This window comes from Rubrivivax rivuli, from assembly GCF_004016505.1.
Taxonomy (GTDB): Bacteria; Pseudomonadota; Gammaproteobacteria; order Burkholderiales; family Burkholderiaceae_C; genus Rubrivivax; species Rubrivivax rivuli.
Genome location: NZ_SACR01000005.1, coordinates 1 through 226,709 on the forward strand (window position 1 = coordinate 1; position 226,709 = coordinate 226,709).

The window sequence follows — 226,709 nt, forward strand, 5'->3', positions numbered from 1 at the left end:
GCGCCGCAGGGTCGGTGTCGCAAATCGCAACCAGCTCGGACCGCTCCGAGTGCTTCGTGATGGACTCGAAGTGGTTCTGCGCAATGCGGCCGCAACCAATGACCGCAAAGCGGACCTTGCGGTCGGTGATGGGTGGACGTGTGAGGTGCATGGTGATGGGCAGGAGTGGAAGCGGCTGATGCCGACGGAGTCGGATTCGTCGTGGGCCTGGAGCGACATCGGTTCGAACGGCTGCCACCCGACCCCGCACGGCCAGCGCCGGCACGCGGGGGCAACTGCACCATCGAGAGCAGCAGGTCGTTCAGGGTGTGTCGGGTCTCCCCGAAAGTTCTTGCTTGAGTTCGGCAATCTCGCGCTGGAGCCGTTCGAACTCAGCTTCTCGGCGCGACAGGAAACTGCGTGTCAATTGAATCTTGGCTTTCAGCCCGGCAGGCGTCAGCAGGTAGGCATAGGCCAGCTTGTTGCCGCTGCGGCGGAAGTTGTTCACCTTGACCCACCCTTTCTCCAGCAGCGCCTTCAGGAGGTAGTGGGTTTTCCCCAGACTGACATCGAGTACGGCGGCCAGTTCGCGCTGGGAATACTCTGGGTGGCGCTCCAAAAGCCGCAGCAGCGCCAGGTGAGCGTCTGCGCTGCTGCCGATGGACTCTTGAACGGAAGTCTTTTCGACCGGTCCTTGTTCATTCATTGAACGCAGAGTGTCTCACGGGGAGCCCTGCCGCGGCAAGTGGTCGCTGTCAGTTCGCGGTTGCCCGTGGCTTCAAGCGCCACGCCTGCCGCAAGGCTGCCCACGCCGTGCGTGACTCGGCGCCCTGGTCCTGGTCGAGCAGGATGTATCGGCGACCGATGACGAACAGCGTCGAGACCAGCAGCGCTGCCAGTGTCGCGCCGAGAACGATCCTTGCCCGGGATGGCTTCGACTTGTAATCGGGGGGCACGGCGGTGTCGATCTGCTGCAGCAGTGGGCCTTCCTTGGCTTCGTCCAGTTTCGCCAACTCGAACTGGCGAACCATGGCTTCCAGCAGCGTCTCCTGGATCTTCAGTTCGCGCCTGGCCCGAACGTAGGCGAGGGCCGCATCGGGAATCTTGCTCATGGTCATGTCCAGTGGACCCGACGCGGCCTGGCTCCGTGAGCTTTCCAGGCGGGCAAGTTCGGCCCGCAGCGCATTGATCTCGGCGTTCAGCCGGATCACTTCGGGGTTCTGCTCGGTCGAACTGTTGCGCAGCACTCTGAGTTGCACTTCGCGCTCGCCGATCAACCCGCGTATCTGCGAGGCGCCCGTCACCAGGGCCTCGGCCTGCTTGTCCAACACGAACACGCCAGACTGCTTCTGCACGCGCTGCAATTCAGCTTCGGCCTTGACGAGGTTTTCCTTCGATTCCTTGAGTTGCTGTTCGAAGAAAACTCTGCGCTGCTGTGCCTCGCTGATGGCGAGTCTGGCGAGGACCTTGGACAATTCCCCCACGTGGGCATTCGCAAGTTCCGCCGCGAACTTCGCATCTTTGTCGTCTACCTCCACGGTGATGACGCCCGTTTTCTTGTCGGAGCTCACGCGCACGTATTGCGGCAGCACCCTGCGAAGGATCTCGTTGGTGGGCACCTCGTACCGGGCCTTCAGACCAAAGCGTTCATCCAGTGCCCGGGTCACGCTCTCGCTCTTCAGCAACGCGACATAAAGCTCTTCCGAGGATTTGGCGCCAAGACCGCCTGCCAGACCGCCCAGCGAACCCAGCGCCGCGAGGGCAGCGGCCGAGCCGCTGGATTGCTGTGATGTCGGGGGCAAAAGGCTCGTTCGTGCCGAAAAGACGGGCGGAAGCAACAAGGCGTAGATCAGCGCAGCCGCCGCGACGGCAAGCGTGGCGCCTGCGATCAGGAACTTGCCTTCACCGAGCCAGGTCAGGACGTCGATGAAGCTCATAGAGGCGCCCTCGTCGCCGTCTGCTTCAAGCGCCTGCGCCGCGGCCAGCGGGTGTGGGGAGGTAGTCATGGCTTCTTCGGCGGAAGGTCAGCGACGCAAGGTCTGGATGGCTGCTGCGCCAAGACCGAACTGCGAGAAGATCTGCGACCAGTCCTTGAGATTCCGCACGAGCGCCCGTCCCCAGGTCTCGAAATCGAGTTGGTTCGGCACCACCACTGCATCGCCTGGGTACAGCGGTTGCGACTGCAGCCCGCCCCCGAGACCGAAGAGGCCGCGCTGGTCGTTGGCATGGGTGACCGTACCGTCGGCGCGCAGGATGAACATGTTCGATATCTCGGCGCCTTCATCAAGACCGGCCAGCTTGATGTAGTCGCCCGCCGTGCGCCCGGGCTTCCACAGGAAGGCGTTGTTGTTGACCACCGCACCCGCCACGGTGACGAAGCCGGGGCGAGACGGGATCACCACGCGGTCGCCATGCTCCAACGGCACCTCCGGCAGTTCATCCAGCTTCGCCACCGAAGGGGCGAGTTCGAGAGCGATGCGGCCGTTGGGCTGGATGCGAGTCAACCGAGAGATCTGGGCCTGCGTCGCCGCGTTGCTGACGGCCAGATCGTTGGCGGCGCTGCTGTCATCTCTGCGGTTGGCAGACGCCCTGGCGGCCTGCGTCGCCGCCAGAGACTCCAAACGTGCCAGCGCCGCCGTGAGGTTGTCTCTCTGCTGCTGGCGGGTCTGCTCACGGCTGAGTTCCAGCCCGTAGATGTAGGCCTGCGGCGTGAAACCGCCTGTGCGCGCAATCAGCTCCTTCAGAGTCTCACCTGGCAGGAGTTGGTACACCCCAGGCGCTGCCACTTCACCCTCTACCGATACCAGCCGGGTTTGGCGGGCCAACGGGACACGGATTTCTTTCTGGCTGTAGACCGTGACCACGTCGCCTGCCAGCAGTTCAATATTCTGGGCGGCGTCCCGCTGCAGCACCGCGGCGCCCAGATTGAACGGGATCACCTGGGTCGTCAGGTCGCGCTGGTTCAGCCGCTCGATGACGGCATAACTCCAGTTCAGCTCATCGAAGAGCGCGGCGGGCGCCACCTTGGTCGAAGACGATGCGTGCCCCTGCTCGACCTCGAGCAACTGCACAAGGAGGTTCTTGCGGCGGTAGAAATCCGGCGTGATGAGCGCATCCTTGTCCGGGATCAGATCCAGGATGCGCATGCCAGCCCGCCATGGAAAACGCAGGGGTTGCGCCACATGGCCCTTGAGCGTGACCGCATTCGCGAATTCCGGCGAAATGGCCAGCAGGGCGAGCACGTCTCCGTCGCGGAGTGGTTTCTGGAGCCCTTCCTCGTCCAGCTTGAACTCTTCGACGAAGCGCTTGGCGCGCGCCTGGCGGGGATCGATGCGTTCCAGGTGCACGCGCTGACGGTTGGCCAAGACCGAGGCACCCCCCGAGTAGGCCAGCACGTCGCGAACCGTTTCCTGTGCAGACTTGAGCTCGAAGATGGCCGCACTGTCGGTAGCGCCGGTCAGGGCCACACGCGGGCCCACCGGATGGAAGACCACGACGTCGCCGGCTACCAACTGGAGGTCTCGGGATTTGTCGCCGTTCACCAGGAAGTCGTAGACGTCGAGCACCGTCACGATCCGGCCGTCGCGCCTGAGGCTGATCTTGCGCATCGACCCCGCGCTCGAAGGTCCCCCCGCGGCCACGACAGCGGACAACAAGCTCGCTTGGCTGGGCAACGTGTAGACGCCGGGCTTGACGGTCGGACCCACGACGAACACCTTGATGCCACGCAACTGGCCCAGCGCCACGTTGAGGCTGAAGTTCTTGAATAGGCGACCGATCTGCGCACGAAGATGGTTCTCGAGCGCCGAAGCCTTGACGCCGGCCACCGAGAAGCTCCCCACCCTCGGGAGGTTCAGAAGTCCGTTGCGGTCAACCGTGGCGCGGTAGTCCAGCTCGATGGACCCCCAGGCCCTGATGACAATCTCATCACCCGTCGAAACCACATAGTCGGCGCTGACAGGCACGTTGTCCACGGGAGCGAAGGAGTCCGCTGCTTCTGCGAAGAAGTTCGAGCCGAACACCGGGAGCTGCCGGCCCGTTGCGATCTCTACGAAACGCTGAAACTCGCTGCGCATCGCAGGCGTCTGGGTTGGCTGGCGTTGCGTCGTGCCAACCTCGGACGCCGGCGTCGAGCGTGCCGGGCTTGGCGGCTCAGACCGTTCCGCGTCCGAGCGGCGCGAAGCCGGCGGCGCAGTGCCAGGAGCGCCGGTTGCGGCGCCAGCCTTGGCTGCAGTCTCCCGGCTGCCAGGCACAACCAAGGTGCCCGAGTCGGCCTGAGCGGCGTGGACACTGTGCGGCAGCAAAAGCGCCGCCAGCAGCACCAACGCGAAAGGGATGGTTAACAAGCCGTATGAGCGGCAAGAGAAGGAAGCTGTCATGGGGTGTCGGGCGCCAGCGTGCGGACGATGATCACGAGCGCCGTCGTGGAAGCGCGTGCCCGTTCGAGTGCAGCCCGAGATGGTAGCTGAAGCGGCTTGCCACCCTGGGAGCCCGGGGCCTGAGGCGCCAGCCACGCTGGCACGACATGCGGCAGCCCTGATAATGCAGCTCATGACGACCCCTTCTGCATCGGTGGGCGACGGCGAGGCCGCCGGCCAAGCCACGCCGGCGCTGTTCAACACCCTCCCCCTCGACCCCAAGCTCCTCCGAGCCGTGGCCGACAGCGGCTACGTGGCTATGACGCCCATCCAGGCCAAGGCCATCCCCATCGTGCTGGAAGGCCGGGACGTGATGGGGGCGGCGCAGACGGGCACCGGCAAGACCGCAGCCTTCACCATCCCGCTGCTGCAGAAGATGCTGCGGCACGAAAACGCCAGCATGTCGCCGGCCCGCCACCCCGTGCGGGCGCTGGTGCTGGCGCCCACGCGTGAGCTGGCGGACCAGGTGGCCAACAACGTCAAGAACTACGCCAAGCACACCAACCTGCGCTCGGCGGTGGTGTTCGGCGGCGTCGACATGAAGCCGCAGACGCTGCAGCTGAAAGCCGGCGTCGAGGTGCTGATCGCCACCCCCGGCCGCCTGCTCGACCACATCGAGGCCAAGAGCGCCGTGCTCAACCAGGTCGAGTACGTGGTGCTCGACGAAGCCGACCGCATGCTCGACATCGGCTTCCTGCCCGACCTGCAGCGCATCCTGTCCTACCTGCCGAAGGCCGGCCGGCAGACGCTGTTGTTCTCGGCCACCTTCTCGCCCGAGATCAAGAAGCTGGCCAACAGCTATTTGCAAGACCCGGTGCTGGTGGAGGTGGCGCGGCCCAACGCCACGGCCTCCACGGTCGAGCAGCGTTTTTACGCCACCAACGACGACGACAAGCGCGCCGTCATCCGCCAGATCATCCGCCAGCGCGCGCTCACGCAGGCCATCGTCTTCGTGAATTCGAAGCTGGGCGCCGCGCGTTTGGCGCGTTCCTTCGAACGCGACGGCTTGCGCACCCAGGCGCTGCATGGCGACAAGAGCCAGGACGAACGCCTGAAGGCCCTGGCGGCCTTCAAGGCGGGCGAGGTCGACCTGCTGGTGGCTACCGACGTGGCTGCGCGCGGCCTGGACATCACGGACCTGCCGGCCGTCTTCAACTTCGATGTGCCCTTCCACGCGGAGGACTACGTTCATCGCATCGGCCGAACCGGCCGTGCCGGTGCTTCGGGTCTGGCCGTCACGCTCGTCACGCGCGACGACACGCGCCAGGTGGGCGAGATCGAAAAGCTGATCAAGAAGCGGCTCGACATCGAGCCATTCGAGTTGGAAGACGACCGCGTGCGCCGGCCACGCCGCGACGACAGCGAAGAGCGAGCCCCCCGCGAGCAGGCTGAGGCGCCGACGGCTGTGCCCCGCACCGAAGCCCCGCGGCGCCCGGCGCCTGCGTCACGCGACCCCTTCTTCGACAAGCCCTACGAACCCCCCGCGCGCAGCGAGCCGCCCGCCTGGGAGGTCGCCCCCAAGGCCGCGGTGCCTGCCACCCTGCGCCCGGGGCCGGGTCTGTCGCCCAACATCCGGCCGAAGAAGAAAGTGGCAGCGCTGCTCGGCGGCAGCCGCTGATCTCCCTCGCCGTCGGCCGGCACTTCAGCCGGCCAGCAAGGCGAACACGGCGGGCCAGCGCTCGGGCATCTGTGGCGGCTGCTGCCGCCAGCGCGCCACGGTCTCGGTTCTGCACCAGCCCCCAGCCAGTGTCAGGCCGCAGGCGATGCTGACACGGGTGCCCGGCTGCAGCGCGGCCAGCAAGGCGGCCAGCAACGCAGCGTTGCGGTAGGGCGTCTCGATCATCAGCTGCGTCTGCTGCTGGCGGCGTGAGAGGGCCTCCAGTTCCTTGATGCGTGTGGCCCGCGGGCCGGCGTCTTGCGGCAGGTAGCCAACAAACGCGAAGCTCTGCCCGTTCAGCCCGCTGGCCGCCAGGGCCAGCAGCAGCGAACTGGCGCCGGCCAGCGGCAGCACCGGCACACCGGCCTCATGAGCCGCCTGCACCAGTGCGGCACCCGGGTCGGCCACGGCGGGCAGGCCGGCTTCCGAGAGCAGCCCCAGGTCGTGCCCGGCCAGCGCCGGCTGCAGCAGGGTGCGCCACTCGGCCGCAGGCACGGTCTCGCGGCTGCCCTTGCGGGGGCGGGGCAGTTCGGTGATGTGCAAGGCCTGCAGCGGCGCAGCCAGCGGCACCAGTGCGCCAACGCGTTTGAGAAAGGCGCGCGTGCTGCGGGCGTCTTCGGCGGCCCAGTACGTCAGGGCCGCCGCCTGGCGGATCACGCCTTCGGGCAGCACCTCGCGCAGGTCCACCTCGTCGGCACCCAGGTCCAGGGTGTTGGGCACCAGCAGCAGGCGCCCTGTTGACGGGGGCGCTGTCATGGCAGCAGCGGGTCCAAGCCCGCGCGGCGCAGCATCTGGCAGGTGCGGATCAGCGGCAGGCCGATCAAGGCCGTGGGGTCGTCGCTCTCGATGGCGTCGAGCAGGGCAATGCCCAGGGTCTCGCACTTGGCGCTGCCGGCGCAGTCGTAGGGCTGGTCCAAGCGCAGGTAGTGCTCGATCTCCGCCCGGGCCAGCGGGCGAAACTGCACCGTCACGGCGGCCAGCTGGGCTTCGGCGTGGCCGGTGCTGGCGCGCACCACGGCCAGCGCCGTCTGGAACACCACCCGCTGCCCGCTCAGGCGCTGCAGCTGCAGCACGGCACGTTCATGGGTGCCGGGTTTGCCGATGGCTTCACCGTGCAGGTCGGCCACCTGGTCGGCGCCGATCACCAACGCTTCCGGGTGCTGTGCCGCCACCGCCTGGGCCTTGGCCAGCGCCAGGCGCAAGGCCAGCGCGGCCGGGGTTTCGCCGGGCTGCGGGGTTTCGTCGACCTGGGGCGCCACACAGGTGTAGGGCAGGCGCAGGCGGTCCAGCAGCTCGCGGCGGTAGCGCGAGGTGGAGCCGAGGATGAGCGGGGGGCTGGCTGACAGGCTGGGCATGCGCTGATTGTCGGCGGAGCCTGCTCGCGGCCGGCGGCCCCTCGCTACACTGCCGCGCCGGCCTGTGGGCCGCCTGCTGCGCCTGCCCGCGCTTGCCCCGAGATGAAAGAACGAGCCTTCGACCCCCGCGCGCTGGACGTGCCCGCCCTGTGCAAGGCCGGCGCCCGGCTTGAAGGCCAGTGGCCGCTGATGGGCATGGAGCGCCTGGCCGCCGGCTTCAGCGCCGCCTCGGATGGTGCTGCGGTCTGGTCGGCCACCGGCACCCTCGTGCCCGTGGCCGGCGGCGAGCCCGAGATGTGGCTGGAACTGGAAGCCAGGGCCGACGTGTCCCTGCTGTGCCAGCGCTGCCTGCAGGCCATGACGCAAGGGCTGGATGTGGAGCGCCGCTTCCGTTTCGTGCGCAGCGAGGACGAGGCTCTGCGCCTGGACGAGGAGAGCGAGGACGACGTGCTGGTGCTGCCGGCGCGCCTGGACCTGCACGAACTGCTGGAAGACGAGCTCATCCTCGCGCAGCCCATCGTGCCGCGGCACGAGGTCTGCCCCGAACCGCTGCCCATGCCGGCCGCAGACCCGGTGGAAGAAGACGAGCCGGCGCCGCACCCCTTCGCCGCGTTGGCGGCCTTGCGCGGCCGGGGCGGGCAGGGCGGCGGAGGCTGAGGACTGCTACAGATGCGTCGGCCGGTGCTATACTCGCGGGCTTTGCGGAAAGCGCTTGGCCCTTGCGGGCTGGGTTGCAGCATCTGCAAAGCTACCGTTTCAGCGTTCCACCGGCGGCCTGTTTCACCGGCGCCCTGCGGCCTACTGGCCACAGCGCCAGCGCCCTGAGGCGCCACCGCCACGCCACTTTCAGCGCATCGGCGCACGTTCTTGCAGTTCCGGCTGCCTGACGTGTTGCCCCCAGGAGAATTCCATGGCCGTTCAGCAGAACAAGAAGTCGCCTTCCAAGCGCGGCATGCACCGCTCGCACAACGCCGTTGCCGCCCCTGGCACCGCCGTCGAGCCCACCACCGGTGAAGTGCACCTGCGCCACCACATCAGCCCGACCGGCTTCTACCGCGGCCGCAAGGTCCTGAAGACCAAGGCCGACGCCTGATTCCGGATGCAGGCCGTGCATCGGTCTGCACCGCACCGCGCGCATGCCGATCATGCGGCGCGGCTTGCAACGGCTGGCCTGGGCGTGTCTTTGGTGACGCGCCGGCTTGGCTGAAGCCCTGAATCCTGCCGTGTCCACCCACAGCGCCTTCACGCCGCTGCCTTTGGTGCGCCTGTCCGTCGACTGCATGGGCGGCGACCACGGCGTGAGCATCACGCTGCCCGCCTGCCAGGCTTTCCTGCAGAGCCATCCTGACGCCGAACTGGTGCTGGTGGGCACGGCGGCTGCGCTCGAAGGGGCCCGCGGTTGGGCTCGCTGCACGCCCGTCCTTGCCACCGAAGTCGTCACCATGGACGACTCCGTGGAGGTGGCGCTGCGCAGGAAACGCGATTCCTCGATGCGCGTGGCCATCCAGCAGTTGAAGGCCGGCGCGCACGTCTGCGTTTCCGCCGGCAATACCGGCGCGCTCATGGCGGTGTCGCGCTACCTGCTGAAGACGCTGGACGGTGTGGACCGCCCCGCCATCGCCACCGTCATGCCCAACCGGCTGGACGGCTACACCACGGTGCTCGACCTCGGCGCCAACGTCGACTGCCAACCCGAGCACCTGCTGCAGTTCGCCGTGCTGGGCAGTGCCCTGGTCGCGGCCGTGGATGGCAAGGCCGAGCCCAGCGTGGGCTTGCTGAACATCGGCGAAGAAGCCATCAAGGGCAGCGAGACCATCAAGCGCGCGGGCGAACTGTTGCGCGCGGCGGGCGAGGGCGGCCACATCAACTTCCACGGCAACGTGGAGGGCAACGACATCTTCAAGGGCACGGTCGACATCGTCGTCTGTGATGGTTTCGTCGGCAACGTGCTGCTCAAGACCAGCGAGGGCTTGGCCTCGATGCTGGGCGACTTCATCAAGCAGGAATTCACCCGCACGCCGCTGAGCAAGCTGGTGGCCCTGGTGGCGATGCCCGTGCTGCAGCGTTTCAAGCACCGCGTGGACCACCGCCGCTACAACGGCGCAGCGCTTTTGGGTCTGCGTGGCCTGGTCTTCAAGAGCCACGGTTCGGCCGACGCCTACGCCTTCGAGCAGGCCCTGGCCCGGGCGTATGATGCCGCGCGGAACCGGCTGCTCGACCGCGTGCAAGACCGCATCGGCGACACCCTGCAGGCCGGTCTCGCCGCGCCGCCCACGGGCGACATCGCGCCGGAAACCGCTGCATGAACCCTCCGTCATCGCCTTCTGCCCAAGCTGTTTCCGGCACACGCTACGCCCGCATCACCGGCACCGGCAGCCACCTGCCGCCGCGCCGGCTGAGCAACGCCGACATGGCCGCCCTGCTGGCCGAGCGCGGGCTGGAAACCAGTGACGAGTGGATCGTCGAGCGCACCGGTATCCGCGCGCGCCATTTCGCGGCCGACGGCGTCAACGCCAGCGATCTGGCCTTGCCGGCCGCCCAGGCCGCGCTGCAGGCCGCCGGCCGCACCGCCGACGATGTCGACCTGATCATCGTGGCCACGTCCACGCCGGACATGGTCTTCCCGTCCACGGCCTGCATCCTGCAGCACAAGCTGGGTGCCAACGGCTGCGCGGCCTTTGACCTGCAGGCCGTCTGCTCGGGTTTTGTCTACGCGCTGACCGTGGCCGATTCGATGATCCGTGCCGGCGCCGCCAAGTGTGCGCTGGTGGTGGGCGCCGAGGTGTTCTCGCGCATCCTCGATTTCAACGACCGCACGACCTGCGTGCTCTTCGGCGATGGCGCCGGCGCCGTGGTGCTGGAAGCCAGCAGCGAGCCGGGCATCCTGGCCACCGACCTGCATGCCGATGGCAAGCACGTGGGCATCCTCTGCGTGCCGGGCACGGTGTCCGGCGGCTCGGTGCTGGGCGATCCGCTGCTCAAGATGGACGGCCAGGCGGTCTTCAAGCTGGCGGTGGGCGTGCTGGAGAGCGCCGCCCGCACCGTGCTGGAGAAAGCTGGCCGCACCGAGGCCGACCTCGACTGGCTCATCCCGCACCAGGCCAACATCCGCATCATGCAGGGCACGGCCAAGAAGCTGAAGATGCCGCTCGACAAGCTCGTGGTGACGGTCGACGAACACGGCAACACCTCGGCGGCCTCGGTGCCACTGGCGCTGGACAGTGCCGTGCGCAGCGGCCGCGTGAAACGCGGCGACACCGTCATGCTTGAAGGCGTGGGCGGTGGTTTCACCTGGGGTGCCGTGCTGCTCGATTTCTGAGCGCGCCCGCCGCAGGCCGCACTGAAGATTTCCAAGAACAAGATCAGAGACTCCCGATGCCTGCTTTTGCTTTCGTGTTCCCCGGCCAGGGCTCCCAGACGGTCGGCATGCTCGATGCCTGGGGCGACCACCCCGCGGTGCGCCAGACGCTGGAAGAAGCTTCCGCGGCACTGGGTGAAGACCTCGGCCGCCTGATCCACGAAGGCCCGGCCGAGGCCCTGGGCCTCACCACCAACACCCAGCCCGTGATGCTGGCCGCCGCCATCGCCTGCTACCGCGCCTGGCGCGCCGAAGGGGGCGCCGAGCCGGCTGCCGTGGCCGGGCATTCGCTGGGCGAATACAGCGCGCTGGTGGCTGCCGAGGCCTTGAGCCTGGCCGATGCGCTGCCGCTGGTGCGCTTCCGCGCGCAGGCCATGCAGCAGGCCGTGCCGGTGGGCGCGGGTGCGATGGCCGCCATCCTGGGCTTGGATGCGGCCCGCGTGGCCGAGGTCTGCACCAGGGTCGCCGCCGACAGTGGCGAGCCGGTCGAGCCCGCGAATTTCAACGACCCGAAGCAGACCGTCATCGCGGGCAGCAAAGCCGGCGTCGACGCTGCCTGCGCCGAACTCAAGGCAGCGGGTGCCAAGCGCGCGCTGCTGCTGCCGGTGTCGGCGCCTTTCCACTCGTCGCTGATGAAGCCAGCGGCCGAGGCGTTGCGCGAGAAGCTGGCCATCGTCGCGCTGAAGAGCCCGCGCTTCCCCGTGGTCAACAACATCGACGTGGCTGTGCAGACCGAGCCCGATGCCCTCCGCGAAGCGCTCTACCGCCAGGCCTTCGGCCCGGTGCGCTGGGTGGAAGTGACGCAGGCGCTGAAAGCGCGCGGCCTCACGCACATCATCGAGTGCGGCCCGGGCACGGTGCTCGCGGGCCTGGTCAAGCGCGTGGACGCCGAGATCGTCTCCGCCTCCCTCAACACGCCGGCTGGTTTGAAGGCCGTGCAGGAACTGCTGGCATGAGCGACACCCCCAACGCAGCCGGCCGGGTGGCCCTGGTCACCGGCGCCTCGCGCGGCATCGGCCGCGCCATTGCGATGACGCTGGCCAAGGCCGGCTTCCGCGTCACGGGCACCGCCACCACCGAGGCTGGCGCTGCCGCCATCAGCGAGGCGCTGGCGCCGCTGAGCGGGCAGGGCATCGTGCTCAACGTCACCGACGGCCCGGCGCTGGACGCCGCCATCGACACGCTGGTCAAGACCCAGGGCGGCCTGCACGTGCTCGTCAACAACGCCGGCATCACGCGCGACATGCTCTCGATGCGCATGAAGGACGACGAGTGGGACGCCGTGCACGACACCAACCTCAAGGCCGTGTTCCGCGCCTGCCGGGCGGCCACGCGGCCGATGATGAAGCAGCGCTACGGCCGCATCATCAACATCACCTCGGTGGTGGGCGCCATCGGCAACGCCGGCCAGGCCAACTACGCCGCGGCCAAGGCCGGCGTGGCAGGCCTCACGCGGGCGCTGGCGCGTGAACTCGGCAGCCGCAATGTCACGGTCAACTGCGTGGCGCCGGGTTTCATCGACACCGACATGACCCACGGCCTGCCCGAAGCCGCCAAGGCCGCGTTGCTGGCGCAGATCCCGCTGGGCCGCCTGGGCGCTGCCGACGAGATCGCGCAGGCGGTGGCCTTCCTCGCAGGCCCCGGCGCGGCCTACATCACCGGCACCGAACTGCACGTCAACGGCGGCATGCACATGGGCTGAGGCCTGGCGAGCAGCACTTTCTTTTCCCTCCCGCGGGCGATGGCCTGCGGGCCAGAAATCCGGTACGGGCCCCGCCGGTAGAATCGCGGGCTGTTTGAACCGACCCCACTCCCGGAGGAGTCATGAGCGATATCGAAGCACGCGTCAAGAAGATCATTGCCGAACAACTCGGCGTCCCTGAGTCCGACGTCACGAACGAGAAGGCCTTCGTGGCCGACCTCGGCGCCGACTCGCTCGACACCGTGGAGCTGGTGATGGCCCTCGAAGACGAGTTCGGCATCGAGATCCCGGACGAAGAAGCCGAGAAGATCACCACCGTGCAGCTGGCGATCGACTACGCCACCGGCCACCAGAAGGCCTGACATCCGCATGTCTCGGCGTCGCGTCGTCGTCACCGGCCTCGGGCTCGTCAGCCCGGTGGGCAATACCGTGGCTGAAGGCTGGTCGAACCTGGTGGCAGGCAAGAGTGGCATCGACCTCATCACGAAGTTCGATGCCTCTGGGTTTGCCTGCAGGTTCGCTGGCGAGGTCAAGGGTTTCCAGATCGAGGAGTACATCTCCGCCAAGGAAGCCCGGCACATGGACACCTTCATTCACTACGGGATGGCGGCTTCCATGCAGGCCGTGCGCGATGCCGGCCTGCCCACGGGCGATGCCTTGACGGAAGAAGCGGCCGAGCGCATCGGCTGCCTGGTCGGTTCGGGTATCGGCGGCTTGCCGATGATCGAGCAGACCGATGGCGACTACCGCGAACGCGGCCCTCGCCGCATCTCGCCGTTTTTCGTGCCCGCCTCGATCATCAACATGATCTCGGGCCACGTCTCCATCCAGTACGGCTTCACCGGCCCCAACCTCGCCATCGTGACGGCCTGCACCACCGGCCTGCACTGCATCGGTGAGGCCGGCCGCCTGATCGAGTACGGCGATGCCGATGTGATGGTGGCCGGCGGCGCCGAGAGCACCGTCAGCCCGCTGGGCATTGGCGGCTTCGCGGCAGCGCGTGCGCTGTCCACGCGCAACGACGACCCGAAGACCGCGTCCCGCCCCTGGGACAAGGACCGCGACGGTTTCGTGCTCGGTGAAGGCGCTGGCGTGCTGGTGCTGGAAGAGTACGAACACGCCAAGCGGCGCGGCGCGAAGATCTACGCCGAGCTGGCCGGCTTCGGCATGGGGGCGGATGCCTTCCACATGACGGCACCCAATGTCGACGGCCCCAAGCGCAGCATGAAGGCGGCGCTGCGCAACGCCGGCATCAACGCCGACCAGGTGCAGTACCTCAACGCGCACGGCACCAGCACCCCGCTGGGCGACTTGAACGAGACCAACGCCATCAAGCTGGCCTTCGGTGAGCACGCCAAGAACATGGTGGTGAACTCGACGAAGTCGATGACTGGCCACCTGCTGGGTGGTGCTGGCGGCATCGAGTCGGTGTTCAGCGTGCTGGCGGTGCACCACCAGGTGTCGCCACCCACCATCAACATCTTCAACCAGGATCCCGAGTGCGACCTGGACTACTGCGCCAACGAGGCGCGGCAGATGAGGATCGACGTCGCCGTGAAGAACAACTTCGGTTTCGGCGGCACCAACGGCACGCTGGTTTTCCGGCGGGTCTGACGCGCATGCGCGCCGCGCCTGCGGTGGCCGTGCAAGGGCGGGGCGGTCCGCTGTGGGCTGCCTTGAGCATGGGTTTGCCGGCCTGCGCTGCTGCTGCATTGGCGGCTTGGGGGTCTGCGCACGCGGACGCTGGTGGCGCGAGCACCGCTGCAGCCGGCGCCCTGGCGGCTTGCGCCGCGCTGCTTTGGCAGTGGCGCCGATGGCGCGCTGAGCCCTGTGTGGCGCTGCAGTGGGACGGCCAGCGCTGGACGGCCGACGGCACCGCCGGCACCTTGCAGCTGATGCTGGATTTGGGGCCTGTGCTCGTGCTGCGCCTGCACGCCGAAGGTGGGGGCACCCGCTGGCTGGCCATCGGCGCCGGCGAGGCCGGTGCGGCCTGGCACGCCCTGCGCTGCGCGGTATATTCGCGCCCGCCTCGCGCCACCCCCCGCGTGCTGTCCCCCGAACGAAGCCCCGATTGAATGTCTGACGCGGATGCCGATGCCCTGCTGGTGGAACGCGTCAAGCGGGGCGACGTGCGGGCCTTCGAGATGCTGGTGGTCAAGTACCAGCGTCGCGTCGAGCGGCTGATCGGCCGCATGGTTCGCGATGTCGACCTCGTGCAGGACATCGCCCAGGAGACCTTCATCCGCGCCTACCGGGCGCTGCCGCAGTTCCGCGGCGAGAGCGCCTTCTATACCTGGCTGTACCGCATCGCCGTCAACACCGCCAAGAAGGCGCTGATGGACATGAAGCGCGACCCGCTGGTGCTGGAGTCTTCGCGCCACCAGGGCGAAGAAGGTGAGGAAACTTCACGCGCCGAGAATGAACTAAGCGACGGCGAGACACCCGAAGCCCTGATGGCCAGCAAGGAAGTGGCCGCGGCGGTGAACGCCGCGATCCAGGCCTTGTCGGAAGACCTCCGCCAGGCCATCACGCTGCGCGAGATCGAAGGCCTGAGCTACGAAGAGATTGCCGAGATGATGAACTGCCCCATCGGAACCGTTCGCTCACGCATCTTCCGCGCTCGCGAGGCCATCGCCACGCGCCTGCGCCCCCTGCTCGACACGCGCGACGGCGAACGCTGGTGACGCCGCCAGTGCCGTTGACCGACCAGCCTCGCCTTCCGCACGCACCCCGCCTATCCCCGCCCGCCATGCCATGAACGCCGAGCCGCTACGCCCCAGCCCGAACCTGTCCGCCGAAGAAGCCCGCAGCTGGCTCTCGGCCCTGGCCGACGGTGAGGCCGATGCGACCGAACCCGCCTGTGCCGCCTGGCGGCAGGACGCCGAAGCGCGGCGCACCTGGCACGCCTACCAGCTCATCGGCGACGTGATGCGCTCCGAAGACCTGGCCCGCCCGGCGGCTGGCGATGCCGCTTTCCTTGCAGGGCTGCGTGAGCGCCTGGCCGCCGAGCCCGTGGTGCTGGCGCCCGAGCCCGTGCCGGCCGCGGCACCGAGCGCCGTGGTCTCGGCGCGCCGCCGGCAGGCTTGGCTGATGCCGGTGGCGGCGGCGGCCGGCTTTGCGGTGGTGGCGGGTGTGCTGGTGGTGGCCCGTGTGGGCTTGCCGGGGGGCGCGGTCGACGCCCCGGCCGGCTTTGCGGGTGCGGGCAACCCGGCCGTGGCCGTGGTGCCGGTGGCCAACGGCGTGACCCGCCCCGTGTCGGTGGGGCAGGCCGACGGCGAAGCCGTGCTCCGCGACGAGCGGCTCGACGAATACCTGCGCGCCCACCAGATCGCCCGCGGCGGCGCCACGATCACCGCGCCGAGTTCCGCGCTGCGCCGTGTCGACCTGGCCGTGCCTGCCCAAGCCCCACGCTGATGATCCCACCCGCTGTACGTTGGGTGCCGCTGCTGGCACTCATGACCTGCCTGCTGCCGCCCGTGATGGCTGCCGAAGCCACCACGCTGCCCCCGGCCGAGGCCAAGGCCCTGCTCAACCGCATACGCGCGGCAGCCAGCACGGGCAACTACCAGGGCACGATGGTGTTCAGCGTCAGCGGCACCTTCTCCAGTTCGCGCGTGGGCCACTACGCCGTCGGCGACCAGACCTACGAGCTGCTGGAGGCGCTGGACGGCCGCCAGCAACGCATCCTGCGCCACAACGATGCCGTGCACACGTTGTGGCCGCAGGCCAAGGTGGCCGTCATCGAAAAGCGCGAGACGCGCGGCGCCTGGTCCACCACGCCGCAAGAGGTGGACCCGCAGGCGCTCGACCACTACGAACTGCGGCGCGAGGGTGAAGCGCGCATCGCCGGTCGCGACGCCACGGTGCTGCTGCTGGAGCCGCGTGACATGCTGCGCTACGCGCAGCGCCTGTGGGCCGACCGCGCCACCGGCCTGATGCTGCGCGCCGACGTGATGGCGCTGGCGGCACCGGGACAGGAGCGCGGCATCCTGGAATCGACGGCCTTCTCGGAGATCAACATCGGCGTGCGCCCGCAGCCCGATGCCGTGCTGCAGGTGTTGCGCAACCCACGCGGCCTGGACGGCTACCGCGTCGTGCGACCCCAGCAGCAACGCACCGAACTGGAAGCCGAGGGCTGGGCCCTGGCGCGGCCGGTGGCAGGCTTCCGCCTGGTGGGCTGTGTGCGCCGCGGCATGGAAGCCGGCGGCAGCGCACAGGTGCTGCAGGCCGTGTTCTCCGACGGGCTCACCCATGTCTCGTTGTTTGCCGAACCCTTCCAGCCCGAGCGCCACCGCAGCGAACTGCAGGCCCAGCAAGGAGCCACGGGCACCGTGATGCTGCGCAGGGGAGAGCACTGGATCACGGTCGTGGGCGATGTGCCGCCGGCAACGCTGAAGCTCTTCGCCAACGCGCTGGAGCGTCGCGCGCGCTGAACGGTCGGCCGCCCGGCTGCAACGCAGGGGGCTTGCGTCGCCGCCCGAGCCTGCCTGTTGCGACAGGCTGAACTTTTTTCCCTTCTCCATGCCCCAAGCCATTCCTGTCTGCATCGCATGAAAGCGCGCACCATGTCCTTCGTTCGCACCTGGGCCGGCCGCCTGGCCCTCGGCCTCGTCGTCTTGTCGGTTTCGGCCACCGCTTTGCATTCGCGGCCTTCGCAGGCCCAGGCCACGCCGACCGTGCAGTTGCCCGACTTCACCGATCTGGCCGAACGCGTCGGCCCCTCCGTCGTCAACATCCGCACCACCGAGCGCCGCACCAGCGCCGACCGGCCGGGCGGCCTGATGGACCCGAACATGGAAGAGTTCTTCCGTCGCTTCGGTGTGCCCATCCCCAGCCAGCCCGACCGCCGTGGCAACCCGCGCAACCAGGAAGAAGAACCTCAGCAGCGCGGCGTGGGCTCGGGCTTCGTGCTCTCGGCCGACGGCTTCATCATGACCAACGCGCACGTGGTAGACGGTGCCGACGAGGTGATCGTCACGCTGACCGACAAGCGCGAGTTCAAGGCGCGCATCGTCGGCGCTGATCGGCGCTCTGACGTGGCGGTGGTGAAGATCGAGGCCACGGGCCTGGCGCCGGTGAAGATCGGCGACGTCAACCGCCTGAAGGTGGGCGAATGGGTGATGGCCATCGGCTCGCCCTTCGGCCTGGACAACACCGTCACCGCCGGCATCGTCAGCGCCAAGCAGCGCGACACCGGCGATCTGCTGCCGCTGATCCAGACCGACGTGGCCATCAACCCCGGCAACAGCGGCGGCCCGCTGCTGAACCTGCGCGGTGAGGTGGTGGGCATCAACTCGCAGATCTACAGCCGCAGCGGCGGCTTCATGGGCATCAGCTTCGCGATCCCCATCGACGAAGCGCAGCGTGTGGCGGAGCAACTGCGCACGAGCGGCCGGGTCATCCGCGGCCGCATCGGCGTGCAGATCGGCGCCGTCACCAAGGAAGTGGCCGAGAGCATCGGCCTGGGCCAGCCGCGCGGCGCGCTGGTGGTCAGCGTCGAGAAGGACGGCCCTGCCGACAAGGCAGGCCTGGAGGCCGGCGACATCATCGTCAAGGTCGACAACAAGGCGGTCGAGAAGTCGGGCGATCTGCCGCGCCTGGTGGGCGGCATCAAGCCGGGCAGCAAGAGCACGCTGCAGGTCTTCCGCCGCGGCGCCACGCGCGACATCGGTGTCACCGTGGCCGAGTTCGAGGCCGACCGTCCGACGCGCCGCGCTGGCGGCCCCGAACAGGGCGGCCCCGCACCCGTGGCCAAGGCCGTGCTCGGCATGACGGTGTCCGATCTGACCGACGCGCAGAAGCGCGAGCTGCGCATCCGTGGCGGCGTGAAGGTGGAGGCGGTGGAAGGCGCGGCCGCCCGGGCCGGCGTGCGCGAAGGCGACGTGATCCTGTCGATGGACAACACCGAGATCACCGACAGCAAGCAGTTCGCCACCGTCGGCGCCAAGGCCGAGAAGTCGCGCGCCGTCAGCGTGATGGTGCGCCGCGGCGAGTGGACGAACTACCTCGTGATCCGCCCCACGCGCTGATCAGGACCGGCCCGGCGCGCGAGCAAGTTGAGCTCGGCGCCGGGTCTTTTCGCATGGCGGGAGCATTTCTGAGCGCCGGGTGACAGCCGACCGCCCGCAGCGTCGGTTCGAAGTTAGTGGTCTCTCACTTCAATATCCCGGGGCCGGCGATTAGCCCGGGGCGCGTCTAGAATTCGGGCCGTGGCTGGGTCATTTACCCGCCGGGCCAGCCTGAAGCGCGCGATCCTGAACGCATCCACAGGCAGTTCACAGACTGTGGATAAACTGTGCAAAAGTATCGCGTGTCTGATCGTTGCAACGGCCGGAAATCAAGCAATGACGCGGGTTCCCGGCCGGTTGTTTTGGCTACAATGAATGCCCAACAAGCAGTTGCCAAACGTTCTGTTGGAAGGCGCGTCACCAATTTGGACGCGCCTTTTTTTTAGCTGTTCTGCCGGTGCGTGGCGCCACCCGCCGCACCCCGCTGCAGACCACCCCACCGGGCCGCGCGTTCGCCGCGCCACGGCACCGAACGCGGCTCCGCCGCGATGCAATCCGCCTCGATGAAGCACATCCGCAACTTCTCCATCATTGCCCACATCGACCACGGCAAGAGCACGCTGGCCGATCGCATCATCCAGCGCTGTGGCGGTCTGAGCGACCGCGAGATGGAAGCGCAGGTGCTCGATTCGATGGACATCGAGCGCGAGCGCGGCATCACCATCAAGGCCCAGACCGCGGCACTTGAGTACAAGGCGCGCGACGGCCAGGTGTACCAGCTCAACCTGATCGACACGCCGGGCCATGTCGACTTCTCATATGAAGTGAGCCGGTCCTTGAGCGCCTGCGAAGGCGCGCTGCTGGTGGTGGACGCCTCGCAGGGCGTCGAGGCCCAGACCGTGGCCAACTGCTACACCGCGCTGGACCTGGGCGTGACCGTGGTGCCGGTGCTCAACAAGATGGACCTGCCGCAGGCCGACCCCGACAACGCCAAGGCGGAGATCGAGGACGTGATCGGCATCGATGCCACCGACGCCATTCCCTGCAGCGCCAAGACCGGCATGGGCCTGGACGACATCATCGAAGCGGTGATCGCGCGCATGCCCCCGCCCAAGGGCGATCCCGAAGGGCCGCCGCGGGCCATGATCATCGACAGCTGGTTCGACAACTACGTCGGCGTGGTGATGCTGGTGCGCGTGGTCGACGGCAGCCTGAGCAAGGGCGAGCGCATCCGCATGATGGCCACGGGCGCCGTCTACAACATTGAGCACATGGGCGTGTTCACGCCCAAGAGCCTGCCGCGTGAAATGCTCAAGGCCGGTGAGGTGGGTTTCGTCATCTGCGGCATCAAGGAGCTGCAGGCGGCCAAGGTGGGCGACACGCTCACGCTCGACAAGAAGCTGCCCAACAACGCCGGTCCCGCCGCCGAGCCGCTGCCGGGCTTCAAGGAGATCCAGCCGCAGGTGTTTGCCGGCCTCTACCCCACCGAGGCCAGCGAGTACGACCAGCTGCGCGATGCGCTGGAGAAGCTCAAGCTCAACGACAGCAGCCTGCGCTACGAACCCGAGGTGAGCCAGGCCCTGGGCTTCGGCTTCCGCTGCGGCTTCCTGGGCCTGCTGCACATGGAGATCGTGCAGGAACGGCTGGAGCGCGAGTTCGACCAGGACCTCATCACCACCGCGCCCAGCGTGGTGTACGAGGTGGAGCTGAACGACGGCACGGTGATCGAGGTCGAGAACCCGAGCAAGATGCCCGACCTGGGCCGCATCCGCGAGATCCGCGAGCCCATCGTCACCGTGCACCTGTACATGCCGCAGGACAGCGTGGGCCCGGTGATGACGCTGGCCAACCAGAAGCGCGGCGTGCAGATGAACATGGCCTACCACGGCCGCCAGGTGATGCTGACCTACGAGCTGCCGCTGGCCGAGATCGTGCTGGACTTCTTCGACAAGCTCAAGAGCGTGAGCCGCGGCTACGCCAGCATGGACTACGAGTTCAAGGAGTACCGCGCCAGCGACGTCGTGAAGGTCGACCTGATGATCAACGGCGACCGCGTCGACGCGCTCAGCATCATCGTGCACAAGGCGCAGAGCGTGTTCCGCGGCCGTGCGGTGGCTGCCAAGATGCGCCAGCAGATCCCGCGCCAGATGTACGACGTAGCCATCCAGGCCTCCATCGGTGCCAACGTCATTGCGCGCGAGGACGTGAAGGCCTTGCGCAAGAACGTGCTGGCAAAATGCTACGGCGGTGACATCACGCGCAAGAAGAAGCTGCTCGAAAAGCAGAAGGCGGGCAAGAAGCGCATGAAGCAGATCGGCTCTGTGGAAGTGCCTCAGGAAGCCTTCCTCGCCATACTCCAGGTGGACGATTGATGAATGCGATGAGTTCCCTCACGGCCGTGCTCTACGGCGCTCTCGTCGCGTACCTGGGCGGTTGGTTCCTCGGTTTCTGGACTGGCAACTTCTCGCTGCTGCTGTTCATGCTGACGGTGGTGACGCTGGTCTACTGGCTGGCCGAGCGCTTCCGCTTCAAGCCGCAGCGCGAAGCCGCCGCCGTGGCACTGGAAGCGCAGGACGCTCAGCGCCGGGCCGAACTGGCCAGGATGGGCATCCAGCGCGTGGACGGCGACGTGCAGGAAGCCAAGGCCAAGCTGCTGATGCAGCCCTGGTGGCTGGACTGGACGGCGGGCCTGTTCCCGGTGATCCTGATCGTGTTCGTGCTGCGCAGCTTTCTCTTCGAACCCTTCAAGATCCCGTCGGGTTCGATGGTGCCCACGCTGCTGGTGGGCGACCTGATCCTGGTGAACAAGTTCCACTACGGCGTGCGGCTGCCGGTGATCAACAAGAAGATCATCGACAACAACCCGGTGCAGCGCGGCGACGTGATGGTCTTCCGCTACCCGGCCGACCCGCGGCTCGACTACATCAAGCGCATCGTGGCCATCCCGGGCGACGAGGTGGCCTACCTGAACCAGAAGCTCAGCATCAACGGCCAGCCGGTAACCACCGTGGCCCAGGGTGAGCACTACGACGACGACAGCCTGAGCTACGCGCCGCTGTTCACCGAGAAGCTGGGCGACGTGGAGCACCAGATCCGTGTCGACCCGCGTCGCGGTGCCTACTACGGCCCCGAGCCCAAGACCTTTCCTTTTGCGCAGAACTGCCGATACAGCCCCGAGGGCGTGGTTTGCAAGGTCCCGCCCGGCCACTACTTTGCGCTTGGCGACAACCGCGACAATTCGCAAGACTCGCGTTTCTGGGGTTTTGTGCCCGACGAGAATATCGTCGGCAAGGCATTTTTCGTGTGGATGAACTTCGGCAACCTGGGGCGCATCGGCGCCTTCCATTGAGCGGGCTCCTTCCCTGGGGTCTGCGGGCGCCGACAACGGGAGCAGACAGGCGATGACGGCAGGTAAGCGCACGCACTCCGCAGGCTACGCACGCGCAGCCCTGCGTGGCCGCACGCGACAGCGGGGTCTCACGCTCTTCGGGCTGCTGTTCTGGGCGCTGGCCATCGGTTTCGGCGCCTACCTCGTCATCCGCGTCTTCCCGACGGTCAACGAGTACCTCACGATCAAGAGCACGGTCGAGAAGATCGCCGCGCAGCAGCCGCCCACCGTGGCCGAGGTGCGCGCCGCCTTCGACCGCCAGAAGGAAGTGGAGTACTCCATCACCTCCATCTCCGGCAAGGACCTGGAGGTGACGAAAGAGAACGACCGTGTGGTGGTGGGCTTCGCCTACGACAAGCTCATCCCGATCTACGGCTCGGTCTACATTCTCGTCAAGTACGAGGGCCGCTCCAAGTGAGCCTGCCCGGGCCGGGCGGAGCCCTGGCCGCGCTGCAGAAGCGGCTGGGCCATGCCTACTCCCAGCCCGAGCTGCTGCGCCGAGCGCTCACGCACCGCAGCTGGGGCGCCGAACACAACGAGCGCCTCGAATTCCTGGGCGACGCGGTGCTGAGCCTGGCCATCTCGCGCCTGCTCTATGAGCGCCACGGCGGCAGCGACGAAGGCGACCTCACGCGCGTGCGCGCCCACCTCGTGCGCGAAGACAGCCTGCACCGCGTGGCGCTGCAGCTGGGCATCCCCGAGGTGCTGCGCATGTCCGAAGGCGAGCTGCGCGGGGGCGGGGCACAGCGCCCGTCGCTGCTGGCCGATGCGCTGGAGGCGGTGATCGGCGCCACCTTCCTCGATGGCGGCTACGACGCCGCGCAGGGCCTGGTGCAGCGCCTCTTCGGTGAGGTGATCCAGGCCACCGAGGTGGAAAGCTGGACCAAGGACGCCAAGACCGAACTGCAAGAGTGGCTGCAGGCCCGCAAGGTGCCGGTGCCGGCCTACCGCATCACCGCCACGCGGGGCCAGGCGCACAACCAGACCTTCGAGGTGGAGTGCGCCGTGGCCGCGCTCGGCCTCACCGAACGGGGCGAAGGCAAGTCGCGCCGCAATGCCGAACAGGAAGCGGCCCGGCGCCTGCTGGACATCCTGAAGGCCAACGACCGACCCGGAAGCGCCCTGCGTTCATGAACACCGATACCGACCCCGCACCCGACACCGAGTCCGAACTCTCTGCCCAGCGCTGCGGCCTGGTGGCCATCGTCGGCCGCCCCAACGTTGGCAAGAGCACGCTTCTCAACGCCCTGGTGGGGCAGAAGATCAGCATCACCAGCAACAAGGCGCAGACCACGCGCCACCGCATCACGGGCATCCGCACGGTGGGCGAGGCCCAGTTCGTCTTCGTCGACACGCCGGGCTTCCAGGACAAGCACGCCACGGCGCTGAACCGCACGCTCAACCGCACCGTGCTCAGCTCGCTGGGCGATGTGGACGTGGTGCTCTTCGTGGTGGAGGCCGGGCGCTTCGGCCTGCCCGATGCCAAGGTGCTGTCGCTGCTGCAGGCCGAGAGCATGCAGGGCAAGCCGGTGCTGCTGATCGCCAACAAGCTGGACGCGCTGGCGCGCCGGCAGGACGTGCTGCCCTGGCTGAAGCAGATGCAGGAGCGCCATGCCTTTGCCGAGTTCGTGCCCATGCAGGCCACGCGCGCGGCCGACATCGAGCGCCTGCTCGGCATCGTGCAGCCCTACCTGCCCGAGCAGCCCTGGTTCTACGAGGAAGACGCGCTCACCGACCGCAGCGAGCGTTTCATGGCCGCCGAGATGATCCGCGAGAAGCTCTTCCGCCTGACCGGCGACGAGCTGCCCTACAGCTGCACGGTGGTCATCGACAAGTTCCAGGAAGAGGGCGCGCTGCGCCGCATCGCCGCCACCATCGTGGTGGAGCGTGATGCGCACAAGGGCATGGTCATCGGCGACGGTGGCGAGCGGCTCAAGCGCATCGGCAGCGAAGCGCGCCAGGAGCTGGAGCGCCTGTGGGACGCCAAGGTCTTTCTTGAGCTGTGGGTGAAGGTGCGTTCCGGCTGGGCCGACGACGAGGCCCACCTGCGCTCGTATGGCTACGAGTAGAGGGAGCTCTCCGCTCCAGGCTTACGTGCTGCACCAGCACGACTGGAGCGAGACCAGCCTCATCGTCGAGCTCTTCACCCGCGGCCAGGGCCGCGTGGTGGTGGCGGCCAAGGGGGCCAAGCGGCCCACCTCCAACTTCCGCGCCGTGCTGCTGCCCTTCCAGCCGCTGCTGGTGGCGCTGGGCAAGGCGCCGGCCGACGACGCGGCCGAGATCTACAACCTGCGCAGCGCCGAGTTCGCCGGCGGCCGGCCGCTGCTGGCTGCAGCCGCGATGTTCCCGGCCTTCTACGCGAATGAGCTGCTGCTGAAGCTGCTGGCGCGGCAAGACCCGCACCCGGCGCTGTTCGACGCCTATGCCGACACGCTGGCGGCGCTGGCCACCGGGGCCGAAGAAGCGCCGGCGCTGCGCGCCTTCGAGCTGGTGCTGCTGCGTGAACTGGGCTGGCTGCCCGAACTGGACACCGACACCCTCACCGCCGAGCCGCTGCAAGACGACGGCCTCTACACCCTGCGCGCCGATGCAGGCCTGCTGGCCCAGCCCGAGGGCCTGCCCGGGGCCACCTGGCGCGCGCTGGAACTCGCGCTGGACGTGGCGGCCGAGATGGCGCAAGCCCACCCGGGCGCGGGCGGCGGCATGGCCGCGCTGCGCGAAGCGTGCACGCCCGTGGCCCCGGCCCTGCGCGGGCCCCTGCGCAGCCTGCTTCACTATCATCTGGGCCCCTTGCCTTTGCGCACGCGCGAGGTCTGGCGCGGCCTGCAGCGCCTGGCGGCCCCGCGCTGACACCATGAACCCACTCGTCGCTTCCGACACCCCGCGCCACGCGGCCACCGCGCTGTCGGTCAACGTCAACAAGGTGGCCCAACTGCGCAACACGCGGCACCTGGGCATCCCCAGCGTGCAGCGCGCCGCCACGCTGTGCCTGCAGGCCGGCTGCCAGGGCATCACCGTGCACCCGCGGCCCGACGAGCGCCACATCCGCGCCCACGACGTGCACGACCTGGCCGCGCTGCTGAAAGACTGGCCGCAGGCCGAATACAGCATCGAAGGCAACCCCTTCCAGAACCTGATGGGCTTCATCCGCGCCGTGAAGCCGCACCAGGCCACCTTCGTGCCCGACAGCGAAGACCAGTTCACCAGCGACCATGGCTGGAACCTGGCGTTGGACGGCGAACGCCTGAAGCCCCTGATCGACGAATGCCACGCCCTGGGCGTGCGCGTGAGCCTCTTCATGGACGCCGAGCCGGCGCAGATGGCGCTGGCCCGCGCGGCGGGGGCCGATCGCATCGAGCTCTACACCGAGCCGTATGCCGGTTCGTGGGGCCGGGATGCCCAGGCCGCGCAGATTGCGCGCTTTGCGGCTGCCGCCCGGGCCGCACAAGCGGCGGGCCTCGAGGTCAACGCCGGCCATGATCTGAACCGCGACAACCTGGCCGATTTCCTGCGCGGCGTGCCCGGCGTCAGCGAGGTCTCCATCGGCCACGCGCTGATCGGCGACGCGCTCGAGTTCGGCCTGCCCGAGACCGTGCGCCGCTACCTGGCCTGCATCGAAGCAGCCCAGCCGCGCCCATGATCTTCGGCATCGGCACCGATGTCTGCGACATCCGCCGCGTCGCCGCCACCGTGGCACGCCGCGGCGGCGACCGGTTTGCCGAGCGGGTGCTCGGGCCCGAGGAACTGCAAGTCTTCCATGCCCGCCGCGCGCGCGTCGAATCGCGCGGCCTGCGTTTTCTCGCCACGCGCTTCAGCGCGAAGGAAGCCTTTTCCAAAGCCATCGGCCTGGGCATCCGCAGCCCCATGACCTGGCGCGATTGCCAGATCCTCAACCTGCCCAGCGGCCAGCCCGTGCTGAAGCTCAGCGGCGCGCTCGCCGCTTGGTTCGATGAACGCGGCCTCGTGGGGCACGTCACCGTCACCGACGAAACCGATTACGCCGCGTCCTTCGTCGTCGTCGAAACCCGCAGCCCCCCGCCATGAACCTGACCCACGCGCCCGTCGTGCTCGACATCGCCGGCACCACGCTCGACAAGCACGACCGCCGCCGCCTCAAGCACCCGCTGACGGGCGGCGTGGTGCTCTTCGCCCGCCACTTCGAAAGCCGACTGCAGCTCACCGCACTGACGGCCGACATCAAGCGCCTGCGGCCGGATGTGCTGATCTGCGTCGACAACGAGGGCGGCCGCGTGCAGCGCTTCGTGAGCGACGGCTTCACCGCGCTGCCGGCCATGCGCACGCTGGGCGAGCTGTGGATGCGCGATGCGATGGCCGCCACCGACGCCGCCAGCGCCCTGGGCTATGTGCTGGCCGCCGAGCTGCGCGCCTGCGGCGTCGACTTCAGCTTCGCGCCCGTGCTCGATCTCGACCACGGCGGCAGCAGCGTCATCGGCGCACGCGCCTTCCACCGCGACCCGCGCGTGGTGGCGCTGCTGGCCAAGAGCGTGGCCCACGGCATGCTGCGCGCCGGCATGGCGCATTGCGGCAAGCACTTCCCCGGCCACGGTTATGCCACCGCCGACAGCCACGTGGCCGTGCCCGTGGACAAGCGCGGCCTGAAGGCCGTCCTCGCCGACGATGCCCAGCCTTACCAGTGGCTCTCGGCCACGCTGACGGCCGTGATGTCGGCGCACGTGGTCTACCCCAAGGTCGACCCGCGCCCGGCCACCTACTCCGAGCGCTGGCTGAAGGACGTGCTGCGCGCCCGTTTCGGCTACACCGGCGCGGTCTTCACCGACGACCTCAGCATGGAAGGCGCGCGCTGGTTGCAGGGTTCGCTGCTCACGCCCTCTGAGGCTGCGATGCTGGCGCTGAATGCCGGCTGCGACCTGGTGCTGCTGTGCAACCAGTCGCTGGTGGAAGGCGGTGCCGGCATCGACGCCCTGCTGCAGCACCTGACCGAGGGCGCCGCGCGCGGCCTCTGGCACCCCGATCCGGACAGCGAGCTGCGCCGCCTGTCGCTGCTGCCGCAGAGCCCGCCGCTCGACTGGGACGCGCTGATGCACGACGCCGTCTACCAGCGTGCGCTGGAACGCCTGCCCTGAGGCGCGGCGCGCTGCAGGCCGACTTGCTGGACTTCGCCGCCCTGCATGCCTGGCTCGACGTGGGCCAGGCGCAGCGTGTGCTGCCGCACCTGGAGGCGCTGCGAGCAGCCGCCGCCGCACCCGACGGTGCCGATGCCGGCCTCGTGCTGGTGCGGGCGCTGCGGCAGCTGGGTGCCGAGCGCGAAAGCGATGCGCTGGCCCTGCGCCTGGGCCGCCGCCATCCGCGCCACGCCGAGGCCGTGCTGGCGCAATGGCGCACGGCGCTGTCGAACCAGGGCGCCTACCTCTACTGGCGGCTGACCCAGCGCCCCGTGCAGCCCCGATGGGAGGCCCCCAGCGAACACGCCGGCCGCCTCAGCCTGCGCGGGCTGTGGCTGGGCGGCCTGCGCGATGACGAGGCCGCCCTGGCCTGCCAGCGCGAAGCCCTGGCCCTGCAGCCCGCCGACCCCTGGCTGTGGGTGGAGCACAGCTACACGCTGACGCAGATCGACCGCCGCGAGGCCGCGCTCGAAGCGGCACAGCAGGCCCTGCACCTGTGCCCCGGCCACCGCACGGGCACGCTGCAGACCGCGCGCGTGCTGCAGCAACTCGGCCGCCTCGACGAGGCCACCGCGCTGCTGGAGGCGGCCCTGGCCGGCGCCGAGAGCGCCGCCTACGCCTGGGCCCTGCACGGCATGGCGCAAGACGCGCAGCAGGACACGCGCGCGCTGACGCTGGTGGCCCGCACCGAAGCCGCGCTGCCGCTGGCCGACAAACCCTGGCGCGCCGTGCTCGCCGCGCGCCGCGCCGACGCCTGGCTCAACCTGGGCGATGTGGCGGCCGCGCGCGAAGCGGCTGCGCAGGTGGGCGGCACCGGCTTCTACCCGCGGCTGGCCGAGCGCCTGGCCGACTTCCCGTCCGAGGCCCTGGGCAGCACCGCGCCGCAGCGCACGCTCATCCCCCTGGCCATCGTCACCCAGCACTGGATGACCTGCGCCCCGGCCACGCTGACGGCCCTGGCCCGCCACTGGGGGCGCGAGGCCGACCACCTGGAGGTGGCGCAGGCCATCTGCTACGACGGCACGCCCCAGGCCTCCGAACGCGAGTGGGCCGTGGCACAAGGTTTCTGGGTGCGCGAGTGCAAGCTCGACTGGCCCACCGCCTGCGCCCTGGTGCACGCCGGCGTGCCCTTCGCGCTGGCCACGCAACACGTGGGCAGCGGCCATCTGCAGGCCGTGGTGGGCTGCGACCTGCTGCGCAAGACCCTGCTGGTGCGCGACCCCAGCCTGCCGCTGCATGCCGAGTACGAGGCCGAGAAACTTTTCGACGCCCAGCAGGCCGCCGGCCCGCGGGCCATGGTGATGCTGCCACCCGAAGAGTTGCCGCGCCTGGAGGGCATCGAGCTGCCCGAGGCGCCGCTGTGGGACCTGGGGCACGCCGTGCTGGCGGGCTTGCAGCGCCACGACCGTCCGGCGGCAGCCGCTGCGCTCACAGCGCTGCAGGCGCAGGCGCCCGACAGCGACAGCGCCTGGCGCGCGCAGCGCCATATCGCCATCTACGACGGCGACGAGCCCCGCATCCTGGCCGCCACCGAAAAACTGCTGGCGCGCTACCCGAACGACAGCAGCCTGCAGCTCAGCCGGCTGAGCAGCCTGTTCGAGGTGCACGGCCAGGCTGCTGGCGAGGCCTACATGGCCGAGCTGGTGGCGCGGCCCTGGCCCGACCCCCTGCTGCTCGCTCGCTGGGCTGCACGCCTGGCACAGGACGGTCGCCGCCTGCAGCAGGCCTTCACGGCAGTGCGACGCGCGTTGCGGCGCGACGGGAACAACGGCCGCGCCTGGAGCGAGCTGGCCGATCTGCACTGGGCGGCCCTGGGCTCGGCAGCGGGGGCCGTGCAGGCCTGCGAGCCCGCGCGCATCTGCAGCACGCTCATGCCCACCGAAGAGTGGGCCGCGGCCGCCTACGCCCGCGCCTGCCGCGTGGCCGGTCGTACCGAGGAAGGCCTGGCGTGGCTGCGCGAGCGCGAGCGCATCTGGGGTGACCGCTCCGGGCGGCCCGCGCTGACCCTGGCCGAAGAGCTGGACGCGCAGCAGCGCGACCTGGAGGCCGAAGCCGCGCTGGCTGCAGCGCTGCAACGCCGCCCCACCGACACCCCTTTGCGCCTGGCCTTGGCCGAGCGGGCGCTCTACGCCAACCGGCTGGATGAAGCCGAGACGCTGCTGGCCGCCTGCGCCGAGGCCGACGCCCATGCTCCTGCACTGCTGCGCCTGCGCGCACTGCTGCAGGAAGCGCGGGGTGCCCTCGCGCCCGCACTGGCAGCGGCCGAAGAGGCCGTGGCGCTGGAGCCGCTGCACCTGCCCCACCACCGCCTGCTGCTGCGCCTGTTGCGCCGCCAGCATGGCGATGCGCAGGCCCTGGCGCTGTGGCGCCCTCGGGCCGACGCCCATCCCGCCCACGTGGGCCTGCAGCGCCTGCTGTACGACGCGCTGCCCGACGAAGCGCAGGCCGTTTGGCAGCAGCTGGATGCCATGCACCGGGTGCACCCAGGCCTGCCCTGGCTGCAACGCGAACGCGCCGTGCAGGCCTCGCGCCAGGGGCGGCATGACGAGGCCGTGGCGCTGGCGCGGACGGCGCTGGAACATGCGCCATCGGCACCCATGGCGCATGACGTGCTGGCCTACTGCGTGCAGCGCCGTGACGGCTATGCCGCAGCGCTGCCGCTGCTGCACGAGGCGCTGCGCCGCGACATCGAAACCGAGGCCGCGCTGTACCGCCTGCTGCAGGCCCCGGATGCCCAGGCGCAGCGCAACGCCACCGATTTCGTGGCCGAGCAGATCGGCCAGCAGATGCTGCTGGGCGACGGCCTGCTCATCTTCCAGTCCGAGGCGGGGCAGGCCTGGCCCCCTGCGCAGGTGCTGGCCTTGCTGCAGGCCCAGCAGCTCCGCTGGCCGGGGCTGTGGCACGGGCCCGTGGCCGTGGCCAGGCAGCTGATGCAGATGCAGCGCCTGGACGAGGCCCTGGACTTGCTCGCCAGCGCGGCCGAGCGCTTCCCGCTGCTGCCGCGTGTGCACCTGGAGCGTGCCGAGGCGCTGCGCCTGGCCGGTCGCATCGATGAGGCGCTGCAGGCCAACGCCCAGGCCATCGCCATCAGCCCGGGCTGGAACCGCGCCCTGCGCCTGCAGACCGACCTGCTGTGCAAGCACGCGCTGAAATGGGACGAGGCCGAAGCCCTGCTGCAGCGTGCGCTGCAGACCCGCGATGGTTGGGCCGATGCCGACCTCACCGGGCTGCTGGCCTGGGTGCATGAAGGCCAGAAGCGTGCGGTGGACTCCATGGCCGCAGCGCGGCGTGCGTTGCGCCTGGACCCGGCGCAGAACTGGGTGTGGGCCCTGGTGCGCCGCCTGTGCGATGCGGCCGAGACGCCGGCCGCCTTCGACGCCGTCATCGACGAGGTGGTGGCCAGCCGGCCGGGCGACGCTGCCGCCTGGCTGGTGCGGGCCGAGCGCAGCCGCGATGACCTGCAGGCGCTGCAGGCCGCGGAGCAGGCGCTGGCGCTGCAGCCGCGGCAGGAAGCCGCCTGGCAGGCGCGCTTCGAGCGGCTGCTGCGCCTGGGGCGGCTGGACGAGATCGGCACCGCGCTGCAGCAACTGCCCTGGCCCGACGCCGCACCGGTGGCGCTGCGCGCCTGGGGCCCGCGGCTGGCATGGGAGCGCGCCGAACACGACGCGGCCGTCGCTGCCTTGCGGGCCTTGTGCGCCGAAGCGCCGAACGACGAGGCCCTGTGCGTGATGCTGGCCGACTGGCTGGACGAACGTGGTGATCACCACGGCTATCTCGCCCAGGCCGAGGCGCTGTGCGCCCTGGCCCCGCTGGAGGCGCGATCGCATGGCTACCGTGGCCATGCGCTGGTGAAGCTGCAGCGCTGGGCCGAGGCGCTGCTGCCCTTGCAGCGGGCGCTGGAACTGGCGCCGGGCTATGTGTTCGCCGCGCGCCAGCTCGCGCAGGCGGCGCGCGCGGCCGCGGCGCCCGATCTGGCAGAGCCTGCGCTGCAGGCCCTGTGGCCGCACATGGAAGACGTGGGCACCGCCTGCGACGGCATCGAACTCGCCGTGGCCGCGCGCCGGCCCGAGCGTGCCCAGGCCTGGCTGCAACGTCTGTTCGAACTGGACGATTTCGACATCGATCGCACGCGCGAAGCACTGCGTTGCTGGCGCGAAGCCGGCTGGGGCGACACGCTCGCGCCGCTGCAACAGGCCCAGGTGATGCGCGGCGGCGGGCCGGTGGGCCTGGTGCTCGACGCGCTCGATCAAGAGGCAGCGCGCTCGGGGCTGGGCGAAGGCTTCATCACCGCGGCCCGCGTGACGCGCCGCGCGCTGCAGTGGCAGCAAGGCGCCGAAGGCCCGCACCTGCTGCTGGGCCTGATGCGCTGGCTGGCCGTGCGCGAACAAGCGCAGTTGCTGGGTTGGGTGTTGCGCCGTTGCGAGAACCGCTTGCGTGCCGACGACCGCTGCTGGGGCGAAGCCAGCTATGCGCTGTGCAGCCTGCACGAGTTCCGCGCCGTGGTGCGCTGGCTGCACGACTGGCCGCAGCGCGAGAGAGCGCCGGCCTATGCGATGGCCAACCTGGGCGGCAGCCTGGTCGTGCTGCGGCAGTGGGATGCCCTGCAGGCGGCCGTGCAGCAAACCTTGCAGCGCCTGCCGGAGCAGGAAGACATGCGCCTGTGGCAACTGCTGTTGCACGCGCGGGCCGGTGATCTGCCGGCATTGCAAGCCGCGCTGCAACGTTGCCACGAGTGGACGCCCGACCCGTGGATGCGCCCCTTGCTGAATGCCACCGAGGCCTTTGTCGCGCTGGCACTGGCACGTGCCGAGGGCGGCACGGTGGCGGCCCTGCTCGCCACCGCGCCCCACGGCGGCCCGCCGCAGGCCTGGGCGATGTGGCGCGAACTGCGGCGCATGGCGCTATTGCGCCACACCCCCTGGCCCCGGCTGGGGCGCTGGCTGCTCGCCGGCTGAAGGCGCCGGGCCCAAGAAGAAAGGCCCCGCCGGGCGGGGCCTTCATGCAGTCACCAGCCCGCAGGGCTGGTGTGACCTCGGCCTCAGGCCGCGGGCGTCTGGTCGAACGGCAGCTTGAGCTGCGAGAGATCCTTGCGCGTCTCCACCAGCACCAGCGGGCCTTCGTCCACCACCACCGGCGGCTTGGGCTCGCGCGGCACGTGGATGGGCTTCGGCTCGGCAGCGATGGCGGCCTGGGCGGCAGCCACCTTGTCCGCGTCGCTGCCCACCCACTGCAGGCCGGCTTGTTCGGCCAGGGCGTGCAGGTCGGCCAGCGGCAGCACGAAGGGTTCCACACGCACGGGCATGGGGGCCGGGGCGGCGGCCACGGGTGCCGGGGCGCTGGGGCGCGGTGCAGGCGCAGGTGCGGGTGCGGCCAATGGTGCCTCGGCATCCGGCGTGGCGATGGCAGCGGCCGGTGCGGCTTCGCCATCGTCGTGCATCGCCGGCATCAGCGCGGTGGCGGCGGGTTCGACCTCGCCGTCTTCGCGCACGCTGCCGTCGGCGCCGTTCCCAACTTCGCGCTGGCGGTCGCGGCCGCGGCCACCGCGGCGGCGGCGGCTGCGTTCACCGCGTTCGCCGTTGTCGCCACCTTCTTCGGTTGCGGGAGCGCCGTCGGTGCCGGCTTCGGCCACAGCACTGGGCTCGCCATCGGCCGGTGCTGCGACGTTGAGGGCCGCGGGGCTGCCGTCTTCGTTGTGGCCTTCGGTGGTGGTCTCGGCACCGTTCTCGGCGCGGCCGTCACGGTCGCGGCCCCCACGGCGGCGGCGGCGGCGGCCGCCTTCGCGTTCGCCTTCGGCACCGGCGGGGGTTTCAGCGCCGGGCAGGGCTTCGGCGCCCGCAGCTGGGCTGGCTGACACGGCGGCCAGCAAGGCCTCGTCGGCGGCCACGGCCGCGGCAGTGCGCTCGGGGCGCGGGCCGCGGCGTTCGCCGTTGCGCTCACCGCGTTCGCCGTTGCGTTCACCACGCTCGCCACGCGGTGCGCGCTCTTCGCGGGCCGGTGCGGCGCTGCCTTCAGTGGCCAGCGCCTCGGGGCGCGGCGCGCGGTTGTCGCGGCCTTCGCGGCCCTCACGCCCTTCACGGCGGCCGCCTTGTTCGTTGCGGTCGCGGGAGCCACGGCCGCCGCGTTCACCGCCACGTTCACCACCGCGCTCGGCCTGGCGCTCGTTGCGCTCACCACCGCGGCCGCCGCGTTCGCCACGGCGGCCGTCACGGCCACCCTCGCGCTTCTCGGGCGCGGGGGCTGTGGCCGGCGTCACCACCGGCGCGGCCACAGGGGCCGGTGCCGGGGCGGGGGCCGGGCTGCCACCGAAGAGGCGGCCCACCCAGGCGAAGAAACCACCGCCGGCCGCCGGTGCCGGCGCAGGCGCGGCCACCACCGGGGCGGCCACGGGCGCGGCCACCGGGGCCGGTGCGGGCACGGGCGCCGGGGCCGGCGCGGGCGGGGCCGGCTGGTCGGGCAGCACGCCCTTGATCAGCGGTTCCTGCTTGGGCTTGGCCTTTTCGCGGCGGGTGATGCCGACCTCGTCGCTCGGCTCCTCGATCATCGTGTAGCTGGCCTGCAGCCCTTCCAGGCGCGGATCGTCGTGGCGCAGGCGCTCGAGCTTGTAGTTCGGCGTCTCCAGGTGCCTGTTGGGCACCAGCAGCACGGTCACGCGCTGCTTGAGTTCGATCTTGGTGATCTCGCTGCGCTTCTCGTTGAGCAGGAAGCTGGTCACTTCCACCGGTACCTGCACGTGCACGGCGGCGGTGTTTTCCTTCAGCGCTTCTTCTTGAATGATGCGCAGGATCTGCAGCGCCGAGCTCTCGGTGTCGCGGATGTGGCCGGTGCCGTTGCAGCGCGGGCAGGTGATGTGGTTGCCCTCGCTCAGGGCGGGGCGCAGGCGCTGGCGGCTGAGTTCGAGCAGGCCGAACTTGCTGATGCTGCTGAACTGCACACGCGCACGGTCGGAGCGCAGCGCGTCGCGCAGGCGCTGTTCGACCTCGCGGCGGTTCTTGCTCTCTTCCATGTCGATGAAGTCGACGACGATGAGGCCTCCCAGGTCGCGCAGGCGCATCTGGCGCGCCACCTCGTCGGCGGCCTCCAGGTTGGTGCGCGTCGCGGTTTCCTCGATGTCGCTGCCGCGCGTGGCGCGCGCGCTGTTCACGTCCACGCTGACCAGCGCTTCGGTGTGGTCGATGACGATGGCGCCGCCCGAGGGCAGGTTCACCGTGCGGCTGAAGGCCGTCTCGATCTGGTGCTCGATCTGGAAGCGGCTGAACAGGGCCGCGTCATCGCGGTAGCGCTTCACGCGGTGTGCCGTCTCGGGCATCACGTGCGTCATGAACTGCAGCGCCTGGTCGTAGATGTCGTCGGTGTCGATCAGGATCTCGCCGATGTCCGCGGTGAAGTAGTCGCGGATGGCGCGGATGACGAGGCTGCTCTCCTGGTAGATCAGGTAGGCGCCCTTGCCGCCCTTGGAAGCGCCGTCGATGGCGTCCCAGAGCTTGAGCATGTAGTTCAGGTCCCACTGCAGCTCTTCGGCGCTGCGGCCGATGCCGGCGGTGCGCGCGATCAGGCTCATGCCCTTGGGGTAGTCGAGCTGGTCGAGGTTTTCCTTCAGCTCTTCACGCTGCTCGCCCTCGATGCGGCGGCTGACGCCACCACCGCGCGGGTTGTTGGGCATCAGCACCAGGTAGCGGCCAGCCAGGCTGACGAAGGTGGTGAGTGCGGCGCCTTTGTTGCCGCGCTCTTCTTTTTCCACCTGCACGAGCAGGCTGTCGCCTTCCTTCACCGCGTCCTGGATGCGCGCGTTCTTGACGTCGGCGCCATCGCGGAAGTAGTTGCGGCTGATTTCCTTGAAGGGCAGGAAGCCGTGGCGGTCTTCGCCGTAATCGACGAAGCAGGCTTCGAGGCTGGGCTCCACGCGGGTGATGACCGCCTTGTAGATGTTGCCCTTGCGCTGTTCGCGCCCTTCGATTTCGGTTTCGAAGTCGAGCAGTTTTTGCCCGTCGACGATGGCCAGGCGCCGCTCTTCCGGCTGCGTGGCGTTGATCAGCATGCGTTTCATGTGCACTCCTGCGTGGCGCCACCCTTCAGGCGGGGGCGCCCGTTCTCACATCGATGCACGAAAAACGCGGAAAAACCGGCGGCGCGAAATGCCCTGGACTGCGTTGATGCCGCCGGGTGAGGGCGGTCAGCGGCGCAGCGTTGGCGCGTGCGCTTCGGGCGCGGCTGCGGCGGCATGCGGCGTCGGCCCTGACCGCCGCGGATCGCGCGGCGATGCCCCCGCACCCAGGCCGGCGGCGCAGGGCCGCGGCGCTGTCAGGCGCATGTGGGGGTTGGCGGGAGACGGGGAGTGCATGGGCTGCAGCTTTGCGCACCGGGCGCGGGTGGCAGCCACTCTTGCGAGGCCGGCTGCCACCGGGGTTGTTCACGGATGCCGGGTCTCGTCGGACCCAGCGGGTTCTTCTTCGTTCTTCTGCCGCCGGCTGCCGTGTACCGCCGGGCGCCTCCTGGGGCCCCGGCCCGCACACCAGTTGCTGGCGTTGCATCACCTTCTTTTGCGGGCGGCCCGACACAAGGTCCGCCCCGCTGTCCACGTTAACACCGGCAAGGCCCGGGTAAACTCCGATAAATCAAGCACTTACAGCGCAAACGTGGAGCCGCGGATTATAGGGGCCAAAGCCCGGCCCTCGGCCGACCATGAAGCACCGGCGGTGCGCCACCTGACCGTGGACGCCGAGTCGGCCGGGCAGCGGCTGGACAACTTCCTGATGCGGGTGCTCAAGGGCGTGCCCAAGACGCATGTCTACCGCGTCATCCGCTCGGGCGAGGTGCGCGTGAACAAGGGCCGCGCCAGCGCCGACACCCGCGTGGCCGAAGGCGACGAGGTGCGCGTGCCGCCGGTGCGCCTGCCCGAGCCCAGCACCGCCCCGCCGGCCCCAGCGCGCGAATTTCCCGTGCTGCTGGAAGACGAGCACCTGCTGGCCATCGCCAAACCCGCCGGCGTGGCGGTGCACGGCGGCAGCGGCGTCAGCTCGGGCGTGATCGAACAACTGCGCTCTTCGCGCCCCACGGCGCGCTTCCTGGAGCTGGTGCACCGGCTGGACAAAGAGACCTCGGGTGTGCTGCTGCTGGCCAAGAAGCGCAGCGCACTCACCGCCCTGCAAGACCAGTTCCGCAGCCGAGACACCGGCAAGACCTACGCCGCACTCGTCTTCGGCGCCTGGCCCGACAAGCTCAAGGTTATCGACCAGGCGCTGCACAAGGGCCTGGACGCCCAAGGCGAGCGCCACGTGCGCGTGGTGGCCGCCGACCACGCCGACGGCCGCCGCAGCATCACGCTGGTGAAGGTGGCGCAGCGGCTGCAGGCCGGCGGCGAGACGCTCAGCCTGCTGGACGTGACGCTCAAGACCGGCCGCACGCACCAGATCCGCGTGCACCTGGCCAGCAACGGCTGCGCCATCGTCGGCGACCCCAAGTACGGCGATTTCGCCCGCAACAAGGCTTTCGCGCGGGCCACGCGCTTCGAACGCATGTTCCTGCATGCCCGCCAGCTGGCCTTCGATCACCCCGCCACGGCCGAGCGCATCACCTTGGTGGCGCCGCTGCCCGCCGACTGCGAGACACTTTTGCACCCATGAACACACCCGCCCGCCGTCGCCGTTTCGATCTGATTGCCTTCGACTGGGACGGCACGCTCTACGACAGCACGATGCTCATCGTGCGCTGCATCCAGAACGCCTGCCGCGACCTGGGCGTGCCCGTGCCCACCGACGAGGCCGCGGCCTACGTCATCGGCCTGGGCCTGCACGACGCGCTGCAGCACGCCGTGCCCGGGCTGCCGGCCGAGCGTTACCCCGAACTGGGCCTGCGCTACCGCCACCACTACTGGGCCGAGAAGGACAGCCTGGTGCTCTTCCCGGGCACGCTGGAGATGCTGCATGCGCTGAAGGCGCGCCAGCACTTCCTGGCCGTGGCCACCGGCAAGAACCGCCGCGGGCTGGACGACGCGCTGCAGTTCGCGCAGCTGCAGGGCCTGTTCGACGCGACGCGCACGGCGGATGAAACCGCCAGCAAGCCGCACCCGCTGATGCTGCAGGAGCTGATGGCCGAGCTGGACGTGCCGCCCGAGCGCACGCTGATGATCGGCGACACCACGCACGACCTGCAGCTGGCCGCCAACGCCGGCACGGCGCGTGTGGCCGTGAGCTTCGGCGCGCACGAGCCCGAGGCCTTCGAAGGGCACGGCCCGCTCTTCATCGCGCACAGCACGCAGGAGCTGCACGCCTGGCTGCTCGACAACGCCTGACGCGCCGCCATGGACGCCGCCCCCACCGACGCCACCGCGCCTGACGCCGGCCTGCCGCTGTGCGCCTCGCACACGCTGGAGGAGAAGGGCCGCGCCTTCCTCTGGGACGTGCGGCAGTACGGCCGCAACGAGGTGGCCTTCGTGATGCGCTTCGAGGGCCAGCTGCGCGCCTACCTGAACCGTTGCGTGCACGTGCCCACGCAGATGGACTGGCAGCCCGGCGAGTTTCTCGACATCGAGAAGCGCTACATCCTGTGCAGCCTGCACGGCGCGGCCTATGAACCGCACGGCGGACGCTGCATCGGCGGGCCCTGCGGCCGTGGCCGCCTCACCCCCGTGGCCGTGGCCGAGCGCGACGGCCAGGTGTATTGGTATCCTTCCCGCGACATCGTGCCCGTGCCCTTCGACGAGCCCCCCGCCCCCGGCCAGGACGGCCCCACCGCCGCCCCTGCAGCCCCCGCGGCCCCAGAAAGCCCCCCATGAGCAGCCCTGACACCACCCCGCCTGGCGGCCCGGTGGAGCCCCCCTTCGAACCCCCGCCGCCCGCTGTGCCGGCACCGGCCGTGGCCGCCGCGCCATCGCCTGCACCAGCCGCCGCCAAGCCGGCGCTGGAAAGCAGCCTGGAGCGCGTGGCCATGGAAGTGCTGCGCCAGCAGCGCAGCGAGCGCCGCTGGCGCGTGTTCTTCCGCCTCGCCTGGCTGGGCCTGGTGGCGGTGGTGCTGTGGCTCAGCTTCTTCCAGCGCGGCAGCGCGCCGACCCACAGCACGCCGCACACGGCGCTGGTGGAGGTGCGTGGCGAGATCGCGGTCGACAGCGAAGCCAGCGCCGAGCGCCTGGTGTCCGCCATCAAGAGTGCCTTCGAAGACCCGGGCGCGCAGGCCGTGGTGCTGCGCATCAACTCGCCTGGCGGCAGCCCGGTGCAGAGCGGCATCGTCAACGACGAGATCCGCCGCCTGAAGGCCAAGCACAACAAGAAGGTCTACGCCGTGGTGGAAGAGGTGTGTGCCTCGGGTGCCTATTACATCGCCGCGGCGGCCGACGAGATCTACGTCGACAAGGCCAGCATCGTGGGCAGCATCGGCGTGCTGATGGACGGCTTCGGCTTCACGGGCGCCATGGAAAAGTTGGGCGTCGAGCGGCGCCTGCTCACCGCCGGCAGCAACAAGGCCATGCTCGACCCCTTCAGCCCCGCCAACCCGCAACAGACGGCGATGGCGCAGGCCATGCTTGACCAGATCCATCAGCAGTTCATCACCGTGGTCAAGCAGGGCCGCGGCGAGCGTCTGAAGGAAACCCCCGACACCTTCTCGGGCCTGTTCTGGAACGGCGAAGAGGCCGTGAAGCTGGGTCTGGCCGACGGTTTGGGCAACCTCGATTTCGTGGCGCGCGAAGTGGTCAAGGCCGAAGAGGTGATCGACTACACCCCGCAGGAAAACGTGGCCGAGCGCCTGGCCAAACGCTTCGGTGCCAGCATCGGGGCGGGCGCCGTGAAGGCGCTGCGTGAAATGCCGGTGGTGAAATGAGCGCGCTGGTGCCCACCCCGCCCGATGCCGATCGCCCCCTGGGCGAACGCCTGGCCGTCGCCGCGCAGCACCTGCTGCCCAAGCAGCTGCTCACGCAGTTCGCCGGCGCCGTGGCGCAGCGCCAGGATGGCGCGCTCACCACGGCCATCATCCGCCGCTTCATCCGGCGTTACGGCGTGAACATGGCCGAGGCCGCCAACCCCGACCCGGCCAGCTACGCCAGCTTCAACGAGTTCTTCACGCGCCCGCTGAAACCCGGCGCGCGCCCGCTGGCCGCGGCCGACCTGGTGTGCCCGGTGGACGGCGCGATCAGCCAGTTCGGCGCCATCGACGGCGAGCAGATCTTCCAGGCCAAGGGCCACCGCTACAGCGCCACGGCGCTGCTGGGTGGCGACAGCGCGCTGGCCGCGCACTTCCACGGCGGCCATTTCGCCACCATCTACCTCAGCCCCAAGGACTACCACCGCATCCACATGCCCTGCGCCGGGCGGCTGCTGCGCATGATCCACGTGCCGGGCGAACTGTTCAGCGTGAACCCGGCCACCGCGCGCGGCGTGCACGGCCTGTTCGCGCGCAACGAGCGTGTGGTGTGTGTGTTCGACGGCCCGCAGGGCCTCTGGGTCAACGTGCTGGTGGGCGCCACCATCGTGGGCAGCATGGCGACCGTGTGGCACGGCGTGGTGAACCCGCCGCGCCCCGGCACCGTGCGCGACTGGCGGTATGCCGACCAGGACATCCGCCTCGAGCAAGGCGCCGAGATGGGTCGCTTCCTGCTGGGCAGCACCGTGGTGCTGCTGTTCCCGAAATCACCCGGCTTGCGCTTCAACCCGGCCTGGGCCCCGGGCGCGCCGGTGCGCCTGGGCCAAGTGATGGCCACGCACGCCACGGCGCCCTGATGCCGGCAGCCCCCAGCCGCCGCGCGCGGCTGCTGCTGTGGACGGTGCCGGCGCTGTGGAGCAGCAACTACATCATCGCGCGCGCCGCCGATGGCGTGATCGCGCCGCATGCGCTGGCCGCCGGGCGCTGGCTGCTGGCCGCGCTGGTGCTGCTGCCCTTCGTGGCGGCCGTGCTGTGGCAGCACCGCGCAGCGCTGCGGCGTGAGGCGGGCCAGCTGCTGGTGCTGGGCTTCTTCGGCATGTACATCTGCGGCGCGTGGGTCTACCAGGCTGGGCGCAGCACCAGCAGCACCAACATCGCGCTGGTCTACGCCATCACGCCCATGGCCATCGCCGCGGCCAGCGCCTGGACGCTGGGCGAGCGCATGCGGCCGGCGCAGTGGCTGGGCGTGGGGTTGGCGCTGGCGGGGCTGCTCTTCGTCATCGCGCGCGGCGAACCTGCACGGCTGCTGGCGGTGCAGTTCGTGGCGGGGGATGCGTGGATCACCGCCTGCGCCCTCAGCTGGACGGCCTATTCGGTGCTGCTCAAGCGCTGGCCCTCGGCGCTGCCGCCGCTGGCGCGGCTGGTGGCCGTCATTGCCGGCGGGCTGGTGGTGCTGTTGCCGGCGGCGCTGCTGGAAGCGGTGCTGGCCCCGGGCCCGGCCTGGGGCTGGGGCGCCACCGGGCTTGTGGTGCTGGGGGCGCTGCTGCCGGGGGTGCTCTCCTACGGCGCCTACTCGCTGCTGCAACGCGAACTGGGAGCCTCGCGCACGGCGATGATGCTCTACCTCTCGCCGCTGTACGCGGCGGTGCTGGCCTGGTGGCTGCTGGGCGAGGTGCCCGGCTGGTACCACGCGGTGGGCGCGGCGCTCATCCTGCCCAGCATCTGGCTGGCCACGCGCGGCGCGCCTTCAGGCGCCGCGGGCTCTCAGCCGAAGAGCCCGGGCGCCGGCACCTCGTCGTCGTCCTCGGCGTAGAAGCAGCTGGGGCACACGGCGCGGTAGCGTTCGTTGCCGCCGATGACGACCTGCTCGCCTTCCTTCACGCGCCGGCCTTCGCCATCCACGCGCAGGTTCATGCTGGCCTTGCGCGCGCAGGCGCAGATGGTCTTCATCTCTTCCAGGTCGTCGGCCAGCGTCAGCAGCGCGGCCGAGCCCGGGAAGGCCGCGCCGCGGAAATCGCTGCGCAGCCCGTAGCAGAGGACGGGCGGCCCGCCGCGGTGGGCCAGGCGGTGCAGCTGCTGCACCTGCTCGTGCGTGAGGAACTGGGCCTCGTCGATCAGCACGCAGGCGATGCCCTCGCCCAGGCCTTCGAGGCTGAACTCGGTCTCGGGGCCGAAGGTCTCCACCTGGCGCTGCAGGCCCAGGCGCGAGCCGATCACGCCCACGCCGGTGCGGTTGTCCAGCGCCGCGGTGAACAGGCGCACGCGCATGCCGCGCTCTTCGTAGTTGTAGGCGGCCTGCAGCAGGTTGGTGCTCTTGCCGGCGTTCATGGCCGCGTAGCGGAAGTAAAGCTTGCTCACGTCCGGGACTCTACCCGGCTGTCGGCTGGCCTCAGGCCACCAGCAAGCCGCGCTTCTCGATGAAGGCCACCACCTCGGCCAGACCTTGTTGAGTGCGCAGGTTGGTCATCACGTAAGGCCGGCGGCCGGCGTGGTCGGGCCGCATGCGTTTCGTGTCGGCTTCCATCACGCCGAGGTCGGCGCCGACGTAGGGCGCGAGGTCGGTCTTGTTGATGACGAAGAGGTCGCTCTTGGTGATGCCGGGGCCGCCCTTGCGCGGGATCTTCTCGCCGGCGGCCACGTCGATGACGTAGATCGTCAGGTCGCTCAGCTCGGGGCTGAAGGTGGCCGCGAGGTTGTCGCCGCCGCTTTCGATGAAGACGATATCGGCTTCGGGAAACTGCTCCAGCAGCCGGTCCACCGCCTCCAGGTTGATGGACGCGTCTTCGCGGATGGCCGTGTGCGGGCAGCCGCCCGTTTCCACGCCGACGATGCGCTCCGGCGCCAATGCGCCGGCCACGGTGAGCAGGCGCTGGTCTTCCTTGGTGTAGATGTCGTTGGTGACGACGACGAGGTCCCAGCGCTCGCGCATGGTCTTGCACAGCATCTCGACCAGTGTCGTCTTGCCCGAGCCCACCGGCCCGCCGACGCCCACGCGCAGCGGGGGCAGTTTCTTGGTGCGGCCGGGGATGTGGTGGAGCTTGGTGGAGTTCATGCGGGGCATGATGCACGAAGCGTGCAAGGCCCCGGCGCGGCGTTCACTTCATCGCGTGAACGCTGGGGCGTTCACTTCATCGTGTAGCCGCGGCCATCCATGCAGCCTTCCACCGCGCGGTGGAAGACGCTGGCATCGGCCATCGCGGCCGGCTGCGTGGTGGCCCAGCGGTTGCACGCCTGGCGGTCGGCCTCGGTCTGCTCGGCGCTCTGGCCGTTGCGCGGGTAGATGACGGGGTCGGGCCGGCTGGCGGGTACCGGCAGGGTCTCAGCGGCTGGCACGGGCGCGGGGCGTGCGGCCTCCACCACCAGCGGCGCGGCCAGCACGATGGGCGGGGCCACCAGCATCCAGCTGCTGCCCCAGGGCTGGTAGTAGCGCCCGCCATGGCGCCAGTAGCGCCCGCCGCCGATGACGACGCTGACCGCGCCGCGCGGCAGGCTGCCGTACACGTGGCCGTAGCCCGGGCCCCAGCCGCGGTGGCCGTGGCCGGCGATGGGGATGTTCAGGCCGATGGAAACGTCGACACCGGCCTGGGCCGGTGCCGGGCCGAGCGCCATCAGCGCGACCAGCGCCAGGGCGGCAACCGCGGGCATCGAGAACTGCGTGGCCATGGTCGTGTCCTTCCGGGGTGCGAGGCAGGGCAGGGGGTTGATCATGCAACGGCGGGCGCCGCCGCGGTGGCCCGAACCGGCAAAGATCTGTGAACGCGTGGCGCGTTCGCTGCAGGCGCCGCGCCCTCGTCGTTCAGCTGCGGAACAGCCGCGAGTACTGCGCCTCGTGCTGCGCGCTCAGGATGGCGAGCATGGGGCTGTAGGCCTGGCGCTGGGCGGGCGGCAGCGACAAGGCCTGGTCCACCGCCTCGGGCAGTTCGGCTGCCAGGCGTTGCAACAGCCGCTGTGCGGCTGCCTGGCCCAGCGGCACGGCTTTCATCGCGGCCTGGGCCATGTTCTCGGCCCAGCCCCAGCCGAAGGCCAGCAGGCTGTCGCGCACCGGCGCCTGTGCCAGCACAGCGGCCAGTGCGAAGGCCGTGGGCCACAGTGGCGCGGGCGGCAGCGCGGCCAGCTGCGCCAGGCGGGGGTCGGCGGCGTGGGGGCTGTTCTTCAGCCAGTCGAGCAGGCTGCGGCCCATCTGCTCGGCCTGGGCGCGGAACTCGGCGCTTTCGCGTGTGCAGCGCAGCCAGTCGTTGACGGCCTGCGCCTGCGTGCCATCGTGCGCCGCCCAGGCGGCGTGGGCCTGGGCCAGCGCGGGCAGGTCGCTGCGCGCCAGTGTCAGCTGCAGTTGGGCCGAGAGCCAGTCGGCCGCCTGCGCTTCACTGCTGACGCGGCCGGCTTCGACCGCGGCTTCCAGGCCCTCGGAATAGCTGAAGCCGCCCACCGGCAGGGCCGGCGAGGCCAGCCACATCAGCTGCAGCAGCGTGGCGGCCGGGGCGGCCACGGAAGGCGTGTCAGTGCTTGTGGTCATGGCCATGGTCGTGGCCGCAGCCCGGGCCGTGCACGTGCGGTGCCGGGGCGGCGCTGACGGCGATACCGATGGGCTTGCCGCGGGCCGGCGCGGGGGCGTGGCCGTGCGCATGGTCATGGGCGTGCGAGTGATCGTGTGAGTGATCGTGCGAATGATCGTGCTGGTGGCCGGGATCGTGCCCGTGCGCGTGTCCCCCCGCCTGGTAAGCCCCGCCCTCGGGCTCGAAGCCGGCCTGCTCTTCCGTCACCGTCAGGTGCATGCGGCGCAGCATCTCGGCCAGCACGGGGTCGGGCTCGAACTGCAGGCGGTCGGCGCGCAGGTCCACCGGCACGTGGCGGTTGCCCAGGTGGTAGGCGGCACGCAGCAGGTCGAAAGGCTGGCCGTGTTCCGCGCAGGGCCGCACCACCATCACCGGCTGCGGCGCGGCCTGCACCGCCACCAGCGAGCCGTCTTCGGCCACCAGCACGTCGCCGCCGCGCACCACGCTGCCGCGCGGCAGGAAGACGGCCAGCGTGCGGCCCTGGCTGTCTTCGGCGTCGAAGCGGCTCTTCTGCCGCGTGTCCCAGTCCAGTGCCAGCGCGGCGGCGCGTTTCACGAGCACGGGAGCCAGGCCGCGGCCCTGGGGGATGAGCTTGTTGACGGTGATCATGGGGACCTTGGGCGAAGCGTATTGCGGGGGCAGGGTGGGGCGGTTAGTATAACGTTCGTTATAACGGAGGTTGGACCATGACCGCACTGAAGCTCACCCAGATCGGCAACTCGGTCGGCGTCATCCTGCCCAAGGAAGTGCTGGCGCGCTTGAAGCTGGAGAAGGGGGACACGGTGTTCGTCACCGATGCGGCCGACGGCATCAAGCTCACGCCCTACAACCCCGCGTTCGAAGAACAGATGTTGCTGGCCCGCGGCATCATGAAGAAGCGGCGTGACGTGCTGCGTGAACTGGCCAAGTGAGCACCGACACCTGGGTCTGGATCGACCCGCGTGTGCTGCTGGCGGTGCACGAAGAGCAACTCGCCGAGCACGGTGGTGCGCCCGGCACCCGCGACCTGGGGCTCTTCGAATCGGCACTCGCGAGCCCTCGCAACCTGGCGCTCTACGGCGAGCCCGATGCCGCCGCGCTGGCCGCGGCGTACGGCTGTGGCATCGCGCGCAACCACCCCTTCGTTGACGGCAACAAGCGCACGGCCTTCGTTGTGGTGGAGCTTTTCCTGGCCCTCAACGGTCTGGAACTGACGGCCGACGACGGCGCGTGCGTGCTCACCATGCTCGCCGTCGCCGCCGGCTCGACGGACGAAGCCGCCTTCGCGGCCTGGCTGCGCACCCAAAGCGCCCCCCGCGCCTGACACGCCCGCAACAGCGCCCTCAGAACAAGAAGTACTTCTGCGCCAGCGGCAGCTTCGTCGCCGGGTCGCAGGTCAGCAGTTCCCCATCGGCCCGCACGCGGTAGGTCTGCGCGTCGATCTCCATCTTCGGCAGCCAGGCGTTGTGCACCATGTCGGTCTTCTTCACGCTGCGGCAGCCCTTCACCGCCGACAGCGGGCGCTGCAGCCCCAGCCGCCGGCCGATGTCGGCTTCCAGCGCGGTGTGGCTCACGAAGGTCAGCGAGGTCGCCTGAAGCGTGCGCCCGTAGCTGCCGAACATCGGCCGGTAGTGCACCGGCTGCGGCGTGGGGATGCTGGCGTTGGCATCGCCCATCAGCGCTGCGGCAATGAAACCGCCCTTGAGGATGAGGCTGGGCTTGACGCCAAAAAACGCGGGCCGCCACAGCACCAAGTCGGCCCACTTGCCGACCTCGATGCTGCCCACCTCGTGGCCGATGCCGTTGGCCAGCGCCGGGTTGATGGTGTACTTGGCGATGTAGCGCTTGACGCGGAAGTTGTCGTGGCGCGCCGTGTCGGGGCCCAGGCTGCCGCGCTGGCCCTTCATCTTGTGCGCCGTCTGCCAGGTGCGGATGATGACCTCGCCCACACGGCCCATGGCCTGGCTGTCGCTGCTCATCATGCTGATGGCGCCCAGGTCGTGCAGCACGTCCTCGGCGGCGATGGTCTCGCGGCGGATGCGGCTCTCGGCGAAGGCCAGGTCTTCGGCGATGCTGGCATCCAGGTGGTGGCAGACCATCAGCATGTCCAGGTGCTCGTCCACCGTGTTCACGGTGTAGGGCATGGTGGGGTTGGTGCTGCTGGGCAGGAAGTTGGCCTCGCCGACCACCTTCAGTATGTCGGGCGCATGCCCGCCGCCGGCGCCTTCGGTGTGGAAGGCGCAGAGGCTCCTGCCGCGCGTGGCGGCGATGGTGTCCTCGACGAAGCCGCTCTCGTTGAGCGTGTCGCTGTGCAGGCTGACCTGGGTGTCCGTCACCTCGGCCACGTCCAGGCAGTTGCTGATGGCCGCGGGCGTGCTGCCCCAGTCTTCGTGCAGCTTCATGCCGATGGCGCCGGCGGCGATCTGCTGGCTGAGGGCCTCGGGCCGCGCGGCGTTGCCCTTGCCCAGGAAACCCAGGTTCATCGGGAAAGCCTCGGCCGCCATCAGCATGCGGTGCAGGTTCTCGGGGCCGGGCGTGCAGGTGGTGGCGAAGGTGCCGGTGGCCGGCCCGGTGCCGCCGCCCAGCATGGTGGTGACGCCGCTCATCAGCGCCTCTTCGATCTGCTGCGGGCAGATGAAGTGGATGTGGCTGTCGATGCCGCCGGCGGTGACGATCATCCCCTCGCCGGCAATGATCTCGGTGCCCGGCCCGATGACGATGTCCACGCCCGGCTGCACGTCGGGGTTGCCGGCCTTGCCGATGGCGGCGATGCGGCAGCCCTTGATGCCGATGTCGGCCTTGACGATGCCCCAGTGGTCGATGATCAGCGCGTTGGTGATCACGCAGTCGTGCGCCTCGTGCACGCCGGGGCCGTTGACGGTCTGGCTCTGGCCCATGCCGTCGCGGATGGTCTTGCCGCCGCCGAACTTGACCTCTTCACCGTAGCCGCCGGCTTTCAGCGTGAAGTCTTGTTCCACCTCGATGACGAGGCCCGTGTCGGCCAGGCGCAGGCGGTCGCCCACGGTGGGGCCGTACATCTCGGCATAGGCGCGCCGGCCGATGGTGCGGCTCATCAGAGGCCTCCGTTCGTCAAGCCGCGGAAGCCCCACACCTGCCGCCGGCCGCCGAAGGCCACCAGCGTGACGGTGCGCTCCTGCCCGGGCTCGAAGCGCACCGCGGTGCCGCTGGCGATGTTCAGCCGGTAGCCCCTGGCGGCCTGGCGGTCGAACTGCAGCGCCGCGTTGGTTTCGGCGAAGTGGTAGTGGCTGCCCACCTGGATGGGCCGGTCGCCGGTGTTGGCCACCAGCAGCGTGAACTTGTCGCGGCCAGGGTTGAGCTCGTGCTCGCCCCCGTCGATCAGCAACTCGCCGGGTGTCATCGCTTCGGCTCCTGCTTCACTTGCGGCGGATGTACCAGGCCACGCCGAGCACGGCCGCGGCCAGGCCCAGCAGCATCAGCACGTCCTGCGCGTGCCAGTGGTGGCTGCCGGGGATGCCGTGGCCTTCGTGGGCCTGGGCGGCGAAGCTCAGCGTGGCGGCGGCCACGGCCGGAAGGCAACGTTGCAGGGTGATCTTCATGGGGCGTGCTCTCGGCTTCATGCAATGGGTTGGTGCACGGTCACCAATTTGGTGCCGTCAGGAAAGGTGGCCTCGACCTGAATCTCGGTGACGATCTCGGGCACGCCCTCCATCACCTCGTCGCGCGTGAGCACGGTCTTGCCTTCGCTCATCAGCTGTGCCACGGTCTTGCCATCGCGCGCGCCTTCCATGATGGCGGCGGTGATCAGGGCGATGGCTTCCGGCACGTTCAGCTTCAAGCCGCGCGCCTTGCGGCGCTCGGCCAGCAGCGCGGCGGTGAAGATGAGCAGCTTGTCTTTCTCTCTTGGCGTCAGGTCCATGGGCCCCTCGTCAGCACATTGGGTGCCAATGTAAGCCCGCCCACGCGCTTGGCCCGCAACGTGCAAACCCGCAGCCCCTGATGAGTGCGCCGCCCACCCCCGCCCCGCAGCAGCGCGTCATCAAGGTCCGGCGCGACTACAACGCCTGGGTGGCCAGCGAGACGCTGGAAGACTACGCGCTGCGTTTCACGCCGCGGTCTTTCCGCAAGTGGAGCCCCTGGCGCGTGGCCCACACCGCGGTGGGCGGCGCGGCCAGCTTCCTGGTGCTGGAGGCGCTGGGCGCCACGCTGCTGCTGCAGTTCGGCTTCGTCAACGCGGCGCTGGCCATCCTGGCCACGGCGGCGATCATCTTTGCCGCGGGGCTGCCCATCAGCGTCTACGCCGCGCGCCACGGGCTGGACATGGACCTGCTCACCCGCGGCGCCGGCTTCGGCTACATCGGCAGCACCATCACCAGCCTCATCTACGCCAGCTTCACCTTCATCTTCTTCGCGCTGGAGGCGGCCATCATGGCCTACGCGCTGGAGCTCGCCTTCGGCCTGCCGCCGGCCTGGGGTTACCTGGTGTGTGCGCTGGTGGTCATCCCGCTGGTCACGCACGGCGTCACGCGGGTCAGCCAACTGCAGATGTGGACGCTGCCGGTGTGGCTCGTGCTGCTGGTGCTGCCCTACATCTACGTCTTCCAGGCCCACCCCACGCTGGCCAGCGACCTGCGCGCCTACGCCGGCCTCGACGGCCAGGGCGGCGCCTTCAACCCGCTGCTCTTCGGCAGCGCGCTCACCGTGGGCGTGGCCCTCATCACGCAGATGGGCGAGCAGGTCGACTACCTGCGCTTCATGCCCGAAAAGACCCGCGCCAACCGCTGGCGCTGGTGGGGCGCGGTGCTGCTGGGCGGGCCGGGCTGGGTGCTGCCGGGCGTGCTGAAGATGTTCGGCGGCGCGCTGCTGGCGCTGCTGGCGCTGAAGCTGGCGGTGCCCGCCGACCGCGCCGTCGACCCCAACCAGATGTACCTGGCCGCCTACGAGATCGTCTTCAACCACTACGGCTGGGCGGTGGCGGCCACGGCCTTGTTCGTGGTGGTGAGCCAGCTCAAGATCAACGTCACCAACGCCTACGCCGGCAGCCTGGCTTGGAGCAACTTCTTCGCTCGCGTCACGCACAGCCACCCCGGCCGCGTGGTGTGGATGGTGTTCAACACGCTGATCGCCCTGATGCTGATGGAACTGGAGGTCTTCCAGGCCATCGGCGGCGTGCTGGGCCTGTACAGCAACATCGCCATCAGCTGGCTCATGGCGGTGGTGGCCGACCTGGTGGTGAACAAGCCGCTGGGCCTGAGCCCCAAGGGCATCGAGTTCAAGCGCGCCCACCTCTACGACATCAACCCCGTGGGCGTGGGCGCCATGGGGCTGGCCTCCGTCATCTCCATCACCGCGCACCTGGGCGCCTTCGGGCCGATGGCCGAGGCCTTCTCGGCGGTGATCGCGATGGCCGTGGCCTTCGTGGCCGCGCCCTTGATCGCCTGGGCCACGCGCGGGCGCTACTACCTGGCGCGCGGGCCGCAGGCCGAGGGTGCCACCGGCGGCGGCTACCTGGCCCAACGCGGCGGCTTGCAGGCGCTGCGCCAGTGCGTCATCTGCGAACGCGAGTACGAAGGCGAAGACATGGCCGGCTGCCCGGCCTACGGCGGCCCCATCTGCAGCCTGTGCTGCAGCCTGGACGCCCGCTGCCACGACCTCTGCAAGCCCGAGGCCGCGCGCGCCGGCGTGCAGCTGACAGCCGCGCTGCGCCGCCTGACGCCCCAGCGCTGGTGGCCCCAGCTGGAGACCGGCCTGGGCCGCTACCTGCTGGTGATGGCGGTGGTGGCGCCTGCGCTGGCCGCGCTGCTCTACCTTCTGCACGAAGCCGAGGTGCGCGCCCTGGCCGCCACTGGCACCGAGGCCGCGGCTGCCGCCGCGCCGGCGCTGCGCACGGCCTTCATCAAGGCCTATTGCGCGCTGCTGCTGCTGTCGGGCGTGATCGCCTGGTGGCTGGTACTCACCCAGATCAGCCGCCGCGTGGCGCAGGAAGAGAGCAACCGCCAGACCGAAGCTCTGGTGCGCGAGATCGACAGCCATGCCCGCACCGACGAAGAGCTGCAGCGCGCCCGGCTGGCCGCCGAAGCCGCGCGCCGCCAGGCCGAGGGCGCCAACCAGGCCAAGACGCGATACATCAGCGCCATCAGCCACGAGCTGCGCACGCCGCTGAACAGCATCCTCGGCTACGCGCAGCTGCTGGACGAAGACCCCACGCTGCCGGTGCACCGCAAGCAGGCCGTGGGCGTCATCCGCCGTGGCGGGGAACACCTGCTGGGGCTGATCGAAGGCACGCTGGACATCGCGCGCATCGAAGGCGGCAAGCTCACGCTGGAGCCCAAGCCCATGCGCCTGCGCGAGAGCCTGCAGCAGATCGTGCAGATGTTCGAGCTGCAGGCGCTGAGCAAGGGCCTGCGCTTCGAGCACGACATCGAAGGCGCGCCGGCGCTGGTGCGTGCCGACGAGCGGCGGCTCACGCAGATCCTCATCAACGTGCTGGGCAACGCGGTGAAGTTTACGCAGCGCGGGCGCGTGGCCTTCCGCGCCGCGCACCTGCGCGACATGGCCGTGTTCGAGATCGAGGACACCGGGCCCGGCATCGCGGCCGAAGACCTGGAGCGCATCTTCGAGCCCTTCTCGCGCGGCGGCCCGGCCGGCAGCGCAGGTGCGGCCCCGGGTGGCGGCACGGGTCTGGGCCTGACCATCGCGAAGATGCTCACCGACCTGATGGGCGGCGAGCTCACCGTGAGCACGAAGCTGGGCGAGGGCACGGTCTTCCGCGTGCGCCTCTTCCTGCCCGAGTTGCGGGGCCAGCGCGTGCCCGCGCCGCGCCCGGCCCGCCGCGGCTACGAGGGTGCGCGCCGCCGCCTGCTGGTGGTGGACAACGAAGAGGTCGACCGCACGCTGCTGGCGCGCCGGCTGCAGGCCCTGGGTTTCGACGTGCTCGAAGCCGGCTCGGGCCAGGCCGCGCTGGCGCTGCTGCAGGAGGCACAGAAGGCCCAGTGCGCCGAGCCGCCAGCGCCGGTGCACGCCATCCTGATGGACCTGGCCATGCCTGGCATCGACGGCTGGCAGACCATCCGCACGCTGCGCGCCCAGGGCCTGAGCCAGGCGCCGGTGGCCATCGTCTCGGCCAACGCCTTCGACAAGGGCCTGGAGAACGACTGCGGCATCACCGCGGCCGACTTCATCACCAAGCCCGTGCGCTTCGACGAACTGCTGGATTGGCTGGGCCGGCAGCTCGGGCTCGTGTGGCTGTCGGCGCCAGTGCCTCCGCCGCCCCCACCCGCCACCCCGCCCGCCGACGCCCCGCTGCCCACGCGCGCGCAGCTGCTGGCCTTGCAGGAGATGGTGCGTCTGGGCTACCCACGCGGCGTGCAGCAGGCGCTGGCGCGCATCGAGAGCGAGCGGCCAGAATGCGCGGCCTGGCTGGCGCCGCTGCGCGCGCTGGCGCAATCCTTCCAGTTCGAGGGCGTGCAAGCCCTGATCGACCAAGCTCTCGCCCGTGCCGAACCCGCCTGAGACCCTGCCCGACCACAGCAGCGCCGCCGCCGATCCCCTGGGCCGTGCGCGCAGCGCCGGCGTGGTCTTGATCGTGGACGATGTGCCCGACAACCTGGCCGTCTTGCACGACGCCCTGGACGCCGCCGGCTACACCGTGCTGGTGGCCACCGACGGTGCGCGCGCCCTGCAGCGTGCCGCGCAGGCCGACCCCGACATCGTGCTGCTGGACGCCGTGATGCCGGGCATCGACGGCTTCGAGGTCGCGCGGCGCCTGAAGGCCGGGCCCGAGACGGCCCACATCCCCATCGTCTTCATGACCGGCCTGACCGAGACCGAGCACGTGCTGGCCGCTTTCGAGGCCGGCGGGGTGGATTACGTCACCAAGCCCATCCGCGCCCCCGAGGTGCTGGCGCGCATGGCGGTGCACATGCAGACCGCGCGCCAGGCCCGCCAGGCCCGCAACGCGCTCGACGCCTACGGCCACGCCACCATCGCGGTGCGCCTGGGCGCCACGCCCGCCGAAGCGCCGCGCCTGGTGTGGCAGACGCCGCTGGCGCGCCAGTGGCTGCCGCTGTACTTCGACGTGGCGCCCGACCAGTTGCCCGCCCCGCTGCACCTCTGGCTGCAGGAGGCCGCCGCCGGCCGCGAGGCCCGACCACTCAGCACGGCACGCGGCGCGCGCCAGCTCGTGGCCACCCTGCAGGGTCGCACGGTGGACGAAGACTGGCTGTTGGTGCTGCGCGAAGTGAGCGACGCCGCCACCGTGGAAGCCACCATGCAGGCCTTCGGTCTGACGCTGCGCGAGAGCGAAGTGCTCTACTGGGTGGCCAAGGGCAAGACCAACCGCGACATCGGCGACATCCTGGGCAGCAGCCCGGCCACCGTCAAGAAACACCTGGAACGCGTCTATGAAAAGCTGGGTGTTGAGACGCGCACGGCCGCGGCCGCCATGGCCCTGCAGCGGGTGCGCGAACTCTCGCGCAGCTGAGCCGCCGCGTTTACAGAATTCCGGCGCCCGGCCGAAAACGCTGCGATGAGGCCTTGGCGCGCTTGGGCGCAGACGTTCCAGATCGACCATGACGTGCTCGCCGAGCAGCGCGGCAGCCTGGTCGCGCGTTTCTGTCGCCTCGGCGGCTGGGCCATCGTCGCCACGGGCGTGGTGCACCTGCTGCAGGGCAACCTGGCGATGGGCCTGCTGAATGCAGCGGTGTCGCTGCTGCTGCTGCGCAACGCGGCCCGGCTGCGTGCTGCGCAGGTGCCGCTGGTGCCCTTCGAGCTGCTGGCGATGCTGCTCATCGCGGCCATCCTCACCTCCACCTACCTGCAGGGCATGCCAGGGTTGCTGTGGTCCTACCCGATGCTCTTCCTGCTGTTCTTCGCCCTGCCGCACCGCAAGGCGCTGCTGTTCTGCGGCCTGCTGGTGGTGCCAGTTTGCGTGATGGCACAACTGACGCTGGGCACCGGGCTCGCGCTGCGGGTGCTGTTCTCGCTGGCCTTCGTGCTGCTGATGATCCTGATGGTGCTGCGCCTCATCGGCCAACTGCAGCAGACGCTGATGCAGCAGGCCATCACCGACCCGCTGACCGGCTGCTACAACCGCCGCCACCTGCAGATGCAGCTGGACACCCTGAGCCTGCCCGCGCAGGCCGCGGCGGGCCCCGGCCCGGTGCTGCTGGCCATCGACGTCGACCACTTCAAGCGCATCAACGACCGCCACGGTCACGGCCGCGGCGACGAGGTGCTGCAGGACCTGGTGCGCCTGATCGGCACGCGGCAGCGCCTGGGCGACCTGCTGTTCCGCACCGGCGGCGAAGAGTTCATGCTCTTGCTGCCGCGCGCCTCCGAGGCCGACGCGCTGCAGGTGGCCGAAGCGCTGCGCCAGCGCGTGGCCGCCAGCGGCTTGCTGGGGGCAGAGCCCTTGACGGTGAGCATCGGCGTCAGCGCCTTGGCCGCCGTGCGCGACGTGGAAGCCTGGCTGCGCGCCGCCGACGCGGCGCTCTACGAGGCCAAGCGCCGCGGGCGTGACCAGGTGGTGCTGGCCGGTGCACCGGCCGTCGACCTGGCGGCCTGAGCCGCCGCCGCGCTCAGGCCTGCAGCACCAGCAGCCGCCCCGGTTGCGGCGCCTGCGCCTGCCGCGCGAACAGCAAAGCCTCGGCCTCCTGCTGATGAGCCCTGCCGAGCGCCGGCCCGGCCACCAGCAGCGTGGGCCGGCGGGGCGTGAACCGCGCCAGGGCCTGCAGGCCGGCGCTGCCGGGGCGCAGCCAGCCGGCGTCCCAGGGGTCGGCGGGCTGGCGGGGGCGCCACACCGCCACATCGTTGAACTTGGTGCGCAGGCGCAGGGCCAGCCGGGCGGCGGCACCGCGGCAGGCGCGCAGCTGCAGGCTGCCGTCCACCACCAGGCACAGGGCGTGGGCCAGGTCGGCGCCGGCCTCGCCGGCCAGGCCGGTGTCGCCGGGCAGGGTGTGCACGGCCCAGTGCGCAGGCTGGTGGCACCAGGCCAGCAGGCCGGGCCACGCCGCGTGTGCCTGGGCCGCCTGCAGCGCGGGCTCGGCCAGTGGCAGCGGGGGCGCCAGCGCTTGCAGGTCAAAACGGGCCGACAGGGTGCGCAGCAGGCCGGCTTGCGGCGGGGCCGGGGGCCTGTGGATGGGCATGGACATGGGCCGCGAGCTTAGCCGGCGCGACCTGGGCAGAATGCGGCGGCGGCACGCTCCTGGCCGCGCCTTCCATTGACGACGATGCCCGCGCTCACCTGGTCCGACGCCCTTGCCCTGCAGCAACCCGAGATCGACGACACGCACCGCGAGTTCGTCGATCGCCTGGCTGGCGTTGAAGCGGCCTTGGGCAGCGACGCCACCCAGCTGGCCGCCGCGCTGGAGGCCTTCGTGCAGCACACCGAAGCGCATTTCGCGCAGGAAGAGCGCTGGCTGCAGGAGATCGGTTTCGGCGCTGACCACTGCCACGGCAAGGAGCACCGGCAGGTGCTGGAGCTGGTGCACGAGGTGCAGCGCCGGCTGTTGCAGCAGGGCGACGTGGCCGTGGTGGGCGCGCTGGTGCCCGCGCTGGCGCAGTGGTTCCCGGTTCACGCGCAGAGCATGGACTGGGGGCTGGCCCAGGCGATGCAGGCCGTGCAGGCCGCGAACGCCACGAAGGCGGGCAACCCGGCCGAGGCCTGAAGGCCGGGCCTGGCGGCCCCGCCCATACGCCGTCCGGCGTATTTCTCGCGCGGGGCCGGCCCCGCATCCTCCTGGGCATTCGACACCCCACCCACAGCCAGGAGCGAGAGACCGTGAACAAGCCCAGCAGCACCACCCGCCGCCACGTCGGCAAGACCCTCATCGCCGCGGCCGCCGCCGCAGCCACCTTCGGCCTCAGCACCAGCGCCTTCGCGCAGGAGACCATCAAGGTCGGCGTGCTGCACTCGCTGTCGGGCACCATGGCCATCAGCGAGACGGTGCTCAAGGACACCATCCTGATGGAGATCGAGGCCATCAACGCCAAGGGCGGCCTGCTGGGCAAGAAGCTCGAACCCGTGGTGGTGGACCCGGCCTCGAACTGGCCGCTGTTCGCCGAGAAGACCCGCCAGCTCATCAGCAAGGACAAGGTCGCCGTCATCTTCGGCTGCTGGACCAGCGTCTCGCGCAAGAGCGTGCTGCCCGTCGTTGAAGAACTCAACGGCCTGTTGTTCTACCCCGTGCAGTACGAAGGCGAAGAACTCAGCAAGAACGTGTTCTACACGGGTGCCGCGCCCAACCAGCAGGCCATTCCCGCCGTGGAGTACCTGATGAGCAAGGACGGCGGCAGCGCCAAGCGCTTCGTGCTGCTGGGCACCGACTACGTGTACCCGCGCACCACTAACAAGATCCTGCGCGCCTTCCTGAAGAGCAAGGGCATCCCCGACAGCGACATCATGGAGGAGTACACCCCCTTCGGTCACTCTGACTACCAGAGCATCATCGCCAAGATCAAGAAGTTCTCGGCCGAAGGCAAGAAGACCGCCGTGGTCTCCACCATCAACGGCGACAGCAACGTGCCCTTCTACAAGGAACTGGGCAACCAGGGCCTGAAGGCGACCGACGTGCCGGTTGTGGCCTTCTCGGTGGGTGAAGAAGAACTGCGCGGCGTGGACACCAAGCCGCTGGTGGGCCACCTGGCGGCGTGGAACTACTTCATGTCGATCAAGAACCCGACCAACGACGAGTTCATCAAGCAGTGGAGCGCCTACGCCAAGGCCAAGAACATCCCCGGCCACAAGGACCGCCCGCTGACGAACGACCCGATGGAAGCCAGCGTCATCGGCTTCCGCATGTGGGCGCAGGCCGTCACCAAGGCCAAGAGCACCGACACCGACAAGGTCATCGCCGCCATGGCCGGCCAGACGGTGAAGGCGCCCTCGGGCATCGTCAGCAAGATGGACGAGAAGAACCACCACCTGCACAAGAGCGTGTTCATCGGCGAGATCAAGGCCGACGGCCAGTTCAACGTGGTGTGGAAGACCAAGGGCCCCGTGAAGGCCCAGCCGTGGAGCCCCTTCATCCCCGAGAACAAGGGCAAGAAGGACGAGCCGGTCGTCGCTGCCAAGAAGTAAGCCCGTGAAGCTGCTGCGCACGCTGTGCGCAGCGCTGTGGTGTTGCCTGTTCGCGGGCTCGGCGCTGGCGCTGAGCCCCGATCAGGCCTTGCGCATCGCGCAGGGCGAGAGTGACGACCGCATCGCTGCGCTGAACGAAGTGGTGCTGGCCGCCGACCCGGCGCTCAGTGCCTACGTGCAGGCCCTGCTGGCCGACGAGGTGAAACTCGCCGGCGGCAAGGCTTTCGTCGTGCGCGGCGATCAGGTGACCGACGCGGCCACCGGTGCCGCGGCCACGCTGCCGGCCGATGCCGAAGACGTGGTCAACCCCAACCGCGTGCGCCGCGAGCTCGAAGCGGCGCTCTCGGCGCTGAACCTCTTCTCGCCCGACCGCGCCGTGCGCTTGAAGGCGGTGGGTGAGCTGAAAGAGCAGGCCGACGAAGGCAAGCTCGCGCTCTTCGAGAAAGCCGCGAAGAGCGAAACCGACCCCGAGATCCGCGCCGCGCTGGCGATGCTGAAGGCGACCGCGTTGATTGCCAGCAGCGACAAGGCGCAGCGCCTGGCCGCCGCGCAACTGCTGGCCGAGAGCGACCAGCCTTCCGTCAAGGGCCTGCTCATCGAGCGCCTGGCTGCCGAAGAAGACGGCGAGGTCAAGGCCGCGCTGCAGCGCACGCTGGACACCGTCAACGGCCGCCTGGCCTGGGGCGAACGCCTGGGCCTGCTGTTCACCGGCGTGAGCCTGGGCTCCATCCTGCTGCTGGCGGCCCTGGGCCTGGCCATCACCTACGGGCTGATGGGCGTCATCAACATGGCGCATGGCGAACTGATCATGATCGGCGCCTACGCCACCTGGGGCGTGCAGAACCTCTTCCGGCATTACCTGCCGGCCTACTTCGACGCCTACGTCCTCGCCGCGATTCCTTTGAGCTTCCTCGCCAGCGCGCTGGTGGGCGCGGCCATGGAGCGCAGCGTCATCCGCTTCCTCTACGGCCGGCCGCTGGAAACGCTGCTGGCCACCTGGGGCATCAGCCTCATCCTGATGCAGTGCGTGCGCAGCCTCTTCGGCGCGCAGAACGTGGGCGTCGAGAACCCGAGCTGGCTCAGTGGCGGCGTGCAGGTGCTGCCGAACCTGGTGCTGCCCTACAACCGCCTGGCCATCCTGGCCTTCGCCGCGCTGGTGCTGCTGGGCATGGCGCTGCTGATCGGCAAGACGCGTCTGGGCCTCTTCGTGCGCGGCGTCACGCAGAACCGCCGCATGGCCGCCTGCGTGGGCGTGAACACGGCGCGTGTGGACACCTACGCCTTCGCCCTGGGTGCGGGCATCGCGGGCCTGGCGGGCTGCGCGCTCAGCCAGGTGGGCAACGTGGGGCCCGACCTCGGCCAGGGCTACATCGTCGACAGCTTCATGGTCGTGGTGCTGGGCGGTGTGGGGCAGATCGCCGGCACCGTCTACGCGGGCCTGGGCCTGGGGCTGATGAACAAGGTGCTCGAAGGCTGGCAGGGCGCGGTGCTGGCCAAGATCATGGTGCTGCTCTTCATCGTGGCCTTCATCCAGAAACGGCCGCAAGGCATCTTCGCCCTCAAGGGCCGGAGCGCTGAATGAGTGCGCTGCCTGACGCGACTTTCGCGCCGAAGAACTCGCTGCTGGGCGCCAAGGGCTGGGCCGCGGTGCTGGCGGCCGTGGTGGTGATCACGGTGCTGGTGCCGGTGCTCAACCTGATGGTGCCTGAAGGCAGTGCGCTGCACCTGAGCGACTTCTACGTCACGCTGCTGGGCAAGATCCTCTGCTATGCCATCTGTGCGCTGGCCATGGACCTGATCTGGGGCTACACCGGCATCCTGAGTCTGGGTCACGGCCTCTTCTTCGCCCTGGGCGGCTACGCGATGGGCATGTACCTCATGCGCCAGATCGGCACCGACGGCCAGTACAAGAGCGAGATGCCCGACTTCATGGTCTTCCTGAACTGGAAGGAATTCCCGTGGCACTGGGCCTTCAGTGACAGCTTCGTCGCGCAGATGCTGCTGGTGGTGCTGGTGCCGGGCCTGCTGGCTTTCGTGTTCGGCTACTTCGCCTTCCGCAGCCGCATCAAGGGCGTGTACTTCAGCATCATCACGCAGGCGCTCACCTTCGCGGCCATGCTGCTGTTCTTCCGCAATGAAACCGGCTTCGGCGGCAACAACGGCTTCACCGATTTCAAGCGCATCCTCGACGTGCCCATCACCACCGCCGGCATGCGCGTGACGCTGTGCGTCATCACCGGCCTGGTGCTCATCGGTTTCTTCCTGATGGCGCGTTTCATCGTGCAGAGCAAGTACGGGCGCGTGCTGCAGGCCATCCGTGATGCCGAGACGCGCGTGATGTTCACCGGCTACAACCCCGTGGCCTACAAACTCAGCATCTGGACGCTGAGCGCCGTGATGTGCGGCGTGGCCGGCGCGCTGTACGTGCCGCAGGTGGGCATCATCAACCCCGGCGAGATGAGCCCGGCGGCCAGCATCGAGATCGCCATCTGGGCCGCCGTGGGCGGGCGCGCCACGCTCATCGGGCCCATCCTCGGCGCGTTTTTCGTCAACGGCGCGAAGAGCTGGTTCACGGTGGCCTTCCCCGAGTACTGGCTGTTTTTCCTGGGGGCGCTGTTCATCGCGGTGACGCTCTTTTTGCCGCAAGGTTTGATCGGCCTCTTTGCCAAGCTGCGCGGCCGCAAGCCGGAGGACCGCGCATGACGCCCGACCTGATGGCCGACGGCGCCGAGCGCCTGGCCCGCCACCGCAGCAAGACCACCAGCGTCGTCGAGGGCGAGCAGGTCTACTTCGGCCAGGGTGTGGCGCTATACGTGGACGAGATCACCGTCAGCTTCGACGGCTTCCGCGCGCTGAACAAGCTGAGCCTGACCATCGACGTGGGCGAACTGCGCTGCATCATCGGCCCCAACGGCGCGGGCAAGACCACGATGATGGATTGCATCACCGGCAAGACGCGGCCCGACAGCGGCACCGTCTTCTTCGGCAGCAACGTCGACCTGCTGCGCCTGAGTGAACCGCAGATCGCGCAGATCGGCGTGGGCCGCAAGTTCCAGAAGCCCACGGTCTACGAGCAATTGAGCGTCTTCGAGAACCTGGAACTCGCGCTGAAGGCCGACCGCGGCGTGCGCGCCGCGCTGTTCCACCGGCTCGGCAGCGAGCAGCTCGGCCGCATCGAAGAGGTGCTGAAGCTCATCCATTTGCAAGGCGAGGTGCAGCGCACCGCGGGACTGCTCAGCCACGGCCAGAAGCAGTGGCTGGAGATCGGCATGCTGCTGATGCAAGACCCGAAACTGCTGCTGCTGGACGAACCCGTGGCCGGCATGACCGACGAGGAGACCGAACGCACCGCCGAGCTCTTCCTCACGCTGGAGGGGAAGCACAGCCTGGTGGTGGTGGAGCACGACATGAAGTTCGTCGACCAGCTGACGCAAGGGCGCAAGAAGGTGACGGTGCTGCACGAAGGCAGCGTGCTGGCCGAAGGCCTGCTGAGCGACGTGCAGGCCAACGAAAAGGTCGTTGAGGTGTACCTTGGCCGCTGACACTTCCAGCCCGGTGCTCCAGGTCGAGGGCCTGAACCAGTACTACGGCGGCAGCCACATCCTGCGCAACCTCGGGTTCGAGGCGCGGCTGGGCGAGGTGACCGTGGTGCTGGGCCGCAACGGCGTGGGCAAGACCACGCTGCTGAAGAGCCTGATGGGCGTGGTGCCCGTGAAGACGGGCAGCGTGAAGCTTTCCGGCCACGACATCACCAAGGCCCCCAGCTACGAACGCGTGAAGCGCGGCATCGGCTACGTGCCCCAGGGCCGCGAAATCTTCGGCCGCCTCACGGTGGAAGAGAACCTGCGCATGGGCCTGGCCGTCAAGTCGGGCGGCACGGCCATCCCGGCCGAGCTCTTCGAGCTGTTTCCCATCCTCAAGCAGTTCCTGCACCGCCGTGGCGGTGATCTCTCGGGCGGGCAGCAGCAGCAGCTGGCCATTGCGCGTGCGCTGGCCGCCGGCCCGCAGCTGCTGATGCTGGACGAGCCCACCGAGGGCATCCAGCCCAGCATCATCAAGGACATCGGCCGCGTCATCCGCATGCTGGCCGACCGCAAGACGATGGCCATCGTGCTGGTGGAGCAGTACTACGACTTCGCCGCCGAACTGGCCGACCAGTACCTGGTGATGGAGCGAGGCGAGATCGTGCAGCGCGGTCGCGGCGCCGACATGGAAGCCGAAGGCGTGCGGCAGAAGATGTCGATCTGACGCGTCGCCGCGCTACCACGCGGCGCAGCCGGGCGGCGTCTTTAGGAAGTCTTAGCAAGGCTTAAAGCTCACGGGCTTGCGACTAAAGGACTTGCCGCGGGCGCTTCGACACAGTGCACAGCAGGGCAGCGCGAAACATTCGCCAGCCCGCGAACCTGCCAAACCGGTGGGTCGAACAACCACCCAGGAGTTGTGCATGAACCTGCAGATCGAGTACCCCGCCGCCCACGCCGCCCACGCCGCCCGCCGCCCTGAGCCTGCGTCCGCCTTTCGTGCCCAACTGCCGCTGGCGCTGTTCGACCAGATCGAGTGCGGCCTTATCGTCTGCGACGAGCGCGGCGCCATTCATTTCGCCAACCATGCGGCCGGGCAGGAACTGGCCAGCCAGCACCTGCTGCAACGCCAAAGCGACACCTTGCACCGCGCGCCGGGCGCCAGCGGTGATCTGGACGGCGCCCTGCGGCTGGCCCTGCAGCGTGGCCGCCGCGGCATGGTGCGCCTGGCCGCCGCGGGCGACCAGTTGATGGTGTCGGTGCTGCCGCTGGCGCTGCCTGACGCGGAGGAGCCCCTGGCCCTGCTGGTGCTGGGCCGGCGCCAGCCCTGTTCAGACCTGGGCCTCGAGATGCTGGCCAGCAGCTACGGCCTGACGCTGGCCGAGCGCCGCGTGCTGGCCGCCCTGATGCGCGAGGCCCGGCCGATCGAGATCGCCCGCGAGCATGCCGTGGCCCTCAGCACGGTGCGCACCCAGATCTCGTCCATTCGCGCCAAGCTGGGCACGCGCAGCGTCGAAGGCCTGCTGCTGCTGGCGGCGCAGGTGCCGCCAGTGACCGGGGCACTGCGCATGCCTTCGGCGACCTACGCCCCCGCGGCGCTCGCGATGCAAGCCCTCACGGCCATGGCCTGAGGGCCGGGCTGGCGCTTCAGCCCGCCACCATCGCCAGCAGCCCCACCAGGCCCAAGCCCAGCGCCGCCAGCGCATCGCCTGCGATCAAGCCGCCGCCCACCAGCGACACCGTGCTCATGTCGGCTGGCAGCGCGTCGTCTTCCGTCTTCTGGCCGCCGCGGTGGCGCAGCGTGTCCACGGTGCTCGCGATCACGCCGCCCAGGGCGAACCAGGCCGAGGTGGCCAGGCCCAGGAAGGTGCCGAAGGAATAGGCGTAGGGGCTGGGCAGCACGATGGCGTCGAGCGCGAAATCGGCCGCGCGTGTGCCTGCATTGCGCTGCGCCCAGCTTTGGTAGGCCGCGCTGCCGAAGACCATCTTGCGCACGATCTGCACGCCCAGGCCGATGGCCACGCCGAGGGCGATGGCCCAGCGCTGGTAGGGCTTGTCGTCGGTCAGGCTGCGCAGCGCGCCGACGAACTTGTAGGTCATGGCCGAGACCCATTGCGAGGGTTGCTCGTCGGCCTTCATCACCGTCTGGTCCAGCGACAGCACGGGGTAGGCCGTCATGAACAGCTGCGCGAAGGCCACCGTCATCACCGCGCCCACCACCAGCCCCAGCACCTGGAAGCGGAACTGGATGGTGCGCGGCGTGCCCAGGCGCCAGCCGGTGCTGCGGTCTTGCTGCATGTCGCCGGCCACGCTGCAGGCCACCAGCAGGATGCCGCCGGCCATCAGGCCCACGGTCGGGTCCTTCAGGCCGAGTGCGGCCATCAGCACCACCGCGGTGACGAAAGCCGAGCTGATGGGGTTGCTGTCGCTGATGCCCAGCGAGATGCCGTTGACCATCGCGAACAGGAAGACCAGCACCATCGCGAAGGCCATGAAGAACACCGGCTGGTTCAGCACACTGGAGCCCACCCACACCAGCACCGCGCCCCAGAAGATGATCCAGGCGACGAGCCGGCCGAAGTGCGTGCGCTGCCAGTCGGGCTGCGGCGGCACGGCCACGCGCTCGGCCGGCGGGCTGCGCCATTGCCGCCAGGCCTGCGCCAGGATCTGCCCGATGTCGAGCAGCGCCGCACCCATGATCAGGCCCAGGCCGATCAGGAAGGTGATCTTGCGGAAGGGCTCGCCGGCCTGCAGCCACCCGATGCTGATGAAGTAAGGGATCAGCAGCGTGCCCGTGAGCCCGGCCACCAGCGCCGCCACGCCGATGCGCGCGCCCACCAGCAGGCCGGCGCCCAGGGTCGAGGTCGACAGTTCGATGGCCCCAAGGAAGGCCAGCTTGGCCGCGCCCAGACCACCGATCACGCCCAGGCCCATGCCCGAGCCCAGGCGCGCGATGGAGCGGCGAAGCAGCACGGGGTCGGTGAGCGCACGCAGGATGTTGGCCACCGCCAGGCCCGAGGGAAACGTGAGCTGCAGCCGATCGACGAGGATGGGCGTGTAGAGCATGCCCACGCCCGCGCCGAACATGCCGATGGCGCCCATGAACAGCATCAGCTGCCACAGCGGCGGCTGCGGCAGGCCCATCCACACCATGGCCTGGATCAGCACGCCCATGCCGGCCATGCCGGCCACCGAGGCGGCCGCCGTCTGCATGTAGTTGGCGCCGTGTTTGCCTTCGGGGCCGTAGCCCAGCGTGACGGTGGAGCCCAGGATGCCCGCCAGCACTTGGCCGCCGACGAAGAAGCCGATGCTGAAGTTCATGTACGAGGCCGTCACCCCGCCCAGCGGGCCGAGGATGAAGATGCCCAGCAGCGCCAGCATCACGTAGTAGCGCGGGCTGTTCATCGGCGGCAGCCAGCGCCAGCGGGGGGTGGCGGGCGCGGCGGCGAGGGAGGTCGGGTTCATGCGCAAATGGTCCTACAACAACCAGGGCTATCGAAGCGCCGGGAGTGTAGGCGCGCGGGACGGATAATCCGCCGCGTGAAGTCAGCCAGACCGCCGCTGGTGCAAGCGTGGAAACACGGCACTGGAGGAAGGTCCGGACTGCACAGGGCGGCGTAGCAGCCAACGGCTGTCCACCGCGAGGTGAGGATCAGAGCAACAGAGACGAGCCGATTCAGTTCGGGTGAAACGGGCAATCTCTACGCGCAGCAATACCAAGTAGGCACACGTTGACTCGGCCCGAGGAGTGTGCGGGTAGGTAGCACCGAGCCGGAAGGCGACTTCCGGCCCAGAGGAATGGCGGTCACGGCCGGCTTTCGCAAGAAGGCCGGCTGCACAGAATCCGGCCTATCGGCTGACTTCACACTTTTGCCGGTGCGCCGCCTCGCGCGGCGGCCCGGGCTTCAGGCCGGCACCACCAGCGTGTGGCGGGCCATCCAGCGCAGGCCGTTGTCCAGCGTGGCGGGCTGCAGCACCATCGTCAGGCCGGGTCGATCGGCGGTCTTCAGGCGGCGCCACAAGAAGTCGCCCTCGTTGCCGGGGTCGGCCGACACGAAGAGCTGCGAGGTCAGCTCGCCAAAGCTCGCGTGCCGCAGCTTGAAGTGGATGTGCGGCGTGCGCCCGGGGTAGGGCACGGGCTTGATGGTGCGCAGCCGCGCCAGCCCCTGTGCCCCGCTGCGCGTGGCACCGAAGCCCTGGAAGCCGGGGTCGAAGCGGCCGGGTTCGGCCTTCACCCGCGGGTGGCGGTAGTGGGCCAGCGCGTCGCACTGCCAGATCTCGATCTCGGCCTGGTCGATCAGCCGGCCTGCGGTGTCGGTCACCGCCAGTTCCAGGCCCAGGTGTTCGCCCTGCGCCTGCAGCAACTGCTCGCCGATGCGCACGCGAGAGAGGTCGGCGTCCTGGTCGGGCCAGGCCTCACGCCAGGCGCGCGGTGGGTAGAAGGGGCCCTCGGTCATCTCGGCCAGGGCGCGGCGCGACGAAGCCAAGGCCGGCCCGGCCAGGGCTGTGGCCGCCGCGGCCATCAGCACGGCACGGCGGCGGGGATGGTGTTCGATGGGCATGGCGCGGATTGAAGCACCGAAAGCGCGGCCCGCGCCTAAACTGCCCCGTTTGACCCCGCCCCGATGAACCCCGACGCCAAGCTCCTGTGGCCCGGCCCCCGCTGGACGCTGGCCCTGTTGCTGGCCTGCCTGGGCATGCTGGGGCCGTTCTCGATCGACACCTACCTGCCGGCTTTCTCGGGCATCGCCACTTCGCTGGGCGCCACCCCGGTGCAGATGCAGCAGACGCTGTCCAGTTACCTGCTGGGCTTCGCGGTGATGAACCTGTTCCACGGCGCGCTGTCCGACAGCCTGGGCCGCCGGCCCGTGGTGCTGGCCGGGGTGGCGCTGTTCACGCTGGCTTCGCTCGGCTGCGCGCTCAGCCAGACCATCGGCCAGCTGGTGTTCTTCCGCGCGCTACAGGGCATGTCGGCCGGGGCGGGCATGGTGGTCTCGCGCGCCATCATCCGCGACATGTTCCCGCCGGCCGACGCGCAGCGGGTGATGTCGCAGGTGACCATCTACTTCGGCATCGCGCCGGCGGTGGCGCCGATGATCGGCGGCTTTCTCTACGCCCACACCGACTGGCACGCCATCTTCTGGCTGCTGGTGCTGCTGGGCGCGGTGCTGCTGGCCAGCATGTGGCGCTGGCTGCCCGAGACGCTGCACGTGCAGGCGCGCCAGCCCTTCGAGGCGGGCCACCTGATGCGCGGCTACTGGCAGATGGCCAAGAGCCCGCAGTTCATGGCGCTGGTGCTGGCCAGCGGCATCCCCTTCAACGGCATGTTCCTCTATGTGCTGGCCGCGCCCGTTTTCCTGGGCGAGCACCTGGCGCTGGGGCCGACGCAGTTCTTCTGGTTCTTCGTGCTCACCATCGGCGGCATCATGGGCGGCGCGGCGCTCTCGGGCCGGCTGGCCGGGCGCATCAAGCCGCGCCACCAGATCCGCCACGGCTTCGTGATCATGCTCGTCACCTCGTTGGTGAACGTGGTGCTGAACCTGCTGTTCGAGCCGCACTGGGCTTGGGCCATGCTGCCAGTGGCGGTGTTCTCCTTCGGCTGGTCGTTGATGGTGCCGGTGGTCACGCTGATGACCCTGGACCAGGTGCCCGAGCGCCGCGGGATGGCTTCATCGGTGCAGTCGTGCATCGGCAGCCTGGCCAACGCGGCCGTGGCGGGCTTGCTGGTGCCGCTGGTGATGCACAGCCCAGTGGCGCTGGCGCTCACCTCGCTGGCCTTGATGGCCATTGGCATCGTCGCCTGGGTCTGGGTCAAGCCGCGCCTGCCGCAGGGCAGCGACTAGGCCAGCCCGACGCCACCGCCGGCCAGACACAAAAAAACCGGCCTCGAAAGGCCGGCTCTTCAGGGCTGCCGTGCCTTCAGGCGCTGCGGCGGCGCGCGGCACCGGCCACGGTCGCCAGGCCTAAGCCCAGCATCAGCCAGGTGCCGGGCTCGGGCACGGCCAGCACCGTTGCGTTGACGAACTGGGAGGGCAGGTCGGCCAGTTCCGAATTGACCAGCACGCCGTCGGTGAAGTTCAGCGCACTGGCGCCCAGGCCCGTGACGTTGAAGTTGAGCGTGGCCAGCGTGCCGTTGCCATTGACGCCCGGCAGCAGACCCAGCAGCGAGCCCGCCGTGAAGCTGATGCTGCCGGTGGTGTTGTTGATCGTGCCGGGCACGAAGAACACGGTGCCGCCACCCGACAGAAAGCTGCCATCGCTGCTGCTGGTGGCCTGCAGCACGGCCGGGTTGAAGAGCAACGAGAACTGGTAGGCGTACAGGTCCAGCGCGCCGGTGATGTTCACCGACACCTGCAGCGTGCTGCCGACGTTGACCGGGTTGGGCGTGGCGCTCAACGACACCGTGGCCTGCGCCTGGGCACTGCCCCAGGCGGCCAGCCCGAGAGCAGCTGCAAGCAGCGTTTGTTTGCTCAGCTTCACCATGTTCATCCGCGGGGCTCCCTGCGTGGCTGTCTGGGTGTGGTGGCGCAAGGCTTGGCGGCCCTTCGCCCGATATCGGTGTTGGATGGTGTCATCTCTGCCGTCTGCTGTCGCAGGCTGCAGCCCCTGAACCCCGCATTCAGGGGATGAGGCTAACGCGCGTCTGGCACGAAGAGCAGCCTTGCCACCAGGGCGTCGAGCCGGGCTTCCAGCGCCTTCAATCCCTCGGGGCCGGCGTCCTCGCGCTGGAAGACGCTGTGCTCACCGCCCGTGTGCCGCACCGTCAGGCGCATCCAGGCGCCGTCGGCCAAGGTTTCGTCTTCGTAGGTCGCAGCCATGGTGAAGAAGCCGGCCGCCACGAGCGCCTTCGTCAGCGCGTCGAACTCGGCGGCAGGCAGGGCGGCGCGGGCGCTGCCGTCGGCGGTGCGGTGCCGGGCCTTGCCGATGCGGTGGCTCACGGCGGGGCCGCCGCGGGGCAGTTCAAGCCGCAGTCCGCTGGGGCAGCCGTGGCAATCGCGCTCCAGGGTCACGTGCTGGATGCTCGCTGCGCTGGGTGCGGCGGCCGGTGCGGTGCGGGCTGGCGTGTTCGGCATCGTGGCTGTGCGGCCTTCGGCGGCGGGTGCTTGGGGCGGCGTCAGGGCGCAGGCCGTTGCGCTGCACAGCAGCATCACGCACACCCCCAGGGCGGCGCGAAACCTCGCGCTCGCCGTGCAAACGCGACCCCCGAATAAGGGGGGGATGGTGTCGAGAGCGTAGATGTTGGAGGCGCTGCGCGTCATAGTGAATGGGTGGAGACCGAGGTGCAGTGTGCGCCTTCGGCATCCACTGCGATTGCGGCATTACCCCGAAAAGGTACGGAGCTGCCCGCAACGCAGGATTCCACCTCCGCCATGCGCCGCAAGGCTGAGTGGCCGTACTTTCCAACCGCCCGGCATCCGGCCTCCAGGAGGGCCCAGGTTGCTGCAGGCCCCGCAGAGGATCCCCGATGAAGATGTCACGCAAGTCCGTCATGCCCTTGGGCGCATTGGCTTCGGCCGCCGTCTTGGCGCTGGGCGTCGCTGCGCCGCAGGACGCGAGCGCCCAGGCGCGGGGCACGGCCGCCAACAGCCGCGCAACGCCCGTGGCGGCGGCCCCGGCGGCGGCGCATCCGTCGCGCGCCTTCTGGCAAGACGTGCGCGGCGTGGCCGCTTCTGCGCGGGGTGCCGAGGTGGCCGTGAAGGCCACGAAGTTCCGTTCCGTCACGCTCGACCGTGCCAGCCTCGGCGGCCTGCTCCAGGGTGCCCCGGCGGAGTTCAGCGCGGCCGCGCGCCAGGCGCCGCTGGTGATGGTGCTGCCCGACCCGGCCGGTGGCTTCCAGCGCTTCAGCGTGGTCGACTCGCCGATCATGGAACCAGGCCTGGCCGCCAAGCACCCGCACATCAAGACCTACAGCGGCCGCGGCATCGACGACCCGAGCGCCTCGCTGCGGCTCAGCGTCACGCAGCTGGGCGTCCAGGCGTCGGTGCGCTCTGCCAAGGGCGCGTGGTACGTGGAGCCCTACTTCCGCGGCGACCAGAGCGTCTACGCCAGCTACGCCCGCGCCGATCTGCCGGCCCGCGTGACGAACTTCAGTGAAGGCCTGCTGCGCGTGGCGCAGGTGTCGCTGTCGCGCGGCAAGTACCACGCCGGCAACGACGTGCTGGTCAACGGCATGGGTTTCGTGCCCAACAGCACCGTCACGCTCAGCGTGCGCCTGGCCGGCGAACAGTCAGCCCGCCAGACCGTCTACGCCACCGCCAGCGAAGACGGCACGCTCACCGCCAGCTTCAAGGCCGACCCCTACCGCGCCACCGGCAGCTACGAAGTCACCATCTCCGACGGCCGCAGCACCACCACCAGCGTGTACGAGGTGGTGGCCGACGGTGCGCCGCTGATGGCCTCGGTGGGCAACCAACTGCGCAGCTACCGCATGGCCATGGTCACCGACCCAGCCTATGCCACCTTCTTCGGCGCGGCCAACGTCACGGCGGCCAAGGTTCAGCTGATGAACCGGGTCAACCAGGTCTACGAAGACGAGCTGTCGGTGCGCATGGTCCTCGTGGCCAACAACGACGTGCTCAACCTGAACACGGCAGCGCAGTTCTCGGGGGCCAACGGGCCCTGCGGCGGCACCGCTTGCTACTCCACCGCGGTGGTCAGCTGCTCCAGCGCCACGCTCACGCGCACGCGCACCGTCATCGGCCTGCTGATCGGGGCCAGCAACTTCGACGTCGGCCACATCGCCGTGGGCGCGGGCGGCGGCGGCATCGCCAGCCTCGGCGTGGTGGGCCTGGCTGGCAAGGCGCAGGGCTGCACCGGCCTGCCTTCGCCCGATGGCGACGCCTTCGCCATCGACTACGTGGCCCACGAGATCGGTCACCAGTTTGCCGGCAACCACACCTTCAACAGTTCGGTCTGCGCCGGCAACCGCAGCGCGGCCAACTCGGTGGAGCCGGGCAGCGGCACCTCGATCATGGCCTACGCCGGCATCTGCGGCACCGACAACACGCAGGCCAACAGCGACCCTTACTTCTCGCAGCGCAGCTTCGACGAGATCACCACGCACATCGGTGCGGCAGAGCAGTCGCTCACGGAAGTGCAGCAGGCCGCGCTGACCAGCTACAACACCAACGGCCAGCAGTTCGTGCTGCGTTACAACGGCGCCGATTCGGCGCCCATCGTGCGCGGCACCAACTTCACCACGGCAGGCATCCAGGCCGCGGTGCAGGCCATCGCCGGCTGGCCGGCCGGTGGCACGGTGTCGATCAGCGGGCTCACGGACACGGGTTTCACCATCGGTTTCGGTGGTGCGCTGGCTGGCGTGAATGCGGCCAACCTGGAACTGGTGGGCTGCACGGGTGGTTGCACGGGCTACGTGGGTGAAATCGTCAAGGGCGGCATCAGCACCCGCGGCGGCAGCACCGTCATCGCCACGGGCAACTCGGCCCCGGTGGTCACGGCGCCGGCTGCCTTCACGATCCCCCTGCGCACGCCCTTCGCGCTGACCGGCAGCGCCACCGACCCCGACGGCGACGCCGTCACCTACATGTGGGAGCAGAACGATCGAGGCGGCACGGCGGCCACCGCGCTGACCAACAACACCAAGGTGGACGGCCCGCTCTTCCGCCAGTTCGGCACGCGTGCGGTCTTCAACGCCAACATCTACGCGCCGCCGGGCCAGAACCAGACCACGACCGACCCGACGCGCGTCTTCCCCGACCTGCCGCAGATCCTGGCCAACGTCACCAACGCCGAGACGGGCACTTGCGCGGCCTTCACAGGCAACGCCCAGGTCGACTGCTTCTCCGAGTTCCTGCCGACCGCCAGCTACACCGGTTTCGCCGGCGTGAACGCCAGCCCGGCGCGCCTGAACTTCCGCCTCACGGCGCGCGACGGTCGCGGTGGCGTGAACAGCGCCAACACGGTGCTGACCCTCGCTCCGGGCACCGGCCCCTTCCTCGTCACCTTCCCGAATGCCGCCGCCACGCTGGAAGCCGGCTCGCCCGTCACCGTGACGTGGGACGTGGCTGGCACCAGCGCCGCGCCCATCGGCACCGCAAACGTGAAGATCTCGATGTCGGTGGACGGCGGCCTGACTTTCCCGTACGTGATGGCCGCCAGCACGCCGAACGACGGCTCGCAGAAGGTGACGGTGCCGCTGGTGAACGCCACGGCCGCGCGCATCAAGGTCGAGGCGGTTGACAACGTGTTCTTCGACATCTCCAACACCAACCTCACGGTGGTGCTGCGTGCCGACCTCACGGGCGACGGTCAGGTCGATTGCGCCGATCTGGCGATCATGAGGTCGCTCATCGGCAAGCGGGTCGGCGACCCCGGCTTCGACGCCCGTGCCGACTTCAACAACGACGGCGTCATCGACGTGCGCGACCTCGCCTATGTGGCCAACCGCGCCACGGTGGGCGTGCGCTGCAGCTGACGCAGCGCTGAGACGCGGGCCCGGCCAGGGCCCGCGGGCCGCCCAGACCTCCGCCCGGTTCGCCGGGCGGAGGTCTTTTTGTTTCGGCGCTGCGCCGCCGGGTGCTGCGGGCATCAGGCTCAGCCGTGCAATGGGCTTCCCCGGGGGGCCATCAAGTCAAAGCTGCCTGCGGCCGATATGAAGCCGAGGAGCTATGACCATGACGCCCAAACTGAACCCTGCACGCCCGTGGCCCACCTGGGGGCATCTCGGGCTGGCCTGTGCCCTGGCCTGGGCCGGGGCCGGCAGCGCCTGGGCTGAAGGCGCTGCGCACGGCGCGGCCAAGGCGGCGCCGGCCACCCGCTCGGCGCCGCCCAACGCGGCAGCCGGCCGATCGCCCGCCACCATCGTGGCGCCGGCCACTCGCCGTGCCGCTGCTCCCGCCCCGGCCCCGGTGCCCGATGACGTGCCCTTGCCGGCCGACACCGCCGCCGCCAGCACCGACCCCCTGGAGCACCTGCGCCAGCGCCTGGCCGATCGGCTCGTGGCACCCAAGGGCGCCACCGCCAGCGGCTCCTTCGACGTGCGCATCAGCACCCGCAGCGGGCTGCAGCCGCCCAGCGCGGCGGCGGCCCACGGCGCCGCACCCAGCCGGGCCCGCGGGGGCAAGGTGGCCCACGGCCCGGGTGCGGGTGCCGTGCACTGGGGTTACGAAGGCGAGCATGGCCCGGCTGGCTGGGCATCGCTAAGGCCGGAGTTCGGGCTGTGCAAGACCGGCCAGCGGCAGAGCCCCATCGACATCCGCGGCGGTCTGGCCGTGAACCTGGAGCCGGTGAAGTTCAATTACCAGGACAGCAAGTTCAGCGTCGTCGACAACGGGCACACCGTGCAGGTGCAACTGCAACCCGGCAACACCATCGACATCGGCGGGCGGAAGTTCGAACTGCAGCAGTTCCATTTCCACCGGCCGTCTGAAGAACGCATCGACGGACGCCAGTTCGAGATGTCGCTGCACCTCGTGCACAAGGACGAGCAGGGCCGCCTGGCCGTGGTGGCGCTGCTCTTCGACGAAGGCCCGGCCAACGCCGTGGTGCAGGAGGTGTGGAACAACCTGCCGCTGGAGCGTGGCGACGCACGGCCGGCACGCCAGCCGCTCGCGCTGACCGAGCTGCTGCCCGACGACCGCCGCTACTACACCTACATGGGCTCGCTGACCACGCCGCCCTGTTCCGAGGGCGTGCAGTGGGTGGTGATGCGTGCGCCGCAGTCGCTCACGGCCGAGCAGATCGGCATCTTCTCGCGCATCTACCCGATGAACGCGCGCCCGGTGCAATCGGCCTCGGGCCGCCGCATCCTGCAGTCGGACTGACTAGGGCTGCCCAGGCCCGGGCCCGGGCCCGGCACCGCCGCGCCGCGCGAACAGCAGCACCGGCCACAGCCACAGGCTCGCGAACCACAAGGCCACGCGGCCGGCCGAAAGTGGCCGGGTCTCGTGCTGCGCCACCTTGGCGAAGAGCACCCCGGCGCCCACCACCACGTAGAGCAGCAGCGCGCCGTAGAAGGCCACGCGCGCGCCATAGCTGCCCACGAACAAATCCCCCAGCACCCGGCCTGCGAAGGCCGCCGCCAGCACGGCCAACACCAGGGCCAGCGCCACGCCGGCCAGGGCGTGGCGCAGTTTCCACAAGGGGTCTTGGTAGGACATGGCGCCAGGTGCGGGGTGAGGGTCAGGGCCTTGATTGTTTCAAACTTGCCTGCCCAGGCTGGCGGCCTGCCGGCAACCCGGCTGCATCCGAGCGCCCCGGGTTTGTCGTACAACCCTGCACCTGCCCGGGCCTGCCGGGCTCCTTGAAGCCACCCGAGAACCCATGCGCCTGTCCTTCGTTTCCCGCCTTTCCCCCTTGGCCCTGGCTGCCGGCGCCACTTGGGGGCTGCCCGCCCTGGCCAACCACGGCGGCCCCGTGACGGGCGCGCCGCAGACCATCATCGTGCAGGGCAGCCACTACGACAACGCCGTGGGCACGCAGGACGCCGCCTCGGCCGGCACCATCCGCCGCGCGCTGCTGCAGAGCCGGCCCGCGCAGCGCCCCGGCGAGGTGCTGGAGTTCGTGCCCGGGGTCATCGTCACGCAGCATTCGGGCGACGGCAAGGCCAACCAGTACTTCCTGCGCGGCTTCAACCTCGACCACGGCACCGACTTCGCCACCCGCATCAACGGCATGCCGGTGAACATGCCCACGCACGGCCACGGCCAGGGCTACAGCGACATGAACTGGCTCCTGCCCGAACTGGTGGATCGGGTGGAGTACCGCAAGGGCCCGTACTTCGCGGCCGTGGGCGATTTCGCGGCCGCGGGCTCGGCCGACATCGAGTACCTGCACAGCGTGGCCGCGCCCTTTGCGCAACTCACGCTGGGCGAAAACGGCTACCGCCGCGGCGTGACCGGCGCCTCGGGCGCGATGGCGCCGGGCCTCACGGCGCTGGGCGCGGTGGAGTTGATGAACACCGACGGCCCCTGGACCGTGCCGGAGCGCGTGCGCAAGCTCAATGGCGTGTTCATGCTCAGCGGCGGCACGCGCGCCCAGGGCTGGCACGCCACGGCCATGGCCTACCGCTCGCGCTGGACGGCCACCGACCAGGTGCCGCAACGCCTGATCGACGCCGGCACCTACCAGGGCCGCCCCTTCGGCCGTTACGACAGCCTGGACCCCACCACCGGGGGCGACAGCCAGCGCAGCAGCCTGTCGGCGCAGTGGCACAACGACGGCGCTGCGGGGCGCACGACGGTCTCGGGCTACTTCATCCACTACGACCTCGACCTGAACTCGAACTTCAGCTACGCGCTGGAGCGTCCGGCCGATGGCGACCAGTTCAAGCAGACCGACAAGCGCACGGTCTACGGCTTGGACGCCGAGCACATCGTCAGCCACGACCTCGGGCCCTTTGCGGCGCGCACCCTGGCCGGCGTGCAACTGCGCCACGACCGCATCCGCGTGGGCCTGTACGACAGCGTGGCGCGTCGCATCACGAACACCGTGCGTGAAGACCGCGTGCGGCAGACGCAGCTTGGCGCCTACGCCCAGACCTCCGTGGAGTTCACGCCCGAGTGGCGGGCCGTGCTGGGGCTGCGGGCCGACCGCCTGCAGGCGCGCGTGGATGCGCTCACGCTGCCGGCCAATGGCGGCAGTGCCACCGACACGCAACTCTCGCCCAAGCTCACCGTGGTGTGGGCAGCGACGCCGCGCACCGAGCTCTTCTTCAACGCCGGCCGCGGCTTCCACAGCAACGATGCGCGCGGCATGACGGCGCGATTCGATCCCAAGACCGGCGATCCGGCCGACCCCGTGCCGGCTCTGGTGCCGGTGACGGGCGCCGAGATCGGCCTGCGCACCGAGGCCGTGCGCGGGCTGCAGAGCTCGGTGTCGGTGTGGGGCCTGCGCTCGGCCAGCGAGCTGGTCTACATCGGCGACGCCGGCGCCACCGAAGCCAGCCTGGGCAGCCGCCGCCACGGCATCGAGTTCAGCAACCGCTGGCAGCCGGTGCCCTGGTTCCTGTTCGATGCCGACCTGGCCTTCAGCCATGCGCGCCTGAAGGACGGCAGCCGCATCCCCAATGCCATCGACCGCGTGGCCAGCGTGGCCGGCACCGTGAAGGATCTCGACGGCTGGACCGCCAGCCTGCAGTGGCGCTACCTCGGCCCGGGCGCGCTGGCCGAAGACAACAGCGTGCGCTCGATCCCGGCCTCCACCTTCAACCTGCGCGTGACCAAGGCGCTGGGCAAGCTGGTGGGTCACCCGGCCAGCGTGACGCTGGACGTCTTCAACCTTTTCGACCGCCGCGTCAACGACATCCAGTACTTCTACGAATCGCAGCTGCCCGGCGAGGCCGCGCCCGTGGGCGACCGCCACGTGCACCCCGCCGAGCCGCGCAACCTGCGTCTGACGCTGCAGGTGAGCTTCTGATGCGCCGCGCTGCTGCTCAAGCCGCGCTGGCAGCCCTGCTGGCGGGCGCCGGCGCGACCGCCAGTGCCCACGACAGCTGGTTCGCGCCGCTGCCGCGCACCGACCGCGGTGAGGTGGTGTTCGCCTTCGGCACGGGCAACCAGTTCCCGGTGCAGGAAGTCACCATCCCGCTGACGCAGTTGCGCAGCCACGGCTGCCAGGGCCCGGGCCAGCGCGCCGCGCCCATGCGCTGGGTGGCCGACCGGCCCACGGCGCTGGTGCTGCGTTCAGCCAGGCCGGTGCCGGCCGGTGCTGCACTGACCTGCTGGGCGCAGCTGCACCCCATCGCCATCGACATCGACGATGCCACCGTGGAGGTCTACCTCCAGGAGGTGAGCGCCCTGCCGGCCGTGCGCGAGCGCTGGGCAGCGCTGCGTGCGCGCGGCGTGCGCTGGCAGGAGAGTTACACCAAGGTCTCGCGCATCGAGGTGAACGCCCTGGAGGCCGCGGCCGTCGCCGCCACCGTGCCCGAGGCCATCGCGGGCCTCCCCATCGACTTGCGGCTGGAAAGCCCGCTGCCGCTGCGTGCCGGCGATACGCTGCGCGCTCAGTTGCTGCGCGACGGCCAGCCTCTGGCCGGCTTGCCACTGGAACTGCGCAGCGACCTCAGCCCCTTGGGTGTTTGGCGCCAGACCGACGCCGAGGGCCGCGTGAACATCCCGGTGCCCTTGGCCGCGCGCTGGGTCCTGCGGGGCGTGGAGCTTCGCGCTGCCGAGAAGCAGGCCGACGCATGGGACAGCCGCTTCATCACGCTGGCGTTCGAGGTGCTGCCGCGGCCCTGAGCCGGCGCCGCACAGCGCCGCGCCCGGCCCCCCCCCTAAGTTGCAAGGCACTTGGAGGGTCGACCACCCCTCCGGAGGCCTTGCGCCCCTGGGAATGAGGGGTTCGCGACAGGTCTGTGCAGACGATCATGGGTGTGCAAGTTTCACGGGCATGGCGCCTGTGCCGCCCGTCACCCCTCATCAGGAGTTCGCACCCATGAAGGTTACGCACGTCGCTCTGGCTGCCGCGTTGTTGGCCGTATCTGCCGCTGCCTCCGCCCAGACCACCACCTACACCAGCGCGGCCACTTTCCTGGCCAACGTGGCGCCGGGCTCCTACACCGAAGGCTTCGCCGACCCGTTCTTCAGCGGAGAACCCTCGGCCACCTTCACGGGCAATGGGTTCACCTACACCGTGTCGGCCCCCGGCGGCGTGTACGGCAACGGCACCCTCATCGGCACCAACCTGCCCACCGAGACACTGACCGTCACCTTCTCTGGCGCCACTGTCACCGCCATCGGCGGCAACTTCTGGGCCACCAACATCAGTGACGTGTTCCAGCCGGTGCCGGTCACGCTCACGCTGAGCGACGGCACGACCACCACCTTCACCCCGGTCAGTGAGACAACGGGCAGCTTCCGTGGTTTCACCACCACCCTCGGCATCACTTCGATGACCATCGCCTCGACCGCGGGCGTTTATGCCGGCATGGGCAACCTGACGGTGGGCGTGGCGGCCATTCCCGAGCCCGGCACCTGGCTGATGATGGCCCTGGGCGTGGGCGCACTGCTGCTGCGCAACTCGCGCCGCAACGCGCAGGCCTGATCGGCGCGCTTCCAGCCCGCCGCGCAGCGGCGAGCCACCTCCAGAGCCCGGGTCCAGCCCGGGCTTTTTGCTTTCTTCGCGCCGTGCGGGCCAGTTCGGCGGGCTCGCACCTGTCGGCCCGTGGGGTCTGAAGTTCTCAGAAACGACTTTCAGTCACCCTTCCAAGTCCTTCATTCAGAACAACTTTCTCCCTCCGTCGACTTCCACTTCGGCGTCTAAGTGCTTGATTTGATTGATTTTTTGGGGCGCGTCGCATTGACCCGGGCCCTGGTGCTCAGTTAAAGTGGGAGTTCGTGGTGTTTAGTGGGGGAAAGTGGCTGTCATGGTGTTCCGCGGGGGTCCGGTACTGACGTTGGACGGCAAGGGGCGCATCACCGTGCCCAGCCGTTGGCGTGACGTGCTCATGGCCACCGTGCAGGGCCAGATGGTCGTGGCCAAGAACCCCGATGGCTGCCTCTCGCTGTACCCGCTACCCGTGTGGGAGAACTTCGAGAACAGCGTGCTCTCGCTGGCCACCGAGAACGACGCCTGGCGTCGCTTCTTCATCGGCAGCGCCACCGAGGTGGAACTCGACGGCGCCGCGCGCGTGCTGATCCCGCCTGAGCTGCGGGAATGGGCCGGCCTGGTGGAGAAGGTCAAGTTCATGGGCGTGGGCTCGCATTTTGAGCTCTGGGACAGCGCCCGCCACGAGGCCCGCGAGGCCGAGGCCCTGGCCCAAGGCCGGCCCGAAGCGCTGCGCAACCTGGTCATCCGGTGAACACGGCCCCTGCATGGCGCCACACCACCGTGCTGCTGAACGAGGCCGTCGAGGCCCTGGTGACGCAGCCCGATGGCCTTTACGTGGACGGCACCTTCGGCCGCGGCGGGCACAGCCGCGCCGTGCTGGCGCTGCTGGGGCCGGCGGGCCGCCTGCTGGCCTTCGACAAGGACCCCGAGGCCATCGCCGCGGCGCAAGCCATCACCGACCCGCGTTTCGCCATCTGCCACGCCAGCTTCGACAGCATGGCCGAGGAGCTGGCCGCGCGCGGCATCACCCAGGTGGCGGGCGTGCTGCTCGACCTGGGCATCAGCTCGCCGCAGATCGACAACGGCGAGCGCGGCTTCAGCTTTCGGTTTGACGCCCCGCTGGACATGCGCATGGACACCACGCGCGGCGAGACGGCGGCTGAATTCCTGGCACGTGCCGACGTGCGTGAGATCACGGAGGTGATACGTGACTATGGCGAAGAACGGTTTGCTGCTCCGATTGCAAAGGCGCTTGTCGCTCGCCGCGAAAGCGGCCATCCCGTCTTGCGCACCGGCGAGCTTTCCGCGCTCGTGGCTCGCACCGTCAAAACCCGCGAGCAAGGCCAGGACCCTGCAACGCGCACGTTTCAAGCTCTACGGATTCACGTCAACGCCGAGCTTGAGGCGCTGCAACAAGGGCTGAAGGCGGCGCTGGCGCTGCTGGCGCCGGGTGGGCGCCTGGTGGTCATCAGCTTCCACTCGCTGGAAGACCGCATCGTGAAGACCTTCATCGCCGGCGAAAGCCGCGAGGTGGTGGACCGCCGCGCGCCCTTCGCGCCGGCCAAGGCGATGCGGCTGAACGCGCTGGCGCGCATCAAGCCCAGCGCCGAAGAGATCAGCGCCAACCCGCGCGCGCGTTCGGCCGTGATGCGCGTGGCCGAACGCACGCTGGCGGCCTGAAGGCAGGGCACACGGCATGGGCCTGAAGCTCAACCTGCTGCTCGTGGCGGCCTTGCTCGCCAGCTGCCTGGTGCTGGTGAAGACCAGCTATGAATCGCGCCAGCTCTTCGCGCAGCTGGACGCCGCGCGCGCCGAGCAGCGCCAGCTCGACGCCGAATACAAGCGCCTGGACGCCGAGGCCCAGGCCCAGGGCACGCACCTGCGCGTGGAGCGCACCGCGCGCGAAAAGCTGCTGATGCGCACCGCCACGCCGGGCGTGACGGCCTACGTGGTGGACCCGCTGGCAACCGCCGCCAGCGCCGCTGCGGCAACCCCGGGGGCCAGCCGATGAGCACGCCCACCACCGTGCGCAGCGTCAACTACGCCACCAGCCCGCTGCTGGCTAGCAAGACGCCGCCCTGGCGCTCGCGTTTCGTCGTGCTGCTGGTGGGCCTGGCCTTCCTGGTGCTGCTGGGGCGCGCGGTGCACCTGCAGATCATCGCCACCGATTTCTACCAGGCGCAGGGCGAGAAGCGCTTCGTGCACAAGCAGCCGCTGCCGGCCAGCCGCGGGCGCATCCTCGACCGCAACGGCCTCGTGCTGGCCACCAGCGTGGCCCTGCCTTCGGTGCAGGTGGACGCCAAGACCTTCAGCGCCGACACCGCGCAGCGCAAGGCCCTGGCGCAGAAGCTGGAGATGCCGCTGTCCGAGCTGAACGAGCGGCTGGACGGCGTGAACAGCGGCGCCGTGGTGCTGCGCCGCCACGTGGAAGAAGCCGCCTGGCAGGACATCAAGGCCATGGGCCTGAAGGGCGTGCAGGAAGTGCGCGAGTACAAGCGCCGCTACCCCGAGGGCGAGGCCGCTGCGCACGTGGTGGGCTTCACCAACATCGACGGCAAGGGGCAGGAAGGCATCGAGCTCGGTTTCCAGACCCAGCTGCTGGGCCAGGCTGGCCAGCGCCAGGTGGTGCGCGACCGCCTGGGCCGCGTGGTGGAAGACATCGGCGACCAGGCCAACCCGGTGCACGGCCAGGACATCACGCTGTCCATCGACAGCAAGGTGCAGTTCTTCGCCTACCAGCGCGTGCGCGACGCCGTCTTCGAACACAAGGCCAAGGCCGGCAGCGTGGTGGTGCTGGACACGCAGACCGGCGAGGTGCTGGCGCTGGCCAACTACCCGAGCTACGACCCTGCCAACCGCAAGAACCTCAGTGGCGCGCAGCTGCGCAACCGCGCGCTGACCGACATCTTCGAGCCCGGCTCGACGATGAAGCCCTTCGTGGCCGCCCTGGCGCTGGAGACCGGCCGCGTGACGCCGGACACCCCCATCAACACCGCGCCGGGCCGCATCACCATCACCGGCAGCACCATCAACGACGCCCACCCGCACGGCGTGCTGACGGTGGCGCAGGTCATCCAGAAGAGCAGCAACGTCGGCACCGTGAAGCTGGCGCTGGCCATGCCCGCGCGCGAGCTGTGGGAGATGTACACCGCCATCGGCCTGGGCCAGAAGCCGCGCATCGATTTCCCCGGCGCGGTGACGGGCCGGCTGCGCCCCTACAAGACCTGGCGGCCCATCGAGCACGCGACGATGAGCTACGGCTACGGGCTCTCGGCCAGCCTGTTCCAGCTGGCGCGCGCCTACACCGTGTTTGCGCGCGACGGCGAGCTGATCCCGGTGACCATCCAGCGCACCGACACGCCCACCGGCGGCCAGCGCGTCATGAGCGCCAAGACCGCGCAACAGGTGCGCCAGATGCTGCTGATGGCCACCAGCGCCGGCGGCACGGGTACCAAGGCCCAGGCCATCGGCTACTCGGTGGGCGGCAAGAGCGGCACCGCGCGCAAGCAAGAGGGCAAGGGCTACGGCAACAAGTACCGCTCGTGGTTCGTGGGCCTGGCGCCCGTGGGCAACCCGCGCATCGTGGTGGCGGTGATGGTCGACGAGCCGGGCAAGGGCGTCTACTACGGCGGCGAAGTGGCCGCGCCGGTGTTCAGCCAGGTGGTGCAGCAGACGCTGCGCATGATGAACGTGGCGCCCGACATCGACGTGAAGGCGCAGATCAGCGCCAAGCCCGTGCCCAGCGAAACGGAGAGCTTCTGATGCTCACCGTGCTCACCACCCCGCAAGACGCCGCCGCGTGGCTGGCCGCACGCGTGGCGCTGCAAGGCGGCGCCCGCCTGCGCTGCGACAGCCGCGCCGTGCAGCCGGGTGATGCCTTCATCGCCTGGCCGGGCCAGGCCACCGACGGCCGCAAGTTCGTGGCCCAGGCCCTGGCCGCCGGCGCCGCCGCCTGCCTGGTGGAAGCCGAGGGTGTGGACGCTTTCGGCTTGAACGATGCGCGCATCGCCACGCTGCCGGGCCTGAAGGCCGCCACCGGCGAGATCGCCGACCTGTGCATGGCCCAGCCCAGCGCCGTGCTCGACGTGGTGGCCACCACCGGCACCAACGGCAAGACCAGCACCGCCTGGTGGACGGCGCAGGCGCTCACGCGGCTGGGCCGGCGCTGCGGCGTCATCGGCACGCTCGGCGTGGGCGAGCCCGACAAAGTGTCATCGACCGGCCTGACCACGCCGGATCCGGTGACGCTGCACCAGGCCTTCCGCGGTTTTGTCGACCTCGGCTTCTCGGCCTGCGCGCTGGAGGCGTCCAGCATCGGCCTGGTGGAGCAGCGCCTGAACGCCGCGCGCATCGACGTGGCGCTGTTCACCAACCTCACGCAAGACCACCTCGATTACCACGGCAGCATGGCCGCGTACGGCGAAGCCAAGCGTCGCCTCTTCAGCTGGCCGGGGCTGCGCGCGGCGGTGATCAACGTCGACGACGCCTGGGGCGCCCAGCTCGCCGCCGAGCTGCAGCAGGCCGGCACGCTGGACGTGTGGACCGTCTCGCTGCAAGGCCCGGCGCGCTTGCAGGCCCTGGGCCTGCACTACGAGCCGGCGGGCCTGGCCTTCACGCTGGCCGAAGGCGCCGCGCAAGCCGAGGTGCACACGCAGCTGGTGGGCGAGTTCAACGCCAGCAACCTGCTGGTGGTGCTGGGCGGCCTGCGCGCCTTGGGCGTGCCGCTGGCCGAGGCCGCCGCCGTGGCCGCACAGCTGACGCCCGTGCCCGGCCGCCTGCAGCGCGTGCCGGCCGTGGGCGGGGCCGGTGTCGAAGTGGTGGTGGACTACGCCCACACGCCCGACGCACTTTCGCAAGTGCTGCGCGCGCTGCGCCCGCTGGCCACGGCGCGCGGCGGCCGGCTGTGGTGCGTGTTCGGCTGCGGTGGCAACCGCGACGCCACCAAGCGCCCACTGATGGGCGGCATCGCCGCGGCTGCGGCCGACCGCGTGATCGTCACCAGCGACAACCCGCGTTTCGAAGAGCCGCAGGCCATCGTCGATCAGGTGCTGGCCGGTGCGGCCGACGCGGCCCACGTCAGCGCGCTGGTGGACCGCCGCGCCGCCGTGGCCCAGGCCGTGGCCGAAGCCGGCCCGCACGACGTGGTGCTGCTGGCGGGCAAGGGCCACGAGGATTACCAGATCGTCGGTGCCGAGCACCTGCCGTATTCCGATCTCGCCGAAGCCGAAGCGGCGCTGCGCGCGCGGGTTGCCGTGGGGGTGGCTGCATGAACGCGCCCCTGCTGATGACCCTGGCCCAGGCCCACGCGCTGCTGCCCGGCAGCACCCTGGTGGGTGACGGAGCCACGCCGCTGCAACGTGTGCACACCGACACACGCAGCACGCAGGCGGGCGATTGCTTCGTGGCGCTGCGCGGCGAACGTTTCGATGGGCATGCCCACCTCGCTGCGGCGCGCGAGGCCGGTGCCGTGGCGGCCATCGCCGAGCACGGCCTGGCCGAAGCCGGCCTGCCCGGCCTGCTGGTGGCCGATACCCTGGCCGCACTGCAGCAACTGGCCCGCGGCTGGCGCGCCGCCCACACGCTGCCGCTGGTGGCGGTGACGGGCAGCAACGGCAAGACCACTGTCACGCAGATGGTGGCCGCGATGCTGCGCGCCGCGCATGGTGAAGGCGCCCTGGCCACCGCCGGCAACCTGAACAACCACATCGGCGTGCCGCTGACGCTGCTGCGCCTGCGGGTCAGCCACCGCGCCGCGGTGGTGGAACTGGGCATGAACCACCCGGGCGAGATCGCGCTGCTGGCCGGCATCGCCCAGCCCACCGTGGCGCTGGTGAACAACGCGCAGCGTGAGCACCAGGAGTTCATGGCCACGGTGGAGGCCGTGGCGCGCGAAAACGGCAGCGTGATCGACGCGCTGCCGGCCGAGGGCGCGGTGGTCATTCCCGCCGACGACACCTACACACCGCTGTGGCGCAGCATGGCCGGCACCCGCCGCGTGATGACTTTCGGTCTGCAGGGCGCTGGCGACCCCGCGCAGCACGTGTGGGCGCAAGCCACCTGGCAAGCCGAAGGCGGCGCGCAGGCCGACGCCCCGCACTGGCAGCTGCAGCTGCACACCCCGCGCGGCGGCATCGACACCACGTTGGCACTCGCCGGCCGCCACAACGTCTTGAACGCCGCGGCCGCCGCGGCCTGCGCCATCGCGGCCGGCGTGCCGCTGCTGGCGGTGGGCCAGGGGCTGGCGGGTTTTGCCGCCGTCAACGGCCGCTCGCAACTGCTGCGTCTGCGCCTGGACGGCCAGGCCGTCACGCTGGTCAACGACAGCTACAACGCCAACCCCGATTCGGTGCTGGCCGCCATCCGCGTGCTGGCCGAACTGCCGGGCCCGCGATGGCTGGTGCTGGGCGACATGGGCGAGGTGGGCGACCAAGGCCCGCGTTTCCACGCCGAGGTGGGCGCTGCGGCGCGCGCAGCGGGCATCGAGTTTTTCTGGGCGGCCGGTGCGGCTTGTGCACATGCCGGCGCTCATCGTCATTTCGGCAGCGCGGCCGAGTTGCTGAGCGCGCTGCCCGCAGAACGCCCGGCGGCGGCCTCGGTGCTGGTCAAGGGTTCACGGTTCATGAAGATGGAGCAGGTCGTGCAGGCACTGCAGCAAATCTCTGCGGCGCATTCCTCGGCAGCGCCGGGGCAGGAGAAGCGGGCATGCTGATGAGCCTGAGCCAGTGGCTGATGCAGGCCTACCCCGAGCACCTCGGGTTCCTGCGTGTCTTCCAGTACATCACCTTCCGCGCGGTGCTGGCGGCGATGACCTCGCTGCTCATCGGCCTGGCCTTCGGGCCCTGGGTGATCCGCAAGCTGACCGAGATGAAGATCGGCCAGCCCATCCGCGAGTACGGCGTGCAGGCCCACCTGGGCAAGAAGGGCACGCCCACGATGGGTGGCGTGCTGGTGCTGATCGGCATCGGCGTGAGCACGCTGCTGTGGTTCGACTGGAGCAACCGCTTCGTGTGGGTGGTGATGCTGGTCACCTTCGGCTTCGGCGCCATCGGCTGGGTGGACGACTACCGCAAGGTCGTCAACAAGGACCCGGAAGGCATGCGCAGCCGCGAGAAGTTCTTCTGGCAGAGCCTGATCGGCCTGATTGCCGCGCTGTACCTGGCCTTCAGCGTGAGCGAGACGAATGCGCTGCGCACGCTGCAGCTCTTCTTCGACTGGGTGGCCAGCGGCTTCAGCAACACGCTGCCGCCCAAGGCCGACTTGATGGTGCCCTTCTTCAAGACGGTGAGCTACCCGCTGGGCGTTTTCGGCTTCATCTTCCTGAGCTGGTTCGTCATCGTGGGCTGCAGCAATGCGGTGAACTTCACCGACGGGCTGGACGGCCTGGCCATCATGCCGGTGGTGATGGTGGGCAGCGCCCTGGGTGTGTTCGCCTACGTGGTGGGCAACGTCAACTTCAGCCGCTACCTGCTCTTCCCCTACATCCCGGGTGCGGGCGAGTTGCTGATCTTCTGCGCCGCCATGGCCGGCGCGGGCCTGGCCTTCCTGTGGTTCAACACCAGCCCGGCGCAGGTGTTCATGGGCGACGTGGGTGCGCTCTCGCTGGGCGGGGCTTTGGGCACCATCGCCGTCATCACGCGGCAGGAGATCGTGCTCGGCATCATGGGCGGCATCTTCGTGGCCGAGGCGCTGAGCGTGATGATCCAGGTGGGCTGGTTCAAGTACACGAAGAAGAAGTACGGCGAGGGCCGGCGCATCTTCCTCATGGCGCCGCTGCACCACCACTTCGAGAAGAAGGGCTGGGCCGAGACGCAGGTGGTGGTGCGTTTCTGGATCATCACCATGCTGCTGTGCCTGGTGGGCCTGGCCAGCCTGAAGCTGCGGTGACCGGGCGGCCATGTTCTTCCTGAAAGACCTCCCCGTGCTCGTGCTGGGCCTCGGCGACAGCGGCCTGGCCATGGCGCGCTGGTGCGCACGCTGCGGTGCCAAGGTGACGGTGTGGGATTCGCGCGAGCAGACCGCCGGCGATGCCGCGCTGGCCACCGAGTGGCCTGCCGTGCAGCGACTGCGCGGCGAGTTGCTGCCCGCGCAGTTGAATGGTGTGCAGCTCGTGCTGAAGAGCCCGGGCCTGGCGCCTAACGATGCGCGCGTGGCGCCGCTGCTGGACGAAGCCCGTGCCATCGGCATCGCGGTGCTGGGCGAGCTGGATCTGTTCGCGCGCGCGCTGGCCGACCTGAGGGCCGCCTGGGGCTATGCGCCCAAACTGCTGGCCATCACCGGCACCAACGGCAAGACCACCACCACGGCCATGACCGCGCTGCTGGTGGCGCGCGCCGGCCGCCGCGTGGCGATGGCCGGCAACATCGGCCCGACGCTGCTGGGCACGCTGAGCGAACAGCTGGCCGAACTGCCCGAGGCGCCGGTGGCCGTGGCCGAAGAGGCTCCCGAAGCCGAGCCCGTGGAAGCCGCGGAGGCCAACGCCGTTGTGGCCGATGCAGCCGAGGAGACCGAGCCCGCAGCGCAACCCGAAACCGTTGCCGACACCGCCCCCGCCCCGCTGCCCGACGACGACGTGCCCGTGGCCGAGGTGCTGGCGCAACTGCTGCCCGCCGGCCCGGCCGAGCCCGAGCCCGGCCCCGCCGACGCATTGCCGCGGGTGTGGGTGCTGGAGCTCAGCAGCTTCCAGCTCGAAGGCGGCGGCACCGGTGTGCGCGGCTTCGAACCGGCCGCGGGCACGGTGCTGAACCTCACGCAAGACCACCTCGACTGGCACGGCAGCATGGCCGCCTACAGCGCCGCCAAGGCGCGCGTTTTCGGCCAGCAGGCGATGATGGTGATCAACCGCGACGACCCGCTGGTGGAGGCCCTGGTGCCGCAGCCGGTGGTGCCCGCCAAGGGCAAGGCCAAGCTCGCGCCGAAGCCGAAGCCCGTGCAGCGCAACGTCTGCCGCTTCGGCCTGAACGCACCGCAGCAGCCGGGCGATTTCGGCCTGGTCGAAGAAAACGGCATGGCCTGGCTGGTGCGCGCGCTGCCGGCCGAAGAAGGCGTCAAGCGCAAGAAGGGCGAGGTCGACGAGATCCACCTGCAGCGCCTGATGCCGGCCGACGCGCTGCGCGTGCGCGGCCGCCACAACGCCGCCAACGCGCTGGCCGCGCTGGCGCTGGCCACGGCCATCGGCTGCCCGCTGGCACCCATGCTGCACGGCCTGCGTGAATACGCCGGTGAGCCGCACCGCGTGGAGTTCGTGGCCCGCGTGCCGGTGGAGGGCGTTCACGGCAGCGGCGAGGTCGAAGCCTTCGACGACAGCAAGGGCACCAACGTCGGCGCCACGGTCGCAGCGCTCAACGGCCTGGGTGCCGACAAGGCGCCGGGCCGGCTGGTCGTCATCCTGGGCGGCGACGGCAAGGGGCAGGACTTCACGCCGCTGCGCACCCCGCTGGCGCAGCACGCGCGCGCCGTGGCCACGCTAGGCCGCGACGCCGGGGCCATCGAAGAAGCGCTGCTCGGCCACCTCGGCCCCGTGCCGGTGCAGCGCCACGCGACGCTGGAAGCCGCCGTGGCCTGGTGCTTCGAGCAGGCCCAACCTGGCGATGCCGTGCTGCTGAGCCCGGCCTGCGCCAGCCTGGACATGTTCCGCAACTACGCCCACCGCGCCGAGGTCTTCGTGGCCGCGGTGCAGGCACTGGCGGCCGAGCGGGGGGCGCTGGTGTGAACGCGATGTCGGCCACGCTCGCCACCGTGAAGGGCTGGTTCGCCCCGCGCGGCGATGGCACGGGCGCGCTGCCCGTGCGTGACAGCATCCACGTCGGCGGCGACCGCCCGGTACGCCTGATGGCCTTCGACCAGACCTTGGTGGCCGTGGTCTTCGCGCTCATCGCCTTGGGCGTGGTGATGGTCTATTCGGCCAGCGTGGCCTTGCCCGACAACCCCAAGTTCGCGAACTACACCGAAACCTTCTTCCTGCGCCGGCACGTGATGTCGCTGGGCATCGCCTGTGTCGCCGCGCTGGTGGTGGTGCAGGTGCCCATGAGCGTGTGGGAGAAGCAGGCGCCGGTGATCTTCCTCATCGCGCTGATCCTGCTCGTCATCGTGCTGGTGCCCTTCATCGGCAAGGTGGTGAACTTCTCGCGCCGCTGGATCCCGCTGGGCTTCATGAACTTCCAGCCGAGCGAACTCGCCAAGCTGGCCATCGCGCTCTACGCCGCCAACTACATGGTGCGGCGCATGGACGCGCGCGAGAACTTCTTCCGCGCAGTCACGCCCATGGTGATGGCCGTGGCCTTCGTGGGCGTGCTGCTGATGCGCCAGCCCGACATGGGCGCCTTCATCGTCATCGCCACCATCGCCTTGGGCATCCTCTTCCTGGGCGGCGTGAACGCACGCATGTTCTTCCTGATGGCCGCGGTGATCATCTGCACCGTTGCGCTCTACCTCTACTTCGACGACCTGCGGCGCGAACGCATCCTGGCCTACCTGGACCCCTGGAACCCGCTGTACGCGCAGGGCAAGGGCTACCAGCTCACGCACAGCCTGATCGCCATGGGCCGCGGCGAGATCTTCGGCCAGGGCCTGGGCGCCAGCGTCGAGAAGCTGCACTACCTGCCCGAGGCGCACACCGATTTCCTGCTCGCCGTCATCGGCGAAGAGCTGGGTTTCGTCGGCGTGGCCACGGTCATCCTGATGTTCTTCTGGATGACGCGGCGCATCTTCCACATCGGCCGCCAGGCCATCGCGCTGGACCGCGTGTTCGCCGGCCTGATGTGCCAGGGCATCGGCATCTGGATGGGTTTCCAGGCCTTCATCAACATGGGCGTGAATCTGGGTGTGCTGCCGACCAAGGGCCTGACGCTGCCGCTCATGAGCTACGGCGGCAGCGCCATCCTGATGAACATGGTGGCGCTGGCGATGGTGCTGCGGGTGGACATCGAGAACCGTGCGCTGATGCGTGGGGGTCGCGCATGAGCCATCTCGTCGTCATGGCAGCCGGCACGGGCGGGCACATCATCCCCGGGCTGGCCATCGCGCGCGAAATGCAGAGCCGCGGCTGGACCGTCAGCTGGCTGGGCACCTCGCACGGCATGGAGAACAAGCTCGTGCCGCCCTCGGGTCTGGCGATGGACACCATCACCTTCAGCGGCCTGCGCGGCAAGGGCCTGCTGCACACCGCCACGGGCGGGCTGCGACTGCTCAAGGCCTTCTTCGACTGCTTCGGCATCCTGCGCCGCCGTGGTGCCCACGCGGTGCTGGGCATGGGCGGTTATGTGTGCTTTCCGGGCGGCTTGATGGCCAGCCTGCTGAACAAGCCGCTGGTGCTGGTGAACGCCGACGCCTCGCTGCTGCTCAGCAACCGCAGCCTGCTGCCCGTGGCCGACCGCGTGGCCTTCGGCTTCAGCGGCCCGGCGGTACAGGGCGTGAAGAACGCGGTGGTGACGGGCAATGCCGTGCGCGCCGAGATCGAAGCCCTGCCCGCGCCCGCCGTACGCTGGGCCGGCCGCAGCGGCCCGCTGCGCCTGCTGGTGGTGGGCGGCAGCCTGGGCGCGCAGGTGCTCAACCGCACGCTGCCCGCGGCGCTGGCGCTGCTGCCGGCCGAGCAGCGGCCGCAGGTGGTGCACCAGACCGGCACGGCGCAAGAAGCCGAAGTGCGCGCCGCCTACGCGCAGCACGGCGTACCCGCCGAGGTGCGGCCCTTCATCGACGACATGCCGGCGCAGCTGGCCGCCTGCGATGTGATGGTGTGCCGCGCCGGCGCGGTGACCGTGAGCGAGCTTTGCGCAGCCGGTGTGCCGGCGGTGCTGGTGCCGCTGATCGCCAGCACCACCGCCCATCAACGCGACAACGCCACGTGGATGGCCGGCCAGGGCGCGGCCGTGCACCTGCCGCAAGCCGAGCTGAGCCCGCAGGCGCTGGCCGACACGCTGCGCGGCCTTTCGCGCGAAGGCCTGCTGGCCATGGCCGAGAAGGCCCGTTCGCTGGCCCAGCCGCGCGCCGCCGCGCGCGTGGCCGATCAGATCGAGGCCCTGGTGAAGAAGCCGGGAGTGCGCGCATGAAGCACGCCCTCAAGCACATCCACTTCGTCGGCATCGGCGGCGCCGGCATGAGCGCCATCGCCGAGGTGCTGCACCAGCAGGGCTACCGCGTCAGCGGCTCCGACCAGGCCGAGAGCAGCGTCACTCGTCGGCTGGCCACGCTGGGCGTGCAGGTGCACATCGGCCACGCCGCGGCCCACATTGCCGGCGCGCAGGCCGTTGTCACCAGCACGGCTGTGAAGACCGACAACCCCGAGGTGTTGGCCGCCCGCGATGCCCGTGTACCCGTGGTGCCGCGCGCCGTGCTGCTGGCCGAGCTGATGCGCCTGAAGCAGGGCATCGCCATCGCCGGCACCCACGGCAAGACCACCACCACCTCGCTCACCGCCAGCGTGCTGGCCGAGGGCGGGTTGGACCCCACCTTCGTCATCGGCGGGCAGCTGCTGGCCGCGGGCTCGAACTCGAAACTCGGCACGGGCGAGTTCATCGTCGTCGAAGCCGACGAAAGCGACGCCAGCTTCCTCTTCCTGAACCCCGTGATCAGCGTCGTCACCAACATCGACGCCGACCACATGGAGACCTACGGCCACAGCCTGGAGCGGCTGCACACGGCCTTCGTCGACTTCCTGCACCGCCTGCCCTTCTACGGCCGCGCCGTGCTGTGCAGCGACGACGCGGGCGTGCGCGCCATCCTGCCGCGGCTGCAGCGCCCGGTGCTGACCTACGGCACCGACGAAGGCGCCGAGCTGCGCGCGGTGGATGTGCAGGCGCTGGCTGGCGGCCAGATGTCTTTCACCGCGAAGCAGGCCGGCCATGCCGACCTGGCCGTGACTCTGAATCTCGCCGGCCTGCACAACGTGCGCAACGCGCTGGCGGCCATCGCCGTGGCGCGTGAACTCGAAGTGCCCGGTGCACCCATCGTCGCCGCGCTGGCGCAGTTCGCCGGCGTCGGCCGCCGCTTCCAGCGCCATGGCGAGCTGGCCACCGCCGACGGTGGCCGCGCGCTGCTGATCGACGACTACGGCCACCACCCGGTGGAGATGGCCGCCGTGCTGTCTGCCGCACGCGGCGCCTTCCCGGGCCGCCGCCTGGTGCTGGCCTTCCAGCCGCACCGCCACACCCGCACGCGCGACTGCTTTGCCGATTTCGCCGCCGTGCTGCAGGGCTTCGATGCTGTGCTGCTCAGCGACATCTACGCCGCCGGCGAGGCGCCCATCCCTGGCATCAGCAGCCAGTCGCTGGCTGCGTCGGTGCCGCGTGCGCAGAGCGTCGGCGACATCACCGCACTGCCCGCCGCGCTGCGCGCCACGCTGCGCGGCGGCGACGTGCTCATCACCATGGGCGCCGGCTCCATCGGCGGCCTGCCGCGACAACTGATGCAAGAGGGGGCCGCAGCATGAAGGCCGAGATCCAATCCTTGGGCAAGGTCGCTGTCCTGATGGGCGGCCGCAGCGCCGAACGCGAGGTCTCGCTGATGTCGGGCGGCGGCGTGCTGGCCGCGCTTCGCAGCCAGGGCGTGGACGCCCACGCCTTCGACCCCGCCGAGCGCGAGCTGAACGAACTCAAGCGCGAAGGTTTCCAGCGCGTCTTCATCGCGCTGCACGGCCGCCACGGCGAAGACGGCACGGTGCAGGGCGCGCTGGAGCTGCTGGGCATCCCCTACACCGGCAGCGGCGTGATGGCCAGCGCCATCGCCATGGACAAGGTGATGACCAAGCGCGTGTGGGTGGCCGAGGGCCTGCCCACGCCGCGCTGGCAATGGCTGGCGCCCGAGCGCCAGGCGCGCGAGGACGTGATGGCCGTGCCCGACGCCATCGGCCTGCCGCTGATCGTGAAGCCGCCGCGCGAAGGCAGCAGCATCGGCATCAGCAAGGTCAGCGGCTACAGCCAGATGCAAGACGCCGTGAGCCTGGCCGCCCAGTACGACCCCGACGTGCTCTGCGAAGAGTTCATCGAGGGCATCGAGCTCACCTGCCCGGTGCTGGGCGAGGGCCCCAGCGCACGCGCACTGCCGGTCATCGCCATCGAGGCGCCGGAAGGCAAGTACGACTTCCAGAACAAGTACTACACCGACGTCGTGCAGTACCGCGTGCCCAGCGGCCTCGCGCCGGAAGAAGAGGCCGAAGTGCAGCGCCTCACGCTGGCCGCCTACCGCACGCTGGGTTGCCGCGGCTGGGGCCGTGCCGACCTGATGTTGCGCGCGCGCGACCGCAAGCCCTTCCTGCTGGAGATGAACACCAGCCCGGGCATGACCGGCCACTCGCTGGTGCCGATGTCGGCGCGCGCTGCCGGCATCAGCTACGAACAGCTCTGCGTGCAGCTGCTGCAGGCGGCCACGCTGGACACGCCGGCCAAGCCCGCCCAGGCCTGACGCCAGAAACCATGCCGCGCAGCGCCACCCTCCGCCACCCCACCGCCGCCGCCCCGCTGGCGCTGCCGGTGGACGTGCGCCTGATGAACGGGCTGGCCAGTGTCATCTTCGTGCTGGCTGCGCTGGGCATGGTGGCGGTGGGTGTGCTGTGGCTGGTGCGCAGCCCCTTCTTTCCGATCCGCGCCATCCAGCTCGATGGCGACCTGCAGCGCAACAGTGTGCCCACCATCCGCGCCAACGCCGCGCCGCAGCTGGCGGGCAACTTCTTCAGCGTCGACCTGCAGGCCGGGCGCAAAGCCTTCGAGACCGTGCCCTGGGTGCGCCGCGCGGTGGTGCGCCGTGTCTGGCCCGACGTGCTGGCGGTGAACCTGGAAGAACACCGCGCCGCAGCCCTGTGGGAAGGGCAGGGCGGTGAAGAAGGCGCCGGTGCCGAGCGCCTGGTCAACAGCTTCGGCGAGGTCTTCGAGGCCAACGTCGGCGACGTGGAAGACGACAGCCTGCCCGTGCTGGCCGGCCCCGAAGGCAGCGCCGCGGCCATGCTGGCGCTGCTGCGCCGCGTGCAGCCCACGCTGGCGCGGCTGGAGATGAACGTGGTGCGCGTGCAGCTCAGCGGCCGCGGCAGCTGGCGCATGGAGCTCGACAGCGGTGCGGCGCTGGAACTGGGCCGCGGCAGCGAAGAAGAACTCGTGGCGCGCAGCGAGCGTTTCGTGCGCACCTACACGCAAGTGGCCGCGCGCTGGCAGCAGCCGCTGGAATACGCCGACCTGCGCCACGCCGACGGTTATGCCGTGCGCTTGCGCGGCGTCAGCACCACCCCGCCCAAAGGCTCAACGCCTCCTGGCGCGGTCAAGAACAACTAGAGGACAGCACATGGCCAAGGAATTCAAGGACATGGTGTTCGCCCTGGACATCGGCACCGCCAAGGTGATGGTCGTCGCAGCCGAGGTGCTGCCGGGCGGCGAACTGCGCGTGGCCGGCCTGGGCGTGGCACCCACGCACGGCCTGAAGCGCGGCGTGGTCGTCAACATCGACGCCACCGTGCAGAGCATCCAGCAGGCGCTGAAAGAGGCCGAGATGATGGCCGCCTGCAAGATCACCAGCGTCTACACCGGCATCACCGGCAGCCACATCCGCGGGCAGAACAGCACCGGCATGGTGATCGTGCGCGACAACCGCGAGGTCACGCCCACCGACGTGGCGCGCGTGGTCGAGACGGCCAAGGCCATCAGCATCCCCAACGACCAGCGCCTGCTGCTGGTGGAGCCGCAAGAGTTCGTGATCGACGGGCACGAGGTCAAAGAGCCCATCGGCATGAGCGGCAGCCGGCTCGAGGTGAAGGTGCACATCGTCACCGGCGCGCAGAGCGCCGCCGAGAACATCCTGAAGTGCGTGCGCCGCTGCGGCCTGGAGGTGGAGCGCCTGGTGCTGAACCCCAGCGCCAGCGCCGCGGCCGTGCTCACCGACGACGAGAAGTCTTTGGGCGTGGCCGTGGTCGACATCGGCGCCGGCACCACCGACGTGCAGATCTACACCGATGGCAGCGTGCGCCACACGGCCGTCATCCCCATCGCCGGCGACCTCATCACCAGCGACATCGCGATGGCGCTGCGCACGCCCACGAAAGATGCGGAAGAGATCAAGGTCGAACACGGCGCCGCCAAGCAGCTGCTGGCCGACCCCGGCGACCAGATCGAGGTGCCGGGCCTGGGCGACCGCGCGCCGCGGCTGCTGTCACGCCAGGCGCTGGCCGGCGTGATCGAGCCGCGCGTGGAAGAGATCTTCAGCCTGGTGCACCAGGTCATCCGCGAAAGCGGCTACGAAGAACTGCTCAGCAGCGGCATCGTCATCACCGGCGGCAGCGCCGTGATGCCGGGCATGGTGGAACTGGGCGAAGACATCTTCCTCAAGCCCGTGCGCAAGGGCCTGCCGCAGTACCACGGCGCGCTCTTCGACATGGTGGCCAACCCACGCAGCGCCACCGTGATGGGCTTGTTGGAAGAAGCCCGCGTGGCCCGCGCACGCGGCTTCAAGGCGGCGGCACAGGCCGGCTCGGTGAAGAACCTGGTCGGCCGCGCCAAAGATTGGTTTCTCGGGAATTTCTAGGAGGGGTGCATGCATGACACGGCATAGATCGGCGAACCCACAGCACCTCGTTTTCGCAACGCAACGGCAACTGCAACTCACTCAAAGCTAGGAGGCTCACATGCCCATCGAAATGATCGACGAATTCGACGAAGGCACGCAGATCAAGGTGATCGGTGTCGGTGGCGGCGGCGGCAACGCTGTCGAACACATGATCGCGCAGGGCGTGCAGGGCGTGGAGTTCATCTGCGCCAACACCGACGCGCAGGCGCTGCACCGCAGCGCCGCCGGCACGCTGGTGCAACTGGGCAAGACCGGCCTGGGCGCCGGCAGCAAGCCCGAGGCCGGCCGCGTGGCCGCCGAAGACGCGGTGGAGAGCATCCGTCAGGCCATCGAGGGCAGCCACATGCTCTTCATCACCGCCGGCATGGGCGGTGGCACCGGCACCGGCGCGGCGCCCGTGATCGCGCGCGTGGCCAAGGAGATGGGCATCCTGACCGTGGGCGTGGTCACCAAGCCTTTCGACTTCGAAGGCAAGCGCCGCGGCAAGCAGGCCGAAGACGGCGTGGCCGAACTCGAAGCCAACGTCGACAGCCTGATCGTGGTGCTGAACGAGAAGCTGCTGGAGGTGATGGGCGACGACATCACGCAGGAGCAGGCCTTCGCGCACGCCAACGACGTGCTGAAGAACGCCGTGGGCGGCATCAGCGACATCATCCACATGGATGCGCAGGTCAACGTCGACTTCGAAGACGTCAAGACCGTGATGAGCGAGCCCGGCAAGGCCATGATGGGCACCGCCGTGGCCAGCGGCCCCGACCGCGCCAATAAGGCCGCCGAAGCCGCGATGGCCTGTCCGCTGCTGGAAGGCATCGACCTGCGCGGCGCGCGCGGCGTGCTGGTGCTGATTGCCGCGAGCAAGAGCACGTTTAAGCTGGCCGAGAGCCGCAACGCGATGAACGCCATCAAGTGCTACGCGGCCGATGACGCGCACGTGATCTTCGGCGCCGCCTACGACGAGAGCCTGGGCGACCAGCTGCGCGTGACCGTCATCGCCACGGGCCTCAGCAGCGCCCGCAAGGCCGCCGTGCAGCCGCCGCTGACGGTGGTGCAGCAGCCGCAGCTGGCCCCGGCCCAGCCCGTGCTGCGCACCGGCACCGACAACCTGCCCATCCTGAACCACGTGGCCCAGCCCGGCCCGTCGGTGCAGATGCAGGCGCCTTCGGCCACCAGCTACGACACGATGAACACGCCCAGCGTGTGGCGCAGCGCACGCAGCCAGGCCGCGGCCAAGGTGGACGCGCTGGCCAGCAACGGCATGGACGAGATCGAGATCCCGGCCTTCCTGCGCAAGCAGGCCGACTGATCCCCGGTTTGTCCGGCGACACGGCAGGCCGGGCGCCGCCGGCCACCGAACACCCGCCCCGGCGGGTGTTCGTGCTGGGCGCCACCGGCACCATCGGCCAGGCCACGGTGCGCGAGCTCGTGCGCCGCGGCCACGAGGTGGTGTGTTTCGTGCGCCCGCGGGCCGGCGTGGGTGGCACGCTGGGGCCCACCCAGTGGGCGCAGCGCCTGCCCGGCGCCGAGTGGCGAGTTGGCGAGGTGCAGGACGCGGCCTCGCTGCGGCAGCAGGGCTTGCGCGGCGAGCGCTTCGACGTGCTGCTGTCTTGCCTGGCTTCGCGCACGGGCGTGCCGGCCGACGCCTGGGCCATCGACCACCGGGCGCATGTGCAGGCGCTGGCCGCCGCGCGCGAGGCCGGCGTCACGCAGGTGGTGCAGCTCTCGGCCTTGTGCGTGCAGAAGCCGCGCCTGGCCTTCCAGCAGGCCAAGTTGGCCTATGAACGGGCGTTGATGGCCTCGGGCCTGCGCTGGTCCATCGTGCGGCCCACGGCCTTTTTCAAGTCGCTCTCGGGCCAGGTGGCGCGGCTGCAGCAGGGCAAGCCTTTCCTCGTCTTCGGCGACGGCCGCCTGACGGCTTGCAAGCCCATCGGCGATGAAGACCTTGCGGCCTACCTGTGCGACTGCCTGCACGACCCGGCCCAGGCCGACCGCGTGCTGCCCATCGGGGGCCCGGGCCCGGCGATGACCCCGCGTGAGCAAGGCGAGGCGCTGTTCCGCCTGATGGGCCGGCCGCCGCGTTTCAAGCAGGTGCCGCCGGGGCTGCTGCTGGGCATCGCCACCGGCCTGGGCTGGGCGGGGCGTGTGTGGCCGGCCGCGGCCGCGAAAGGCGAACTCGCCCGCATCGGCCACTACTACGCCACCGAATCGATGCTGGTGTGGGACGCCGAGCGCGGCCGTTACGACGCCGACGCCACGCCGTCCACAGGCACGCAGACGCTCATCGACTACCAGGCGCGGCTGCTGGCTGGCCAGGCCGTGCTGGAACGGGGCGATCACGCCGTGTTCTGAAGCGCCGGGTGGCTCTCGCTACCATCGGCGACAGCCCTCCCACGAAGACGCCTGGAGCCCCGTATGCCCTCATGCCTGAAGACCGGCGCCCGCGCCCTGGTGCTGGCGGCCCTGTGTGCCAGCCTGCCGGCCCTGGCCCAGCAGAAGATCCACTTCACCACCAACTGGTACGCCCAGGCCGAACACGGCGGCTTCTACCAGGCGCTGGCGTCGGGGCTGTACAAGAAGGAAGGCCTGGACGTCACGCTGAAGATGGGCGGCCCGCAGGTCAACATCATGCAGTTGCTGGCGGCCGGCCAGACCGATTGCGTGATGGGCTACGACATGCAGACGCTCGCGGCCTGGCAGCAAGGCGTGAACGCGGTGACGGTGGCCGCCACCTTCCAGAAAGACCCGCTGGTGCTCATCGGCCACCCCGAGAACTTCCAGCGCCTGGAAGACCTCAAGGGCAAGACCATCCTCATCTCGCCGGCCGGCTTCACGGTGCAGTGGCCCTGGCTGAAAGAGAAGTACGGGCTCGATGACCGCCAGCGCCGGCCCTACAACTTCAGCATCCAGCCCTTCATTGCCGACAAGAACGTCGTGCAGCAGGGCTACCTGAGCAGCGAGCCCTACGCCATCGAGAAGGAAGCGGGCTTCAAGCCCAAGGCCATCCTGCTCAGCGACCACGGCTGGCCGCCCTACAGCCAGACCATCGTGTGCATGGAGAAGACCGTGAAAGAGCGCCCGCAGGCCGTGGCCGCCTTCGTGAAGGCCACGATGCTGGGCTACAAGAGCTACCTGCAGGGCGACCCGAAGCCGGGCAACGCGCTCATCAAACGCGACAACCCCACCATGACCGACGACCGCCTGGCCGTGGGCATCCGCCTGCTCAAGGAAAGCGGCATGGTCTTCGGCGGCGATGCGGCCACGCAGGGTGCCGGCATCGTCACGGCGGCGCGCATGCAGAAGACCTTCGACTTCATGGTGCAGCTCAAGCAGGTCGACCCGAAGAAGGTGGACGTGCAGCGCACCTACACGACGCAGTTCGTGAAGGACCTCAAGGTGATGCCCTGACGGGGCCGGCGTGACCGCTGCCACGGCCCAGGCCGCCCCCGCCGTCGAGGCGCTGGGCGCCGCGAAAACCTATGCCAGCGGCACCCAGGCGCTGCTGCCGGTGCAGCTGCGCGTGGCGCCGGGCGAGTTCCTCACGCTGCTGGGCCCCAGCGGCTGCGGCAAGAGCACGCTGCTGAAGATGGTGGCCGGCCTGCTGGCCCCCAGCGGCGGCGAGCTGCGGCGCTGGGGCCAGCCCGTGGTGCCGGGGGCTGCAGCCGGGCCTGAGCTGGGTTTCGTGTTCCAGGAGCCCACGCTGATGCCCTGGGCCCGCGTGGCCGACAACGTGCGCCTGCCGCTCGATCTGGCGGGCGTGCCGCGCGGTGAAGCCGATGGGCGTGTGCAGTCGGCGCTGGCGCTGGTGGGCCTGCAGGGCTTCGAGAAGAGCCTGCCGCGTGAGCTGAGCGGCGGCATGAAGATGCGGGCCTCGCTGGCGCGCTGCCTGGTGACGCGGCCCCGCCTGCTGCTGATGGACGAGCCATTCGGGGCGCTGGACGAGATCACGCGCTACCGGCTCGACAGCGACCTGCTGCAGCTGTGGCAGCAGCAGGGGCTGACGGTGATCTTCGTCACCCACTCCATCCACGAGGCGGTGTTCCTGAGCCAGCGCGTGCTGGTGATGGCGGCGCGACCCGGGCGCGTGGTCGAGGAGGTGAGCATCGACGAGCCCTACCCGCGCCAAGCCGAGTTCCGCGTGAGCACCGCCTTCGCCGAACACGCCGCACGCCTGCAGCGTGGCCTGCTGGGGGCCAGCACCGCATGAACGAGGGCCTGCGCAAGGTGGTGTGGCCGTTGGCCGTGGCGGTGCTGCTGCTGGCGCTGTGGCAGGGGGCGGTGGTGGTTTTCGAGGTGCCGGTTTTCCTGCTGCCCTCGCCGCTGCGCGTGGCGCAGGCGCTGGCGGAAGACGCCGGGCTGCTCTTCGCCGCACTGCTGAACACGCTGTGGATCACGGTGCTGGCCTTCGCCCTGGCGGTGCTGCTGGGCACGCTGATCGCCTTCGCGTTCGTGCAAAGCCGGGCCATCGAGACGGCGTTTTTCCCCTACGCGGTGCTCTTGCAGGTGACGCCCATCGTCGCCATCGCGCCGCTCATCATCATCTGGGTGAAAGACCCGACGGCCTCGCTCGTGGTGTGCGCGGCGCTGGTGGCGCTGTTTCCCATCATCAGCAACACCACGCTGGGGCTGCGCAGTGTCGACCCCGGGCTGCTGGCCTACTTCCGCCTGCAAGGTGCGACGCGCTGGCAGACGCTGCGGCGGCTGCGCATCCCATCGGCGCTGCCCTATTTCTTCGGCGGTCTGCGCATCAGCAGCGGGCTGGCGCTGATCGGCGCCGTGGTGGCCGAGTTCGTGGCCGGCACGGGCGGCACCGGCACTGGGCTGGCGTTCCAGATCCTGCACGCCGGCTACCAGCTCAACATCCCGCGCATGTTCGCGGCGCTGGCCTTGATCGCGGTGGCCGGCGTGCTGCTGTTTGCCTTGATGGCCGGCCTGTCACGCTGGGCGCTCGCCGGCTGGCACGAGAGCGAAACGGCCGACGCCGCGCCGGGCTGAAGCCCGCTGTGGCGGCCCTCAGGCAGCCTTCAGCCCCAGCATCGCCCGGCCCACCGATTCGGCCACCTCGATGCCGTCCACCCCCGCCGACATGATGCCGCCGGCGTAGCCCGCACCTTCACCCGCCGGGTACAGGCCGCGCGTGTTCAGGCTTTGGTGGTCGCGCCCGCGCGTGATGCGCAGCGGCGAGCTGGTGCGCGTTTCCACGCCCGTGAGCACGGCGTCGGGCATCGAGAAGCCCTTGATCTGCCGCTCGAAGGCGGGCAGGGCTTCGCGGATGGCGTCCAGCACGTACACGGGCAGGCTGGGCTGCTTGGGGTCGGCCAGGTTGGTGAGGTGCACGCCGGGTTTGTAGCTGGGCAGCACATCGCCGAACGCGGCACTCTTCTGGCGCTTGATGAAGTCACCCACCAATTGCCCCGGGGCGAGGTAGTTGCCGTTACCGAGCTCGAAAGCGCGGCTTTCCCAGATGCGCTGGAAGGCCACGCCGTCCAGCGGGTTCACCGGGCCCTCGGTCTTGCCGTCTTGCCGGTAGTCCTGCGGGTTGATGCCCACCACGATGCCGGCGTTGGCGTTGCGTTCGTTGCGGCTGTACTGGCTCATGCCGTTGGTGACGACGCGGTTCGGCTCCGAGGTGGCGGCCACCACCGTGCCACCCGGGCACATGCAGAAGCTGTAGACGCTGCGGCCGTTGCTGGCGTGGTGCACCAGCTTGTAGTCGGCCGCGCCGAGGATGGGGTTGCCGGCGTTGGGCCCGAAGCGCGCGCGGTCGATCACGCCCTGCGGGTGCTCGATGCGGAAGCCCACCGAGAAGGGCTTGGCCTCCAGGTAGACGCCGCGCTGGTGCAGCATCGCGAAGGTGTCGCGCGCGCTGTGGCCCAGGGCCAGCACCACGTGCTCGGCTTCGATCTGCTCGCCGCTGGCCAGGGTCAGCCCCCGCACCTGGCCATCCTCGATGTGCAGGTCGGTCACGTGCTGCTGGAAGCGGATCTCGCCGCCCAGCGCCTCGATGTCGGCGCGCAGCTTTTCCACCATGCCCACCAGGCGGAAGGTGCCGATGTGCGGCTTGGCGACATAGAGGATCTCCTCCGGCGCACCGGCCTTCACGAACTCGGTCAGCACCTTGCGCGTGAGGTGGCGCGGGTCGGAGATCTGGCTCCAGAGCTTGCCGTCGCTGAAGGTGCCGGCCCCGCCTTCGCCGAACTGCACGTTCGACTCGGGGTTCAGCACGCTCTTGCGCCACAGGCCCCAGGTGTCCTTGGTGCGTTCACGCACTTCCTTGCCACGCTCCAGCACCAGCGGACGCAGGCCCATCTGGGCCAGGATCAGCGCCGCGAAGATGCCGCAAGGGCCGAAGCCGATGACCACCGGCCGCGGCCGGCCGCGGGCGGCAAAGTCAGCCGGCGCGTGGCCGACGAACTTGTAGCCGGTGTCCGGCGACACCCGCACGTGCGGGTCACCCTTGAAGCGCGCGAGCACGGCCGCTTCACCCTCGACCTCGCAGTCGACGGTGTAGCTCAGCACGATGGCGGTCTTCTTCCGCGCGTCCCAGGCGCGCTTGAAGACCGTGAAGGCCTTCAGCGCGGCATCGGGGATGCCCAGACGTGCGAGAACGGCCGCGCGCAGCACGGCCTCCGCGTGGTCGAGCGGCAGTCGAAGTTCAGTGATGCGCAGCATGGGATGCCGTGTGCCGCACCCGGCCCGCCGTCAGAGTGGACGGGCCTCCAGCCCGGCCCGGCCTGCACAGGGAGGCCAGGCGCCGTGGGCTTCAGCCGCCCTTCTTGGGGCGCTTGCCGGGGTTCTTCTTGCTGCGGGTGTGCGAACCGCGCTCGAGGCTGCTCTTCTGGCCGCGGTGCACCGTCACGGTCACGCCAGCGGGGGCGGGGGGGCGGGGCGTGGCGCGCTTGTCGGCTTCGGTACGGATCTTCTGGGCCATGATCGGCTTTCAAGGAAATTGGGGTCGAACCCGCGATTAGGCCACAGCTTCGCATCGGCCCGCCAGTTGGGGCCTGCGGCCTGCGTCGAAAGCGCCACGCCAAACCCAGGCCCAGGCACGCCGGACCGTTTGGCGAGCCCCGACTGAAGCGCAGCCGACCAATGGCCGACAATCACGCCATGATCCAGCAGCGCACCTTGAAGGCCTTGACCCGCGCCGTCGGTGTCGGCGTGCACAGCGGCCAGAAGGTCGAACTCACGCTGCGCCCCGCCCCGCCAGACACCGGCGTGGTGTTCCGCCGTGTCGACCTGCCCGAGCCCGTGGACATCCCTGTGGACGCTTTCGCCGTCAGCGACACCCGCATGGCCAGCACCATCAGCCCCGGCGGCAACCCCGACGCGCCCAAGGTGCAGACCATCGAGCACCTGATGTCGGCCTGCGCGGGCCTGGGCCTGGACAACCTCATCGTCGACATCACCGCCGAAGAGGTGCCCATCCTCGACGGCAGCGCTGCCAGCTTCGTCTTCCTGCTGCAGAGCGCCGGCATCCAGCTGCAGGATGCGCCCAAGCGCTTCCTGAAGGTGCTCAAGCCGGTGGAGATCCGTGAAGGCGAGGGCCCCAGCCTCAAGTGGGCGCGCCTGGAGCCCTTCCACGGCTACAAGCTCAGCTTCGAGATCGAGTTCAACCACCCCGCCGTCGACGCCACCGGCCGGCGCGTGGAGTTCGATTTTTCCGGCGGCCAGTACAAGCGCGACATCGCCCGCGCCCGCACCTTCGGCTTCACGAAGGACGTGGAGCTGATGCGCTCGCGCGGCCTGGGCCTTGGCGGCAACATGGACAACGTGATCGTCATCGACGACGTGAAGGTGCTCAACGCCGAGGGCCTGCGCTACGACGACGAGTTCGTGAAGCACAAGATCCTCGATGCAATCGGCGACCTGCACATCGCCGGCAAGCCGCTGCTGGCCAGCTACGTGGCCTACAAGAGCGGTCACGCCTTGAACAACAAGCTGCTGCGCAAGCTGCTGGCCGACCCCAGCGCCTACGAGGTGGTGAGCTTCGAGCGCGAGGCCGATGCGCCGCGCGGCTTCGCCGAACTGGCGCCGGCCTGGTAAGGCGCCGCCATGCTGCTCTTCAGACTCGTCTTCGGCCTGCTGCTGGTATGCGGGCTGCTGTGCTTCGCGATGTACATCGGCACCGGGCAGGCGGCGTGGCGCCGCCGCGGCATCGTCATCGTGAAGTGGACGGTGCTGGCCGCCTGCGGCTTCTTCGCCGTGCTGATCCTGGAGCGGCTGGCGCTGGTGCTCTGAGGCCGGCGCCGGCCTGGCTCAGCGCCCGCTGGCCTGGACTGCGCTGCGGCGTTCACCCACCTTGATCTTCAGCGTCAGCGCCTCGGCGCCGCGCTGCACCTTGAGCGTGGTGTCCTGCTCGGGCGGCAGCGCCGCCACGGCCGCGAAGAGGTCGCCCACGTTGCGCACGGCACGCTCGCCCACTTGCACCACCACGTCGCCCGGGCGCAGGCCGCCCAGCGCCGCCGGGCCGTTCTGCAGCACGCCGGTGATCAGCACGCCCTGACGCACGGGCAGGTTCAGGCTCTCGGCGAGTTCGGCCGTCAGGTCGCGCGGCTCCACGCCGATCCAGCCGCGGCGCACCTTGCCGTCGCGCAGCAGTTGCTCCATCACCTGGCGCGCGGTGTCCACCGGCACGGCAAAGCCGATGCCCAGGCTGCCGCCGCTGCGGCTGAAGATGGCGGTGTTGATGCCCACCAAAGCGCCGCTGGCGTCCACCAGCGCACCGCCCGAGTTGCCGGGGTTGATGGCGGCGTCGGTCTGGATGAAGTTCTGGAAGCGCGAGCTGCCGGCGTCGCTGCGGTCGAGCGCGCTGACGATGCCGGCCGTCACCGTCTGCCCGACGTTGAAGGGGTTGCCGATGGCCAGGACGGCGTCGCCCACCTGCAGCGCGCGCACATCGCCCAGCGCCATCACGGGCAACTCGCCGAGTTCGATCTTCAGCACGGCGATGTCGGTTTCGGGGTCGCTGCCCACCAGGCGCGCGCGCGTCTGGCGGCCGTCGGCCAGCTGAACCTCGATCTCGCTGGCGTCTTCCACCACGTGGTGGTTGGTGAGCAGGTAGCCCTCGGGCGAGACGATGACGCCCGAACCCAGACCCACCTGCGGTGTGGCCGGGCCGTCACCGAAGAAGAAGCGGAAGCGCGGATCGGTGTGCGGGTTGTTGCGCGCCATCTTGGTGGCGCTGATGCTCACCACCGCGGGGGCTGCCAGGCGCGCGGCCATCGCGTAGCCACCGCTGCTGCTGGCCGCCGGGCCGGCCGGCCGCGCCACCTGGAAGAGCGTGGGGCTGGGCAGCATCGCCCCGGCCACACCGCCAGCGCCGCCGGGCAGCCAGTCGGGCTTGAGCGTGAGCAGCACGAAAAGCACGGCCACCGCCACCGTCACGGCCTGCGAAAAGACGAGCCAGGTTCTGCGCCACATCGAGGGTAGGTTCTCACGCGTGCCCGACAATGCGCGCCATGGCGAATCGGGTCGAAATCGATGAATACCTGCAGCAGCTGCTGCAGCCACAAGCCTTCAAGGATTATGGGCCGAACGGTCTGCAGGTCGAGGGTTCTCCCGAGGTGCGCCGCATCGCCTCGGGCGTCACCGCCAGCCTGGCCTTCATCGACGCGGCCATCGCTGACGGTGCCGACACGCTCATCGTGCACCACGGCCTCTTCTGGCGCGGGCAGGACGGCCGGCTCACCGGCTGGCTGGGCGCACGCGTGCGGCGGCTGATGACGGCCGGCGTGAACCTCTTTGCCTACCACCTGCCGCTGGACGCACACCCCGAGCTGGGCAACAACGCCCAGCTGGGTTTGCAACTGGGCCTGCAGGCCGACGGCCGCTTCGGCGAGCAGATGCTGGGCTTCATCGGCCCGGCACCTGCTGCGCTTTGCACCTTCCCCGCCCTGGTGCAGGCCGCGCGGGGTGTGCTGGGCCGTGAGCCGGTCGCGGTCAGCGGTGATGGCCGCACGCTGCGGCGCGTGGCCTGGTGCACGGGCGGCGCGCAAGGCTACTTCGAGAACGCCATCGCGGCCGGCGCCGATGCCTTCATCACGGGCGAGATCTCCGAGCCCCAGGCCCACCTGGCGCGCGAGACCGGCGTGGCCTTCATCGCCTGCGGCCACCATGCCACCGAGCGCTACGGGGCCCCGGCCGTGGCGGCACAGGTCGCGGCGCACTTCGGCGTGCCGCATCGTTTCATCGAGATCGACAACCCGGCATGAGGACGTGCAACTGCGCCTGCGCGCTGGTGCGCGCTGCCTGCCGGGCCCGAACTCTGGAAGGGCCGGCATGAAGCCGCTGCTCGTCAGCATGGGCGATGCGGCCGGCATCGGCCCGGAGATCATCGCCAGGGCTTTCCGCGAGGGCGCGTTGTCCGATGCCGTGGTGCTTGGCTGCCCAGAGGTGCTGCGCCGGGCCGGCAGCCCGATGACGGCGTTGATCGACAGCCCGGCCGACCTGGCTGCCGTGCCGCCGGGCTGCCTGCCGGTGCTGCGCCCGCCCGGTCTGCCGGCGGGCCTGGCGGCGCTGCCGCTGGGGCAGATCGACGCGCGCAACGGCGTGGCTGCGGCGCGTTGCATCGAACACGCCGTCGCACTGCTGCAGGCGGGCTTTGGCGGCGCCCTGGTGACCGCGCCCATCCACAAAGAGGCCCTGGCCACCGCTGGCGTGCCCTATCCAGGGCATACCGAAATGCTGCAGGCCCTGGCGGCGGCGCCCGGCCAGCCGCTGCCGCCGGTGCGCATGATGCTGGCCAACGAAGAGCTGCGCGTGGTGCTGGTGACCATCCACCTTTCGCTGCGACGTGCGCTGGACGCCGTCACCTACGACGCCGTGCTCGACACCTTGCGCATCGCCCACCGCAGCGCGGCCGCCTGGGGCACCGCCCGGCCGCGCATCGCGGTGGCGGGCTTGAACCCGCATGCCGGCGAGGGCGGGCTGTTCGGTGATGAAGAGATCACCACCATCGCGCCCGCGGTGCAGGCCGCGGCGGCCGAAGGCATCGTCGCCAGCGGCCCCTATGCGCCCGACACCGTCTTCATGCGCGCGCGGCGCGGCGAGTTCGACCTCGTGGTGGCGATGACGCACGACCACGGCCTCATCCCGGTGAAGTACCTGGGCGTGGAGCAGGGCGTCAATGTCACGCTCGGCCTGCCTTTCGTGCGCACCAGCCCCGACCATGGCACCGCCTTCGACATCGCCGGCCAGGGCCGGGCCGATGCCAGCAGCCTGCGGGCGGCGGTGCAGATGGCGCGGCGGCTGGCGGCCAACGCGGCCTGATCAGCGCGTGGCCGGCGCGGCGCTGCTCAGTGCCGAGAGCTGGCGCCTTGCGCGTGCCGTGGCGCGCTCGATCAGGTAGGCGCTCTCGAAGGCCTTGAGCCGCCCCGTCTCGCACAGGCGCATGAGCATGCGCTGAGTGAGCGAGATCGTCTTGCGGTGGCGTCCGCCGTGGCTGAAGATGTAGAAGGTCTTGGCGGGGCTCACGTGGGACAGGCGCACCTTCTTCCATTCGCCGTCCAGGTGCATCTGGTAGGCAAAGCCTATCTCCAGGTGGTTCACCAGCGCCGCGCCTTGCGGGGTTTCCTCGGCGTCGGCAGCCGGCAGGCCGGGCGCCAGCGGGCGGTTGTCGGGCGGGGTTTCGGGCTCGGCGCTCAGGTCGATGTCGACCTGACCCGACCAGTTCACCGCGGCCTCACTGACCAGGCCCACGCGCTGCGCTTCCTCGCTGCTCAAGGCCTGCGGCATCTCTTCCGTCAGCACCGGCAGGTGGGCGCTGGCCGAGAGCTCGTCGCGCGAGGGCGGCGGCCGCTTGAGCGCGCGGTCGACCTCGTGCGCCATCAGGTTGATGTCGAGCTGGCTGGTCGGCGCGTGCTTCAGGGCGTTGGCGTGGGCCGGCATCAGCTGGCCGAAGAAATCGCGCCGCGCTTCCTCGGGCCAGCCGATGAGGTTCATGCCCTCGGTCAGGTCCTGCATCAGCTTGGGCAGCTGGGTCAGGAAGGCCTTGCGCAGGGCCGGCGTGGCCTTGGGTTGCACGCTCAGGAAAAGATCGCGCGCCACGGTGCGCAGGCGCTGTGCCAAGGCGCCGTCGGTGCCGCCTTGCTCGGCGGCGCGCAGCAGCACCTGGCTCCAGACCTTGCTGATGAAGTCGCGAAGGAAGGCGGGGGCCTGCACGTCCTTCAGTTCGCCCTGCAGGCGCTGCGCGTAGAGCTGGCGCAGGCGCTGCTGCTCTTCCTTCTCGGTCAGCAACGCGGCGGCCGCCTGGTCGGGGCCGGCCTGGCGGGCCAGTTCGGCGGTGAAGGCCTCCAGTTCGGCGAGCTTCTGCTCGTAGACGTCGATCTGCTCGAAGTCGCCGTCAACCACCTCGTGGACCAGCGCCTTCACCTTGGCCAGAAACTGCTTGGCGCCCTCGTCACCGAAGTCTTCGAAGGCCGCACCCAGCGAGGCAATGCGGTTGATGAAGCGCCGCACCGGGTGCTTGCGCGACGAGAAGAAGCTCGGGTCGCCCAGCGCCGCGCGCAGCACCGGCAGTTGCAGCCGCGCGATCTGGCGGGCCATCTGCGGCGGCACCTTCGGGTCGGCGAGGATCTGGTCGAAGAGAAAGCCGATGACGTCGATCACCATGTGATCGAGCGCACCCTTGGAGGCGCCGCGCAGTTCGTCGCGGTGGGCGCGGATCAGGTTGGCGGGCTGTGCGTATTCGCCGCCGTCGACCGGCACGTCGCCATAGTCGCTGACATAGGCGCCGCTGGCGGCCGGGCCTTCGACGTAGGCCAGCCGCCGTATCAGCGTCATCATGCCGGGGTCGACGTGGCCGAACATGCCGCCTCGCGGGGCGGGTGATGCACCGCCGCGGCCGGGGTAGATGCCGGAGCGTGTGGAACTGCCGAAGCCGCCCGTGCGCTGGCCGCTGTCCGGCCGCCCGCCCAGGCCGCTCGGGCGGCTGGATTCGGCTTCGGCGCCCGGGTCGGTGCCGGAGAAGGCGGCGCCACCGGCCGCGCGAGGCGTGCGGTTGCGGACGGTCAGGCCCACGGGCTGCACGCCGGCCCGGCGCAGTTCGGTCAGGATGTCGCCGTAGCACGCGCGCAGCAGACCGCCCAGCGAACGGCTGATCTCGGTGGTGAGCACCTTGCGCACATCGGCGCGGTCGGAAACCGTCTCGATGCCGCGCAGCATCGCGTGGCCGACGAGGTCGGGCTTGAGCGGATTGCGGTCGCGTTCGCCGCCGGCGTCGCCGATCATCGCGCTGACATAGCCGTCGAGCTCGCGAAGTTCCCACTCGCAGGCGGCCGAGACATCCATGCCGAAGCGCTCGGCAGAGATCTGCGCCTCGACTTCCTTGTCTTCGACCAGGCTCAGGGACGCCCAGTCCGTCTGGCCCGACAGCGAGGGGGTGTGCGTGCTGCCCCGAGTGCGGGTTTCCAGGCCGCCTTCGCGCGTGGCGGCGGGGCCCAGCTCGCGCAGCACGCGCTCGTCCAGGGCGTCGTTGAAGACCAGCGCGAACATCGCCGACTTCCGGTTGAGCTCGAACTGCGCGCCCAGCAGGCCATCGCGCTGGTAGGCATTGCTGGCGGCCAGCGCGGCCAGGCCCAGGCTCTCGATCGTGCGTTCGGCAGCCTCGCGCGCCGCCAGTTTCAGGCGCTGCACGGCCGCCTCCAGCGGCGCGGGCAGGCGGTGAATGGGGTTGGGCTTCATCAGGGGTTGGCGGAGGTCTGCGTGCGGGCCACAGAGCAACCGTCAAGTATGCGGCATCGGTCCTGAAGTCGCGGGCGGCGCAGGGCCCTGCCGCAGGGCGTTGTCGTCATGGCGTCACCGATGGTTGCCACTCGGTACATCTTTCGGCACCTGGAGCGCTTTCTGAATGGCCGGGGTGCGCGCTCGGCATTGGCGGCGCGTCAGCCCGGCGAAGGCCGCTCGGCTAGAATGGATGGTTGATCTGAACCCAGCAGCTGCACCGAGGAACTTCATGAGCGACGCCACCGTCGAAAACACCGTGGGCCCGACCGTCGACAAGGGTCGCCGGACCTGGATCGCCATCACCTGCGGGGCCGGCGCCGTCGGCGGCGCGGCAGTGGCCGTGCCCTTCGTGAGCACCTTCGCCCCGTCCGAGCGCGCCCGAGCAGCCGGCGCGCCCGTGCAAGTGGACATCAGCGCCATGCAGCCCGGTGAGAAGATCACCGTTGAATGGCGTGGCAAGCCCGTGTGGATCATCCGCCGCACGCCGGAGCAGCTGGCCACGCTGGCCAAGGTGGAAGGCGAACTCGCCGACCCCAAGAGTGACCGCAAGGCCTACCCGACGCCGGCCTACGCGAAGAACCAGCACCGCTCCATCAAGCCCGAGTTCTTCGTGGGCGTGGGCATCTGCTCTCACCTGGGCTGCTCGCCTTCCGACAAGTTCCAGGCCGGCCCGCAGCCTTCGCTGCCCGACAACTGGGCTGGCGGCTTCCTCTGCCCCTGCCACGGTTCCACCTTCGATCTGGCCGGCCGCGTGTTCAAGAACAAGCCCGCGCCCGACAACCTGGAGGTGCCGCCGCACATGTACCTGTCGGACACCACGCTGTTGATCGGCGAGGACAAGAAGGCCTGAGTGGCCCGCGCACCCCGCAGTAACCCCTGAAGACCGAGGTCAAGATGGCTGAATTCAAGGAAGCGCCGGCTGGATCGTCGCCGCTGACACAGACGACGGTGTGGCTCGAAAACCGTTTTCCGACGGCCTTTGCCGGCTACAAGCAGCACTTGTCGGAGTACTACGCACCGAAGAACTTCAACTTCTGGTACTTCTTCGGCAGCCTCTCGCTGCTGGTGCTGGTGATCCAGATCGTGACGGGCATCTTCCTCGTCATGCACTACAAGCCCGACGCGGCCAAGGCCTTCGAGTCGGTCGAGTACATCATGCGTGACGTGCCCTGGGGCTGGCTGGTGCGCTACATGCACAGCACGGGTGCCAGTGCTTTCTTCGTCTGCGTCTACCTGCACATGTTCCGCGGGCTGATCTATGGCAGCTACAAGAAGCCGCGCGAACTGGTCTGGATCTTCGGCTGCGCCATCTTCCTGTGCCTGATGGCCGAAGCCTTCATGGGCTACCTGCTGCCCTGGGGCCAGATGTCGTACTGGGGCGCGCAGGTGATCATCAATCTGTTCGCGGCCATCCCCTTCGTCGGTGAAGACCTCTCGCTGCTGATCCGCGGCGACTTCGTCGTCGGCGATGCCACGCTGAACCGCTTCTTCGCTTTCCACGTGATCGCGGTGCCGCTGGTGCTGCTGGGCCTGGTGGTGGCGCACCTGCTGGCGCTGCACGACGTGGGTTCGAACAACCCCGACGGCGTGGAGATCAAGGCCAAGAAAGACCCGAAGACCGGCATCCCCCTCGACGGGATTCCTTTCCACCCCTACTACACCGTGCACGACATCATGGGCGTGTCGGTGTTCCTGATGCTCTTCACGGCGGTGATCTTCTTCGCCCCGGAGATGGGTGGCTACTTCCTGGAGTACAACAACTTCATCCCGGCCGACCCGCTGAAGACGCCGGCACACATCGCCCCGGTGTGGTACTTCACACCCTACTACTCGATGCTGCGCGCCGTGACGGATGACATGGTCAACGTCCTGGCCGGCCTGACCGCCCTGGCTGGCGTGCTGGCCTTCCTGAAGGGTGGCTTCACAGGCATCTGGAAGTGGGTTCCGCTGGGTGCCGCGATCGTTGGCGCCGTGCTTCTCAAGACCTTCGACGCCAAGTTCTGGGGCGTGGTGGTCATGGGCGTGGCCGTGCTGATCATGTTCCCGCTGCCCTGGCTGGACCGCAGCCCGGTGCGCAGCATCCGCTACCGTCCGAACTGGAACAAGTGGCTCTACGCCGTGTTCGTGATCAATTTCTTCGTCCTGGGCTACCTGGGCATCAAGCCGCCTTCGGAGATCGGCACCCTGGTGTCGCAGGCCGGCACGCTGTTCTATTTCGGCTTCTTCCTGCTCATGCCCTGGTGGAGCCGCATCGGCGAATTCAAGGCGGTGCCCGACCGCGTGACCTTCCAGCCTCACTGACCGCGCGGCATCCAGAAGAACACCATGATGAAGAACCTCATCCAAACGCTGTTGCGGGCCCTGGCCGCCACGCTCGTCCTCATCGGCTCGGCGCAAGCCGCAGGCGGTGGCATCGAGTGGGACAAGTTCCCGTCCAAGCGCGTCAATGACATGGCAGCGCTTCAGAACGGCGCCAAGCTGTTTTCCAACTACTGCCTGAACTGCCACGCTGCCGGGTTCATGCGCTACAACCGGCTGCGCGACATCGGCCTGACCGAAGAGCAGATCAAGGACAACCTGATCTTCACTGGCGCCAAGGTCGGTGACGTCATGCACGTGGCGCTGCAGCCCAAGGACGCGAAGGAGTGGTTCGGTGGTGTTCCGCCCGACCTGACGCTGATCGCTCGTTCGCGTTCGGCTGCCGGCAAGGGCACGGGTGCCGACTACATCTACACCTACCTGCGCACCTACTACCGCGACGAGACCAAGGCCACGGGTTGGAACAACGCTGCCTTCCCGGGCGTGGGCATGCCGCACGTGCTGTGGGAACTGCAGGGTCAGCAGCGTGCGGTGTACGTCGAGCAGAAAGACCCGCACGACGCCACCAAGACCGTGCAGGTGCTCAAGGGCTTCGAGCCCATCACGGCCGGCACCATGAACACGGCCGACTACAACAACGCCGTGGCCGACCTGGTGGCCTACCTTCAGTGGATGGGCGAGCCGGTGCAAAGCAGCCGCGTGCGCCTGGGCGTGTGGGTGCTGATCTTCCTGGCGGGTTTCACCGTCATCGCGTGGCGCCTGAACGCCGCGTACTGGAAGGACATCAAGTAGCGCGATCCGCCAGGCCCGGCCGTCCCGGCAGGGCCTGCAGCGCAGTGGGGGCAAAATGCACCCACTGCGTTTTTGTTTTTTGAAGAGATAACGAAAGGCCCCACGCCATGATGGTGCTGTACTCCGGAACGACCTGCCCCTATTCGCACCGCTGCCGCTTCGTGCTGTTCGAGAAGGGCATGGATTTCGAGATCCGCGATGTGGACATCTTTGCCAAGCCCGAAGACATCGCGCTGATGAACCCGTACAACGAGGTGCCCATCCTGGTGGAGCGCGACCTCATCCTATACGAGAGCCACATCATCAACGAGTACATCGACGAGCGTTTCCCCCACCCGCAGCTGATGCCCGGCGACCCGGTGGCCCGCGCCCGCGTGCGCCTGTTCCTCTTCAACTTCGAGAAGGAACTGTTCAGCAATGTGAACCTGCTCGAAGGCCGTGGCGTCAAGGCCACGGAGAAGCAGCTGGAGAAGGCGCGCGAGCAGATCCGCGACCGCCTCACGCAGCTGGCGCCCATCTTCCTGAAGAACAAGTACATGCTGGGTGACGACTTCAGCATGCTCGATGTCGCCATCGCGCCTCTGCTGTGGCGCCTGGACTACTACGGCATCGACCTCAGCAAGAACGCCGTGCCCCTGCTGAAGTACGCTGAGCGCATCTTCTCGCGCCCGGCCTACATCGAAGCGCTGACGCCTTCTGAAAAGGTCATGCGCAAGTGATGCGCGGCTGAAAGCTGCCGAGATGGCCGTCACACCTGACAACCAGGGCACCTCGACCCGCCCCTATCTGTTGCGCGCCCTGCACGACTGGTGCACCGACAACGGCTTCACGCCCTACATCGCGGTCTTCGTCGGCCCTGGCGTGCAGGTGCCGATGGAGTACGTCAAGAACAACGAGATCGTGCTCAACGTCGGGTTCGAGGCCACCTCGAGCTTGCAGCTGGGCAACGAGTTCATCGAGTTCAAGGCGCGGTTTGGCGGCGTCTCGCGCGAGATTCGCGTGCCGGTGGACCACGTCGTGGCCATCTACGCCCGCGAGAACGGTCAGGGCATGGCTTTCCCCGTCCCCACCGACGCCGGGGCACGCGCCGGCGAGACGAGTTCCGAGCCGGCCGCCCCGCGTGGCTTGCGCTTGGCGAGCAGCGACACCGAAGAGGCGGGTGAAGCGGCCCCGGCGCCCGTCGCATCCAGCGTCGACACGCCACCGCCGGCAGGCCCACCTGAACCTGCCGGTCCTACGCCAGGCGGTCGCCCGGCGCTCAAGCGCATCAAGTAGGTACCCGAAGCCCGCCGGGCTTCAACAATGCCGCATGTGGCGTGCACCCTAGAATTTCAGCGTGCCGGCTTAGCTCAGTTGGTAGAGCACCCGCCTTGTAAGCGGAAGGTCTTCGGTTCGATTCCGAAAGCCGGCACCAGCCGCCACCGTGCTTTCAGAAATTGCACGTCACGCCTGTCGGGGCAGCACTTTCACCTTCACGGCCATGCGGTGCCCATGCTGGCGCAGCAGGGCTTCGACAGCCGGCAGCACCTGCCGCAACTTCGCGGCTGCCGCGGCGTTGGCCACCAGCAGCACCCAGCCCTCGTCGTCCAGCGGCCCTGACCGCACCGCATCGCGCAGACCGGCGGGCAGCACCTCTGCAGCCAGCGCCAGCAACGCCTGGCTCGCGCGTACGCGCTGCAGCAGCCCGCCCAGCGTCTCGTTGCTGTGCAGGGCAGAAGCCAGGGCCAGCGCGGAGGTGGAACCGGATTGAGCCATCGTGTTCCGAGTCTATCGCCCCGCCTGCGGCGCCAGAACCGGGCAGCCACAACGATCTCGGGGCGCTGTGGGGTGGGTGATAAACTGCCCCGCTTTGCTCGAAGCGCGCGAATCGCGGGCGGGCCTGCAGCGCTCCGGCAAGCAGGCGCTTCCCTGACCTGCGCTTGCAAGCGGCCCGCGTGGCCCCAGATAGCCTGGCCGCAGCCTTCACATCGCCACGTCCGTGCGCCCCGACAACAGGGCCACGCGGCGGCGGCCACCGCAACACGAGAACCCGACGCCGCATGTTTCCCAAGATCCTGACCCAGATTTTCGGCAGCCGGAACGAGCGCCTCCTGAAGACCTACCGGCGCCTGGTGGACAAGATCAACGCGATGGAGCCGCAGTTCGAGAAGCTGGGCGACGCCGAGCTTCGCGCCAAGACCGACGAGTTCCGCCAGCGCGTGGCCAGCGGAACCAGCCTCGATGACATCCTGCCGGAAGCCTTTGCCGTCGTGCGCGAAGGCGGCAAGCGTGCGCTGAAGATGCGCCACTTCGACGTGCAACTGATCGGCGGCATGACCCTGCACCAGGGCAAGATCGCAGAGATGCGCACGGGCGAGGGCAAGACGCTGATGGCGACCTTGCCGGTCTACCTCAACGCCCTGGCAGGCAAGGGCGTGCACGTGGTGACGGTCAACGACTACCTTGCCCGCCGCGACGCCGAGTGGATGGGGCGCCTGTACAACTTCCTCGGCCTGACCGTGGGCGTGAACGTGCCTGGCATGGGCCGCGAGGAGAAGCAGGCCGCCTACGCAGCCGATGTCACCTACGGCACGAACAACGAGTTCGGCTTCGACTACCTGCGCGACAACATGGTGATGGACACGCGCGACCGTGTCGCCCGCGGCTTGAACTACGCCATCGTGGACGAGGTCGACTCCATCCTGATCGACGAAGCCCGCACGCCGCTGATCATCAGTGGCCAGGCCGAAGACCACACCGAGATGTATGTGCGCATCAACGCCATCATCCCGGCGCTGAAGAAGCAGATCGGCGAGGCCGACGTGCGCACCGGCGAAGGCGTCATCGAGGCCGGTGACTTCACGGTCGACGAGAAGACGCATCAGGTGTTCCTGACGGAGTCGGGTCACGAAAAAGCCGAGCAGCTGTTGCTGCAGGCCGGGCTGTTGGCAGAGGGCGCGAGCCTCTACGACCCCGCCAACATCGCGCTGATGCACCACGTCTACGCCGCGCTGCGTGCAAACCACCTCTACAACCGCGATCAGCACTACGTCGTGCAGAACGGCGAGGTGGTGATCGTCGACGAGTTCACCGGCCGCCTGATGACGGGCCGGCGCTGGAGCGACGGCCTGCACCAGGCGGTGGAGGCCAAGGAAGGCGTGCAGATCCAGAGCGAGAACCAGACCCTCGCCTCGGTCACCTTCCAGAACTACTTCCGCATGTACGGCAAGCTCGGCGGCATGACGGGCACGGCCGACACCGAGGCCTACGAGTTCCAGGAGATCTACGGTCTGGAGACGGTGGTGATCCCGCCGAACCGGCCCACCATCCGCAAGGACGACAACGACCTCATCTACAAGACGGCCAAGGAGAAGTACGACGCCGTCACGCGGGACATCCGCGACTGCCACGAGCGCGGCCAGCCGGTGCTGGTAGGCACCACCAGCATCGAGAACAGCGAACTCATCAGCGAACTGCTGAAGAAGGCCAAGCTCCCGCACCAGGTGCTGAACGCCAAGCAGCACGCCAAGGAGGCCGAGATCGTGGCTCAGGCCGGCCGGCCGGGCGTGATCACCATCGCCACCAACATGGCGGGCCGCGGCACCGACATCGTGCTGGGCGGCAACGTCGAGAAGCAGATCCAGTTCCTGGAGGAAGACGCCAGCCTCTCGCCCGAAGAGAAGGCCGCGCGTGCCCAGAAGCTGAAGGACGAATGGCAGGCGCTGCACGAGCAGGTCAAGGCCGCTGGCGGTCTGCGCATCGTGGCGACCGAGCGCCACGAGAGCCGGCGCATCGACAACCAGCTTCGCGGCCGTTCGGGCCGCCAGGGCGACCCGGGCGCCAGCCGCTTCTACCTGAGCCTGGACGACCCGCTGATGCGCATCTTCGCGGGCGACCGCGTGCGCGCCATCATGGACCGCCTGAAGATGCCCGAGGGCGAGGCCATCGAGGCCGGAATCGTCAACCGCAGCATCGAAAGCGCCCAGCGCAAGGTGGAGGCCCGCAACTTCGACGTGCGCAAGCAGCTGCTGGAGTACGACGACGTCAGCAACGACCAGCGCAAGGTGATCTACCAGCAGCGCAACGAGATCCTGGAAGCGCAGAACCTCGACGAACAGATCACCAGCTTGCGCGAGAGCGCCATGACCGCGGTGGTGCATGCCCATGTGCCGCCACAGTCGCTGGAAGAGCAATGGGACCTGGACGGCCTGGAGCGTGTGCTGCGCGACGAGTGGCAGCTCGAGCTGCCGTTGAAGGCCGAGGTCGAGAAGAGCGACTCCACCACCGACGAGGACATCGTCGAGCGCGTCGTGGCGGCCGCCAACGCGCAGTTTCGGGCCAAGGTCGAGATCGTCGGCGCCGAACAGTTCACGCCCTTCATGCGCATGGTGCTGCTGCAGAGCATCGACAGCCACTGGCGCGAACACCTCGCGGCGCTGGATTACCTGCGCCAGGGCATCCACCTGCGCGGCTATGCCCAGAAGAACCCGAAGCAGGAGTACAAACGCGAGGCCTTCGAGCTCTTCAGCCAGCTGCTCGATGTGGTGAAGATGGAAGTCACGCGCATCCTCATGACGGTGCGCATCCAGAGCCAGGACCAGGTGGCCGAGGCCGCCCAGGTGATGGAAGCCCAGGCCAGCCAGCTGGCCAACGTGACCTACACCCACCCCAACGAGGACGGCAGCGTTTCCCGGGAAACCGACCCTGCCACCCTGGCGCAGGACGTGCCGAAGGTGGGACGCAACGACCCTTGCCCCTGCGGCAGCGGCAAGAAGTACAAAGCCTGCCACGGCCGCCTGGCCTGAGGGGGCGGAAGGCCGGGGTGCCGCGCTGCGGGCCCCCGAGCTCCGGCGGGGCGTTTCGGGGCCCCGTGCGTTTTCAGGGTTAACCACCCCCCGCAGCTGCGGGTTGTGACCGCTGGGGGCGCTGCCTATCGTCATCCATTGCCTTTCCATTCCTGGAGGTGTGACGTGACGATTCGACGAACAGCCAGCGCGCTGCTGCTGGCAGTTGTGGCCAACGCGGCCCAGGCCAACACCGTCCTGTCCGAAAGCTTTGACAACGTGGCCACCTTGCCCGCGTCAGGCTGGGCACAGATCAACCTGAGCACCGCGCCGGTCGGCCAGCCCTGGTTCCAGGGCAATGCGGGCATCTTCACGGCCGCCTCGGGCGCCCCCAACGCCTACATCGCGGCCAACTTCCTGAGCACCGGCAGCACCACCGGCGCGATCAGCAACTGGCTGATCACCCCTGAGATCGCGCTGGACAGCAGCAGCGTGCTCAGCTTCATGTTCCGCGCCGCGGGCGATGGCTTCCTCGACAAGGTGGAGGTGCGTCTCAGCACCAACGGGGCCAGCACCAACGTGGCCGACTTCTCCTCGCTGATCGGCAGTTTCCAGGCCTCGACCGACACCGGCTGGGTTGGCTTGAGCTACACGCTGGGCAGCGTGGCGGTGCCCACCACGGGCCGGCTGGCATTTCGCTACGTCGTCGACAACGTGGCGATCGCCGGCAACTACGTGGGCATCGACGATGTCGTCGTGACGTCGGCCATCCCGGAACCCGGGACCTGGTTGTTGATGGGTCTGGGCGTGGCGGGCTTGCTGCTCCGCCGCCGTGTCACTGCTTGAAGGGCCTCCACACATGAAACGCACGTTCGTAGGTTCGATCGGGGTCGCTGCTGCGGCCCTGGCCATGGGCACTGCCGCGCAGGCCCAGCAGGCTGAAGTCCGCTCCGACGGCGCAGCCCAGGCGCGCGCCGCGATGGCCGCCTCGATGAAGGCGGCTGCCCGCGGCCAGAAGGTGGGCATGATCACCGGCAAGCTGAACCCGCAGCCGCAGAAGCTGGCCGGTGGCGGCGTGGCCCAGGAGTTGGACGCCACCACCATGGTGTACTCGGTGGCCCGCATCAACGCCGATGGCGTCTTGGAGATGGTCTGCGTCAATGGTGCCGAAGCCGCCGACAAAGCGCTGAAGGCCCCGGCCTTCGCCAAGCGCGTGAGCCAACTCTCGAGGGAGCAGAGCCATGTCAGCAAGTAAGCGCTTCAGCCTCAAGGCACTGCTTGGCGCCGCGGCCTTCGCCGGTGCCCTGGTGACGACCGGCCAGGCCCATGCCGCGGCCACGATCATCATCAACAACATCAACGCGCCGGGTGTTGGCTTCAACGACCCGACGCCGGCCACGCCGGTGGGCGGCAACACCGGCACCACGGTGGGGCAGCAGCGCCTGATCGCCTTCACCTACGCCGCCAACATCTGGGGCGCCACGCTCACGAGCAACGTGCCCATCGTCATCAACGCGCAGTTCACGCCGCTGACCTGCAGTGCGACGAGTGGTGTGCTGGGCAGCGCGGGCGCGACGCAGATCTTCCGAGACTTCGCGGGCGCCACGAAGCCGGCCACCTGGTTCAACTACGCGCTGGCCAACAAGCTGGCGGGCGCCGACCTGGGTGCACCCCCGGCGCCCCAGATCAACTCGAACTTCAACTCCAACCTGGGCACCACCGGATGCCTGCAGGCTTCGGGCTGGTACTACGGGTTGGACAGCAACGAAGGGACGCTGATCGATTTCGTGGCCGTCCTGCAGCACGAGATGGCCCACGGCCTGGGTTTCCAGACCTTCACCAACGGCTCCTCGGGCGCGCAGAACGGCGGCTTCCCGGCGATCTGGGACCACTTCCTGTTCGGCACGGCCGCCGGCAAGCTGTGGAAGGACATGACGAACGCCGAGCGCGCGGCTTCGGCCATCAGCGTCAACGGCCTGGTCTGGACGGGCGCGAACGTGAATGCGGCCCTGCCCAGCGTGCTCCGCATGGGGCAGGCGGCGATCGTCGTCTCAGGTGCTGGTGCGGGCAGCGCCGTCGGCACCTACATCGCCGGTGATTCGACGCTGGGCCCGGCCGTTCTCGGCCCTTCCATCAGCGGGCAAATCATGCCGGTGGTGGAGCAGGGCACCGGCACCGGTGCAGGCTGCCTGCCCTTCAACGACGCCAACACGCGCGCCGTGAATGGGCGCATCGCCCTCATCGACCGGGGCATCTGCGGTTTCGCCATCAAGGCCAAGAACGCGCAGAACGCCGGTGCCATTGGCGTCATCATCGTCAACAACACCACGGGCGCGCTCGCACCGGGCGGCTCGGATGCCACGGTCACCATCCCGGTGCTGGGCATGACGCAGGCCGACGGCACGATCATCAAGTCGGCTTTGAACACCCGCTCGCGGGCGCGCTCTGGCGTGACGGCCAGCTTCACGGTGGTCGGTACGCAGTACACCGGTGCCGATCCACTCGGCCGCGCCTTGATGTTTGCGCCCAACCCTTTCCAGGGCGGTTCGTCGGTTTCGCATTTTGATTCGTCGATGTTCCGCAACCAGCTGATGGAGCCGGCGATCAACCCGGACCTCACGCAATCGGTGCTGCCGCCGATCGACCTGACCTTCAGGCTGTTCCAGGACATCGGCTGGTAGTTGGGCGCTGGGCTGACGGCCCTGCTCACGCGGGGCTGCCTGCCGGCCCACGGCACCCATTCGAACCCCGCTTCGGCGGGGTTTTTTCTTTACTGAAATATAGACACTATCAGCGTGCAGAACTTGCACGTTTAGACTCAAAGTGCGGGTTTGGCTCAAAACCGGGTAGCCAGACTCAGTGCGAAACGTGCAACTCTTGCACGTTCGGCTTTCATCGTGCTATGCTGTGCACAAGATGGCCGTTCTGAAGCTTTCGGGCACGCTCAATAGTGAACCGCAGGGGAAATCACACCCCGAAGCGGGGAGCGATTCCAGCCTGAGCTTCCTTCACGGCACGAAGCTGGCCTACGCGTCGAACCTCGTTCGCGACTGGCACGCCGACCTCCTCCACTACCAAGGTCTGAAGCCCGGCAGCGCAAAGCTGCACCGCGACAACCTGTTGCGGCTGCTCAACCACGCACGCGTCGCACCGTGGGAACTGCAGAAGGATCACGTCACGCGCTACTTCGAATCGCGCGTGAACCAAGAGACCGGCCAGATGCTGGCGCCTGCTACCGTGGGCACGTATTGCGCTGCCTGGAGAGGTTTCCAGAACTACATGTTGACGGCCGAGCGCGTCAACGAGCTTTTCTCCGAGTTCAACGTCCGGCCGAAGGCGTTCGTCGACGATGACAACTCGATCGCCGTCAAGCGCCACAAGCTCAACTGGGTACCCAAAGGGTGGGCACTGACCGACCTGGAGATCGACGCGATCGATGAGACCTTCAGGTCAGAAATCGCACGCGCTGCTCGCGAGCATTCGAAGTCGCTGCTGCCATTGCTGCGTGACCGCGTCATGTTCCATGTGGGAATTCACTTCGCCCTGCGCATCTCGGAACTGACCGAACTGCGAGTGTCCAGTTTCTGTGCCAGCTTGGACGCGGACCTTCAGCACTTCGGGAAGTGGGGGGTGCTGACCGTCACCGGCAAGGGCGATGTCACTGGGTCAGTCCCCATGCGCGACCCCAGCGTGCATGGTCTGATCGAGTGGTACACGAACAGTGTGCGGCAGAAGATCCTGCTCAGGCGCAAGTCCAAGACTGAAGATGATGGGCGCCGTGAGATCAAGGGCCAGATGGTGAGTGTGAGTGACCTGATGTTCCCGAGCGAGCGGGGTGGCGTGGTCTGCCCCAATGGCTTCCGCAAACGGCTCGCGGACATCGCCATGAAATCTGGCGTCCTGCGGCGCAAGCTCACGCCACACACGCTGCGGCACACTGGCTGCACGCTGATGGTCCCGCTGTACTCGCCGGAGATCGCGCAGAAGTACATGCGGCACAAGCATCTGCACACCACGCTGTACTACTACCACCCGACGCCACTGGGTGCGGCCAACGAGGTCAACAGCGCCGCTCAGCTGTTCGACGATGAGGAAGAGGACTGACATGACGATGAAGATCAAGCTGCGAAATCGCCTGGAGGTTCTGATGCGCGACTCGGGCGTGAAGTCCATCGAAGAGATGGCGCAGCGCCTGACCGAAAAGCAGGGCTACAAGATCACTCGCACGCCATTGAGCCGGAAGTTCAAGGACGAAGACGTGCAGCTGCCGTTGTCGCTCATCGAAGCACTGTGCAACGAGCTGCAGTGCCTCCCGGGTGACCTTTTTGAGACCAACGTGAGCGACGCGCCTGCGGAGTTCGTCGACGACCTCCGGTCTCGCCTGCAACCGTTCCGGTACGGTACGTTGAGGCTTGCGAAACCCGGTGCCGCGAGCGATGCCCCGGCACCCGCGCAAGAGGCCGCAGTGCCACCGGCAGTGGCGTCGCCTGCAACACCAACACCAACACCAGCGGCACGGCCAAAGCCACGCCTGGCCGAGAAGAGCCTCGATGACCTGGCAGGTCCGAAGGTGACGCATCTGAATGCCAACAAGGTCAAGTCAAAGTCCTGATCCACGCAGCGGCGTGTGCGCGCTGTGCGAGCACACCCTGCAGTGGACCAATTGGCACGAACACCGCCACTGCTTCCAGTCAGCGGCTGTCCGGCCGGCAGAATGCTGGGCGCTGCAAGAAGGCAGCGGCCTGGCCTTGTGCGCCCAATCGCTTGCGGCTCGCAGGACGACAGCTGCTCGCTTCGAGGTGCGCCTGACGGTACTCAAAGGCCTCGGGAAAGTCATCGACGGTGGCGATGCAGCCGTCATCCGCTACCTGCGCACGCTGACCCCAGAACAGACCTATGAACTTGTGCGTTCGGCCGTGCCGGCGTTGCAGGCTCGCGTATCGGCATTGCTCAAGCAGGCCGATGTCCAGGAGCCAAGGCAAGAACGCAGGCAGGTGCAGATACCGGAATCGATCCCGGAGCAAATGAGGGACAAGCTGCTGCAGTACGAGGCGAAGCTTGAACGCCGATCCGACCGGCTGACCGAGAAGGGCCACACCCGTTCGTACACCTACATCGCACGGCTGATGTCTGAGCCGCGGAGGCTGGCCATCTACCTGGCTGCGGAGGGGCACACCTCTTGGCTAAGCATGAAAAGGCGAGACGTGGTGTCGTTCATGGCGAAGAACCCCGCCGTTCTGCGCACATCGGTGGAGCGCTTTCTGCGGTTCTTGGAAGAGGACAGGCCTTTCTCTTCAGCATCAACCGTGCATCGCAAGGGTGCCAAGAGAAAGTCGGGCGTCGGGCAGTCAAGCCCACCGCACGAGGTCCTCATGCCAGAGGAACTGAAGCAGATTCTGGATCGCGTGCAGTCTGAGAACACTGAGCCCGAGTACCTGCTTGCGTGGCTGATCTGCAAGATGGGCCTGACCGCGCAGGCGGCCTATGACATCACGCTCGACAAGTTCGAGGTCAACGAAGCCGGGAGGCTGGCCGTCAGGCCGGCAAGGGTCTGGGTGTTGGTGCCCAAGAGTGTTGCTGCCATCTTCGAACGAAACATCGAGCAGCTCTTCCCTGGATGGCGCGATGCCACGCTGGAAGCGCGTTCGCACATGTCGCTGTTCCTCACGACCATCCCGAAGGTTCATGCCTTTGTCAAACGGACCTTGGGGCATAACGCCAGGGTGCTTCGTGCTTCTGCTATCTACGCTGCGATGCGCGCTGGCCACCGAGACCGTGTCACGCTTGTCGAAACGATGGGCGTATCAATCGCCACCATCCAAAAGCTTGAGCGTCTGCTGTCTGCTGATCTGCACCGCACCCTGCCGGCTGAGTTCGTGAAGGAGCGCAACAAGCACATCATGGGCACCGCTGGAACTCAGGACGATGGAACCGAGTAGCGGCGAACCCTGGTTCGTCTACATGTTGCAGTGCCGATCTGGGCGCGTCTACACCGGCGTCACGCCGGTTCTGGACCACCGAATCAAGGCGCATCAGACTGGCAAGGGCGCGCTGTTTACGCGTCTCGATCCCCCTCAGCGCCTGCTGGCCGCCAAGCTGTTCCCGAACAAGCGCGAGGCCATGAAGATCGAACGGCAGGTCAAGGGGGTCGGCACGGAGCGCAAGCTTACGCTCGCCCGCATCTGGTCAGAACAGCACCCGGTCGACCAAGCCACCCAGGATCTTCTTACGTTCGCGTAGAGCCTCGTAGCACTGGTACTGGTCGGGCAGGATGACATTGCCCACCGTATCCTGATAGACCGTAGCGGCCTCGATCGCCCAGTCTGGCATGCTCTGCACCCTCTCGACCATTGCGCCGCAGTAGCGGGCGTTTACGAGCTTCTGGAAGGGGTGGAACGAGGGGTAGGCTGAGTCAGACAGCTCCTCAAGTGAGTTGTCGATCGTCGACCTGCATGCCAGCAGGGACGAGCCCTGGTCCAGAGCGAAGATGACACCGCGTTCCTCGCCGCGTATCTGACCTTTGAAGTTCAGCGCCCGGTCTTCGTTGCCGATCCAGAGGTCGAAGACGGCGATCGCGGCTGCCTCGAACGGGTACTTCTGGCAAAGCGCGGACATCGCGCGAACGTGCCCGGTGTTCCGATACACGCCTTGAGGAACCTCGGCATCGTCATCGTCCTCTTCGTTCTCTCCACGGTCTTCCTCGGTGAAGTCGTAGATGTCCATACCGGCCTCTGCGGCACGCAGCGCCGCGAAGCGCATCGCGACATCCTCCGAACCGCGCCTGGCTGGCACGCCGACGACGACCGGGATGCCCAGAAACATCGCCAGCCTGTTGGCGGCAAGCTCTGAGTACAGCTGAGCGCTTGCCTCCTGGTGGTCGCCCTTTAGGACAGCGCCGATGTGCCCGTCCTCGGCGCCAGTCGTGCTGCGCGCGTTGGGCTGCGACGAGCCCGTGATCTCGTAGCAGAGGATCGCCACGGCGGTCAGGGCTGCTCGAAGGCCCAGGTGTCCGCGAGCAGTTCGGCCTGCGCGATGACCTTCTCGGTTGCCTCTGCGGCCTTGTCAGGGGGGTACTTGTGCTTGGCCAGCAGCACCTTGACCATGGCGATCATCTTGGCGCGAGCCGACTTGCGGTTCTGCCAGTTGATCGTCGCCGACTTCCGCAGCTTGTCCGTCAGCTCGTGCGCCAATGCGCGCAGAACCGGGTGTCCGAGTTCGCGAACGGCCGACTCGTTCTCGATGAGGGCCTGGTAGAAGGCGAACTCCTCCTCCGACATCTCCTCTGGCGGCTTGGACCCGTTGATCTCCTTGGCGAGCTTGATCAGCTCCTCGATGACCTCGACCGTCGTCAGCGCCCGGTTCTGGTACTTGGTGATGGCCTCTTCGAGCTTGGCGGTGAACTCCTTCCCCTGGATCGCGTTCTTCCGCCCCCGGGCCTTCACTTGGTCGGCGATCAGACGTTCCAGGAGTTCGGCCGCCAGGTTCTTGGTCGGCATCGCTTGGATCTGGGCCAGAAACGCCTCATCGAGTACCGAGATATCGGGCTTGCCAAGGCCGAGGGTCGCGAAGATGTCGTTGACCCCCTCGACCAGCACGCCCTTGGCGACGAGCTGTCGCAGGGCAGCTTCCTTCTCGACCTTGGACCGCCACTCGCCGGCGCGAGTCAGCTTGATCAGAGACACCCGCAGGGCCTGGAAGAACGCGATCTCCTCCCGTAGCGCCATGGCGGCGTCGAGCGTGCCTGCCAGCGCCTGAGCCTTGGTGAGCTTAGCCACCTGGTCCAGGAACGAGCGCACGCCGCGGTTGCGTCCCTTCTCGTCGGTCTCCGGGTCGACCAGTAGCAGGTGCTCCATGGCAGGACCGAGAAGGCTGAGCGCAACCTTCGGGTTCTGGAACCCGGTGTAGTCGAAGCCGTGGAAGAACTCCTTGCGGATCACATCGACGGTGTCCAGAAGGATCTTCAGCGCCTGGCCTGAGGTGTCGACTGGCTCCTTGTCGTTGTTGGCGTCGCGGGTGTACTGCTTGATCGCCTTCTTCAGTTCCTCCCCGATGCCGATGTAGTCGACGATCAAGCCTCCGGGCTTGTCGCGCCAGACCCGGTTGGTGCGTGCGATGGCCTGCATGAGACCGTGCCCCTGCATCGGCTTGTCCACGTACAGCGTGTTCACCGGGGGGGCGTCGAAGCCGGTGAGCCACATGTCGCGGACGATGACGATCTCCAGGGGATCGTCGGCGTCCTTGAAACGCTTCTCGATCTGCTTGAACTGCTTGGGGTCCAGGCGGTGAGGCTGGTATTGCGGCGGATCGGACGAGACCGCCGTCATGACGATCTTGATTCGGCCGGCCAGCACATCGGTGCTGTGCCACTCCGGCCGCAACTTCACGATCTCGTCGTACAGGCGGACGCACGCCTCGCGGGAGATGGCCACGATCATGGCCTTGCCAGCGATGGACTCCTTGCGCGTCTCCCAGTGCGCCACGAAGTCCTTGGCCAGCGTTTCCAGGCGGCCTTCAGCCATGGCGATCGCTTCAAGCCGGGTGAGCCGTGAAGCCGTCTTAGACTGCGCCGACTCGTCCTCGTCATCGGTGGCGTCTAGGAACTCATCCATCAGGGCCTGCTTCTCGGCCTCGTTGAAGCGCAGCTCGATGATCCGGGACTCGTAGCTGACCGGGACGACCGCCTCGTCTTCCTGCGCGGCGATCATGTCGTACACGTCGACGTAGGTGCCGAACACGCCCTCAGTGTCACGGTCATCGAGACTGATCGGCGTGCCGGTCATGCCCAGGTAGATGGCGTTCGGCAGTGCCTGGTGCATATACTTGGCCAGGCCGTACTTGGTCTTTCCGGTCTTGGTGTCGAGAGTTGCCTTGAAGCCGTACTGGGTCCGGTGGGCTTCGTCTGCGATCACGATGACGTTCGACCTCGGGCACAGCTCCGGAACGTTGTTCTGACCCGGGTCGGGCGCGAACTTGTTGATCGTCGTGAAGAACACCCCGCCAGCCTCGATGGACGAGAGCTTGTCGCGCAGGTCGTCGCGGTCCGTAGCCTGCTGCGCTGTCGCCCGCAGAGACACCGCGCAGTCAGCGAAGGTCTCGAACAACTGCCCGTCCAGGTCCTTCCGGTCTGTCACGAGCACGATGGTCGGGTTCTCGAACTCAGGCCGATCGCGCAGGGCCATGACGTAGAACAGGGCGAGCAAGGACTTGCCCGAGCCCTGGGTGAACCAGATGACGCCGCCCTTGCCGTCGCGCTTGTCGAGCGCGGAGAGAGCACGCTCCACGGCACGCAGGACACCGTGGTACTGGTGCCACTGCGCGATGATCTTGTACGTGGCACCTCCGTTGGCACCTCCGAAGGCCACGAAGCCCCGGAAGAAGCTCAAGAGGGTCGCCTCGTCCATGAGCCCTCGGATCAGAACCTCCAGCTCAAGCTGGCCCTTCCCGACCTTTTTGCCGTCGAGCAGTCGCCAGCGTGAGTGACGGCTCAAGTCGGCAGTCACCGACCCATACCGAGCCACTGTGCCGTCCGAGATGACGTTGAGCAGGTTGAAGAAGAAGAGCTGCGGGATGTCGACCTTGTAGGTCTGGATCTGGTTGTAGGCCGCCTCGATGTCGGCGTTGATGTCGGCCGGGTTCTTCAGTTCGATCACAACCAAGGGCAGGCCGTTGACGAACAGCACGACATCCGGTCGGCGGATCTTCTGCCCGTGAACGGTGAACTGCTGGACAGCCAAGAGGTCGTTGCCGCCCTCGAAGTCGATCACGCGGGCGCGGACTACAGTCCTGCGTCCGTCGGACTCGACACGGTCGACAGGCACGCCGTTCCGCAGCCAGTCGTACAACTCCTTGTTCCCATCGACTACCGACTGCGAGGCGTAGGTGGAGACTGCCACGGTGGCGGTTTCGACTTCCTTCGGCGTCAGACTGGGGTTGAGCCGTACTACCGCATCGCGAAGGCGCGGCTTGAGTACGACATCCGAGTAGCGGCGCCGGGGCGCATCGTCATCAGCCCCGGGCGATAGGTCGTCACCATGAATCGTCGAGAAGCCCAGTCCGGCAAGCCATTCGAGCGTGGCCTGTTCGACGATGGATTCGTCGACGGCCTTCATGCTTGGGTACCCGCTGTCATCTCGTCGCGCAGTTTCGGTGCGACTGAGGTGTAGAGCAAGGCCAGCTTGTCCCCGAACCATGCGTATGCCGCCGGCCACTCCGACTCGTCAGAGCTGGTCATCGGCAGCTTGATGTTCATCCAGCGCAGCTTCCCATCATCCGTCTGACCGAACGACCACTCGGCGCCGATCAGCTCGTTGGCTTCCGTGGGATCGGCCTTCAACGTCTCCCACACGGGGAACGATGCTTCCCGCCAGAAGTACACGTCGAGCGCGACCGCGGCGGGGCGCAATAGGTGCCGAAGCTCGAAGCCGATGTGACGGACCCCTGATTGCAGGCGGATCGTCATCGCGGCGCGCGAATCGAACTGCGGAAGGTCCGCGTGCTCCTGGGCGAGGAAGTCGATGAGCCCGTTCCAGAACCTCAGGCGGAAGGCGCTGCCATCCTCGCCAGCCGCCTCAGGCGCCGCCTTCTCCTTGGGCTGCACGTAGGGCACCTTCGGACCGGTCCAGATGGCTGCCGCCTCCTTGGCGAGCGCCTGGCCACGATCCTTCATCTGCTGTTCGCCCCAGGCCGTTTGATTGGCCAGCTCGCGCGTGATGCCGATGTTGCTGTTCAGGTACTCCTGACGCTTGACGCTGAACGGGTGGTTCCATAGTTCCTGGTTGTAGGCGCTCAACGTGAGGTTGCCAGGCCGATGCAACCACTCGGCGTGAACGCGCTTCGCGTCTTCGCCAAGGTCTGCCAGCCATCCCTCGTTGAGCGTCTGCGGCATGATGTGCTCGACCTGCGCAGCGGCCAGTGCTGCTTGCTCTTTGTGGCCACGCTGGCGCTCGATGGTCTCCAGTACCGTCTTCGTGTAGCCCCGTTGGTAGAGCGGGAAGCTGGCGAAGGCCGCCTCGAAGCGGGCGTCATCTGGCCAGCCACGGTGGAGCAGGTAGGTTTCGAGGGCCTGAACAGGGTCCTTGGCGGCCGTATCGATGGCACGGACGAACATCTGGCCGTAGCCGCGTGAACTCTCAGAACAGATGAACCTGCGGATGATGAAACCCCGCAGCATGGTGATCGCTCTGGCGAGCGCGGCCGAGTCGATTACCCCGTCAGCCCGCTTCTTGAACAGCGAGAGCAGCAGCGGATAGGTGGTGGAGCTTTCCAGAGCGTTGAGCCCAGCAAGAGCCGACGTGACATCTGAGTTCGTGTCTGCCTGCTTGCCGCCGATGGCAGCGTAGTGCCTGGCGTGAGCCAGCAGTTCATCGGTCAACGCCTGCGGCGAGAACCCAGTGGCCTCGTACCTGGCCTCGAAGGTTGTGAAGGTGTCCTTCGGCTGGACGTACTTGCCGTCCATCATCAGCACGTCGCGGAAGAAGCGCGAAAAGGCCTCTTCGTCCAGTCGCCCGTCGGCGGTCGTGAAGCGTGCTTCCAGCGGCGCCCATCTGTCCGAGTCGAACTCGTCCTGGTCGTCCGGCTTGACGTGCATGAACACGAAGTTGCGGATCAGATCGGAAGGGCCGAGCGGCACGCCTGTGGAGTTCAGGCTCTTGAAGATGTTGTAAGCGTTCTCGGCCTCCAGCGTCGCGCACATGAACTCCAGGCGCTGGCACACCAGGTCGAAGATCGAGCGCAGGCCGTTGGCGTCGGCTTCTACAAGCTCCTTGAAGCGCTCCTCGAAGTAGTCGAGGGCATCGGCCATACGCCCGGATGGCTCGCCCTTGCCCGTCACGATGGCGACGTAGTTCTTCTGGTCCTTCGCCTTCGGAAGCAGCCTGAAGTGCTCCTCGCCCTTCTTCCGCCCGTGGACGAGGTAGTCGCCGTTGATCTCGTCGGCCAGTTCCGTCTGACCCACAGATCGCGCGATGTTCCGCAGCGCGATCAACATGATCGAACTTGTGGTTAGCCGCTGCTGGCCGTCGACCATGTGGAAGCGGGTGTGCTGCCCAGGCTGCGCAAGGCCTGGCACGAACACCAGGAACCCCATGAAGTGGTTGCCGATCTTGGTAGGACCGGTCAGGTCGATGATGCTGCTCCAGAGCTTCTGCCACTGCGCCCGGTCCCAGCGGTAGTTGCGCTGGAAGACTGGTATGACGTACTGACTCGGCGAGTACAGGATCTGGCCGAGTGTCTGGATGGACGGCTTCACGCGATCATCTCCCTCAATTCTTCTTTGCATTCTGGCAGCCGCAGCTTGCCGTTGATCAGTCGGGGAAGCAGGGTGTCCCTGACTTCCGCGAGCAACTTCGCAGTCGCGATGTTCGCGTAGATTCGTTGGAACAACGGGCTGACCAGATCATTGAATGCGTTGGCAATGTCGTCGCTAGGTATCGCAACCCTAAACGCTGCCACGTCGTGCCAACTCGTGCGCGGCATGCGCGCACCGTTCGATAGCTGCGTGGTGTAGCTGATGAGCTCGTCGCTTGAGGCGTGCATCGCGACAAACCCAAGCCACTTTGGCTCGGTGGGACGAAGCACAAGGATGTCCGTCGAGCAGACGCCGCGGAAGGGGGCCAGTCCAACCTTATGGAAATACGGGCGCAGCTTTCCGAACAGCACGTCGTTCCGTTCGAACCAGAACTTTCCGCTCTCCAGTCCCGCGGCAGTGCCGGCGCTGTCGAGCGCAATGCACTTCCTCGGCATGTGTTCGAGGCCGATGTACGGTGTATCCGGAGGCATGTCGCCTGGCTTGGCTTGCCCGCGAGGATTTGCGCAGACATCTCCTAGCTTGCCGACCCTCCAACCAACTGGGATTGGGCCAATGGCAGAGCCCTCGAAGCTCGCAGGAAACAGCGTTCCAGTAGTCTCGTCCATGCTCTCCGGCTCACGGCCTTCGGCCTTTGCGCGCACGGGCTTATGGTCGATGAACCAACTCTTGAAGAGGGTTGTCGCGATCGCTTCGAGCGTTGCATTGGCTTGGCGCAGCAATCGAAGTCGATCATCTATGCCCTCACCGATGTCCGCGATGCTTTCCTGCTCCACGGGACTAGGGACGCGCACGGGGAACGCAAGCAGTGCGTCGCTATTTAGCCGCCCGGTGCCGTGCCCTGCCGAGTCCACTCGCTCGTGCAACCTGTCGTGATTACCTATGAGCAAGTACGGCAGGAACCTTGGCGACAGTCCGTTCTTCGGAAGCACCGCCTTCACGTCCTGATTGAAGGTGCTGGGGCGTGTGACCCTGCAGATGGGCACGCGCTTGTGGAGAGTCATGCCACGAGCCAGAAGGAGGATCGTTCCTTCAGGCACAAGGCGGGAAGCTGCTGCCAATCCAGCCTCAGTCAGATGGTCCTCTGAATCTTCGATCCAGAAATCTCCCATGTCCTTTGCGGAGATCCAAGGCGTGGTTCCGCCCCAAAAGTCCTGGTTCGCCTTCGACGGAGTGCTCCCCGATACGAGGGTAACTACATCACCGAGTGGCTGCATGTCAGACGGCATAGCCCAGCGCCCCCAGCTTCTCGCGGATCTTGGCGTCCAACTCGGCACCTCTTGCCAACTGCTCGGCCAGAAGAGCAGTCAGCCGATCCATCTTCTCAGTAAACGCCTCCTCGTCATCGTCCGCAACCTGAGCGCCTACATAGCGGCCAGGCGTCATGACGTGGGCGTGCTGCCGAATCTCCTCCAGCCTCACCGATTTGCAGAACCCGGCTTCATCCGTGTAGGCCCCGCCGTCGGAGAAATCCGAGCCTCGCCACCGGTGATAGGTAAGTGCGATCTTGTGAAGGTCTGCATCGGTGAACTCGACCTGCGTGCGGGAAATCCGTCCGGACACTGCCTTTCGGGCGTCTATGAAGAGGACCTGCTTTCGGCGATCGATCGATCCCCCCACGCCGGCACGCTTGGTAGCGGCCAGGAACCACAGGCAGGCGGGAATCTGGGTGTTAGAGAACAACTGAGGCGGAAGCGCAACCATGCACTCCACTACATCAGCCTCGACCATGGCCTTGCGAATGTCCCCTTCTCCTGACTGCTGCGAAGACATCGAGCCGTTTGCCAGCACGATGCCAGCTCGCCCGCGGCTCGATAGTCGAGCGAGCATGTGCTGCAGCCACGCGAAGTTCGCATTGCCCTCCGGGGGAGGGCCGTACACCCAGCGGGGGTCACCCTTCAGCTTGTCCCCATCCCAATCCTTGATGTTGAATGGCGGGTTGGCCAGGATGTAGTCGGCGCGTAGGGTCTTGTGCTGGTCGTTGGTGAAGGTCGACCCGTAGGTCTGGCCGATGTCGCCGTCCAGGCCGTGCACCGCGAGGTTCATGAGACACAGGCGCCGGGTCTGGGCCATCAGCTCTTGGCCGTGGATAGCGAGGTCGCCCTTCTTACCCAGCGTCTTCTGGTGCGCATCTTTGAAGCGGGCCGACTGTACGAACATGCCGCCAGAGCCACAGGCCGGGTCGTAGATGGTTCCCTTGAACGGCGCGAGGATCTCGACCAGCAGGTTGACGACGCTCTTGGGGGTGTAGAACTCGCCGGCCTTAGCACCTTCGGTCAACGCGAACTCGCCAAGGAAGTATTCGTAGACCTCGCCGAAGACGTCAAGGCTGCCATGCTGCTCTGGGTCGAACTTGAGCCGAGCCACGATGCCCATCAGCTCACCGAGCTTTCCCTCGGCCAGCGCAAGCCGCGAGAACTCGCGGTAAAGGACACCCTTCAGCGACGCGTTCTCGGCCTCGATCTCTCCCATCGCCACATCCAGCTTCTGAGGAAGCTCGACATCGGTTGCTTGCTTGAGAAGGGCGGAGAAGTGAGCTGTGGGCGGGACCCAGAACACGTTGTCCTGGTCGTAGAAGGTCTTGTCAGCCGTGAAGGTGGGCTCGATCTCGGCGCGCGTTGCTGCGTCGTCGACGTACAGGTCCGACTTCGGATCTGCGAGGCGGCGCCGGATCACAGCTGCTTGCGCGTCGAACATGTCGGACACGTACTTCAGGAACACGAGGCCGAGCACGGGGTATTTGTACTCGGCCGCCGACACCGAGCCGCGCAGCTTGTTCGCGGCGTCCCAGAGTGTCCTCTTCAGTTCTTCGTTCGTCATGTGCTCCCTCTGGTTCTTAGGCCTGCTCGGGCTTGGCGCCGGCGAGCAGTGGGTCTTGGATGCCGGCGCGTTCGAACGCGGCGTTCAGCGTTGCGCGGGTGACGCCGAAGTGGCGTGCTACTTCTGTCTTGGTGATGTTCGGGTCCGACAGCATCGCCGCGGCCTTCCGTACGTCGGCCGTCGTGAGCTGAGGCTTGCGGCCACCCTTGCGTCCACGTGCACGGGCAGCGGCCAGGCCAGCGACGGTGCGCTCGCGGATCAGGCTGTGCTCGAACTCCGCGAGGGCGCCGAAGATGTGGAAGACGAGCCGGCCGCCAGAGCTGGTGGTGTCGATCGACTCAGTGAGCGACTTGAAGCCCACATGCCGGCTCTCAAGGTCGTGGACGATCTCGACCAGGTCCTTCAGTGACCTCGCCAGCCGATCGAGCTTCCACACCACCAGGGTGTCGCCCTTGCGCAGCGTGCGCAGGCACGCGGTCAGTTCGGGTCGCTCACGCACCACGCCTGTCGCCTTCTCATGGAACACCTCTTCGCAGCCAGCGGTGGTGAGCGCGTCGAGCTGGAGTTGCGGGTTCTGGTCTTGGGTGCTGACTCGGGCGTATCCGATGATCATCAAACGTACCTTTGAAGTACGTTGATTACTGTACGGGTTCTTCGCCGTTGAAACAAGGCTCCAGCGGCGATTTCGCGGGTACTGGCCGGACGATCAAGAAACGGTCGTTTGTTGACCGCGTAGCCAGCCGGTATCTACGAGCGCCCCGCTTGACGGTGGCCCGGACATCGCTTCTCACTGCGGACGATGACGAGGCCTAACTTGGAGCCAGGGCCGGCATTTGTTGTGAATGATGAAGCCGCGGCGAAGCGCTTATTCGATAGAGCCATCAGGTACTACTTGGGCCAGTTTCTCGAACCAGCCGGCAGCGCACCAACTTCGCCCGACGCAAGCCCCGCCTGGACTTCATCGACGGGAACATGACGCCGAATCGCGTCTGACAACGGTAGGGATCAGCATCAGGAACGACGTACGCATTCGTGTTCGTCAGGTATCCCACGGGGAACCCAAAAGTGTTGTCCCGGGCAAGCCTGCCCGGCGAGGTGTCCTCGGCGCAATAGATAACCGCAGCAGACTCGTGGAGATAGCCTCCCTCCATGAAACACTGGATGACAAACTCTGAGCAAAAGTAGGCCGATTTCGAGGCTCGCGGCTTGGACGATCCCGCGAAGTAGCCGTCCAAAAGTGCCAGCTGATTTTTCTCCCTGGCACGACCGCGTTTCTCCACCCGCAGAGCCTTGAATGCTCGATACCGCGTTCTGCCAAGTTGTCGTGCAATGAACCGCCGAAGTCGGAGAACCGACGAATCCTGCCAAGCGTCTGGGTGCCTGAGTACGGTAACGTGGCCATAGCGTGCGACGAGGTCAGAGATCGCAGTGCGCCGCAGCGACTTCTTCGTCAACATGTCCAGTCCGAAGCCGACCTCGGCAGCGTACGCGGGCGTCTCTGACATCAAGATCGCCGCGTGGACGTATTTGCTGCCAGTGGCTGATTGGATGCGACGCTGCGCAAAGTCAGGGTGCTCTGGCCAGCACAACAGGACATCTCCGACCTTGAGGTCAGAAACTGAGATTAACCCGGGCCGCTGCTGCGATGCAGCATGTGCAGAAAGGTAGCCGGGATGAAGTGGGAAGCTTGGTGGCATTGGCTCGTCCTACAGCGTGCTCTCGTGATCAGCGTATCGCTTCATCAGGTACCAGCACATGCTCAGCGCCATAGATCGCCCAAGCCTGCATGCCTCCTCCTCAGTGAGGCCGATGGGTCTGTGCGCGCCGGGGCTCAGAAACGCATAGACGCCGGCCAGCCCGCGCTCTTCCTCTGCGGTGAAGAAGTCCTGCTTCCGAAGGTGCGCAACAATTGAGCCCCATTTTGTTGGGTCATACGCCAACGGATCGGAATGGAAGCGGCGACAAGCGATCTCGCGAGCGATCGCCTCCAGCGCGACCCGAGCATTGGTCAGGCAGGCGTTGTAGTCGGGTGGATTGCGACGGAACGATTCGGCAGAGTCGTTCAACTTGCTGACGATGTCGCCACCAGGATCGAGGTCTGTCGATTTGATTCCAGCGACCAGATCGTCTTCTATCGGCGCCGAATCCGAAATTGAAGGATCGATGGGAACCAACTCTCGCTCACGAATCAAGAAGCCATCGAGCAGTAGACAGCGCTTCAAGTCGTCGTACCGTTCGGTGAATCTGTAGCGTGGCTTGACTTGGTTCGACAAATCGCCGTTCGTGCGCACGACCTCGTCTAGAACAGAGAGGCAGCCGGCGAGTTGAGCCTGGTCGCGGAGCGCGTTGTTGATGTCGAACAGTTCCCTGCCGGTTTCGATGCTGATTCGCAGTCCGTGCTTCGATAGAAGGACCACTGCCGTCTGGCTTGGGAACAGAAAAAGCAGTTGGGCAAGCGATGCAAGTGTTCGGGTTGATGGCATGGATGGGTCTGCGCTATGTGAGTTGCAGGCGCTCGGCCTTGTCGAAGTGCAGCGGTTTCGATCGCCTCTTCGAAGCATCGGCATCCAGGTTGCGCACCGCCCCAGCCTTCACGAGGCGCACCAGCGAGCTTTGCAGGTCACCTGGAAGCCAGTTTGTGGTCTCAAGGATTTCTGCAAAATCGGACGTAGCGATCCGCCGTTCACCGGTTGAAAGATACCGCCGCCAGAAGGCATCGACCTCATCGGGGCTGCGGCGACCGTCGTTCTGCTCGGGCTTCGGGTCAGCGCCGAACATGTCCGTGACGCCGGTCTTTTGCTGGCGGGCGTCGATCTGCTTCGCGGCACGAACCTGCCTTTGGACCAGGTCAACGCGCTCAGAGATGTCCATGAACTCGACGATGCCCGTTGGATGGCAGGTCACATACACGAGGTGGTACTTTGTGCGTTGATGCAGCGGATCAAGCACGGTGACGTAGGCAGACCTCGGGCGGTACTCGGGACGACTGGTTGGGACGCACCCCTTGAGACTTGTGCGATACGCGTTGACGAGAGCCTGCTCACGCTCAGAAGGCTGAAGACCATCGAGGTTGACCGACGAACCGAGCAGCTTCGTCATCGCATCCTGCCAGTCGGCCATCGACGCCGTGCGGTTGATGAAGTTGTAGGCGAAGTTGATCAGGAACTCTGATCGTGGGCGTTGGAGTAATGGCCTCATCGTCGCGATGACGATGTCCTTCCACCCCTTCGGATCAATGAAGAAGAAGGTGAATGCAGTGGTTCCGCACCACGTCAGAATGCCGTCCCGAAGGTCCACGAAATCACCGCGCAGACATGCATGGGCAACTGTGGGCGGCGCCTTCGTCGAGAGGAATGCAGACAGCCGGTCGAACGCGGTCTTGTCCTTCTCGATGTACAGAGCGCGCATCGTTGCGTCGACCCCGAGCGTTGCGAGTTTCTCTTTGCAAGCGGCCAGCGTCTTGAGCGACAGCGAAATCGACGTGCCGTCCAAGTCCTCGCTTGGTGCGCCCCACGGCCCTGCGAAGCAATCCACAAAGCAGATTTCGGTTCGGCGTGCCTTCTTTGCGCTCATGCCGATGATCAGGACCAGCTTCTCCAGGTAGCTCTTCAGCAGCGCATGCTTCACCATGGCTTGCTCGCGGCCTTCGTAGGTCTCCGGAATAATTGACGTGGCCACGCTACGGTCTCCTGATCTGGATGTCTGTGATTCACCCGACAAGGAACAGATCACGCTGCGGGGGAGGCATGATCTGGTCAGTGTCCTTGATCTGCGCGGAAGACCTCCGCCTCGTGCCGTCGGCTCCGACGATCTCGACCACCTTCTCGTCCAGCAGCTTTCCAACTGACTCTCGGTAGATTTGCGCCGAGGCTGGCGAGCTGTTGCATGTGGTGGCGAACAACTCGCCGAAGCTGATGCCAGCGTCGTCTGCGTACACGAGTCGCGGAATCTGCTCGCCGAGTGCCGAGATGCTTGCGCGGCGAGCTACATCGTCGAACTCGAACCCCAGGCCCGATTGCCCTAAGAAGGCGGCGTCATGGATCGGGTCGTAGCCGACCATCTGGAACATGTCGAGGCCGGGGCCGCCGTAATGGATGAACTGGTTGTTGTTGGCCCAGTGCACTTCCGTCATCACGTCCCGTGCACGATGGTGCTGGGACATGTGGATCAGCCAATAGTCGCCGTGGCCACCGCGATTGCGGATGAAGAAGGGAGTGAAGTGTCGGGCACCGCAGTTCTCGACCAGACGCCGGTAGAGGGTGCTCTGCAGGAACAACCGCCAGTCACGGTCCGACGACTTGATCTCATCGACCGAACGGCCACCGAAGATGTCTGGGATGCCTAGGCCGTCGAGCAGATCCTTAATCTGATCGCCATCGTTGGCGAAGTTCATGAACGAGTCGACGCCAAATGTCAGGATCACCTCTGCGCTCGGCAGCGCATCGAAAATCTTGCGCAGGAGCTGTGTCGGCACTTCCTTGTAGCCGTACTGGTCAAGCGCGAAGATCGAGCGCCCGTTCTTTGGGCTCTTCTTCTTGATGAACGCGATGATCGCGTCAGCCTTGTCCTGGAATCGAGCGTGCTCCAGGTAGATGCCATTACCAAATCGAGCACCGTAGCCGGCCTCTCTCAGCACCTTATCGAGGTGCAGGTGCGCGTGGTGGTCGGCCTCGGTGAAGAAGTAGTCGACCTGGAGTTGAACGGGTTTGCGCCGGTCCTTGTTGATCACGAACTCGGCTTCGCGCGTGGCTTCGAGGAAGATGAAGGGCGAGCCCTTGACCGTCTCTCGCGTGTCGTTGTGAACGTAAAGCCCGCCCCCTGCGAACCCATCTACGAGGGTCAACCGCAGCACATCCTGGTTCGGCGAGCTGACAAGGGTGCGGAAGTAGGCGGCGAGGTATGCCTGAAGGATGCGGTGCTTGGCGACGCTGTGCTGCTGGATGAGGTCGGGGCCGTCTTTCCAGTTGTACTGTTTCAGCGTCATGCGTTCCTTCAGACGTGGGCGGAAAGTGCCGGCATGTCGTCCCAGGTCCTGCCTCCAAGCAAGCGGCCGTTGGCCTTCTTGGAGCGACGTTTGCCGTCTGCTCCCCAGCCTCCCCACTGCTTGAAGAAGAACTGCACTCCCTGGTCCTCGCACTGTTGGCGGACATTCTCGACCCAATCGAGATGCATCGGCCGGGCCTTAGGACCGGATTCTCCGCCGACGATCACCCAGTGAATGTCGGTTAGGTCGAGTTCGCCGACATCTTCGAGCAACGGTTCCACGGAGAGAAAGCGAATGCGGGCGTCGACCTTGCGAAGGCCGTCGATGCGCGGCACGCCGTACCTCCGGTCCTCTACGGAAACGCCCATCCATGCGTTCGTGGGCACCTCGTGTGTCTTGAAGAAGGTGGCCATTCGATCGGCGCGCTTGGTCAGCACCTGGAATGTGTGCTGAGGGCATTGCCGGATCACATCGAAGACCTGGGCGATGTAGTTGTCATCCACACCTTTGTGGAAGAGGTCGGACATCGAGTTGACGAAGTAAACCGTCGGCTTCTTTCGAGCGAGCGGTTCCGCTAGGCGGTCCGGCAGGATGGTCAGCTTGAACCCGTTTTCATACCCAGGTGTGCCCATGGCCTTGAGCCGCTTCGCCATCGACTCGGCGTAGCAGTGCTTGCACCCCGGCGAAATCTTGGTGCAGCCCACGGTCGGATTCCAAGTTGCCTCGGTCCATTCGATCCGGCTTGATTGCGACATGAGGACCTCCTGTTTCTTCAAAGTCAGTTCGGCCGCCTAGACAGCGCGCAGCACGCGCGTCACGACGCCCCAGATGTTCAGCTCGTTCTTGTCGCCGACCAGGACGTCGGCGAAGTCCGGGTTCGCGGCCTGCAGCACCCAACCAGTGGACGTGCGCTTCAGGCGTTTGACGGTCAGCTCACCATCGACATCGGCGATCACGATCCGGCCGTCCTCAGGCGCTACGCCCTGATCGACGACCAGTTCGTCGCCATCAGCGATGCCCGCATCGCGCATGGACCAGCCGGCGACCCTCATGACGAAGGTGCTGCTCGGATCGCGAACCAGGTGCTTGCCTAGATCGACGGCTTCGTCTTGGTAGTTGTCGCCTGACGTGGGTTTGCCGGCGCGCACGCGGCGGCCCAGAGCAGGCACGGAGGTCGCGGCACGTATCGAGGCGACGGGCCTCATCCCGGCGGTCTCACTTTGCGCCTGCGCTGTGCGCTTGACCTCATTCAGGTAGCCCACCACAACGGGGACGAGGCTCTGCGGCACCCGGACCGTCTTGGTGGGCTCGCCGTAGGCAGCCTTGCGGCCGGCACCCTCGCGGGTGCCCCCGTGGCGGGGTCTGGTCGGTTCGGTACGCATGATTTCGTGACGAAATCAAGCCTAGCACGCACGGTTCATCAAAGATAGACGAACCGGCCCTGAGTCCGAGCGGCGTCTAGAGGTGACGCCACTCCAGCAGCACGTCGGTCAGCTCGGGATGGGCAGCCAGGGTGCCTGGATGCAGTGGCTGATGCGCCGGGTCCGAGCTGAGGTCGACGCCAGTGGCGTCGGTAACGACCAAGCCCACCAGCGTGCTGCAGTACAGCGCATCGGGGATGGGGACAGTCCCAGGGAACAGCTTGGAGATGATGACCTGGATGACGGAGTACGGCTCGCCGATGTGCTGCTGGGCCATCACAGAGATGTCAGCGATGTCGGCCATGGAAATCGTGGGATCGGAGAGGCGACGAACCTGGATCGCTCGGTGCTGGCAGTAATTCCAGACCGACTGAGCGGAGACACCGGCGCCTCGCGTTGCATCGACGACCATGCCCCCGCCGATGTAGATCGCCGCGTGGGAGCAGATGGCACCAGCACGAGTCACGGCGCTCAAGCTCATGGCCTGCGACGCCTGAATCGCGAACCCAGCGGCATCCGCTGACCGATGTACGAGGACGATGTCGCCCTCGCGCCAGTCGCTGATGTTGGGCACGTAGGTGCCAGGCCATGCCACAGGAACGAGCGGCTCGCGCAGCGGCGCAACTACACCCCCCGCTTGAGTCGACGGAGGGAGAACCGTACTAGGCAACGGCTGCGGCGTTCAGGACTCGGGGAAGCTTTCGCGTCACAGTGCAGACGACTCGCTGACCCTCATGCAGTGAGGCCAGATCGACACCCTGGGTCTTGCGCGTGAGCGCATACAGGTGCCCGTCACCATCGCGAACCTTGACCTGGTGGTACTCCGGGATGAGCGCCACCACGACCGCCTCGACACGACGAGTGTCTCCCTCGTCCTGGGAGCCCTTTGGCTCGCGACGAGGGTTCAGAGAGAACGCGTAGTTCATCTGAAGATGCATGGGCCGTTCAGCCATTCTTCCCTTATAGCAGGTGACGGAGGAAGGGACAACCAACTCGACGGAGCGAGGTTGGAGCGCCGCGGAAGGCTGCGCGTTCCCGACTACCACTGCTATCGGCTGAAGCGCCTCAGTCTTGATTTCGTTTCGAAATCAAACCTAAGCGTCGGAGGGGACCATGCATGCAATCTGGCTCGCGCTGCATGCAAAACATTGGGAATCGGTTGACACCATGCGACTCGGCCTCTACCATGCAATCCATGCGCTAATGCATGCAAACGCAAGGCAAACACATGAACGACATCCACATGGAGTTCGACGAGCTTCTGACGATGAAGGCCCTGATGTTCAAGGCCGACATCAGCGGCCGGGCCAGCAGCGGCTTCGGCAACCTTTTGCTGGAACGCGATCCCGAGCAGGCGGAGGCGATCGGGATGAAGAACATCTGCTTCCGGATCGACCCTCTGCTGCAGGCGAGGTTCGAGGTCAGCCTGAGTGCTCTCGGCATGTCGAAGCAGGAGGCCTTGTCCGAGGCGCTCCACGAGATGCTGAACCAGTTCGATGCCAAGCTGCGGCAGGTGGGCCTGGGGCCGCTCGACTACGAAGGCCGACTGCGTGAGTTGGGCTTCGAGCTGGGCCCTGAGACTGAGCACGGCCGAAGGCTGGTTCGCGTTGAACCAGCCAAGAAGGGAGACTGACCATGGCCTTCGAATCTTTCGACGACCTGGCTCGCGTTGGTCTGAAGCGCGCATCGATGAAGGCCGCTCGCGTGATCGTGAAATCCGAGTTCAGCGAGCGTCAGCGACCGCAGACGGTCTTCCGATTCTCGGACGATCTGGTTGAGCGCGCAGGCTGGGTGCCTGGGCACGATCGCATCGAGCTGCTCATTGATCGCACTGACATGGCGATCCGTGCGCGCAAGGTGGCGGCCGGAGGCTACAAGCTCATAGGAAACGGCAGCGCACGTCCTTACCTGAAGTTCACGGCGGCCCGGGGCATGCCGATAGCCGACGAAGCTGCCGAGGCAGCAGATGTCGTCGTAGTGGGTGGAGAACTGATGTTCGTCCTTCCTGAAGGCGTTCGGCTCGCAGCATCATGAGCAAGGCGAAACGATCTTGCCATGGGCATGGGCTTGAAGCAGGAAGCCTCTGACCAAGCGGAAGCCACGAACAGTTCAGACCGAGTTGTTCGCTCTCGTAGGGCATTGCTGTCCGCAAGGTAAGAAACGTCGCCGACGTTGCCTGCACGAAAGACCATGAACAACCGACAACTCATCGATGCCTTTAAGGCAAAGTTCCAACTGTCGCACGACCTTGACGTCGCTGAAGTGCTCGAAGTCGCACGCCCAGTGATCAGCGACTGGATTAGCGGAAGGCGACCGATGCCCGTGCCAAAGAAGTTCCGCCTACTCCAGCTGATCGAGTTTCCGAACACGGCGCAGTTCGCTTCTCTGTTCGTTGATCCAACGGAGCTTGCTCAAATGGTGCTTCAAGACCGAAAAGCGATTGCGCGCCTGAAGAAGGCACAAGAGCATTCGAACCGCAAGCGCGCGTGAACCATGAACAACCGACAACTCATAGATCGCTTTAAGGAGGCTCACGGACTAATCTATGACTTGGACCTAGCCTATGTATTTGGCCTGTCCAAGCAGCAGTTGTCCGACTGGGTAAACGAGAAGCGACCGGTTCCCACGCCCCTGAAGTTCCGCATGCTCCAGCTGATCGATTTCCCGCACACCGAGGAGTTCGCTCCGATCTTCGTAGATCCGGCAGAACATGCAGCGCTGGTTCACAAGGACCGAAAGGCCATTGCCGACCTCAAGGCGACACGGCGCTAGCCTACTTGCAAAGCCCTTGCCCCAAATCCCCGCGTTCAACGACAGTTGAGCCGGGGATTTTTCTTTCTGAGGATCATGGACTCTGGACTCGGTCCCACCGCCTCGGATACTCTGCTGCGGCGTTTGCCCCAGCCGATTCAGTTCCAACCTAGTCGCCGCTTGTTATAGATAGCAGCCTGCAAAATCGGAGTCGCCCGCTAGGGGGCATCTGTCCGTACTGCGGCGAGGGAACCATTTATGGGCTCTGCGAAATAACGTGTGGAAGTGACTATGGGTGCGCAAGCTGAGAAAACTGACAAGCGTGCGGAAAGGAGCCGGCGCATGCGGGCCTGCGACGCCGCAGCGGCGGTCCTCCGCGAACACGGGGAGCCCACCATCATGTACGGCGACGAGTGGCTGGCCCACCAAGTGGCCAAGAAGCTCGGCTGGGCACACGAGGGGCCTTTGACAACCCGTCGAGTGCTGGCGGCCCTAGCCAGGACGCCAGGACCATTTGTGAAAAGCCTAGTTCAGATGCCTGGCGACTGCTGCGCCCGCGGCCAGGCGGCTCTGTGTTTCACCCTTTCTGATTCGGAAAATTCACACCTGCGCGGCGGACCTTGCGCCTAAGGCGGGGACAATTGCGCGTAGGGCATGGCCAGCAAAATCGAAGCGAAGCTTGTCGAGTATCACGAGCTTCGTAACCGGCCCCAGCTCGCTTCTCCCTTTTCTCCAATTCGTGATCTGGCTTGGTACGACGCCGATGACTTCCGCCAGTTGCTTGTCTTGGGTGATTTTCAACTGCGTCATCAGCTGCTCGACCAAAGAAAACCAATCCCACTGAACCCTGTCGTGGGCACCGGCATCTTGATCTACGGTCCGCGGCCTGGAATCGACGCCTTCAGCGGATTCAGCCGTACCGGGTGACATAAGCACCTCCGAAGATGCAACGACCATGCCGGAGGTCCCGCCATTGACGACCTTGGCGTATTCCATAATGAGCGCGTGAAGCGAGTCAGCTGCCGGCAGCAACTTCCCGTCGTCGTCGACAACAAATCCGTCAAAACACTGTCGTCCAGCGTTGTTGAGGATCATTCCAATCAGATTCACTTTCATACAGATCCGGAGACGGGCGTTGCCTTCAGCATTGAAACCGTGAGGGGATCAGCGTCTGGATATGAGGGCATGCCCATTGATTTCGCCTGTGTGTAAGGCCTGCCGATCCAGCCGCTCGATCTCGGCCAGGATAGTGCAAGACGTTTGGCTCACAACGCCACAAGGGGCGGTGCCACCGAAGGCGCCGATGCTCGCGAATACTTAGCTCTCAGCCTGCTGCACGAGCAGGCGTGCAGGTCTCCGAACTGCTTGTTGGGTCGGCTGACCGCACCACGAGCCGGCCTCGAAGCAAACCAGCAAGAAGGTCATCAAGCGGTGAGTACAAGACAGCAGAGAGGAAGAGCCCCAGGCCAGCGGAGGCAAAGGCCAGAACGATCACGGCCGTTGCCCCCATCCCAGTGCCAGAGAAGGCCTCGGGCGAAATCGCCTTCATTGCGAGGACGAACGAATTGATGGGCGCGGACGCCATCCACTCGCGGAAGAAGTCGACGGAGAGTTGCGACATGATCACTGCGGCTGCCAGCAGCCCGACTGCGACGACTCGAATGGCTTTCACTGTGGGTCCCTTCGTTGGAGTTCAAGGCACTGATTTTCCAAGCGATCCGCCTATAACAATCGAAAAGCTTCGCTGCGCGCTCGCCGCGGCATCGACGGGGTGCCGTCAGCGGCGTTATCCATCTGGCAGCTTCTTTGACATGGTGGCGATGCGATTGACTGGCCGGTAGCATTAGTCGCATGACCGACCTTCACCATCGCTGCGAGTTGCCACGCCGGCTGCTTTTAGCTGAGTGCATGATTCCCACCGTGAGGATTGATCCAAGCCTTCTGCTGGTGGAAAGTGAGTTCAGGCGCCGGATAGCGTGGGCTGCCGGGAAACTGGAAACTCAGGCAGCGAGTGGCACCTTCTCAATGAAGGCAAAGGCCCGTATGACGGGACACGCCGCTCGCAGCTCTTCCGGAAGGCAGGCTCAGGCAAGTCAAGGCCATCGCCGAAGGTTTCGCCGGGCGCTCACTCAACACTGGAGGCACGAATGACAGAGCGAGCAGGCCACACTGTCGACCTTCACGGCTTCGCCCTGAAGGAGTTCCTGGAGTTCGTCCGAAAGCAAGACCCCTCTTGGCTTGAAGGTGCTCACGTCCGCTGCAGCGACGATGGGCACCAAAGGTCAGGTGTGGTCGAGGGTAAGGTGTGGGTTGAGGTACTGATGTCCCACAAAACCGCAGAGGCGCTGGCTCGTGTCCTGGCACGAGCTGAGGCGTTCGACGAGAACGAGGCTGATGCCGTCCTCAGTCTGCGAAAGGCGCTCCGTCTCGGCGAGATAGCCGACGCCTGACCATCGCCGTCGGCCGCTGGACGATGCCCACCCCGCAGTTCAGCAGGTGCCTGCGTCCCAGTCGAATCGGTTCGTTACCGGGTTCCACTTCTGCCGCGCCTGGTACTCCACCTGCTTGCCGCTGTCGTAGGTGCGGTAGCAGGTGCTGTTCTCGCACCGAGTGTTGCAGGTGGTGACCCCTGCCTGGGCAGCAGGTCGAGCCGGGAAGCGGCCGGTGAATGAGGCCTGCGTCAGTTGCATCGAAGGTGGCGCCTGTTCGGCCATGAGCACCGGCTTGAGCTTGGACCTGCCCATGGCTTGGCCGGGCTTCCACTCGCGTGAGAGTCGTTGTCCCTCGACGACCTGGTCCCGGCTGAGACGTGCCGCGATCTGCTCGCGTTCGGCCAACGCGTGTTTGTTCGGCTCGTCGGCTGACGCCGCCAGGTTCAGCCAGGCGTAGGCCACGACGGCATCGGCCAGCACGCCGACGCCGTCCCTGTAGAGACGGGCGAGGTTGCGCTGCCCATCACCGTCGCCCTGCCGCGCTGACAACTCGTAGAGCCGAGCTGCTTCCAGCGGGTCCTGGCGCACGCCGAGACCCCGTTCGTAGAGCGTCCCGAGGTTGTTCTGTGCTGTTGCGTGTCCCTGGTCGGCTGCCAGGCGGTACCACTGGGCTGCCTCCTTCGCGTCCCTCTCAACGCCAGTGCCGTACTCGTAGAGGGTACCCATGCCGAACCGCGCGCCAGCGTTGCCCTGTTCGGATGACTTGCGCCACCACGAGACTGAGGCAGTCTGGTCCTTGGCGACACCGATCCCGTTGGCCAACATCCAGCCGTACTCGAACTGGGCCATTGCGTCGCCGCCGGCTGCGGCCTTGCCGAGCTGTGCGGCGCCGGCCACTTCGTCCTTTTCGATGCCCTGTCCGTAGGCAAACATTTCGCCCAGTCGCCGCTGAGAGGCTGTGTCGCCACCGTCGGCGCCCTTGCGGAACCACCGCGCCGCAGCCGCTCGATCCTTGCCGACCCCGAGGCCATCGAAGTACATGATGCCGAGCATGCGCTGGGACGCAGCGTCGCCGCCGTCAGCCGCCTTACTGAACCAGATGGCTGCTGTCTCCAGGCTCTTGGCCACACCGGTGCCGCTCGAATACATCGTTGCCAGATTGAACTGAGCATCGATGTTGCCGGCCTCTGCGGCGAACTGGTAGAGCCTGATGGCCTTGGTGGCGTCCTTCGGAACGCCGCGCCCATGCGCATACATGACAGCGAGGGTATTGGTCGCGCCGACATCTCCGGCATCGACCAGCGGCTTCAGCTCCTTCAGCGCTGTCGCGTAGTCACCACTCCGGTACGCAGAAAGTCCGGCGGCCAGATCGGCGGCTGCAACGCCTGGCCATGTGTAGACGGACGCGGCCAGAACCGCGACGAACAGCAGCTTGTTCCTCGACATCCTTGCTTCCTCCAGGGTCGACGAGAGGGGGCTCCGACGGCTCTGCGCAGGCGGCGCGCGCCCTCGGTCCCAGAATTGTGACTTAAACGCGGCTGACTCAAAAGCAGCGCGCCGGGAGACTGAACCTCGATGTCTCCAGGAGCTGCAAACCAGTCAACGAAGCACGCCAGCGCACGGGAAGCACTGGCGGCGAACATCGTCGCTCTCAGGCACGAGAAGGGCTGGTCGCAGGAGGTCTTGGCGTTCGAGTGCGGACTGCATCGAACCTTTGTCGCTCACGTCGAGAGGTTGTCGCGCAACATCTCGCTGGACAACGTGGAACGGCTTGCCGTCGCGCTGGGGGTTCAGCCGTACGAGCTGCTGAAGCCTCGAAGCGACTGATGCGGCGGCGTCGTTCCGGGCGAACGACGAAGCGGTTGTCGAAAGGTCAGCGGCCTGCGAAGGTCTCTACAACCAAGGAAGGAAAGGGGCGCGCGGCTGCCTGCGCCAAGCCTTTGCTTCCATAATGCCGAGAGACACAAGGCACCGATGAACCACCTGAGCCTCCCTGCTTGGTTGTTGAGTTCACCTGCTCTCCCTCTCGGGCGCGGGCCAATAGTTCACCTTCGTTCTGGCCATAGTTCAGCCATCCGATAATGGCCGGGCCAAGGCGGCTTCAGGCGGGGGCCCTCACTACAATCTGCGGCCCTTGACCGCTGCAGCGCGCTGCCAAACACCATGCCTGTGAACCTGTCGGCCCCCGATCCCCAAAGCCTGTTGCCCGTGCCTGGCGTGCGCATCGGCGTCGCCATGGCGGGTGTGCGCAAGGTCAACCGGCGAGACCTGGTCGTGTTCGCGCTGGAAGAGGGCAGCGTGGTGGCCGGCGTCTTCACGAGCAACCGCTTCTGCGCGGCCCCCGTGCAACTGTGTCGCGAGCACCTCGCGGCGTCGCCCGCGGTGCGCGCACTGGTCGTGAACACCGGCAACGCCAACGCCGGCACGGGCGCGGACGGCCTGCAGCGCGCGCGCCGCACCTGCACCGCGCTGGCAGGCTTGATGGGCCTGCAACCGGCGCAGGTGCTGCCGTTCTCCACTGGCGTGATCATGGAAACGCTGCCGGTCGAACGCATCGAGGCCGGTCTGCCGGCCGCGCTGGCCGCGCTCAGCGCTTCTGCCTGGGGCGAGGCCGCCGCCGGCATCATGACCACCGACACCCTGCCCAAGGCCGCCTCGCGTCAGGTGCAGGTGGGCGGGCGTACGGTCACCCTCACCGGCATCAGCAAGGGCGCGGGCATGATCCGCCCGAACATGGCCACGATGCTGGGCTTCCTGGCCATGGACGCGGTGATCGATGCCGCCACGCTGCAGGCCCTGGCCCGCCACGCCGCCGATGCCAGCTTCAACCGCATCACCATCGACGGCGACACCTCCACGAACGACAGCTTCGTGCTGATGGCCACGCAGCAGGCCGGCCACGCGTGCATCACCTCCCTGGATTCGGCGGATGGGCAGGCCCTGGCTGCCGCCGTGGTGTCGCTGTCGCAAGAGCTGGCCCAGGCCATCGTGCGCGATGGCGAGGGCGCGACCAAGTTCATCACGGTGCAGGTGCAAGGCGGCCGCGACGCGGCCGAGTGCAAGTTGGCCGCCTACGCCATCGCGCACAGCCCCTTGGTCAAGACCGCGTTCTTCGCCAGCGATCCCAACCTCGGGCGCATCCTGGCCGCGGTGGGCTATGCCGGCATCGGCGATCTCGACCAGGGCCTGATCGATTTGCACCTGGACGACGTGCACGTCGTGACCCAGGGCGGTCGGCATCCGGCCTACCGCGAAGAAGACGGCCAGCGCGTGATGAAGCAGGCCGAGATCACGGTGCGCGTGCACCTGCACCGCGGCCCGGCCGAGGCCACGGTGTGGACCTGCGACCTGTCTCACGACTACGTGAGCATCAACGCCGACTACCGTTCATGACGCCCTCCGCCCTGGCGGCGGTGGCCTGAGGGGCTGCCCCTGCCCTGGATCCCGAAGCTGCCGGAAGGCGACCTGCTGCGCGACGCCACCTACCGGCGTCTGTGGCTGTCCATCGTCACCAGTTCCTTCGGCAACCAGGTGATGATGCTCGCGCTGCCGCTGACCGCGGCGGTGCTGCTGCAGGCCACCCCCACGCAGATGGGGCTGCTGACGGCCATCGAGCTGCTGCCTTTCCTGCTGTTCTCGCTGCCCAGCGGGGTGTGGCTGGACCGCGTGCGCAAGCTGCCGGTCTATGTGGCAGGAGAAAGCGCCATTGCCTTGGCCGCGGCCAGCGTGCCCCTGGCCTGGTGGCTGGGCTGGCTGAACATGGGCTGGCTCTATGTGGTGGGCTTCATGCTGGGCGCCGTGCACACGGTGGCCGGCACGGCCGCGCAGGTGGTGCTGACGCAAGTGGTGGCGCGCGACCGCCTGGTGGAGGCCCACGCCAAGAACGCGCTCGCCACCTCGGGGGCCGAGGTGGTGGGCCCGGGCCTGGCCGGTGCGCTGATCCGCATCTTCGGCGCGCCGCTGGCGCTGCTGGTGAACGCGGTGCTGCTGTTGAGTTCGGCGCTCATCCTGCGTGGCATCGCGATCACCGAACGGCGCGAGCCGCGCCCGCCGGGCCACTTCTGGCGCGACCTGGCCGTGGGCCTGCGCTTCGTCACCGGCACGCGGCTGCTGCTGACGCTGGGCGTGCTGATGGCCGTCTGGCAGATGTGCCACTACGCCGCGGTGACGGTGCAGATCCTCTTCGCGACGCGCACGCTGGGCCTGAGCGAACACGCGGTGGGCCTGTGCTACATGGGTATGGGCGTGGGCACCATCACCGGCAGCGTGCTGGGCCGGCGTGTGAGCGACCGCATCGGCCCCGGGCCTTGCCTGGTGGTGGGCTACGCCATCTGCGGCCTGGGCTGGTTGCTGCTGGCGGTGGCGCCGGCCAACGCCTGGGGGGTGGCGGCGTTTGCGCTGATGCTGATGAGCTTCACCACCGGTGCCGTGTTCATCTTCATCAACTTCCTGGCCTTGCGCCAGGCAGTGACGCCCGAGCCCCTGCTCGGCCGCATGACGAGCACGATGCGCTGGATCACGCTGCTGGCGGCGGCCCCCGGTGCTTTGCTGGGTGGCTGGCTGGGCGATCACTTCGGGCTGCGTGCCGCACTGGCCTTCGCCGGCGGTGTCTCGATGCTGCTGGTGCTGGTGGCCTGGCGCATGCCGCTCATCCGAGAACTGAAAGCCCTGCCCGAGCAGGAGCGTGAATCGGAGTGGCTGGGGCTGGAGGCCGAGGTGCGCCGGCCGGATTGAGCGCGGCGCGGCTGGCGTGGGTCAGCGGCCGGGGAGCAGCGGCTCGTCGGGGTGATGCCGGTCGACGGCGTCGGTGATCAACCCGTCCACGCCCAGCGCCTGGAGGCGCTGCACATCGGCGTCTTCGTTCACCGTGTAGCAAAGCGCACGCAGGCCGGCCGCGTGCAGTGCGGTGCACAGGGCGCCATCCATCAAGCGGTGCTGGGTCACCACGGCGACGCAAGCCAGCGCCTGCGCGCGTGCCACCGGCTCCTTGGGCAGGGTGTCGAGCAGCAGCGCGCGAGGCAGGGCGGGACTGGTGGCTTGCGCGGCCTGCAGGGCCACCTCGGAGAACGAACTCAGCAGGGGCGGCACGGCGGCACCGGCCCACAACTTGGCGCAGGCGGCGGCCACGGCCGCGCCGGTGGTGGCTTCGGTGCCCGGCGTGGGCTTGATCTCGACGTTGAGCGCGCACCCTTGCGCTTGCACCCAGGCGGCCACCTCGGCCAGCCTGGGCAGGCGCTCACCGGCAAAGTAGGGGCCGTGCCAGCGGCCGGCATCCAGCAGGGCCAGTTCGCCCCAAGGGCGGTCGCCAGCCCGACCCTGGCCGTTGGTGGTGCGCTCCAGCGTCGCGTCATGCAGCAGGAAGGGCACGCCATCGGCGCTGAGCTTCACGTCGCATTCGAAGGCACGGTAGCCGTGGGCCGCGCCCAGCCGGAAGGCGGCCAGCGTGTTCTCGGGCGCCAGCTTGCCGGCGCCTCGGTGCGCCAGCCAGCGGGGATAGGGCCAGGGGGGCATGACGGCATTCTCGCGCCGGGCCCGGGTCAGCGGGCGGCCGGCCTGCGTGGGTTTGCAGCGGGCGCCCGGGCGCCGGCGGCAGGTTTTGGGAGAATCCGAGCGTCTGCCCCAGGCGGGTGTCGCCTGCGCCTCGTTTGCGCTGCTGTCGCGCCCGCCCTCTCGAAAGCTCCATGAACGCACCGCTGCCCTTGTCTGCGCCCCTGCACGCCGCCCCGGCGGGCCTGCCCCAAGACGGTGAGGCATCGGTGGCGGGTGCCGCCCGCCTGCGCGAGATTCCTTACAACTACACCTCGTTCTCCGACCGCGAGATCGTGCTGCGGCTGCTCGGCACGCGCGCCTGGGAGATCCTGAACCTGCTGCGGCAAGAGCGCCGCACCGGCCGCAGCGCACGCATGCTCTACGAGGTGCTGGGCGACATCTGGGTGGTGCAGCGCAACCCGTACCTCGAAGACGACCTGCTCGACAACCCCAAGCGCCGCGCGATGCTGATCGAGGCGCTGAACCACCGCCTGACCGAAGTGGCCAAGCGCCGCGATGCCGCGGCCTCGGCCGCTGGCGCTGACAGCGACCCGCAGCGCGATGCCTTGGTGGGCGAGCTGCTCACCGCCGCCCGCGGTGCGGTGGAGGCCTTCGCCGCGCACTTCCGTGCCGTGTGGGACCTGCGCAAGGCCACGCGCCGCGCCCTGGGCCGCGCCACGGCCAAGGACAACATCAAGTTCGACGGCCTCTCGCGCGTCAGCCACGTGACCGACGCCACCGACTGGCGCGTGGAGTACCCCTTCGTCGTGCTGACGCCCGACACCGAGGCCGAGATGGCAGCGCTGGTGAAGGGCTGCATCGAGCTGGGCCTGACCATCATCCCGCGCGGCGGCGGCACCGGCTACAACGGTGGCGCCGTGCCCTTGACGTGGAAGAGCGCGGTCATCAACACCGAGAAGCTCGAAGCCCTGGGCGCGGTGGAGATGAAGCTGCTGCCGGGCCTGCGCGAGCCGGTGGCCACCATCACCAGCGAGGCCGGTGTCGTCACGCAGCGCGTGGCCGATGCGGCCGAGAAGGCCGGCTTCGTGTTCGCGGTGGACCCCACCAGCGCCGAGGCCAGCTGCATCGGCGGCAACATCGCCATGAACGCCGGCGGCAAGAAGGCCGTGCTGTGGGGCACCGCGCTCGACAACCTCGCCAGCTGGCGCATGGTGACGCCGCAGGCGCAGTGGCTGGAGGTCACTCGGCTGAACCACAACCTCGGCAAGATCCACGATGCCGAGGTGGCCAGCTTCGAGCTGAAGTACTTCGACGCCAGCGGCCAGGTGCTGCAGCGCACCGAGCGGCTGGACATCCCCGGCCGCGTCTTCCGCAAGGAAGGCCTGGGCAAGGACGTCACCGACAAGTTCCTCGCCGGCTTGCCGGGCATCCAGAAGGAAGGCTGCGACGGCCTCATCACCAGCGCGCGCTGGGTGCTGCACCGCATGCCGGCGCACACGCGCACCGTGTGCCTGGAGTTCTTTGGCAACCCGAAGGACGCGGTGCCGAGCATCGTCGAGATCAAGGACTACCTCTTCGGCCTGAAGGACCAGGGGGTCCTGCTCGCGGGCCTGGAGCACCTGGACGACCGCTACCTCAAGGCCGTGGGCTACGCCACCAAGAGCAAGCGCGCGCTGCAGGGCAGCGGTTTGCCGAAGATGGTGCTGATCGGCGACATCGTCGGCGACGACGACAACGCCGTGGCGCGCGCCGCCAGCGAGGTGGTGCGCATCGCCAACTCGCGCGGCGGCGAGGGCTTCACGGCCGTGAGCGCCGATGCCCGCAAGAAGTTCTGGCTCGACCGCAAGCGCACGGCGGCCATCGCCAAGCACACCAACGCCTTCAAGATCAACGAAGACGTGGTGATCCCGCTGCCGCGCATGGGCGAGTACACCGAGGGCGTGGAGCGCATCAACGTTGAGCTCAGCCTGCGCAACAAGCTGGAGCTGGTGGGGGCGCTGCAGAACTTCTTCCAGCGTGGCGCGCTGCCGCTGGGAAGAAGCGACGATGCCGGCGAGATCCCCGGCGCCGAGCTGCTCGAAGACCGCGTGCAGCAGGCCCTGGCGCTGCTGGCCGAGGTGCGTGCGCTGTGGCAGCACTGGCTGGATGAACTGGACGTGGTGCAGGGCGAGGGCAGCGGCGCCGAGGGCCAGACCTGCTTCCAGATGCTGCAGGACTGGCGCTGGCGCGCGAGCTGGAAGACGCAGATCCTGAAGCCGCTGCAGGCGCTGTTCGCGGGCGATGCCTTCAAGCCGCTGCTCGACGAATGCCGCCGCCTCCACAAAGACGTGCTGCGCGGCCGCGTGTGGATCGCGCTGCACATGCACGCCGGCGACGGCAACGTGCACACCAACATCCCCGTCAACAGCGACAACTACGCGATGCTGCAGACGGCCCACGAGGCCGTGGCGCGCGTGATGGCGCTGGCGCGGCGCCTGGGCGGTGTGATCAGCGGCGAGCACGGCATCGGCATCACCAAGCTCGAGTTCCTGAGCGACGACGAGTTGGCGCCCTTTGCCGACTACAAGCAGCGTGTGGACCCGGAAGGCCGCTTCAACCGCGGCAAGCTGCTGCGCCTGCCCGGCGGCGAGGCCGACATCGCCGGCGGCGCACCGCGCCGCGCCGACCTGAGCGCGGCTTACACGCCCAGCTTCGGGCTGATGGGGCACGAGTCGCTGATCATGCAGCAGAGCGACATCGGCGCCATCAGCGAGAGCATCAAGGACTGCCTGCGCTGCGGCAAGTGCAAGCCGGTCTGCGCCACGCACGTGCCGCGCGCCAACCTGCTGTACAGCCCGCGCAACAAGATCCTGGCGACTTCGCTGTTGATCGAGGCCTTCCTCTACGAGGAGCAGACGCGCCGCGGCGTCAGCGTCAAGCACTGGGAAGACTTCGAGGACGTCTCCGACCACTGCACGGTGTGCCACAAGTGCGAGAGCCCGTGCCCGGTGAAGATCGACTTCGGCGACGTCACCATGGCCATGCGCAACCTGCTGCGCAAGATGGGCAAGCAGAGCTTCCGGCCCGGCAAGGCCGCGGCCATGACCTTCCTGAACGCGACCAACCCGCAGACCATCAAGTTCATGCGCAGCGCGATGGTCGACGTGGGCTTCAAGGCCCAGCGTTTCATGAACGGCCTGCTCAAGCCGCTGGCGCGCCAGCAGACCTCGGCGCCGCCGGCCACGCTGGGCCGCGCACCGATCAAGGAACAGGTCATCCACTTCATCAACAAGAAGATGCCCGGCGGCCTGCCCAAGCGCAGCGCGCGCGCCTTGCTCGACATCGAGGACAAGGACTACGTGCCCATCATCCGCAACCCGGCCGCCACCACGGCCGAGACGGAGGCCGTGTTCTATTTCCCGGGCTGCGGCAGTGAACGTTTGTTCAGCCAGGTGGGCCTGGCCACGCAGGCCATGCTGTGGCACGCCGGCGTGCAGACGGTGCTGCCGCCCGGCTACCTGTGCTGCGGCTACCCGCAGCGCGGTGCGGGCCAGGCCGACAAGGCCGAGAAGCTGATCACCGACAACCGCGTGCTCTTCCACCGCGTGGCCAACACGCTGAACTACCTGGACATCAAGACCGTGGTGGTGAGCTGCGGCACCTGCTACGACCAGCTGCAGGGCTACAAGTTCGAGGAGATCTTCCCCGGCTGCCGCATCGTCGACATCCACGAATACCTGCTGGAAAAGGGCATCACGCTGAACGCCGACCAGCAGGCCGGCTACCTCTACCACGACCCCTGCCACAGCCCCATGAAGCAGCAGGAGCCGATGAAGACGGTGAAGGCGTTGGTGGGCCCGAACGTGCTCAAGAACGAGCGCTGCTGCGGCGAGAGCGGCACGCTGGGCGTGACGCGGCCGGACATCAGCACGCAGGTGCGCTTCCGCAAGGAAGAAGAGCTGAAGAAGGGCGAGACCGCGCTGCGCGAGATGATGGCGGCCACGCCAGGGCTCAGCACGGCGGCGCAGGCCAACGTGAAGATCCTCACCAGTTGCCCGAGCTGCCTGCAGGGCCTGAAGCGTTATGAAGACGACATGAACAGCGGCCTGCTGGAGGCCGACTACATCGTCGTCGAGATGGCGCGCCTGATGCTGGGCGAAGACTGGCTACAGGCCTACGTGGCCAAGGCCAATGCCGGCGGCATCGAACGCGTGCTGGTCTAATCGACGCATGAGCAGTACCAGCCCCCAGCCCACCCACCTGACCCTGCACCAGACCTCGCGCGTGCTGGAGGTGGGCTTCGACGACGGCTGCACCTTCCGCCTGCCCTTCGAGCTGCTGCGCGTGTACTCGCCCTCGGCCGAGGTGCAGGGCCACGGCCCCGGCCAGGAAGTGCTGCAGACCGGCAAGCGCGAAGTGAACATCGTCGACATCAGCACCGTGGGCCACTACGCGGTGAAGCCGGTGTTCAGCGACGGCCACGACAGCGGCCTGTTCAGCTGGACCTACCTCTACCAGCTGGGCGCTGAGCAAGACCAGCGCTGGGCCGACTACGAGGCGCGCCTGAAGGCCGCCGGCGTCGACCGCGACGCACCCATGCCTGGCAAGGCTGGCGGCAGCGCCTGCAGCAGCCACTGAACCTGAAGAGCACAGCCATGGCGCAGACCCACTTCGGTTACCAGACGGTCGACGAGACCGAAAAGGCCCGCCACGTTCGCGGTGTGTTCGACTCGGTCGCCTCCAAGTACGACCTGATGAACGACGTGCTCTCGATGGGCCTGCACCGCGCCTGGAAGGCCTACACGGTGGCCGTGGCCGCCGTGCGCCCGGGCATGCAGGTGCTCGACATCGCCGGTGGCACGGGCGATCTGGCGCGCGCCTTCGCCAAGGCTGCGGGGCCCACGGGCCGCGTGGTGCTGACCGACATCAACGAAGCCATGCTGCGCGTGGGCCGCGACCGGCTGCTCGATGAAGGCCTGGTGCTGCCCACGGCCGCCTGCGACGCCGAGCACCTGCCCTTCGCGAACGAGAGCTTCGACCTGGTGAGCGTGGCCTTCGGCCTGCGCAACATGACCCACAAAGACCGCGCGCTGGCCGAGATGGCCCGCGTGCTCAAGCCCGGCGGCCGGCTGCTGGTGCTTGAGTTCAGCAAGCCCGCGCCGCTGCTGCAGAAGCCCTACGACTGGTACTCGTTCAGCTTCATGCCCCTGATGGGCAAGCTGGTGGCGAAGGACGAGCAGAGCTACCGGTATCTGGCCGAGAGCATCCGCATGCACCCTGACCAGGCCACGCTCAAGGGCCTGATGAAGGATGCAGGCTTCGGCCATGTCGACGTGCACAACCTGGCCGGCGGCATCGTCGCGCTGCACGCGGGCATCAAGTGCTGAACCGGCTGCGGCGCCTCAAGAGCGCTGCGCCTTGGCGGCGGGCGCGGGCCGCGCAGCGGGAAGCGCGTGCGCGGCAAACGCAGGTCGACGAACTGCTGCAGTTGGCCCGCCTGAGCTTCGTGCGGCTGCAGCTGGCCTGGGACACCGCCGATCTCCACGCCCTGGGCGAACTGGCCACCCGCCAGCTCCTGGACGAGTTGCGCGATCAACTCGCGCAACGCGGCCCCGGGCCCAACCACACCGAGGTGCTGCAGTTGCAGGCCCGCCTGCTCTCGCTGGACGACCTGCATGAAGCCATGCTGGCCAGTGTGGAGTTCACCGGCCTGATACGCGAGCACCAGGCCCACGAGGCCGCGCCCTTCCGCGAGCTGTGGATGCTGGCCAACGTGAAGGCGGCCGGGCCAGGCTGGAAGCTGGCCCGGGTGCAGTCGCTTTCCTGAGGTCGCCGTGGCCCGCGCCACGCACCGCCGGTCCGTTGCGAAAAGGTCGTTCCCGGTGACCGCGCGCGACGTGAACTTGTGCCATCCGAGGGCCCCGTACAGGGGGTCTCCCAGGCCCATTTTCCGCAGGGGGCAGCGGTTACACTGGCCCGCTTTTCGAGGGGTCGCACCGGCCGCTCGATGCCGGGCAGGCTGCCTGAGAACGCCCCCCGACCCTTGGGCGGGCGGCGTCCGCAACACCCAAGGACAGATCGCATGAGGCTGAAGATGTTCAAGACCCCCTCGCTGGCCCAGCGCGGCACCCGCGTGCTCGCCCTCACCCTGCTCGCCAGTGCCGCCGTGATGGTGGCCGGTTGCGGCGAGAAGAAGGACAAGGCCGCCAGCCAGACGGCGGCCAAGGTGAACAAGGACGAGATCACCGTCCACCAGATCAACTTCGTGCTGCAGCAGCAGCGGGGCCTCAAGCCCGAGCAGGCCGATGCCGCCAGCCGCCAGATCCTCGAGCGCCTGGTCGACCAGCAGCTCACGCTGCAGAAGGGCGAAGACCAGAAGATCGACCGCGACCCGCGCGTGGTGCAGCAGCTGGAGGCGGCGCGCCGCGAGATCCTGTCCCGTGCCTACCTCGAGAAGGTTGGCGAAGCCGCGCCCAAGCCCACGCCCGAGGAAATCAAGAAGTACTACGACGAGAAGCCTGCGCTCTTCCGCGAGCGTCGCATCTACAGCATCCAGGAGATCACCATCGAGGCCCGCCCCGAACAGGTGAACGAGTTGCGCGAGCAACTCGCCGGTGCGAAGAACATCAACGAGTTCGTCGAGTACCTCAAGGCCAAGGAATACCGCTTCAACGGCAACCAGGCGGTGCGTGCGGCCGAGCAGCTGCCTCTGAACAGCCTGGACACCTTCGCCCGCATGAAGGACGGCCAGGCCATGCTCGTGCCGGGCGCCAATGGCGTGCAGGTGATCGTGCTGGCCGGTTCGCGCAACCAGCCCGTGGGCGAAGACCAGGCCCGCCCGGCCATCGAGGCCTACCTGCTCAACGAGCGCAAGCGCAAGCTGGTCGAAGACGAGCTCAAGGCCCTGCGTGCCGCTGCCAAGATCGAGTACGTCGGCAAGTTCGCCGAAGCGGCCGCCTCGGCGCCTGCCGGTGCCGCGCCGGCAGCCCCTGCGGCCAGCACCGGCCTGTCGGCCACCGACATCTCCAAGGGCATGGGCCTGAAGTGATGAAGCCTGCCCTGATGAAGCGGCTGGCCGGCCTGGCCTTCGGCGTTGCGGCGCTGCTGGCGTGGGCCCCTGCAGCGCTGGCGCAGCCCGCGCCGGCCCCGGCCGCAGCACCTGCCGCCGAGTACCGCATCGGCCCGGGCGACGTGCTGCGCGTGGTGGTCTACCAGAACCCCGACCTGCAGCTGGAAACGCGCGTCACCGATGCAGGTCTCGTCAGCTACCCGCTGCTGGGCAGCCTGCGGGTGTCCGGGCTCACCATCAACGATCTCGAGCGGCTCATCGCCGATGGCCTGCGCAACGGCAACTTCGTGCGCCAGCCCCAGGTGACGGTGGCTCTGCTGCAGGTGCGCGCGCACCAGGTGAGCGTGCTGGGCCAGGTCAACCGCCCCGGCCGCTACCCGCTGGAAACGGCCAACATGCGCCTGACGGAAGTGCTGGCCACGGCTGGCGGCGTGGCGCCTTCGGGCTCCGACCTCGTGGTGCTCAGCGGCCAGCGCGAAGGCAAGCCCTTCCGCGCCGAGATCGACCTGCCGACGCTGTTCGCAGCGGCCGGCGGCGAGAAAGACCTGCCGGTGCTCAACGGCGACACCGTGTGGGTCGACCGTCAGCCCATCGTCTACATCTACGGCGAAGTGCAGCGCCCGGGCCCGATGCGCCTTGAGCGCGAGATGACGCTGTTGCAGGCGCTGGCCACCGGCGGCGGCCTGACCCTGCGCGGCACCGAGAAGGGCGTGCGCGTGCACCGCAAGTCTGCCGACGGCAGCGTGACGGTGCTCACGCCCGGCATGACCGACAAGCTGCGCGAGGGCGATGTCGTCTTCGTCCGCGAGAGCCTGTTCTGATTCCCCACGGAGTGCTTGCATGACCTTCGGTCAGTTCCTTGCCATCCTGCGCGCGCGCTGGGTGGTTGCCGTGGCGGTGCTGGCTGTCACGGTGCTGGGCACCTTGGCAGTGAACCTGCTGATGCCCAAGCAGTACAAGGCCACGGCCAGCGTCGTGGCCGACTTCAAGCCCGATCCGCTCTCGGCCGTGATGCTGGGCGGGATGCAGTCGCCGGCCTTCATGGCCACCCAGGTCGACATCATCAAGAGCGACCGCGTCGCGCAGCGCGTGGTGCGCAACCTCAAGCTCAACGAGAACCCGCAGATCCGCCAGCAATGGCAGGACGAGACCGGTGGCCAGGGCAGCATCGAGAGCTGGCTGGGCACGGTGTTCCAGCGCCAGATGGAAGTGCTGCCCTCGCGCGAGAGCAGCGTCATCGAGATCAGCTACCTGGCGCCCGACCCGCGGTTTGCCGCGGCCCTGGCCAACGCCTTCGTTGCGGCCTACACCGACACGGCCATCGACCTGCGTGTCGACCCCGCGCGCCGCTACTCCAGCTTCTTCGAGGGCCGCGCCAAAGAGGCGCGCGAGGCCCTGGAGGCCGCGCAGACCAAGCTCAGCACCTTCCAGCGCGAGAAGGGCATCGTTGCCAGCGACGAGCGCCTGGATGTCGAGAACGCACGCCTGAACGAGCTGTCGAGCCAGCTCACGCAGGTGCAGGCGATCTCTGCCGAGTCGGGCAGCCGCCAGGCCCAGGCGCAATCGGGCCAGGGCGAGCGCATGGCCGAGGTGCTGAACAACGCCCTGGTGGGCGGCCTGAAGGCCGAGCTCTCGCGCAGCGAGGCCCGCCTGCAGGAACTGAACACGCGCCTGGGCGACAACCACCCCGCGGTGCAGGAGTCGCGCGCGAACATCGCCGAGCTGCGCCAGCGCCTTGAAGCCGAGACCCGCAAGGTCACCAGCAGCGTGGGCGTGGGCAACAACATCAACCGCCAGCGCGAAAGCGAGATCCGCCGCTCGCTCGATGCGCAGCGTGCCAAGGTGCTGCAACTCAAGCAGGTGCGCGACGAGGGCATGGTGCTGCTGCGGGAGGTCGACAACGCCCAGCGCACCTACGACGCCATCCTGCAGCGCCTGACGCAGACCAGCCTGGAGGGCCAGGCCACGCAGAGCAACATCAACCCGCTGTCGCAGGCCGAAGTGCCGCTGTACCCGGCCTCTCCGCGTGTGGTGCTGAACACCGCCATCGCCGCCTTTGCGGGCCTGCTGCTCGCCGTGGGTGCCGCGCTGGTGCTCGAACTGCTCGACCGCCGCCTGCGCACCGTCGACGACGTCGCCACGGCGCTGGACCTGCCGGTCATTGGCGTGATGCCCGGGCCTGGCGCCAAGCTCGGTCTGCGCCGCCTTCAGGCCACCTTGACCCAAGAGCGCCTGCTGGCGCCCCTGCCTCCCCCCGGAAAGTCTGCGTGATGGCCAAGTTCCGCGATAACGCCCCTGTCGACGCCGTGCTGGACGGACCCTTGCCCGGCGAGGGTGCCGCGCCCGACGTGGCGGCCGACCCGGCCAACGAACGATCCATCGGCGACATCCTGGCCGAACTGCGCCAGCTCAGCGCCGAGCAGGTGGAGAAGGTGCTGCAGCTGCAGCGCAAGGACGGCGTGCGCTTCGGCGAGGCGGCGGTGGCCCTGGGCCTGGCCAGCAAGGACGACGTGCTGTTCGCGCTGGCGCAGCAGTTCCACTACCCCTATGCCTCGGAAGAGAAGCGCACGGTCAGCTCCGAGCTGGTGACATTGAACGAGCCCTTCTCGCCGCGTGCCGAGTACTTCCGCGCCTTGCGCACCCAGCTGATGATGCGGGTGCTGGGCGACACCGATCAGCGCCGGGGCCAGGCCCTGGCGGTCATCAGCCCCGACAGTGGCGACGGCAAGACCTACTGTGCGGCCAACCTGGCCGTGTCGCTGGCCCAGCTGGGCGGGCGCACGCTGGTGGTCGATGCCGACATGCGCTCGCCGCGCCTGCACGAGGTCTTCAGCCTGTCCAACCGGGCGGGCCTGTCCAGCATCCTCTCCGGCCGCGCCGACAAGCAGGTCATCCAGCAGGTGCCTGCGGTGCCCAGCCTCTTCGTGCTGCCGGTGGGCACGACCCCGCCGAACCCGCTGGAGCTGCTGGAGCGTCCCGCCTTCGGCCTGCTCATGCGCGAGCTGGCGGCCAAGTTCGACTACGTCATCGTCGACACCCCTGCCGCGGCGCTGGGCTCCGATGGCAGCGTGGTGGCCGCGCGCTGCGGCGCCGCGGTGGTCGTCGGCCGCCGTCACGCCAGCCGCCTGGCCAGCCTGCAGGAGCTGGTGGGCAGCCTCGCAGGCAGCCCGGCCAAGGTGGCCGGTGTGGTGATCAACGAGCACTGAAGTTCCGCCCGTGCCCATGCTGTTGAACCGCGGTCAATCCTTCGCTCTGCCGCCGGCTTCCAGCTGGCCGGCGCTGTTGATCGGCGCGGCGCTGCTGCTGCTGCTGGTGCCCAGCTACGTGATGCTGGCCGACCGGGTGTGGGTCACCGACGAGCAGGGCCACGGTCCCATCATCCTGGGGGTCACGCTGTGGCTGGCCTGGCAGCGGCGGCAAGCGCTGTTCGACCTGCCCGATGCGCCGGCCCTGCTGGCGGGCAGCGTGACCCTGGCCGTGGGCCTGGTGCTCTACGTGGTGGGGCGTTCGCAGGGCGTGGACACCATCGAGATCGGCGCGCACATCCCCCTGCTGGCCTCGGCGCTGCTGCTCACGCGCGGCTGGGCCGGTTTGCGCTGGGGCCTGTTCTTCCTGTTCTTCCTGCTCTTCATGGTGCCGCTGCCGGGCCTGATCGTGCAGGCCATGACCACGCCGCTGAAGATCGTCGTCAGCTATGCCGCCGAATGGCTGCTGCACCTGGGCGACTACCCGGTGGCGCGCACCGGCGTCATCCTCTACGTCGGCCAGTACCAGCTGCTGGTGGCCGATGCCTGCGCCGGCCTGAACTCGATGTTCACGCTGGAGGCGCTGGGCCTGCTCTACATGAACCTGATGGGCTACAAGTCGGTGGCGCGCAACACGGCGCTGGCCATCCTGGTGATTCCCATCGCCTTCATCGCCAACGTCATCCGCGTGATCATCCTCGTGCTCGTCACCTACTACCTGGGCGATGAAGCCGGGCAAGGCTTCGTGCACGGCTTCGCGGGCATGGTGCTGTTCGCCGTGGCCTTGACGCTGATGCTGGCCACCGACAAGCTGCTGGGCCGCTGGTTCAAGGAGGCGCCGGCGCCGGCCGCCGCCCCGGGCCCCGGGAGTGCTGCATGAAGCGGCGCGCCGTGCTGTTTGCCGGGGCCGCAGTGGCCGCCTCGGCCACCGCGCTGGCCATGAAGCCGCGGCGCCGCGCGTCCAAGGATTTTCCGCCCATCCAGCTGGAGCAGCAGGTGCCGGGCAGCTTCGGCCCCTGGACCATCGACAAGACGCTGGTGCCGGTGCTGCCCGATCCTTCGCTGCAGGCCGCGCTCGACCAGATCTACGGCCAGGTGCTGGCGCGCACCTACATCAACCGCAGCAATGGCCAGCGTGTGATGCTGTCCATCGCCTACGGCGAAGACCAGGGCACCGATGCCACCGCGGCCCACCGCCCCGAGTTCTGCTACACGGCGCAAGGCTTCTCGGTCGCCTCGATGGGCACGGCTGTGCTGGGCCTGGGCGGGCGCAACCTCACCGTGCGCCGGCTCGTCGGTCAGCTGCAGTCGCGCCGCGAGCCCATCACCTACTGGGTCACGCTGAACGACCGCGCCGTGCTGCCGGGTTTCTCGCGCAAGGTCGAGCAGATCATGCTGGGCCTGCGTGGACAGATCCCGGACGGCATGCTGATTCGCGTCTCCAGCCTGACGCCGGATCCTGCGGTCGCATTCGGCCTTCAGGAAGTGTTCCTGAACGACCTGCTGGCGGCGCTGCCGCCTGAGCTGCAGAGCCGTTACTTCGGCGCCAAGGCGGCCTGAGCGGGGGCGGTTTCCCGCCCACCGCCGGCCGCACCCCTTCACGGTGATGAGCGCCTTCCAGACCTCCGAACCGCTGCGCCTGCTGGTGGCGGCGCCCATGCTCTACCACCCGCGCTGCGGCAACGGCGGCGGCGTGCTGTGTTTCGATCTCTTGCGGCACCTGGCGCCGTACGCCGAAGTGCACTTCGTGGGTTTCGGCGCCGGCCCTGGTGCCGCGCAGGCCGATGACGAGGCGCTGCAGGCGCTGCAGACCGTGGCGCGCAGCGTGCTGAAAGTCGAGCCGCCCACTGCGCGGGGCGGGGCGCTCGGGGCGCTGCAGCAACTGGCCACGGGCCTGCCGCGCGAGGTGCGCGGCCTGCGCAGCGCCACCATGCGCAGCCGCCTGGCCGAAGTGGCGGTGCGCGAGCGGGTGCATGCCGTGCTGCTGCAGTTCCCGCACATGGCGCAGTACGTCGACGCGCTGCCCGGCCGGCCCGTTGTCATCGACGTGCAGGACGCCTGCATGGTCTCGCGCTACCGCGAGTGGCAGGCCAGCACGGGTGGCCGCCTGCGCCGCTGGCGCCGCCTGCACAGCTGGTGGGCCTGGGCGCGGCACGAGCGGCGCTGCTACCGGCAGGCGCAAGGCCTGATGGCCCTGAGCGACACCGATCTCGGCGTGCTGCGTGCCTTCGTGCCCGAAGTGCCGGCCTTCCTGAGCGGGGCCGCCTGGGAAACGGCCGCGGCGCCCGGCACAGGCACGTCGGCGGCGCAGGCGCCGGTGGTCTTCATGGGCAACTTCGCCCACGCCCCCAACGCCGACGGCCTGCGCTGGCTGCTGGCCGAGGTGTGGCCGCGCGTGCGGGCGCGTTGCCCGCAGGCGCGTTTGCAGGTCATCGGCCGCAACCTGCCCGCAGGCTTCGCCAGTGACGAGCAGGCCGGTGTGCAGGCCGTGGGCTATGTCGAAGACCTGCGGCCCTGGCTGTCGTCCGCGGCGCTTTCGCTGGTGCCCTACCGCTTCGGCGGTGGCATCAAGATCAAGGCCCTGGAGGCCATGGCCCAGGGTTGTCCGGTGGTGGCCACGCGCGTGGGCAGCGAGGGGCTGCACGCGGTCGACGGCGTGCACATGCGCATCGCCGATGAGCCGCAGGCCTTCGCCGACGCCGTGGTGCAGTTGCTGCAGCAGCCGGCGCTGCGCGAGCAGCAGGCCCGGCAGGCGCTGGACCTGGTGGCCGCGCGCTTCTCGTGGGCGGGCAAGGTCGAGGCGCTGCTCGCCGAGTTGCAGGGCGTGGTGCAGGCACACGCCTCGCGCCGCGCCGCGCTGGCGGCTTGAGGGGGGGTCATGGAAGCCGCCTTGCGCCTGACCTTGGCCAGCGCCCACGACCGCACTGGTGGCGCGGCCGTGGCCGCCTCGCGCCTGCGCGACGGGCTGCGCGGCCTGGGACATGACGCGCGCCTTTTCGTGCAGACGCAGAGCCTGCCGCACCCGGCCACGGTGGGCCCGGAGGGCGCGGCGCAGCGCAGCTTCAGCCGCGTGCGCAGCGGCCTGGACAGCCTGCCCGTGCGGCGCGCCGGCGGCTCGCCCGAGAAGTTCTCGGCCAGCTGGTTGCCACGCCGCTGGCCGACGATGGCGGCGGCGGGCACGCCCGACATCACCCACCTGCACTGGACCAACGCCGGCTTCCTGAGCGTGGCCGATGTCGGTGCGCTGCGCATGCCGGTGGTGTGGACGCTGCACGACATGTGGGCCTTCACCGGCGGCTGCCAGTATGACGAGGGCTGCGGCCGTCACACCCAGGGTTGCGGCAACTGCCCGCTGCTGCAACAGCGCGGGCCCGGCGACCTGTCTGCGCGCCGGCACGCCGCCAAGCAACGGCAGTGGCAGGGGCTGGATCTCACCGTCATCGCACCCAGCCGCTGGATGGCCGCCGAAGCCCGCCGCAGCCGCCTGTTCGCCAGCCGCCGCATCGAGGTGCTGGCCAACGGCCTGGACCTGCAGCGCTACAAGCCGTTGGACCGGGCCTTCGCGCGGCACGCGCTGGGCCTGCCGGCCGACCGCCGGCTGGTGCTGTTCGGGGCGCTGAACCCGGGCAGCGACCGCCGCAAGGGCTACGACCTGCTGCAGGAAGCGCTGGCGCGTCTGGCCGCGCAGCCCGGCCAGCAGGACTCGCTGGCGCTGGTGGTCTTCGGCTCGAACCCGCCGCGCCAGGAAACGCTGCACGGGCTGCCGGCCTACCACTTCGGCCACCTGCACGACGACGTGGCCCTGGCGCTGCTGTACGCCGCCTGCGATGTCTTCGTGGCGCCCAGCCGCCAGGAGAACCTGCCCAACACCGTGGCCGAGGCGCTGGCCTGCGGCGTGCCCTGCGTGGCCTTCGACATCGGCGGCATGCCCGATCTCATCGCGCACCAGCAGCACGGCTGGCTGGCCCGGCCCTTCGACACCGCCGACCTGGCCGCCGGCATCGCCTGGTGCCTGGACGAGACCGCAGGCCGCTGGCACGCGCTGTGCGAGCGTGCACGCCGCCACGCCGAAGACCAGCTGGAGCTCGGGCGCCAGGCCCAGCGCCATGTCGACCTCTACCGCCAACTGCTGACCGCCCCCCGGAGCCCGGCATGACCGAAACCATCATCGTCCTGGCCACCACCTTCGCCGGCTTCCTGCTGATCGACCCCTTCTTCGGCGGCGCGTTGACCAAGGCCACCATCGCGAAGTGGCCGCTGATCGCGCTGGGGTTCGGCAGCCTGGCCTTCCACCTCGTGGGGCGTGCGCTCACCGATCCGCGGCGCCTGCGCCTGGCCTTCTCGGAGGTGCTGCACGACTGGTGGCCGATCATCCTGCTGGCCTTCTTCATCACCCTGGGCAGCGCCTACGCACGTTTTGCCGACAGCATCCGCGAGAGCTTCCTGGGCATGGGCCTGGGCATGTTCTTCCTGCCGCTGCTGGCCGTGGCCGTGCGTGCCAGCCGGCACCCGGTGGGCTTCATGCAGGGGCTGGCGGCGGCGCACGTGCTCACCGTGCTGGGCATGATGGTGGTGCTGTTCGCCGACCTGCACGTGTTCCACGAAGAGATCTTCGTGGCCGTGCCGCTGGGCGCCTACCTGCTGGTGGCGCGCCCCGTGAAGCTGTGGCGTCTGCTGCTCGGCTTCGCGGCCATGTTCGCCTGCCTGTTCTCGTTCAAGAACACCACCTTCCTGATCCTGCTGGCGGTGCTGGCCTGCTGCGGCCTGGTGTGGATCCAGCGCCTGCTGCGGCGCCACAACCGCATGGGCGTGGTGGCGGCGGTGTACTTCCTGCTGCCCGTGCTGCTGCTCGGCGTGGCCGCGCTGTTCTGGCTGTGGTGGACCAACCGCACCGAACTGCCCTCGGGCAACGTGCAGTACCGCACCGAGATGTACGGCATCGCCTGGCGCCGCTTTCTCGAGTCTCCGCTCTGGGGCACCGGTTTCACCGATTCTTCGGTGGTGTATTTCGAGCTCTACCGCGTGGCCACGCGCGTGCAGACGCTGCCCACGCACAGCGACATCCTCGACCTGCTCGCCCACGGCGGCCTGATCGCCTTCACGCTGTGGGGGCTGACGGTGTGGCGGCTGTTCAGCATCTCGATGGCGGCGGCACGCCAGCTCGCAGCAGCACCCGCGGGCGACCCCAACCGGGCCTGGCGCTGGCTCTTCGTGCTGGGGCTCGTGCAGCTGGGCGCCTTGATCACCTATGCCGTCAACCCGCCCATGATCAACCCGGTGCACGCCTACTGGATGTGGGGGGCCGCTGGCGTGATGTGGGCGCTGCACCGCCAGCTCGTGGCGCCGCTGGCCGCCCCCGCGCCGGTGCAGCACCTCGTGCCGCGGCACCTGCAGTTCTCGCGCTGGGCGCTGCTGCGGGCGGGCTGGCGTTGGCTGATGGCGGCTGCGCGCCGCCGCAGGGCCGCCTGATGGGCGCGCTGCCGCGCATCAGCCTCGTCACCTGCTCCTACCAGCAGGGGCGCTTTCTCGGCGCCACGATGCGCTCGGTGCTGGAGCAGGGCTACCCGGCGCTGGAGTACATCGTCGTCGACGGCGCTTCCACCGACGGTTCTGCCGAACTGATCGCGGCCCACGCCGACCGGCTGGCCTGGTGGGTGAGCGAACGCGACCGCGGCCAGACCGATGCGCTCATCAAGGGTTTTGCGCGCAGCACGGGCGACATCCAGGGCTGGTTGTGCTCTGACGACCTGCTGCTGCCCGGCGCGCTGGACACCGTGGCCGACTTCTTCGCCCGACACCCCGAGGTCGACTGGCTCTACGGCGATGCGCTCTGGATCGACGCGCAGGGCCTGCCGCTGCGCGCCAAGAAGGAGATGGGCTGGAGCCGCACCGTCTTTCTCTTCGACCACAACTACCTCGCGCAGCCCTCGGTGTTCTGGCGCCGATCGCTGTACGAGCGCGTGGGCGGCCTGCAGCGCGACTGGAACCTGGCGATGGATGCCGACCTCTGGCTGCGTTTCGCGCGCGTCAGCCGGCCGCACCACGTGGCGCAGTACCTGAGCTGCATGCGCTACTACCCCGAGCAGAAGACACGCGCCCTCAAGCCGGCCGGCCGCAAGGAAGACGAGGCCCTGCGCCAACGCGAGGCACCGACCCTGGCCGCCCTGCCGCGCTGGCCGCTGCGTGCGGCCGCTCGCGGCCTGCGCTGGAGCCTGAAGGCGGCCAGCGGCGGCTACACCGCCAGCGTGCCCGCGGCCTGCAAGCCCTGGCTGCAGGCGCTGGAGATCACGAAGTGAAGCCGGCAACTGGGGCCGGCTGGCTGCGGGCTGCGGCCTGCATCGGCGCGGCCTGCTGGGCCTGGGCCTGCGGGCCCGCCAGAGCGGCGGTGTGGGTGGTGGAGGCGCAGGCGCCCACGGCCCACGACCGCAATGCCGGCCACGCCGGCGCACCGCTGAAGACCCTGGGTGAAGCGATGCGGCGCCTGAAGCCCGGCGACGAGGTCGTGGTGGGCGAGGGTGTCTACCGCGAACTGGTGGTGGTGCCGCGCCTGCCGCCCGGCGGTGAGCTGGTGACGGTGATCCGCGCCCGCGAGCCTGGGCGGGCCGTGATCAGCGGCGCCGACCCCATCGAGGGCTGGCGCCCCGGCGGTGCCGGGCGCTTCAGTGTGGATTGGCGGGGGCGGACGGAGCCCTCGCAGGTCTACTTCGGAGGCCGGCCGCTGCGGCAGATTGCCGGCACGGTGTTCGGCGGCTACCCCGAGCGCCCCGGCCACGAACTGGCCGACACGCACCGCAGCGAAGGCGGCATCTGGCTGGGCCGCGTGCCAGGCGACCTGCGCAGCCTGCAGCCTGGCGATTTTTTCTACGAAGCCGCCACCCAGACGCTGCACCTGCGCCTGGCTGAAGGCCAGGCCCCCGGCAACACGCCGGCCACGGCGGTGGAGGTGAGCACCCGCCCCTATGTCTTCTTGGCCGAGGCCGCCCACCGGCTGCGCGTGGAGGGCCTGCGCTTCGAAAACGCCAACACCTCCAGCCTGGCGCGCCAGGGCGCGGTGAAGGTCTTCGGCAACCACAACGTGCTGCAGGGCCTGCACATCCGGCGCATGGACGCCGTGGGCCTGCAGCTCTTCGGCACCGGCAGCCAATTGCTGGATTCGGTGATCGAGGACAGCGGCCAGATGGGCCTGAACGCCCGCGGCCGACAGCTCACCATCGCGCGCAACAGCATCCTGAACAACAACCTGCGCGGCTTCAACAAGTGGTGGGAGGCCGGCGGCATCAAGATCATCGGCGACGACGGTCTGCACGATTCGGTGTTCCGCGACAACGTGGTGGCCTTCAACCGCGGCGACGGCCTCTGGATCGACTGGGAGAACACCGGCATCCGCATCAGCGGCAACACGGCGGCCTTCAACACCGGCTTCGGCATCCACTACGAAGCGTCCAGCACGGGCTGGATCGACGGCAATGCGTCCTACGGCAACGGCCAGCGCGGCATCTACGTCTTCGAGAGTTCCGACACGCGCGTGGAAGGCAACGTGGTGGTGGCCAACGGGCTGGAAGGCATCGTCGTGGCCGATGGCGAGCGTTCGGCCCAGCGGCCGCAGATGAAGCCGCGCAACAACCGCGTCACCGGCAACGTGGTGGGCTGGAACAAGGACATCGAGCTGATGCTCGCGCTGCCCGAGATGAACAACCACAGCGAAGGCAACCTGTTCCTGGCCGAGCGCGCGCCGGCGCTCGTGCAGGGCTGGTCGGGCCTCACCAACCGCCCCGCCCGCGGGCTGGCCAGCTGGCGGCAGCGCAGCGGCTTCGACCTGCAGTCGCGCGAGCTCGTGGCGCCACCGCCGGCGGCGCTGCTGGCGGCCCTGCGCGAGCAGCGCCTGCTGCGCCCGCAGGCCTTGCGTGAACTGCTGCAGACCGCGCTGCCCGCGCTGAGTCTGCCGGCCCCGCCCGCCCCGCCTGCACTGCCGCGCTGATGCGCACGGTCGCCCGCAATTTCATCCTCGTGACCGCCAGCCGCCTCATCGAAGGCGGGGTGCGTTTCCTCACCGTGCCCATCGTGCTGGGCTACTTCGGCCGTGAAGACTTCGGCCTGATGGCGCTGGCCTTCTCGCTGCACGTCTTTCTCACGCTGGCCGACTTCAGCATCAGCGCCAACGTCGTGCGGCGCTTCAGCGACCACCTCGTGGCCGGCGACACCGGCGCGGTGCTGCGCCTGGCGCGCGTGGCCACTTCGGTGTATGTCGGCATCGGGCTGCTCAACCTGGCCGCGGTGCTGATCGTGGGGGTGTTTGCAGAGCGCTGGTTCAAGCTGGAGGCCGCGCAGGCGCAGGCCTTCTTCTGGATGATGCTGAGCCTGGGTGTCTCCAGCCTGCTCACCTGGGCGGGCACGGTCTACCGGCAGGTGCTGCACGCCTCGCAGCAGGTGGGGCGCGACGAGGCCTACAACCTGCTGGCCACCGCGGGCACGCTGCTGGTGCTGGGCGCCACGCTGTGGTTTCGGCTGGACCTCGTCACCTACTTCGCGCTGGTGCTGGTGCCGCCGCTGCTGCCGATGTGGCTGCGCGCGCGCCGCGCCTGCCAGCTGGTGCCCGGCCTGGGCTTCGGGCTCTCCCGCGACTGGGCCCTCTTCAGCCCGCTGCTGGGCGGCACGCTGTGGCTGCTGCTGATGACGCTGGCCGACATGGCTGCCAACCACTTCCGCCCCATCCTCCTGGCCCGCGCCGACGGCCTGGAGACGGTGACCGACTTCCGCGTCATGCAGCAGGTGGCGGGCTTCGCCACGCTCATGCTCACGGGCGCGATGAACGTGGCCTACCCGGCGGTGGCGCGGCTCGACGCTGCCGCCGACCACGCGCGCCTGCGCCTGGTGCTGCAACAGGGCAGCCGCGTGCTGCTGGCCGGCCATGTGGTGGTGCTGGTGCCCCTGGCCTTTGGCAGCGCGCAGTTGCTGGAGCTGTACGTGGGCAGCGCCTACCGCACGCTGGCCCTGCCGCTGGCGTTTTGGCTGCTGAGCCTGCTGGCCCTGCACTACACCATCGTCATGTCCTTCGCGATGTCGCGCGGGCAGACGCGGCTGCTGGCCCTGGGCGCCTGTACCAACGCGCTGGTCTCGCTGGCGCTGGCCTTCGGGCTGGCGCCCCGGCTCGGCCTGCAGGCCATGGTGGCCTCGTACGCCGCCTATGTGCTGCTGCAGATGCTGCTCATGTACCTGCTGGCCTTGCCGGCTGCCGGTGGTGGTGCAGGGGCACCACTGGCGGTGCAGGTGATGACGCGGCCGCTGGGCCTGGCCTTGGCCGTGGGCCTGCCCCTGGCCTCGGGGCTGTGGCTGGCGGGGCAGCCGCTGTGGTGGGGCGCACCGTTGTTCCTGGCGGCCTTTGCCGGCCTGATGTGGGGGCCCGGCCGCCTGCGGGCCGATTTCCAGGCCCTGCGCGGCCGTGCCGCCTGAGGCGCGGCGCGACGCGACGATCGAGTATCAAGAAGGACAGCAAGGATGTGGGACTGGAAAGAACCGCTGCGGCGCCTGAAACACGGGCGCTGGGTCGACCAACGCCGCTTCTACGAGGTGTGGGAGCAGACGCACCTGAAGAAGCTGCTCGCGGCCCTGCAGGTGGACTGCGTGTTCGATGTCGGCGCCAACCAGGGGCAGTACGCCCGGATGCTGCGCCAGCAGGCCGGCTACCGGGGGCGCATCGTGTCCTTCGAGCCCATCCCCGAGGCCGCTGCGGCCGTGCGCCGCCTGGCACAGGGCGACCCGCTGTGGCAGGTGGAGGAACTGGCGCTGTCCGACACCACGGGCGAGCAGATTTTCAACATCATGGCCGACACGCAGTTCAGCTCGCTCAGCGCGCCGCGCCATGACGACGTGCAGGGTTTCGAGCGCGACAACCGCGTGCAGCGCCAGGTGCCGGTGCGCACGGAAACGGTGCTCGAGGCGCTGGCCCGGCTGCAGGCGGCGCTGGGCTTCCAGCGCCCCTTCCTCAAGCTCGACACCCAGGGCATGGACGTGCGCATCGTCAGCGCTGCCGGGCGGCAGGGCCTGCAGCGCTTCGTGGGCATGCAGAGCGAACTGGCGGTGCGCAAGCTCTACGACAACTCGGTCGACTACCGCGACGCGCTGCGCACCTACGAAGACCTGGGTTTCGAGCTCAGCGCCTTCGTGCCCAACAACGCCGGGCACTTTCCGCGGCTGGTGGAGATCGACTGCATCCTCGTGCGGGCCGACCTGATGCCCGCGCGCGCGATGTAGCCGCGGCGCGGCCTCAGGGCTGGCCGGGGTTGCGCAGGAAGGCCGGCAGTTCGGTGCTGTCCAGCAGCCGGCGGGCCTGAAGCGCGCTGCGCAAGGCCTCGGGCAGAGCCACACGCTCGGCCACCGAAGCCAGGTCTTGCTGCGTGGCATTGCGCCAGTCTTGCAGGCTCTCGTAGGCCGGTGCGGTGGCGCTCGGGAAGCCCATCGCCATGCGCGGACCCAGTTGCTCGCTCTTGAACACGTTGCCGTCGGACACCGAGCCGTAGCGCAGGCCCGGCAGCACCAGCTGCACCCAGTTGCGCTGGTCGTCGTTCCAGGCCACGGCGTTGCCCGTCACGCGGTTGTTCAGCGGCGAGAGCTCGGGGTCGGTGGCCGAGCGCGTGCCGTCCACCACTGCGATGCCTTCCATCGTGTTGCCGAACACCGCATTGCCCTGCACCGTGCTGCCCGAAGACTCCATCAGGTAGATGCCGCGCAGGCCGTTGCCGTAGACCACGTTGCCCCGGATGGTGCCCGTGCGGCTGGCCTCGTAGTGGATGCCGAAGCCGGTGTTGTAGGCCACCGTGTTGGCCTCGATGAGGTTGCCGCTGTTCTTCCAGTCGATCCAGATGCCGTCACCTTCGTTGTGGACGACGACGTTGTTGCGGATGACGGCGTCGCGCACGTCGCCGGTGCCGATCAGCTTCATGCCGCCGGCTTCCCACCACTTGTTGAAGCCGCGCAGGTTGGCGCGCGTGATGCGGTTGCCTTGCACCACCATGCGTTCGCCGCGGCCCGACAGGCCAACCTGCCCGCAGCCATCGACCACCGAATCGTGCAGGCCCAGGTCGTTGCCGACGAGTTGCACGCAGGCGCCGTCCATGTCACGCACGCGGATGTCGCGCAAAGCACTCGTCTGGCCCTGCAGCTTCACCGCGCCCTGGCGGTAGGTGGTGCTGGTGTTGGCATGCGCGAAGTCCAGCCCTTCCACCGTGAGCCGGGCCGCGGCTTCCGCCTGGAACACGTGGCGCAGCGTGCTCACTTCCAGCGCCTGCGTGCTGGTCAATGCCTGGCTCACGCGCACGACGATGCGCCGGCCGGTGGCGTCGTAGGTGAAGCTGTTGGGCACGAGTTGCGCCACCCCACCGGGCACGCGGCCCGGCCAGATGCCGCCTTCCGAGGCGTGCAGGCCGGCCAGATCGGGCGGCGGCGTGGTGGGGTAGCCACCGAACACGGTGCCGCCGATCTGCTGCAGCGCCTGGCCGGCCAGGAAGACCTGCTGCGGCTCTTCACCCGCCCAGGGCACGGCGTAGACGCCGGGGCTCACCAGCGCCCAGCCGCTCACCTCGACCGAGCCCTTGACCGTGACGCTGCGTGGCGTGGCGGCTCGCAAGCGCGTGGGGGCGGTGGCGCCGGTGAGCGTGGGCACCACGATGGCCTCGCGGTAGGTGCCGGCGGCGATGACGATGTCGTCGCCCGGCTGCAGGCGGGCCAGCGCTGCACCGATGCTGCGGTAGGGCTGGGCCGCGGTGCCGGCGCCGGTGTCGCTGGCGTTCGTGTGGCTGGGGTCGACGGTGACGCGTCGCAGGTAGGGCGCGTCTGCGGGGTCGGGGGCCGCGGGCGCGGGCGCCGGTGCGGGCATGGGCGCCAGCGGGGCCGGCGTGCCGGCGATGCCGCTGCGTTCCTGGCCGGTGTCGGCGCCACCGCCACCGCCGCCGCAGCCAGCGAGGACCAGTGCGGCGGTGCAGCACAGGATGAGGACAGGGCGGCGCTGGGAGGGCGTGCGTTTCATGCGGGGGGTGCAGGGTCGCGCAAGGCAGTGGGCCTCGGGCCGGGCTCGGAAGGGCGCGCGGGGCGGGCGCTCTGAAGAGGCGCCGTTCCCAGGCTCGAAGGATCAAGGGGATCTTCGGCCGCCGCGCCCCGTGCCTGAAGGGCGAGTTGTAAGCACAGCGCTCGCGCTGTTACGGCTTGCCTGGCGCGGGCGGGTCTGAGCCCCGCAGCGCGATGGCTTCGCCGTACAGCGCCCGCAGCTGCCGCAGGTTGGCCGGGCCGGTGAGTTCGGCCTCGTAGTGGCGGCGGGCGTTGTCGCCCATGCGCTGCATCTCGGCCGGGTGGGCGTCGGCCCAGGCCAGCTTGGCGGCCAGGTCGGCCGCATCACCGGGCTGGAACAGCAGGCCCGTGACGCCGTCATCCACCAGCGTGGCCATCGCGCCCAGCCGGCTGGCGATGACGGGCAGGCCGTTGGCAAAAGCCTCCACCAGCGTGCGGGGGAAGTTCTCGTACCAGATGCTGGGCAGCACCAGCGCACGCCGCCGCGCCATCTGCGCGTACACCGCGGCCGGTGGCAGCGGCCCCAGCGGGTGCACGCCGGGGGCGCCTTCGAGCAGGTGGGCGTCGGGGCCGCTGCCGGCCGCGTGCACGGCAGTGCCGGGCGGCGCCAGCGCGAGGGCCTGCGCCAGCACGGCCAGGCCCTTCTCCAGCGAGAAGCGGCCGACGAACAGAAAGCCCTCGCGCGGCTGCGGTGCCGGCGCCGGCAGGTCGACGAAGTTCGGCTTGATGCGGATGCGCTCGGCCGGCAGGCCACCTTCGATGAACTTGTCGCGGCAGAAGGCGTTGAGCGCGATGTAGAGCGTGACCTTTCGCTGCCAGGTGCCCAGCCCGCGGTGCAACTGCAGCATGCCGGCCACGGCCGCGCTCTGCACGGCCGAGCCGCGGTAGCAGCCGTGCTGCACCGCGCGCCAGGGTACGCGGCCGACGCAGTCTTCGCAGATGCGCCCTTCGCGCAGCAGCAGCGCCTGCGGGCAGAGCAGGCGGAAGTTGTGCAGCGTCTGCACCACCGGCAGCCCGGCGCGTGCCGCGGCCCAGTAGACCGAGGGCGAGACCAGCGGAAAGCTGTTGTGCACGTGCACGACCTCGGGCCGGTGCTGGCCGATGAGCGCCTGCAGGTCGCACCCGGTGCGTGGCGACCACAGCGTGTCGCGGGCCAGTGCCAGGCGCGAGAGGCCGGCCACCTCGTCGTTGTGGCGGCTGTAGAGCGTGACCTCGTGGCCGTTTTCGCGCAGCAGCGCGGCTTCGGCCTCCACCACCGCGTCTTCGCCGCCCCGCTGCTGGTAGGCGTTGTGCACCAGCAGCACGCGTGCTGGTGGTGTGCTTGCGTGGTCCCTCATGCCCGCGCGCCGAGCAACTGGCGCAGCGCCCCCCACACGAAGAGCGTGTTCGTCACCAGGTAGCGGCGCCACAGGCGGCGCGGCTCGCTGGCCAGGCGGTGCAGCCACTCGAGGCCGTGCTCACGCATCCAGGCCGGGGCGCGGGCCACGGTGCCGGCGTGGAAATCGAAGGCCGCGCCCACGCCCAGCATCACCGCCTGCACACGGCCGCGGTGCGCGGCCATCCACAGCTCTTGCTTCGGGCAGCCCAGGCTCACCCACACGGTGCCGGCGCCGCTGGCGTTGATGGCGCGCACGTGGGCTTCGTCTTCCTCGGGCGTGAGCGGCCGGAAGGGCGGCGAGATCGCCCCGGCGATGCGCAGGCCGGGGTGGCGCAGGGGCAGCAACTTCTGCAGCGCCTGCAAGGTGGCCTCGGTGCTGCCGTAGAGGAACACGGCCTCGCCGCGCGCGGCGGCTTCGTGCAGGTAGTCGGCCATGAGGTCGGGGCCGCTCACGCGCGCCTGGCCCGCGGCACCCAGCTGGCGCAGCATCCAGGCCACCGGCGCGCCGTCGGGTGTGGCCAGGTCGGCCTGTTCGATGGCGGCGTGAAAGGCCGGGTCTTGGCGCGCGGTCACCACCGAGTGCACGTTGCAGATGCAGACCACGCGGCTCTCGCGCTGCGCCGCCCAGGTGGCGATGCGCGCGCGTGCCGCGGCAGCGCTGACCACGTCGATGGGCGCCCCCAGCACGGGGCGCCGCTGGCGGCCTGCTTCGGCGCGCAGGGCAGGCTCCAAGGGCAGGGCCATCCGTCGGGGGTCAGCCGGCCGGGTTCTGCGCTGCGAACTCGGCGTAGGCGACGCGCAGTCCGTCTTCCAGTGGCGTGCGTGCCTGCCAGCCGGCGGCCTTCATCAGGCCCACGTCCATCAGCTTGCGCGGCGTGCCGTCGGGCTTGCTGGTGTCGTAGACGATGCCGCCGGCATAGCCCACCACCTTGGCCACCAGCGCCGCGAGTTCGGCGATGGTCACGTCTTCACCCACGCCGATGTTCACCAGCGGCGGCTCGAAGCGGCCCGTGACGCTCTCGTCGCTGCCCAGCAGCGCGGTGTAGCGCTCGTCGGGCAACTGCATCAGGTAGACGCAGGCGTCGGCCATGTCGTCGCTGAAGAGGAACTCGCGCCGCGGCGTGCCCGTGCCCCACACCGTGACCTGCGGCGCGCCATGGGCCTTGGCCTCGTGGAACTTGCGCAGCAGCGCCGGGATGACGTGGCTGTTGGTCGGGTGGTAGTTGTCGCCTGGGCCGTACAGGTTGGTGGGCATGGCCGCCAGGTACTTCGTGCCGTACTGCCGGTTGTAGCTCCAGCACATCTCCACACCGGCGATCTTTGCCAGCGCGTAGGGCCGGTTCGTCGGCTCCAGCGGGCCGGTGAGCAGGTCGCGCTCGCGCATGGGCTGCGGCGCCAGCTTCGGGTAGATGCAGCTGCTGCCCAGGAAGAGCAGGCGCTGCACGCCGCTGAGGTAGGCGCTGTGGATCACGTTCGTCTGGATGGCCAGGTTCTCGCGGATGAACTGCGCCGGGTAGCTGTTGTTGGCGACGATGCCGCCCACCTTGGCCGCCGCCAGGAACACGTATTCGGGTTGCTCCTTCTCGAAGAAGGCGCGCGTGGCGGCCTCGTCGGTGAGGTCGAGCTCGGCGTGCGTGCGCAGGATCAGGCCGGTGTGGCCGGCGGCCTGCAGCCGGCGCACGATGGCGCTGCCGACCAGGCCGCGGTGGCCGGCCACGTAGATGCGGGCATCTTTCTGCATCGGCCCGCTCACTCGTGGTGGTCGTAGGCCTGGAAGCCGGCCAGCTTCACGAGGCTGTCGCGCTTGGCGCTGGTGTAGTCGGCCTCCACCATCTCCTTCACCAGCTCGGGCAGCGTGGTCTTGGGCACCCAGCCGAGCTTGTCTTTGGCCTTGGTGGGGTCGCCCAGCAGCGTCTCCACCTCGGTGGGGCGGTAGTAGCGCGGGTCCACGCGCACGATCACCTCACCCGGCTTGCACTTGGCGCGGTTGCCCGCCACCTTCACCACGGTGGCGATCTCCTGGTCGCCTTCGCCGCTGAAGGCCAGCGTGATGCCGAGCTCGGCCGCCGCGAACTCGACGAACTGGCGCACGCTGTACTGCACGCCGGTGGCGATGACGAAGTCTTCAGCCACCTCTTGCTGCAGCATCAGCCACTGCATCTCGACGTAATCGCGCGCATGGCCCCAGTCGCGCAGGGCCGAGAGGTTGCCCAGGTACAGGCAGTCCTGCAGGCCAAGCGCGATGCGCGCGATGGCGCGCGTGATCTTGCGCGTGACAAAGGTCTCGCCGCGCAGCGGGCTCTCGTGGTTGAAGAGCACGCCGTTGCAGGCGTACATGCCGTAGGCCTCGCGGTAGTTCACCGTGATCCAGTAGGCGTACAGCTTGGCCACCGCGTAGGGGCTGCGCGGGTAGAAGGGCGTGGTCTCCTTCTGAGGGATCTCCTGCACCAGGCCGTAGAGCTCGGAGGTGCTGGCCTGGTAGAAGCGGGTCTTCTTCTGCAGGCCCAGGATGCGGATGGCCTCCAGCAGGCGCAGCGTGCCCAGGCCGTCGGCGTCGGCGGTGTACTCGGGCTGCTCGAAGCTCACCGCCACGTGGCTCATCGCGCCGAGGTTGTAGATCTCGTCGGGCTGCACCTCCTGCACGATGCGGATGAGGTTGGTGCTGTCGGTGAGATCGCCGTAGTGCAGCTTGAAGCGGGCGTTGTCGACGTGGGGGTCCTGGTAGAGGTGATCGACACGGTCGGTGTTGAACAGGGACGAGCGGCGCTTGATGCCGTGCACCTCGTAGCCCTTGGAGAGCAGCAACTCGGCGAGGTAGGCGCCGTCCTGGCCGGTGACGCCGGTGATGAGTGCGATCTTGGTCATGCGCGAGGACAGGGAGTGAGGCGGTGTGGGGCCCGGGGCGGGCCGCGAGAGGACGCGGGAAGATATCACCGCCAGCGCTTCGCGCATCTCGCGTTCGAAGGGGGTTCGGGGGTGATTGTCCGATTGGGGTTACATTAGCCCGGTAGATTTGAGCAAGACAGTTTTTTGAGACAGTGTTCGGTGTGCCCTGAACAGCCTTCACAGGCGATGCAGGTTTCGGCGGATTTCTTGATCGGTGATCTTCTTGGCCGCATCTGCACTGCGTCAGCGTGTGCTGCGCAGCAACCGTGAAAGGAAATTCAGCATGACTACGCAAACCGGCATCGTGAAGTGGTTCGACGACGGCAAGGGCTTCGGCTTCATCACCCCCGACGGTGGTGGCAAGGATCTCTTCGCCCACTTCAGCGAAATCCAGAGCACTGGCGGCTTCCGCAGCCTGGCCGAAGGCCAGAAAGTGGAATTCGAAGTGAAGCAAGGCCAGAAGGGCCCCCAGGCCGCTGGCATCAAGTCGATCTGATCGACCGGACCTCGGCCCCCTGAGAAACCGCAGCCTTGGCTGCGGTTTTTTCGTTTCAGGGCGCTGCTTTCCGCGTGTCAGCGCAAAGGGGGCAGGTCGGCCTGGGCCAACAGCGGCGCGGCCGCGTCCTTGGCCGCCAACAGCGCGGCTGCCACCCCGGGCGGCAGCGGCCACTGCACGCCGATGGCCGGGTCGTCGTAGCGGATGCTGCGCTCGCAGTCCTTGGCGTAGACGTCGGTGGTCTTGTAGAGGAAGTGCGTGTCGTCTTCCAATGAGACGAAGCCGTGCGCAAAACCCTCGGGCACCCAGAGCTGGCGCTTGTTCTCGGCGTTCAGCAGCACGCCGGTCCAGCGGCCGAAGTGGGGCGAGCCTGCGCGGATGTCCACCGCCACGTCAAAGGCGGCCCCCTTCACCACGCGCACCAGCTTGCCCTGCGCATGCGGAGGCAGCTGGTAGTGCAGGCCGCGCAGCACGCCAGCGTGGCTGCACGAGTGGTTGTCCTGCAAGAAGGCGCGGGGCGCCGGCAGGCCCAGGCCCGCCAGCGCGGCGTGGAAACGCGGTTCGTTGAAGCTCTCGCTGAACCAGCCGCGTTCGTCGGTGAAGACGGCCGGCTCGACGATGACGACGCCGGGCAGGTCGGTAGGGATGAGCTTCATCGTCAGAACACCTTCTCGCGCAGCACGCGCATGAGGTACTGGCCGTAGCTGTTCTTCAGCATCGGCGCGGCCAGCGCTTCGAGCTGCGCGGCGTCGATCCAGCCGCTGCGGTAGGCGATCTCTTCAGGGCAAGCCACCTTCAGGCCCTGGCGCTTCTCCAGCGTGGCGATGAACTGGCCGGCTTCCATCAGGCTGTCGTGGGTGCCGGTGTCCAGCCAGGCGTAGCCCCGGCCCATGATCTCCACGTCGAGCTGGCCTTGCTGCAGGTAGCGCTCGTTGACGGTGGTGATCTCGAGTTCGCCGCGTGCGCTGGGCTGGATGGACGCGGCGATGTCGCAGACCTGTGCGTCGTAGAAGTACAGGCCCGTGACGGCGTAGTTGCTCTTCGGGACCTTGGGCTTCTCCTCGATGCTCAGCGCACGCTTGTGGGCATCGAACTCCACCACGCCGTAACGCTCGGGGTCGTGCACGTGGTAGGCGAAGACGGTGGCGCCCTCGGTGCGCGCGTGGGCGCGCGCCAGCAGCGGGGCGAAGTCATGGCCGTAGAAGATGTTGTCGCCCAGCACCAGCGCGCTGGGGGCACCGGCCAGGAACTCGCGGCCCAGGATGAAGGCCTGCGCCAGGCCGTCGGGGCTGGGCTGCACGCAGTAGCTCAGCTGCATGCCCCAGCGGCTGCCGTCGCCCAGCAGCGCCTGGAAACGCGGCGTGTCCTGCGGCGTGCTGATGACCAGCACTTCGCGCATGCCGGCCAGCATCAAAGTGCTGAGCGGGTAGTAGACCATCGGCTTGTCGTACACCGGCAGCAGCTGTTTGCTGATGGCCAGCGTGGCCGGGTGCAGCCGGGTGCCGGAGCCGCCGGCCAGGATGATGCCCTTGCGTTGCATGAAGTCTCCTCAGGAGGCCGCGCGGGCGGCCCGCGGCATTCTCAGCGACCGCTGATCTCGGTCAGCATGCGGTCCACGCCTGCTTGCCAGTGCGGCAGGTGCAGGCCGAAGGCCGCCTTCAGGCGCGCGGTGGACAGGCGCGAATTCAACGGGCGCTGCGCCGGCGTGGGGTACTCGCTGGTGGGGATGGCGTGCACGGCTTCGGGCAGCGTCTTCAGCGCTTGCCCATGCGCGTGCGCCCAAGCGATGACGTGCCGCGCATAGCCGTGCCAGCTGGTCTCGCCGCCGGCCACGCAGTGGTAGGTGCCTGCCAACTCGGGGTCTGCCTGCAGGCGTTGCAAGGCCAGTGCCGTGACGTCTGCGAGCAGGTCGGCTCCGGTGGGCGCGCCGATCTGGTCGCTGATGACCTTCAGGCTCTCGCGCTCAGCCGCCAGGCGCAGCATGGTGCGGGCGAAGTTGCCGCCGCGCGCGGCGTACACCCAGCTCGTGCGCAGGATCAGGTGGGTGCAGCCGCTCTGGCGAACCAGTTCTTCACCCTCCAGCTTGGTGCGGCCGTAGACGCTGAGCGGCGCCGTGGGGGCGCTTTCGTCACGTGGCTCAGTGCCGCTGCCGTCGAAGACGTAGTCGGTGCTGTAGTGCACCAGCGTGGCACCCAGCGCGGCGGCTTCTTCGGCCACCACGCCGGGCGCGGTGGCGTTGAGCGCGCGTGCCAGCTCGGGCTCGCTCTCGGCCTTGTCCACGGCCGTGTGCGCCGCGGCGTTGACGATGATCTGCGGCCGCACCGCACGCACCAGCGCGCGCAGGCTCTCGGGTTGCGAGAAGTCGGCCTTCAGGTCGCCCGGGCTGTCGAAGTCACAGGCCACGACATCGCCCAGCGGCGCGAGGGAACGCTGCAGTTCCCAGCCGACCTGGCCGTTCTTGCCCAGCAGCAGGATGTTCATGTCAGCCCCTCTTCCGACGGGTACGCCGGACGATCCCCCGAGGGGATGCAGACCGGCTTGGGGCGGCCCGGCGCTCGGTCTGCGGCTTCATCGCGCGGCGTAGTTCTGCGAGAGCCAGTCGCGATAGCTGCCGCTTTGCACGTTGGCCACCCAGTCGGCATGCGCCAGGTACCACTGCACGGTCTTGCGGATGCCGGTGGCGAAGGTTTCCGCCGGGCGCCAGCCCAGTTCACGCTCGATCTTGCGCGCGTCGATGGCGTAGCGGCGGTCGTGGCCGGGGCGGTCTTTCACGTAGGTGATCAGGCGCGCGTAGGGGCCGGCCGGGTCGGGGCGCAACTCGTCGAGCAGGCCACAGACGATGTTCACGATGTCGATGTTGGCCTGCTCGTTCCAGCCACCGATGTTGTAGACCTCGCCGACGCGGCCGCCAGCCAGCACGGCTCGGATGGCGCTGCAGTGGTCGCCCACGTAGAGCCAGTCGCGGATCTGCCGGCCGTCGCCGTACACGGGCAGCGGCTTGCCGGCCAGCGCGTTGACGATCATCAGCGGGATCAGCTTCTCCGGGAAATGGTAGGGCCCGTAGTTGTTGCTGCAGTTGGTGGTGAGCACCGGCAGGCCGTAGGTGTGGTGCCAGGCGCGCACCAGGTGGTCGCTGGCGGCCTTGCTGGCGCTGTACGGGCTGTTGGGCTCGTAGGGGTGCGTTTCGGTGAAGGCCGGCGCGTCGGGCGCCAAGCTGCCGTAGACCTCGTCGGTGCTGACGTGGTGGAAGCGGAAAGCCGACTGCTCGTCACCCTGCAGCGCGTTCCAGTGCGCACGTGCCGCCTCCAGCAGCGTGAAGGTGCCCTCGACGTTGGTCTTCATGAAGGCGCCGGGGCCGTGGATGCTGCGGTCGACGTGGCTCTCGGCCGCGAAGTGCACGAGGGCGCGCGGCCGGTGCTCGGCCAGCAGGCGGTCGATCAGCGCGCGGTCGGTGATGTCGCCGTGCACGAACACATGGCGCGCATCGCCTTGCAGCGAGGCCAGGTTCTGCAGGTTGCCGGCGTAGGTGAGGGCGTCGAGGTTGACCACGCGCTCGTCGCTCTGGCCGAGCCAGTCCAGCACGAAGTTGCTGCCGATGAAGCCGGCACCGCCGGTGACGAGGAGGGTCACCTCGCCACCCTTCCGTAAGTGTCTTCAAACCGAACGATGTCGTCTTCGCCCAGGTAGCTGCCGCTCTGCACCTCGATGATCTCCAGCGGCACCTTGCCCGGGTTGGCCAGGCGGTGGGTCTGGCCGAGCGGGATGTAAGTGCTCTGGTTCTCGGTGAGCATGATCACCTTCTCGCCGTTGGTCACCTCGGCGGTGCCGCTGACCACGATCCAGTGCTCGGCGCGGTGGTGGTGCATCTGCAGGCTCAAGCTGGCGCCGGGCTTGACCATGATGCGCTTGACCTGGTGGCGCGGGCCGTGGTCGATGCTGTCGTACCAGCCCCAGGGGCGATGCACCTTGCGGTGCAGCACCTGCTCGCCGCGCTGCTCGCGGCCGAGCTGGTTGACGATGTTCTTGACGTCCTGGCTCTTCTCGCGGCTGGCCACGAGCACGGCGTCGGGTGTCTCCACCACCACCACGTCGTCCAGGCCCACCACGCTCACCAGCCGGCTGGTGGCGTGCACCAGCGTGTTGCGGCTGTCGCTGACCATCGCGTCGCCCACTTGCGCATTGCCGGCGGCGTCTTTCGGGGCCACCTGCCACACGGCTTCCCAGGCGCCGAGGTCGTTCCAGCCGGCGTCCAGGGCCTGCATGCGGATGTCGAGCACGCCGGGGCACTTCTCCATCACCGCGTAGTCCACCGATTCGCTGGGCACGGCCAGGAACTCGGCCTTGCCCGGGCGCACGAACTTGGCGTCGGTGCTGCGCACCGCCCAGGCCGCACGGCAGGCGCTGGCGATGTCGGGGCGGAACTTGTCCAGCGCCGCCATCCACACCGATGCCTTCAGCACGAACATGCCGGCATTCCAGAAGTAGGCGCCGCTGGCGACGTACTTCTCGGCGGTGGCCAGGTCGGGTTTCTCGACGAACTGCGCCACTCTCGCGCCACCAACTTGCGATTCAGCGCGGATGTAGCCATAGCCGGTTTCGGGCCGGTCGGGCGTGATGCCCAGCACCGTGATCGCGCCCTCGGCGGCCATGGCCACGGCGCTGCGCAGGGCGGCGGTGTAGGCCTCGCCATCGGTCACGGTCTGGTCGGCCGAGGCCACCACCAGCACGGGGTCGAGGCCACTTTCCAGCGCCTGCAGGGCGGCCAGCGTCACGGCCGGTGCGGTGTTGCGGCCGGCAGGCTCCAGCAGCACGGCGCCGGGCTCGCTCTTGAGCTCGCGCAACTGGTCCAGCACGAGGAAGCGGTGTTCCTCGTTGCCCACGATCACCGGCGACGACACCGCCAGCGCGTCGTTGGCCAGCCCGTCCAGCCGCGCCACGGCCTGCTGGAAGAGGCTGGTGTTGCCAGAGAGCACAAGGAACTGCTTCGGGAACCCGGCGCGCGACAGCGGCCACAGCCGCGTGCCCGAGCCACCAGCCATCACCACCGGTTGAACGTTGATCTTGCTCATGCTTCAAATCCTTGCGGGTTCATCGATTGCCAGCGCCAGCTGTCGGCGCACATGCGGTCCAGGCCGTGCCGGGCCTCCCAGCCCAGCAGTTCACGCGCGAGTGTGGGGTCGGCATAGCAGGCGGCCACGTCGCCGGGTCGGCGCGGTACCACCTCGTGCGCCAGATCGCGACCGCAGGCCCTTGCGTAGGCCTGCAGCACTTCCAGCACGCTGTAGCCGCGCCCGGTGCCCAGGTTCACCGTGAAGCTGCCGGGCGCTTGCAGCAGGCGGCGCAGCGCAGCCACGTGGCCTGCGGCGAGATCGTCGACGTGGATGTAGTCGCGCACGCCGGTGCCGTCGGGCGTGGGGTAGTCGTTGCCGAAGACCTGCAGGAAAGGGCGCCTGCCCACCGCCACCTGCGCCACGTAGGGCATGAGGTTGTTCGGGATGCCGCGCGGGTCTTCGCCGATGCGGCCGCTTTCGTGCGCACCCACGGGGTTGAAGTAGCGCAGGCAGCCCGTCTGCCAGGCTGGGTTGGCGGCACCCAGGTCGCGCAGGATGGTTTCGCCAATCAGCTTGGTCTGGCCGTAGGGGTTGGTGGCCGACAGCGGAAAGCTCTCGGTGATGGGCAGCGAAGCCGGGTCGCCGTAGACCGTGGCACTGCTGCTGAAGACGAAGCGGTGCACGCCGTGCTGCTGCATCACGCGGCACACGTTCAGCAGGCCGCCGATGTTGTTGGCGTAGTAGGCCAGCGGCTTCTGCGTCGATTCGCCCACGGCCTTGAAGGCCGCGAAGTGCACGGTGGCGTCGATGCGGTGGCGCTGGAAGACGGCCTCCAGCGCGGCAGCATCGCAGACATCAGCCCGCTCGAACACCGGGCGCGTGCCCGACAGTTCCTCCAGGCGTTTCAGCACCTCGGGCGAACTGTTGGAGAAATCGTCGACGCCGACGACGTCGAAACCGGCCTTCAGCAGGGCCAGCCAGGTGTGCGAGGCGATGTAGCCGGTGGCACCCGTCAGCAGAACGGCAGGTTTCATTGCAGCAGCAGTTGGGCAGAGCAGCCGAAGCTGCGCATGTCGAGATTGGTCACGAGTTCACCAACACCGCGGCGCTTCTCCTGGCCGTGGTCACAGGCCAGTTGCACATTGCGCAGCGGCGACCAGCGCACGCCGAGGTTGAAGTAGTCGATGTCGTCCTTGCCGCGCGCGGTCAGGGGCAGGAAGGGGTTCTCGGTCGTGCGCACCAGGTCGCGGCTGTGGCGCATGACCGAGGTGGTCACCGTGATCTTGCCCGTGGCGGCATAGTCGGCCTGCACGCGCCAGGTGCGGTTGCTGCGGCTGTAGTCGGCCGTGGCCGGCAGGAAGAAGACGGCCGTGGCGTAGCTGTCCTGGCCGGTGTCGCGCGTGAAGCTCGTCTGCACGAAGAGCTTGCCGGTGGGCTGCCACGACCACGAGGCGTTGCCGGTGACGCCCGAGAAGTCACGCCGTTCGTTGAGGTCGTAGCGCGTCTTGCCGCTGCTCAGGCGCAAGTCCAGAGAACTGGCGCCGGAGGGGCGGTAGGCCGCGGTCAGCTGCAGGTCGTCGCGCCTGAAGCGGTCGGCCTGGAAGCCCTCGGCCGTCACGCGGAACTGCGGGTAGCGCCCGCGCGATGCGCCCACCGCCACGCCCAGCAAGGTGATGCTGCTCGGGCGCCACTGCAGGCCCAGAGAAGCCGAGTCTTGCAGGAAGTTGCGGGACTGCACGTCGCGCCGGTCCAGCGAGTTCTTCACCTCGGTGCGACCGCCATTGAGTTCGAAGCTCCAGGTGGTCACCAGGCCCACCGAGACCCGCGTGTTGACGGCCCGCACGGTCTCCAGGTTCTTGTCGCCGAGAAAGCCGATCTCGAAGGGATTGAAGCGCTGCAGGCTGCGCGAGGCGTTGGCCGAGACCGAACCCGAGATGCGTTCGGCCGTCGACCAGTCGAGCCCGGCCCGGCCGCTGTAGCCGCGGTTGTTGAAGACGGTGTTGTTGTCGTAGCGGGTGTCCCGCAGGGCCACGTTGCCGTAGGCCCGCTGCCGCCCGAAGCGCTGGTCGAAGCCGGCCAGCAGCGAGGTGGTCGAGACGGTGTCTTCCTTCTCGAAGCCCGGCGGCGGGTTCTGGCCTATCGCAAGCTCCAGGACGTTGTCCTGCTGCGTGACGCTGTGCGAGCCGCCGATGAACCAGGGGCTGTTCTGCGCCGCTGCGCTGCCGCAGCACAAGGGCAGCACCAGCGCCAGCGCAGCGGCCAGCGGCGCGGGCGCGGAGGGGTGCTGATGTCGGCGGCAGGTCATCGGGGGTGGCGCTCCTGGCCTCGAAGGCCGTGGGGTCGTGGTGCACGCGGTGTCTCGGCTGGCAGCACGAGTCGGCGGGCCCGTCTTCTAGTAGGCGTTGCGGTCGAAGAACACCAGCTTGATGGTGCGCGCAATGATCTGCAGATCGAGCCCGAGCGACCAGTTGCGCAGGTATTCGAGATCGTATTCCACGCGGGCCTGCATCTTTTCGATGGTGTCGGTCTCGCCGCGGTGGCCGTGGATTTGTGCCCAGCCCGTGATGCCGGGCTTGACCTTGTGGCGCACCATGTAGGCCTTGATGAGCTGGCGGTACTGCTCGTTGTGCGCCACCGCATGCGGCCGCGGGCCGACGATGCTCATGCGGCCCTGCAGCACGTTGACGAACTGCGGCAGTTCGTCCAGCGAACTGCGGCGCAGGAAGGCACCGAAGGGCGTGATGCGCGGGTCGTCCTTGGTGGCCTGGGGCACCACCGCGCCGTTGTCCTGCGTGCGCATGCTGCGGAACTTGTAGACGATGATCTCCTCGCCATCCAGCCCGTTGCGCCGCTGGCGGAAGATGACCGGCCCGGGTGAACTGAGCTTCACGCCGATGGCGATCAGGCCCAGCAGCGGGGCGATCAGCACCAGGATCAAGGCTGACAGCACCACATCGGACAGGCGCTTGACCAGCCGGTTGGTGCCCGTGAAGGGCGTCTCGCACAAGCCCACCACGGGCACGCCGTTCATGTCCTGCAGCCGGCCCTGGATGATGCTGATGCCGAAGACATCGGGCACGAAGAACACGCTGGCCGTGGTGCCCTGCACCTCTTCCAGCAGTGCCACGATGCGCGGCTGGCTGCCCAGCGGCAGCGTGATGTAGACCTCGTGCACGCCGTGCTCGCGGATGTAGGGTGCCACCTGCTTGAGCGTGCCCAGGCGCAGGCCGGCGGCTTCGGGGTCGACGCGGTCGTCGGCGCGGTCGTCGAAATAGCCCATGAAGGCCAGGCCGATGTCGCCCCGGGCCTGGAAGGCGCGCGAGACCTTCACCCCCAGGGCACCGGCGCCCACCACCACGGCCGCTCGGCGGTTCTGCGGCTGCGCGGCGGCGCGGCGCAGGAGCTTGCGGCCGACGAAGAAAGCCACCCACTGCAGCGCCGGCGTGATCAGCCCCCACCACAACAGCACCTCGGGCTCGAACAGCCCCAGGCTTCGCGTGGCGTAGCCGCACAGGGCCAGGATGGAGAGCAGGCTGATCCACGACGTGCTGATGTCGACCGCGAAGTTCAGCGGCCGGTCCCAGAAACGGTTGCGGCCCGGAAAGGTCAGGGCGAAGACCAGCAGGCACAGCGTGAGGTCCGAGCGCCCGATCGGGATCTCGAACCAGGCCGACACGAGCAGGAAGACGACGACGGTGATCGTCGGCTCGAGGAAGGCCGCGACCAGCGATGTCACCGACTGCGGCGCGCTGTAGAAGGTTCTCTTGTAGCCTCGTTCTTCGAACATCGGGGGGCAGACAGGGAGGCCGGGGGCCGGGTGGCGCCGGGCCCGGGCGGGCCAGACTGGGGCCCTGGATGAAAGCAGGGGCCCCGGCGCCGCGCCAGCGGAACGCCATCCGTCAATCGTTGGATTCTGGCCCAAAGCCCCGGAGCCGCCCGGGCTGCGCCGGGGCCCGCGCCGCCCTGTGAACAGGGGGGCCTGCCTACAATCGCGCAATGCTTCACAGTCTGCAAGCGCTGCTCGCGCCCGCCCTCGTCGAACGGCTCACGCTGGTCTTCAACCACGTGCTCAGCGCCGAGAGCGTGGCCACCGACAAGTTGCGGCCGCACGCCGGCCGCACCCTCAGCCTGACGCTGGAGAACTGGCCCAGCCTGCTGCCGCCAGCGCCAGCCCTGGCTTGGCGCGTCACGCCGGCCGGCTTGCTGGAATGGTGCGGCCTCGAAGGCGCGCCCCAGGCCGACCTGCATGTGCGCCTGGATGCCTCCAACCCGGCGCTGCTGCTGGCCCGCACCGTGGGCGGCACGCCGCCGCCAGTGCAGATCGAAGGCGATGCGCAACTGGCCGGCGACGTGAACTGGTTGTTGCAGAACTTGCGATGGGATGTTGCAGCCGACCTGGAGCGCCTCTTCGGCGCCGGGCCGGCGCAGACCCTGCAGCAGGCCGGCACCAGCCTGGCCGCCGCCTTGCGCACCGGGCTGAAAAGCCTGGCCGAGCTCGGCCAGCGCCTGCGCTCGCGCGGCCCTTGAACCCCCGGCACCCGCAGCGATGAAGCAGTTCGGTCGGCTGGTGACCATCGTGGTCACCGTCCTGCGTTTCGGGCTCGACGAGGTCGCGCTCTCGGTCTTTCGCCAGCGCTGGGTGCGCGCGCTGGTGCGTATCGTCACCATCGGTCGCCGGCTCGACGCGCCGCGCGGCGAACGCCTGCGCCAGGGCCTGGAGCGCCTGGGCCCCATCTTCGTCAAGTTCGGCCAGGTGCTGTCCACCCGGCGCGACCTGATCCCGCTGGACGTGGCCGACCAGCTGGCGCGCCTGCAGGACCGCGTGCCGCCTTTCCCGGCGGCGGCTTCGCGCGCGCTGGTGGAAAAGGCCTTCAACCGCCGCATCGACGAGATCTTCGCCAGCTTCGAGGTCGAGCCCGTGGCCAGCGCCTCCATCGCGCAGGTGCACTTCGCGGTGCTGAAGGACGGCCGCGAGGTGGCCGTGAAGGTGCTGCGCCCGGGCATGCTCAAGGTCATCGACCAGGACCTCTCGCTGCTGCACCTGCTGGCGCGCTGGGTGGAGCGCCTCTCGCACGACGCGCGGCGCCTGAAGCTGCGCGAGGTGGTGGCCGAGTTCGACGGCCACCTGCACGACGAGCTCGACCTCGTGCGCGAGGCCGCCAACGCCAGCCAGCTGCGCACCAACATGAAGGGCCTGAATCTCGTGCTGGTGCCCGAGATGGTGTGGGAGCTGTGCACCGCCAGCGTGCTGGTGATGGAGCGCATGAAGGGCGTGCCCATCAGCCAGATCGAGCGCATCCGCGCCGCCGGGGTCGACATCCCCAAGCTCGCGCGCGATGGCGTCACGATCTTCTTCACCCAGGTCTTCCGCGACGGCTTCTTCCACGCCGACATGCACCCGGGCAACATCCAGGTCAGCCTGGACCCTTCCACCTTCGGCCGCTACATCGCGCTGGACTTCGGCATCGTCGGCACGCTCACCGACACCGACAAGGAATACCTGGCCTACAACTTCATTGCCTTCTTCAGACGGGATTACAAGCGAGTCGCCGAGTTGCACATCGAAAGCGGCTGGGTCCCGCGCGAGACGCGCGTGGATGCGCTGGAGGCCGCCATCCGCACCGTCTGCGAGCCGATGTTCGACCGCCCTCTGCGCGAGATCTCGCTGGGCCAGGTGCTGCTGCGGCTGTTCCAGACCTCGCGCCGCTTCAACGTGCAGATCCAGCCGCAGCTGGTGCTGCTGCAGAAGACGCTGCTGAACATCGAGGGCCTGGGCCGCGACCTCGACCCCGATCTCGACCTCTGGACGACGGCCAAGCCCTTCCTGGAGCGCTGGATGAACGAGCAGGTGGGCTGGCGCGGCCTGCTGCGCCGGCTGGAGCGCGAGGTGCCGGGCTACACCAAGCTGCTGCCGCAGCTGCCGCGCCTGGTGCACCAGGCCTTGCAGCACGCCGCCGACCCCACCGAAAACGCCACGCTGGCCGCCTTGCTGGCCGAGCAGCGCCGCACCAACCGCCTGCTGCAGACCGTGCTGTGGGCCGGTGCCGGCTTCGTGGCGGGTGCCCTGGTCGTGCGGCTTTTCACGCTCTGGCACGGCTGAACGGGCCGAGGCCCGGCGCCTGCCGGCCGTGGCCCGGCCGACTACAATTCGCCCCTTTTGAATCAACGGCTTAGCCATGCCCATCTACGCCTACCGCTGCAGCAGCTGCGGCCACGCGCAGGACGTGCTGCAGAAGATGTCGGACCCGGTGCTCACCGTGTGCCCGGCCTGTGGTGCGGCCACCTATGCCAAGCAAGTGACGGCCGCGGGCTTCCAGCTCAAGGGTTCGGGCTGGTACGTGACCGATTTCCGCGGCGGCAACAACGGCGCGGCCAAACCCGAGGCCAAGGCCGAGGGCGTGCCCGGCACCAGTGCGCCGGCCGTGGCCACCCCTGCGCCGGCGGCGGCCAGCACCGACAGCAAGCCGGCCGCTGCTCCCGCGGCTCCGGCCCCGGCACCGTCGTCCAGCAGCGGTTCGGCTGCCTGATGCCGCGCTGCCGCTTCACGCCCCCTCCCGCCGCCCCCGCCCGCAGGCCCACGCCTTGAAGAAATACCTCGTCGCCGGCTTGCTGGTGTGGCTGCCGCTGGCGGTCACCATCTGGCTGCTGTCGTGGCTGCTGGGTTCGCTCGACGGCCTGTTCGCGGCCGTGCTCTCGGCCAGCCAGGCGCTGCTGCCGGAATCGGCCCACGCCAGCCTGGAGCGCCTGCGCCACGTGCCGGGCCTGGGCGTGGTGGCGGTGCTGGCGGCGCTGCTGCTGACCGGCGTGTTCGCCGCCAACATCGTGGGCCAGTGGTGGCTGCGCCAGTACGACCGGCTGATGGGCAAGATTCCCATCGTCAAGAGCATCTACAACTCGGTCAAGCAGGTTTCCGACACGCTCTTCAGCAGCAACGGCAACGCCTTCCGCGAGGCGGTGCTGGTGCAGTACCCGCGCCAGGGCTCGTGGACCATCGCCTTCGTCACCGGCAAGCCCGGCGGCGAGGTGGCCGAACGCCTGCCGGGCGATTACGTCAGCGTCTACGTGCCGACCACGCCCAACCCGACCTCGGGCTTCTTCCTGATGATGCCGCGCTCCGACGTGCTGGAGCTGAAGATGAGCGTCGACGAGGCGCTGAAGTACGTCATCTCGATGGGTGTCGTGGGCCCGGGTGCCGAGCCGCTGCCGGCAGCCGGCACCGCCCGAAATTGACCGGGCTGGCACGGCCCGGCAGCCGGCCAGCCCTGACGGGCCGCACCGCAGCGCGGTGCCGCCGCCCGCACGAGCGCCAGCAAGCCTACTTGGACCCAAGCATTCCTTGAAATCTCCCGAATCTGGAGCGACAGCATGAGAACCACTTACTGCGGCCTCGTCAGCGAAACGCTGATGGACCAAACCGTCACGCTGATGGGCTGGGCCCATCGCCGCCGTGACCACGGCGGCGTCATCTTCATCGACCTGCGCGACCGCGAAGGCCTGGTGCAGATCGTCTGCGACCCCGACCGCGCCGACATGTTCAAGACCGCCGAAGGCGTGCGCAACGAGTTCTGCCTGAAGGTGGTGGGCAAGGTGCGTGCGCGCCCGGCCGGCACCGAAAACGCCGCGCTCACCAGCGGCAAGGTGGAAGTGCTGTGCCACGAGCTGGAAGTGCTGAACCCCAGCGTCACGCCGCCCTTCCCGCTGGACGACGACAACCTCAGCGAGACCGTGCGCCTGACGCACCGTGTGCTCGACCTGCGCCGCCCGCAGATGCAGAAGAACCTGATGCTGCGCTACCGCGTGGCCATCGAGGTGCGCAAGTTCCTCGACGAGCAGGGCTTCATCGACATCGAGACGCCCATGCTCACGAAGAGCACGCCCGAAGGCGCGCGCGACTACCTCGTGCCCAGCCGCGTGCACGACGGCATGTTCTTCGCGCTGCCGCAGAGCCCGCAGCTCTTCAAGCAGCTCTTGATGGTGGCCGGCTTCGATCGCTACTACCAAATCACCAAGTGCTTCCGCGACGAAGACCTGCGCGCCGACCGCCAGCCCGAGTTCACGCAGATCGATATCGAGACCAGCTTCCTCAACGAGGAGGAGATCCGCGCCATCACCGAGGCCATGATCCGCACCGTCTTCCGCAAGACGATGGGTCTGGAACTGCCGGTCTACGCGCAGATGACCTACGGCGAGGCCATGCACAAGTACGGCAGCGACAAGCCCGACCTGCGCGTGAAGCTGGAGTTCACCGAACTCACCGAGGTGATGAAGACGGTGGATTTCAAGGTCTTCAGCGGCCCGGCCACCACGCCGGGCGGCCGCGTGGTTGCGCTGCGCGTGCCCGGCGGTGGCGAGATGAGCCGCGGAGAGATCGACGCCTACACCGAGTTCGTGAAGATCTACGGCGCCAAGGGCCTGGCCTGGATCAAGGTGAACGATGCCGGCAAGGGCCGCGACGGCCTGCAGAGCCCCATCGTCAAGAACCTGCACGACGCGGCCATCGCCGAGGTCATCGCGCGCACCGGCGCGCGCAACGGCGACCTGATCTTCTTCGGCGCCGACAAGGCCAAGGTCGTCAACGACGCCATCGGCGCGCTGCGCATTAAGATCGGCCACAGCGAGTTCGGCCGCAACCACGGCCTCTTCGAAGACACCTGGAAGCCGCTGTGGGTGGTGGACTTCCCGATGTTCGAGTACGACGACGACAGCAAGCGCTGGAACGCCGTGCATCACCCCTTCACGGCGCCGAAGGACGGCCACGACGAGCTGATGAAGACCGACCCTGGCGCCTGCATCGCCAAGGCCTACGACATGGTGCTCAACGGCTGGGAGATCGGCGGCGGCAGCGTGCGCATCCACCGCGCCGACGTGCAGGCCCGCGTGTTCGAGGCGCTGAACATCACGCCCGAAGAGCAGAAGGTGAAGTTCGGCTTCCTGCTCGACGCGCTGCAGTACGGCGCGCCGCCGCACGGCGGCCTGGCCTTCGGCCTGGACCGCATCGCCACGCTGATGACGGGCGCCGAGAGCATCCGCGACGTGATCGCCTTCCCGAAGACGCAGCGCGCGCAGTGCCTGCTGACCGGGGCGCCGAGCTTCGTGGACGAGGCGCAGCTGCGCGAACTGCACATCCGCCTGCGCAACCCCACGCCTGCGGCCTGAGCGGTGGGGGCATCGCCCCCTGCTGCAGAATGAAAGGGCGCCCTGTGGCGCCCTTTTTTGCGCCCCTTCTCTCATTCCAGGTGCCCCCCCCTTGAACCAGCCCCGCCCGCCCAAGATCCCGCGCTCGGTGCTGGTGCTCATCCACAGCCCGGCGCTGGAGGTGCTGCTGATCGAGCGCGCCGACCGCCCGGGCTACTGGCAAAGCGTCACCGGCAGCCTCGATGCCGAAGACGAGCCGCTGGACGCCACCGCACGGCGCGAGGTGCTGGAGGAAACCGGCATCGACATCGATGCCGTGGGCGGCGTGCTCACCGATTGGCATCAAGAGAACGTCTACGAGATCTTCCACACCTGGCGCCACCGCTACGCGCCGGGTGTCACGCACAACACCGAGCACGTGTTCAGCCTGTGCGTGCCGCGCAGCACGCCCGTGGTGCTGGCCCCGCGTGAGCACCTGGCGCACGCCTGGCTGCCTTGGGACGAAGCCGCCGCGCGGTGTTTCTCGCCCAGCAATGCCGAGGCCTTGCGCCAACTGCCGCAACGCGTGGCGGGCCGCGCGGCATGAAGCTCAAGCCGCTGCAGTCATCCTTGCTGCCGGCGGCCGTGCCGCACGACGGCGGCACCTTGCGCGTGGCCACCTACAACATCCACAAGGGCGTGCGCGGCCTGGGCCCGCGCAAGCGGCTGGAGATCCACAACCTCGGCCAGGCCATGGAGGCCTTCGACGCCGACCTGATCTTCCTGCAGGAGGTGCGTGCCTTCCACACGCGCGAGGCGCGGCGCTTCGACCGCACGCATTTCGGCTGGCCCGAAGAAGGCCAGGCCGAGTTCCTGGCGCCCGAAGGCTACGAGGCCGCCTACCGCAGCAACGCCATCACGCGGCACGGCGAGCATGGCAACGCGCTGCTCTCGCGCTGGCCCATGGGTGACGTGGGCCACCACGATGTCAGCGACCACCGCTTCGAGCAGCGCGGCCTGCTGCACGTGCCCGTGGCCTGGGCGGGCGGCACGGTGCACGCGGTGGTGGTGCACTTCGGACTGGTGCACCGCAGCCGCGTGCGCCAGGTGCAGCGGCTGGCGCGTTTCATCGAGGCCGAGGTGCCGGCCGGCGAGATGCTGGTGGTGGCCGGTGACTTCAACGATTGGGGCGAACGGCTCGACGGTCCCATGGCCGAGCTGGGGCTGCACCGCGCCAGCGCCCCGGGTGCGCGCCGGGGCGACAGCCTGACCTTCCCCTCGCTGGCCCCCGTGTTCGGGCTCGACCGCTTCTACCTGCGCGGCCTGGCCTGCCGCTCGATGCTGGTGCCGCGCGGCAGCAACTGGGCGCGCATGTCCGACCACCTGCCCTTGGTGGCCGAGCTCATGGCCGCGCCGGGGGTGGCTGGCTGATGCCCGGCCTGGACCTCGGCCGCCTGCGCAGCTGGACGGTGGTGCCGGCGCCGCGTTTTGCCGGCGGCAACCGGGTCGAGCTGCTGCAGGGCGGTGACGCGCTCTTCCCGCGCATGCGCCAGGCCATCGCCGCGGCACAGCGCGAGGTCTGGCTGGCCACCTACATCTTCCACGACGACCCCGCCGCCACCGCGCTGGCCGTGGCGCTGAAAGAGGCCGCCGGCCGCGGCGTGGCCGTGCACGTGGTGGTGGACGGTTTCGGCAGCATCAAGACCCTGGAAGGCGTGCGCGCGCTGTTTGCCGACAGCGGCGTGAAGCTGGAGGTCTTCCGCCCGCTCGACCGCTGGTACAGCTGGCTGCAGCCCGGCCAGCTGCGTCGCCTGCACCAGAAACTGTGCGTGTGCGACGACAGCACGGCCTTCGTCGGCGGCATCAACCTCATCGACGACCGCCACGACATGAACCACGGCTGGACCGACACGCCGCGGCTCGACTACGCCGTGCAGGTGCAGGGCCCGCTGGTGGCCCAGGTGCACGCCACCACGCGCGCGATGTGGGCCCGCGCCCACCTGTGGCGCGATTGGCGCGACGAGGTGCGCGCGCTGGCCCGCGGCGGCCGGCCGGTGAAGGACGCCGTGAGCCTGGTGCGCCAGCTGCGCGCGCGCAGCCCCGAAGGCCAGGCCGCCGCTGCCGAGGCCGCGCGCGACCCCGCGCCCATGCGCGCTGCCTTCTTGGTGCGCGACAACCTGCGCCAGCGCCGCATCATCGAACGCAGCTATGTCGAGGCCATCCGCCGCGCCCAGCACCGCGTGGAGCTGGCCGTGCCCTACTTCTACCCGGGCCGCGCCTTCCGCCGCGCGCTGCGCCACGCGGCGCGGCGCGGCGTGCAGGTGCGGCTGCTGCTGCAAGGCAAGGTGGACTACCGCATCGCCGCACTCGCCGCGCGCGCGCTCTACGACGAGCTGCGTGCCAACGGCGTGCGCATCTTCGAGTACACGCCCGCCTTCCTGCACGCCAAGGTGGCCGTGGTCGACGACGACTGGGCCACGGTGGGCAGCAGCAACATCGACCCCTTGAGCCTGCTGCTGAACCTGGAAGCCAACGTGGTGGTGCGCGACGCCGAGTTCGCGGCCAGCCTGCGCGCCAGCCTGGAGCGGGCCTTGGCGCTGTCGCTCGAAGTGAGTGGCGTGCCCGAACGCACCGGCTGGCGCCGCTGGCTGCACCGCGGCGCGGTGGCCTGGGCGGCCAACCTCTACCTGCGCGTGGCGGGCATCACCGGCCGGTATTGAGGGCGCGGCACCCGGCTCGGGTGCTCGACAAGTGGCGCGCCGCGGCCCATGCTGGCGGCACACGCACAACACCCCAGGAGGGATGCCCCATGGCTGTCGTCCATCACTTCGCACGCCGTGGCTTGCTCGGCGCGGCCCTGGCCCTCGGCATCGGTGCCGGCGTGGCGCCTGCCGCGCTGGCCCAGGCCCCGGCCTACACCATCATCGACCTCGGCGTGGTGGGCGGCAGCACCGCCTCGCAGGCCTTCGGCATGTCCACCGACGGCCGCGCGGTGGTGGGCCGTTCGCTGGGCAACCCCACCAGCGCCACGCTGTGGACGGCCGCTGGCGGCCTGCAGGCCTTGCCCAACCTCGCCGGCCGCAACTTCGCGGTGGCCAACGACGTCAACAACGCCGGGCTGGCCGTGGGCAGCAGCACCACCACCGCCTTCGGCGCGGGTGCGTTGCCGGTGGTGTGGAACAACGGGGTGCTGAGCGCGCTCACCATGCCCAGCGGCTACACCGTGGGCCAGGCCAACGGCGTGAACGCCGCGGGCGTGGTGGTGGGCGCGGTGGGCTCGGGCGTGGGCCAGCGCGGGGCGATCTACAACAGCAGCGGCGTCGGCAGCGTCATCACCGCCACCACGGCCAACGGCAGCTACATGACGGTGGCCTTCGGCATCAACGACGCCGGCCTCGTGGTGGGCACGGGCATCGACCCGGCCAACGCCGCCGTGAACGTGGGCATGGTCTATGACAGCGTCAGCGGCGTGATGCGCAGCGTGGGCGCGCTGCCCGCGGCCAACGGCGCCTTGAACTTCGGCGTGGGCAATGGGGGCCACGTGGTGGGCAGCAGCATGTTCAACCAAGGCGCGGGCCAGCCCTTCGTGTGGACGGCCAGCGGTGGCATGACGGCCATCCCGCTGCCCGCCGGCACCAGCCAGGCCAGCGCGCGCGGCGTCAACAGCAGCGGCTGGGTGGTGGGCACGGCCAGCAGCGCCTTCGCGGTGCCCTTCCTCTATGCCGATGGCAGCACCTACACGCTGCAGAGCCTGCTGCCGGCCAACTCGGGCTGGGACATCAGCACCAACACCAGCAGCTCGGCGCTGGCCATCGCCGACGACGGCAGCATCGCCGGCACCGCGGTCTACAACGGGCAGGTGCGCGCCTACCTGATGACGCCGGTGCCCGAGCCCGCCAGCGCGCTGCTGCTGCTGGCCGGGCTGCTGGCCGGCGCGGTGTGGCGCGGCCGGTTACGCTCGGCGCATGCCCGCACCTGAAGCACCGGCACGCCCTGCCCGCCGGGCCCCGCGCCCCCGCCCACCGCGCCGTGGGCGCGAGGCCACCATCGATCTGGCCCTGCAGGGCGGCGGCTCGCACGGCGCCTTCACCTGGGGCGTGCTCGACCGGCTGCTGGAAGACGAGAGCCTCGGTGTCGATGGCGTCTCCGGCACCAGCGCCGGTGCGCTGAACGCCGCGGTGCTGGCCACCGGCTGGGCCGAGGGCGGCCGGGCCGGTGCGCGCGCCGCACTGGCCGCCTTCTGGCACGACGTGGCCACACCGGCCGGCAGCGCCTGTTTCGGTGGCGCCGCGGGCGCTTCCTCCTTGGCGCCTCCCGGGCTGGCGGCCTACAACCTCGACTGGAACCCGTTCTACGTCATCAGCCAGCAATGGTTGAAGCTCTTCAGCCCCTACCAGTTCAACCCGCTGGGCAAGGACCCGCTGCGCGCCATCGTGCAGCGCCACGTGCGGCCGGCGGCGCTGCGCGAGGGGCCGCTGTCGGTTTTCGTCACCGCCACCTCGGTGCGCACCGGGCAGCCGCGTGTCTTCGGGCGCGAGGCCCTGGGCAGCGACATCGGCCTCGATGCGCTGCTGGCCAGCGCCTGCCTGCCGCAGCTCTTCCGCGCGGTGCAGATTGAGGGCGAGGCCTACTGGGACGGCGGCTACAGCGGCAACCCCGCGCTCTGGCCATTGATCTATGAAACGCCCACGCTCGACGTGCTGCTGGTGAAGATCAACCCGCTGTTGCGCGAGGGCGTGCCCGACACGCCGGCGGAAATCGCCGACCGCGTCAACGAGATCACCTTCAACGCCGGGCTGGTGGGCGAGCTGCGCGCCATCGGTTTCGTGCAGCGCCTGGTGGCCGAGGGCCGGCTTGAACCGGGGCGCTACAAGGGCCTGCGCCTACACATGGTGGCCGACGACGAAGGCCTGGCGCCGCTGCACCCCTCGAGCAAGCTCAACACCGAGCGCAGCTTCCTGGAGGCGCTGCACCGCCTGGGGCGCGCCGCCGCCGAGCGCTGGCTCACCGCCCACCGCCGCGATGTCGGCCAGCGCTCGACCCTGGACCTCAGCACCTTCCTCGCCCCGCGCCGTGGCTGAAGACCTCATCGTGCAGCGGCCCGAGGGCCTCTACTGCCCGGCCGGCGATTTCCACATCGACCCCTGGCGCCCGGTGGCGCGTGCCGTCATCACCCACGCGCACGCCGACCACGCGCGCCGCGGCCACGGCGCCTACCTGGCCACGGCCATCAGCGAAGGTGTGCTGCGTTCGCGCTTGGGGCCGATCACGCTGCAGGGCCTGGCTTATGGCGAGGCGGTGCTCATCAACGGCGTGCGTGTCTCGCTGCACCCGGCCGGGCACGTGCTGGGCTCGGCGCAGGTGCGGGTGGAGCACGCCGGCCAGGTGTGGGTGGCCTCGGGCGACTACTTCACCAGCGGCCACACCCACGACACCAACACCACCTGCGTGCCCTTCGAGCCGGTGCGCTGCCATTGCTTCATCACCGAGAGCACCTTCGGCCTGCCGATCTACCGCTGGCGCCCGCAGGCCGAGCTGATGGCCGAGATCAACGCCTGGTGGGCCGCCAACGCCGCCGCCGGCCGTGCCAGCCTGCTGCTGGGCTACAGCTTCGGCAAGGCGCAGCGCCTGCTGGCGGGGGTGGACGCTTCCATCGGCCCCATCGTCGTGCACGGCGCGGTGGAGCCGCTGAACGAGGCCTACCGTGCCGCCGGCGTGGCGCTGCCGCCCACGTTGCGGCTGGAAGCGGTGAAGGACAAGGCCCTGCTGCAGCGCGCGCTGGTGGTCGCACCCCCGGCCGTGCTGGGCAGCGCCTGGGCGCGCAAGCTCGGCGAGCACAGCGACGCCTTCGCCAGCGGCTGGATGCAGCTGCGCGGCGCAAGGCGCCGCCAGGGCGTGGACCGAGGTTTCGTGCTCTCAGACCACGCCGACTGGCCCGGCCTGCAGCAGGCCATCGCCGCCACGGGCGCCAGCCGCGTGATCGTCACGCATGGCTACGAAGCCGTGATGGTGCGCTGGTTGCAGCAGCAAGGGCTGGAAGCGGGCAGCTTCCGCACCGAGTTCGGCGCCGACGATGGCGAGGCGCCGGCCATGCTGGCGGCGCCTGTTGCCGCCAGCGAAGCGGCAGATCAGTCGTTCGCCGGCTGACCTACGAGCTGCACGTCCAGGCGCGGTTCTTTCACCTTCGCATCGGTGCGGCTCTCCACGAAGATGCGCTTCGGGTCGACACCGCGGTCGCTGAGGTACTTGCGCAGCGCCTGCAGCCGCGCCGGCGTCAGGTCGCGTTCACCTGCGTGGCCGGTGCCGTCGATGTTCCACGGGCCCACGGGGATGAGCAGCGCCACTTCCACCTGCAGGCCCAGGGCATTGACGATGAGGTCGGTGAGCTGGGCCTTGGCGCTGTCGGTGAGCTGGTCGCCCTTGAACAGGCCCTTGGCCGGGAGGGAGACCGTGCGCGACTTGTCCTTCTGCTCCACCAGCTGACTTGGCGGCGGCTTCACCACGGGCTGGTCGCCAGGGGCGGCACGCGCTGCAGTGGCGGCCACCGTGGCCAGCGTGGCACCCAGCAGCAGGGCCAGCGTCAGGCGCAGCGCCGGCTGTGGCAGGGCCAGGGGCTTGGAACGCGGAACAGCGGGCTGTCTCATGGGGCTCCCTTCGAGGACGTCGGTGCATTGTGCCTGTGCGGGCCGAACGCGGCGCGGTGTGCATGATGCCGACATGCGCCGTTTTGCCGAGCTTTACCAGGCCCTGGACGCCAGCACCGCCACCCAAGACAAGGTGGGGGCCCTGCGCGCCTATTTCCAGAGTGCGCCGCCGGCCGATGCCGCGTGGGCGGTGTACTTCCTGGCCGGCGGCAAGCCGCGCCAGGTGGTGCCCACGGCGCTGCTGCGCGAACTGGCCTGCCAGCAGGCCGGCATCGACGACTGGCTCTTCGAGGCCTGCTACCAGGCCGTGGGCGACCTGGCCGAGACCATCGCCCATGTGCTGCCACCCGCGGCGCCCGGCGCACCGGCCAATGACGCGGGCCTGGCGCACTGGGTGGAAGAGCGGCTGCTGCCCCTGCGCGGGCTGGCGCCGGCCGAGCAGGGTGCGCGCTTGGCCGCGGCCTGGCAGCAGCTGGACGCGGCGGGGCGCTTCCTGCTCGTCAAGCTGATTGGCGGCGGCTTCCGCGTGGGGGTGAGCAAGCTGCTGGTGCAGCGTGCGCTGGGCGAGGTGGCAGGTCTCGACGCCAAGCTGATGGCACAGCGCCTGGTGGGCTGGACCGAGGCCCGCCGCACGCCGAGCGCCGAGCGTTACCTGGCGCTGCTGGCGCCGCCGGGCACGCAGGCTGCGCCCGATGGCCAGCCCTATCCCTTCTTCCTGGCCCACGCGCTGCAGGCCGAGCTGGCCGATTTCGACACCCAGCTCGGGCCGCCGGCCGATTGGCTGGTGGAGTGGAAGTACGACGGCATCCGCGCCCAGGTGGTCAAGCGCGGGGGGCAGGTGTGGATCTGGTCGCGCGGCGAAGAGCTGGTCACCGAACGTTTCCCCGAGGTGGTGGCTGCGGCTGCGGCCTGGCCCGACGGCACGGTGCTCGACGGCGAGTTGCTGGTGTGGCCGGCCGGCGCCGCACAGCCGGCCTCGTTCGCGCAGCTGCAGCCGCGCATCACACGCAAGACGCTGCCCAAGAAGCTGCTGGCCGACGCCCCCGTGGTGCTGCTGGCCTACGACCTGCTGGAGGCCGATGGGCAAGACCAGCGTGAACGCCCGCAGCACGAACGCCGCGCCGCACTGCTGGCGCTGGCCGCGGCCTTGCCGGCCGAGGCGCCTTTGCGCGTGTCGCCCGAAGTCACGGCTGACAGTTGGCCCGCGCTGGCCGCGTTGCGCGAAGGCGCGCGCGAACGCGGCGTCGAAGGTTTCATGCTCAAGCAGCGCCGCAGCGCCTACGGCAGCGGCCGCACCAAGAGCGAGGGCACCTGGTGGAAGTGGAAGCTGGCACCGCTGGCGGTGGACGCCGTGCTGGTCTACGCCCAGGCCGGCCACGGCCGCCGCGCGAGCGTCTATACCGACTACACCTTCGCGGTGTGGAGCCGCGCGCCGGCCGACGCCGACGAGGCCCGCGCCGTGGTGGAGGCCATCGCGCGCAAGGAGCCCGCGCCGCCGCGCGACAGCCCGGCGCTGCAGCTGCTGCCCTTCGCCAAGGCCTACTCGGGCCTGAGCGACGCCGAGTTCGCCGCCGTCGACCGCGTGATCCGCGCCACCACGCTGGAGAAGTTCGGCCCCGTGCGCAGCGTGGTGCCCAGCCTCGTCTTCGAGATCGGCTTCGAGGGCCTGCAGCGCAGCCCGCGCCACAAGAGCGGCGTGGCGGTGCGCTTCCCGCGCATGCTGCGGCTGCGGCCCGACAAGCCGCTGCACGAGGCCGACACCCTGGCCACGCTGCTGGCCCTCAACCCGGCCGCCTGAGCGCGATACAGTGGATCGGCGCGGGGGCAGGGTGTCGCCGCGAGACAGGGAGACCACAAGCATGAAGACGATGTTGCGGCGCACGGCCGCCTTGCTGGGCGCGCTGCTGCTGGCCGCCAGCGCCCAGGCCCAGATCAGCGACAGCCAGGCCGAGGCGCTGATGCGCCTGTCGGGCCAGTGGGCGCAGCTGGAATCGCTGAGCGAACAGATGCGCAGCGGCCTGCTCGAAGGCCTGGGCAAGGACACGAACCCGCCCTCCGAGGCCTTGCAGGCCAAGGTGAAGGCCGCGGCCGCGCAGGCCTTCACGGTGGAGCGTGCGCGCCAGCTGGCGCAGCGCAGCGTGGCCGAGAACACCCGCACCGAGCACCTGGCCGCGCTGATGCGCTGGTACGAAAGCCCGGTGGCGCGCCGCATCACCCAAGCCGAGGTGGAAGACACCGCCCGGGCCGACAATGACATGAAGGCGCGCACCCAGCGCGGCATGGCGCTGGTGCAGGCGGCCTCGCCGAAGCGCCAGCAGCTGCTGGTGCGACTGGTGGAGGTGACGCGCGCGCCGCGGGCCGGCGCCGACATCATCATCAGCCTGGGCGTGCAGCTGCCGCTGGCGCTGGCCCGCCTGGTGCCGCCGCCGCAGCCCATCGAAGAGGCCCAGCTGCGCGCCACGCTGGAAGACCAGCGGGCCCAGCTCACGCAGGCCTTCGAGATCATCACGCTGGCGGGCTTCGCCATCGCCTACCAGGGCTTGCCCGACGACGCGCTGGAGGCCTATGCCAAGTTCATGGCCACCTCGGCCGGCGAACACTTCAACGATGTCGGCGTGGCGGCGCTGGAAGCGGCCATGCTCGGCTCGGTGGCGGCGCTGAAGCCCTGAGGCGCCGGGGGCGCGCCCCGAAGGCCGGAACTGAGGGCGTTCCGGCCTGCTGATCGGGGTCAAGGCGGGCGCGGTGCTGCCTAGCATCGCAAGGAAGCCCATAAAGAGGAGCCGCATGGACTCCAGCCTTGCCCCCACCCCTGCCGCCGCCGCTGCGCCGGCACTGACGCTCTACGTGCCCGACCCGCACGAGGAGCTGCTGCATGCCGCGCGCCAGGGCACGCTGCCCCTGCCCGAACTGCTGCAGCAGGCCAATGCGCTGCAGGCCGCCAGCAAGCCGGAAGCCGCCGCCGCGCTCTACGACGCCTGGCTGGCCCACGGCCAGGGTGCGCTGCGCCACATCGCCGCCTTCAACTGGGGCGCGGTGCTGTCGCAGCTGGGCCGCAGCGAGCAGGCCGAATCCGCCTACCGCATGGCCTTGCAGTCGCTGCCCGGCTTCGCCCCCGCGCACCTGAACCTGGGCCACCTGTGCGAGCGCCGCGGCGACGTGGAAGCCGCGCTGGCGAACTGGCGTGCCGTGTTCGAGGCCACGCCCGCGCCGCCGCAGGAGCACCTGCTGCACGCCCTGAACAACAGCGCGCGGCTGCTGGAAGTGCAGCGCCGCTACCCCGAGGCCGAGGCGCTGATGCGCCGCAGCCTAGAGATCAAGGCCGAGCAGAACGACGTCATCCAGCATTACGTGCACATCCGCCAGAAGCAGTGCGCCTGGCCGCACTACCTGCCGGTGGGTGCCGTCACGCCGAACCAGCTGCTGATGGGCACCTCGCTGCTGGCCACCATGGGCCTGAGCGACGACCCGGCGCTGCAACTGCTGAGCAGCGTGCGTTTCGTGCACGAAAAGGTGCCCAAACCCCCGGCCGTGCCGCTGCACAGGCAGACGCCGCCGCGCACCGGCAAGATCAAGGTGGGCTACCTCAGCGGCGACCTGCACATGCACGCCGTGGGCCTGCTGACGCCCGAGCTCTTCGAGCTGCACGACCGCAGCCGCTTCGAGGTGTGGGCCTTCTGCTGGACGCCCGAGTCGGCCCAGCCCGTCTTCCAGCGCCAGCGCCAGCGCATCCTGAAGGCCATGGACCACGTGGTGCGCCTGGGCGGTGTGGACGACAACACCGCGGCCAAGCTCATCGCGCAGGCCGGCATCGACGTGCTGGTGGACCTGCAGGGGCTCACGGCCGGCGCGCGCCCGGCCATCCTGGGCCACCGCGCCGCCCCCGTGCAGGTGAGCTACCTCGGTCTGCCCGGCACCAGCGCGCTGCCGGGCGTGGACTGGATGCTGGCCGACCGTTTCGTGATGCCGCCCGAGCTGCTGCCCTACTGCACCGAGAAGCCCATCTACCTGCCGCACTGCTACCAGGTGAGTGACCGCCAGCGCGAGGTGGCGCCCATGCCCACGCGCGCGCAGTACGGGCTGCCGGAAGACGCCTTCGTCTTTGCCAGCTTCAACAACAACCACAAGTTCACGCCCGAGATGTTCGGCGCCTGGATGCGCATCCTGGCGCAGGTGCCGAACAGCCTGCTCTGGCTGCTGGCCGACAACGACACCGCGCGCGCCAACATGCAGGCCGCCGCCGCGGCCGCGGGCCTGGCGCCCGAGCGCCTGCACTTCGCGCCGCGCGTGGCACCGGCCGAGTACCTGGCGCGCTTCCAGCTCATCGACCTGATGCTGGACACCTTCCCCTTCAACGCCGGCACCACGGCGAGCGATGCGCTGTGGATGGGCACGCCCATGGTCACGCGCGCCGGCCGCACCTACATCAGCCGCATGGCCGGCAGCCTGCTGAACGCCATCGGCCTGCCCGACCTCGTCACCGAGAACCTGGCCGACTACGAGAAGCTCGCCGTCACGCTGGGCCGCAACCCGGCGCGCGTGAAGTCCATCCGTCGTTACCTCCATGAGCACGGCCGCAGCAGCCCGCTCTTCGACCTGCCGCAGATCGTGCGCGACATCGAGACCGAGTTCGAGCGCCTGGCGCTCGCGGCACGCACCCCATGATGGCGATGAACCGCCCGGCCTGACCCGCGATGGACGAGCACAGCGCAGCACTGGCTGGCGGCCCTGCGCCGCCGGCAGCGGTCTCGGGGGTCGACCTCGAGAACGACGCGCTCGCGCACGCGCTCTCGTGGCTGACGCGCCACCACGGGCGTGAACGCACGCCCGAATCGCTGCTGGCGCAGATGCCGGTGGCCAGCCGCCTGGGGCCCGATGAGGCTGTGCGCGCTCTGCGCGAGGCCGGCTACAGCGCCGGCGTCATACAGCGCCCGGTGGCCGAGCTGCACGAGCTGCTGCTGCCCGCCGTGCTGCTGCTGCAGGGCGGCGACGCCTGCGTGGTGGTGGCGCGCCACCCCGACGGCGTGTACGACATCGTCATGCCCGGCCGCCAGCACCACGCCTGCACGGCCACGCTGGAAGAACTGCAATCCGAGTACACCGGCTTCGCGCTCGTCTGCACGCCCGTGCCGCAAAGCGCCAGCGCGCAGGGCACGGGCCAGGTGCCGCTGCTGGCGGCACAAGGCAGCCACTGGCTCTGGGGCACGCTGCGGCGCTTTGTGCCCTACTACCGTGGCGCGCTCATCGCCGCCATGCTCAGCAACGTGCTGATGCTGGTGACGGGCCTGGCCACCAGCGTCATCTACGACAAGGTGATTCCGCACCAGGCCTACGTCACGCTGTGGGCGATTGCGGCCGGCTGCGCCCTGGCGCTGGGCTTCGACATGATGGCGCGGCAGCTGCGTGCCTATCTCATCGACATGGCCGGCCGCAAGACCGACCTCATCATCGGCAGCCTGCTCTTCCGCCAGACGCTGGCGCTGCGCATGGAGAACCGGCCGGCCTCGGCCGGCGCCTACGCGCACATCATTGCCCAGGTGGAGATGATGCGCGACTTCTTCGCCTCGGCCACGCTGAGCGCGGTGTCGGACCTGCCCTTCATCCTGATCTTCGTGGCCATGGTCTTCGTCATCGGCGGGCCGCTGGGCTGGGTGCTGGTGATCGCGATCCCCATCCTGGTGATCGTCTCCATCGCCATCCAGAACTCGCTGCGCCGCGCGATGAACGCCAACATGCAGCAGCAGGCCGACCTGCACGGCGTGGTGGTGGAAGCCGTGGACGGCATGGAAGACCTCAAGGCCGCGGGCGCGCAAGGCCGCTTCCTGCGGCGCTACGAAGAAGCCACCGCGGCCGCAGCGGCTGCCGCGCTGAAGTCACGCAGCATCACCAGCTGGACAATGAACCTCTCGGGCATCGCGCAGCAGCTGGTGACGATGATCATGCTGGTCTGGGGGGTCTACCTGATCGACGCCCAGGTCATCACCGGCGGCGCGCTCTTCGGCGCGGTGATGCTGGCCTCGCGTGCGGTGGCGCCGCTGGCCAGCGTGACGAGCCTGGCCACGCGCTACCAGGGCGCACGCGCGGCGATGAATTCGCTGAACCACGTGATGCAGCAGCCGGTGGACCGCGAGCCCGGCAAGACCTACGTGCCGCGGCGTGAACTCAGTGGCCGGCTGGGCCTGCACGAGGTGGGCTTCGCCTACCCCGTGCCCGCCAGCGTGGCCGGTGCCGTGGCCGGCGGTGAAGGCCCGAAGGTGCTGAAGGGCGTGACGCTGAAGTTCGAGCCGGGCGAGCGCGTGGCCATCCTCGGCCGCATCGGCAGCGGCAAGAGCACGGTGCTGCGCCTGCTGGCGGGGCTCTACCAGCCCACCGAAGGTTATGTGGATGTCGACGGCATCGACCTGCGCCAGATCGACCCCGCCGACTACCGCGCCCGCGTGGGCTTCGTCTCGCAAGACCCGCGCCTTTTCCACGGCACGCTGCGCGACAACGTGCTGCTCGACCGCGCCACCGCCGACCCCGGTCGCCTGGCCGATGTGGCCCGCCTCACGGGGCTGGACCGCCTCATCCAGAGCCACCCGCAAGGCTGGGAGCTGCCCGTGGGCGAGGCCGGCGCGCTGCTCTCCGGCGGCCAGCGCCAGCTGGTGGCGCTGGCGCGCTGCCTGGTGACGCAGCCCAGGATCCTGCTGATGGACGAGCCCACCAGCAGCATGGACGCGCAGAGCGAAGCGCTCTTCCTGCGCCAGCTGAAAGACGCCTGCGGCGACTGCACGCTGCTGGTGGTGACGCACCGCCCGGCGCTGCTGGAACTGGTGGACCGCGTGCTCGTCATCGACGCCGGCCGCCTGGTGATGGACGGCCCCAAGGCCCAGGTGCTGGCCGCCCTGAGCGGCCAGCGCCCGGCCGCCGCGCCGCAGGCCCCGGGCGGGCCGCCGAGCAACCTGCACATGCACCCGACGGCACGGCCCGTCGAGCGCGAAGCCTCGGTGTAAGGGGCGCACGCGGTGTCCATCTTCTCCGAACGCAAGCGCACGCCCGAACTGCAGCGCGGCGACACGCCCTACATCGGCGCCGTGCAGGCCGCGCACGTGCTCGACCCGGCGCCGGCGGCGATGTGGGCCGTCTACCTGATGTTGGCCGCCATCGCGCTGGCCATCGCCTGGGCGGGGTTTGCGCAGGTGGACATCGTGGCCAAGGCCAACGGGCGTGTGGTGCCCGACGGGCGCGAGCAGGTCATCGCCAGCCTGGAAGGCGGCATCCTGCGCGAGCTGCTCGTTCGCGAAGGGCAGGAAGTCACCGAAGGCCAGGCCCTGGCGATGCTGGACCCCACGCGATTCGAATCGCAGCAGGCCGAAGGCACCGCGCGCCGCCTGGCGCTGCAAGGCACGCTCACGCGGCTGCAGGCCGAAGCCAACGGCAAGCCCTTGAAGTTTGCGGAAGACATCCCCGAGGCCGTTCAGGCCGCCGAGACCGAAAGCTACGAAGCCCGCCAGCGCGCGCTGAACGAGGCCGTGGAGACCACCAACCGCAGCGCCGCGCTGCTGCAGCGCGAGCTGGGCATGGCGCAGGCCATGTCGGCGCGCGGCCTGATGAGCGAGGTGGAGGTGATGCGCGTGCGCCGCCAGCTGAACGACCTGCAGTTGCAGACGCAGGAGCGCACCAACCGCTTCCGCCAGGACGCCGCGGCCGAGATGGTGCGGGTGCGCAACGAGCTGACGCTGATCGAAGAACAGATGGTGGTGCGCGACGACGCGCTGCGCCGCACCACGCTGGTGAGCCCGGTGCGTGGCGTGGTCAAGACCATCCGCAGCAACACCGTGGGCGGCGTGGTGCAGGCCGGTGCGCCGGTGATGGAGATCCTGCCGCTGGGCCCGCGCGTGCTGGTGGAGGCGCGCGTGAAGCCGGCCGACATCGGCTTCGTGCGCACGGGGCAGACGGTGCAGGTCAAGCTCAGCGCCTACGACTTCACCATCTACGGCGCCCTGGAAGGCACCGTGGTCTCGATCAGCCCCGACGCCATGGGCGACCCCGACAAGGCCACGCTGCCCGAGGGCACCTGGTATCGGGCGATGGTGCGCGCCGACCCCGCCGGCCTGCAGAAGAACGGCAAGCCGCTGAGCGTGCTGCCGGGCATGACGGGTTCGGTGGAGATCCGCACCGGCCAGCGCAGCGTGCTGAACTACATGCTGCGGCCGATGATCAAGTCGCAGGAAGCATTCAGGGAGCGTTGACCCGACCTGCGATCCGGCCGGCGGCGCAGGCGCCGCGGCCCTGCATCAGCGGAACAGACCGAGGCGCTGCGCCTCCAGCGCCGCCTCGGCACGCGAGCTCACGTTGAGCTTGCGGTAGATCTGCTTCACGTAGTCGGCGATGGTGTGGCGGCTCAGGCCCAGCTGCACGCCGATCTCGGGCAGCGTGTAGCCCTTGGCCACGCGCAGCAGCACTTCGCTCTCGCGGTCGGTCAGGTTCACGGCCGGCATCAGGTGCGCCTGCTGCGTGGGCTTGGCCTTGCTCTGGAAGTAGGCCATCACGCGGCGCGCGATGCTCGGGCTCAGCGGCGGTTCACCCTGGCTGATGCGCTGCAGCTGCTCGGTGATGAGCTCGCGCGCCTGCTCCTTCAGGATGTAGCCGAAGGCGCCGGCCTGCAGCGCCGGGAAGAGGTGCTCGTCGTCGTCGTGGATGGTGACGACCACGCTCTGCGCCTCGGGCTGCTTGTCGCGCAGGCGCGTGACGACATCGACACCGCTGCCGTCGGGCAGGCCCAGGTCGATGAGGGCGAGGTCGAACTTCACGCTGCCGGCCAGTTCCATGGCGTCGTGCACCCGGGCGCTCTCGGAGATGGTGGCACCGGGAAACACCTGCAGCACCAGCTTGCGCATCCAGGCCCGGATCTCGGGCAGGTCTTCCAACAGCAGAATGGTCTTCATGAGGTGGCAGCACTGAGGGCGAACCCGATGGTATCGGGCGGGCGGGCCGGTCACGAAGGCTGGGTGGCGCTTTCGAGTGGAACCGTGAGCCGTATCACGGTTCCGTAGCCCGGACCGGATTCCACCAGACATTGGCCGTTGAGCTGCTTGGCACGGTTTTTCATGCTGGCCAGACCGTGGCCGCGGTCCATGCGGCCGTCGATCTCGGCGCCGATGCCCTCGCCGTTGTCCTGCACCACGAAGAGCAGGTCGCCCTCGGTGATGGCCGCCGTGACCATGCAGTGGCTCGCCCCGCTGTGCTTGATGACGTTGCTGGTGGCTTCGCGCAGGATGCGCGTGGTCTGCACGTAGGCGCGAGCGCTCAGCGTCTGCGGCAGGTCTTCCGGCGCTTCCCACTCGCCCTCGATGCCGGCCTGGCCCAGGCGCGACACCACCTCGGCGCGCCAGTCGCCCAGGGCATCGGCCAGGCGCACGGGGCGGCCGCTCAGGCCGCGCACGCTCAGGCGCATCTCTTCCAGCGCCTCGCGCGCCAGCGTGCTGATGCGTTCGCTGTCGCTGGTGTGCACGATGGTCAGCAGCTTGGCGCCCAGGTCGTCGTGCAGGTCGGCGGCGATGCGCTTGCGCTCGCGTTCCGTCACCTGCTCCACGCGCAACTCGGCCATCTGGCGGAAGTTGCGCTCGATTTCGGCCGTGGCCTCGCGCACGCGCTGTTCCAGCAGCGTCTTGTCCTGCACCGCGTGGTGCAGCGCGCGGCCGTGCTGCTGCACCAGGCGCAGGCCCACGAGCACGAAGACCACCGGCATCACCAGCTGCGCCACGTGCGCGGCCAGCGGGCGTGTGCCCGACCACTGCGCCGCGAACTCGGTGAAGCCTGCCACCGCCGCCACCGAGAGCAGCGAGCCCATCACCCACACGCTGCGCACGTGGCGCTGGTGTTGCAGGTGCCACAGGGCTGCGGCCACCACCTCCAGCGCCAGCACCAGGTACCAGAGGCTGGCCACCTCGTACAGCCGCTGCGGCCCGGCCACCACCAGCGACACCGCCAGCAGCGCGCACTGCACCGGCAGGGCGATGTCCACGGTGCGGTGGCGCACGCCGGCGTAGCGCAGCAGGAACTGCACCGCCGCCCAGGTGATGAAACCCAGCATCGCGCAGACCAGGAATTCGGTGGCCGAGTGCCCCAGCGGCATCTGGCGCAGCCACAGGCGGCTGTCCACCAGCGCCCAGCCGACCGAGAGCGCACCGAAGTAGGCCAGGTGGCTTTCGCGCCGGTTGATGAAGCCCAGCACGAACATGAAGCCGCCCATCAGCAGCAGCGTGGCGCTCACGGCCTGCGGTGCGTGAACCTGCAGCGCCGTCAGCTGGGCGTGGCGCGCTTCCAGCTCCGACTGCGGCCCCACCACCAGGCCCGACAAGGCCCCGGCGCGCTGGCGCGAGCCCACTTCGGCCAGCGGGTAGCCCACCACGCGCAGGTCGACCGTGTTGACCTCGCGGTTCAGCAGCACCGAGGGCAGCGGCACCAACTGCGGGTGGTTGCAGTTGTGCGTGTAGGGGGGGCTCATGCGGCCGCCGCTGTGCACGCGCTCGCCGTTGAGGTAGACCTCGAGGTTGCTGCACACGTGCGCCACGAACAGCGCGTACAGCCCGTCTTCCCCCGGCGAGCCCAGCGGCGGCAGTTGCACGCGGTACCAGGCCGGGCTGGCCAGCCCGCCGCGCGTGCGCGCCCATTCGTCGGGCAGGCGCACGGTGGTGGCCGGGGCCTGTGACGGGAACTGGTTGCCGATGCCCTGGGCGCGCAGCGCGGTGTCGATGTGCAGCATCGGCGGCGGCGGGTTGTGTGCCCCGGCGGTGGACGGGGCCAGGCCCATGATCAGCAAGGCCACCAGGCAGGCGCCCAGCAGGGCCGCCCAACGCAGGGCCAGGGCAGGGCGCGGGCGGGGCAGGGCGGGTGGCATCGGGGGCCGATTCTGCCTGCGTGCCCCGGGCCCGCCGCCGCACCGGGCAGCGGCGACAATGCGCCCCCGTGCGCCGGGGCCCCGCTGGGGGACGGTGCAGACACGCTCCACACCCGCCCGTGATCCGACGCCACACCTTCGAAGACGCTGACAACCGCCGCCTGGCCCACCTGTGCGGCCCGCTGGACGCGCACCTGCGCAGCATCGAGGCCGCGCTCGGCGTGGTGCTGGCCCGGCGCGACGCCAGCTTCCGCATCGACGGCCCGCGCGACGGCGTGGAGCGTTGCGTGCGCCTGCTGGACGCGCTGTACGCCAGCGCCGCCGCGCCCATTGGTGAACGGGCGCTGCAGCTGGCGCTGATGAAGTACGCCGCCACCGTGCCCGGCGCGCCGCAGGCGCCCACCGTGCTCGCCGGCGATGGCGCTGAGGGTGATGTGGTCCTGCACACGCGCCACACCGACCTGCGCGGCCGCACGCCCAACCAGGTGCAGTACCTGCAGCAGATGCTGAGCGCGGACATCACCTTCGGCATCGGCCCCGCCGGCACTGGCAAGACCTTCCTGGCCGTGGCCTGCGCGGTGGACGCGCTGGAGCGCCATGGTGTGCAGCGCATCGTGCTCACGCGCCCGGCGGTGGAAGCCGGCGAGCGCCTGGGCTTCCTGCCCGGCGACCTGGCGCAGAAGGTCGACCCCTACCTGCGCCCGCTGTACGACGCGCTCTACGACCTGATGGGCTTCGACCGCGTGGCCAAGGCCTTCGACAAGGGCCTGATCGAGATCGCGCCGCTGGCCTTCATGCGCGGGCGCACGCTCAACCACGCGTTTGTCATCCTCGATGAAGCGCAGAACACCACGCGCGAGCAGATGAAGATGTTCCTCACGCGGCTGGGCTTCGGCAGCCGCTGCGTGGTGACGGGCGACATCAGCCAGATCGACCTGCCGCGCGGCGTGCCCAGCGGGCTGATCGATGCGCACCGCGTGCTGCGCGGCGTGGACGGCATCGCGCTCACCGAGTTCACCGCGGGTGACGTGGTGCGCCACCCGCTGGTGGCGCGCATCGTCGATGCCTACGACCGCGCCCGTGCCGACGAGGAAGATCGGTGAACGCGCGTGCGGTGAAGTTTCCGCTGCAGCTCTCGCTGCAGTTCGCCGACCCGGCCCACCGCGCCCACCTGCCGCGCCACCGCGTGGCGAAGTGGATCCGCGCCGCGCTGCAGGGCCCGGGCGAGATCACGGTGCGCATCGTCGGTGCCGAAGAAGGCCAGGCGCTGAACCGCGAGTACCGCGGGAAAGACTACGCCACCAACGTGCTGACCTTCGACTACGAACACGGCGGCGAAGACACCGGCCCCATGGTGGCCGACCTGGTGCTGTGCGCCCCGGTGGTGCAGGCCGAGGCCCAGGCGCAGGGCCTCACGCTGGAAGCCCACTACGCGCACCTGCTGGTGCACGGCACCCTGCACGCCCAGGGTTACGACCACGAGGCCGAAGACGACGCGGCCGAGATGGAAGCGCTGGAAAGCGAGATCGTCACCGGCCTCGGTTACGCCGATCCCTACCAGCGCTGACTGCCACTCACTTCGTTCCGAACAAGCGGTCCCCGGCGTCGCCCAGCCCTGGCACGATGTAGCCGTGGTCGTTCAGCTCGCGGTCGATGGCCGCGGTGTAGATGGGCACATCCGGGTGGTGCTGCTGCATGTGGGCCACGCCCTCGGGCGCGGCCACCAGGCTGACGAAGCGGATGGACCGCGGCTTCGTTTCCTTCAGCCGGTCCACCGCGGCCACGGCGCTGTTGCCGGTGGCCAGCATGGGGTCCAGCACGATGGCGTCGCGCTCGTGCATGCTGTGCGGCATCTTGAAGTAGTACTCCACGGCCACCAGCGTCTTCGGGTCGCGGTACAGGCCGATGTGCCCCACGCGCGCGCCCGGCACCACCTCCAGCATGCCGTCGAGGAAACCGCTGCCGGCGCGCATCACCACCACGAAGACCGTCTTGCGGCCTTCGATCACCGGTGAGCGCATGGCCTCCAGCGGTGTCTCGATGTCGATCAGCTGCGTCGGCATGTCGCGCGTGACCTCGTAGGCCATCAGCATGCTGATCTCGTGCAGCAGGCGGCGGAAGCTGTTGGTGGACAGGTCCTTCTGGCGCAGCAGCGTGAGCTTGTGCTGCACCAGCGGGTGGCTGACGACGGTGACGGGGGCGGGTGTGTTCATGTTGCAGGCCTCAGGCAAGTGGCGTGCCACGGCAGGGTCAGAAAATGGTGCCGTCGCTCTCGATCTTCAGCGGCGGTGCGCCGTCGGGGCGCAGCTCTTTCGCGATCTCGCGGCCGGCGGCCCAGGTGCCGCCTTCCAGCACGCAGGCCAGCGGCAACTCTTGGGCGGTCTTGCCCAGGCGTTCGCGCACGAGCACGGCCACCTCGTCGAGCAGCGCCACCGTCAAGGCGCGCCATTCGATGATGAAGTCATCCTGCGGCTTCCAAGGCTTGTTCAAGGCGCGCGGGTCGCGTGGTACCAGCACGCCGGCGTCGAGCAGCAGGCCGCCGTTGCGGTACTCGGGCAGGCCGGTCAGCGCGTCCAGGCCGGTGACGGTGACGCCGGCCCACTGCAGCGGCTCCAGCAGCGAGTAGCTCAGCCACTGGCTCAGCTTGTGGAAGGGCACCCAGCCGCCGGTGGTGGGGTCCTTGCGCGGGCCCAGGGCGCCCGTGCCCGAGCCGGCGCCATCGCCCGTGGCGTCGCCGGCCCAGCGGTGCGGCCACACGTCGCCGGCCAGCAGGCCCTGCACGCGGCTGCCGCTGGTCCAGATGGGGCCCAGCACGCGCAGCACCTCGCCCAGCACCTCGGCGGCGCTCACGCTGGTGCGCGTGCCGCCGGCCGTGAGGCGGTCGAACAGCAAGGCCGGGCGGGCTTCACCGCCGCCGCGCGTGGCCTCGTCCTGCAGCGCCGCGCCCAGGCGCTGCAGCAGGCCGGCGCGGCCTTCCAGGCCCACCACGGGGTTGGAGGGGCTGCTCTGGAACACGGCGCGCAGGCCGCTGGCGTCCAGGCGCTGCAGCGCCGCGGCGTCCACGCGCTGCGGGTCTTCGGCCGTGCCGGAAAAGATGCCGTTCATGAAGGCGTGGAAGCTGGCCACGCCCAGGCCTTCGGATCGCTGCAGCACCTGCCCCGTGCCGGCTTCCGTGTAGCGCCAGGTGGGGCCGGCGCCGGCGTCCAGCAGCACGCTCACCACCGTCAGGTCGAAGTGCGCGCGCGCTGTGGCCAGCGCACCGCGCGGGGCCAGGCGCTCGTCCAGCGCGGCCTTGCGGTCGGCGCCGCCGGCCTCGAAGTGGCGCCAGCGGCTGTGGTACGGGATCACCAGGTCTGGAAAACGCTTCAGCGTCAGCGCCGCCACACGCTCGGCCACGGCCGGCAGGCGGCCGCGGTCGAGGCGGAAATGCTCGCTGACATCGGCCTCCACCGAGCGCAGCACCGCCGCGCAGCGCGCGCGGATGGTGCCGGGGTCGCGCAGCGCGGCCAGCGGGTGGCGCGCGTCGGGCGCGGTGCTCAGCAGGGCGCGGCGTTCGGCGGCGGTGGATTCACGGGTCTCGGGCACGGGGCGGCTTTCACGTTGTTCACTCAAGGCCGCGCCCCTTCACCTGGGCCAGGTCGTCGGCGGTCGGCACCCGGCCGTCGGTGAAGTAACCGGCGGCCACCTTGGCCTCGATCTCCACCTTGGCATCGGCCGGGATCAGTTCGTCAGGGATCTTCACGCGCTCGCCCACCTCGATGCCGCTGCCGGTGATGGCGTCGAACTTGTCGTTGCTCATGCTCACCAGGCGGTGGATCTTGGTGATGCCCAGCCAGTGCAGCACGTCGGGCATCAGTTCCTGGAAGCGCATGTCCTGCACGCCGGCCACGCACTCGGTGCGCAGGAAGTACTTGTCGGCGCGGTCGCCGCCGACCTGTCGCTTGCGCGCGTTGTAGACGAGGAACTTCGTCACCTCGCCCAGGGCGCGGCCTTCCTTGCGGCTGTAGGCGATGAGGCCCACGCCGCCGGCCTGCGCGCCGCGGATGCACTCTTCGATGGCGTGCGTGAGGTAGGGCCTGCAGGTGCAGATGTCGCTGCCGAAGACGTCGCTGCCGTTGCACTCGTCGTGCACGCGCGCGGTGAGCGTGACGTTCGGGTTGGCCAGGTCGCGCACGTCGCCGAAGACATACAGCGTCTGCCCGCCGATGGGCGGCAGGAACACCTCCAGGTCGCTGCGCGTGACGAGTTCGGGGTACATGCCGCCCGTCTCTTCGAACAGCGCGCGGCGCAGGTCGGCTTCGCTCACCTTGAAGCGCTCGGCCACGCCGGGCAGCCACCACACCGGCTCCACGGCGATCTTGGTGACGGTGGCGCTGGCGTCTTCCAGCAGGATCTTGCCGTCCACCTGCAGGCGCTGGAAGGCCAGGGCCTGCTTGATCTCGGGCAGGTGGATGTGGGCCTTGGTCACCGCGATGGTGGGGCGGATGTCGTAGCCGCGCTCCAGGTAATCGGCATACACCGTCTGCACGCTGGCGCCCCAGGGGTCGATGCTCACCATCTTGTGCGCGTCGCCCCACACCGGGTAGGGGCCCACGGCGTCGGTGGGCGCGGTGTTGGTGAGGTCGGCGCGGTGGCCCTTGGTGAGGTTGCCCGCGGCCACGGCCAGCGCGCGGTAGACGCCATAGCTGCCGCTGTGCGTGCCGATCACGTTGCGCTGGCTGCGGTTGCCGGTGCTGCCGACGACGGGGCCGCGCTCGTGCGGATCGGCCGCGCCCCAGCGCAGCGCGGGCGCGCTGTCGGTGCCCTGGCCGGGGTGCGAGGTCAGGCGGATGTGGCGGGTGGCCGCCGGGGGGGTGGGGCTGTCCATGGGGCGGTGGCCGCAGCGGGTGCTGCCGCAGGGTCGGTGGCGGAGAAGTGGCGGGAAAGAGGCGGAAGATACGCCAGAACGACACATCCGCCCTCGGGATGAGCTTGTGCGTGACACTTACCTTTGGTTTCCCGAGAATCAAGGCCACGCGGACGACCGACGCCGCACCGACCAAGACCAGAGCCAGAAGCTCCGAGGGGAACCCGAATGAAGCACACCCTGCTTGCCGCCCTGCTGCTGGGCGCCCACCTGATGGCACCTGCGCAGAGCACACGCTCGATGGCGCCGCCCATCGTGGTGGAGGTGGTCGACGGCGCGCTGCGCCTCTCGGCCGAGGGCTACACGCTGTCGGGCTCGCAGACGGTGGTGACCTGGCAGATCGGCACCGAAGGCTGGCGCTTTGCGTCGAGCAGCATCCGCTTCAGCGACAGCAGCGCACCTTTCAGCTGCAGCACCTTCGCCGAAGGGCAGGCGATCCGCTGTGTGTCCAGCGGCGCCTCGAGGGGCCGCTACGACTACAGCATCGCGCTGCGGGGCGAGGACGGACGACTGACGGCGATGCCGCAGCCGAATGTCTACATCTCGCTCGACTGATCAGCCTGCCACCGTTTCGCGCAAGCGGGCGATGGCTTTGCCGAGCTCGGACTCCGGGCCGGCCTCGGCTGCAGCGGCCAGGGCCAGCGCGTTGTCCATCGCGGGCTGCACCTCTGCGTGCCGGCCGGCGCGCCAGGCGACTTCGGCGCGTTGCACCGCCAGCAAGCCCAGGCTGATCGGGTCACCTTGAGGTTGCAACAGGCTCGTGGCCTGCTCAATGCAGGCCTGGGCTTCGGCAAAGCGGTCGCTGCGCGCGAGGGCAACTGCGCGGTGCCCCATGAACTGCCCTTCGGTCCGCCGGTCCCCCAACTGGCCGGCCAAGGCCAGTGCCGCGTCGTAACGTTCCACCGCTTCCGCGTGCCGGCCGGCGCCATCGAGCACGAGACCCAGGTTGCCCAGCGCGATGCACTCCAGCCGCCGGTGGCCCAGCTCGCGGGCTGCCACCAGGCCCCGCTGCAGCACGTTGGCGGCGTCGCCGACATCGCCCGAGAAGAAGCGCAGCATGCCCAGGTTGACGAGCGTCATCGCCTCGCGTGTGCGGTCGCCGAGTTCGCGCAGCACCTCCAGCGCGGCCTCTGCGTGCGCGCGCGCAGCTTGCGTCTGGCCGGCCGTGGCCTCGAGGTTGCCGAGGTTGCCGAGCACGGCGCCCTCCACTCGCCTTTCGCCACACGCTCGCGCCAGGCTCAGCGCGGCGCTGTAGTGCGCGCGCGCCTCCGCCGCTGCGCCGCCCTCGAAGGCCAGCACGCCCAGCACGTTCAGGGCTGCGCACTTCAGGGCCTTGTCGCCATCTTCCTGTGCCAGCTGCAGGGCCTGTTGCAGGTCGAGCCGGGCCGTGTCCACCTGCCCGGCGCGGGCCAGCAGCGCAGCCCTGCGGATGGCCACCATCGCCTGGCAGCCCCGATCGCCGGCCGCCACCGCCAGCTCGGTGGCACGCGCATACCGCGCCAACGCCGCCTGCCGCTGCCCGGCTGCTTCCAGCGCCATGCCCGAGACCGCATGCGCCCGCGCCGCTTCGCGGCCCTCCAATCCAGGCATGCCCAGCACCAGTTCGGCCAGGTCGGCGCCGGCCTTGAAGGGGCCGCGCAGGTTCAGCGCCGCCCAGCCGCCTTCCAGCGCGCCGGCCGCCTGGTGGGTGTCAGCCCGCGCCACCGCGCGGCGGCAGGCCACCACGAGGTTGTCGAGCTCGATGCCGCGCCCGGCGCTGGCCGCCGCGTTGTCCAGCCCGGCGAACCACGCGCCGTGTCGCCCCTCGGCCGCCAGCCGCGCCGCCGGCCCGCTGCCGGTGTAGCGGCCCTCGGTGCCCAGATGCTCTGCGGCGTAGGCCTGCACGCTGCCCAGCAGGTCGTAGCGCTCTTGCCCCAGCGTGCGCACGAAGCTCTTGTCCACCAAGGCCTGCAGCACGTCCAGCGTCCATGGCGGGTCTTCCAGGGCCGAGAGGTCGATCACCGCCTCGGCCGCTTCCAGCGTGAAGCCGCCCTCGAAGACCGACAGCTGCGCCAGCGCCGACTTCTCGGCCGTGGGCAGCAGGCCCCAGCTCCAGTCGAAGGTGGCGCGCAGCGTGGCCTGGCGGTCGAGCCGGCCGCCGCTGCTGGCCAGCAGCTTGAATCGCTCGCTCATGCGCGCCAGCAGCGCACGCGGGGCCAGCGTGCGCGTGCGCGCAGCGGCCAGCTCGATGGCCAGCGGCAGGCCGTCGAGCAGCCCCACCAAGGTGGCGATGGCCTCGGCGTCGTCGGGGCCGGGCTTGAAGTCGCGCCTTGCAGCCTCGGCGCGGCGCATGAAAAGCGCCTGCGCGTCGTCGCCCTGCATCGGCGCCAGCGCCAGCGTCTCTTCGCCCGGGATGCCCAGCACCTCGCGCGTGGTGACGAGGAAACGCGCGTCCATCGCGCGGTCGAGCCAGCGGCCCAGCGTGGCCTCGGCATGGCGCGCCAGGTGCTCGAAGTTGTCGAGGATGACGAGGCAGGTGCCGCGCCCGGCGATGGCGTGGCCCAGCTGCACCACCGGGTCTTCCGGCCCCAGCGGCACCTGCAGGCCTTGCGCCACGGCGCTGGCGATGCCTTCGATGCTGCGTGCGGGCGCCAGATCGCAGAACCACACGCCGCCGGGGTACTCGCCCATCCAGGCCCAGCCGTAGCGCGTGGCCACGCGCGTTTTGCCGCCACCGCCGATGCCCAGCAGCGAGACCAGCCGCGCCCCGGCATCGAAGCGCTGCGCCAGGTCTTGCAGCGTGCGGCGGCGGCCGACGAAGGCGTCGCGCTCGGCCGGCAGGCTGTGCGGCAGCTCGCGCAGCGGCAGCCAGAGCCCTGCGTTCTTGTCGCCGTGGCGCACCACGCGCCAGACCTTCACCGAATCGGGCGGCGGCGTGAAGGGCGCGTCAGGCTCGCCCACCTCGAAGAGCTCGATGGGCACGGGCAGGCCCTTGACCTGCCAGTGCCCGTGCGACACCACGCGGTGCGTCGTGGGGCCGATGGCGTCGATGGCGGCTTGCGTGAGCAGCGTCTGCCCGCCCAGGGCCGTGGACATCACGCGCGCGGCGATGGGCTTGCTGACGCCGTCCACCTCCACCGGCTTGGCACCCAGGGCCACGTCTTCGGGCGTGGCCTCGCGCATCACCACCTGGCCCACGTGCAGGCCGGCGCGGGCCTTCATGGGCACCGGCAGCGTGGCCAGCGCGCGGTGGTAGGCCAGCGCGTAGCCCAACGCATCGGCCGGCTGCTGGAAGATGAACAGGAAGCCGTCGGTCTTGTCGATCTCCTGCCCGTGCCACTGGCGCAGCAGGTCGCGCGCCAGGCGGTCGTGGCGGGCCGAGAGCTGGGCGTAGGCCTCGTCGCCCATCTGCTGGGTGAGCGCGGCGCTGTCCACCAGGTCGGTGAGCAGCAGGGCGGGCAGGGTGCTCATGGAATTGGGGCTGTCTGCTGCGGCTTCAGGCCAGCCCGCCGACCGGCAGCCGCGCGCTGCGCTGCAGCCAGTTCTCGGGCGCGTAGGTGGCGCTGGCGTCGGTGACGTGCAGCGTGTAGGCCAGCCGGCTCTTGGCGCTGCGGTTGGGGGCGCTGTAGTGCGGCAGCAGACCGTGGAAGACGATGAGCGTGCCGGCTTCCACCGGCAGCGCGCGCGCCTCGGCCGTGGTGGGCCAGGGTGTGGCGTTCAGCGGCTGCATGCGCAGCGTGCCGGTGGCGTGGTCGCACACGTACTGCTCGCGCAGCACGCCGTGGCGGCCTTGGTGGCCGCCGGGCATCACCCACAGGCAGCCGTTGTCCAGCGTGGCGTCTTCCAGCGCGAACCAGAAGGTCGTCACCGTCTGCGGCGTGGTGACGAAGAAGCTGGCGTCCTGGTGCCATCCGACCTCGCCGCCGATGTGCGGCTGCTTGAAGATCACCTGGCTCTGCCACACCTGCGGCTGCAGCAGGCCCAGATCGCGCCCCAGCTCGGCCAGTGCCGGACCGTGCGAGAAGGCCTGGAAGACGGGGTCGAGGTCGTGCAGCGCGTGGCCGATCTTGTTGATGCTGCGGTCCTTGGGCACGCGCAGCCGGCCTTCGGCATCGAGCGCCTCTTCCTCGAAGAAGCAGTGCACCGCCTCGGCGCTGGCCAGCAACGCGGCGTCGGCCACCTGGCTGCGGTCGCGGGTGGAGAAACGGCTGGTCTGGGCGCTGGGGGTGAAGGCGTCCACCAGCTCGCGGGCACGCTGGCAGACGGCGGCCACCTCGGCCGCGCTCTTGAAGCCGGGCAGCACCAGGCAGCCTTCTTGCTGCCAGGTGGCCAGGTCGGTGGGGTTCAGCATGTGTTGCGTGCAGGCGTCGATTGGGGGCTCGCAGGCGCACCGTCGTTCTGGTTTTCACCAAGTTCCGCAGGGTGCAACGGCATCATCGGATGCTACCGGCGCTTGGGGCCTCCGAAGGCCCTGCACCGCGCCCCCGACACTTGGTTTTCTCATCCTCCGGAGCCCGCCCCATGCCTGCGAACCGCCCCTTCCGTCCCATGCCCCATGCCTTGGCTGCCGCCGCGCTGGCCCTGCTGAGCACCGGCAGCCAGGCGCAGACCGCGGCGCCCGCGCCCGCCGGCCAGCTGCAGACCATCACCGTCACCGCCGAACGCCGCCTGGAGAACATCCGCGACGTGCCCAGCTCGGTGAGCGCGCTGCAGGGCGAGATTCTTGAAGTGCTGAACAGCGGCGGGCAAGACATCCGCCTGCTGGCCGCCCGCGTGCCCAGCCTGAACATCGAAAGCAGCTTCGGCCGCGCCTTCCCGCGCTTCTACATCCGCGGCATCGGCAACACCGACTTCGACCTCAACGCCAGCCAGCCCGTGAGCCTGGTGTACGACGATGTCGTGCAGGAGAACCCCATCCTCAAGGGCTTCCCCATCTTCGACATGGAGCGCATCGAGGTGCTGCGCGGCCCCCAGGGCACGCTCTTCGGCCGCAACAGCCCGGCCGGCGTGGTGAAGTTCGAGAGCGCCAAGCCCTCCACCAAGGCCTTCGAGGGCTATGCGCTGGCCAGCATCGGCCGCTACAGCGCACTGAACTTCGAAGGCGCGGTGAACGTGCCGCTGTCGCCCACGCTGGCGTTGCGCGTGGCCGCGCAATCGCAGAACCGTGACGACTGGGTCAGCAACGGCAACTCGCGCGGCCCCACCCGCGAGCTGGAGGGCTACAACGACAACGCCGCCCGTCTGCAGATGCTGTTCAGCCCGAACAAGGATTTCAGCGCGCTGCTGAACGTGCACACGCGCGACCTGAAGGGCAGCGCCCGCGTCTTTCGCGCCAACATCATCCAGCCCGGCACCAACAACCTGGCCCCGGGCTTCGACGAGACCAAGGTCTTCCAGGATGGCATCAATAGCCAGAAGGTCAGCAACACCGGCGGCAGCCTGCGCGTGCGCTGGGACCTGGGCAACGGCATGGCGCTGAACAGCATCACTGGCTACGAGACGGTGGATTCGCTCAGCCGCGGTGACATCGACGGCGGCTTCGGCGCCGGCTTCCTGGGTGCGGGCAACTTCGGCCCGGGCTTCATCCCCTTCGACGCCGAAAGCGCCGACGGCCTGCCCAAGCACAAGCAGTTCACCCAGGAAGTGCGCGTGGAGAGCACCGGCAAGGGCGCGCTGCAGTGGCTGGCGGGCGTGTACTACTTCGACGAGCAGCTGAAGATCGACAGCTTCAACTACAGCAGCATCGGCGGCAACGTGCAGAACGGCTACGCCACGCAGGACCAGGACAACAAGGCCTACGCCATCTTCGGCAGCGTGAACCTCGACGTGAGCCCGCAGCTCAAGCTGCGCGGCGGCCTGCGCTACACCAAGGACGAGAAGGACTTCTTCGCCGACCGCATCCAGGCGCCGCCCTTCAGCCCCACCTTCATCGGCCGCCGCACCGCCAGTACCAGCGCCACCAACACCAGCGGCGACTTCAGCGCCACCTACGCGCTGGACAAGGACACCAACGTCTACGCCCGCGTGGCCACGGGTTTCCGCGCGCCTTCCATCCAGGGCCGCCTGCTCTTTGGCGACACGCTGTCGGTGGCCAAGAGCGAGAAGGTCACGAGCTACGAAGCCGGCGTGAAGGCCGACCTGTTCAACAAGCGCGCCCGTGCCGCCTTCAGCGTGTTCAGCTACACCTTGAAGGACCAGCAACTCACGGCCGTGGGTGGTGCCGCCAACTTCAACCAGCTGATCAACGCGGCCAAGAGCACCGGCCAGGGCTTCGAGCTCGACCTGCAGGCGCTCGTCACCGACAACCTGATGCTCACCATGGGCGGCAGCTACAACAAGACCAAGATCCGTGACGGCGGCCTCGCCGTGGCGCCCTGCGGCGGTGGTTGCACGGTGACTGACCCGACCGTGGTGCGCAACGGCACCACGCTGGCCCTGATCGACGGCAACCCGCTGCCGCAGGCGCCCGAGACCACGCTGAACTTCACCGCGCGCTACACCATGCCCGTGGCCGGTGGCGACTTCTTCGTGCTCACCGACGTGGCCTACCGCAGCAAGATCAACTTCTTCCTGTACGAGAGCCGCGAGTTCACGGGCAAGGCGCTCACCGAAGTGGGCCTGCGCGCCGGCTACAGCTTCGGCGCCGGCAAGTACGAAGCCACGGCCTTCGTGCGCAACCTCACCAACCAGATCCGCGTGGTGGGGGGCATCGACTTCAACAACCTCACGGGCTTCATCAACGAGCCCCGCACCTTCGGCGTGTCGTTCAAGGCGAACTTCTGAAGGTGACTGCGCGCAAGCGCTTCAGCGCCTGGCTGGCAGCCTCGGCCCTAGGTCTTGCGACCTGGGCCCAGGCCCAGCCGGCGCTCATCTTCGAGCTGGGCGGCAAGAACGACAAGAGCTTCGGCCAGGCCGCCTGGGAAGGCGCCGAGCGATGGAAGAAGCAGAGCGGCAAGCCCTACCTCGAGTTCGAGATCGCCAACGCCGCGCAGCGCGAGCAGGCCGCGCGGCGCTTCGCGCAGCGCGGGGCCAACCCCATCGTGGGTGTCGGCTTCCCCCAGGCCAGCAGCATCGAGGCGGTGGCGCGCGAGTTTCCGAACACGCGTTTTGCCATCGTCGACAGCGTGGTGGCGCTGCCCAACGTGCAGAGCTTCGTCTACCGCGAGCACGAGGGCGCCTTTCTGGTGGGCCTGCTGGGCGCGTTGGCCAGCAAGACAGGCAAGCTGGGTTTCGTGGGCGGGCAGGACATCCCGCTCGTGCGCAAGGTGCTGTGCGGCTACGAGCAGGGCGCGCGTTACGCCAACCCCAAGGCGCAGGTGCTGTGGGCCATGACGGGCACCACCAACGCCGCCTGGACCGACCCCGCACGCGGCGCCGAGCTCACGCGCACGCAGGCCGCCCAGGGCGCCGACGTCATCTTCGCCGCCGCCGGCACCACCGGCCTGGGCGTGCTGCAGGCCGCGGCCGACCTGGGCCTGCTGGGCATCGGCGTCGACAGCAACCAGAACGGCCTGCACCCGGGCCGCATGCTCACGTCCATGCTCAAGCGCACCGACGTGGCGGTGTTCCAGGCCTTCCAGGGCGTGCAGCCGGGCGTGACGACGCTGGGGCTGAAGGAAGGCGGGCTGGACCTCGCCTTCGACGAGCACAACGCCAAGCTGGTGACGCCTGCCATGCGCGCCCGGGTGGAGGCCGCCAAGGCCGACATCGTGGCCGGCCGGCTGCCCGTGATCGACTGGACGGTGGCGAAGACCTGCCGCTGAGTCAGCGCGCGGGCTCGCGCGCGCACAGCGCCGCGGCCTGCTTCACCGCCAGCGTGAAGGGCGCCAGGTCGCCGCGCGCGGCGGCCAGCAGGCTGCCGCCTTCGAGCAGCATCACCACCAGCAGCGCGCGGTCACGCGCTTGCGCGGGCGTGAAGCCGGCGCCGGCCAGGCGCGCTTCCAGCGTGCCGGCGATGGCGGCATAAGCCGCGGCCACGGCTTCACCCAGGCGCGGCGACGAACTCTTCTCGGCCACGAAGGCGGCGAACAGCGCGCACAGCTCGTGCCGCGTGCGCACCACCGTCTCACCGAGCAGCGTGCCCACGCGCGCCACCAGTTGCTGCGGCGGGAGCGTGGCCTCCTGCGCAGCCACCACCTCCAGCAGGCCCTCGGTGATCAGGCCCACCACGGCGGCGGCGATCTCTTCCTTGCCGCCCGGGAAGTGGTGGTACATCGAGCCCTTGGGCGCCTGCGCCTCGGCCAGGATGTCGTTGATGCCCACGCCGTGGTAACCGTGCCGGCGGAACAGCCGCAGCGCCGCGCGCAGGATGCGCGTGCGCGTGTCGGTTTCCGGGGCGGTGCTGCGGCGGCTGGGGCTCACACGGGGAATGATAGGCCTTGCCCATCTGGGTATCGGACTAGACAGACCGGTCTACACAGAGCTAGCATGGCGGCATGAATTCCGTCTTCGCTCCGTCTCCTGGGCCTGTGACAACGGGTGGCCAGGACCTGCCTCTGGTGACCGCCGACGGCACGCGCCTGGCCGCCACCGTCTACCCCGCAACGGGGCCGGATTGGCTGGTGCTGGGCGGTGCCACGGCCGTGCCGCGCGGCTTCTACCGCCGCTTCGCCGAGCACACGCAAGCCCGCGGCGTGAACGTGCTGACGCTGGACTACCGCGGCATCGGCGGCTCGCGCCCGGCGCGCCTGCGCGGCTACGCGCCCGATTACGCCGACTGGGCGCGGCAGGACCTCGCCGCTGCCGTGGCCCATGCCGCTGCGCGCGGGCCGGTTTACTGGGTGGGGCACAGCTATGGCGGCCACGCGCTGGGCCTGCTGCCGCCGGCGCAGCGCGACGCCGTGCGTGCCGCCTACGTGGTGGCCGGCGGCGCCGGCTGGCACGGCTGGATGCCGCGCGGCGAACGCCTGAAGGTGCAGTTGCTCTGGCATGTGGTGGGCCCGGTGGCCACGCGGCTGCTCGGCTACCAGCCCCTCAAGATGATGGGCATCGGCGAAGACCTGCCTGCCAGCGTCTACCGGCAATGGAAACGCTGGTGCGGCTACCCGCGCTACTTCTTCGACGACCCCGAGGCTGGCGAGCTGGTGCGCGGCTTCGGTGACGTCACCCTGCCGATTGCGGCGGCCAATGCGCTGGACGACTGGTGGGCGCTGCCGCGCTCGCGCGATGCCTTCTTCGCCGGCTACCGCAACGCGCCCGTGCAGGCCATCGACATCGATCCCCGCGCCGAAGGCCTGCGCGAGATCGGCCACATGGGCTACTTCCGCCCGCAGGTGGGCGCGGTGCTCTGGCCGCGCATGCTGGGCTGGCTGCAGGGGCAGGGCCTGCGCCTGCAGCCGCCCGGCTGAGGGTCAGCTGCAGCTCGCGGCCAGTTCGCCCGCGGCCCGCTGCGCGCGGGCGCGTTGCGCAGCGGGGTAGACCACGGCCTCTTCCAGCGCCATGTGGTCGAGGTAGAGCGCTTCGAAGACCGGCACCGCGGCCTGCAGCAACGGCAGTTCGTAGCCGTTGAAGCCTTCGGCCACGGCGCGCACGTGGGGCCCGAGCTCGCGCCAGTCGAGTTCGATCCAGTGGTGGTCCTGGCGCAGGCGGCGCACCAGGGCGTCGAGTTCGGCGTTTTCCAGCGCGTCAAGCTCCGGAAAGACCAGGCGCTCTTCGTCGGCATGGTGGCGCTTGCCCGGGCCGTCGAAGAAATCCAGCACGCCCTGGGCCAGGGCTTCGGCCGCCACGTCCAGGCCCTGCTCGTCCAGGTGGGCCACCAGGCGGTTCAGCTGGCCGAGCATCGCGCGGGCGGCGCGATGGGTTTCGTCGAGCAAGTCGAAGCCTTCGCGGGCGGCACGGCGGGCGCGGCTGGTGCGCGGCGGCCGTGCCGCTGCGCAGCAGGTGTCAGGCTGGTTGTTGGGGCTCGTGCAGGCCGGCTGGCCCTGTGCGAGTTTCATTGCGGGCTCCTTCGGAAGTTCGCCATGACTCTCCGCCGATGCGGGCCCGAGGCCCTTGCGCCAGGTCAAGCCTGCGCACGGAAGCCACACAAGAAAACGCCCCGCGCGGCACCAGGGCCGGGCGGGGCGGACTGCGCCCGAAGGCGCGGACAGCTGAACGTTTACTGCTTGCTGCCGACGCGGCGCTCGGCCACCACCACCGGCTTGACGGCTTCGGCTTCCACCAGGCTGGCGTAGAAGAAGGGGCCGACCGGCTCGCCGCCCACGTTGGGCAGGAAGGGCGTGTTGCGGTTGCCGGCGCGCACTTCGGCCATCACTTCGGCGCGGGTGCGCAGCGACCGGGCTTGCGCGGCGGGGTTGTAGTCGTTGCTGGCGGTGTCCACCGCGGGCAGGCGCTCGCCACGGATGATCACGGGCTTGAGCAGCTTCACGCCGGCAGGGCGGGTGGCGTCGGCGGCCACGGTGGGGGCCGGAGCGGCCTTCCCGCTGAGGGCGGCGGGCAGCGCGTGCGTCTGGCCGCTGCTGACGAAGTCGAAGTCAGCGCCTTCACCGGCGGCGTGAGCGAGGGTGGCCGAAGCGAGGGCGAAGGCGGCGACGGCGGGGTACACGAAGTATTGGAGCTTGCGCATGATCATTCCTTGAAAGCATCCGAAAGGGTTGTGGGACCGGCTTCGGTGGATGCAGTACCGGGGTCGTCCTTGGGAATGAACTGTAGATACTTACCCTAGGAAGACAAACCAGCAGTCTGCGAACGCAACGTTTCGGTAACAGGAATAATGAAAAGGCGGCTCGCGCGACGTACGCCGCTTGCCCGGCTGCTCCACGTCAGAATTGCAGCCATGCGCATGCTGAAACTGGGCCGCCGCCCCTATGCCGAGACCGAAGCCGCGATGCGCACCTTCACCGCCGCGCGCGGCGCCGAGACCGAAGACGAGCTCTGGCTCGTGGAGCATGACCCGGTGTTCACGCAGGGCCTGGCCGGCCGCGATGACCACGTCCTGGCGGCGGGCGGCATCCCGGTGGTGCGCACCGACCGCGGCGGCCAGGTGACGTACCACGGCCCGGGGCAGGTGGTGGCTTATCCGCTGCTGGACCTGCGCCGCATCGGCATCTACGTCAAGGAATACGTCTTCCGCCTCGAAGAGGCCGTGATCGAGACGCTGTGGGCCGGCGCCGGCGTGGTCGGCCACCGCGTGCGCGGCGCGCCCGGGATCTATGTGCGCCTGGCCGACCCGCACAGCCACGCGCAGCTGCACACCGAGAGCCTGGATCCCTTCCGGGGCCTGGGCAAGATCGCGGCGCTGGGCATCAAGGTGAGCCAGCACCGCAGTTACCACGGCGTGGCGCTGAACGTGGCCATGGACCTCGAACCCTTCGACCGCATCAACCCCTGCGGCTACGCAGGCTTGCGCACGGTGGACCTGCGCGCGCTTGGCGTGGCCGCGTCCTGGGACGACATGGCTGTGCTGCTCGCCGAGCAACTGGCGCGCCGGCTGCAGCCGCAGCCTTGAAGGCTCGCGCCGGACCCCCGCCGCTAAAATTGGCGGCATGAGCACCCCTTTGACGCCCCCTGCGGCCCCCGCCTACGACCCCAGCGCCAAGCAGAAGTCGCAGGCCAAGACCTCGCGCATTCCCATCAAGGTGGTGCCTGCCGAGGTACTGAAGAAGCCCGAGTGGATCCGCGTCAAGGCCGGCAGCCCCAGCACGCGCTTCTACGAGATCAAGCAGATCCTGCGCGAGCACAAGCTGCACACCGTGTGCGAGGAAGCCAGCTGCCCGAACATCGGCGAGTGCTTCGGCAAGGGCACGGCCACGTTCATGATCATGGGCGACAAGTGCACGCGCCGCTGCCCCTTCTGCGATGTGGGCCACGGCCGCCCCGACCCGCTGGATGTGGACGAGCCGCTGAACCTGGCCAAGACCATCGCGGCGCTGAAGCTGAAGTACGTGGTCATCACCAGCGTCGACCGCGACGACCTGCGCGACGGCGGCGCCGGCCATTTCGTCGAGTGCATCCGCCAGACGCGCGCGCTCAGCCCGGCCACGCAGATCGAGGTGCTGGTGCCCGATTTCCGCGGCCGAGACGACCGCGCGCTGTCCATCCTGCGCGAGGCCCCGCCCGACGTGATGAACCACAACCTCGAGACCATCCCGCGCCTGTACAAGGAAGCGCGGCCGGGCTCCGACTACCAGTTCAGCCTGAACCTGCTGAAGAAGTTCAAGCAGCAGGTGCCGGGCGTGCCCACCAAGAGCGGCCTGATGGTGGGCCTGGGCGAGACCGACGAGGAGATCCTGCAGACCATGCGCGACATGCGCGCGCACGACATCGACATGCTCACCATCGGGCAGTACCTCGCGCCCAGCGGCCACCACCTGCCGGTGCGGCGCTACGTGCACCCCGACACCTTCAAGATGTTCGAAGCCGAGGCGCAGAAGATGGGCTTCACGCACGCCGCCGTCGGTGCGATGGTGCGCAGCAGCTACCACGCCGACCAGCAGGCCCACGCCGCCGGCGTGACCGCCACCGCCTGAGGCCCGGTGCGCAGGCCGTCAGTCGCCGGCGGCCTGCTCCAGCACGAGGCGGAACACCACCTCGCCGGGCCGGTTCTGCAGCAGCAGCACGTTGCCACCGTGCTGCTCCATCACGCGGCGCACGATGAAGAGGCCCAGGCCGTGGCCGGCGCTGCCACTGCCGCGGCTGCCGCGCTCGAAGAGCCGCGCTTCCATGCCCGGCTCTATGCCCGGGCCGCGGTCCACCACGTCGATCATCAGCGCCAGCGGTTCGTCGGAGTCCGACACCCGCACCGTCACTGGCGTGCTGCCCGGCCCGTGGCGCAGGGCGTTGACGAGCAGGTTGCGCAGCGCCAGCCGGGCCAGGCTCATGTCGGCCAGCACGGTGCGCGTGGCGGTCTGGCGTTCAATGCTCACGCGGCCCCGTTGCTCCACCGGCACGTCGGTGATGGCGGTGGCCAGCAGCATGTCGATGTCGGTGTCTTCGCGGCGTATGGGCCCGGGCCGCGCAAGCTGCGTGGCCACGGCCAGCGTGTTGTCGATGCTGCCGGTGACCTGGCTCATCACCGCGTGCGCCCGTGCCAGGCGTGAAGCCACCGCCACGTTGCCCACCTCCTTCAGCGCCGCGCTGGCGCTCTGCATCGCGGCCGAGGCGTTGTTCAGCGGCTGGCGCACCTCGTGCGCCAGCACGTCCAGCATCTCGCCGCGTTCGGCGAGCAACTCGTCGAGCTCGCGGGCCTGCTGCTCGGCCCGCTGGCGCAGCGCCTGTTCCTGCTGCAGTTCCACGCGGCGCTGGCGGTACTCCGACACGTCCTGCAGCGCGCCCACCAGGCGCACCGGCACCCCTGCCTCGAACTCGCCTTCGCCCACCAGTCGCACCCACAGAGGCCGCCCGCTGGCGCTGACGAAGGGCAGCTCCATGTCGATGCTGCTGCCGTCGGCCAGCGAGCGTTCCAGCGCCGCCGCCACCTCGGCCCGCGCCTGCTCGGGGAAGAATCCAAGGACCCGGGTGATGTCCAGCGCTTCGTCCTCGCCGATCTCCAGGATGCGGAAGAGCCCGGCCGAAGCCGTGACGCTGCGGGCGCTCGCATCGATGCGCCAGCCCCCGATGCGCGCCACCTGCCCGGTGCGCTGCAGCAGCGCCTCGCTCTCGCGCAGGCGCCGCTCGGTCATCTCGCGCTCGTGGCCCCACTCGTGCTCGCGCTGGCGCAGGTGGTGGAAGATCAGCAGGCCCAGTGCGGCCAGCGTGGCCATCAGCAGCAGCGGGCCGGCGGCGCGGTCCCACCAGTTCAGCAGCATGCGCTGGTGGGGCATCGTCACCAGCATGGTCACCGGGAAGCTGCCCAGGCGCACGTAGACGGTGGCGTTGTCCTGGCCGGCCAGGGAACTGCGGCCTTCCACCGTCCCGCGCCGCGGAAAGCCTTGGGCGCGCAGGTGCTCGACGAGCGCACCGGTGCGCGGTGCGCCATAGGCCTCGTCGTCGCTCACACCTTCGGGCAGGGGGTAGCGGTTGATGAGGTAGCCGTCATCGCGCAACAGCGCCAGCGCGGCGTCGCGCACCACCGGGGCGTCGCTCCAGAAGGTCTGCACCAGTTCCACGGGCGCCGCTGCAACGAGAAAGGCCAAGGGCTGGCCCTGGTTGTCGCGCACCACCAGGCGCAGGGGCAGGATCCAGCGCTGGCTCACCGGGCCGCGCAAGGGCCGCGCCAGTTCCATCGGCTGCCCGGGCCGCAGGCTCGCCACGATCTGCGGGAAGTTGCGCTGGCTCTGCACGCTCGGCAACTGCGTCACGTCGGGTGTGGTGGAACTGCCGAGGTAGCTGCCGTCGAGCGCCAGCAGGTGCACGCCCTGCAACTCGTCATGCCGCTCCTTGTAGGCCCGCAGGCGTTCGTGCAACTGGGCCGGCTCGGCCAGGCGCCCGCCCTGCATCAGCAGCAGCGCCAGTTCGCTGAGCGAGCGTTGCTGCTGCTGGAAGTAGCGGTCGGTGCCGCGCTCGGCCAGTTCGGCCACGGTGCGCAGGTTCTGCAGCTGGTCTTCGCGATCGGCACGCCACGACTGCCAGGCGAACAGGAGCACCAGCCCCAGCAGCAGCAGGCCGAGCAGCGTGGTCTGCCGGTGCGAGGGTGGCGGGCTGGCCGGCTGCGCGGCGGAGGGCGGTGGGGAACTGGAAGGCGAGGACATCGGGCCGCGTTGTACCGCAGCCGGCGCCGACGCAGGCTTTGGGGGCGGGCGAAAGGGCAGGGTATCTTCAGGACCTTGCGGCCGCGCGCCGCCCGCTTTCTGAGAGCCCTGCCATGACCACGCCCGCCGCCGCCGTTCACGCCACCCTCGACCCCGCGCTGCAGGCCCTGCTGTGCCGCATGCCCAAGGCCGAGCTGCACATCCACATCGAAGGTTCGCTGGAGCCCGAGCTGATCTTCGCGCTGGCGCAGCGCAACGGTGTGGCCTTGCCCTATGCCAACGTGGAGGCGCTGCGTGCGGCCTACGCCTTCACCGACCTGCAGAGCTTTCTCGACATCTACTACGCCGGCGCCAGCGTGCTGCTGCACGAACAAGACTTCCACGACATGGCCTGGGCCTACTTCCAGCGCGCTGCGGCCGACCACGTGGTGCATGCCGAACTCTTCTTCGACCCGCAGACCCACACCGAACGCGGCGTGGCGATGGGCACCGTGGTGCAAGGCCTCGTGAGTGCCTGCGAACGCGCGCAGCGCGAGCTGGGCGTGAGCAGCGCGCTGATCCTGTGCTTCCTTCGGCACCTCAGCGAAGAGGCCGCCTTCGAGACCCTGGAAGCTGCGCTGCCCTACCGCCAGCACTTCACCGGCGTGGGCCTGGACAGCAGCGAGCGCGGTCACCCGCCGGAGAAGTTCGCACGCGTGTTTGCGCGCTGCCGCGAACTCGGCCTGCATGTGGTGGCGCATGCCGGCGAAGAAGGCCCGCCGGCCTACATCGAGAGCGCGCTGGACGTGTTGAAGGTCGAGCGCATCGACCACGGCGTGCGCTGCGTGGAAAGCCCGGCGCTCGTGCAGCGCCTGGCCGCGCTGCGCATGCCTCTGACGGTGTGCCCGCTGTCCAACGTCAAGCTCTGCGTCTACCGCACGATGGCCGAGCACCAACTGCCCGCACTGCTGGCAGCCGGCCTGTGCGCCACCGTCAACAGCGACGACCCGGCCTACTTCGGCGGCTACATCAACCAGAACTTCGTCGAGACCTTCGCGGCGCTGCCGCAGCTGGGCCGCGACCACGCCTACACGCTGGCGCGCAACAGCTTCCAAGCCAGCTTCGTGCCGGCCGAAACGAAGCAGCGCTGGGTCGCAGCGCTGGACGCGGTGTTCGCCGAGGCCTGAGGTGGCCTGATCAGGCCGCCGCGGGCGTGTTGGGCGGCGAGCTGGGAGGCTTGGGCATGTTGCGGCGGACCACCGCCACCAGCAGGCTCAGCAGCCCGGCGCAGAGCACGATCACCACCGCGCCCACGGCCCACAGCACCCACACCAGCACCTGGCTGAAGCCGCCCAGCCAGCCTAGAGCGGTGCGCGTGAACTCCAGCGTGGCGGTCAGCAGCGCCTGCCAACCCGGGATCCAGGCCTCGATCAGCGCGCCGAAAGGCACCTGACCGGCCAATGTGCCGATGTCGGTGACCCAGCTTGGGTCCAGGCCCAGCAGCGCGCCCACCGCCCAGGCCAGCAGCGACCACAGCGCAAGGACGAAGGCGGCAAGCAGCCAGATGGCGATGTGCATGGCAGGCGGAGAGTGGACTGGAAAACCCGCAGCCTAGCGCAGCGCGCCTTGGCCTTGCCGGGTGTCGGTGCACCGATGACGGACGGGGCCGTGGCCTTTCGGCTACCGTGTCGGCATGGAACAAACCCTGAGACCCCCCTCGGCCGCCGCGCTGGCCTGGCGCCAGACCCTGCGCGACTTCCGCGCCGGCGAGTTGCGCCTGCTGGCCGTCGCCGTGACGCTGGCGGTGGCTGCCCTCACGGCGGTGGGCTTCTTCGCCGACCGCCTGAGCAACGGCCTGCAGCGCGACGCGCGCCAGCTGCTGGGGGGCGATGCCGTGGTGGGCAGCGACCGCGCCACGCCGCCGGCGCTGGTGGCCAAGGCGCAGCAGATGGGCCTGCAGGTGGCGCCCAGCGTCGTCTTCCCGAGCATGGCGCGCGCGCCCGACGAACGCGGCGGCGCCACGCGCCTGGTGGCCGTGAAGGCCGTGAGCCCGGCCTACCCGCTGCGCGGCAAGCTGCAGCTGAAGGACAGCCCCAGCGCCGCCGTGCAGACCGTGGCCGCCGCGCCCGCGCCCGGCACGGTGTGGGTGGACGCCAGCCTGCTGGACGCGCTGCAGATCGAGGTGGGTGACAAGCTGCTGCTGGGCGATTCGGCCCTGACCGTGGCGCGCCTGATCGTGGTGGAGCCCGACCGCGGCGCCGGCTTCACGAGCTTCTCGCCGCGCGTGATGCTGGCCGAGGCCGACCTCGCCGCCACCGGCCTGGTCCAGCCGGCCAGCCGCCTGAACTACCGCCTGGCGGTGGCCGCACCGCCCGCGATGGCCGGCGCGCGCGGCGAAGCCGTGGTGCGCGAGTACGTGGCCTGGGTGGAGCAGCAGATCCAGGCGCAGACGCTGCGCGGCCTGCGTGTGGAGAGCATCGACAGCGGCCGCCCCGAGATGCAGCAGACGCTGGACCGCGCCGAGAAGTTCCTCAACCTCGTGGCGCTGCTGGCCGCGTTGCTGGCCGCGGTGGCCGTGGGCATCGCCGCGCGCGATTTCGCCTCGCGCCACCTGGACGACTGCGCCATGCTGCGCGTGCTGGGCCTGAGCCAGCGCCGCATCGCCACCGCCTACACGCTGGAGTTCGCCTTCGTCGGGCTGCTGGCCAGCGTGGCCGGCGTGCTCATCGGGCTGCTGGTGCACAACGTCTTCGTCTGGCTGCTGGCCGGCCTGGTCTCGGCCGCGCTGCCGCCGCCGGGCCTCGGGCCGGCGCTCTTCGGGCTGGGCGTGGGCATGACGCTGCTGCTGGGCTTCGGCCTGCCGCCGGTGCTGCAGCTGGCCCAGGTGCCGCCGCTGCGCGTGATCCGCCGCGACGTGGGTTCGCTCAATGCCTCGTCGGCCGGCGTGCTGGCCGCGGGCGCCTTGGGTTTCGTCGCGCTGCTGATGGCGGTGTCGTCCGACCTCAAGCTCGGCGCCATCGCGGTGGGCGGCTTCGCGCTGGCCATCGGTCTGTTCGCGGTGATGTCCTGGGGCGCGGTGCTGTTGCTCAAGCGCTCGGTGCCCGA

The 226,709-nt window shown here is 68.9% G+C and carries 206 protein-coding genes, 1 tRNA gene and 1 other RNA gene (1 of these 208 running past the window's edge); 138 read left to right on the forward strand and 70 right to left on the reverse strand.

The genetic code is table 11. The features are described from left to right. The 4 genes from EOE66_RS16030 to EOE66_RS16045 form a co-directional block, all read right to left on the reverse strand. Positions 1 to 151: Gfo/Idh/MocA family oxidoreductase (locus EOE66_RS16030; RefSeq protein WP_164885127.1), on the reverse strand; the 151-nt coding region annotated here is incomplete at its 3' end. Positions 152 to 301: 150 nt separating this feature from the next. Then, entirely contained in the window at positions 302 to 685 is a 384-nt protein-coding gene (locus EOE66_RS16035; RefSeq protein WP_128229758.1) for a MarR family EPS-associated transcriptional regulator, read from the reverse strand. Between the two features lie 49 nt (positions 686 to 734). Beyond that, positions 735 to 1,985 carry a Wzz/FepE/Etk N-terminal domain-containing protein gene (locus tag EOE66_RS16040; RefSeq protein ID WP_128229759.1) on the reverse strand — a complete coding sequence of 417 codons (1,251 nt, stop codon included), beginning with the start codon at positions 1,983 to 1,985 and terminating at the stop codon, positions 735 to 737. A gap of 18 nt (positions 1,986 to 2,003) precedes the next feature. Beyond that, entirely contained in the window at positions 2,004 to 4,358 is a 2,355-nt protein-coding gene (locus EOE66_RS16045; RefSeq protein WP_245479071.1) for a polysaccharide biosynthesis/export family protein, read from the reverse strand. A gap of 172 nt (positions 4,359 to 4,530) precedes the next feature. Between EOE66_RS16045 and EOE66_RS16050 the strand changes: the two genes are divergently transcribed. Continuing rightward, complete coding sequence (locus tag EOE66_RS16050; protein WP_245479072.1) at positions 4,531 to 6,015, forward strand: DEAD/DEAH box helicase; 1,485 nt, start codon at positions 4,531 to 4,533, stop codon at positions 6,013 to 6,015. 24 nt (positions 6,016 to 6,039) lie between these two features. Here the strand turns inward: EOE66_RS16050 and EOE66_RS16055 are convergent, their stop codons facing one another. Both EOE66_RS16055 and EOE66_RS16060 read right to left on the reverse strand, forming a co-directional pair. Beyond that, the gene (locus EOE66_RS16055; protein ID WP_128229761.1) at positions 6,040 to 6,810 is read right to left on the reverse strand and encodes an SAM-dependent methyltransferase; all 771 of its coding nucleotides are present in this window, start codon (positions 6,808 to 6,810) and stop codon (positions 6,040 to 6,042) included. Continuing rightward, positions 6,807 to 7,409 (reverse strand): Maf family nucleotide pyrophosphatase, encoded by a 603-nt coding sequence (locus EOE66_RS16060; protein ID WP_128229762.1) that lies wholly within the window; start codon positions 7,407 to 7,409, stop codon positions 6,807 to 6,809. Before EOE66_RS16060 ends, EOE66_RS16055 begins: the two co-directional genes overlap by 4 nt. A gap of 102 nt (positions 7,410 to 7,511) precedes the next feature. Here EOE66_RS16060 and EOE66_RS16065 point away from each other — a divergent pair, with 102 nt between their 5' ends. From EOE66_RS16065 to EOE66_RS16175, 23 genes are all read left to right on the forward strand, one after another. Beyond that, positions 7,512 to 8,066: a YceD family protein gene (locus EOE66_RS16065; RefSeq protein ID WP_128229763.1), complete on the forward strand. Its 555-nt coding sequence runs from the start codon at positions 7,512 to 7,514 to the stop codon at positions 8,064 to 8,066. A 253-nt stretch (positions 8,067 to 8,319) separates the two neighbouring features. Beyond that, positions 8,320 to 8,502 carry a 50S ribosomal protein L32 gene (gene rpmF, locus EOE66_RS16070; RefSeq protein WP_014430300.1) on the forward strand — a complete coding sequence of 61 codons (183 nt, stop codon included), beginning with the start codon at positions 8,320 to 8,322 and terminating at the stop codon, positions 8,500 to 8,502. Between the two features lie 163 nt (positions 8,503 to 8,665). Then, positions 8,666 to 9,715 carry a phosphate acyltransferase PlsX gene (plsX, locus tag EOE66_RS16075; protein ID WP_128230204.1) on the forward strand — a complete coding sequence of 350 codons (1,050 nt, stop codon included), beginning with the start codon at positions 8,666 to 8,668 and terminating at the stop codon, positions 9,713 to 9,715. Further along, positions 9,712 to 10,728: a beta-ketoacyl-ACP synthase III gene (locus EOE66_RS16080; RefSeq protein WP_128229764.1), complete on the forward strand. Its 1,017-nt coding sequence runs from the start codon at positions 9,712 to 9,714 to the stop codon at positions 10,726 to 10,728. The genes plsX and EOE66_RS16080 overlap by 4 nt, the downstream gene beginning before the upstream one ends. 56 nt (positions 10,729 to 10,784) lie before the next feature. Beyond that, the gene (gene fabD / locus EOE66_RS16085) at positions 10,785 to 11,723 is read left to right on the forward strand and encodes an ACP S-malonyltransferase (RefSeq protein ID WP_128229765.1); all 939 of its coding nucleotides are present in this window, start codon (positions 10,785 to 10,787) and stop codon (positions 11,721 to 11,723) included. Beyond that, on the forward strand, positions 11,720 to 12,469 hold the full coding sequence (fabG, locus tag EOE66_RS16090; protein WP_128229766.1) for a 3-oxoacyl-ACP reductase FabG: 750 nt from the start codon (positions 11,720 to 11,722) through the stop codon (positions 12,467 to 12,469). The genes fabD and fabG overlap by 4 nt, the downstream gene beginning before the upstream one ends. A gap of 122 nt (positions 12,470 to 12,591) precedes the next feature. Next, on the forward strand, positions 12,592 to 12,831 hold the full coding sequence (acpP, locus tag EOE66_RS16095; protein WP_054139048.1) for an acyl carrier protein: 240 nt from the start codon (positions 12,592 to 12,594) through the stop codon (positions 12,829 to 12,831). A gap of 7 nt (positions 12,832 to 12,838) precedes the next feature. Next, positions 12,839 to 14,083 (forward strand): beta-ketoacyl-ACP synthase II, encoded by a 1,245-nt coding sequence (fabF, locus tag EOE66_RS16100; RefSeq protein ID WP_128229767.1) that lies wholly within the window; start codon positions 12,839 to 12,841, stop codon positions 14,081 to 14,083. Between the two features lie 218 nt (positions 14,084 to 14,301). Continuing rightward, positions 14,302 to 14,544: a hypothetical protein gene (locus EOE66_RS22160; RefSeq protein WP_245479073.1), complete on the forward strand. Its 243-nt coding sequence runs from the start codon at positions 14,302 to 14,304 to the stop codon at positions 14,542 to 14,544. Next, complete coding sequence (rpoE, locus tag EOE66_RS16110; RefSeq protein WP_128229769.1) at positions 14,545 to 15,153, forward strand: RNA polymerase sigma factor RpoE; 609 nt, start codon at positions 14,545 to 14,547, stop codon at positions 15,151 to 15,153. It abuts the gene before it with no gap. Positions 15,154 to 15,223: 70 nt separating this feature from the next. Further along, entirely contained in the window at positions 15,224 to 15,883 is a 660-nt protein-coding gene (locus tag EOE66_RS16115; protein ID WP_128229770.1) for a sigma-E factor negative regulatory protein, read from the forward strand. Continuing rightward, the gene (locus tag EOE66_RS16120; RefSeq protein WP_245479074.1) at positions 15,883 to 16,902 is read left to right on the forward strand and encodes a MucB/RseB C-terminal domain-containing protein; all 1,020 of its coding nucleotides are present in this window, start codon (positions 15,883 to 15,885) and stop codon (positions 16,900 to 16,902) included. Before EOE66_RS16115 ends, EOE66_RS16120 begins: the two co-directional genes overlap by 1 nt. A 132-nt stretch (positions 16,903 to 17,034) precedes the next feature. Next, positions 17,035 to 18,498 carry a DegQ family serine endoprotease gene (locus EOE66_RS16125; protein ID WP_245479075.1) on the forward strand — a complete coding sequence of 488 codons (1,464 nt, stop codon included), beginning with the start codon at positions 17,035 to 17,037 and terminating at the stop codon, positions 18,496 to 18,498. A gap of 542 nt (positions 18,499 to 19,040) precedes the next feature. Next, on the forward strand, positions 19,041 to 20,849 hold the full coding sequence (lepA, locus tag EOE66_RS16130; RefSeq protein WP_128229772.1) for a translation elongation factor 4: 1,809 nt from the start codon (positions 19,041 to 19,043) through the stop codon (positions 20,847 to 20,849). Positions 20,850 to 20,857: 8 nt separating this feature from the next. Then, positions 20,858 to 21,826: a signal peptidase I gene (lepB, locus tag EOE66_RS16135; protein WP_128229773.1), complete on the forward strand. Its 969-nt coding sequence runs from the start codon at positions 20,858 to 20,860 to the stop codon at positions 21,824 to 21,826. Between the two features lie 52 nt (positions 21,827 to 21,878). After that, entirely contained in the window at positions 21,879 to 22,283 is a 405-nt protein-coding gene (locus EOE66_RS16140) for a DUF4845 domain-containing protein (RefSeq protein ID WP_128229774.1), read from the forward strand. Further along, the gene (rnc, locus tag EOE66_RS16145; RefSeq protein ID WP_245479076.1) at positions 22,280 to 22,999 is read left to right on the forward strand and encodes a ribonuclease III; all 720 of its coding nucleotides are present in this window, start codon (positions 22,280 to 22,282) and stop codon (positions 22,997 to 22,999) included. The genes EOE66_RS16140 and rnc overlap by 4 nt, the downstream gene beginning before the upstream one ends. Further along, entirely contained in the window at positions 22,996 to 23,934 is a 939-nt protein-coding gene (era, locus tag EOE66_RS16150; RefSeq protein ID WP_128229775.1) for a GTPase Era, read from the forward strand. The genes rnc and era overlap by 4 nt, the downstream gene beginning before the upstream one ends. Beyond that, positions 23,921 to 24,715, forward strand: a complete 795-nt coding sequence (recO, locus tag EOE66_RS16155) for a DNA repair protein RecO (protein ID WP_128229776.1) — start codon at positions 23,921 to 23,923, stop codon at positions 24,713 to 24,715. The genes era and recO overlap by 14 nt, the downstream gene beginning before the upstream one ends. A gap of 4 nt (positions 24,716 to 24,719) precedes the next feature. Next, positions 24,720 to 25,505, forward strand: coding sequence for a pyridoxine 5'-phosphate synthase (locus EOE66_RS16160; RefSeq protein ID WP_128229777.1), 786 nt, complete (start codon positions 24,720 to 24,722; stop codon positions 25,503 to 25,505). Continuing rightward, entirely contained in the window at positions 25,502 to 25,909 is a 408-nt protein-coding gene (gene acpS / locus EOE66_RS16165) for a holo-ACP synthase (RefSeq protein WP_128229778.1), read from the forward strand. Before EOE66_RS16160 ends, acpS begins: the two co-directional genes overlap by 4 nt. Then, positions 25,906 to 26,970: a beta-N-acetylhexosaminidase gene (gene nagZ, locus EOE66_RS16170; protein WP_128229779.1), complete on the forward strand. Its 1,065-nt coding sequence runs from the start codon at positions 25,906 to 25,908 to the stop codon at positions 26,968 to 26,970. The genes acpS and nagZ overlap by 4 nt, the downstream gene beginning before the upstream one ends. 23 nt (positions 26,971 to 26,993) lie before the next feature. Beyond that, on the forward strand, positions 26,994 to 31,964 hold the full coding sequence (locus EOE66_RS16175; RefSeq protein WP_128229780.1) for a C39 family peptidase: 4,971 nt from the start codon (positions 26,994 to 26,996) through the stop codon (positions 31,962 to 31,964). A gap of 83 nt (positions 31,965 to 32,047) precedes the next feature. Here EOE66_RS16175 and EOE66_RS16180 read toward each other — a convergent pair whose 3' ends face one another. After that, positions 32,048 to 35,053 carry an Rne/Rng family ribonuclease gene (locus EOE66_RS16180; RefSeq protein ID WP_128229781.1) on the reverse strand — a complete coding sequence of 1,002 codons (3,006 nt, stop codon included), beginning with the start codon at positions 35,051 to 35,053 and terminating at the stop codon, positions 32,048 to 32,050. A 649-nt stretch (positions 35,054 to 35,702) separates the two neighbouring features. Here EOE66_RS16180 and EOE66_RS16185 point away from each other — a divergent pair. The 6 genes from EOE66_RS16185 to EOE66_RS16210 are packed head-to-tail and all read left to right on the forward strand — an operon-like array spanning position 35,703 to position 40,672. Beyond that, entirely contained in the window at positions 35,703 to 36,629 is a 927-nt protein-coding gene (locus EOE66_RS16185; protein ID WP_128229782.1) for an RluA family pseudouridine synthase, read from the forward strand. Next, positions 36,626 to 37,297, forward strand: a complete 672-nt coding sequence (locus EOE66_RS16190) for an HAD family hydrolase (protein ID WP_128229783.1) — start codon at positions 36,626 to 36,628, stop codon at positions 37,295 to 37,297. Before EOE66_RS16185 ends, EOE66_RS16190 begins: the two co-directional genes overlap by 4 nt. Before the next feature lie 9 nt (positions 37,298 to 37,306). Continuing rightward, positions 37,307 to 37,780 carry a Rieske (2Fe-2S) protein gene (locus EOE66_RS16195; protein ID WP_128229784.1) on the forward strand — a complete coding sequence of 158 codons (474 nt, stop codon included), beginning with the start codon at positions 37,307 to 37,309 and terminating at the stop codon, positions 37,778 to 37,780. After that, positions 37,777 to 38,820 carry a S49 family peptidase gene (locus tag EOE66_RS16200; RefSeq protein WP_128229785.1) on the forward strand — a complete coding sequence of 348 codons (1,044 nt, stop codon included), beginning with the start codon at positions 37,777 to 37,779 and terminating at the stop codon, positions 38,818 to 38,820. Before EOE66_RS16195 ends, EOE66_RS16200 begins: the two co-directional genes overlap by 4 nt. Positions 38,821 to 38,858: 38 nt before the next feature. Continuing rightward, complete coding sequence (gene asd / locus EOE66_RS16205) at positions 38,859 to 39,716, forward strand: archaetidylserine decarboxylase (protein ID WP_128230207.1); 858 nt, start codon at positions 38,859 to 38,861, stop codon at positions 39,714 to 39,716. Further along, positions 39,716 to 40,672, forward strand: a complete 957-nt coding sequence (locus tag EOE66_RS16210) for a DMT family transporter (RefSeq protein ID WP_128229786.1) — start codon at positions 39,716 to 39,718, stop codon at positions 40,670 to 40,672. The genes asd and EOE66_RS16210 overlap by 1 nt, the downstream gene beginning before the upstream one ends. On the opposite strand, the gene EOE66_RS16215 is transcribed toward EOE66_RS16210, so the two are convergent. The 5 genes from EOE66_RS16215 to ureE all read right to left on the reverse strand — a co-directional run bounded on the left by EOE66_RS16215 (position 40,624) and on the right by ureE (position 44,021). Continuing rightward, entirely contained in the window at positions 40,624 to 41,217 is a 594-nt protein-coding gene (locus tag EOE66_RS16215; protein WP_128229787.1) for a thymidine kinase, read from the reverse strand. The two genes, EOE66_RS16210 and EOE66_RS16215, sit on opposite strands and share 49 nt — an antisense overlap. A gap of 31 nt (positions 41,218 to 41,248) precedes the next feature. Further along, positions 41,249 to 41,911: an urease accessory protein UreG gene (gene ureG / locus EOE66_RS16220; protein ID WP_128229788.1), complete on the reverse strand. Its 663-nt coding sequence runs from the start codon at positions 41,909 to 41,911 to the stop codon at positions 41,249 to 41,251. A gap of 71 nt (positions 41,912 to 41,982) precedes the next feature. Next, positions 41,983 to 42,522: a hypothetical protein gene (locus EOE66_RS16225; RefSeq protein ID WP_128229789.1), complete on the reverse strand. Its 540-nt coding sequence runs from the start codon at positions 42,520 to 42,522 to the stop codon at positions 41,983 to 41,985. A 133-nt stretch (positions 42,523 to 42,655) separates the two neighbouring features. Further along, positions 42,656 to 43,372: an urease accessory protein UreF gene (locus tag EOE66_RS16230; RefSeq protein ID WP_128229790.1), complete on the reverse strand. Its 717-nt coding sequence runs from the start codon at positions 43,370 to 43,372 to the stop codon at positions 42,656 to 42,658. Continuing rightward, positions 43,356 to 44,021, reverse strand: coding sequence for an urease accessory protein UreE (ureE, locus tag EOE66_RS16235; protein ID WP_128229791.1), 666 nt, complete (start codon positions 44,019 to 44,021; stop codon positions 43,356 to 43,358). Before ureE ends, EOE66_RS16230 begins: the two co-directional genes overlap by 17 nt. 77 nt (positions 44,022 to 44,098) lie before the next feature. On the opposite strand from ureE, the gene EOE66_RS16240 reads away from it, so the two are divergent. Both EOE66_RS16240 and EOE66_RS16245 read left to right on the forward strand, forming a co-directional pair. Then, positions 44,099 to 44,323: an AbrB/MazE/SpoVT family DNA-binding domain-containing protein gene (locus EOE66_RS16240; RefSeq protein WP_128229792.1), complete on the forward strand. Its 225-nt coding sequence runs from the start codon at positions 44,099 to 44,101 to the stop codon at positions 44,321 to 44,323. Beyond that, positions 44,320 to 44,715 (forward strand): type II toxin-antitoxin system death-on-curing family toxin, encoded by a 396-nt coding sequence (locus EOE66_RS16245; protein ID WP_128229793.1) that lies wholly within the window; start codon positions 44,320 to 44,322, stop codon positions 44,713 to 44,715. The genes EOE66_RS16240 and EOE66_RS16245 overlap by 4 nt, the downstream gene beginning before the upstream one ends. Before the next feature lie 19 nt (positions 44,716 to 44,734). On the opposite strand, the gene ureC is transcribed toward EOE66_RS16245, so the two are convergent. From ureC to EOE66_RS16265, 4 genes are read right to left on the reverse strand one after another with little or no spacing between them, the layout of a single operon-like run. Next, positions 44,735 to 46,465, reverse strand: a complete 1,731-nt coding sequence (gene ureC, locus EOE66_RS16250) for an urease subunit alpha (protein WP_128229794.1) — start codon at positions 46,463 to 46,465, stop codon at positions 44,735 to 44,737. Beyond that, positions 46,465 to 46,770: an urease subunit beta gene (locus EOE66_RS16255; RefSeq protein ID WP_128229795.1), complete on the reverse strand. Its 306-nt coding sequence runs from the start codon at positions 46,768 to 46,770 to the stop codon at positions 46,465 to 46,467. Before EOE66_RS16255 ends, ureC begins: the two co-directional genes overlap by 1 nt. Positions 46,771 to 46,786: 16 nt before the next feature. Continuing rightward, positions 46,787 to 46,969, reverse strand: coding sequence for a hypothetical protein (locus EOE66_RS16260; RefSeq protein WP_128229796.1), 183 nt, complete (start codon positions 46,967 to 46,969; stop codon positions 46,787 to 46,789). Between the two features lie 17 nt (positions 46,970 to 46,986). Beyond that, positions 46,987 to 47,289, reverse strand: a complete 303-nt coding sequence (locus EOE66_RS16265) for an urease subunit gamma (RefSeq protein WP_054139017.1) — start codon at positions 47,287 to 47,289, stop codon at positions 46,987 to 46,989. Positions 47,290 to 47,369: 80 nt separating this feature from the next. Between EOE66_RS16265 and EOE66_RS16270 the strand changes: the two genes are divergently transcribed. Genes EOE66_RS16270 through EOE66_RS16280 form a run of 3 tightly spaced genes read left to right on the forward strand, consistent with a single transcriptional unit; the run spans position 47,370 to position 52,935 of the window. Then, positions 47,370 to 50,882, forward strand: coding sequence for a hybrid sensor histidine kinase/response regulator (locus EOE66_RS16270; protein ID WP_128229797.1), 3,513 nt, complete (start codon positions 47,370 to 47,372; stop codon positions 50,880 to 50,882). Continuing rightward, on the forward strand, positions 50,866 to 51,852 hold the full coding sequence (locus EOE66_RS16275; RefSeq protein WP_128229798.1) for a response regulator transcription factor: 987 nt from the start codon (positions 50,866 to 50,868) through the stop codon (positions 51,850 to 51,852). Before EOE66_RS16270 ends, EOE66_RS16275 begins: the two co-directional genes overlap by 17 nt. Positions 51,853 to 51,897: 45 nt before the next feature. Further along, a complete protein-coding gene (locus tag EOE66_RS16280; RefSeq protein WP_128229799.1) occupies positions 51,898 to 52,935 on the forward strand; it encodes a GGDEF domain-containing protein in 1,038 nt (345 codons plus the stop codon). Positions 52,936 to 52,948: 13 nt separating this feature from the next. On the opposite strand, the gene EOE66_RS16285 is transcribed toward EOE66_RS16280, so the two are convergent. Then, positions 52,949 to 53,521, reverse strand: coding sequence for a hypothetical protein (locus EOE66_RS16285; protein ID WP_128229800.1), 573 nt, complete (start codon positions 53,519 to 53,521; stop codon positions 52,949 to 52,951). Positions 53,522 to 53,599: 78 nt separating this feature from the next. On the opposite strand from EOE66_RS16285, the gene EOE66_RS16290 reads away from it, so the two are divergent. The 7 genes from EOE66_RS16290 (at position 53,600) to EOE66_RS16320 (ending at position 60,601) form a co-directional block, all read left to right on the forward strand. Continuing rightward, complete coding sequence (locus EOE66_RS16290) at positions 53,600 to 54,037, forward strand: hemerythrin domain-containing protein (RefSeq protein ID WP_128229801.1); 438 nt, start codon at positions 53,600 to 53,602, stop codon at positions 54,035 to 54,037. Positions 54,038 to 54,150: 113 nt separating this feature from the next. Beyond that, complete coding sequence (gene urtA, locus EOE66_RS16295; RefSeq protein WP_375137486.1) at positions 54,151 to 55,449, forward strand: urea ABC transporter substrate-binding protein; 1,299 nt, start codon at positions 54,151 to 54,153, stop codon at positions 55,447 to 55,449. 4 nt (positions 55,450 to 55,453) lie between these two features. Beyond that, positions 55,454 to 57,031 (forward strand): urea ABC transporter permease subunit UrtB, encoded by a 1,578-nt coding sequence (urtB, locus tag EOE66_RS16300; RefSeq protein WP_375137487.1) that lies wholly within the window; start codon positions 55,454 to 55,456, stop codon positions 57,029 to 57,031. Further along, positions 57,028 to 58,152: an urea ABC transporter permease subunit UrtC gene (urtC, locus tag EOE66_RS16305; RefSeq protein ID WP_128229802.1), complete on the forward strand. Its 1,125-nt coding sequence runs from the start codon at positions 57,028 to 57,030 to the stop codon at positions 58,150 to 58,152. The genes urtB and urtC overlap by 4 nt, the downstream gene beginning before the upstream one ends. Continuing rightward, positions 58,149 to 58,991 (forward strand): urea ABC transporter ATP-binding protein UrtD, encoded by an 843-nt coding sequence (gene urtD / locus EOE66_RS16310; RefSeq protein ID WP_128229803.1) that lies wholly within the window; start codon positions 58,149 to 58,151, stop codon positions 58,989 to 58,991. The genes urtC and urtD overlap by 4 nt, the downstream gene beginning before the upstream one ends. Positions 58,992 to 59,004: 13 nt before the next feature. Further along, positions 59,005 to 59,697 (forward strand): urea ABC transporter ATP-binding subunit UrtE, encoded by a 693-nt coding sequence (gene urtE / locus EOE66_RS16315; protein WP_128230210.1) that lies wholly within the window; start codon positions 59,005 to 59,007, stop codon positions 59,695 to 59,697. Between the two features lie 196 nt (positions 59,698 to 59,893). Next, positions 59,894 to 60,601, forward strand: a complete 708-nt coding sequence (locus EOE66_RS16320; protein WP_128229804.1) for a helix-turn-helix transcriptional regulator — start codon at positions 59,894 to 59,896, stop codon at positions 60,599 to 60,601. A 16-nt stretch (positions 60,602 to 60,617) separates the two neighbouring features. On the opposite strand, the gene EOE66_RS16325 is transcribed toward EOE66_RS16320, so the two are convergent. Continuing rightward, positions 60,618 to 62,435 carry an OPT/YSL family transporter gene (locus EOE66_RS16325; protein WP_128229805.1) on the reverse strand — a complete coding sequence of 606 codons (1,818 nt, stop codon included), beginning with the start codon at positions 62,433 to 62,435 and terminating at the stop codon, positions 60,618 to 60,620. 77 nt (positions 62,436 to 62,512) lie between these two features. Here EOE66_RS16325 and rnpB point away from each other — a divergent pair. Beyond that, an RNA gene (gene rnpB, locus EOE66_RS16330) (RNase P RNA component class A) lies at positions 62,513 to 62,838 on the forward strand. A 37-nt stretch (positions 62,839 to 62,875) separates the two neighbouring features. Here rnpB and EOE66_RS16335 read toward each other — a convergent pair. Beyond that, positions 62,876 to 63,532 (reverse strand): dioxygenase family protein, encoded by a 657-nt coding sequence (locus tag EOE66_RS16335; protein ID WP_128229806.1) that lies wholly within the window; start codon positions 63,530 to 63,532, stop codon positions 62,876 to 62,878. Positions 63,533 to 63,595: 63 nt separating this feature from the next. On the opposite strand from EOE66_RS16335, the gene EOE66_RS16340 reads away from it, so the two are divergent. Continuing rightward, positions 63,596 to 64,813 (forward strand): multidrug effflux MFS transporter, encoded by a 1,218-nt coding sequence (locus EOE66_RS16340; protein WP_128229807.1) that lies wholly within the window; start codon positions 63,596 to 63,598, stop codon positions 64,811 to 64,813. A gap of 76 nt (positions 64,814 to 64,889) precedes the next feature. Here EOE66_RS16340 and EOE66_RS16345 read toward each other — a convergent pair whose 3' ends face one another. Together EOE66_RS16345 and EOE66_RS16350 are read right to left on the reverse strand one after the other, a co-directional pair. Then, positions 64,890 to 65,459 carry a cohesin domain-containing protein gene (locus EOE66_RS16345; RefSeq protein WP_128230211.1) on the reverse strand — a complete coding sequence of 190 codons (570 nt, stop codon included), beginning with the start codon at positions 65,457 to 65,459 and terminating at the stop codon, positions 64,890 to 64,892. A 143-nt stretch (positions 65,460 to 65,602) separates the two neighbouring features. After that, positions 65,603 to 66,043, reverse strand: coding sequence for a hypothetical protein (locus EOE66_RS16350; RefSeq protein WP_128229808.1), 441 nt, complete (start codon positions 66,041 to 66,043; stop codon positions 65,603 to 65,605). A 392-nt stretch (positions 66,044 to 66,435) separates the two neighbouring features. Between EOE66_RS16350 and EOE66_RS16355 the strand changes: the two genes are divergently transcribed. Both EOE66_RS16355 and EOE66_RS16360 read left to right on the forward strand, forming a co-directional pair. Next, positions 66,436 to 69,405, forward strand: coding sequence for a reprolysin-like metallopeptidase (locus EOE66_RS16355; protein ID WP_164885129.1), 2,970 nt, complete (start codon positions 66,436 to 66,438; stop codon positions 69,403 to 69,405). Positions 69,406 to 69,604: 199 nt separating this feature from the next. Then, positions 69,605 to 70,753 carry a carbonic anhydrase gene (locus EOE66_RS16360; protein WP_128229809.1) on the forward strand — a complete coding sequence of 383 codons (1,149 nt, stop codon included), beginning with the start codon at positions 69,605 to 69,607 and terminating at the stop codon, positions 70,751 to 70,753. On the opposite strand, the gene EOE66_RS16365 is transcribed toward EOE66_RS16360, so the two are convergent. After that, positions 70,754 to 71,089, reverse strand: coding sequence for a hypothetical protein (locus tag EOE66_RS16365; RefSeq protein ID WP_128229810.1), 336 nt, complete (start codon positions 71,087 to 71,089; stop codon positions 70,754 to 70,756). Between the two features lie 163 nt (positions 71,090 to 71,252). Between EOE66_RS16365 and EOE66_RS16370 the strand changes: the two genes are divergently transcribed. The 22 genes from EOE66_RS16370 to EOE66_RS16475 all read left to right on the forward strand — a co-directional run bounded on the left by EOE66_RS16370 (position 71,253) and on the right by EOE66_RS16475 (position 96,506). Then, positions 71,253 to 73,346: a TonB-dependent receptor gene (locus EOE66_RS16370; RefSeq protein WP_128229811.1), complete on the forward strand. Its 2,094-nt coding sequence runs from the start codon at positions 71,253 to 71,255 to the stop codon at positions 73,344 to 73,346. Then, positions 73,346 to 74,167 carry a DUF4198 domain-containing protein gene (locus EOE66_RS16375; protein WP_128229812.1) on the forward strand — a complete coding sequence of 274 codons (822 nt, stop codon included), beginning with the start codon at positions 73,346 to 73,348 and terminating at the stop codon, positions 74,165 to 74,167. The genes EOE66_RS16370 and EOE66_RS16375 overlap by 1 nt, the downstream gene beginning before the upstream one ends. A 196-nt stretch (positions 74,168 to 74,363) precedes the next feature. After that, a complete protein-coding gene (locus EOE66_RS16380) occupies positions 74,364 to 74,972 on the forward strand; it encodes a PEP-CTERM sorting domain-containing protein (protein ID WP_128229813.1) in 609 nt (202 codons plus the stop codon). Between the two features lie 322 nt (positions 74,973 to 75,294). Beyond that, a complete protein-coding gene (locus tag EOE66_RS16385) occupies positions 75,295 to 75,729 on the forward strand; it encodes a division/cell wall cluster transcriptional repressor MraZ (RefSeq protein WP_128229814.1) in 435 nt (144 codons plus the stop codon). Further along, positions 75,726 to 76,658 carry a 16S rRNA (cytosine(1402)-N(4))-methyltransferase RsmH gene (rsmH, locus tag EOE66_RS16390; protein ID WP_128229815.1) on the forward strand — a complete coding sequence of 311 codons (933 nt, stop codon included), beginning with the start codon at positions 75,726 to 75,728 and terminating at the stop codon, positions 76,656 to 76,658. Before EOE66_RS16385 ends, rsmH begins: the two co-directional genes overlap by 4 nt. 16 nt (positions 76,659 to 76,674) lie before the next feature. Next, positions 76,675 to 76,989 (forward strand): cell division protein FtsL, encoded by a 315-nt coding sequence (gene ftsL / locus EOE66_RS16395; protein WP_128229816.1) that lies wholly within the window; start codon positions 76,675 to 76,677, stop codon positions 76,987 to 76,989. Beyond that, positions 76,986 to 78,740, forward strand: a complete 1,755-nt coding sequence (locus EOE66_RS16400; protein ID WP_128229817.1) for a peptidoglycan D,D-transpeptidase FtsI family protein — start codon at positions 76,986 to 76,988, stop codon at positions 78,738 to 78,740. The genes ftsL and EOE66_RS16400 overlap by 4 nt, the downstream gene beginning before the upstream one ends. Continuing rightward, positions 78,740 to 80,248, forward strand: coding sequence for a UDP-N-acetylmuramoyl-L-alanyl-D-glutamate--2,6-diaminopimelate ligase (locus EOE66_RS16405; protein WP_128229818.1), 1,509 nt, complete (start codon positions 78,740 to 78,742; stop codon positions 80,246 to 80,248). Before EOE66_RS16400 ends, EOE66_RS16405 begins: the two co-directional genes overlap by 1 nt. After that, complete coding sequence (locus EOE66_RS16410) at positions 80,245 to 81,687, forward strand: UDP-N-acetylmuramoyl-tripeptide--D-alanyl-D-alanine ligase (protein ID WP_164885130.1); 1,443 nt, start codon at positions 80,245 to 80,247, stop codon at positions 81,685 to 81,687. Before EOE66_RS16405 ends, EOE66_RS16410 begins: the two co-directional genes overlap by 4 nt. Next, positions 81,681 to 82,862, forward strand: coding sequence for a phospho-N-acetylmuramoyl-pentapeptide-transferase (gene mraY, locus EOE66_RS16415; protein WP_128229819.1), 1,182 nt, complete (start codon positions 81,681 to 81,683; stop codon positions 82,860 to 82,862). The genes EOE66_RS16410 and mraY overlap by 7 nt, the downstream gene beginning before the upstream one ends. 10 nt (positions 82,863 to 82,872) lie before the next feature. Continuing rightward, on the forward strand, positions 82,873 to 84,687 hold the full coding sequence (gene murD / locus EOE66_RS16420; protein WP_128229820.1) for a UDP-N-acetylmuramoyl-L-alanine--D-glutamate ligase: 1,815 nt from the start codon (positions 82,873 to 82,875) through the stop codon (positions 84,685 to 84,687). 5 nt (positions 84,688 to 84,692) lie between these two features. Further along, positions 84,693 to 85,937 carry a putative lipid II flippase FtsW gene (gene ftsW, locus EOE66_RS16425; RefSeq protein WP_128229821.1) on the forward strand — a complete coding sequence of 415 codons (1,245 nt, stop codon included), beginning with the start codon at positions 84,693 to 84,695 and terminating at the stop codon, positions 85,935 to 85,937. Next, positions 85,934 to 87,022: an undecaprenyldiphospho-muramoylpentapeptide beta-N-acetylglucosaminyltransferase gene (gene murG, locus EOE66_RS16430; RefSeq protein WP_128229822.1), complete on the forward strand. Its 1,089-nt coding sequence runs from the start codon at positions 85,934 to 85,936 to the stop codon at positions 87,020 to 87,022. The genes ftsW and murG overlap by 4 nt, the downstream gene beginning before the upstream one ends. Next, on the forward strand, positions 87,019 to 88,401 hold the full coding sequence (murC, locus tag EOE66_RS16435; RefSeq protein WP_128229823.1) for a UDP-N-acetylmuramate--L-alanine ligase: 1,383 nt from the start codon (positions 87,019 to 87,021) through the stop codon (positions 88,399 to 88,401). The genes murG and murC overlap by 4 nt, the downstream gene beginning before the upstream one ends. Then, complete coding sequence (locus EOE66_RS16440; RefSeq protein WP_128229824.1) at positions 88,398 to 89,372, forward strand: D-alanine--D-alanine ligase; 975 nt, start codon at positions 88,398 to 88,400, stop codon at positions 89,370 to 89,372. Before murC ends, EOE66_RS16440 begins: the two co-directional genes overlap by 4 nt. Before the next feature lie 11 nt (positions 89,373 to 89,383). After that, a complete protein-coding gene (locus tag EOE66_RS16445; protein WP_128229825.1) occupies positions 89,384 to 90,232 on the forward strand; it encodes a cell division protein FtsQ/DivIB in 849 nt (282 codons plus the stop codon). A gap of 10 nt (positions 90,233 to 90,242) precedes the next feature. After that, a complete protein-coding gene (gene ftsA, locus EOE66_RS16450; RefSeq protein WP_054140512.1) occupies positions 90,243 to 91,475 on the forward strand; it encodes a cell division protein FtsA in 1,233 nt (410 codons plus the stop codon). Positions 91,476 to 91,575: 100 nt separating this feature from the next. After that, the gene (gene ftsZ, locus EOE66_RS16455; protein ID WP_128229826.1) at positions 91,576 to 92,820 is read left to right on the forward strand and encodes a cell division protein FtsZ; all 1,245 of its coding nucleotides are present in this window, start codon (positions 91,576 to 91,578) and stop codon (positions 92,818 to 92,820) included. A gap of 8 nt (positions 92,821 to 92,828) precedes the next feature. After that, entirely contained in the window at positions 92,829 to 93,863 is a 1,035-nt protein-coding gene (locus tag EOE66_RS16460; protein ID WP_205702722.1) for an NAD(P)H-binding protein, read from the forward strand. A gap of 63 nt (positions 93,864 to 93,926) precedes the next feature. Further along, entirely contained in the window at positions 93,927 to 94,919 is a 993-nt protein-coding gene (locus EOE66_RS16465) for an ABC transporter substrate-binding protein (protein ID WP_128229827.1), read from the forward strand. Positions 94,920 to 94,929: 10 nt separating this feature from the next. Continuing rightward, entirely contained in the window at positions 94,930 to 95,718 is a 789-nt protein-coding gene (locus EOE66_RS16470) for an ABC transporter ATP-binding protein (protein WP_128229828.1), read from the forward strand. Next, positions 95,715 to 96,506 (forward strand): ABC transporter permease, encoded by a 792-nt coding sequence (locus EOE66_RS16475; RefSeq protein ID WP_128229829.1) that lies wholly within the window; start codon positions 95,715 to 95,717, stop codon positions 96,504 to 96,506. Before EOE66_RS16470 ends, EOE66_RS16475 begins: the two co-directional genes overlap by 4 nt. Before the next feature lie 18 nt (positions 96,507 to 96,524). Here the strand turns inward: EOE66_RS16475 and EOE66_RS16480 are convergent, their stop codons facing one another. Then, positions 96,525 to 98,183, reverse strand: coding sequence for an NAD(P)/FAD-dependent oxidoreductase (locus EOE66_RS16480; RefSeq protein WP_128229830.1), 1,659 nt, complete (start codon positions 98,181 to 98,183; stop codon positions 96,525 to 96,527). Between the two features lie 91 nt (positions 98,184 to 98,274). Continuing rightward, complete coding sequence (locus EOE66_RS21840; RefSeq protein WP_164885131.1) at positions 98,275 to 98,442, reverse strand: hypothetical protein; 168 nt, start codon at positions 98,440 to 98,442, stop codon at positions 98,275 to 98,277. A gap of 179 nt (positions 98,443 to 98,621) precedes the next feature. On the opposite strand from EOE66_RS21840, the gene lpxC reads away from it, so the two are divergent. Together lpxC and EOE66_RS16490 are read left to right on the forward strand one after the other, a co-directional pair. Continuing rightward, complete coding sequence (gene lpxC / locus EOE66_RS16485; protein ID WP_128229831.1) at positions 98,622 to 99,557, forward strand: UDP-3-O-acyl-N-acetylglucosamine deacetylase; 936 nt, start codon at positions 98,622 to 98,624, stop codon at positions 99,555 to 99,557. 9 nt (positions 99,558 to 99,566) lie between these two features. Then, on the forward strand, positions 99,567 to 99,752 hold the full coding sequence (locus EOE66_RS16490; RefSeq protein ID WP_128229832.1) for a hypothetical protein: 186 nt from the start codon (positions 99,567 to 99,569) through the stop codon (positions 99,750 to 99,752). An 18-nt stretch (positions 99,753 to 99,770) separates the two neighbouring features. Here EOE66_RS16490 and EOE66_RS16495 read toward each other — a convergent pair whose 3' ends face one another. Next, on the reverse strand, positions 99,771 to 100,934 hold the full coding sequence (locus EOE66_RS16495) for a S1C family serine protease (RefSeq protein ID WP_128229833.1): 1,164 nt from the start codon (positions 100,932 to 100,934) through the stop codon (positions 99,771 to 99,773). Between the two features lie 38 nt (positions 100,935 to 100,972). Between EOE66_RS16495 and EOE66_RS16500 the strand changes: the two genes are divergently transcribed. Further along, complete coding sequence (locus EOE66_RS16500; RefSeq protein WP_128229834.1) at positions 100,973 to 101,725, forward strand: Nif3-like dinuclear metal center hexameric protein; 753 nt, start codon at positions 100,973 to 100,975, stop codon at positions 101,723 to 101,725. A gap of 67 nt (positions 101,726 to 101,792) precedes the next feature. Then, positions 101,793 to 102,782 (forward strand): 4-hydroxythreonine-4-phosphate dehydrogenase PdxA, encoded by a 990-nt coding sequence (gene pdxA, locus EOE66_RS16505; protein ID WP_245479077.1) that lies wholly within the window; start codon positions 101,793 to 101,795, stop codon positions 102,780 to 102,782. On the opposite strand, the gene EOE66_RS16510 is transcribed toward pdxA, so the two are convergent. Then, on the reverse strand, positions 102,783 to 105,194 hold the full coding sequence (locus tag EOE66_RS16510) for a DUF1631 family protein (protein ID WP_128229835.1): 2,412 nt from the start codon (positions 105,192 to 105,194) through the stop codon (positions 102,783 to 102,785). A gap of 271 nt (positions 105,195 to 105,465) precedes the next feature. Between EOE66_RS16510 and petA the strand changes: the two genes are divergently transcribed. The 6 genes from petA to EOE66_RS16540 all read left to right on the forward strand — a co-directional run bounded on the left by petA (position 105,466) and on the right by EOE66_RS16540 (position 109,761). Continuing rightward, positions 105,466 to 106,086 (forward strand): ubiquinol-cytochrome c reductase iron-sulfur subunit, encoded by a 621-nt coding sequence (gene petA, locus EOE66_RS16515; RefSeq protein ID WP_128229836.1) that lies wholly within the window; start codon positions 105,466 to 105,468, stop codon positions 106,084 to 106,086. Between the two features lie 44 nt (positions 106,087 to 106,130). Further along, on the forward strand, positions 106,131 to 107,537 hold the full coding sequence (locus tag EOE66_RS16520) for a cytochrome b (protein WP_128229837.1): 1,407 nt from the start codon (positions 106,131 to 106,133) through the stop codon (positions 107,535 to 107,537). Positions 107,538 to 107,564: 27 nt separating this feature from the next. Beyond that, positions 107,565 to 108,347 (forward strand): cytochrome c1, encoded by a 783-nt coding sequence (locus EOE66_RS16525; RefSeq protein WP_128230216.1) that lies wholly within the window; start codon positions 107,565 to 107,567, stop codon positions 108,345 to 108,347. A gap of 107 nt (positions 108,348 to 108,454) precedes the next feature. Then, positions 108,455 to 109,066, forward strand: a complete 612-nt coding sequence (locus EOE66_RS16530) for a glutathione S-transferase N-terminal domain-containing protein (protein ID WP_054140528.1) — start codon at positions 108,455 to 108,457, stop codon at positions 109,064 to 109,066. Between the two features lie 22 nt (positions 109,067 to 109,088). Further along, complete coding sequence (locus EOE66_RS16535; protein WP_128229838.1) at positions 109,089 to 109,622, forward strand: ClpXP protease specificity-enhancing factor; 534 nt, start codon at positions 109,089 to 109,091, stop codon at positions 109,620 to 109,622. A gap of 63 nt (positions 109,623 to 109,685) precedes the next feature. Further along, a tRNA-Thr gene (locus EOE66_RS16540) sits at positions 109,686 to 109,761 on the forward strand. Positions 109,762 to 109,790: 29 nt separating this feature from the next. Here the strand turns inward: EOE66_RS16540 and EOE66_RS16545 are convergent. After that, the gene (locus EOE66_RS16545) at positions 109,791 to 110,102 is read right to left on the reverse strand and encodes a hypothetical protein (protein ID WP_128229839.1); all 312 of its coding nucleotides are present in this window, start codon (positions 110,100 to 110,102) and stop codon (positions 109,791 to 109,793) included. A gap of 284 nt (positions 110,103 to 110,386) precedes the next feature. On the opposite strand from EOE66_RS16545, the gene secA reads away from it, so the two are divergent. The 8 genes from secA (at position 110,387) to EOE66_RS16585 (ending at position 119,350) form a co-directional block, all read left to right on the forward strand. Beyond that, a complete protein-coding gene (secA, locus tag EOE66_RS16550; protein ID WP_128229840.1) occupies positions 110,387 to 113,131 on the forward strand; it encodes a preprotein translocase subunit SecA in 2,745 nt (914 codons plus the stop codon). Positions 113,132 to 113,296: 165 nt separating this feature from the next. Beyond that, complete coding sequence (locus tag EOE66_RS16555; protein WP_128229841.1) at positions 113,297 to 113,956, forward strand: choice-of-anchor J family PEP-CTERM protein; 660 nt, start codon at positions 113,297 to 113,299, stop codon at positions 113,954 to 113,956. A gap of 13 nt (positions 113,957 to 113,969) precedes the next feature. After that, positions 113,970 to 114,365 carry a post-PEP-CTERM-1 domain-containing protein gene (locus EOE66_RS16560; RefSeq protein WP_128229842.1) on the forward strand — a complete coding sequence of 132 codons (396 nt, stop codon included), beginning with the start codon at positions 113,970 to 113,972 and terminating at the stop codon, positions 114,363 to 114,365. Continuing rightward, complete coding sequence (locus EOE66_RS16565; protein WP_128229843.1) at positions 114,352 to 115,791, forward strand: PA domain-containing protein; 1,440 nt, start codon at positions 114,352 to 114,354, stop codon at positions 115,789 to 115,791. Before EOE66_RS16560 ends, EOE66_RS16565 begins: the two co-directional genes overlap by 14 nt. Before the next feature lie 235 nt (positions 115,792 to 116,026). Further along, on the forward strand, positions 116,027 to 117,214 hold the full coding sequence (locus tag EOE66_RS16570; RefSeq protein ID WP_128229844.1) for a tyrosine-type recombinase/integrase: 1,188 nt from the start codon (positions 116,027 to 116,029) through the stop codon (positions 117,212 to 117,214). Position 117,215: 1 nt separating this feature from the next. Beyond that, on the forward strand, positions 117,216 to 117,722 hold the full coding sequence (locus tag EOE66_RS16575; protein ID WP_205702723.1) for a helix-turn-helix domain-containing protein: 507 nt from the start codon (positions 117,216 to 117,218) through the stop codon (positions 117,720 to 117,722). A 13-nt stretch (positions 117,723 to 117,735) separates the two neighbouring features. Beyond that, on the forward strand, positions 117,736 to 119,049 hold the full coding sequence (locus EOE66_RS16580) for a hypothetical protein (RefSeq protein WP_128229845.1): 1,314 nt from the start codon (positions 117,736 to 117,738) through the stop codon (positions 119,047 to 119,049). Beyond that, entirely contained in the window at positions 119,036 to 119,350 is a 315-nt protein-coding gene (locus EOE66_RS16585; protein WP_128229846.1) for a GIY-YIG nuclease family protein, read from the forward strand. The genes EOE66_RS16580 and EOE66_RS16585 overlap by 14 nt, the downstream gene beginning before the upstream one ends. Here the strand turns inward: EOE66_RS16585 and EOE66_RS16590 are convergent. From EOE66_RS16590 to EOE66_RS16650, 13 genes are all read right to left on the reverse strand, one after another. Continuing rightward, positions 119,297 to 120,088 (reverse strand): hypothetical protein, encoded by a 792-nt coding sequence (locus EOE66_RS16590; RefSeq protein ID WP_128229847.1) that lies wholly within the window; start codon positions 120,086 to 120,088, stop codon positions 119,297 to 119,299. The two genes, EOE66_RS16585 and EOE66_RS16590, sit on opposite strands and share 54 nt — an antisense overlap. Positions 120,089 to 120,093: 5 nt before the next feature. Continuing rightward, a complete protein-coding gene (locus tag EOE66_RS16595) occupies positions 120,094 to 123,219 on the reverse strand; it encodes a type I restriction endonuclease subunit R (RefSeq protein ID WP_128229848.1) in 3,126 nt (1,041 codons plus the stop codon). Beyond that, a complete protein-coding gene (locus EOE66_RS16600; RefSeq protein ID WP_164885132.1) occupies positions 123,216 to 125,357 on the reverse strand; it encodes a DUF262 domain-containing protein in 2,142 nt (713 codons plus the stop codon). The genes EOE66_RS16595 and EOE66_RS16600 overlap by 4 nt, the downstream gene beginning before the upstream one ends. Beyond that, positions 125,354 to 126,643, reverse strand: coding sequence for a restriction endonuclease subunit S (locus EOE66_RS16605; RefSeq protein ID WP_128229850.1), 1,290 nt, complete (start codon positions 126,641 to 126,643; stop codon positions 125,354 to 125,356). The genes EOE66_RS16600 and EOE66_RS16605 overlap by 4 nt, the downstream gene beginning before the upstream one ends. Then, on the reverse strand, positions 126,633 to 128,234 hold the full coding sequence (locus tag EOE66_RS16610; protein WP_128229851.1) for a type I restriction-modification system subunit M: 1,602 nt from the start codon (positions 128,232 to 128,234) through the stop codon (positions 126,633 to 126,635). Before EOE66_RS16610 ends, EOE66_RS16605 begins: the two co-directional genes overlap by 11 nt. A gap of 16 nt (positions 128,235 to 128,250) precedes the next feature. Continuing rightward, positions 128,251 to 128,847, reverse strand: a complete 597-nt coding sequence (locus EOE66_RS16615) for a recombinase family protein (RefSeq protein ID WP_128229852.1) — start codon at positions 128,845 to 128,847, stop codon at positions 128,251 to 128,253. Positions 128,848 to 129,940: 1,093 nt separating this feature from the next. Beyond that, positions 129,941 to 130,717 (reverse strand): hypothetical protein, encoded by a 777-nt coding sequence (locus tag EOE66_RS16620; protein ID WP_205702724.1) that lies wholly within the window; start codon positions 130,715 to 130,717, stop codon positions 129,941 to 129,943. Between the two features lie 13 nt (positions 130,718 to 130,730). Beyond that, positions 130,731 to 131,912, reverse strand: a complete 1,182-nt coding sequence (gene tcmP, locus EOE66_RS16625; RefSeq protein ID WP_128229853.1) for a three-Cys-motif partner protein TcmP — start codon at positions 131,910 to 131,912, stop codon at positions 130,731 to 130,733. Between the two features lie 31 nt (positions 131,913 to 131,943). Further along, positions 131,944 to 133,218, reverse strand: coding sequence for a three-Cys-motif partner protein TcmP (locus EOE66_RS16630; protein ID WP_128229854.1), 1,275 nt, complete (start codon positions 133,216 to 133,218; stop codon positions 131,944 to 131,946). 8 nt (positions 133,219 to 133,226) lie between these two features. After that, positions 133,227 to 133,973 (reverse strand): DUF5131 family protein, encoded by a 747-nt coding sequence (locus EOE66_RS16635; RefSeq protein ID WP_128229855.1) that lies wholly within the window; start codon positions 133,971 to 133,973, stop codon positions 133,227 to 133,229. A gap of 36 nt (positions 133,974 to 134,009) precedes the next feature. After that, positions 134,010 to 134,600 (reverse strand): LexA family protein, encoded by a 591-nt coding sequence (locus EOE66_RS16640; RefSeq protein WP_128229856.1) that lies wholly within the window; start codon positions 134,598 to 134,600, stop codon positions 134,010 to 134,012. A gap of 76 nt (positions 134,601 to 134,676) precedes the next feature. Next, positions 134,677 to 135,213 (reverse strand): YiiX/YebB-like N1pC/P60 family cysteine hydrolase, encoded by a 537-nt coding sequence (locus EOE66_RS16645; RefSeq protein WP_164885134.1) that lies wholly within the window; start codon positions 135,211 to 135,213, stop codon positions 134,677 to 134,679. A gap of 88 nt (positions 135,214 to 135,301) precedes the next feature. Further along, positions 135,302 to 135,592, reverse strand: coding sequence for a protein kinase family protein (locus tag EOE66_RS16650; protein ID WP_205702725.1), 291 nt, complete (start codon positions 135,590 to 135,592; stop codon positions 135,302 to 135,304). Positions 135,593 to 135,867: 275 nt separating this feature from the next. Between EOE66_RS16650 and EOE66_RS16655 the strand changes: the two genes are divergently transcribed. The 4 genes from EOE66_RS16655 (at position 135,868) to EOE66_RS16670 (ending at position 137,411) form a co-directional block, all read left to right on the forward strand. Further along, a complete protein-coding gene (locus EOE66_RS16655) occupies positions 135,868 to 136,272 on the forward strand; it encodes a hypothetical protein (RefSeq protein WP_128229859.1) in 405 nt (134 codons plus the stop codon). 2 nt (positions 136,273 to 136,274) lie between these two features. Continuing rightward, positions 136,275 to 136,673, forward strand: coding sequence for a hypothetical protein (locus tag EOE66_RS16660; protein ID WP_128229860.1), 399 nt, complete (start codon positions 136,275 to 136,277; stop codon positions 136,671 to 136,673). A gap of 156 nt (positions 136,674 to 136,829) precedes the next feature. Further along, a complete protein-coding gene (locus tag EOE66_RS16665; RefSeq protein WP_128229861.1) occupies positions 136,830 to 137,129 on the forward strand; it encodes a hypothetical protein in 300 nt (99 codons plus the stop codon). 60 nt (positions 137,130 to 137,189) lie between these two features. Continuing rightward, the gene (locus EOE66_RS16670) at positions 137,190 to 137,411 is read left to right on the forward strand and encodes a hypothetical protein (protein WP_164885135.1); all 222 of its coding nucleotides are present in this window, start codon (positions 137,190 to 137,192) and stop codon (positions 137,409 to 137,411) included. Between the two features lie 579 nt (positions 137,412 to 137,990). On the opposite strand, the gene EOE66_RS16675 is transcribed toward EOE66_RS16670, so the two are convergent. Both EOE66_RS16675 and EOE66_RS16680 read right to left on the reverse strand, forming a co-directional pair. Then, the gene (locus EOE66_RS16675) at positions 137,991 to 138,506 is read right to left on the reverse strand and encodes a helix-turn-helix domain-containing protein (RefSeq protein ID WP_128229863.1); all 516 of its coding nucleotides are present in this window, start codon (positions 138,504 to 138,506) and stop codon (positions 137,991 to 137,993) included. A gap of 208 nt (positions 138,507 to 138,714) precedes the next feature. Next, complete coding sequence (locus EOE66_RS16680) at positions 138,715 to 139,062, reverse strand: hypothetical protein (protein ID WP_128229864.1); 348 nt, start codon at positions 139,060 to 139,062, stop codon at positions 138,715 to 138,717. Positions 139,063 to 139,537: 475 nt separating this feature from the next. Between EOE66_RS16680 and EOE66_RS16685 the strand changes: the two genes are divergently transcribed. Then, complete coding sequence (locus tag EOE66_RS16685) at positions 139,538 to 139,840, forward strand: hypothetical protein (RefSeq protein ID WP_128229865.1); 303 nt, start codon at positions 139,538 to 139,540, stop codon at positions 139,838 to 139,840. 39 nt (positions 139,841 to 139,879) lie between these two features. Here the strand turns inward: EOE66_RS16685 and EOE66_RS16690 are convergent, their stop codons facing one another. Continuing rightward, entirely contained in the window at positions 139,880 to 141,268 is a 1,389-nt protein-coding gene (locus EOE66_RS16690; protein ID WP_128229866.1) for a tetratricopeptide repeat protein, read from the reverse strand. 129 nt (positions 141,269 to 141,397) lie between these two features. Between EOE66_RS16690 and EOE66_RS16695 the strand changes: the two genes are divergently transcribed. The 3 genes from EOE66_RS16695 (at position 141,398) to EOE66_RS16705 (ending at position 144,556) form a co-directional block, all read left to right on the forward strand. Beyond that, positions 141,398 to 141,649: a helix-turn-helix domain-containing protein gene (locus EOE66_RS16695; RefSeq protein WP_128229867.1), complete on the forward strand. Its 252-nt coding sequence runs from the start codon at positions 141,398 to 141,400 to the stop codon at positions 141,647 to 141,649. Positions 141,650 to 141,985: 336 nt separating this feature from the next. Next, on the forward strand, positions 141,986 to 143,215 hold the full coding sequence (gene argJ, locus EOE66_RS16700; protein ID WP_128229868.1) for a bifunctional glutamate N-acetyltransferase/amino-acid acetyltransferase ArgJ: 1,230 nt from the start codon (positions 141,986 to 141,988) through the stop codon (positions 143,213 to 143,215). Positions 143,216 to 143,290: 75 nt separating this feature from the next. Next, positions 143,291 to 144,556, forward strand: coding sequence for an MFS transporter (locus EOE66_RS16705; RefSeq protein ID WP_245479098.1), 1,266 nt, complete (start codon positions 143,291 to 143,293; stop codon positions 144,554 to 144,556). 21 nt (positions 144,557 to 144,577) lie between these two features. Here the strand turns inward: EOE66_RS16705 and ugpQ are convergent, their stop codons facing one another. Continuing rightward, a complete protein-coding gene (gene ugpQ, locus EOE66_RS16710; protein WP_128229870.1) occupies positions 144,578 to 145,333 on the reverse strand; it encodes a glycerophosphodiester phosphodiesterase in 756 nt (251 codons plus the stop codon). A gap of 170 nt (positions 145,334 to 145,503) precedes the next feature. Between ugpQ and EOE66_RS16715 the strand changes: the two genes are divergently transcribed. The 17 genes from EOE66_RS16715 (at position 145,504) to EOE66_RS16795 (ending at position 165,856) form a co-directional block, all read left to right on the forward strand. Next, positions 145,504 to 149,514 carry a DUF3683 domain-containing protein gene (locus EOE66_RS16715; RefSeq protein WP_128229871.1) on the forward strand — a complete coding sequence of 1,337 codons (4,011 nt, stop codon included), beginning with the start codon at positions 145,504 to 145,506 and terminating at the stop codon, positions 149,512 to 149,514. 7 nt (positions 149,515 to 149,521) lie between these two features. Beyond that, positions 149,522 to 149,929, forward strand: a complete 408-nt coding sequence (locus EOE66_RS16720; protein ID WP_128229872.1) for a gamma-butyrobetaine hydroxylase family protein — start codon at positions 149,522 to 149,524, stop codon at positions 149,927 to 149,929. Positions 149,930 to 149,946: 17 nt separating this feature from the next. Then, positions 149,947 to 150,678: a bifunctional demethylmenaquinone methyltransferase/2-methoxy-6-polyprenyl-1,4-benzoquinol methylase UbiE gene (ubiE, locus tag EOE66_RS16725; RefSeq protein WP_128229873.1), complete on the forward strand. Its 732-nt coding sequence runs from the start codon at positions 149,947 to 149,949 to the stop codon at positions 150,676 to 150,678. Continuing rightward, positions 150,672 to 151,118 carry a Tim44 domain-containing protein gene (locus tag EOE66_RS16730; RefSeq protein WP_128229874.1) on the forward strand — a complete coding sequence of 149 codons (447 nt, stop codon included), beginning with the start codon at positions 150,672 to 150,674 and terminating at the stop codon, positions 151,116 to 151,118. The genes ubiE and EOE66_RS16730 overlap by 7 nt, the downstream gene beginning before the upstream one ends. Positions 151,119 to 151,373: 255 nt before the next feature. After that, the gene (locus EOE66_RS16735) at positions 151,374 to 152,339 is read left to right on the forward strand and encodes an EpsD family peptidyl-prolyl cis-trans isomerase (RefSeq protein WP_128229875.1); all 966 of its coding nucleotides are present in this window, start codon (positions 151,374 to 151,376) and stop codon (positions 152,337 to 152,339) included. Beyond that, positions 152,339 to 153,181, forward strand: a complete 843-nt coding sequence (gene epsE / locus EOE66_RS16740; protein WP_245479078.1) for a polysaccharide export protein EpsE — start codon at positions 152,339 to 152,341, stop codon at positions 153,179 to 153,181. The genes EOE66_RS16735 and epsE overlap by 1 nt, the downstream gene beginning before the upstream one ends. A 19-nt stretch (positions 153,182 to 153,200) precedes the next feature. Further along, positions 153,201 to 154,631, forward strand: coding sequence for a chain length determinant protein EpsF (gene epsF, locus EOE66_RS16745; protein WP_128229876.1), 1,431 nt, complete (start codon positions 153,201 to 153,203; stop codon positions 154,629 to 154,631). After that, complete coding sequence (locus tag EOE66_RS16750) at positions 154,631 to 155,566, forward strand: polysaccharide biosynthesis tyrosine autokinase (RefSeq protein ID WP_128229877.1); 936 nt, start codon at positions 154,631 to 154,633, stop codon at positions 155,564 to 155,566. Before epsF ends, EOE66_RS16750 begins: the two co-directional genes overlap by 1 nt. A gap of 16 nt (positions 155,567 to 155,582) precedes the next feature. Beyond that, a complete protein-coding gene (gene xrtB / locus EOE66_RS16755) occupies positions 155,583 to 156,485 on the forward strand; it encodes an exosortase B (RefSeq protein WP_128229878.1) in 903 nt (300 codons plus the stop codon). After that, the gene (gene epsI, locus EOE66_RS16760; protein WP_128229879.1) at positions 156,482 to 157,165 is read left to right on the forward strand and encodes an exosortase-associated protein EpsI, B-type; all 684 of its coding nucleotides are present in this window, start codon (positions 156,482 to 156,484) and stop codon (positions 157,163 to 157,165) included. Before xrtB ends, epsI begins: the two co-directional genes overlap by 4 nt. 46 nt (positions 157,166 to 157,211) lie before the next feature. Further along, positions 157,212 to 158,474, forward strand: a complete 1,263-nt coding sequence (locus EOE66_RS16765; protein ID WP_128229880.1) for a glycosyltransferase — start codon at positions 157,212 to 157,214, stop codon at positions 158,472 to 158,474. A gap of 9 nt (positions 158,475 to 158,483) precedes the next feature. Continuing rightward, a complete protein-coding gene (locus tag EOE66_RS16770; protein ID WP_128229881.1) occupies positions 158,484 to 159,761 on the forward strand; it encodes a glycosyltransferase family 4 protein in 1,278 nt (425 codons plus the stop codon). Then, positions 159,758 to 161,074: an O-antigen ligase family protein gene (locus EOE66_RS16775; RefSeq protein ID WP_128229882.1), complete on the forward strand. Its 1,317-nt coding sequence runs from the start codon at positions 159,758 to 159,760 to the stop codon at positions 161,072 to 161,074. Before EOE66_RS16770 ends, EOE66_RS16775 begins: the two co-directional genes overlap by 4 nt. Beyond that, positions 161,074 to 161,901 carry a glycosyltransferase family 2 protein gene (locus EOE66_RS16780; RefSeq protein WP_128229883.1) on the forward strand — a complete coding sequence of 276 codons (828 nt, stop codon included), beginning with the start codon at positions 161,074 to 161,076 and terminating at the stop codon, positions 161,899 to 161,901. Before EOE66_RS16775 ends, EOE66_RS16780 begins: the two co-directional genes overlap by 1 nt. Continuing rightward, positions 161,898 to 163,583: a right-handed parallel beta-helix repeat-containing protein gene (locus EOE66_RS16785; RefSeq protein ID WP_128229884.1), complete on the forward strand. Its 1,686-nt coding sequence runs from the start codon at positions 161,898 to 161,900 to the stop codon at positions 163,581 to 163,583. Before EOE66_RS16780 ends, EOE66_RS16785 begins: the two co-directional genes overlap by 4 nt. Continuing rightward, positions 163,583 to 165,055 (forward strand): lipopolysaccharide biosynthesis protein, encoded by a 1,473-nt coding sequence (locus tag EOE66_RS16790; protein WP_128229885.1) that lies wholly within the window; start codon positions 163,583 to 163,585, stop codon positions 165,053 to 165,055. The genes EOE66_RS16785 and EOE66_RS16790 overlap by 1 nt, the downstream gene beginning before the upstream one ends. 45 nt (positions 165,056 to 165,100) lie before the next feature. Next, positions 165,101 to 165,856, forward strand: a complete 756-nt coding sequence (locus EOE66_RS16795; protein ID WP_128229886.1) for an FkbM family methyltransferase — start codon at positions 165,101 to 165,103, stop codon at positions 165,854 to 165,856. A gap of 13 nt (positions 165,857 to 165,869) precedes the next feature. Here EOE66_RS16795 and EOE66_RS16800 read toward each other — a convergent pair whose 3' ends face one another. The 5 genes from EOE66_RS16800 to gmd all read right to left on the reverse strand — a co-directional run bounded on the left by EOE66_RS16800 (position 165,870) and on the right by gmd (position 171,908). Beyond that, positions 165,870 to 167,627 carry a right-handed parallel beta-helix repeat-containing protein gene (locus EOE66_RS16800; RefSeq protein ID WP_128229887.1) on the reverse strand — a complete coding sequence of 586 codons (1,758 nt, stop codon included), beginning with the start codon at positions 167,625 to 167,627 and terminating at the stop codon, positions 165,870 to 165,872. Positions 167,628 to 167,796: 169 nt separating this feature from the next. Then, on the reverse strand, positions 167,797 to 169,002 hold the full coding sequence (locus tag EOE66_RS16805; protein WP_128229888.1) for a glycosyltransferase: 1,206 nt from the start codon (positions 169,000 to 169,002) through the stop codon (positions 167,797 to 167,799). Further along, positions 168,999 to 169,787, reverse strand: a complete 789-nt coding sequence (locus EOE66_RS16810; protein WP_128229889.1) for a WecB/TagA/CpsF family glycosyltransferase — start codon at positions 169,785 to 169,787, stop codon at positions 168,999 to 169,001. Before EOE66_RS16810 ends, EOE66_RS16805 begins: the two co-directional genes overlap by 4 nt. A 10-nt stretch (positions 169,788 to 169,797) precedes the next feature. Further along, a complete protein-coding gene (locus tag EOE66_RS16815) occupies positions 169,798 to 170,784 on the reverse strand; it encodes a GDP-L-fucose synthase family protein (protein ID WP_128229890.1) in 987 nt (328 codons plus the stop codon). Between the two features lie 8 nt (positions 170,785 to 170,792). Beyond that, positions 170,793 to 171,908, reverse strand: a complete 1,116-nt coding sequence (gene gmd / locus EOE66_RS16820; protein ID WP_128229891.1) for a GDP-mannose 4,6-dehydratase — start codon at positions 171,906 to 171,908, stop codon at positions 170,793 to 170,795. A gap of 304 nt (positions 171,909 to 172,212) precedes the next feature. Between gmd and EOE66_RS16825 the strand changes: the two genes are divergently transcribed. Then, entirely contained in the window at positions 172,213 to 172,425 is a 213-nt protein-coding gene (locus tag EOE66_RS16825; protein WP_054139510.1) for a cold-shock protein, read from the forward strand. A 77-nt stretch (positions 172,426 to 172,502) separates the two neighbouring features. Here EOE66_RS16825 and rfbC read toward each other — a convergent pair whose 3' ends face one another. From rfbC to EOE66_RS16865, 8 genes are all read right to left on the reverse strand, one after another. Beyond that, a complete protein-coding gene (rfbC, locus tag EOE66_RS16830) occupies positions 172,503 to 173,081 on the reverse strand; it encodes a dTDP-4-dehydrorhamnose 3,5-epimerase (RefSeq protein WP_128229892.1) in 579 nt (192 codons plus the stop codon). A gap of 2 nt (positions 173,082 to 173,083) precedes the next feature. After that, positions 173,084 to 173,965 carry a glucose-1-phosphate thymidylyltransferase RfbA gene (gene rfbA / locus EOE66_RS16835; protein WP_128229893.1) on the reverse strand — a complete coding sequence of 294 codons (882 nt, stop codon included), beginning with the start codon at positions 173,963 to 173,965 and terminating at the stop codon, positions 173,084 to 173,086. A 41-nt stretch (positions 173,966 to 174,006) separates the two neighbouring features. Further along, the gene (gene rfbD, locus EOE66_RS16840) at positions 174,007 to 174,906 is read right to left on the reverse strand and encodes a dTDP-4-dehydrorhamnose reductase (RefSeq protein ID WP_128229894.1); all 900 of its coding nucleotides are present in this window, start codon (positions 174,904 to 174,906) and stop codon (positions 174,007 to 174,009) included. Positions 174,907 to 174,993: 87 nt separating this feature from the next. Then, positions 174,994 to 176,055: a dTDP-glucose 4,6-dehydratase gene (gene rfbB / locus EOE66_RS16845; protein WP_128229895.1), complete on the reverse strand. Its 1,062-nt coding sequence runs from the start codon at positions 176,053 to 176,055 to the stop codon at positions 174,994 to 174,996. Next, entirely contained in the window at positions 176,052 to 177,494 is a 1,443-nt protein-coding gene (locus EOE66_RS16850) for a mannose-1-phosphate guanylyltransferase/mannose-6-phosphate isomerase (RefSeq protein ID WP_245479079.1), read from the reverse strand. The genes rfbB and EOE66_RS16850 overlap by 4 nt, the downstream gene beginning before the upstream one ends. Next, positions 177,491 to 178,510 carry a UDP-glucose 4-epimerase GalE gene (galE, locus tag EOE66_RS16855; protein ID WP_128229896.1) on the reverse strand — a complete coding sequence of 340 codons (1,020 nt, stop codon included), beginning with the start codon at positions 178,508 to 178,510 and terminating at the stop codon, positions 177,491 to 177,493. The genes EOE66_RS16850 and galE overlap by 4 nt, the downstream gene beginning before the upstream one ends. Beyond that, a complete protein-coding gene (locus tag EOE66_RS16860; protein WP_128229897.1) occupies positions 178,507 to 179,781 on the reverse strand; it encodes a porin family protein in 1,275 nt (424 codons plus the stop codon). The genes galE and EOE66_RS16860 overlap by 4 nt, the downstream gene beginning before the upstream one ends. A gap of 87 nt (positions 179,782 to 179,868) precedes the next feature. Further along, entirely contained in the window at positions 179,869 to 181,263 is a 1,395-nt protein-coding gene (locus tag EOE66_RS16865; protein ID WP_128229898.1) for an undecaprenyl-phosphate glucose phosphotransferase, read from the reverse strand. Positions 181,264 to 181,472: 209 nt separating this feature from the next. Between EOE66_RS16865 and EOE66_RS16870 the strand changes: the two genes are divergently transcribed. The 11 genes from EOE66_RS16870 to EOE66_RS16920 all read left to right on the forward strand — a co-directional run bounded on the left by EOE66_RS16870 (position 181,473) and on the right by EOE66_RS16920 (position 192,737). Then, positions 181,473 to 182,003 carry a hypothetical protein gene (locus EOE66_RS16870; RefSeq protein WP_128229899.1) on the forward strand — a complete coding sequence of 177 codons (531 nt, stop codon included), beginning with the start codon at positions 181,473 to 181,475 and terminating at the stop codon, positions 182,001 to 182,003. Between the two features lie 19 nt (positions 182,004 to 182,022). Beyond that, a complete protein-coding gene (gene ubiB / locus EOE66_RS16875; protein ID WP_128229900.1) occupies positions 182,023 to 183,576 on the forward strand; it encodes a ubiquinone biosynthesis regulatory protein kinase UbiB in 1,554 nt (517 codons plus the stop codon). Between the two features lie 76 nt (positions 183,577 to 183,652). Next, on the forward strand, positions 183,653 to 184,003 hold the full coding sequence (locus EOE66_RS16880; RefSeq protein ID WP_128229901.1) for an FmdB family zinc ribbon protein: 351 nt from the start codon (positions 183,653 to 183,655) through the stop codon (positions 184,001 to 184,003). Positions 184,004 to 184,058: 55 nt separating this feature from the next. After that, positions 184,059 to 184,706, forward strand: coding sequence for a DUF502 domain-containing protein (locus tag EOE66_RS16885; protein WP_128229902.1), 648 nt, complete (start codon positions 184,059 to 184,061; stop codon positions 184,704 to 184,706). A 135-nt stretch (positions 184,707 to 184,841) separates the two neighbouring features. Then, positions 184,842 to 186,632 carry an aspartate--tRNA ligase gene (gene aspS, locus EOE66_RS16890; protein WP_128229903.1) on the forward strand — a complete coding sequence of 597 codons (1,791 nt, stop codon included), beginning with the start codon at positions 184,842 to 184,844 and terminating at the stop codon, positions 186,630 to 186,632. A gap of 91 nt (positions 186,633 to 186,723) precedes the next feature. Beyond that, complete coding sequence (nudB, locus tag EOE66_RS16895; protein ID WP_128229904.1) at positions 186,724 to 187,197, forward strand: dihydroneopterin triphosphate diphosphatase; 474 nt, start codon at positions 186,724 to 186,726, stop codon at positions 187,195 to 187,197. Continuing rightward, positions 187,194 to 188,021: an endonuclease/exonuclease/phosphatase family protein gene (locus EOE66_RS16900; RefSeq protein WP_128229905.1), complete on the forward strand. Its 828-nt coding sequence runs from the start codon at positions 187,194 to 187,196 to the stop codon at positions 188,019 to 188,021. Before nudB ends, EOE66_RS16900 begins: the two co-directional genes overlap by 4 nt. Beyond that, positions 188,021 to 189,310, forward strand: a complete 1,290-nt coding sequence (gene clsB, locus EOE66_RS16905; RefSeq protein WP_128229906.1) for a cardiolipin synthase ClsB — start codon at positions 188,021 to 188,023, stop codon at positions 189,308 to 189,310. Before EOE66_RS16900 ends, clsB begins: the two co-directional genes overlap by 1 nt. 89 nt (positions 189,311 to 189,399) lie before the next feature. After that, positions 189,400 to 190,569: a PEP-CTERM sorting domain-containing protein gene (locus EOE66_RS16910; protein ID WP_128229907.1), complete on the forward strand. Its 1,170-nt coding sequence runs from the start codon at positions 189,400 to 189,402 to the stop codon at positions 190,567 to 190,569. After that, positions 190,556 to 191,671, forward strand: a complete 1,116-nt coding sequence (locus EOE66_RS16915) for a patatin-like phospholipase family protein (RefSeq protein ID WP_128229908.1) — start codon at positions 190,556 to 190,558, stop codon at positions 191,669 to 191,671. Before EOE66_RS16910 ends, EOE66_RS16915 begins: the two co-directional genes overlap by 14 nt. Continuing rightward, positions 191,613 to 192,737, forward strand: a complete 1,125-nt coding sequence (locus EOE66_RS16920) for a ligase-associated DNA damage response exonuclease (protein ID WP_128229909.1) — start codon at positions 191,613 to 191,615, stop codon at positions 192,735 to 192,737. Before EOE66_RS16915 ends, EOE66_RS16920 begins: the two co-directional genes overlap by 59 nt. Here the strand turns inward: EOE66_RS16920 and EOE66_RS16925 are convergent. Continuing rightward, positions 192,719 to 193,234, reverse strand: a complete 516-nt coding sequence (locus tag EOE66_RS16925) for a hypothetical protein (RefSeq protein ID WP_128229910.1) — start codon at positions 193,232 to 193,234, stop codon at positions 192,719 to 192,721. The genes EOE66_RS16920 and EOE66_RS16925 overlap by 19 nt on opposite strands. Before the next feature lie 73 nt (positions 193,235 to 193,307). Between EOE66_RS16925 and EOE66_RS16930 the strand changes: the two genes are divergently transcribed. The 5 genes from EOE66_RS16930 to EOE66_RS16950 all read left to right on the forward strand — a co-directional run bounded on the left by EOE66_RS16930 (position 193,308) and on the right by EOE66_RS16950 (position 201,462). Continuing rightward, positions 193,308 to 195,032 carry an ATP-dependent DNA ligase gene (locus EOE66_RS16930; protein WP_128229911.1) on the forward strand — a complete coding sequence of 575 codons (1,725 nt, stop codon included), beginning with the start codon at positions 193,308 to 193,310 and terminating at the stop codon, positions 195,030 to 195,032. Between the two features lie 61 nt (positions 195,033 to 195,093). Continuing rightward, complete coding sequence (locus EOE66_RS16935) at positions 195,094 to 195,903, forward strand: hypothetical protein (protein WP_128229912.1); 810 nt, start codon at positions 195,094 to 195,096, stop codon at positions 195,901 to 195,903. A gap of 115 nt (positions 195,904 to 196,018) precedes the next feature. Further along, on the forward strand, positions 196,019 to 197,896 hold the full coding sequence (locus EOE66_RS16940; protein ID WP_128229913.1) for an O-linked N-acetylglucosamine transferase, SPINDLY family protein: 1,878 nt from the start codon (positions 196,019 to 196,021) through the stop codon (positions 197,894 to 197,896). A 29-nt stretch (positions 197,897 to 197,925) separates the two neighbouring features. Continuing rightward, positions 197,926 to 200,223: a type I secretion system permease/ATPase gene (locus EOE66_RS16945; RefSeq protein WP_128229914.1), complete on the forward strand. Its 2,298-nt coding sequence runs from the start codon at positions 197,926 to 197,928 to the stop codon at positions 200,221 to 200,223. 12 nt (positions 200,224 to 200,235) lie between these two features. Next, positions 200,236 to 201,462 (forward strand): HlyD family type I secretion periplasmic adaptor subunit, encoded by a 1,227-nt coding sequence (locus EOE66_RS16950; RefSeq protein ID WP_128229915.1) that lies wholly within the window; start codon positions 200,236 to 200,238, stop codon positions 201,460 to 201,462. A gap of 45 nt (positions 201,463 to 201,507) precedes the next feature. Here EOE66_RS16950 and embR read toward each other — a convergent pair whose 3' ends face one another. After that, positions 201,508 to 202,158 (reverse strand): response regulator transcription factor EmbR, encoded by a 651-nt coding sequence (embR, locus tag EOE66_RS16955; protein ID WP_128229916.1) that lies wholly within the window; start codon positions 202,156 to 202,158, stop codon positions 201,508 to 201,510. 50 nt (positions 202,159 to 202,208) lie between these two features. After that, entirely contained in the window at positions 202,209 to 204,113 is a 1,905-nt protein-coding gene (locus tag EOE66_RS16960; RefSeq protein ID WP_164885137.1) for a sensor histidine kinase, read from the reverse strand. A 119-nt stretch (positions 204,114 to 204,232) separates the two neighbouring features. Here EOE66_RS16960 and EOE66_RS16965 point away from each other — a divergent pair, with 119 nt between their 5' ends. Both EOE66_RS16965 and ybeY read left to right on the forward strand, forming a co-directional pair. Next, positions 204,233 to 205,216, forward strand: a complete 984-nt coding sequence (locus EOE66_RS16965; RefSeq protein ID WP_128229917.1) for a PhoH family protein — start codon at positions 204,233 to 204,235, stop codon at positions 205,214 to 205,216. Positions 205,217 to 205,227: 11 nt separating this feature from the next. Continuing rightward, positions 205,228 to 205,680 carry an rRNA maturation RNase YbeY gene (gene ybeY, locus EOE66_RS16970; RefSeq protein WP_128230222.1) on the forward strand — a complete coding sequence of 151 codons (453 nt, stop codon included), beginning with the start codon at positions 205,228 to 205,230 and terminating at the stop codon, positions 205,678 to 205,680. 7 nt (positions 205,681 to 205,687) lie between these two features. Here the strand turns inward: ybeY and upp are convergent, their stop codons facing one another. From upp to EOE66_RS16985, 3 genes are read right to left on the reverse strand one after another with little or no spacing between them, the layout of a single operon-like run. Next, entirely contained in the window at positions 205,688 to 206,326 is a 639-nt protein-coding gene (gene upp, locus EOE66_RS16975; RefSeq protein WP_128229918.1) for a uracil phosphoribosyltransferase, read from the reverse strand. A 37-nt stretch (positions 206,327 to 206,363) separates the two neighbouring features. After that, on the reverse strand, positions 206,364 to 207,698 hold the full coding sequence (locus tag EOE66_RS16980) for a URC4/urg3 family protein (protein ID WP_245479080.1): 1,335 nt from the start codon (positions 207,696 to 207,698) through the stop codon (positions 206,364 to 206,366). A 19-nt stretch (positions 207,699 to 207,717) separates the two neighbouring features. After that, positions 207,718 to 208,980: a GTP cyclohydrolase II gene (locus EOE66_RS16985; RefSeq protein ID WP_128229919.1), complete on the reverse strand. Its 1,263-nt coding sequence runs from the start codon at positions 208,978 to 208,980 to the stop codon at positions 207,718 to 207,720. Positions 208,981 to 209,187: 207 nt separating this feature from the next. On the opposite strand from EOE66_RS16985, the gene EOE66_RS16990 reads away from it, so the two are divergent. Further along, positions 209,188 to 209,574 carry a hypothetical protein gene (locus EOE66_RS16990; protein ID WP_128229920.1) on the forward strand — a complete coding sequence of 129 codons (387 nt, stop codon included), beginning with the start codon at positions 209,188 to 209,190 and terminating at the stop codon, positions 209,572 to 209,574. Here the strand turns inward: EOE66_RS16990 and EOE66_RS16995 are convergent, their stop codons facing one another. Further along, positions 209,575 to 212,469: an ATP-binding protein gene (locus EOE66_RS16995; RefSeq protein WP_128229921.1), complete on the reverse strand. Its 2,895-nt coding sequence runs from the start codon at positions 212,467 to 212,469 to the stop codon at positions 209,575 to 209,577. A gap of 25 nt (positions 212,470 to 212,494) precedes the next feature. Further along, positions 212,495 to 213,349, reverse strand: a complete 855-nt coding sequence (locus EOE66_RS17000; protein ID WP_128229922.1) for a phytanoyl-CoA dioxygenase family protein — start codon at positions 213,347 to 213,349, stop codon at positions 212,495 to 212,497. A gap of 170 nt (positions 213,350 to 213,519) precedes the next feature. Between EOE66_RS17000 and EOE66_RS17005 the strand changes: the two genes are divergently transcribed. Continuing rightward, a complete protein-coding gene (locus tag EOE66_RS17005) occupies positions 213,520 to 215,781 on the forward strand; it encodes a TonB-dependent receptor (protein ID WP_164885138.1) in 2,262 nt (753 codons plus the stop codon). Positions 215,782 to 215,783: 2 nt separating this feature from the next. After that, a complete protein-coding gene (locus EOE66_RS17010; protein WP_245479081.1) occupies positions 215,784 to 216,761 on the forward strand; it encodes a BMP family lipoprotein in 978 nt (325 codons plus the stop codon). Position 216,762: 1 nt separating this feature from the next. Here EOE66_RS17010 and EOE66_RS17015 read toward each other — a convergent pair whose 3' ends face one another. Further along, on the reverse strand, positions 216,763 to 217,359 hold the full coding sequence (locus tag EOE66_RS17015; protein ID WP_164885139.1) for a TetR/AcrR family transcriptional regulator: 597 nt from the start codon (positions 217,357 to 217,359) through the stop codon (positions 216,763 to 216,765). 137 nt (positions 217,360 to 217,496) lie between these two features. Here EOE66_RS17015 and EOE66_RS17020 point away from each other — a divergent pair, with 137 nt between their 5' ends. Further along, positions 217,497 to 218,345 carry an alpha/beta hydrolase family protein gene (locus EOE66_RS17020; RefSeq protein WP_245479082.1) on the forward strand — a complete coding sequence of 283 codons (849 nt, stop codon included), beginning with the start codon at positions 217,497 to 217,499 and terminating at the stop codon, positions 218,343 to 218,345. 3 nt (positions 218,346 to 218,348) lie between these two features. Here EOE66_RS17020 and EOE66_RS17025 read toward each other — a convergent pair whose 3' ends face one another. Then, the gene (locus EOE66_RS17025) at positions 218,349 to 218,933 is read right to left on the reverse strand and encodes a hemerythrin domain-containing protein (protein ID WP_128229925.1); all 585 of its coding nucleotides are present in this window, start codon (positions 218,931 to 218,933) and stop codon (positions 218,349 to 218,351) included. Between the two features lie 161 nt (positions 218,934 to 219,094). Continuing rightward, a complete protein-coding gene (locus EOE66_RS17030; RefSeq protein WP_128229926.1) occupies positions 219,095 to 219,562 on the reverse strand; it encodes a hypothetical protein in 468 nt (155 codons plus the stop codon). A gap of 210 nt (positions 219,563 to 219,772) precedes the next feature. On the opposite strand from EOE66_RS17030, the gene lipB reads away from it, so the two are divergent. Both lipB and lipA read left to right on the forward strand, forming a co-directional pair. After that, positions 219,773 to 220,444 (forward strand): lipoyl(octanoyl) transferase LipB, encoded by a 672-nt coding sequence (gene lipB, locus EOE66_RS17035; RefSeq protein WP_128229927.1) that lies wholly within the window; start codon positions 219,773 to 219,775, stop codon positions 220,442 to 220,444. A gap of 37 nt (positions 220,445 to 220,481) precedes the next feature. After that, complete coding sequence (lipA, locus tag EOE66_RS17040) at positions 220,482 to 221,465, forward strand: lipoyl synthase (RefSeq protein ID WP_128229928.1); 984 nt, start codon at positions 220,482 to 220,484, stop codon at positions 221,463 to 221,465. A gap of 18 nt (positions 221,466 to 221,483) precedes the next feature. Here lipA and EOE66_RS17045 read toward each other — a convergent pair whose 3' ends face one another. After that, complete coding sequence (locus EOE66_RS17045; protein ID WP_128229929.1) at positions 221,484 to 223,625, reverse strand: ATP-binding protein; 2,142 nt, start codon at positions 223,623 to 223,625, stop codon at positions 221,484 to 221,486. 113 nt (positions 223,626 to 223,738) lie between these two features. Here EOE66_RS17045 and EOE66_RS17050 point away from each other — a divergent pair, with 113 nt between their 5' ends. After that, the gene (locus EOE66_RS17050; RefSeq protein ID WP_128229930.1) at positions 223,739 to 224,791 is read left to right on the forward strand and encodes an adenosine deaminase; all 1,053 of its coding nucleotides are present in this window, start codon (positions 223,739 to 223,741) and stop codon (positions 224,789 to 224,791) included. A gap of 10 nt (positions 224,792 to 224,801) precedes the next feature. Here EOE66_RS17050 and EOE66_RS17055 read toward each other — a convergent pair whose 3' ends face one another. Next, positions 224,802 to 225,182 (reverse strand): hypothetical protein, encoded by a 381-nt coding sequence (locus tag EOE66_RS17055; RefSeq protein WP_128229931.1) that lies wholly within the window; start codon positions 225,180 to 225,182, stop codon positions 224,802 to 224,804. Positions 225,183 to 225,297: 115 nt separating this feature from the next. On the opposite strand from EOE66_RS17055, the gene EOE66_RS17060 reads away from it, so the two are divergent. Continuing rightward, a protein-coding gene (locus EOE66_RS17060; protein ID WP_128229932.1) for an ABC transporter permease crosses the window boundary here: on the forward strand, positions 225,298 to 226,709 show its 5' portion. 1,186 nt of this gene lie beyond the right edge of the window; only the first 1,412 of its 2,598 coding nucleotides appear in the window; it begins with the start codon at positions 225,298 to 225,300; its stop codon lies off the right edge, out of view.

Coding starts and splice junctions, on each gene's coding strand:
- EOE66_RS16530 (WP_054140528.1), top strand. CDS start 108,455: ATGATGGTGCTGTACTCCGGAACGACCTGCCCCTATTCGCACCGCTGC.
- EOE66_RS16995 (WP_128229921.1), bottom strand. CDS start 212,469: ATGAGCACCCTGCCCGCCCTGCTGCTCACCGACCTGGTGGACAGCGCC.
- epsE (WP_245479078.1), top strand. CDS start 152,339: ATGAAGCCTGCCCTGATGAAGCGGCTGGCCGGCCTGGCCTTCGGCGTT.
- murG (WP_128229822.1), top strand. CDS start 85,934: ATGAGCCATCTCGTCGTCATGGCAGCCGGCACGGGCGGGCACATCATC.
- EOE66_RS16545 (WP_128229839.1), bottom strand. CDS start 110,102: ATGGCTCAATCCGGTTCCACCTCCGCGCTGGCCCTGGCTTCTGCCCTG.
- EOE66_RS16115 (WP_128229770.1), top strand. CDS start 15,224: ATGAACGCCGAGCCGCTACGCCCCAGCCCGAACCTGTCCGCCGAAGAA.
- EOE66_RS16180 (WP_128229781.1), bottom strand. CDS start 35,053: ATGAAACGCATGCTGATCAACGCCACGCAGCCGGAAGAGCGGCGCCTG.
- EOE66_RS16990 (WP_128229920.1), top strand. CDS start 209,188: ATGAAGCACACCCTGCTTGCCGCCCTGCTGCTGGGCGCCCACCTGATG.
- EOE66_RS16750 (WP_128229877.1), top strand. CDS start 154,631: ATGGCCAAGTTCCGCGATAACGCCCCTGTCGACGCCGTGCTGGACGGA.
- EOE66_RS16585 (WP_128229846.1), top strand. CDS start 119,036: ATGGAACCGAGTAGCGGCGAACCCTGGTTCGTCTACATGTTGCAGTGC.
- EOE66_RS16920 (WP_128229909.1), top strand. CDS start 191,613: ATGTCGGCCAGCGCTCGACCCTGGACCTCAGCACCTTCCTCGCCCCGC.
- rfbD (WP_128229894.1), bottom strand. CDS start 174,906: ATGAACATCCTGCTGCTGGGCAAGAACGGCCAGGTCGGCTGGGAACTG.
- EOE66_RS16285 (WP_128229800.1), bottom strand. CDS start 53,521: ATGTCCATGCCCATCCACAGGCCCCCGGCCCCGCCGCAAGCCGGCCTG.
- EOE66_RS16355 (WP_164885129.1), top strand. CDS start 66,436: ATGAAGATGTCACGCAAGTCCGTCATGCCCTTGGGCGCATTGGCTTCG.
- acpP (WP_054139048.1), top strand. CDS start 12,592: ATGAGCGATATCGAAGCACGCGTCAAGAAGATCATTGCCGAACAACTC.
- EOE66_RS16775 (WP_128229882.1), top strand. CDS start 159,758: ATGACCGAAACCATCATCGTCCTGGCCACCACCTTCGCCGGCTTCCTG.
- EOE66_RS16690 (WP_128229866.1), bottom strand. CDS start 141,268: ATGTCGAGGAACAAGCTGCTGTTCGTCGCGGTTCTGGCCGCGTCCGTC.
- EOE66_RS16280 (WP_128229799.1), top strand. CDS start 51,898: ATGAGGCCTTGGCGCGCTTGGGCGCAGACGTTCCAGATCGACCATGAC.
- lepA (WP_128229772.1), top strand. CDS start 19,041: ATGAAGCACATCCGCAACTTCTCCATCATTGCCCACATCGACCACGGC.
- EOE66_RS16490 (WP_128229832.1), top strand. CDS start 99,567: ATGCTGCTCTTCAGACTCGTCTTCGGCCTGCTGCTGGTATGCGGGCTG.
- ftsW (WP_128229821.1), top strand. CDS start 84,693: ATGTCGGCCACGCTCGCCACCGTGAAGGGCTGGTTCGCCCCGCGCGGC.
- EOE66_RS16810 (WP_128229889.1), bottom strand. CDS start 169,787: ATGGCCCTGCCCTTGGAGCCTGCCCTGCGCGCCGAAGCAGGCCGCCAG.
- EOE66_RS16260 (WP_128229796.1), bottom strand. CDS start 46,969: ATGAAGATCACCCTGCAACGTTGCCTTCCGGCCGTGGCCGCCGCCACG.
- EOE66_RS17005 (WP_164885138.1), top strand. CDS start 213,520: ATGCCTGCGAACCGCCCCTTCCGTCCCATGCCCCATGCCTTGGCTGCC.
- EOE66_RS16225 (WP_128229789.1), bottom strand. CDS start 42,522: ATGGCCACGCAGTTCTCGATGCCCGCGGTTGCCGCCCTGGCGCTGGTC.
- EOE66_RS16865 (WP_128229898.1), bottom strand. CDS start 181,263: ATGTTCGAAGAACGAGGCTACAAGAGAACCTTCTACAGCGCGCCGCAG.
- EOE66_RS17025 (WP_128229925.1), bottom strand. CDS start 218,933: ATGAAACTCGCACAGGGCCAGCCGGCCTGCACGAGCCCCAACAACCAG.
- urtD (WP_128229803.1), top strand. CDS start 58,149: ATGACGCCCGACCTGATGGCCGACGGCGCCGAGCGCCTGGCCCGCCAC.
- EOE66_RS16535 (WP_128229838.1), top strand. CDS start 109,089: ATGGCCGTCACACCTGACAACCAGGGCACCTCGACCCGCCCCTATCTG.
- EOE66_RS16240 (WP_128229792.1), top strand. CDS start 44,099: ATGACCGCACTGAAGCTCACCCAGATCGGCAACTCGGTCGGCGTCATC.
- nagZ (WP_128229779.1), top strand. CDS start 25,906: ATGAACCTGACCCACGCGCCCGTCGTGCTCGACATCGCCGGCACCACG.
- EOE66_RS16930 (WP_128229911.1), top strand. CDS start 193,308: ATGCGCCGTTTTGCCGAGCTTTACCAGGCCCTGGACGCCAGCACCGCC.
- EOE66_RS16935 (WP_128229912.1), top strand. CDS start 195,094: ATGAAGACGATGTTGCGGCGCACGGCCGCCTTGCTGGGCGCGCTGCTG.
- EOE66_RS16370 (WP_128229811.1), top strand. CDS start 71,253: ATGCGCCTGTCCTTCGTTTCCCGCCTTTCCCCCTTGGCCCTGGCTGCC.
- EOE66_RS17030 (WP_128229926.1), bottom strand. CDS start 219,562: ATGCGCAAGCTCCAATACTTCGTGTACCCCGCCGTCGCCGCCTTCGCC.
- EOE66_RS16380 (WP_128229813.1), top strand. CDS start 74,364: ATGAAGGTTACGCACGTCGCTCTGGCTGCCGCGTTGTTGGCCGTATCT.
- EOE66_RS16770 (WP_128229881.1), top strand. CDS start 158,484: ATGGAAGCCGCCTTGCGCCTGACCTTGGCCAGCGCCCACGACCGCACT.
- EOE66_RS16605 (WP_128229850.1), bottom strand. CDS start 126,643: ATGCCGTCTGACATGCAGCCACTCGGTGATGTAGTTACCCTCGTATCG.
- EOE66_RS16655 (WP_128229859.1), top strand. CDS start 135,868: ATGAACGACATCCACATGGAGTTCGACGAGCTTCTGACGATGAAGGCC.
- EOE66_RS16660 (WP_128229860.1), top strand. CDS start 136,275: ATGGCCTTCGAATCTTTCGACGACCTGGCTCGCGTTGGTCTGAAGCGC.
- EOE66_RS16200 (WP_128229785.1), top strand. CDS start 37,777: ATGAGCAGCCCTGACACCACCCCGCCTGGCGGCCCGGTGGAGCCCCCC.
- ubiB (WP_128229900.1), top strand. CDS start 182,023: ATGAAGCAGTTCGGTCGGCTGGTGACCATCGTGGTCACCGTCCTGCGT.
- EOE66_RS16255 (WP_128229795.1), bottom strand. CDS start 46,770: ATGACACCCGGCGAGTTGCTGATCGACGGGGGCGAGCACGAGCTCAAC.
- EOE66_RS16880 (WP_128229901.1), top strand. CDS start 183,653: ATGCCCATCTACGCCTACCGCTGCAGCAGCTGCGGCCACGCGCAGGAC.
- EOE66_RS17000 (WP_128229922.1), bottom strand. CDS start 213,349: ATGCTGAACCCCACCGACCTGGCCACCTGGCAGCAAGAAGGCTGCCTG.
- EOE66_RS16500 (WP_128229834.1), top strand. CDS start 100,973: ATGGCGAATCGGGTCGAAATCGATGAATACCTGCAGCAGCTGCTGCAG.
- rpmF (WP_014430300.1), top strand. CDS start 8,320: ATGGCCGTTCAGCAGAACAAGAAGTCGCCTTCCAAGCGCGGCATGCAC.
- EOE66_RS16365 (WP_128229810.1), bottom strand. CDS start 71,089: ATGTCCTACCAAGACCCCTTGTGGAAACTGCGCCACGCCCTGGCCGGC.
- EOE66_RS16475 (WP_128229829.1), top strand. CDS start 95,715: ATGAACGAGGGCCTGCGCAAGGTGGTGTGGCCGTTGGCCGTGGCGGTG.
- EOE66_RS16345 (WP_128230211.1), bottom strand. CDS start 65,459: ATGAACATGGTGAAGCTGAGCAAACAAACGCTGCTTGCAGCTGCTCTC.
- EOE66_RS16900 (WP_128229905.1), top strand. CDS start 187,194: ATGAAGCTCAAGCCGCTGCAGTCATCCTTGCTGCCGGCGGCCGTGCCG.
- EOE66_RS16620 (WP_205702724.1), bottom strand. CDS start 130,717: ATGCCATCAACCCGAACACTTGCATCGCTTGCCCAACTGCTTTTTCTG.
- EOE66_RS16320 (WP_128229804.1), top strand. CDS start 59,894: ATGAACCTGCAGATCGAGTACCCCGCCGCCCACGCCGCCCACGCCGCC.
- EOE66_RS16325 (WP_128229805.1), bottom strand. CDS start 62,435: ATGAACCCGACCTCCCTCGCCGCCGCGCCCGCCACCCCCCGCTGGCGC.
- lepB (WP_128229773.1), top strand. CDS start 20,858: ATGAGTTCCCTCACGGCCGTGCTCTACGGCGCTCTCGTCGCGTACCTG.
- EOE66_RS16350 (WP_128229808.1), bottom strand. CDS start 66,043: ATGCCGAACACGCCAGCCCGCACCGCACCGGCCGCCGCACCCAGCGCA.
- EOE66_RS16290 (WP_128229801.1), top strand. CDS start 53,600: ATGCCCGCGCTCACCTGGTCCGACGCCCTTGCCCTGCAGCAACCCGAG.
- EOE66_RS16960 (WP_164885137.1), bottom strand. CDS start 204,113: ATGCCACCCGCCCTGCCCCGCCCGCGCCCTGCCCTGGCCCTGCGTTGG.
- EOE66_RS16055 (WP_128229761.1), bottom strand. CDS start 6,810: ATGACAGCGCCCCCGTCAACAGGGCGCCTGCTGCTGGTGCCCAACACC.
- ugpQ (WP_128229870.1), bottom strand. CDS start 145,333: ATGCCCCCCTGGCCCTATCCCCGCTGGCTGGCGCACCGAGGCGCCGGC.
- murC (WP_128229823.1), top strand. CDS start 87,019: ATGAAGCACGCCCTCAAGCACATCCACTTCGTCGGCATCGGCGGCGCC.
- EOE66_RS16615 (WP_128229852.1), bottom strand. CDS start 128,847: ATGATCATCGGATACGCCCGAGTCAGCACCCAAGACCAGAACCCGCAA.
- EOE66_RS16495 (WP_128229833.1), bottom strand. CDS start 100,934: ATGTGGCGCAGAACCTGGCTCGTCTTTTCGCAGGCCGTGACGGTGGCG.
- mraY (WP_128229819.1), top strand. CDS start 81,681: ATGCTGATGAGCCTGAGCCAGTGGCTGATGCAGGCCTACCCCGAGCAC.
- EOE66_RS17050 (WP_128229930.1), top strand. CDS start 223,739: ATGACCACGCCCGCCGCCGCCGTTCACGCCACCCTCGACCCCGCGCTG.
- pdxA (WP_245479077.1), top strand. CDS start 101,793: ATGAAGCCGCTGCTCGTCAGCATGGGCGATGCGGCCGGCATCGGCCCG.
- EOE66_RS16035 (WP_128229758.1), bottom strand. CDS start 685: ATGAATGAACAAGGACCGGTCGAAAAGACTTCCGTTCAAGAGTCCATC.
- ftsA (WP_054140512.1), top strand. CDS start 90,243: ATGGCCAAGGAATTCAAGGACATGGTGTTCGCCCTGGACATCGGCACC.
- EOE66_RS16465 (WP_128229827.1), top strand. CDS start 93,927: ATGCCCTCATGCCTGAAGACCGGCGCCCGCGCCCTGGTGCTGGCGGCC.
- lpxC (WP_128229831.1), top strand. CDS start 98,622: ATGATCCAGCAGCGCACCTTGAAGGCCTTGACCCGCGCCGTCGGTGTC.
- EOE66_RS16650 (WP_205702725.1), bottom strand. CDS start 135,592: ATGGCTGAACGGCCCATGCATCTTCAGATGAACTACGCGTTCTCTCTG.
- EOE66_RS16715 (WP_128229871.1), top strand. CDS start 145,504: ATGAACGCACCGCTGCCCTTGTCTGCGCCCCTGCACGCCGCCCCGGCG.
- galE (WP_128229896.1), bottom strand. CDS start 178,510: ATGAAACCTGCCGTTCTGCTGACGGGTGCCACCGGCTACATCGCCTCG.
- ureG (WP_128229788.1), bottom strand. CDS start 41,911: ATGAACTCCACCAAGCTCCACCACATCCCCGGCCGCACCAAGAAACTG.
- EOE66_RS16375 (WP_128229812.1), top strand. CDS start 73,346: ATGCGCCGCGCTGCTGCTCAAGCCGCGCTGGCAGCCCTGCTGGCGGGC.
- EOE66_RS16270 (WP_128229797.1), top strand. CDS start 47,370: ATGAGTGCGCCGCCCACCCCCGCCCCGCAGCAGCGCGTCATCAAGGTC.
- EOE66_RS16405 (WP_128229818.1), top strand. CDS start 78,740: ATGCTCACCGTGCTCACCACCCCGCAAGACGCCGCCGCGTGGCTGGCC.
- EOE66_RS16445 (WP_128229825.1), top strand. CDS start 89,384: ATGCCGCGCAGCGCCACCCTCCGCCACCCCACCGCCGCCGCCCCGCTG.
- lipA (WP_128229928.1), top strand. CDS start 220,482: ATGAGCACCCCTTTGACGCCCCCTGCGGCCCCCGCCTACGACCCCAGC.
- EOE66_RS16825 (WP_054139510.1), top strand. CDS start 172,213: ATGACTACGCAAACCGGCATCGTGAAGTGGTTCGACGACGGCAAGGGC.
- murD (WP_128229820.1), top strand. CDS start 82,873: ATGTTCTTCCTGAAAGACCTCCCCGTGCTCGTGCTGGGCCTCGGCGAC.
- ureC (WP_128229794.1), bottom strand. CDS start 46,465: ATGAGCCGCACCATCGGCCGGCGCGCCTATGCCGAGATGTACGGCCCC.
- EOE66_RS16635 (WP_128229855.1), bottom strand. CDS start 133,973: ATGTCGCAATCAAGCCGGATCGAATGGACCGAGGCAACTTGGAATCCG.
- EOE66_RS16910 (WP_128229907.1), top strand. CDS start 189,400: ATGGCTGTCGTCCATCACTTCGCACGCCGTGGCTTGCTCGGCGCGGCC.
- ubiE (WP_128229873.1), top strand. CDS start 149,947: ATGGCGCAGACCCACTTCGGTTACCAGACGGTCGACGAGACCGAAAAG.
- EOE66_RS16385 (WP_128229814.1), top strand. CDS start 75,295: ATGGTGTTCCGCGGGGGTCCGGTACTGACGTTGGACGGCAAGGGGCGC.
- rfbC (WP_128229892.1), bottom strand. CDS start 173,081: ATGAAGCTCATCCCTACCGACCTGCCCGGCGTCGTCATCGTCGAGCCG.
- recO (WP_128229776.1), top strand. CDS start 23,921: ATGGCTACGAGTAGAGGGAGCTCTCCGCTCCAGGCTTACGTGCTGCAC.
- EOE66_RS16985 (WP_128229919.1), bottom strand. CDS start 208,980: ATGGACAGCCCCACCCCCCCGGCGGCCACCCGCCACATCCGCCTGACC.
- EOE66_RS16440 (WP_128229824.1), top strand. CDS start 88,398: ATGAAGGCCGAGATCCAATCCTTGGGCAAGGTCGCTGTCCTGATGGGC.
- EOE66_RS16400 (WP_128229817.1), top strand. CDS start 76,986: ATGAGCACGCCCACCACCGTGCGCAGCGTCAACTACGCCACCAGCCCG.
- EOE66_RS16780 (WP_128229883.1), top strand. CDS start 161,074: ATGGGCGCGCTGCCGCGCATCAGCCTCGTCACCTGCTCCTACCAGCAG.
- secA (WP_128229840.1), top strand. CDS start 110,387: ATGTTTCCCAAGATCCTGACCCAGATTTTCGGCAGCCGGAACGAGCGC.
- EOE66_RS16045 (WP_245479071.1), bottom strand. CDS start 4,358: ATGACAGCTTCCTTCTCTTGCCGCTCATACGGCTTGTTAACCATCCCT.
- EOE66_RS16795 (WP_128229886.1), top strand. CDS start 165,101: ATGTGGGACTGGAAAGAACCGCTGCGGCGCCTGAAACACGGGCGCTGG.
- EOE66_RS16765 (WP_128229880.1), top strand. CDS start 157,212: ATGAGCGCCTTCCAGACCTCCGAACCGCTGCGCCTGCTGGTGGCGGCG.
- EOE66_RS16160 (WP_128229777.1), top strand. CDS start 24,720: ATGAACCCACTCGTCGCTTCCGACACCCCGCGCCACGCGGCCACCGCG.
- EOE66_RS16410 (WP_164885130.1), top strand. CDS start 80,245: ATGAACGCGCCCCTGCTGATGACCCTGGCCCAGGCCCACGCGCTGCTG.
- EOE66_RS16860 (WP_128229897.1), bottom strand. CDS start 179,781: ATGACCTGCCGCCGACATCAGCACCCCTCCGCGCCCGCGCCGCTGGCC.
- EOE66_RS16520 (WP_128229837.1), top strand. CDS start 106,131: ATGGCTGAATTCAAGGAAGCGCCGGCTGGATCGTCGCCGCTGACACAG.
- EOE66_RS16230 (WP_128229790.1), bottom strand. CDS start 43,372: ATGACCACAAGCACTGACACGCCTTCCGTGGCCGCCCCGGCCGCCACG.
- EOE66_RS16940 (WP_128229913.1), top strand. CDS start 196,019: ATGGACTCCAGCCTTGCCCCCACCCCTGCCGCCGCCGCTGCGCCGGCA.
- xrtB (WP_128229878.1), top strand. CDS start 155,583: ATGCTGTTGAACCGCGGTCAATCCTTCGCTCTGCCGCCGGCTTCCAGC.
- upp (WP_128229918.1), bottom strand. CDS start 206,326: ATGAACACACCCGCCCCCGTCACCGTCGTCAGCCACCCGCTGGTGCAG.
- EOE66_RS16815 (WP_128229890.1), bottom strand. CDS start 170,784: ATGCAGAAAGATGCCCGCATCTACGTGGCCGGCCACCGCGGCCTGGTC.
- EOE66_RS16915 (WP_128229908.1), top strand. CDS start 190,556: ATGCCCGCACCTGAAGCACCGGCACGCCCTGCCCGCCGGGCCCCGCGC.
- EOE66_RS16720 (WP_128229872.1), top strand. CDS start 149,522: ATGAGCAGTACCAGCCCCCAGCCCACCCACCTGACCCTGCACCAGACC.
- epsI (WP_128229879.1), top strand. CDS start 156,482: ATGAAGCGGCGCGCCGTGCTGTTTGCCGGGGCCGCAGTGGCCGCCTCG.
- EOE66_RS16265 (WP_054139017.1), bottom strand. CDS start 47,289: ATGGACCTGACGCCAAGAGAGAAAGACAAGCTGCTCATCTTCACCGCC.
- EOE66_RS16560 (WP_128229842.1), top strand. CDS start 113,970: ATGAAACGCACGTTCGTAGGTTCGATCGGGGTCGCTGCTGCGGCCCTG.
- EOE66_RS16640 (WP_128229856.1), bottom strand. CDS start 134,600: ATGCGTACCGAACCGACCAGACCCCGCCACGGGGGCACCCGCGAGGGT.
- EOE66_RS16575 (WP_205702723.1), top strand. CDS start 117,216: ATGACGATGAAGATCAAGCTGCGAAATCGCCTGGAGGTTCTGATGCGC.
- EOE66_RS16525 (WP_128230216.1), top strand. CDS start 107,565: ATGAAGAACCTCATCCAAACGCTGTTGCGGGCCCTGGCCGCCACGCTC.
- EOE66_RS16340 (WP_128229807.1), top strand. CDS start 63,596: ATGAACCCCGACGCCAAGCTCCTGTGGCCCGGCCCCCGCTGGACGCTG.
- EOE66_RS16050 (WP_245479072.1), top strand. CDS start 4,531: ATGACGACCCCTTCTGCATCGGTGGGCGACGGCGAGGCCGCCGGCCAA.
- ftsZ (WP_128229826.1), top strand. CDS start 91,576: ATGCCCATCGAAATGATCGACGAATTCGACGAAGGCACGCAGATCAAG.
- EOE66_RS16190 (WP_128229783.1), top strand. CDS start 36,626: ATGAACACACCCGCCCGCCGTCGCCGTTTCGATCTGATTGCCTTCGAC.
- lipB (WP_128229927.1), top strand. CDS start 219,773: ATGCGCATGCTGAAACTGGGCCGCCGCCCCTATGCCGAGACCGAAGCC.
- EOE66_RS16570 (WP_128229844.1), top strand. CDS start 116,027: ATGGCCGTTCTGAAGCTTTCGGGCACGCTCAATAGTGAACCGCAGGGG.
- EOE66_RS16195 (WP_128229784.1), top strand. CDS start 37,307: ATGGACGCCGCCCCCACCGACGCCACCGCGCCTGACGCCGGCCTGCCG.
- EOE66_RS16735 (WP_128229875.1), top strand. CDS start 151,374: ATGAGGCTGAAGATGTTCAAGACCCCCTCGCTGGCCCAGCGCGGCACC.
- EOE66_RS16360 (WP_128229809.1), top strand. CDS start 69,605: ATGACGCCCAAACTGAACCCTGCACGCCCGTGGCCCACCTGGGGGCAT.
- EOE66_RS16945 (WP_128229914.1), top strand. CDS start 197,926: ATGGACGAGCACAGCGCAGCACTGGCTGGCGGCCCTGCGCCGCCGGCA.
- EOE66_RS16565 (WP_128229843.1), top strand. CDS start 114,352: ATGTCAGCAAGTAAGCGCTTCAGCCTCAAGGCACTGCTTGGCGCCGCG.
- EOE66_RS16790 (WP_128229885.1), top strand. CDS start 163,583: ATGCGCACGGTCGCCCGCAATTTCATCCTCGTGACCGCCAGCCGCCTC.
- argJ (WP_128229868.1), top strand. CDS start 141,986: ATGCCTGTGAACCTGTCGGCCCCCGATCCCCAAAGCCTGTTGCCCGTG.
- epsF (WP_128229876.1), top strand. CDS start 153,201: ATGACCTTCGGTCAGTTCCTTGCCATCCTGCGCGCGCGCTGGGTGGTT.
- EOE66_RS16120 (WP_245479074.1), top strand. CDS start 15,883: ATGATCCCACCCGCTGTACGTTGGGTGCCGCTGCTGGCACTCATGACC.
- EOE66_RS16080 (WP_128229764.1), top strand. CDS start 9,712: ATGAACCCTCCGTCATCGCCTTCTGCCCAAGCTGTTTCCGGCACACGC.
- fabD (WP_128229765.1), top strand. CDS start 10,785: ATGCCTGCTTTTGCTTTCGTGTTCCCCGGCCAGGGCTCCCAGACGGTC.
- urtC (WP_128229802.1), top strand. CDS start 57,028: ATGAGTGCGCTGCCTGACGCGACTTTCGCGCCGAAGAACTCGCTGCTG.
- acpS (WP_128229778.1), top strand. CDS start 25,502: ATGATCTTCGGCATCGGCACCGATGTCTGCGACATCCGCCGCGTCGCC.
- fabG (WP_128229766.1), top strand. CDS start 11,720: ATGAGCGACACCCCCAACGCAGCCGGCCGGGTGGCCCTGGTCACCGGC.
- EOE66_RS16610 (WP_128229851.1), bottom strand. CDS start 128,234: ATGACGAACGAAGAACTGAAGAGGACACTCTGGGACGCCGCGAACAAG.
- petA (WP_128229836.1), top strand. CDS start 105,466: ATGAGCGACGCCACCGTCGAAAACACCGTGGGCCCGACCGTCGACAAG.
- EOE66_RS16040 (WP_128229759.1), bottom strand. CDS start 1,985: ATGACTACCTCCCCACACCCGCTGGCCGCGGCGCAGGCGCTTGAAGCA.
- EOE66_RS16805 (WP_128229888.1), bottom strand. CDS start 169,002: ATGAGGGACCACGCAAGCACACCACCAGCACGCGTGCTGCTGGTGCAC.
- EOE66_RS16870 (WP_128229899.1), top strand. CDS start 181,473: ATGCTTCACAGTCTGCAAGCGCTGCTCGCGCCCGCCCTCGTCGAACGG.
- EOE66_RS16675 (WP_128229863.1), bottom strand. CDS start 138,506: ATGAAAGTGAATCTGATTGGAATGATCCTCAACAACGCTGGACGACAG.
- fabF (WP_128229767.1), top strand. CDS start 12,839: ATGTCTCGGCGTCGCGTCGTCGTCACCGGCCTCGGGCTCGTCAGCCCG.
- EOE66_RS17045 (WP_128229929.1), bottom strand. CDS start 223,625: ATGTCCTCGCCTTCCAGTTCCCCACCGCCCTCCGCCGCGCAGCCGGCC.
- era (WP_128229775.1), top strand. CDS start 22,996: ATGAACACCGATACCGACCCCGCACCCGACACCGAGTCCGAACTCTCT.
- ftsL (WP_128229816.1), top strand. CDS start 76,675: ATGGGCCTGAAGCTCAACCTGCTGCTCGTGGCGGCCTTGCTCGCCAGC.
- EOE66_RS16210 (WP_128229786.1), top strand. CDS start 39,716: ATGCCGGCAGCCCCCAGCCGCCGCGCGCGGCTGCTGCTGTGGACGGTG.
- EOE66_RS16060 (WP_128229762.1), bottom strand. CDS start 7,409: ATGCCCAGCCTGTCAGCCAGCCCCCCGCTCATCCTCGGCTCCACCTCG.
- EOE66_RS16665 (WP_128229861.1), top strand. CDS start 136,830: ATGAACAACCGACAACTCATCGATGCCTTTAAGGCAAAGTTCCAACTG.
- EOE66_RS16925 (WP_128229910.1), bottom strand. CDS start 193,234: ATGAGACAGCCCGCTGTTCCGCGTTCCAAGCCCCTGGCCCTGCCACAG.
- EOE66_RS16685 (WP_128229865.1), top strand. CDS start 139,538: ATGACAGAGCGAGCAGGCCACACTGTCGACCTTCACGGCTTCGCCCTG.
- EOE66_RS16510 (WP_128229835.1), bottom strand. CDS start 105,194: ATGAAGCCCAACCCCATTCACCGCCTGCCCGCGCCGCTGGAGGCGGCC.
- aspS (WP_128229903.1), top strand. CDS start 184,842: ATGAGAACCACTTACTGCGGCCTCGTCAGCGAAACGCTGATGGACCAA.
- embR (WP_128229916.1), bottom strand. CDS start 202,158: ATGAAGACCATTCTGCTGTTGGAAGACCTGCCCGAGATCCGGGCCTGG.
- EOE66_RS16595 (WP_128229848.1), bottom strand. CDS start 123,219: ATGAAGGCCGTCGACGAATCCATCGTCGAACAGGCCACGCTCGAATGG.
- clsB (WP_128229906.1), top strand. CDS start 188,021: ATGCCCGGCCTGGACCTCGGCCGCCTGCGCAGCTGGACGGTGGTGCCG.
- EOE66_RS16480 (WP_128229830.1), bottom strand. CDS start 98,183: ATGCTGCGCATCACTGAACTTCGACTGCCGCTCGACCACGCGGAGGCC.
- EOE66_RS16800 (WP_128229887.1), bottom strand. CDS start 167,627: ATGAAACGCACGCCCTCCCAGCGCCGCCCTGTCCTCATCCTGTGCTGC.
- EOE66_RS21840 (WP_164885131.1), bottom strand. CDS start 98,442: ATGGCCCAGAAGATCCGTACCGAAGCCGACAAGCGCGCCACGCCCCGC.
- gmd (WP_128229891.1), bottom strand. CDS start 171,908: ATGACCAAGATCGCACTCATCACCGGCGTCACCGGCCAGGACGGCGCC.
- EOE66_RS16140 (WP_128229774.1), top strand. CDS start 21,879: ATGACGGCAGGTAAGCGCACGCACTCCGCAGGCTACGCACGCGCAGCC.
- EOE66_RS16630 (WP_128229854.1), bottom strand. CDS start 133,218: ATGACGCTGAAACAGTACAACTGGAAAGACGGCCCCGACCTCATCCAG.
- ureE (WP_128229791.1), bottom strand. CDS start 44,021: ATGATCACCGTCAACAAGCTCATCCCCCAGGGCCGCGGCCTGGCTCCC.
- rpoE (WP_128229769.1), top strand. CDS start 14,545: ATGTCTGACGCGGATGCCGATGCCCTGCTGGTGGAACGCGTCAAGCGG.
- EOE66_RS16695 (WP_128229867.1), top strand. CDS start 141,398: ATGTCTCCAGGAGCTGCAAACCAGTCAACGAAGCACGCCAGCGCACGG.
- EOE66_RS16850 (WP_245479079.1), bottom strand. CDS start 177,494: ATGAGCAAGATCAACGTTCAACCGGTGGTGATGGCTGGTGGCTCGGGC.
- EOE66_RS17055 (WP_128229931.1), bottom strand. CDS start 225,182: ATGCACATCGCCATCTGGCTGCTTGCCGCCTTCGTCCTTGCGCTGTGG.
- EOE66_RS16335 (WP_128229806.1), bottom strand. CDS start 63,532: ATGCCCATCGAACACCATCCCCGCCGCCGTGCCGTGCTGATGGCCGCG.
- EOE66_RS16125 (WP_245479075.1), top strand. CDS start 17,035: ATGTCCTTCGTTCGCACCTGGGCCGGCCGCCTGGCCCTCGGCCTCGTC.
- rfbA (WP_128229893.1), bottom strand. CDS start 173,965: ATGCAACGCAAGGGCATCATCCTGGCCGGCGGCTCCGGCACCCGGCTG.
- EOE66_RS16065 (WP_128229763.1), top strand. CDS start 7,512: ATGAAAGAACGAGCCTTCGACCCCCGCGCGCTGGACGTGCCCGCCCTG.